This is a genomic window from Mesorhizobium sp. B2-6-4, assembly GCF_006441495.1.
Lineage (GTDB): Bacteria > Pseudomonadota > Alphaproteobacteria > Rhizobiales > Rhizobiaceae > Mesorhizobium.
This window is the reverse complement of record NZ_VFUE01000003.1, coordinates 1-228,214: the sequence shown is the minus strand read 5'-3', so window position 1 is coordinate 228,214 and position 228,214 is coordinate 1. Positions and strand designations below refer to the sequence as shown.

The window sequence follows — 228,214 nt, the reverse complement described above, 5'->3', positions numbered from 1 at the left end:
ACGGCGCCATAGGCAAGGCCTGTGGCGCGGTTGAGGCCATTGGCGATGGCCGAGGCATAGAGTTTCCTGGCGAAGCCACTCAGTTCGGCCTGGCCGCTAAGAGCGGCGAAATCGACAAGCAGCGCGGCCCATTCGAAATGATGGCCGGGCTCGGTCCAGGTACCCTTCTCGCCCGCCACGGGCCTCCAGCCGGCGTCGAAATATTCACCCAGCGTCCAGCTTTCGGGATCGAAGAAGTGGTTGCGGAACAGGTCGATGATGCGTGCCGCGCGGCGCAGATAAGCGCGCTCGCCTGTCGCCTCGTGCCAGGCGAGGAAGGCTTCCAAAAAATGCATGTGCGGATTGGAGCGCCGCTCGCCCTGCCCGTCCGAGGTTTCGAGAAAGCCGGTCATGCGGCTATCCTCGAGATGGGCATCGAGGAAGGCGAAGGTCTCTTCGCCGAGCCGCAGCGCATCCGGATGGCCCGACATGTGGGCATGCGCCAGCGCCAGAAGCACGCAGGAATGATCGTAGGCGTCCTCGACCGGGTCGGCGACCGAACCGTCGATGTCGAGGGTACGCACCCAGCCGCCCCTTGCCGTTCGGCCGCTTCCGGCCATGAAGTCGATGCCGTGGGCGATGAGCCGGTCGGCCGGGCCGTCCCAGCCGCGTTGCTTGGCGACCGCAAAGGCGTAGACCTGGCGGGCCTGCGTGCGCATGCGCTTGGGCTTCATCAGCGGCGTGGCGTCGAAGCCAAGAGCCTCGTGGAATCCGCCATAGCGTTCGTCGACGCCTGATGTCGACCACAGCGGAAGCGTCTCCTGAAACAGCCAGTGATGGACGCGGCGACGCCAAGCGCCGCTTTCGATGACCCGGTCGTGGGCAGGCGTGAAGCGGGTTTCCAACCGGCCGGATTTTTCGAGCTGCTCGACGATCTTCTTGACGTGCTGGCTATGGCTGACCGGGGCGACGAAGGTAGCGTCCGATGTCGAGACGATGGCGACATCTCTCATGCCGATGGCCGACAGCAGCCGGCCATCGCTGCGAATGTAGGAATTCTCGCAATCGATGGCGACGACGTCGCCGGCGATGACATTGCCTTGGCTATCGGCAGGCCCGACATCGAGCAGCGACTGCCAGGAGCCGAGATCGTTCCAGCGAAAGCTGGCCGGCACCATGGCGATGTCCTTTGCCCGCTCCATGATGGCATAGTCGATCGAGACCGAAGGAATGGCGCCGTAGAGGTCCAGCGGCATGTAGAAGCCGGAAAGGTCCGATGTCGCAGCCTTGTAGGCAGCTTCGGTCGCCTGCCAGATCTTCGGCTCGAAAGCTGCGAAAGCATCACGCATGGCGCCGGCGCGAAACAGGAAGATGCCGGTGTTCCAGTGGAAATTGCCGGCTTCGAGATAGGCCTGGGCGGTGGCAAGGTCCGGCTTTTCGACGAAGCGCGAGACATCGAACACGCCTGCTCTTTCGGCGGCGACTTCGATGTAGCCATAGCCGGTCTCCGGCTGTGTCGGCTTGAGGCCGAACACCACCAGCCGCCCGGCGCTGGCAGCGGCGGTGCCCGCCTCGACGCTCTGCCAGAATTGCCGCGCGGTCGAAATCTCGTGATCGGACGGCACCACCAGCACCAGTTCGTCACCGAATTCGGCGAGCGTGCGCAGGCTTGCCAGCGCCACCGCCGCGGCGGTGTTGCGGCCGGTAGGTTCGAACAGCGGCCCACCGCCGGCAAGGTTTATGCCGGCGAGATCGGCATGGACGCGCTCGGCATGGCGTTCGGAAGCGATCATGAAGATGGGCGTATCGCCGCTGGGCCGTGACGCCAGCCGGCGCAAGGTCTTTGCCAGCATCGAGCCGTCGCCCGAAAGGTCGTGGAACTGCTTGGGATTGTCCTCGCGCGACAGCGGCCAGAGCCGCGAGCCGACGCCGCCGCTCATGACGAAACTGACGATGCGCTGGCTCATGATGCCCTTGTCAAAAGATCTGGTTGTAGGCGCCGACTTCCGGACTACGGCGCAGCACGGCGTCGAACGTCTGCCGGCGCCGCTGTGACGATACCGGGCTCTCCACCACCACGACAAGCTCCGGCAATCCGAACCTGTCGAGCCGTGCTTCGCCAACGATCCTGAGGGTCAAGACTGAAAATCTCCGGGCGGCTGGAAACACAAATCGCGCAAACGTTTGCCGAGGGGTGCCCTACCACGGAAGCCTTTAAGCGGCGTTTATTCGAGGCGCTGAAACAGGCTCGCGAAGAAAGCTGGCGAAATGCGACAGAAGTGCTGCCATTGACGCTTGCAGGAACCAGATGCGGCGGCTATAAGCCCGCGTCTGGTCACGGAGTGTAGCGCAGCCTGGTAGCGCACCTCGTTCGGGACGAGGGGGTCGCAGGTTCAAATCCTGCCACTCCGACCAGAAAAACAAATGTACGGCCCGGAGACATAGGTAACAGAATGTACCTAAGACATGGGTGACAACCTCGTGCCGAACGGGTTGTCGATGGTCTGCAAGGTCCTCTGTTCCAAGTCGATATATCCCAGATCATAGTGCATGAAGGAGACGAGCCAAATGCCGTCGTCGACTTCGCTGATGCCGAGCCTTTGGCCGGCGAGCACGGTGGAGATGTTTATCTTCTTCCTGTGCATGCAGATGCGGCCGCAGGCGGTGACGAGAATGTCCTTGTCATGGAAGGGATATTCCAGCCCGGGGAGGCCTTGATAGGCTCTTGAAGAGCCTCTGTAGAGCTCGGCTGGCACCTTCATGCCGATGGCCTCGTGGGGCCTCTCGTCATTGAATTCGCTCATGAAAGCATCGAACCTGGCCTGCTGCTGGAGGGTGTTCATGCCCGGCGGCCGGGTCGTTTCGGCCTTGAGCGTGCGGTGCATGCGCTCATGGCGAGCGTTCTCGTGCGGGTTGCCAGGCCGGATGCGCTCGATGGCGATGCCGAGCCTCAGCCAGAACACCGACAGCCTGGAGAGATTGTAGAGGCCGTTGGGGCTTGCGAAGGGAAGGCTATTGTCGCTTCTAATCGCTTCCGGCAGGCCACGTTCCTTGAAGAGCCGAACGAAAGCCTCGATGATCGGTGACAGTCAGGGGGTAACAGTAGCGGCCGTTGCCGAGCTTGAACTCGCCCTTGAAATCGGCGCACCAGAGATCGTTGGGCTGCATCGCCTGTGACAGTTGCGTGCCCGCGGCCTTGTTCGCCCGGTTCCTCTTGCGGGCCTGGCTCACAAGGCCGTGGCGGTCGAGCACGGCATGAACCGTGCTCTTGGCCGGAATGCGCACGTCGCCGGCCAGTTTCCTGATCAGCAACTCCCTGATCTTCCTGGCGCCCCAGTGCGGCTTCTCTTGCTTGCTCTCCACGATCATCCGCTCGATCTGGGGCGGCAGTTGGTTGGCATAGCGCACCGGCCGCCGAGAGCGGTCCGTCAGGGCCTCAAGACCCTCATCCTTGTAGCGATTGAAGATCTTATAGCCCGTCTTGCGCGAGATGCCGAACTCCCGGCACACATCACTCATGCCTTCTCCGTCGAGAAGGCGAGCTACAGAACGAAGACGTTCCTCCATCACCGAACACTCTCCACGGCATCAACACCTCCGGCCAAAAGCCAAAAGTGTTACCCATGTGTCCGGTACAAAACGTCACCTATGTCTCGGGTCGCTCAAAAGCGCTACGCGTGTTTGTTGTTCCCGCTGCAGCGGCTCGATGTTTGATCGTCGCCTGCTCCAATTCATCGCTTTACGCAATTCCGGCTCCAATTCATCGCTTTACGCAATTCCGGACGGAAAAACCGCTGCGCAGTTTTCCTGGAATTGGTTTAGCTGACGCGTTCTATGAGTTCGATTGCCGCTTTGGTGACGTCGGCGGCGTCAAGCCGTTGAACGCAATAAACGCCCCCTGCATTGCCCACCTTGCAGAGGCCCGGCGCTATGCACTTGCATGGCATCGGAGGCTGCAGCGTACGGTTAGGAACGCCAAGAGGCCCCCAGATGTCAGGTTGGGTCAGACCGAACAGGCCAACGACGGGCGTTTTCATGGCCGCGGCCAGGTGCATGGGTCCGCTTTCGTTGCCCAGGAAGATCAGGGCCTCGCCCAGCAGGGGCAAAAGGGTGGTCAGGGGTGCCTGGCCAACGAGATTCACGATCGGCGATGTTGCCGCATCCAACACCTTGCCTGCGATACCTGCCTCGTCCGGGCCGCCAACGATGACCGCCCGGAGACCCTTTCGACGGTAAATCTCTCCCAGGACCGATGCGAAACGGTCAGGCTGCCAGCAACGGCCTGGGAAACTGGCGCCGGCATGGACGGCGACAAACGACTTCGTTTCCAATTCGTGTCGGGCAAGCAGCTGCTTTGCCTGACGCGAACCGGATTCGGTTGGCTTGAGGGACGGAATAGGATCGGTCACAGGAATGCCAAGGGCAAACAGCGGCGACAGGTACCGATGCAGATAATGCTCGCCGCCATGGCCGTATGTGGCGGCAAAGATGTTGGCGCTTTGGCGCTCCCAGAATTTCAGGGGCTGCTCCGATGGAACATAGCCTACGCGAAAAGGCGCCTTGACGAAGCGCATCACAAGCCGTGATGTCTTGGAGTCGGACAGATCGATGATAAGATCATAATCCGACTTCCTCAGATCGTGCAGGAGCCTGGTCATTCCGGACATGCGCTCGAAAGGGGAGCCGCGCATTTTGCCGCGATCGAGCGAAACCACGCTGTCGGCGATGCCTTGCTCCAGAACGAATTTCGCCAGCGCCGCCTGGCATAGCATGGTGATCGTCGCGTTCGGAAACTCTGCCCGCAGATGCCTGACCAGAACCGAAGTTAGAACAACATCCCCGATAAACTTCGTCTGATTTATGAGTATTGATTGTACGTTGCCAGCCTTCGGCAGCGCCTTTGCCGGCTCTTTTGAATTCTTGATCCAACTTTTCATGGAATGACTATTCCATTTCAGCCAAAAAGAATCCAAAATTTTCGACAAACGATCGATGTAGGCAATAGCCGCGCAATGACAAGCTCGTTCTGTCCGCTGATATAGGATATCGCCTCAGCCATCAACCAACCAGGAATATTTGTCAACGCAGATGGGGCTCGCAGGCTCTCTTTCAAGGGTTCCGCCGAGGTCGAACTCGTGTCCGTCGTGAATGTGAATGACCCCGGTTCGTTTCGGCGTACGCACGCATGCGGACATATCGGAGGGTGGCCATGGTCGCTTACGCTGGAGTAAGGTCGTGGACATGAAATTGCATTCGACCCCCAGCAGGCCGTTCATCCCCGTGCTCCTCCTCGCCCTTGTCGGAGGCTGCGCGTCGACCAGCGGATCGATCGATCCGGCGAATTACGACAAGATGACATGCGCCGAACTGAACAGCGCCATAGGCGAAGCCGCCAAAGGCATCTCGCAGACAGCCATCACGCGGGGCAAGGTCGCCAGCACCAGTGTTCCGAGATGGCTGCTGGGCGGCTCAAGCGTCAAGGCCGCCGTCGCCAATCGCGAAACGACCAGGATCGATCGGCTGAAGCAGCAGCAAGCGGCCATGGCCGCCGCCAGGGCGCGCAAATGCCCAGGGCTGGCGAATTGAGCTGAGGCGCCGCTGCCGGGCTCGCCTCACGCACTCAAACGAAACCGCGTGACATCGATTGCGGCGCTCATCAGCGTCTGCGTGTAGCCGGCCTGCGGATTGCTGAAAATGTCTTCCGTCGGCCCTTCCTCGACGATCTTGCCCTGCTTCATGACGATGATGTAGTCGGCCATGGCGCGCACCACGGCGAGATCGTGGCTGATGAACAGATAGGACAGCTCATGATCGGCCTGCAGCTTGCGCAGCAGTTCGACAATCTGTTTCTGCACCGAACGGTCGAGCGCCGAGGTCGGCTCGTCCAGCACCACCAGCTTGGGTTTGAGGATCATGGCGCGGGCAATTGCGATGCGCTGACGCTGGCCGCCTGAGAATTCGTGCGGATAGCGATTGCGCGAGTTGGGATCGAGGCCAACTTCGCGCAGCGCCTCGACGGCGCGCTGGTCGCGCTGCTTGCCCGAGAGGTTCGGTTCATGCACCAGCAGCCCTTCGGTAATGACCTGGCCGATGGTCATGCGTGGCGATAGCGAACCGAACGGATCCTGGAAGACCAGCTGCAATTGGCGCCGCAGCGGCCGCATCGTCTGGCGGTCGGCGGTCGAGATATCGCGGTCGCCGAAGCGGATCACGCCATCGCTCGGCAACAGCCGCAGCAAAGCGCGGCCAAGCGTCGATTTTCCAGAGCCTGATTCGCCGACGATGCCGATCGTCTGATTGCGCCTCAGCCTGATCGAGATGCGGTCGACGGCGCGCAGCATCAGCGGTTCGCCGGCCAGAAAGCCGCCGCCGATGCGGAAGGTGACCTCGACGTTTCTGCCTTCGAGCAGGACGGGCGCATTGGCCGGCGGCGGCGCCTTGGTCCCGGTCGGCTCGGCCGCCAGCAGCATCTTGGTGTAGGCATGCTGAGGACTGGCGAAGATGGCTTGCGCGTCCCCCTCCTCCACCACCTCGCCGGAGCGCATGACATAGACCCGGTCGGCAAAGCGCCGGACGATGCCGAGATCGTGTGTGATGAACACGATCGCCATGCCGAGCTTGCGCTGCAGCTCAGCCAGAAGCATGAGAATCTGCGCCTGGATGGTGACGTCGAGCGCAGTCGTCGGTTCGTCGGCGATCAGGATGTCGGGATCGTTTGCCAACGCCATGGCGATCATGACGCGCTGGCGCTGGCCACCCGACATTTCGTGCGGATAGGATTTCATGCGCCGTTCGGGATCGGGAATATGCACCAGCCTGAGCAGGTTGAGCGCCTCCTCGCGCGCTTGCGCCGCATTCAAGCCCCGGTGCCGGCGGATCGGTTCGATCAGCTGGTTGCCGATCGAATAGAGCGGATCGAGCGAGGTCATCGGCTCCTGGAAGATCATGCTGATCTTGCGGCCGCGGACCTTGTTCAGCTCGGATTTGCTTAGCGTCAGAAGATTACGGCCGCGATAATCGACGCTGCCGGTGGCTTCTCCATTGGAGGCCAGCAGGCTCATCGCCGCCATCATCGTCTGGCTTTTGCCTGAGCCGGATTCGCCGACCACGGCGACGGTTTCGCCCGCCTTGACGTGGATGTTGATGCCTTTCACCGCCTCGACCGCGCCGTCGAGGGTGCGGAAGCGCACGCGAAGATCTTTTACGCTGAGGATGGTCTCTGCTGCGTCCATCTTAGCGGTCCTTGGGGTCGAGCGCATCGCGCAGGCCGTCGCCGACGAAGTTCAGGGCGAACAAGGTGGAGACCAGGAAGAAGGCAGGGAACAGAAGCAGCCAGTTTGCAGTGCCGATGTTCTTGGCGCCGACCGAGATCAGCACGCCCCAGCTGGTCATCGGCTCCTGAATGCCGAGCCCGAGGAACGACAGAAAACTCTCCAGGATAATGACCTGCGGCACCAGCAGCGTCATGTAGATCACCACCGGCCCGAGCAGGTTGGGAATGACGTGGCGCAAAAGGATGCCGCGCTGGCCGACGCCCATGGCCTCTGCCGCCTGGACATATTCCTGGCGGCGGATGGACAGCGCCTGGCCGCGCACGATGCGGGCCATGTCGAGCCACAGCACGGCGCCGACCGCCAGGAACATCAGCACGAAGTTGCGGCCGAAGAACACCACAAGCATGATGACGAAGAAGATGAAGGGCAGCGAATAAAGCACGTCGACGATGCGCATCATCACCTCGTCTACCCTGCCTCCGGCAAAGCCGGCAGTGGCGCCGTAGAGCACGCCGATGGCCACGGCCACGACGCCGGCGAGCAGACCGATGGCCAGCGAGACACGCCCGGCCATCAGCGTCCGCGACAACAGATCACGGCCGGTGTTGTCGGTGCCGAAAAGAAAATATTGCTGCTTGACCGAGGCGCTCATCGTCGCTTCGAGGCCGTCAGGCGACTTGCTTTCGATCCTGGTGTCGTCGAAGGCGTCGGACCGGTCGAGATAGCGGATGTTGCGGTCGTCGATCGCCTTGCTGGAGGTGACGGTGACGAAGACGCGATTGCCGTCCTGGCGCCAGTCCTTGATGTCGACACGCATGCGCTTGATCGCCTCATTAAGCGCGGTCTCGATCATGTCCGCCTTCGGATAGGCCGACAGGCTCGGCGGCGTACGCACATAATCACCATAGATGGTGGTGTATTGGTGCGGCACGAACCAGGGCCCGAACACGCTGATCACGGCGATCAGGATCAGATAGTAGAGGCTGAACATGGCAGCGCGGTTGGCCTTGAGGCGCGCCCAGGCATCGCCCCACAGCGAACGGCCGACGACCGGTGCGGCGATCGCGATATCAGTCATAGCGCACCCTCGGATCGACGACGGCGTACATGACGTCGACGATCAGGTTGAAGACGATGGTGAAGATGGCGATGACCACCACCGTCCCCATCACCAGCGTGTAGTCGCGGTTGAGCGCGGCATCGACGAAGTAGCGCCCGACGCCGGGAATGGAGAAGATCGTCTCGACGATGATCGAGCCGGTGAGCAGGGCGGCGGCAGCCGGACCGGTGAAGGAGACGATCGGCAGGACGGCGCCGCGCAGCGCGTGCTTGACCACCACCGACCAGTCGGACAGGCCGAGCGCGCGCGCCGTGCGGATGTGATGCGAGCGCAGCGATTCGATCATCGAGCCGCGCATCAGGCGGGCGACGATGGCGATCTGCGGCAGGGCAAGCGTCAGCACGGGACCGATCTTGTTGATAAGCGCGCCATCGCCCCAGCCGCCGATCGGCAACAGCTTCCAGGTCAATCCGAACACGAGCTGGATAATCGGCGCGATGACGAAGGTCGGGATGGTGCTGCCCGCGGTTGCCAGCGCAATCACCGTGTAGTCGCCAAGTTTGTTCTGGTTGAGCGCCGCAATGGTACCGAGCACGCTGCCGAGCAGCAGCGCCAAGATCAGCGCGGAGGCGCCGAGCTGAATGGAAATAGGCAAGCCCTTCGCGAAAAGCTCGGTGACGGTAAAGTCCGGCATATTGTAGCTCGGGCCGAAATTGCCGCGCAGGAGATTGCCGAGATAGTGGACATATTGCAGCCAGAGCGGGTCGGCGAGCCCGAACTGGGCTTCAAGATTGGCCCTGATCTCGGGGCTCAGGCCCCGCTCCTGGTTGAACGGGCCGCCCGGTGCGACGCGCATCAGGAAGAACGCCAAGGTCACGATGACGAATAGCGTTGGAATGGCGGTCAGAAGCCGCCTGAAAATGTAGCGTAGCATCGGCGGTGCCCTGCTTCGGCCAGGGTGACGGGCATCCAACCGGACGCCCGCAGCGCTCTGGCACCTCTCATCTTCGCACCATGGCCTGCGAAAATCGATTTCGACTTTCGGGCCCCATGCGACGACAGCTCGAACCGCCGTCCTGAACGGGCGGCGGGTCGATCAAGGTTTTCAATCCTTGGAGATGAAGCGGGACGGATGCACGTCCATGACGTTGTCGACGAAGCCGTGCAGCTTCGGGGAAACGATATCGTGGTAGCTATAGTAGAGAAGCGGGATCTGGCCGACGTCGTCGACGAGGATACGCTCGGCGGCGGCGAGTTCCTTCATGCGCTCTTCCGGCTTGCCGCCGGCGGCGGCCGCCTTGTCCATGGCCGCCTCGTATTGCGGGCTGTCATAGACCGAATAGTTGTTGCCGCTGGCCTTGCGCGAGATGCCCAGGAAGGTTTCGGGATCCTTGTAGTCGGCAATCCAGGCGGCGCGCGCAACGTCATAGTCGCCCCTCTGCTCGAGGAAGGAGTAGTGGGTCTTGGTGTCGGTGTTGAGCAGCGTGACGTCGACGCCGAGCGGCTTCAGCTGTTCCTGGATGGCGACCGCAGTATTCTTGTGGTTCTCCGAGGTGTTGTAACGGATCTCCATCTTCAGCGGATGCTCCGGCGTGTAACCGAGCTTCTCGAGGATTTTCTTGGCTGCGTCCTCGCGGTCGATCTGCGACATGTCGGCATATTTGGCCATCGCCGGCGTGTAGCCCTCGATGCCCGGAGGGACCATCGAATAGCCTGGCAGCATTGAATTCTGCCAGACCTTTTCGGCAATGAAATCGCGGTCGATGGCCATCGAGATGGCATTGCGCAGCTCGACATTGTCCCAGGGCTTCTTGTCGGTCTTGATCGCGTAGTAATAGGTGCCGAGATACGGCCCCACCTTGATCTGATCACCGAACTTGGCCTTGAGGTCGGCGAGCTGCTCGGTCGGTAGATCGTCGTAGCTGTCGAGTTCGCCGGCCTCGAAGCGCTTCATCGCCGAGGAGCGATCCTCTGTCGGGATGTAGTTGACGACGTCGATCTTGACGCTTCCGGCATCCCAGAATTTCGGATTCTTGACCAGTTTCATATGATCGTTGGGAACCCACTCGGCCAGCGTATAGGCGCCGTTGGAAACGAGATTGCCCGGCTTGATCCAGTCGGCGCCGAGCTTGTCCATGGACGCCTTGTTGACCGGATAGGTCGCCTGGTGGGTCAGCATTTCGAGGAAATAAGGCGTCGGCGCCTTCAGCGTCACTTCAAGGGTGGTCGCGTCGATCGCCTTGACGCCCATGTTCTCGGGCTTGCCCTTCTTGGTGTTGACTTCCTCGGCGTTCTTGACGGGATAGAGCATCGAGGCATATTCGGCGGCCGTGGCCGGGTCTTCGAGGCGGCGGAAAGCGAAGACGAAGTCTTCGGCCGTCACCGGGCTGCCGTCGGACCACTGGCCGTCCTTCCTGAGCTTGAAGGTGTAAACGGTACCGTCATCAGACACCGTCCAGCTCTCGGCGGCGCCGGGGATGACGTTGGCCTTCTCGTCCTGCATCACCAGACCTTGGAACAGGTCGCGCAAGACGTTGGCTTCATAGACCGTCGAGGTCTTATGCGGATCAACCGACTCGGATTCGGCAGCAGTGCCTCTGTTGTAGACGACCTCGGCAAAGGCCGGCGTGTAGAATGTTCCGGCGGCCAGCGCCATGGTTGTGGCGAATGCCGTCGCCTTCAGCATGTTTTTCAGCATGAAGTTTCTCCCTGTCGGCGCTGCCAACGGCGCGCCTTTGTGTGTTGACGCCCCGGGACCGATGTCTGGCCCCTTTGAGCGCGCCGCCGGTTCCCTCCGTCGGCTGGTGGCAGGAGACTAGACAGGCGGCAAGCTCTTTTCAACCGAGTACTGATTGACCCTAAGTCAATAGCCAGGAATCAAAGAAGCCGCGGCTAAATTAGCGTAGCTTTTCAATCATACACACTTCCAGGTTGCGCCTAGAGTTTTCGCTTTTTGCATGCGAACTTTGGCATGCTCGGCGGCATGGTTCAGAACCTCATTCGCCGGATCCAGGGGCGCCGATTCCAGACAGACACTTCGGCAACTTCGGCGGTTGAGTTCGCTCTGCTATCACCGATATTCATCCTTCTCCTGCTCGGAATGGTTGCATACGGTATCTATTTCGGCGCGGCCAATTCAATACAGCAGATCGCGGCGGACGCCGCCCGGACGGCCATCTCGGGGCTGAACCAGACCGAGCGGCAGACGCTCGTGGCCTCGTTTCTCGCCAATAACGCCGGTGGATATCCCTTCGTCGACGCCAGCAAGCTGACTTATCGGGCCAATGACAGCACGGCGGACGGCAATCAGTTCGTGGTGTCGATCCAGTACGATGCCCGAAACCTGCCGATCTGGAATCTCTTTCCGGGCATAGCCATGCCGGGTACCACGATCAAACGCCAATCAACGATCAGGGTGGGGGGCATCTGAATGCTGCTCAGTTCGCGCTTGAAGATCCGCAGGCTTGCACGCCTGATGCTTGGTGACCAACGAGCGAATTTCACGGTGATGACGGCGTTGAGCGCGCCGGTCGCGCTGGCGCTGGCAGCAGTGGCGATCGACGAGGCCTCCATTTACACCGAGCGCCGAGAAGCACAGGCGATGGTCGACCTGGCAGCGATCACCGCGGCTTCGAACATCAACAACGTCCAGACCGCGGTCTTGACCACGCTCACCGACAACGGGATGCCAGGTGTCGTCGTTCAGGGCTCGGGTCAAACCATTCCCGCGGCGGTGGGCAAAACCGTCGTGACGGTCACGCGGGGCCGATATGCAGGGGCATCCTCGGTCAATGTGGATCAACGCTTCCAAGCAGGCGTAACCCCTTACAACGCGGTTCATGTGACCCTGCGCAAGATCCCCAACCGCTATTTCGCAAGCTCGCTGATCCCAACGCCCATCATTGGCACCGAAGCCACCGCCAGCATGACGCCACAGGCCACTTTCTCGGTCGGATCGAGGTTGCTCAGCGTCAATACCAGCAACAGCCCCATCCTCAACGCGCTTCTCGGCGGCCTTCTAGGCGGCAACATCTCGCTCAGCGTCATGGACTACAACGGATTGATCTCCGCCGATGTCAGCGTGCTTTCCTTCGTCGATGCCCTGGCGGTGCAATTGAACCTGACGGGCGTGACCTATTCGGACGTTCTGGCCTCAAAGGCTGCAGTCGGCCAGATCGCCACCGCCATGGCCAATGTTCCCGGGCTCGGCAACACGGCCAAGGTCGCCTTGCAAACCATGGCAAGCAAATCGACTAACACGGTCAAGATTCCGCTCAGCCATCTCATCGACCTCGGCCCCCTCGGCAGACTTGGCCTCGGGCAGAGGCCAGCCGGCCTTGGCGTTGACGCCAGCGCGATGGGAATGCTGATGGCCGCCGCCGAACTGGCAAACGGTTCGAAGCAGATCGACCTCGGTCTCAGCACCGGCATACCGGGGGTGCTGTCGAGCACGCTCGCCATCGCCTTCGGCGAACCGCCGCAATCCTCGCCATGGCTGAAGGTTGGCGAAGTCGGCACCATTGTGCGGACGGCCCAGACCCGTATCAAGCTGGTGGTGAAGATCGGAGCCGGCAACAGCAATGTCGGAGGCGGTATCACCCTGGTGTCGTTCAGTCTGCCTCTGCATGTCGAAGTCGCCTATGCCGAGGCCAAGCTCACCGACATAAGTTGTCCGACAGGCCCCAGCAGCATCAAGGTGACCATCGCCACCCGTCCCGGTATCGTCGAAGGGCATCTCGGCGACAGCAGCAGCGCCGGCTTTGCCGATTTCACCAACAAGGAGACGTTTTCCAACACGGAAATCGCGAGCGTGAAACTTCTGATCATCCCGGTGCTGTCGGTGGTGGGCTCAGCGGCGTTCGACATGGCCAACAACACGCTAACGACGTTGACTTTCAACAAGGCCGATATCGATGCCAAGACGATAAGGACCGCTTACACCCAAAATTTTACCCAGTCGTTGACTACGTCGCTGGTCAGCGATTTGTCGCTGACGGCGAATTTACTCGGTCTGCCGCTGCTGAATCTGAACACGCTGATCGCAACCGTAAGCCCGCCAGTGGTGGCACTTCTGAACAGCGTAACAGCTCCGGTCGACACGTTGCTTACCAATCTGCTCGGAGCTCTTGGCGTGCGTCTCGGTGAAGCCGACGTCCGGGTCACCGGCGCAACGTGCGGACGTGCCGTGCTTGTCCAGTAAGATGGCCGGCACGCGCTGATCTAGGCAAGGTGTCCAAGAAAGCATCCGAGTGTCGGCAGCAAAAGCACGGCTTCTCCGGCGAGCGAGGCATCGCCGCCAAGTTTCGCAACCGCTCCTAAGTCTTGCGGCAGCGGCCAATTGGCCGGTTCCCCGGCGAAATTGAAGGCACAAAGCAGCCTCTCATCGCCATGCTCGCGGACAAAGGCCAGCACGTCGCCTTCGGCGTCGAGAAAGCGGATCGAACCGCCGACCAGCGCCGGATGCCGCTTGCGCAAAGCGAGTGCCGAACGGTAGGCGGAAAGTACCGATTGCTCATCGCCGCTCTGTACATCGACCGCGCGAGCGCGATGGCTTTCCGGCACCGGCAGCCAGGGTTTACCGGTGGAGAAGCCCGCATTATCGGCGCCGGACTCCCAGACCATGGGCGTGCGGCAGCCATCCCTTCCCTTCACACCGGGCCAGAAGCGGATGCCTACCGGATCGCGCAGGTCCTCATAGGCAAGTTCCGCCTCCGGCAAACCGAGTTCCTCGCCCTGGTAGAGGCAGATCGAGCCACGCAGGCAAGAGAGCAGCATGATCGAGAATTTGGCCACCACGTCAGGATCGCCGCCCGGCCGCGTCCAGCGGCTGACATGACGCATGACGTCATGGTTGGAAAACGCCCAGCAGACCCAGCCATCTACGACAGCGTTTTCGAAAGCCTCGACACAGCCGCGCACATGCGCCGCCGAAAATTGCGGGCCAAGCAGATCGAAGGTGTAGCACATCTGCAGCTTGTCGCCGCCGGAGGTGTAGGCGGCCAGCGTCTGTAGGGAGCGCCCCTCATCACCGATTTCGCCGACGGCGGCGCGATCCCCGTACTCGTCGAGCAGCGCCCGAAAGCGCCGCAGGAACGCTAGATTTTCCGGCTGCGTCTTGTCGAACAGGTGCTCCTGGTAGAGGTAGGTGTTGGTCTCGGTGTTGGTGCCTGCAACGCTCGACGCCAAGGGCGGGTTGCTGCGCAGCCAGCGGTCGTGGACGTAGTAGTTGACGGTGTCCAGCCGGAAGCCGTCGACGCCGCGCTCCAACCAGAACCGCACTGTATCCAGAAGCGCGTCCTGGACCTCCGGGTTGTGAAAGTTGAGATCCGGCTGCGAAGCGAGGAAATTGTGCAGATAGTACTGCCGGCGGGTCGCATCCCATTCCCACGAGGGGCCGCCGAAGACCGACAGCCAGTTGTTGGGCACACCACCATCCGGTCTGGCGTCGGCCCACACGTACCAATCGGCCTTTGGATTGTCGCGGCTGGCGCGGCTTTCGACGAACCATTCGTGCCTGTCGGAGGAGTGCGACAGCACCTGGTCGATGATGATTTTCAGGCCAAGCCGGTGCGCTTCGGCAACCAGTGTATCGAAATCCTCCAACGTGCCGAACATCGGATCGACGTCGCAATAATCCGACACGTCGTAGCCCATATCGGCCATCGGCGACTTGAAGAAAGGCGACAGCCAGACGGCATCGGCGCCGAGCGAGGCAATGTGGGCGAGCCTTGATGTGATGCCGGCGAGATCGCCGCTGCCGTCGCCGGTCGTGTCCTGGAAGGAACGCGGGTAGACCTGGTAAATGACGCAACCGCGCCACCAGTCGGCCGCTCGCTCGGCATTGTCGTCAGTCATCACGACCCTTTCCCTGTCTGGGCCCTTCCGTCCTGCGCTCGATCATGAAATTCACGCTGCGGCCCGGCAGCGCGCGAGAAAGATCAACTGCTTGCGCTTCGATGGCGGGATGCCATCGGAATCCGTCTCGCGCGGGCAATGTGAAGATGCATTGGCGGCGATCGCCATTGACCATGACGGCAAGCCGGCCATCCACGCCGCCGAGCAGCATGACGAGGCGATGCCGGGCGGGATCGTTCCACTCCGCCTCGCCGAGCAGCGCCCCCGTCTCGGTGAGCCAGGCGACGTCGGCAGTGTCCGACCCGGCCAGCGGCTGGCCGGTGAGGAAATCTGTATTAGAGAGCGCCGGCACCGCGCGGCGCAAGGCGGCCAGTGCACGCGCGTAGCCTTCCAGCGCCTGGTCACGCCCCTTCCAGTCGAGCCAGGTGATGTTGTTGTCCTGCGCATAAGCGTTGTTATTGCCTTGCTGGCTGCGGCTGAATTCGTCGCCGGCCGTCAGCATGATCGTGCCGCGCGAGGCGAACAGCGTGGCGAGCAGCGCACACTGGTCGCTGAAGCGCGCCTTCGCGATTGCCGCGTCGTCCGTCGCGCCCTCGACGCCGTTGTTCCAGGACAGGTTCTCGTTGTGGCCATCGCGATTTTGCTCACCATTGGCCTCGTTATGCTTCTCCTCATAAGCAACGATGTCGGCCAGCGTCATGCCGTCATGGGCCGCGATGAAATTCACCGTGCGGCTGGCGGGCTGGCCGCCCCTGCCGAAAATATCGGACGAACCGGCAAGTCGTGTCGCCAGCGTACCAACCATGCCGGCATCGCCGCGCCAGAAGCGCCTGGCATCGTCGCGATAACGATCGTTCCATTCCAGGAAGCGGGAGGGGAAGTTGCCGAGCTGATAGCCATCGAGACCGATGTCCCAGGGCTCGGCGATCAACACACGGCCGGCCAACAGCGCATCCTCGCGCATCGCCTCCAGCAACGGCGCTTGCGCTTCGAATGTGCCGTTGACGCGCCCCAGCACCGGCGCCAGGTCGAAACGAAAACCGTCGACGCCGGCATGGCGGACAAAATGGCGAAGCGTGTCGAGCACCATTTCCCGCACCGCCGGGTGATCGCCGGCGACCGTGTTGCCGGTACCAGTATCATTGACCTGCCTGCCATCCGGCTGGTGCCGGTAATAAGCCTGATTGTCGAGGCCGCGCAGCGACAATGTCGGACCGAGCCTGTCACTTTCGCCCGTGTGGTTGAAGACAAGGTCGAGAATGGTGCCGATGCCGGCCGCACGCAGCGCGGCAACGGTATCGCGCAATTCGGCCAGGCCGCCAGGGGCCAGGCGCGGGTCTAGTGCCATGAAGGTGACAGGGTTATAACCCCAGGCGTTGCTCAACCCGAGCGGCGGCAGATGCCGCTCGTCGATCGATGCCGTCACCGGCATCAGCTCGACGGCGGAGACGCCGAGCCTTCGCAGGTGCTCGACGATAGCCGGATGAGCAAGCGCGGCGGTCGTGCCGCGCTGTTTTTCCGGCACATCCGGATGCAGCTTGGTGAAGGCGCGCACCGGCACTTCGTAGATCAGGCCGCCCGGACGGAACAGCGGCGGCGGCACAGGCACAGCCGTGAGCAAGGCTTTCGCCACCGCCTTGGGCATCAGCGGCGCGGTGTCGGCACCTTCGTTGCGTCGCGCGGCGAGACGCCAGTGATAGGCATAGGGCCGATCGATCTCGACGGCGTAGGGATCGGTCAGCAGCTTGTCGGGGTCGAACCAAAATCCGCGCTCGGGCGCGTAATCGCCATCGGCGCGAAAGCCGTAGCGGGTGCCCTCGCCAAGGCCGGAGACGAAGAGGGCATGCACCCCCTCTCCTTCCGCTTTCAGCTCCAGCCGGTCGAGTTCGCGGTTTCCCTGTTCGTCGAAGATCGAGACCCAGAGGCGGCGCGCCGACGAGGACCAGGCGGCAAAGCGGATGCCGTCGGGGGTGATGGTGGCGCCTAGTGAGGTCATCGGCGCGTCCTCCACCCTCCCCCTTGTGGGAAGGGTCGCGAACGAAGTGAGCGGGGTGGGGGGTGACGCCGGCAAAGCCCTCTACGAGCACCCCCACCCCGACCCGCTACGCGGATCGACCCTCCCCACAAGGGGGAGGGTGAAGCCACCGCCACGCTCAAGTAATCACGCTCGGCTTGTCGCGGCCGGTGTGGCTCCTAATTCCCGCGATGTCATCCGCTGCCGCGATCAGATCGGCGAGCGCCTTCTGCGTATCGAGATCGTGCCTGGCCTTGTCCGGCTCGTAGCGCTCGATGTAGACGCGCAAGGTGGCGCCCGAGGTGCCCGTGCCGGAAAGCCGGAAGACGACGCGCGAGCCGCCTTCGAACAGCACCCTGATGCCTTGATGCTCGCTCACCGAACCGTCGACCGGATCGTGATAGGTGAAGTCGTCGGCATTGGCGATCTTCAGGCCGCGCACGCTGGTGCCCGGCAGCGAGCCAAGCTTGGCGCGCAGTTCGTCGACCAGCGCATTGGCGCGCCCGCTCTCGACTTCCTCGTAGTCATGGCGCGAATAATAGTTTCGGCCGTAGGTCGCCCAGTGCTCGGTGACGATCTGCTTACAGCTCTCGCCGCGCGCGGCGAGGATGTTGAGCCACAAAAGCACGGCCCACAGGCCGTCCTTCTCGCGCACATGGTTGGAGCCGGTGCCCGCACTTTCCTCGCCGCAGATCGTCGCCATGCCGGCGTCGAGCAAATTGCCGAAGAATTTCCAGCCGGTCGGCGTCTCATACATGCCAATGCCGAGTTTTTCGGCGACGCGGTCGGCGGCCCCACTGGTCGGCATCGAGCGCGCAATGCCCTTCAGGCCTTCCTTGTAGCCCGGCGCCAGGCGGGCGTTGGCGGCGAGCATGGCGACAGAATCCGACGGGGTGACGAAAATGCCCTTGCCGATGATCAAATTGCGGTCGCCGTCACCGTCGGAAGCGGCACCGAAATCCGGGGCGTCCGGTCCCATCATCTCGTCATAGAGATGTTTGGCATGGACCAGGTTCGGATCCGGATGGTGGCCGCCGAAATCCGGCAGCGGCTTGAAGTTGCGGCAGGTGCCGTCGGGCGCGCCAAGCCGGTGTTCGAGGATCTCCTTGGCGTAGGGGCCGGTCACCGCGTGCATGGCGTCGAAGCGCATGCGAAAGCCCGACTTGAACAGTTTGCGCAGCGCGTCGAAATCGAACAGGCTTTCCATCAGCTCGGCATAGTCGACGACCGGATCGATGATCTCGACCGTCATGCCGGCGGCCTTGACGGTACCGATCGCGTCGATGTCGATCGGATCGATGTCGACGGTCTTGAAGCTGGAGATCGCCTTGGTCCTGGCGAAGATCGCATCGGTCAGCTTTTCCGGCGCCGGGCCGCCATTGCCGGCATTGTACTTGATGCCGAAATCCTCGTGCGGGCCGCCCGGATTGTGGCTGGCTGACAGGATGATGCCGCCGAACGTCTTGTACTTGCGGATGACATGCGAAGCGGCCGGCGTCGACAAGATGCCGCCCTGCCCGACCATCACCTTGCCGAATCCGTTGGCGGCGGCCATGGCGATGGCCTTCTGGATGACCTCGCGATTGTAGAAGCGGCCGTCGCCGCCGATCACCAGAGTCTTGCCCTTGAACCCGTCCAGCGCGTCGAAGATCGACTGGATGAAGTTCTCGGCATAGTGCTCCTGCTGGAACACAGGCACCTTCTTGCGCAGCCCCGAAGTGCCGGGCTTCTGGTCGGAATAGGGTTTGGTGGGAACGGTGCGTATCATGCTTCAAGCAACCCTTTTCGAAAGCAGCAGGCGATAGAGTTCAACGTATTTGTCAGCGCTTCGGTCCCAGGACAGGTCGGTCTTCATGCCCTGGCGCTGGATGGCCTCGAAGATCGCGGGGCTGGCATGGGCCTCGGCCAGGCGGCGGATGGCATGAAGCAGCGCGCCGCCGTCGCTGGGCGCGAACTGGAACCCGGTCGCCACGCCGGCGGCAATCGCCGCCTCGTTGGCGTCGATGATGGTGTCGGCGAGCCCCCCGGTGCGGGCGACCACCGGCACGCAGCCATAGCGCAGGCCATAAAGCTGCGTCAGTCCACAAGGCTCGAAGCGCGACGGGATAACGATGGCGTCGCAGCCGCCCTGCATGACGTGAGACAGGCCTTCGTCATACCCCACGACGACGCCTATACGGCCGCGGTGGCGTGCGGCGGCGGCGAGCAGCGCGCCTTCGAGGCCGGCATCGCCCGAACCCAGAATAGCCAACCGCGCGCCCGTCGCAACGATGCCGTCGACCGCCGTCGCCAGTATGTCCATGCCCTTCTGCCAGGTCAGGCGGCTGACGACGCAGACGATCGGGCTACCGTCGCGATCGAGGCCGAAACGGCCCTCGACAGCGGCCCTGTTGGGCGCGCGCGCCTTGAGCGAGGCGGCTGTATAGTTCGACACCAGATGCTTGTCGGTCTCCGGGTTCCAGATGGCGGTGTCGATGCCGTTGACGATGCCATAGAGATCGCTGGAGCGCATGTTGATCAGGCCGTCGAGACCCATGCCGAATTCCGGTGAGCGGATTTCCTGCGCATAGGTCGGGCTGACGGTGGTGATTGCCCAGGCAGCCTGCAGGCCGGCCTTGAGGAAGCCGACGCCGCCATAATATTCCACGCCGTCAAGCGCCATCGCCGCCGTCGGCAGTCCGAGTTCGCCGAAGATGCCGGCGCCGAACTGCCCCTGGAAGGCGAGGTTGTGGACAGTCATCATCGACGGTGTGCCGACCGCCTTGCCATAGCGCATATAGGCCAGCGTCATCGCCGACTGCCAGTCATGGGCATGCACGATATCGGGCATGTAACCGGAGATGGCACCGCCGGCGATGTCGGCGCCGGCTTGGCTGAGCGCTGCGAAACGGCGCCAATTGTCCGGCCAATCGGCACCCGCGGCATTGCCATAAGGACCGCCGGGACGATCGAACAGATGCGGCGCATCGAGCACGAAAAGATCGAGCCCGGCAAGCTGGACAGAATGGACCGAAGCCTTGCCGCCCTGCAGCAGCGGATACTTGTAGACAGACTTTTTCTTCTTGAAGGCGTCCATCACCATGGGAAAACCGGGAATAAGCGTGCGCATCGTCACGCCTTTGGCGGCCAGCGCGACGGGCAGCGCGCCGGTCACATCGGCAAGCCCGCCGGTCTTGATCAGCGGAAAGATCTCTGGCGTGACCGACAGAACCTGCATGCGCTTACCGAACCGCTCCTGGTGCATGTAGCCCAAACCGTGCAGCGGTTCTGGGGCAAGGACATGCACAAACCACCCTAAAGTGACAGCTTGTTGATCAACCCGATCGGATTGACAACTTGTTGATCAAACTGATCAGGCTGACAACTTGTTGATCATGTCCTGCGTGATCAGGCAGATGCCCTTTTCCGAAACGCGGAAGCGCTTGGCGTCGAGCACGGGATCCTCACCGACCACCAGCCCTTCCGGTATCCTTACACCGTGGTCGATGACGACGCGCTTCAACGTTGCGTTCCGGCCGACATGGACGTCGGGCAGCATGACCACTTCTTCCAGCGTCGAATAGGAATTGATGCGCGCGCCGGTGAAGATCAGGCTTTTCCTGAGCGTCGCACCCGAGACGATGCAGTCGCCCGATACCAGCGAGGACACGGCCGAACCGCGCCGTCCATCCTCGTCATGCACGAACTTCGCCGGCGGCTTCAACTCGGCATAGGTCCAGATCGGCCAGTCGCGATCGTAGAGGTCGAGTTCGGGCGTCACGTCGGTCAGGTCGATATTGGCTTCCCAATAGGCATCGACGGTGCCGACATCGCGCCAGTAGGCCTCATTTTCCGCGGTCGAGCGCACGCAGGACTTGGCGAAGCGGTGGGCGATCGCCTTACCGTGCTCGACGATATAGGGGATGATGTCCTTGCCGAAGTCGCGGCTTGAACCGGGCTCGGCCGCATCGCGGCGCAGCTGCTCCATCAGGAACTTGGTCTTGAACACGTAGATGCCCATCGAGGCCAGGGCAAACTCCGGTTTGTCTGGAATGCCGGGAGGGTCGGCCGGCTTTTCGACGAAGGCGATGATGTTGTCCTTGGCATCGACATGCATGACGCCGAAGCCCGTGGCCTCCATGCGCGGCACTTCGAGGCAGCCGACGGTGACATCGGCGCCGGCGTCGACATGCTGGCGCAGCATCAGCTCGTAGTCCATCTTGTAGATGTGATCGCCGGCGAGGATGACCATGTATTCGGGGCCATAGGCCTCGATGATGTCGATGTTCTGGTAGACCGCGTCGGCCGTGCCTTCATACCACTGGGTTTCCGACACGCGCTGGCTGGCCGGCAGGATATCGAAGCTTTCGTTTCGTTCGGGCCGCAGGAAGTTCCAGCCGCGCTGCAAATGGCGGATCAGCGAATGCGCCTTGTATTGGGTTGCAACCCCAAGGCGGCGGATGCCGGAGTTGAGGGCGTTGGAGAGCGCGAAATCGATGATGCGCGTCTTGCCGCCGAAATAGACCGCCGGCTTGGCGCGCCGGTCGGTCAGTTCCTTGAGGCGGCTGCCGCGCCCGCCGGCCAGCACATAGGCCATGGCGTCGCGGGCCAGCGGCTGGGTTCGTTTCGAGTTTGCCATTTTCTACCCTCCCAAGTTACCCGGTCTCGACATGGCTTGTTCCGCGACCAGTTCAAGCATGATCGTCGACAGCGGCGGCAAGAGCATCGTTGCGGAGATGCCCCCTTCCTCCGCCCGCGCTTCGACGGCGCCGCCATTGCCCTTGCCGGATCCGCCATATTCGGAAGCGTCCGTGTTGATGATCTCGCGCCATGTGCCGGCTTTCGGCAGCGGGACGCGGTAGTTGTCGCGCGGCACCGGCGTGAAATTGGAGATGATCGCGACCGGATTGCCTCCCGGCGCGCTGCGCAGCCAGGCGAAGACGGAATTCTGGCTGTCGTCGACGATCAGCCAGGAAAAGCCTTCCGGCTCGCAGTCGCGGCCGTGCAGGGCCGGTCGCGAGCGGTAGAGATAGTTGAGGTCGCGCACCACCTGCCAGACACCGCGATGCGAGCGGAAATCGAGAAGATTCCAGTCGAGCGCGCGCGCCTCGCTCCATTCGCGGCGCTGCGCGAACTCCTGGCCCATGAACAGCAGCTTCTTGCCGGGGTAGCCCCACATGAAAGCGTAGTAGGCGCGCAATGTCGCGAATTTCTGCCAGTCGTCGCCGGCCATCTTGCCAAGCAGCGTGCCTTTGCCGTGCACGACCTCGTCATGCGAGAGCGGCAGCACGAAATTCTCCGAGAAGGCATAGACCAGGCCGAAGGTAAGGTCGTTGTGGTGGTGTTTGCGGAAGATCGGCTCCTTGGAGAAATACTCCAGCGTGTCGTGCATGAAGCCCATGTTCCACTTGAAGCCGAAGCCCAGCCCGCCTTCATGGACCGGAGCCGAGACCTTCGGCCACGAGGTCGATTCCTCGGCGATGGTCATGACGCCCGGATGGTGGCCGTAGAGCTCCTTGTTCATCTTCTGCAGGAAGCTGACCGCCTCGAGGTTCTCGCGGCCGCCCTTCTCGTTAGGAATCCATTCGCCTGCCTTGCGCGAATAATCGAGGTAGAGCATCGAGGCGACCGCGTCGACGCGCAGGCCGTCGACATGATATTTTTCGGCCCAGAACAACGCGTTGTTGACCAGGAACGACACCACCTCGCGGCGGCCGAAATTGTAGATCGCGGTGTTCCAGTCGGGATGAAAGCCCTGGCGCGGATCGGCATGCTCGTAGAGCGCAGTGCCGTCGAAATGGACAAGGCCGTGCTCGTCGACCGGAAAATGCGCCGGCACCCAGTCGAGGATGACGCCGACGCCGGCACGGTGGGCGCCGTCGACAAAGCGGGCAAAGCCGGCCGGGTCGCCAAAGCGCGCCGATGGCGCATAGAGGCCTGTCGTCTGGTAGCCCCAGGAGGGATCATAGGGATGTTCGGAGATCGGCATGAACTCGATGTGGGTGAAGCCGGTCTCGACGACATAGGGGATCAGCCGGTCGGCCAGTTCATCCCATGACAGAAACGTTCCATCGTCGCGAAGCTGCCAGGAGCCGGCATGGACCTCGTAGATGGAGATGGCCTCGCGCCGGGGATCGGCATTGCGCCAGAAAGTCCGATGCGCCTCGTCGCCCCATTGATGGGCGGGCGACGCAGCGGTCACTGAAGCGGTCGCCGGGCGCAGTTCGGACTTGAAGGCAAACGGATCGGCCTTCAGCGGCAACCTCACGCCATCGGGGCCGATGATCTCGTACTTGTAGGGCCTGCCGGCGCCGATATCGGGGATGAATACCTCCCAGATGCCGGTGTCGCGGCGATCGCGCATCGAATGGCGGCGGCCGTCCCAGTCGTTGAAATCGCCGACCACCGAGACGCGCCTTGCATTGGGGGCCCAGACGGCGAAATGCACGCCGGTGGCGCCTTCGTGCTCGATGACATGCGCGCCGAGCTTGTCGAACAGCCTCAGATGCGAGCCCTCGGCAATGTAGTAATCGTCCATCGGACCGAGCACCGGGCCGAAAGAATAGGGATCCGTCAACCACCAGTCGCCCCCGGCATTCCTGGCGTGATAGCGCAACGGCTGGCGCTTCTTGATCGACAGCTTGCCTTCGAAAAAGCCGCCATCGTCACGCCTGGACAGTTCACCAGCAATCATGCCGGTCAGCGTATAGGCGGTGACGAACTCCGCATGCGGAACGAAACAGCGGGCAAACAGGTTCTTGCCCACCTCATGGACGCCGAGGACCGCAAACGGATTGCCGTGCGTGCCGGCGACAATCGCCGCGACATCGCTGGCCGGGGCCGATCCGTCCGGCCCGCTTGTCGCAGCGGTCGCGCGCGGTTTCCTCATCGGGCAGTGTCCCTCCCCGGGCACCAAATGTTTGTTTTAAGGTATAAATTCGGCGTTTGAACTCACACCCCGGACTACATCGTTCGTGGCCTCATGCAATCACATCAGGCAGGTACGTTCCAGATGTCTTTCGCGTATTGGCGGATCGTGCGATCGGAAGAGAACCAGCCGACGCGCGCGACGTTGCGGATTGCCCTGGCGTACCAGTCCGGACTGTTGCGCCAGACGGCATCGACGTCTCGCTGGCAAGCGGCATAGGCGTCGAAATCCGCCGCGACCATGAACCAGTCGCTGTCGTAGAGACCATTGATGAGATCGCGGTAGCGGTTGGGATCATCGGGCGAAAAGACGCCCGATGAAACGGCCGCGAGCGCCTGCGACAGTTCGGGCGATGCCTCGATGACGCCACGCGGATCGTAGCCATTGTTGCGGCGCTCGGCGACCTCCGCCGTGGTCAGGCCGAAGATGAAGATGTTGTCGTCGCCGACGCACTCCTTGATTTCGACATTGGCGCCGTCGAGCGTGCCAATGGTCAGCGCGCCGTTCAGCGCGAACTTCATGTTGCCGGTGCCCGAAGCCTCCATGCCGGCGGTCGATATCTGCTCAGAGAGGTCGGCGGCCGGCATCATGATCTCGGCGAGGCTGACATTGTAGTTCGGCACGAACACCACCTTGAGCAAGCCGCGAACGGCCGGATCGCGGTTGATGACCCTGGCAACGTCGTTGGCCAGTTTGATGATCAGCTTGGCATTGTGGTAGCTGGGCGCCGCCTTGCCGCCGAAGAATTTCACGCGCGGCATCCAGTCGCGCTCCGGGTGCGAGCGGATCTGGTCGTAGAGCGCGACCGCCTCGAGGATGTTCAGGAGTTGGCGCTTGTATTCGTGGATGCGCTTGACCTGGATGTCGAACAGCGCCGAGGGATCAAGCCTGATGCCGAGCCGGTCGGCGACGAGATTGGCCAACTTCACCTTGTTCTGCCGCTTCACTCCGGCGAATTTTTCGCGGAAAGCGGTATCGGCGGCAAAGGCATCGAGCCCCTTGATGGCGTCGATGTCATCCAGGAAGCGGTCGCCGATCGCCTCGCGGGCGAGTGCGGTCAGACCTGGGTTGCACTGGATCAGCCAGCGCCGCGGCGTGATGCCGTTGGTCTTGTTGTTGATGCGGTCGGGATAAAGCGTGTGCAGGTCGGCGAACACCGTTTCCTTCATCAGCTCGGTGTGCAGCGCAGAGACCCCATTGATCGAATGCGAGCCGACGAAGGCGAGATTGCCCATGCGCACGCGACGGTCGCCATTCTCCTGGATCAGCGAGATGCGGCTGATCTGCTCGCCGGAGAACTGATTGGTGGCGCGCGCCTCGAGCAGCACCTGCGCATTGATGGCGTAGACGATCTGCATGTGGCGCGGCAAAAGCCGCTCGAACAGCGGCACCGGCCAGCTTTCCAACGCCTCCGGCAGCAGCGTGTGGTTGGTATAGCCGAAGGTGCGTTTGGTGGTGTCCCAGGCCTGGTCGAAATCCATGCCGTGGACGTCCATCAGGAGGCGCATCAGCTCCGGCACGGCGATCGCCGGATGGGTGTCATTGAGGTGGATTGCCGCCTTGTCGGGCAGCGACTTCAGGTCGCCATATTGACTGAGATGCCGCTGCACGATGTCCTGCAAAGAGGCGGTGGAGAAAAAATATTCCTGCCGCAGCCTGAGTTCCTGCCCTGCCATGTGGGAATCGGCGGGATAGAGCACGCGCGACAACGCGTCGGCCTTGTTGCTTTCGGCGAGTGCGCCGATGTGGTCGCCAGCATTGAACTTGTCGAGCAGGATCGGATCGACCGGCATGCCCGACCAAAGCCGCAAGGTGTTGACGCGGTTCCCCCGCCAGCCGACGACAGGTGTGTCGTAGGCGACGGCCAGCACATGCTCGGTCGGCTTCCAGACATGGCGTTCCAGCCGGCCATCCCTGGTGGTGACCGATTCCACCGAGCCGCCGAACCCGACCTCGAACGACCGTTCGCGGCGTTCGAACTCCCAGGGGTTACCGTGATCGAGCCAAGTTTCGGGCAATTCTACCTGCCAGCCGTCATGTATCTCCTGGCGGAACATGCCGTTGGCGTAGCGGATACCGTAGCCATGCGCGGGAATATCGACGGTGGCCATGCTTTCCATGAAGCAGGCGGCGAGCCGGCCGAGGCCGCCATTGCCAAGTGCTGCATCCGGCTCGAGCGTGGCGATGAGGTCGAGTTCCACACCCAGCGACGACAACGCCTCGCGCATGTTCTCCATCAGGCCGAGATTGGAGAAGGCGTCACGCATCAGGCGGCCGATGAGGAACTCCAGCGAGAGGTAATAGACGCGCTTTTCCTGCTGGGCGTAGGCCTCTTTCGTCGCCTGCATCCAGCGATCGACGATGCGGTCGCGCACGACCTTGATCGAGGCGGTCAGCCAATCGTACTGGGTGGCGACGGTGGTGTCCTTGCCGACCCTGTATTTGAGGGCCATCAAGACTTCTCTTGCGAGCGTCTTAGGGTCGGGATTTTCAAGCAGTGGCGGGAGGGGGTCGGATGTCATCGTGCGCGTCATGCTGCCTCTCGTGCGGTTGCCACGATCATACCGGCTTTCATCATTCATCCCAGCCCATGCTACCGCATCGCAGCAAACGTTCAATCGATTTAAGTAAGTCGGAGGCGACTTACCCAGCGGCAATGTGGCAGTTCAGGCCGCCAGCGTCGCCTCCGGCGGCGTCTTTGCCCCGGTCATGAAGGCGACGGCATCGGACATTGTATGTTGTTTGGGATCGATGACGCACAGCCGACGACCCAGCCGATGGATGTGGATGCGGTCTGCCACTTCGAAGACATGCGGCATGTTGTGCGAGATCAGCACGATCGGCAGGCCGCGCTTCTTCACGTCGAGGATGAGTTCCAGCACGCGGCGGCTTTCCTTGACGCCAAGTGCTGCCGTCGGCTCGTCCATGATGACCATCTTGGAGCCGAAAGCGGCGGCGCGCGCCACTGCCACGCCCTGGCGCTGGCCGCCCGACAGCGTCTCCACCGCCTGGCTGATGTTCTGGATGGTCATCAGGCCGAGTTCAGTCAGCTTGTCGCGGGCGCGCTTTTCCATCGCCGGACGGTCGAGCATGCGAAGCCATTGGCCGACAAAGCCGGGCTTGCGGATCTCGCGGCCGAGAAACATGTTGTCGGCGATCGACAGCGCTGGGGACAGCGCCAGGTTCTGGTAGACGGTCTCGATGCCGGCTTCGCGAGCCTCCATGGGCGACTTGAAGGCGACCGGTTTGCCCTCAAGCCGGATTTCGCCTTCATCGGGCACCACAGCGCCTGAAATCGCCTTGATGAGCGACGACTTGCCGGCGCCGTTGTCACCGATAACAGCGAGGATTTCGCCGGGGTAGAGGTCGAAATCGGCATTGTCCAAGGCGGTGACGCGGCCGTAGCGCTTGACCAGTCCACGAGCGGTGAGGATAGGGTCCTGGGTCATGCCGAAACCTTTCTGATCCATTGATCGACCGCCACGGCGCCGATGATCAGCACGCCGGTGAGCAGCACCTTCCATTGCGGATCGGCGCCCAGCATGTTGAGGCCCATGGAGACGACACCGACGATCATCGCGCCGAACAGCGTGCCGAGGATCGAGCCGCGGCCGCCGAAAAGAGAAATACCGCCGATCACCGTGGCGGTGATCGCCTGCAGATTGTAGTCGGTCACGGCGGCCGACGGCGAGATCGACCCATTGCGACCGATGGAGACCCAGGCGGCGAAAGCGGCGATCAGCCCGGCCAGGGTATAGACCGTCATGAGCACCTTCTTGGTCTGGATACCCGACAGTTTCGCCGCCTCCTGGTCGTCGCCGACAGCGTAGACATGGCGGCCCCATGCCGTGTGATTGAGCACGTACCAAAGGAGCAGCACGAGCGCGACCATCGCAATCACGCCGGCCGTCAGCACAGCGGTGCCGACCTTGAAGCTGAGCGCGAACAGATGCAGCAGCGGTGCCTGAACGTCGACGTCGGTGTCGCGGATCGTCTCATTGGCCGAATAAATGAAGTTCGTCGCCATGACGATGTTCCAGGTGCCGAGTGTCACGATGAATGGCGGCAGTTTCATGTAGGCGACAAGCACCCCGTTGAGCAGCCCGCAGGCAGCACCCGCGGCAAGTCCGATCGCTACGGCAAGGACGCTCGGCAGGCCGTAGCTGACGGCGCAATTGCCCATGATCACGGCCGAAATCACCATGATGACGCCAATCGAAAGGTCGATGCCGGCGGTGAGGATGACCAGGGTCTGGGCGGCACCCAGAATGCCGACGATGGCGATCTGCTGCAGGATCAGCGTCAGCGTGTAGGACGAGAAGAAACGCCCGCCAATGGTGAGGCCGAACACGATGATCGCCAGGACCAGAACGATCAGCGGCACCGCGGCCGGCGTCGAATGCAGAAAATGCTGGATGCGTCTGACCGCCGATTTATGCTCGTCAAACGCGGCAACGCTCGTGTCGCTGCCTGAGAGAACCTTCTCGAATTCCTGAGCTTGAGACATGTTTCCTCCCCGTAGGGTATCAGCCACGCGGCGACACCCGTCCACGCCTTTCCGGTCTCCTGCCGGGATTGTTCGCGGTCACGCGACCATCGTCCACCCGAAGCGGCCGGGGATCAAGTCCGGCCGCTCCGTTTTTCGTTGCCAGTCAGACCGGCATCAGCCCCAGCACTTGGCGAGGCCTTCCTTGGTGTCGATGGACTTCACGCCATTGGCCGGCTTGTCGGTCACCAGATTGACGCCGGTGTCGAAGAAGTTCTTGCCTTCGGTCGGCTTCGGCTTGGTGCCGTCCTTGGCGAAGTTGGCGATGGCCTCGATGCCGAGCGCCGCCATCTGCAGCGGATATTGCTGCGATGTCGCGCCGATGACGCCTTCGGCCACCGACTTCACGCCGGGGCAGCCGCCATCAACGGAGACGATCAGCACCTGGCTTTCCAGGCCGACGGCCTTGAGCGCCTGATAGGCGCCGACCGCGGCCGGCTCGTTGATGGTGTGGATGACGTTGATGGTGTTGTCCTTCTGCAGAAGGTTCTCCATCGCCTTGCGGCCGCCCTCCTCATTGCCGTTGGTGACGTCATGGCCGACGATGCGCGCGTCATCCTCGTCGCCGATCTTGTTAGGATCCTTCACGTCGATGCCGTAGCCCATCATGAAGCCCTGGTCGCGCAGCACGTCCACGGTCGGTTGCGAGGGGGTCAGGTCGAGAAAGCCGATCTTGGCGTCCTTGGCCTTGTCGCCGAGCGTCGCGGCGGCCCAGGCGCCGATCAGCTTGCCGGCCTCCAAATTGTCGGTGGCAAAGGTCGCGTCGGCGGCGTCGATCGGATCGAGCGGCGTGTCGAGCGCGATCACCAGCAGGCCGGCGTCACGCGCCTTCTTCACGGTCGGCACGATGCCCTTGGTGTCGGACGCGGTGATGAGGATGCCCTTGGCGCCGTCGGCGATGCAGCTCTCGATCGCCGCGACCTGGCTTTCGCTGTCGCCGTCGATCTTGCCGGCATAAGTCTTGAGGTCGACACCAAGCTCCTTGGCCTTGGCGGTCGCACCCTCCTTCATCTTGACAAAGAAGGGATTGGTGTCGGTCTTGGTGATCAGGCAGGCGCCGACACCGGCCGCGGATGCGGACGAGGCGAATGCCATCAGGCCCAGAGCGGCCGCCGCAAAAACGGTGGACTTCAACAGTTTTGTATTGGTCACGATTTCCTCCCAGTGGAACATTTCAGATGCCGGCCAACCGGCACCCCTCCGGCATCCAAGCAACCTCTCCCGGTACGGATGCCTGCCTCAAATGACACCAGACCAATCTCTCTGTCAATAATTAAATCACTCTTATTTATTATTGACAGCCTTGCGCCGTTCGCACATTCTGTTCCAGAAGCCTCGAGGGGAAATGACGGGAGGAACAGGGGTGGAGACGGCCACTGCCAGGCATGGTTCGCCCGAGGCGAATGAGAGCCTTATTCACCGTGGTACCAACCAGAGCGGCATGCGGGACCACAATGAGCGGCTGGTGCTGTCGCTGGTGCGCCAGCATGGCAGCCTGGCGAAGTCCGACATCGCCCGCATGACCGGACTGTCGGCGCAAACCGTCTCCGTGATCATGCGCGAGCTCGAGGAGGAAAGCCTGTTGCTGCGGCAGGCGCCGCTGCGCGGCAAGATCGGCCAGCCCTCCATCCCCATGGCGCTCAATCCCGAAGGCGCGTTCTTCATCGGCCTGAAGATCGGCCGCCGCAGCGCCGAACTCGTGCTGATCGATTTCCTCGGCAATGTACGTTCGATGCTGCAGCATTCCTACCGCTACCCTGCCCCGCGCGAGACGGTGGAATTCGTCACATCAGGCATGAAGAAGATGCGTGGCGAGCTTTCGCCCGCGCAGGACAAACGCATAGCGGGACTCGGCATCGCCATGCCGTTCGAGCTCTGGAACTGGGCCGATACCGCCGGCGCGCCGCGCGACGTCATGGACGAATGGCGCCATCGCGATATCCGCGCCGACATCCAGGCGCAATGCGATTTTCCGGTCTATCTGCAGAACGACGCCACTTCGGCCTGCGGCGCGGAACTGGTCTTCGGCCAGGCAGGCGCCCCGCGTGATTTCGTCTATTTCTATATCGGCGCCTTTGCCGGCGGCGGCATCGTCCTCAACGGGCGGCTCTTTGGCGGCCCGACCGGCAACGCCGGCGCGCTGGGCTCCATGCCGGTGCCCGGACCGGAGGGAAAGCCGACCCAATTGATCGACGTGGCTTCGATCGCCATGCTCGAAAAAGCGCTCAATGCACGTGGCGTCGAGGCTTCGCATCTGTGGACGTCGCCCGAGGACTGGGGCGAGATCGGCGCCGAGCTCGACGACTGGATTACAAACGCCTCGCGGGCGCTCGCCTATGCCATCGTCGCGGCATCGTCCGTCATCGACTTCGAGGCGGCGGTGATCGACGGCTGGATGCCGACGCAGGTGCGCCGCAGGCTGGTCGACGCCGTCATCGCAACCATCGACACGGTCGATGCCGAGGGATTGAAACTGCCAAACGTCCGCGAAGGCACCGTCGGTATTCACGCGCGCGCTCTCGGGGGCGCCAGCCTGCCACTATCCGAGCGCTTCCTGATCGGTTCGACCACGATTTCCAGGAGCATCTGAATGCTGATCGGAATTCCGGCGCTGCTCGGTCCGGAGCTTCTGGCGATCCTGCGTGCGATGGGGCATGGCGACGAAATCGCCCTGGTCGATGGAAACTACCCGGCCGAAGAGCAGGCAAAGCGGCTGGTGCGGGCCGACGGCCACCATCTCATTCCGGTGCTGGACGCCATATTGAGCGTGCTGCCCGTCGATGACGTCGTGCCGGAGGCGCTGTTTCGCGCCTCGGCCAAGGGCGACCCCTCGCTCGCCGATCCCGTGCATCATGAAATCGAAGTGCTGTGTGCAAAACGCGCGCCCGGGCGCAAGGTGGTTGCGCTGGCCGGTGCCGACTTCTATGCACGCGTCAGGGCCGCGCACGCCATCGTCGCGACCAGCGAACCCAGGCTCTACGCCAACATCATCATCCGCAAGGGCGTGATCCATCCGCCGGAGACGACAAGACAATGATCCTTTGCTGCGGCGAGGCCCTGATCGATATGCTGCCGCGCACGACGACGGAGGGAGAACGGGCCTTCGCACCCTATGTCGGCGGCGCGGTGTTCAACACCGCCATTGCGCTCGGCCGGCTGGGCGCTCCTGCCAGCTTCTTCTCGGGCCTGTCGTCGGACCTGTTCGGCGGCCAGCTCCGCGAAGCGCTCGGGGCGAGCAAGGTCAGTTCCACCTATGCGCACACTTCGCCCCGGCCGACGACGCTCGCCTTCGTGCGGCTGAACGATGGCCAGGCAACCTACACTTTCTACGATGAGAACACCGCCGGGCGCATGCTGACCGGCGAGGATCTGCCGCAACTTGGTCCGGAGATCGAGGCCATGCTGTTCGGCGCCATCAGCCTTATTTCGGACCCGGCGGGGGCCGCCTACGAGGAATTGATGAAGCGCGAGCATGGTCGTCGCGTCATGATGCTCGACCCCAACATCCGGCCGAACTTCATCCCGGACAAGGCAAAGCATCTGAAGCGTATCCGCGAGATGATGGCGATGGCCGATATCGTGAAACTCTCGGATGAAGATCTTCACTGGTTCGACGAAGCCGGCTCGCACGAGGACGTCGTGCGCAACTGGCTCGACCGCGGACCCAAGCTGATCGTCGTCACCCATGGCAGCGAAGGCGCCGTCGGCTACACCAGGGACCACACGGTCAGCGTAACGCCGCGAAAAGTCGAGGTGGTCGATACGGTCGGCGCCGGTGATACGTTCAATGCCGGCATCCTCGCCTCGCTGCATGAGCAGGGCCGGCTAACGAAAGCGGCGATTTCAGGCCTTTCCGAGGACGCCATCCGTGCGGCCCTGACACTCGGCGCCAAAGCGGCGGCGGTGACGGTATCGCGGGCCGGCGCCAATCCGCCCTGGCGCCATGAGATCGCCTGAGTGGCGCGCCAGAGGAAACGAATCCAAATTAACAGGTTCCTTGGAACCTTCGCCGGCGCGCTGTTGATGAGGCAGTAAAGAAAACCCGCCTGTGCGGCGGGTCCTTGGCGCAACTCAGCACCATAGGCAGATATGTAGCATAGTTGCCTTCACCCCGTCAAGAAAAAATTCCTATCTTCGGATAGTTGCCGCACTGCGGACTGGCCGTTCTCAGGCCTTGGCTGACCCAAGTTCGGGCCGTGGTAAGGCCCAACATGGATTGAGCCGGCCGATCACTTTATGTTTAGCAGGGTCGACTCTGGGGTTATAAGGCCGTAATTGCGCCGCACGAATCCCGGATTTCCGGCGTCCGGCTGACCGACACCGAAAAATGCGGTAACAGACTGCCACGACCGGGCAATTTGTCGCTCCGCGCGCCCGGCTTTCTCGGCAGGCGCAATTCTGGTACCAGCGGGTCGAGGCCAGACCGCCCGGTTAAAATCGTTTGAGGACGACATGCAGTTCATCGATCTTGGCGCACAGCGCGAACGAATCCGCGACCGGCTGAAGGCCGCGATCGACCATGTCGTCGAGGACGGCCGCTATATCCTCGGTCCCCAGGTAGCCGAATTCGAGAAAAAGCTCGCCGCCTATGTCGGCGTCAAGCACGTCGTGGCCTGCGCCAACGGCACCGACGCACTGCTTTTGCCGCTGTTCGCCGCCGGGATCGGCCCGGGCGATGCCGTGTTCGTTCCGAGCTTCACCTTTGCCGCCACGGCGGAAGTGGTGGCGCTGGCCAAGGCCGAGCCGGTTTTCGTCGACGTCGATCCCAAGACCTACAACATCGACATCGCCAGCCTCGAGGCGGCGATCACGATGATCAAGAAAGAAGGCCGGCTGAAGCCCAGGGCGATCATTCCGGTCGATCTCTTCGGCCTTGCCGCCGACTACGATGCCATCATGGCGATCGCCCACCGAGAAGGCCTGATGGTGATCGAGGATGCCGCCCAGTCGATGGGCGGTTCGGCGGACGGCAAGATGTGCGGGTCGTTCGCCACGGTCGGCTCGACCAGTTTCTATCCAGCGAAGCCGCTCGGCTGCTACGGCGACGGCGGAGCGATGTTCACCAACGACGACGCCTTGGCCGACAAGCTGCGCTCCTTCGCCTTCCACGGCAAGGGCGAGACGCAATATGACAACATCCGGGTCGGCATCAATTCACGGCTCGACACGCTGCAGGCCGCGATCCTGATCGAAAAGCTCGCCATTCTCGAGGACGAGATGGTTGCCCGGCAAATGGTGGCGAACCGTTATGCCGAAGGGCTTGCTGATGTCGTCACGGCAGCCCGCAACCTGGACGGCAGCCGCTCGGCCTGGGCGCAATACGCCATCGAGACGCCCAAGCGCGACGGGCTGAAGGCTCATCTCGGCGAAAAAGGCATTCCGTCGGTCATCTACTATGTGAAGCCGCTGCACGAGCAGATCGCCTATCGCGACTATCCGAGAACGCCGACCGGCCTTGCCGTATCCGAGCAATTGCCCAAGCGCATCCTGTGCCTACCGATGCACCCCTATCTCAGCGAAGCCGATCAGGACCGGATCATCGAGACAATCCGCAACTATGTCGGATCGAACTCGGCGCAGGCCGCGGCCGAGTAGTTAGCCGGCTTCAGGCGGGCTTGCCCCTGCCCTGCCGCTGGCGATGAAATGCGGATTGGCGAAATCCGCATCGCCGCCCTGGTTTCGCTTGCCATACATCAAGGGCTGTCCGTCCAGCGTGCGCGTGATGCCGCCGGCGGCGCGCAGCACGGCATCGCCGGCCGCGGTATCCCACTCCATGGTACGACCGAAGCGCGGATAAATGTCCGCCTCGCCATTGGCGACCAGACAGAATTTCAGCGACGAGCCGACAGAGACGATCTCGGCGACGCCTAGGTCGCGAATATAGGCTTCGGTTTCGGGCGTATTGTGGGAGCGGCTCGCAACCACAGCCAGCGGCGTCGCAGCCGCCCTCACCGAAATCGGCCGGCGAGAAGCGATGCGGTAGTCGTCATCTATTTCGAGGAATTCCGCCTTGCCCGGCAGCCCGGAAAAGAACCGGCCCGTGCAGGGCGCGAAAACGACGCCGACTTCCGGCACGCCGTGGCGGACAAGCGCGATGTTGACGGTGAAATCGGTGCGGCGATTGACGAATTCCTTGGTGCCGTCCAGCGGATCGATCAGGAAGAAAGCCCCGTCCAGGTCCGGCGGCACGATGCCGGCGGATGCTTCCTCCTCGGCCACGCAGGGAATGTCGGGAAAGGCCGCACGCAATCCGGCCAGAATGATCTTCTCGCTCTCGCGGTCCGCCTCGGTCACCGGCGAGGAATCTGATTTCTGGTCGACCGCGCAGCCGGCGTGGAACACACGCATGACCTCGCGGCCGGCCGCCAAAGCGAGCCCCTCGAAAATTTCGAGCATCGACCTGTCGTCAGATGCCGCCGCCATTGTCGTATTGGTCTTCGGCAATGTCACGCTCGTTCAGCCAGTGTTCCAGGGCATCTACCATCTCCTCGGCCGATTTGCCGAGCGTCTTCAGATGGATTTCCGGTTTTTCCGGCGCTTCGTAAGGCGAGTCGACACCGGTGAAGTTCTTGATCTCGCCATTGAGCGCGCGGGCGTAGAGGCCTTTCGGGTCACGCCTGGCGCATTCCTCGAACGGCGTGTCGACGAACACTTCGACGAACTCGCCTTCGGCCATCAATTCGCGGGCCATGCGCCGCTCGGCGCTGAAGGGCGAAATGAAGGAAACGATGACGATCAGCCCTGCATCGGCCATGAGGCGGGCCACTTCGGCGACGCGGCGGATGTTTTCGACGCGGTCGGCGTCGGTAAAGCCGAGATCGCGGTTGAGGCCGTGGCGGACATTGTCGCCGTCGAGAATGTAGGTATGGCGCCCGGAGGCGAACAGCTTCTTCTCGAACAGGTTGGCGATGGTCGATTTGCCCGAGCCCGACAGCCCCGTGAACCAGAACACGGCGGGCCGCTGGTTCTTGATGTCGGCACGTACCCGCTTGCCGACATCGAGCGATTGCCAATGGATGTTCTCGGCACGGCGCAGCGAATGCAGGATCATGCCGGCGCCGACCGTGGCGTTGCTGATGCGGTCGATCAGGATGAACGCGCCGGTTGTACGGTTCTCGGCGAAGGTGTCGAAAGCGATCGGCGTGCGCGTCGAAATGTTGCAGATGCCTACTTCGTTCATCTCGAGCGACTTGGCAGCTTCACGGGCGAAGTCATTGACATTGACCCGGTATTTCAGGTCGGTGACCGTGGCGCTGGTCTGGTCGGTCTCGGTGCGCAGGATATAGGAGCGGCCCGGCAGCAGCGCATGTTCGTCGAACCAGACGATGTTGGCGGCGAACTGGTCGGCGACCTGCGGGCGTGCGGCAGGCGCCACCAGCATGTTGCCCCTGGAAATCTCGACCTCGTCATCGAGGACAAGCGTGATGGCCTGGCCGGCCACGGCCTGGGCGAGGTCGCCACCCTGCGCGACGATGCGCCTGACGCGGGAGGATTTGCCCGATTTGGCGACGACGACCTCGTCGCCTTGCGAGATCGCGCCCGAGGCGATCGTTCCGGCGAAGCCGCGAAAATCGAGATTGGGGCGGTTGACGTACTGCACCGGAAAACGGAACGGTAACTCGGCCGCGGCCTCGTCGACCGAAACGGTTTCGAGATGTTCGATCAGCGTCGGGCCGGAATACCATTCCATCCTGTCGGAGCGGCCGGTGACGTTGTCGCCGTAGCGCGCCGACATCGGGATCGGCACGATGGTCTCAAAGCCGAGATCGCGCGAAAACTGCTGATAGTCCTGCGTGATCCGGTCGAAGACCGCCTTATCGAAATCGACGAGATCGATCTTGTTGACGGCCAGCACGATATGGCGGATGCCGAGCAGCGAGGCGATGATCGAGTGGCGCCTGGTCTGGCGCAGCACGCCTTGCCGCGCATCGATCAGCACGATTGCCAGGTCGGCGGTGGACGCGCCGGTCGCCATGTTACGCGTGTACTGCTCGTGGCCGGGCGTGTCGGCGACAATGAATTTGCGCTTTGGCGTGGCGAAGAAGCGATAGGCGACGTCGATGGTGATGCCTTGCTCGCGCTCGGCTTCGAGACCGTCGACCAGCAGTGCGAAATCGATGTCGTCGCCGGTCGTGCCGTGCTTGCGCGAATCGCGTTCGAGCGCGGCAAGCTGGTCCTCGAAAATCTGCTTGGTGTCGGAGAGCAGACGGCCGATCAGCGTCGACTTGCCATCGTCGACGGAGCCGCAGGTGAGGAAGCGCAGCAGCGACTTCTTCTCCTGCGCCGCCAGATAATCGCGGACGCCGTCGGTAGGTGCGAGGCTCTTTGCCATGATGTGGCGCATGGTCAGAAATACCCCTCGCGCTTCTTCTTTTCCATCGAGCCGGCTTCGTCCCGGTCGATCAGGCGGCCCTGCCGTTCGGAGGTGCGCGCGGTCAGCATCTCGCCGACGATAGCTTCCAGCGTGTCTGCTTCCGATTCGATGGCGCCGGTCAGCGGGTAGCAGCCGAGCGTGCGGAAGCGCACCAGCCGATTCTCGATCGCCTCACCGGGGCGCAATTTCATGCGATCGTCGTCCTTGAGGATGAGCATGCCATCGCGTTCCACGACCGGCCGCTGCTTGGCGAAATAGAGCGGCACGATCGGGATGTTCTCCTGCAGGATGTACTGCCAGATGTCGAGCTCGGTCCAGTTGGACAGCGGAAAGACGCGGATCGATTCACCCGTGGCGATGCGGGTGTTGAAGATCTTCCACATTTCGGGACGCTGGTTCTTCGGATCCCAGACGTGCTGGGCGTTGCGGAAGGAAAAGATGCGCTCCTTGGCGCGCGATTTTTCCTCGTCGCGGCGGGCGCCGCCAAAGGCGGCATCGAAACCGTATTTGTCGAGCGCCTGGCGCAGCGCCACGGTCTTCATCACATGGGTGTGCGTGTTCGAGCCATGATCGAAGGGATTGATGTTGTCGCGCACGCCATCCTGGTTGACGTGAACCAGGAGATCGAAACCGAGTTTTTGCGCCATCTGATCGCGAAAGGCGATCATCTCGCGAAATTTCCAGGTTGTATCGACATGAAGGAACGGAAAGGGCGGCTTGGCGGGATAGAATGCCTTCATCGCCAGGTGCATCAGCACGGACGAATCCTTGCCTACGGAATAGAGCATGACCGGCTTGGCGAAGGCGGCCGCGACTTCACGGAATATGTGGATTGACTCGGCCTCAAGCCGCTGCAGGTGCGTAAGCGCTGTTGTCATGGCCTGTCTAGCGTTCTCTCGTGCCTTCCGACAGAAGACCTGGCATCAAATCATCGGGCTTCCCGCCCGGTTCAAGCTTGCTTCTGGACAATGTTATTCTTGCGGGCGTTCTAGCAGATCGCCGCTGCCCAGAACAATGCAAGACGCGCCTGGCAAGGAGTGGTTCGGGAATGAATTTTCCATCCATGCGTCAAAATGCGGAAATTCCTGCTTGTCACGCCGGCGGCTGAGAAAATGCGGGGGAAAAAATTGCTTGATGAAAAGCACGCAGTCTTCGCCGCGCCCAAATCCGATCGTCTGCCAGCGACTATCGATTTTCGGTGGCAATCGGCCTTGATGCACTTTCAGAAAAAGACCCAAGCCGCTATACCGGCCCCTGAAAGCGGGCAGATGCACGATGCGACACGGGCAATTTCGGCAGGGCTATGTTCGCCGCCGTCAGACAATCCGCCGTGTGAAGCGTCCGAGAATGGTGAGCCGCCCTTGAGCCAGCTTTCATCGATAAGACGGCAGTTCTCGCCCGCGCGGATCAATATCTATTTTTCCATCGCTTGCTTCTTTTTTCCACCGGTCCTGGGGTCTGTGGTGAGCTTCGTGTTCAACGGCGGCGGCCTGTGGTCGGTTCTTTTGATCGCCTCGAAAAAGAGGCGCTTCAACATCGACCGGGCGATGATGGCGCTCACGATCGCGATCTATGCCTATTGCGCGGCAAATCTCCTGGCTTCGCTCGCCAATAACGCAATTGTCAGGGATGCGCCGCATCTGATCCCGCTCGTCACCTTCCTGTTTTTCCCCCTCTCCTATTCAACCTGGAGCATTACGCAGAAAACAACCCTTGTCCGGATCATAATACTCAGCAGCATGGCCGCCTGTTTCGTCGCGCTGCTATTGGCGATCATCCAGCAATATTGGATCGGGATGAGGGCGGAGGGCGGAGCGGGAAATGCGATCGTGTTCGCCACGGTCGTCTGCCTTGCAGTAATGGCCTGCGTGGCCGGTGCCCTGTCGGGCATCGAAAGACACAAGAGTGCGCTGATCTGCGCAGCGCTCGGCGGAACGATCGCCATCATCTATTCCGGCACGCGCATCATCTGGCTGGCGCTGCTGATTTCCGGCATTGCCGTGCTGTTGATCAACCAGCATTGGCTGAAAGGGAAGAATGCCGTCCGTCTGCTGCTTCTGCTGGCGGCGATCGGCGTCGCGGTCGCCGCTATCGGCTTCCATACAATATCCGACAGATTTGATTTTCTGCGCTCTGATTGGGACGCGCTTGGGGCGCACGGCAATTCCGACACCTCGCTTGGAATACGTGTTGCCCTCTGGGACATCGGCCTGAAGGCATTCCGCGACATGCCCTTGTTCGGACACGGAGTGGGCGCCAACCAGCTCTTGATCAGGCAGGGCTTCCAAGACCTGTTCGCGAAAACGGCAGGTTTCAATCATTTCCACAATGGCTTCCTGACGGCATTGGTACAGGCGGGCATCCTGGGCGCCGTGACTTTGGCGGCGATCTTTGTCGTCGCCGGCAGAAACGCCGCCCTGGTCCTGCGCAACAGCGCCGACCCGATCGAGCGCTTTGGCGCCACCATGGTCGTCGTCATGGTGATCACCTACCTGACGGCTGGGATGACAGGCATCCTGGTCGGCCAAGACATCCTGGATTCGGTGTTCATGGTCTTCCTGGTATCCGGGACCTATCTTGCGTCGGGACGTCAGGCCCCGTTGCCGGAAGAGATGCCGCTTCCGCCAGTCACGCAATAGCGGCTCCGGGCAAGGCAATGAAGGTCTTGGTCACAGGCGCATCGGGCTTCATCGGACGCCTTGTCGTGCAAAGGCTTTGCGAGGCAGGGGTGGAGGTTCGCCTCGCCTCGCGCTACCCAGAAAGGCTCGCTTCGGGCAGCGACATCGTCGCCTTGCCGCGTTTCGATGCGCCGGCCGAGGCCTTCCTTGCCGTCACCCGCGATGTCACGGACGTCGTTCATTGCGCCGGCCTGAACAATGATCACGGCGGTGCCACCGAAGCCGACTACCGAGCCGCCAACGCGGAACTGAGCGCGCGGCTGGCGCATGCGGCTGCCATGCAGGCAAGCGGACGCTTCATCCAACTGTCATCGGTCCGGGCCGTGATCTGCGCCCGCGTCAGCGCAACGATCGACGAGCATACGGTCCCCGATCCGCAATGCGCCTACGGGCGCTCGAAACGCGAAGGCGAGATCAGGGTCCTGGACGCCTATGCATCGCACGGCCGCGCCGACGCCGCCGTGCTGCGCCTGCCTGCCGCCTACGCAAGCGGCATGAAGGGCAATCTGGCAATGCTGATGCGCCTGGCCGGTACGGGCCTGCCGCTGCCGACAGGTATTCTGACAGGAACCCGCTCGCTGGTGTCGGCCGACGCAGCGGCGCAAGCCGTGCGGCATTTGTTGGCTCATCCGGGGCCGCTTAGCCCTGCCTATATAGCCAGCGATGTGCCTCCGGTGTCGGTGGCAGCCGTCGTAAGCGCCTTCCGTAAGGGACTTGGGCGGCCGGTGCGCCTGGCTGCCGTACCGGCCAGCCTGATGCGGATGGCCGCGGTGGCGCTAGGCAAGCGGGCGTTTTGGGAGAGCATGACGGCGACACAGATATGCGACCCTTCCCTGCTCATCTCGCAGGGCTGGCTGCCGGAAACAGCGACGCTTGATCGTCTAAGCGAAATCGCGGCGCGCAGCAGGCAAGCTCAACCTGGATAAATCGTCGCGATCAGGATGCGAAGATCAAGGCCGATCGAGGCGACCTTGAGATAGTCGGCATCGGTTTCGGCCAATAGGGCCGGGTCCGACATGTCGATGCCCTTGACCTGAGCCAGGCCGGTGATGCCGGGAAGCGCCGATGAAACGCCCAGCCGTCGGCGGCACTCGATCAGCTCGGTTTGCGTCGGCAGACAGGGACGCGGTCCGACCAAGCTCATCTCGCCCTTCAGAACATTCCAGAACTGCGGCAGCTCATCGAGCTTGAACTTCCGCAGGGTCTTTCCGGCCGGCGTCACGGCATTCGCCGGCGCCTCGTGCGAAGGCAAGGATGGCGTGCCGACATACATCGTGCGCAATTTGTGACAGCGAAAGAGCACGCCATCGCGGCCAACCCGCGTTTGAGAAAAGATGGCCGGACCGGGCGACGATATACGAACAGCCAGGACAGCGAGCGCCAGGACGGGTGACGTGACCAGGAGCAGCAGCGCCGCGCCGGCAAGATCGAAGATTTGCTTGGCTGTCTTCATGAACCGCCGATAGTGCTCGTTGCCAAAACCAAAGACGAAATACGAATCCGCTCGACGTAGCATGAGGCTATCGCTCGACCAAGCTCGACCCCCCTCGCCTGCTCGGATGCGCCCGCAGAGGAATGCCAGCCAGCGCCCCAGGGTCCCGAAGGTCCGCCGATAAATGCCGCTCTTGCGCAGATTGCTCAAGCGCCGAAGAAGGCCAGGGTCTTTTGAAGCATCAGTTCGCCTGCCCGGCCGCTTTCGGGATCACGGCCTCAGGCACGTCCCCTCTTACCTTCTTGGTATGGTCAAGACCCGCAAGCACAGCGAGCGAGGATGCCTTGTCCTGGCTCTTCACGGATTGCTGCAGGGCCGCAAGCGCCGCCTGGACATCGGACCATTCCGCGACATCGGTGCTCAGGCCAAAAATCTTGGAAATGCCGAGTTCGACCAGCTCCTCATCCTCACCATGCAACGTTTCATGGAGTTTTTCACCCGGCCGGATTCCGGTGAAGCGAATGGGGATGTCCGTGTATGGGCTTTTTCCGGACATGCGGATCATCGTCTCGGCAACTTCGAGGATCGGCACCGGTTTGCCCATGTCGAGCATGTAGACGGCGTAGTCGTCGCCGGCTTTCCGCGAGGCGGCATCGGCCGCGGACATGATGACGAGGTCGACGGCTTCGGCCACGGTCATGAAATAGCGCGTCATGCGCCGGTCGGTTATGGTGACCGGACCTCCGGCCTCGATCTGTGCCTGGAATATGGTTGCGACCGAGCCATTGCTGCCAAAGACATTGCCGAACCGAACGGCTATGAACTTGGTGGCGGGGCGCCGTGCGCCGGGCTCGCCGGCGGGCGTTTCATGCAAGGCGCTGACGATCTGTTCGGCCGCCCGCTTCGTCAGGCCCAGCACGGATGTCGGGTCCACGGCCTTGTCGCTCGAAACAAGCACGAATTGCTTGACGCCGCATTTGGCGGCAACCTCGGCACAGACAAGCGTTCCGAAGACATTGGTCTGGATGGCCGAATCCCAGTTTTCCTCGAGCAAAGGCACATGCTTCAGTGCCGCGGCGTGGAAAACGATGTCCGGCTTGAACTCGGTGACGACACGCGTCATCTGGCGCCGGTCGGCGACATCGACAATGCGGACCTTGAGGCGGTCATGGTCCTTCTCTTCGACGTATTGGCTCAACTGGAAAATGCCGAACTCGGAATTGTCGGCAACCAGCACCGCCTCCGCGCCCAGTTCCAGTGACCTCTTGACCAGGGTGCGGCCGATGGAACCGGCGCCGCCGGTGACCAGGACGCGCTTGCCGCCGACGAAGGCCCCGATGCGTTCGATGTCGGACGGAACCGTGGGGCGGCGCAGGATCGTTTCCATCTCGACCTCGTCGAGAACGAGCTTTCCCTCCTGGCCGAGCTGCGAAAGCCCCGAGAACTGCACCACCGCTATGTCGCCTTGCCGGGCAACACGGACGAGCTCCGAATACTCCTCGATCTCATGTTCGGCGCCGCTGCCGAAAATCAGCAGGTCCAGGCTTGTCGTACCCTTGGCGTATTCTTCCAGCACCTCGATCAGGCGGGGGCGGGTGGCCACGACGGGAACGCCCTGGATCCGAGTGCCCTGCGGAACACCGTGCTCAATCGCCATAATCCCTGCAATTGAATACTCTACAGGCTGCGTCGTGCGCGTGAAACGGATGATTACGTCGGCCTCGCTCAGCTTGCCGACAAACACCGCTCTCTTGGTCGAAGCCTTGCCGCGACTCAGAATGCGCCAGCTCGCGCCGTCGCGAAAGAACCGGTAGAAAATCCGGGGCGCCGAGATGATCGTGAAAGAAACCAGGAAGAAGACGATGAACTGGCGCTCATTGAGGCCCGCCACCGGCTGAAAGGAACGAACAAAAAGCGAAACACAGTAAAGGACGATGGTCAGTATTGCGCAGCCCTTCAGGATGTTGAAGAAATCCGGCGTCGAGGCGAAGCGCCACACAGTATTGTAGAGGCCGCAATATCTGAATAACAGATGACTAAGAATAATGATGCTCGCCCAGCAAGCGAAACCCGCTGGAGAGAACGCTTCGAACGACAGCCTCGACTGCGATAAAGTCAGGCTAAGCGCCACCGCCACCAAAACCATGGCGATGTCTTGAATCATGATGATGGCGCGACGCATTGTGGGCCGGAGTCCGGGTACAGCTTCTACATAGGATTTCATCGGACGGTACTGAACTCCAGGCGCGAAGACTTCAATACTAAAGTGGCTCTAGAGCGAATACCATCCGTCACCGGCGGCTTCTTTTTAGTACCAAATCTTCGGCCCCCGCCGCGTGTATCGCATAGCGTGGACTTGAAATCATCGCCAGAGATTTTTTCATAGGTTGGCGGGTGAAGAGAAAGTCCGTTTGATCAAGATCTTGCACATCAACTGCAAAGAGCCCTAGAGTCCGACAGCAACTCAGGATAGAGAGAGGGGTCGGCCGGAGAGGTCAATCCTTGACTACTCTTTGCCCTGGTGCGGTCTGCTCTCGACCTATGGCCTATGGTTCCGCAGATATCAAGCGGTTCGAGAATGCCGGCAGCGCGATCGTGAGGCCATCGCTCGGTCCTTGACGCCAGACGGCTCTCACCCTGTCGACGCGGCTGGGAATGCAGTGTGGATAGCTGGAAGGAAAGGTGAACCGCCCGAAGCGATTTTGCGGTTGACAGCCAAGTCTGCTGCAATATGACGGTCTTCCCTTTACCAGCCAAAGCGAAGTGATGAAGTTTGGATCAAGTGGCCTGCGAGGGTTGGCTTCAGAATTAGTCGGGAAACCCAGCGGCCTTTATACGGAGGCTTTCGCTTGGCGTCTCGTTGCCGATGGGGTCCGATCGAAGGCCAAGGTGTTCGTTGGTCGCGACTTGCGCGATAGCAGTCCGACGATCGCCGCCAACTGCATGGCTGCCTTGGCGGCAAGTGGGTTTCAACCGATCGATTGCGGTGCCATTCCAACGCCAGCCTTGGCGTTGTATGCCGGGCAGCATGACGCAGCGGCGCTCATGGTTACGGGTTCGCACATCCCTGCGGACCGCAATGGCATCAAGTTCTATAGCCCGCGGGGCGAGATCACCAAGGCCGATGAAGCCGCTATGGCACACTATGCTGCCGAACGGCTAGACGCCTATTGCCCCCCGCCGCCAATAGGTACGGCTTTGCCGGGGCATCACGACAATGCGATCGCCGCCTATCGCGCGCGCGCTGATGACATCTTGGAGCCAGGGTCCCTTTCGGGCCTGAGGCTCGGCGTCTATCAGCACAGTTCGGTCGCGGCGGATCTTCTGGTGGAGGTTCTCCGATCCTTTGGCGCAGATGTGACACCTGTCGGGAAATCGGAGACCTTCGTACCCGTCGATACCGAAGCCGTTGACGAAACCACAATTGCAAAGTTCAAGGGTTGGGCGCGAGAATTCCACCTCGACGCCATCGTGTCGACCGATGCCGATGCTGATCGGCCACTGATTGCCGACGAGAATGGTGACCTGTTTCGCGGCGACCTGATCGGCCTCGCCACGGCTCTGTTCCTGCGGGCTGACATCGTGGTGACGCCCGTGACTTCCAATTCAGGTATTTCGAAAGCCTTCGGTTTTACGGTTCTGAGAACGAAGGTCGGATCTCCTTTCGTCGTCGAAGCCATGGAAGCCTCACACCACCCCGGGAAAATCGTTGTGGGCTTTGAAGCCAATGGTGGCGTTCTCTTGGGGTCGGACTGTTCGCTACACGGCAAGACATTGACGGCATTGCCGACACGGGATTCACTGCTCCCCATCCTGGCTGTCCTCGGGATGGTCGCATCGACAAGAAAATCGCTGTCAGGTCTGCGCGCGTTGTGGAATCTTCCGGCCTGTGCAAGCGAACGCCTTGAGAATTTTCCAGTGGAGAGTTCGCGCAGCTTGATGCGTCGGCTCGCGGATCGGCCTGCACTGCAGCGGTTTCTGGCCCCGTTCGGGACTGTTGCTGAAGTTGACGAGACCGACGGCCTAAGGACACAAATGCTGACTGGCGAGATCATCCATCTGCGGCCGTCCGGCAACGCGCCTGAACTTCGCTGTTATTCGGAGGCAGCAGACCCAGGCAGAGCGAGAGCGATTGTGGCGCTGACGCTCGACAGGGCGCAGGCAATCGCATCCACAAACGAAGCAGAGGTCATTTCATGAAAGTGGTTCCCGTCATCATCAGCGGTGGAGCCGGATCGCGACTATGGCCTGCCTCAAGGCAATCGCACCCCAAGCCTTTTCTTAAAGTGGCGGACGGGCATTCGCTTATTCAGCACACAGTGCTGCGCGCCGCGTCGATTGAGGGCGTGGTGGAACTCGTGGCTGTAACGTCCGGGGACCACCTTTTCCTCACGAAGGACGACTTCGACGAACTGGATTCGGTTGTGTTGCCGCGTACGTTTCTGCTCGAGCCGGAAGGCCGGGATACTGCCGCTGCCGTGGCGGCAGCCACTGTCCATGCCAAGGCAACGCAGGGCCCTGATGCGATTCTATGCGTCTTCCCGGCCGATCACATGATTGGCAACTTGCCTGCGTTTCTAGACGTTATGGGCCGGGCCATCGAATACGCAAAACTGGGGCGGATTGCCACACTGGGCATCAGCCCGACCAGGCCGGACACGGCGTTCGGCTATATCGAAGCCGATGGTGAGAAAGTCGTCCGTTTCGTTGAAAAACCGGATCTCGACACAGCCAAAGCCTATGTCGAATCCAAACGCTTCTTCTGGAACGCGGGGATTTTCTGCTTCAGCGCGCAACGAATGCTCGACGAGATGGCTTTGCATTGCCCCGAAGTGATCCAGGCGGTTTCCGACAGTTATGAGAACGGCCGATTCAGTCAAGGCGAAGGCTTTGCCAAAATCGAACTCGCACCCGAGCATTTTGGCTCCGCTCCGCGTATCTCTCTCGATCACGCGGTTATGGAGAAGGCGAACAATCTTGCCGTGATTCCTTGCGACATGGATTGGAACGACATCGGATCTTGGAACGCGATGGCCGATTTGATCGCTCCTGACGAAAGCGGCAACAGGCTACGCGGCGATGTTCACATGGTCGACACCACCGGCAGCTATGTAAGTTCCGACAAGCGCGTCATCGGCACGGTCGGGGTCAGCGATCTGGTGATCGTCGATTCTCCCGACGCATTGCTTGTCGCCTCCCGCGATCGCGTTCAAGACGTCAAGAAGTTGTTCGAGGGCCTCAAGGCTTCCGGGCATGAGGCGCATTTGGTCCACAGCACCGTACATAGGCCGTGGGGCACCTATACGGTTCTGGAGGAAGGCGAGCGCTTCAAAATCAAACGCATCGAGGTGAAGCCCGGCAGACGTTTGAGCCTGCAAATGCACTACCATCGCTCCGAGCACTGGGTCGTGGTCAGCGGGTCCGCGAAAATAGTCAACGGCGACCAGGAGCTGTTCCTGGCGACAAACGAGTCAACCTACATCCCCTGCGGTCATAAACACAGGCTGGAGAACCCGGGCCGGATTGACCTGGTGATCATTGAAGTGCAAAGCGGCGATTATCTCGGCGAGGACGATATCGTGCGTTTTGACGACGTATACGGCCGCGCCTGACAATCCATTGGGTGCTTGGCGACCAGTCACCGGATAAACCGAGAACATTGATGACAAAGACAGCTTTGATTACCGGCATCACCGGGCAGGACGGCGCCTATCTGGCGGAGCTTCTGCTTGCCAAAGGGTATGAGGTTCACGGACTTGCACGGCGTTCAAGCACTGCCGATGTGAACACCACGCGCCTGAAGTGGCTCGGCATCGAGAAAGACGTTCGGATCGTGGACGGAAACCTCACGGATTTGTCCGGTCTGGTTAGAACTATGCGCGATGTGAAGCCGGATGAAGTCTACAATCTTGCGGCCCAATCTTTCGTCAAGTCATCGTGGCAGCAGCCGATCCTGACAGGCAACGTTACCGGCATAGGCGTGACCAATGTTCTTGAGGCAATCCGCCTGGAATCGCCGGAGGCCCGTTTCTATCAGGCATCATCCTCGGAAATGTACGGCCTTATCCAGGAGCCGATGCAATCGGAAACCACACCTTTCTACCCCCGTTCCCCTTATGCGGTGGCGAAGCTCTATGGTCACTGGATTACGGTCAATTATCGCGAAAGTTTCGGCCTGCATGCCTCAAGCGGCATCCTGTTCAATCATGAATCTCCGCTTCGCGGCATCGAGTTCGTCACCCGCAAAGTCACGGATGCGGTCGCGCGCATCAAGAAAGGCATGGCAAAGGAATTGCGTCTCGGCAACATCGACGCCAAGCGTGACTGGGGTCATTCCAAGGACTATGTCCGCGCCATGTGGCTGATGGTACAGCAGGACCAGCCGGACGATTACGTGGTCGCGACAGGCAGGACGACAACTGTGCGCGACATGTGCCGTATCGCATTCGACCATGTTGGGCTCAAGATGGATGACCATCTTGTGATCGATCCCGACCTATTCAGACCGGCCGAAGTCGAAATTCTGCTCGGAAATCCCGCCAAGGCAAAGCAGAAGCTGGGATGGGAGGCGACGACCTCGCTGGAAGCAATGATCTGCGAAATGGTGGACGCGGACCTCGACCGCCTTACCAACCCGCCGAGCCGCGGGTAATCGGAAAGCCCTCTTTGCCAACATGATCGGCACGTTGACGCATCGCATCCTGATAACCGGGGCCAGTGGGTTCGTCGGCACGACACTCTTGCAGTTGCTGGAGCGGGAGCACGGTTCCTGCGAGGTTTTTGCTTTTGGTCACGGCGAAGGGCAAAACCCGATCGATCTGCTGGACCAGGACGCGGTCGACACGGCCGTCCAGAAGGTACAGCCCACCGCGCTTATCCATCTGGCAGCAGTCGCCGCCCCTTCCGATGCACGCAATGCGCCGCGACATGCCTGGAACGTCAATGTTACAGGCACGATGAATCTTGCCGATTCCGTGATGCGCCACGCGCCACAGGCACGGTTCGTTTACGTTGGCAGCTCGGAAGCGTACGGCGCTTCCTTCCAAAGCGCCCGCGGCCCGGTGACGGAGAGTGCCCCGCTTCGGCCGATGACCGTCTACGGTGCCACCAAAGCGGCCGCGGACCTAATGATCGGGCAAATGGCATATGACGGTCTGCGCGCCATCCGCTTTCGCCCGTTCAACCATACCGGCCCGGGCCAGTCCGATGCCTATGTTGTCTCCGCCTTCGCACGCCAAGTTGCAGAGATCGCATCGGGCAAGAACAAGCCGGTCATTAAGGTCGGCAATCTTGAAGCCGAGCGCGACTTCCTCGATGTTCGCGACGTGGTGCGCGCCTATGCGAGCGCCGCGACGATGGATCTGGAGGACGGACCGGACCATGTCTACAACATCGCATCCGGGCAGCCCCGAAGAATCCACGACATATTGGATATGCTTGTCGCACAGGCAGGCATCGATATCGAAGTGCATACAGACCCCGAAAAATTTCGCCCAAACGATATCTCCTCGGCATGGGGTGATGCCTCAAAGGCACGCGACAAGCTGAATTGGAGTCCTCTAGTGCCATTCGAGCAGACACTCAGCGACGTTTTGGGGTATTGGCACCGGATATATAGCGCCCGTTGACTGCGAGACGCGCGCAAAGGATCGATCACATGTTCCGAAGCCTATGGCAGTACCGCCATTTCATCATGTCCTCCATCAGAGGCGACCTAAAAGGGCGTTTCGTGCGGTCGCGCTTGGGCGGCCTGTGGTTCATCCTTCACCCGCTTGCGCAGGCAGTCATCTTCTCGATCGTTCTCTCGGAAGTTCTCAAGGCACGGCTTCCGGACACAGACAGTCCCGCCGCCTACCCGATCTATCTCCTGTCGGGCATGGCCGCATGGACGCTGTTCAGCGAGATTCTCATGCGCAGCATGACCGTCTTCATCGAGCAGGCACCCGTGATGAAGAAGATTGCCTTTCCGCGTTTGTGCCTTCCCGTGATCGTCGGGGGCACGGCGCTGATCAATCACCTGCTGCTGCTCATCGCGCTCTTTATCATCTTCATTTTCCTCGGGCATATTCCGGGCCGTGCTTTGGTCTTGCTGCCGATTGGGATCATCTTGATTGCGGCGATCGGCTTCGGCCTTGGCGTGATCCTCGGCGTAATGAACGTGTTCATTCGAGATGTCGCGCAGGTCATGACAATCGTGCTTCAGCTATGGTACTGGCTGACGCCGATCGTCTATCCGGCTAACGTCTTGCCGGAGAGGTACAGTTTCGTGTTGAATATCAACCCGGTCGCGCCCTTGGTGGCGCTTTACCAGGATGCGCTGTTGTTCAACCGCTGGCCGAGTCCGGAAAGCCTGATCATACCAGCAGTCCTTGGTCTGGTGAGCGTGACTTTTGCGATGGTCTTCTTTCGGCGTGCAAGCCCCGAACTCATCGACGTGCTGTGACCATGACCATGCTTTCCGTCAGCCATCTGTCGAAGCGCTATGCGAATTATGCGAGCAACCTCGAAAGGTTCGCGGGCTGGTTCGGTGCGCCGGTCAAGCCAACGGAGGAATTCTGGCCGGTCAGGGACATCTCGTTTTCGCTTGCGGCCGGAGAGGCGCTTGGCCTCATCGGGCAGAACGGCGCCGGCAAGAGCACGCTTCTGAAATTGATCACCGGCACGGTGCGCCCGACCGAAGGCGTGGCGCATGTCGGCGGCCGCGTCAGCGCCATTCTGGAACTCGGGCTCGGCTTCAATCCCGAATTCACCGGACGGCAGAACGCTTTCCATGCTGGCGGGCTGATGGGTCTCTCGCAGGCACGGTTGACCGAGCTCATGCCTCACATCGAGGACTTCGCCGAGATAGGCGAGTTCTTCGACCAGCCGCTTCGAACCTATTCGAGCGGCATGCAGGCGCGCCTGGCCTTTGCGCTAGCCACCGCGGAGCGACCGGAGGTGCTGATCGTCGACGAAGTGCTTTCGGTTGGCGACAGCTATTTCCAGCACAAGAGCTTCGACCGGATACGCAGCTTCAGGGCGGCAGGCACCTCGATTATTCTGGTCACCCACAATCTAGACGATGTGAGACCATTATGCGACCGGGTCATTCTGCTGGATAAGGGGCATGTGCTGAAGGACGGGCCGCCTGACGAGGTGATCGACTATTACAATGCCCTGATCGCGACTAAAGAGAACGAAAAGCTGACCGTGGAGCAGCGCCGCGAAAAAGGCCAATGGCTGTACACCCGAAGCGGCAACAAGGCGGCGACGGTTGAGTCGATAGAATTGACCGACAGCGACAGCGGAGCCCCGGTCAAGAGTGCGCTTTCCGGGCAGAGCCTGACAATCCGAGCCAGTATTGTTGCGAAAGAGGCAATCCCGGAGCTAGTTGTGGGTTTCATGCTTAGAGACCGTGCTGGTCACGTTGTTTGGGGAACCAACACCTGGCATACGAAGCAGGCACTTTCGAACCTGGAGGCTGGAGACAAGGTCGAGTGTCGCCTGCGCCTTTCCTGCGCTCTCGGTCCGGGCTCATATGGTCTTTCGGTTTCTCTTCACACCGGAGGCGTTCACGTCGACAGCAATTTCGACTGGATAGAAAACGTTGAGGTTTTCGAAGTCGTCAATTCCAGTCACCCTTTCTTTATCGGAACGAGCCGTCTCGACCATACGTTCGAAATCATCCGATGAAAAAGAGCTTTGATGAACTGTACAAGACCTTCGAAGACCGGTTCCGCGGGCCGCGGGAACTCGTCAAGGAACGGCAGAAAATCTATCTGCCTCTACTGACTCAGCTAACTGCAAGAGAGGATGCGCCGAATCTAGCGATCGATCTTGGCTGCGGACGCGGCGAATGGCTGGAGATCCTCACGGAGGCGGGCCTGACTGCCGTGGGTGTGGATTTCAACGAAAGCATGGCGCAGGGAGCCGTCGATCGTGGACTGAGAATCGAGCCTCAGGACGCAATCGAATATCTTCGAGGGCAAGCGGACGACAGCGTGGCTATCATTTCGGCCTTCCACATGGTCGAGCATGTTTCGACCGATTATTTAATCGAGTTGCTGGATGAGTGCCTGAGAGTGTTGACTGATGATGGCGTGCTTATTCTGGAAACGCCTAATCCGGAGAATATCTCGGTCGCTACACATACTTTCCATCTCGACCCGACCCACAAGAGCCCACTGCCCCCGAGCCTGCTCGAATTTCTTGTGGAGCAGGCCGGCTTCTCAGAAACCGCGATTCTGCGGCTGAATGGTGCGCCCATGATCGAAGCGGGGCCGATGGAGAGCAGCGTTCACCTCATGTTCGAAGTGGCGCGCGACTATTCCTGTCTCGCAAGAAAGCGTGATGGACCAGCGGCAGGAGAACTCAAGTCACTTGCGGCGTTTGTGAAAACTGCGTCACAGCAAATGCCCGCCGATGTAGAACAAATAAAAGGTTGGTTGCATTCCGCTGACGACGAGATCGCCAGGAACTCGGAAGCAGTCAAGGGAATGATGTCCTCCACCACGGATCAGCTTCAGCAATTGACCGAAAGCCTCGCCTCCCAATCGGAGTTAATGAGAGCAGGACAGACTGCGCTCACCGACACGCTAGCTTCCCTCGGTAGGTCCCTAGCCGAGCGGGATGCCGAAGTCGCCCGCCTCCGACGGCACATGGCCGAGCGGGATGCAGAAATCGCTAGGCTGAATAAGAGCGTAGCGAGGCGCGGTCTGACGTGGATTCTTGGGCGGCTCCATTCCGAGGCAGCAGGCTTAAAGCGGGCGGCGGTCAGCAGTGCGAAGCACCTGTTTCGGCCATTTGCTACGCAAGCGATGCGGTTTGTCCTGAAGCATCCGCGTTTGCGCACCCGCACTATCGATTGGCTGAGGGCCAACCCGGCACTGCTTGCCCATGCGCGTCTATTCGCGGCATCTCGCGGACTCACCGGAGCGCCCATAACCGCTCCACCGCCAGGATCATCCTCCGCCGAATTGATGGGGATCGACCCGTCGTTGCGTGGACTGTCGGCACACGGGCGCCGAATTCATGCCCAATTGAAGCGCGCGATTGGTATGAAACGACAGAGTTTATGATGCGCGTCATCATCGATATGCAGGGCGCGCAGGCGACCAATGCGAAGCGCGGCATCGGTCGTTATGTTATGGCTTTCGTTGAGGGAGTAGTTCGCAATCGCGGCGAGCACGAGATCGTTCTTGCCCTGAACGGCACCTTCCCAGATTCCGCTGCGGATATTCGTACGCATTTTTCCGGCCTATTGCCAGCGGCCAACATCCGAACTTGGGTAGCACCCGCGTCAGTCGCAGGCCTACATCCGGAATATACCGGACGGCGCAAAGCGGCCGAGCTTTTGCGCGAAGCCTTTCTCGCCTCGCTCGAACCAGATGTCATCGTGGTGTCCAGCCTATTTGAAGGCTGTGTGGACGATGCTGTGACAAGTATCGGACTGCTTCCCAACTCGGCCCCTGTGGCGACCATTCTGTTCGATCTGATCCCGCTCCTCAACCGCGATCCTTATCTCGCCAACCCGGCCGTTGCTTCGTGGTACGAATCAAAACTCGATCATTTGCGCCGCTCGAATCTGCTTCTCGCCATCTCAAAGTCCTCGCGACGGGAAGCAATTCAGTGGCTCAATTTTTCCGACGAAGAAGCTGTCTCTATTTCAGCCGCGGTGGACAATAACTTCCGGCCGATGCAGATCGAAGCGGCGCAGGAGTATACCTTGCGCAGCAAATATAGGCTCACGCGTCCGTTCGTAATGTATACTGGCGGTATAGATCATCGCAAGAATATACCCGCTCTGATCCGAGCCTTCGGCAAACTTCCAAGAAAGCTAAGAAAGAGCCACCAGCTCGCCATCGTCTGCTCCGTCGAAGAGAGCACCCGGGCTGAACTGCAGGAAATGGCAAGACTAGCGGGAGTGCCCGACGACGGCCTCGTGCTCACAGGTTTCATCCCCGAGAACGATCTCGTCGCGCTTTATAATCTGTGCGCGCTCTTCGTTTTCCCTTCGTGGCATGAAGGTTTCGGCCTCCCCCTTCTCGAGGCCATGAAATGCGGCGCGCCTGTGATCGGGGCGAATAGATCGAGCGTGCCGGAGGTGATAGGCTTCGAACGGGCGCTGTTCGATCCGTTCTCTGTGCCAGATATGGCAGCCCGTATGGAGGAAGCGCTGAGCGATGCCGACTTCCGATCGGCGCTCGTCAGCAACGCCATTGATCGCGCAGAGCTTTTTTCATGGGATGCCACTTCGTGTACCGCTCTGAATTCCCTGGAAAAGCTTCATGTCACGCGCAGCCTCTCAGCCCAATTGCCAGCAACGCCGCGGGGTCGACCAAGGCTGGCCTACCTGTCGCCGCTGCCGCCTAGCCGCAGCGGAATCGCGGATTACAGCGCAGAATTGTTGCCGGAACTTGCACGCCACTACGAAATCGATGTCATCGTTGACCAGCCTCACGTCGATGATCCATGGGTGAACGCGAACAGCCGCGTCTACACAAGTGCATGGTTCGCTGAAAACGCCCACCGTTATGCCCGCGTTCTGTACCACTTTGGCAACTCCCCATTTCATGGAGAAATGTTTGGTTTGTTGAAGCAAATCCCCGGTGTGGTAGTCCTACATGATTTTTTTCTGAGTGGAATTCAATCTCATCTTGAGTTTTCCGGCGGTGTACCCGGAGCATGGAGCCGCAGCCTTTATGAAAGTCACGGTTTCGAGGCGGTGAGACACCGCTTTCACATGAACGACACGGCTGAGACCGCCTGGAGGTACCCCTGCAATTTCGAACTGATCCGCGACTCTCTTGGGATCATTGCTCATTCCCATTATTCTAGGCAGTTGGCGCTCGAACACTATGGCGAAGAGGCAGCGCGCCGATGGTCCTATGTTCCCTTGCTCCGCGCACCTGTGGATCTGCCGAGTCGCAGCGCTGCGCGAAAGCGGCTATCGATCCCAACCGACGAGTTCGTCACCTGTAGTTTCGGCATGTTGACGGCGACCAAACTCGGTGATCAGTTGCTTACCGCTTGGGCTGCGTCCCGGCTCGGCCGCATGAAAAATAGCAGGCTGGTCTTCGTCGGAGAGTCGCCGCCGAACGAATTCGACGCATCCTTGCGAGCGGCAATTCGGGGCAGCGGGGCGGGACGACGTGTCTCGATCACAGGTTGGACGAATCGGGAAACTTATAGGGACTATCTTGCCGCTGCGGACATGGCCGTCCAGTTGCGCGGCAATTCGCGGGGTGAGACTTCGGCCGCTATTCTCGACTGCTTGGCTGCGGGCCTGCCGACGATCGTAAATGCTAACGGCTCAGCGGCTGAACTCGACGATCGCGCGGTTCGCAAAGTGAAGGATCGGTTCGGCCAAATCGAGTTGAGCGAGGCCCTAGATGGCCTCAGTGAGAGTACAGACGAAAGGGAGCGCCTCGGACGACAAGGTCGAGCCTATCTGCTTGCCAATCACACCCCGCGTCTCTGTGCCGACCGATATGCTGAAGCAATTGAAAAATGCTATCATAAAAATCATGCTGGGGTTGGCGGGCTGATTGATGCGTTGGCGCAGCATGACGGCTACGGTTTTGAGCCGACCGAACTGGCCGCGGATATCTCCATGAGTATAGCCGTCACACGCGAGCGGGCCTCTCTTTTCATCGATATCACCTACCTGCGGACTTTCGACCTACGCACCGGCATCCAGCGAGTAGTTCGGTCTGTCTTAAACGAATGGTTTGCGCATCCGAATAGGGACTTTCGCATCGAGCCGGTCTTTTTGAGCGGTGGCCAGTTTTTCCATGCGAAGCGCTACACTGCGCAATTCGTTGGCGGGGATGAGAACGCCTTCGAGGACGAACCCGTTACTTTCTGCGCCGGCGACATTTTCCTGGGGCTGGATCTTAATCCTGATACCCGTTCGACAGAAGCTGCACCGGCATTCCACCAAATGCGATTGTTCGGCGTTAAAATCGTGTTTCTGATCTATGATATTCTCCCGGTTCTACACCCTGAGTGGTGGCCGGCAGGCGGAAGCGACACCCATCGAGCGTGGCTCGTAAACTCATTGGTCGTCGCCGATCAGTTAGTCACGATATCGAAGGCTGTGACCGACGACGTTGAAGAATTCTTCGCCGCGGAGTTCCCGCCCGGTAGCAAAAAACCTGAAATCGGCCATTTCCATTTAGGTGCCGATATCGGCCGGTCCAATCCGACCAGAGGCTTGCCCGACAGTGCCATCGGCATCCTTGATGCTATTGCGAGCACCCCAACCTTTCTGATGGTCGGCACCATTGAGCCGCGCAAGGGCTATGGTCAGGTTCTCGACGCCTTTGATATTTTGTGGGGCAAGGGAGTATCTGTGAACCTGGCGATTATCGGCAACCAGGGATGGATGACCGAGGTAGTAGCCGACCGAATGCGGCTCCATCCTGAAAATGGTAAACGCCTATTCTGGCTTAATAGTGTAAGTGACGAATATCTGGAACGCCTTTATGCCGCCTCGGCCTGTCTTGTCGCCGCTTCCGAGGGCGAAGGTTTCGGCCTGCCGCTGATCGAGGCGGCGCAGCACAAGCTACCGATCATCGCCCGTGACATTTCGGTATTCCGGGAGGTCGCCGGCGACCACGCTTACTATTTCGTAGGATCGGCCGGTGCGGATCTGGCTGACTCTATTTGCGAGTGGCTGACGCTCTTCAGATCGGGGCAACATCCCCGATCTGACAATATGCCCTGGCTAACCTGGGCTCAGAGCGCGAGGCAGTTGCTCGACCTTATTCTTGAGGACAGGGGGCTTCCGGCCGAAGCGGAGCCGTCGCTCTCAAAGCGAATTGAACAAGCCCAACCATTCCGCAATTAACAGGTTTTTCGAAAAGGAAGAGTTCGGCAGCGAGTACCTAGCAGCATTGATGATTGGTGGCCTACTGCCATGTCATTGCTCTGACTGGTCTTTCATGCCATCTGGAAGCGTGACAATCCCAAAGTAAAGTGATCAAAGAGCGCATGTCGAACAGCCTGAGAACCTTTCTGGCGGGAGTTGTCCTTCTTCCGCTGGTCCTTGCCGCGAATGGAGCGATTCCCGGCTATATGAGCCCTACGGCAGGGCAAGTGATCTGGCTTATCGGCTTTTCGAAGTCTTTCGCAAACTACGGGTCTCTGTACGCGCATAATTTTGGAATTCCGGAGCCGGCAGCTATATCCTTTGGGCTGTCCGCAGCGCTTCCCGCGGCAGTGTTGTTGAAAATCGGGATATCTGCAGTTAACGCCTATGCAGCGGTGTTCGCCATGTGGCTTGCGACCGCCTTTGCAGGGGCATTCTGGTTTGCGAGATCAGTCGGGGCTGGACGACCGGCATCGCTACTCAGCGCCTTGTTATGGTGCACGTTTCCAGTTGTCTGGCAGCATAGCGGCTACTCGGCAGTAGCGCTTGGGATTGCGCTGCTACCGTTCTATTATCTCACGGCCATGAAGATTTCGATTGATCGCCTCTCTGCGTGGTCGTGTCTTGGCTTTGTTGTTGCTACGTTTGTGGCCGTGTTTATGGACGGCTACACGTTCATGATGTTTGCCTCCGGCACTGCTTTGATGTTTGGCTGCGCGCTGATCAGACGCCATCGCGATCTAAAAATAGATCTGCTCTACCGCGCCTTCGTCATCGCTCTAGCGTTTGCTGCATCCTACGCCGCTTACGCCTTCTATGTGGGAACTTCGGACTTCGGCGCGCAACCTATTGATTTCTTCCGAGGGTGGGGCGCGAGCCTCGAATTCTTCTTCGTGCCGACATCTGGTGTGTTGGCGATCCCAGACATGCTTGGTCTCAGCATGGCGCGGGCGGAGCATGACTATTTCGGAGATGCGTCGACTTTCATTTCGACATTCTGCGCCGGGGTCGTAATCGTAGCACTTTACGGCGCGCTCACGCTCAGGGACAGAAGATTCTATCTATTGGTCTTCGGTCTATTTGCGATCGTCGGTTTCTATATGGCGCTGGGGCCAACAGTGAAATTTCTGACCTACCGGCCTGCCGGCGCAGGCCTAGTAATGCCTGCTTCATACGGTTGGGTCGAAAGCGGAAATGCATGGATTTCTCAATATCTGCCTGGCTTCAGAACCATGCGAGCCAGCTATCGCTGGACAGCACTCGGAATGTTCGGGTGTTGGGCTATCTTTGTGCTAATGCTGGCACGCGGCAAACTGTCTATGAATGCTCGTGCTACGCTGATTATGATCTTGCTGATATTCAACATACCCAACCCTGTTAGACTGCACACATACAGGCACTATCGAGATGTGGTCAACGAGATAGCGACTGAGGTCGCGTCGTGGAAATCGCACTTCCATAGAGGTGAAACGGTTGCATTTCTGCCGCCCGGCAATGACTTCCTTGTCAATTTCGTCGCTAGTGAGCTGGATATTCGCACCTACAATGTGGGCGGGGACAAGAATCTCGTCGCCGCGGCGCGTAATTGGCCCGATGAGATGAACGACTTTGAGCAGGGCAAGATTACGCCTGAGTTCGCGATGAAGGTGAAGGCGGTTCTTGAGAGCGGCAAAGCCGATGCCGTCGTTCTCCCATATATTAATCTGCTGTCGTCGGCTCACGACTGGCCGGCCCCGAATGAGCGGGAACAAGAACTCTCCCCCATCGCCAAAGCTCTCGATGCCGAGGATCGGTATGATGCGGACCTTATGGAGCACTACGCCGTTATCCGGCTCGCTCACGGCCTCGATCCGGCGGGCACCTTATCTGTCTGGAACACGGTACCGCCAATAGATCTGGACAAACCAGTGAGCTTCGTGAGCGGGGAAATCGGCAGCAACTATCTCGTTGAACGCAGCTGGTACCCGCCCGAACCGGCCGGAACATGGTCTCGCGTCAAGCAAGCATCAATCCTGGTCGACATGACCGACATTCCGGACGGAGGGCGGTTGAGCGTTACATTTTCGGTTTTCGCGCCCGGAGATACCTGCACCGAAGTCGAAATCAGTAGTGGAACCACAGTGATGTTAAGTCACAATTACTGCAACGTATCTGGTCGGATTTCCGTCGAACTTCCACGAGCGGGTTTGGCGAAGAATGGGCAGTTGGATTTCCGCGTTGACCAGTTGCGTTCTCCTGCATCTTACGGGAGTCCCGATACTCGAAAGCTCGGCATTCTTCTTCAATCCCTGTCTGTGGTCAAATAAGGCATGCAATCGTCGTGTGCAAATCCTTGTTCTAATTAGCAGCTCAGATGGAGGATGCGTTACGCCAACCCTGGACGCCGTCGACTGAAATTCGTGGACGCCCGTCGACCAATCCGATGATTGCGGGACGCTCAATTTCGAGCTTCCAGCCTTCATTAAGAAAGGTGCTCATGATTCGCCCTTCGATCTGGCGGGAGTGCGTGCCGATGACGATGTAGCGAACGAATTTGTTAAGGTCGCTGATCGCCGCTTCGACGAAATCTGCCTCGCCGCCCTGAATATCGATATGCAGGAGATCGACCGGCTCGCCGCTGACGATATCGGCCAGCGGGAAGGCATCAAGTCTCTGATATTGCCCTGATACCGAAGCTTCCTTGATCTGTGCTGCCGTCGCATTCAGGATCGGTTCCGAGCCCCAGGATGCGCCGGCATTCTCGACGACCGGAAAGAGCGCTTCTCCTTTTTCAGGCGCTGCGACACCATGAATGATCCGAAATTCGTCTTCCGAAAAGTCGTTGGCCGCCATTGCCTCCTGGGCATAGGCGACATGCTCGCTATCTCCTTCGATGCCAATCAGTTCGACTGTGAGTCCCTTGTTGCGTGCGGCAGCGCCTGTGTTGTTCAACCAGCATCCCCAACCGCACCCCAACTCCACAACGCGGAAGCGTTCCGAGGCCAAGTCAACGGCCCTGAGTGCTGCGGCCCATTCAGCTATGTCTGCATGCCAGTTGGCGGGGATAGGTATCGGCTCGATGGTTCCCGCCTTGCCATCGAGAATGCCCGGGAAAAACCGAGGTGAAACTTTGACGCCGAGGAAGTTTGTAACGTAGGACGGGTGGGGCTGCAGATCGCTCCGCGCGTGTCTATTCATGGTGCCTATAGCATCGAAACTGCAGTTATAGTGGAAGAATACGCTGCCCGGTCCCGGCTCCTTGGACGCTCGCAACTGCTGGTTTTCCCGGAGCAGGCTATCACGTTGCGCCGAAAGATCGGCACGATCCTGCCATAGCCTCCTGATCTGCGGTATTTTGAGCGCAGCGGCCTTAAGCATTGTTATCGTCTCCTGAGATTGCTCAAACGTCTAGCACAGCGAAAAACTAACCGTCTGTCTTTTGTTTCGCCGCAATAGAGCACGTCGATAGGAATCGCTGGCGCTTTCCCTTTTGGGGCTTCAGCCTTGCTCATTGGTTATCTCACACAGTCGACCGGCGATCAGTCCGCCAACAAAAAATAGAAGATCGCCCAGAACAGTGATCATTCGTCCGATCACCACAGCCAGAAGAATGACCGAGCTGGGGCTGAGCCCGTCGAGCAGAAAGAGCAGAACAGCTTCCCTAACGCCGATACCTGCCGGCGCGCCTGGAGTTAAAAGCCCCGCAAGCCAAGCAATTACATATGCACCGACTATCGCCGGATAGAGGCTAAGGTCGCTCGAGCCACCGGCAAGACTGTAGGCGGCAACGAAGATTGCGCCAGAAACAGCAAGATAAGAGGCGTAGAACGCCGCTGACTTCGCGAGAATCGGTCCGAATAACCATCTTGTCAGCAGGAGAAGTGCTGCGGCAAGAATCAAAAATAGGGGTAGGCTAGTGGCCAAACCAATATCTAGAAACACGAATGGTGACACGAGGGGCACAAACAAAATCGTAGACGCTGCGATGACCAGCAATTCCAAAACGGACGACTTTGCAAGCGGGGCGTTACTGATACCGGCGGCGACCCCCAATGCCTGTCTGCCGACAAGTTGGAAAACATTTCCTGGAACGTATTTCGCCAGTTGTGAAGTGGCGTAAGCCCACACCGCCCAACGAAATGGTCGATCCACACCAACATAAACAAGAATTTCCCGCCAGCCGGAAGCAAGTAGAATACTCGAAATTCCTGATATAAGTGAGAGAGATATTAGAAATACTATATCCAGCGTGTCAAAGTTTCGGAAACTTATTTCACTACCATACAATATTATCTTATTAAAAACGAAAAGCAGAGCCAGGAACGCCAAGAAGAACCCAAGCGCTTTAATATTATCTCTAACAAACCTGTCTATTGTTTTATAGATCATCATGCGTGAACGAGAAAACCTGATTCGCTCCAAAAAGAAAGCGTCGGTAGGTAACCATCTTTAAACCTACCGAGCGTCCAGCATCCGACAGCTTCTTTTTATCCAACAGGTCTTCATGCTCTTCGTTCGCACTTCGACTGAAAACACCGATTCGAGAACCTACCCAATGGACCCAATCCATTGAGGGATGAGGCGTCGTACAGACAATTCGTGCCGCTGGGGCACGCACTAGGTTCGACTTCAAAGTCGCCAAGAAAGTGCGAGGATCCTTTACGTGCTCGATTACCGCCAAAGCAGCAATGGTGTCGAACACCTCCACGGCCAGATGTTCCGCCTGGACAAATTTATGCGAAGGATATTTCTTTCTAGCAGCCGCGATCGATACCGGATCCAGGTCGATCCCTACATAGTTCCGGCTGTCAACAAGCTCCGCCAACGCACCATTGCCACAACCGACGTCCAATACGCGGCCTTTTATGTATTCTCTAACAGCGACAATTCGCTGCCGCTTCAAGAATGGGGAAAGCACTCCCTCGGTCGCTTGGTCAGCCAATTTCTATACCTTGGATGTTTTTCACAATGCAAAAAGGTACCGGTTCAGCCCGAACCCTGCATAAGGACGGACTGGCACTATCATTTTGCCTTCCTAGAGCGGCAATGAAGCATCGTCCAGGGCAATGGCGACAGAACCTCAACCACCTCGAAGAACCGCGACACGAGCGAGATGAAGCCACGCTGCGACCAGTGCTGCAGATGGCCCGGTGTGTTTCCCAGGGCAGATACGTATTTTCCGCGCGCCAGGTTGAGTGCACGCCAAAGCGGCTCCCGAGGCACGCTGAGTATCAGGTCCGATCTTGCAATGCGCTGCAGTGCCTGCAAAGCCTTTTGCGGCTCCTCGAGGTGCTCCATCACCTCGCAACACACGATAAGATCGGCGCCATCTTGTTCGGGCATCACCTCGTAGATGCTGCGTACCTCAAAACGCTCGGGATCCATACCGCGCCCGCGGGCTTCTTCCTTTGCCATTCCGATAACCTGCGTGGAGAAATCGGTACCCCGCGCATCGATGGCCTGGTCAAGCCAGCGCATGACCCAATAGCCCTCTCCACATCCGACCTCGTGGATGGTGGTGGGGCTGACCTTTGCCACCAGGCCGGACAGGGCACCGTCGAATCCTGCGACCATCCGACGTGCGATCAGGTTCCGCGTGCCGTATTTGTCATAGGTGTTGCCTATGACGATGCCGTCCTCTGCCTGTCCGCCAGCTACCTTCATCCGTTCAGCCTGCTTTCCTGCCGCTTTGGGCGCAGCCGCGCGATCTCTCCTGGCGTGGCGCGCTGCGTATAGCGGATGTCTTCGAGAAGCTTGCGGTTGGCCGCTATCACATCGGCCAGAAAGGCGACCAGAAGTGCCTGGAAGCCCATCGACATGAGCGCACCCGCCAGGATCACCGACTGTATGTGGCCGCTACCTCCGTCAAACAGAAAGAAATAAAGAAAACGCAGGCCGATCAGAAAACCAACGCCGAAAAGAATGGCCGCGACCGTGCCGAAGAACCGGGCCGGCTGGTAGATAACGAAAATACGGATGATCGTGAAAATCGAGCGCTTCAGATAAGACGGAATGCTCTTCACCAGCCTCGACGGCCGCAGGTCGCCGTTGACGCGGACCGGCACCGAAACCACGCGCATATTCTTGCGACCGGCCTGAATGATGGTTTCCAGCGTGTAGGTGTAGTTGTTGAACACGGCAAGACGCTGGGCCGCGTTTCGCGAGATGGCGCGAAATCCGCTTGGGGCGTCCTGGACATCGGTGCCGCTGCTGACGCGAACCACCCAGCTGCCAATCTTCTGCAGAAGCTTCTTGACCGGCGAGAAATGCTCTATCTCCGATATCGGTCGGGAGCCGATGACCATATCCGCACGCCCTTGGAGAACCGGCCGGGTCAGCGCCGGCAGGTCGGCCGCGTTATACTGATTGTCGGCATCGGTGTTGACGATGACATCCGCGCCCCGCGCGAGGCAGGCCTCAATGCCAGTCATGAAAGCATAGGCGAGACCGCGATTGCTGGTATGACGCACAATGTGGTCGACGCCGTTTTCCTCGGCAACCCTCACCGTCTCGTCGCTGCTTCCATCGTCGATGATCAACCATTCGACGCAGTCAAAACCAGCAACGGTCCGCGGCAGATCATTCAGCGCTATCGCGAGCGTTTCCGCCTCGTTATAGCAAGGGATCTGGATAATCAGCTTTGGCAGCGGCGTACTCTCGAATTGGGACCCTGATACGCATGCATCTACCATTCTCAGACTGAGGCGCAAGCGGTTTTCCCCCGGCGGAAACTTCATCCACTATTGAGCAACGGAGTCGGCGAAATGTGTATTGGCGTTTTTTCCTAATGAGTTGTCGCCTGGTCGCTCCTGGAAGCGTTGTCTCTGCTATCACCGCAAAAATGTCCGGAATCCTTTGCCCAATTCGCTGCTCAATTCGCTTCCGGAGAGAAGATTGAGAATCGGGATCGATGGCAGGAATTTAGGATCGGCCTCCGACGGAATTGGGCGGTTTGTCCACAATGCCGTGAAAGCGCTGGCGGCTCTCGGCGCTGATGTCTTTCTGTACGCACCGGGCAAGATCAACGCAGACTACGATATTCCGCATGGCGTTTCCGTGCGGACCGCCAACTTCAAGGGTTCTGTTGGCCGAACTTATTGGGGACAGGCCGTGGTGCCCTCCTGGGCCGCGCGCGACAAAGTCGAGATATTCTGGGGCCCATCGCACCGCCTGCCCTTCCTGCTCGACCGCCACATCGGGCGGGTGGTCACCATTCACGACCTCGTCTGGTTGCACGCTGCGCAGACCATGCGAACCCGGACCTGGATGGGTGACCGCCTGCTGATGAAGCCGGCGTTGAAGACCGCTGACGTCGTAGTCGGGGTTTCGATGGCCACCGCCACTGCCTTGGCGAACGAATTCCCCTGGCTGAAATCGTCGGTCAGGACAGTTGCCCCCGGTACGGTGGCATTGCCGCCGCCCGGTGATGTCGAGAGCCTGGAACCGCTCGGCATCGTCAAGCCCTATGCGCTTTTTGTCGGCACAATCGAGCCACGCAAGAACCTCAGCAACCTGATAAAGGCCTACGGTCTGTTGCCGGCTACTGTCCAATCCGGCTGCGACCTGGTCGTGGTCGGCGCGAAGGGCTGGAAACAAACGGGCTTGGCCGACCAGGTCCGCAGTTGCGGCCTCGGGACAAACATCAAATTTACCGGTTTCGTCGACGACGCGACGCTCGCCACGATTTATGCGAATTGCCTGTTTCTCGTGATGCCATCGCTTTATGAGGGGTTTGGTTTTCCGATCGTCGAGGCCCAATCTTTCGGCAAGCCAGTGCTGACGTCGAATACCTCGTCAATGCCCGAAGTCGCGGGGAACAATGCCGTGCTCGTCGATCCGAAGAATCCCTCCGCAATTGCTGATGCATTTCACCGGCTCTGTGTCGATGCGAAATTTCGAGACGGGATCGCTGCGGACGCGAAGAAAAATGCCGCGCGTTTCACCTGGGAGAATTACGCCAAGGGTATGCTTCAGATTTTTGAACTGGCCATCGAGCGAAGACGGAAGACCAACATTTGAAAGTGCTGCATTTCTTCAAGACATACTGGCCCGATACCTTTGGCGGGGTGGAGCGGACGATACATGCCATCGCTCAAAGCACCGCCAGCCACGGCATCGAAACCGAAGTGCTCTCGTTGAGCCGTGCTCCGAACGAGAACACGCAGCATCTCGACGGGCACATGGCCCGAAAAGCCAAGCTGGATTTCGAACTGGCGTCGACCGGGTTTTCGTTCGAGGTCTTTCGGAAGTTCGGAGCGCTCGCTGGGAAAGCCGATCTCATACATTACCATTTCCCATGGCCATTCATGGACATGGTGCATTTTCAATCCCGTCACGGCAAACCGACCGTCGTCACCTACCATTCCGACATCGTCAAACAGAGGCTTTTGCTGCCTCTTTATCGGCCGCTGATGCTGCGCTTCCTCAGGGATGTGGACGCTATCGTCGCGACATCTCCGGACTATTTGAAATCGAGCCCCGTTCTCAGAGCCTTGGAGGGCAAATCGGCGATCATCCCAATCGGCATCAATGAAACCGATTATCCCACGCCGACCGAAGCCGACCACAGATGGTGCCAAGCGGCGGTGACGGAGCCTTTCGTGCTCTTCGTCGGCGTCTTGCGCTACTACAAGGGGCTGGACGTGCTGATTCAGGCGGCCGACAAAGTCAGGTGCAAGATCGTTATTGCCGGATCAGGGCCTATCGAAGAGCGCCTGAAGCTTCAGGCCAAGACGTTGCGTCGCAACAATGTGATATTCCTCGGCGAGGTGGCCGAGCGGCACAAGATGGCGCTCCTCCACAACTGCCTGGGGTTCGTTTTTCCGTCAAACCAGAGGTCGGAAGCCTACGGGCTTTCTCTCGTCGAGGCGGCGATGTGCGGTAAACCGATGATCTCTTGCGAGATCGGAACGGGAACAAGTTATGTGAATAAAGCCGGCGAGACCGGGCTGGTCGTACCGCCTTCCGATCCAGCACGCCTTGCCGAAGCCATCAACCAGGTCGTCGATTCGCCGGTCGAGGCAGCGAACTGGGGGCGAGCTGCTCGCGATCGCTATGTTCGCCTCTTTACAGCTGACAGGATGGGAACAGCATACGCCGAACTCTATCACCAACTCGATAACCGCCGACGCTGAAATACGGCTTCGCGCTGTGGCAGCCGGTGAATCCCCCGCGGGTTGATAGTTGTTGATGCAGTCAAAGCCCGTCAGGTCACCTGCTCAGGAGACGACGAACCACCTCCCGCGCCGACTTCTGCAGTACCGGCGCACTCCATCCAAACACGGAGGCAAACTTCGCGCTCGACAGCCGTGAATTGGCGGGGCGGCGCGCCTTGGTCGGATAGTCCGTCGCAGCAATATCGCGCACCCGCGCCGAGGGGCCACCGAGCCCACCGCTTATGTCCAGGATATGGCGGGCGAAGCCGCTCCAGTTGGTCTCGCCCGTGCCGGCCAGATGATAGATGCCCCACGCGGCGAAATCCTCGTTGCGTTGCAGCCGTGCTGCCGCATGCAGGATCGCGTCGGCGATATCAAGCGCGGAAGTGGGATTTCCCCATTGGTCGGCCACAACCGGTATCTCGTCGCGATCGCTGGCCAGCCTCAGCATGGTTTTGGCGAAATTCTTGCCGAACGGGCTGTAGACCCACGCCGTGCGCAAGATCAGGTGGCGCGGATTGGCTGATGCCACCGCCTGTTCGCCGGCAAGCTTGGAGGCGCCGTAGACGCCAATCGGCGCGGTCGCGTCGGTTTCCAAATAGGGACCGTTCTTGGTGCCGTCGAAGACATAATCGGTCGACAGATGGATGACGGGCACGCCAAGCCGAGCCGCCGCCTGCGCCACCTCGCCGGCGCCGGCGGCGTTCACCGCAAAGGCGAGCTCGGGTTCGTCCTCGGCCTGGTCCACCGCCGTGTAGGCGGCGGCCGACACGACGATATCGGGCTTAGCGGCGGTGATGGCCTCGATCACAGTCCCGCGCCGCGCGAGGTCGAGTTGCGGCCGGCCGATGGCGATGACCTTGACGTCTTCGCGCCCAGCCTCCAGAAGGCTTGCCGCAACCTGGCCCTCGCGTCCGGTGACAACGAGCCTCACACCGCCTCCTTGCGCGCTTCGCCCAGTCTTTCGCCGGCATAGCGCTGTTCGCGGATCGGTCCCCACCACCATTTGTTGTCCAGGTACCAGTCGACCGTCCTTGCCAGGCCGCTGTCGAAATTCTCCCTCGGCGTCCAGCCGAGCTCGCGGCCAATCTTGGACGCGTCGATGGCGTAGCGGCGATCATGGCCGGGACGGTCGGTGACGAAAGAGATCAGGTCGCGATAGCTTTTGCCGGCGGCCCGGGGGCGCCTGGCGTCGAGCAGATCGCAGATCGTCTCGACGACACCCAGATTGGTGCGTTCCGAATTGCCGCCGACATTGTAGCTCTCGCCCGGCTGCCCCTTGGTGGCGATCAGTTCCAGCGCGCGCGCATGGTCCTCGACGAACAGCCAGTCACGCACATTGGCGCCGGCGCCGTAGACCGGCAGCGGCTTCTCGTCGAGCGCGTTGAGGATGACCAGCGGGATCAGCTTTTCGGGAAAATGGTAGGGCCCGTAATTGTTCGAACAATTGGACAGCACCACCGGCAGGCCATAGGTCTCGTGCCAGGCACGCACCAGGTGGTCGGAGGCCGCCTTGGAGGCGGAATAGGGCGAAGACGGCGCGTAAGGCGTCTCTTCCACGAACATGCCGCCATCGAAGGGCAGGTCGCCGAACACCTCGTCGGTCGAGACGTGATGGAAGCGGAAACGGCCCTTCCTGTCGTCGGAAAGGCCGCGCCAGTATTCCAGCGCTGCATTGAGGATCCGGTAGGTGCCGACGATGTTGGTCTCGATGAAGGCGCCCGGCCCATCGATCGAGCGGTCGACATGGCTCTCTGCGGCGAGGTTCATGACGACGTCGATATCGTCGCGGCGCAATATGTCGAACACCGCCCTCTCGTCGCAGATGTCGGCATGGGCGAAGCTGTAATTTCGTGCATTCTCGATCGGCCGCAGCGAGGCCAGGTTGCCGGCATAGGTCAGCTTGTCGAGATTGGTCACCCGGTAGGCCGGGTTGGCGCACAGATGCCGGCACACCGCCGAACCGATGAAGCCGGCCCCGCCCGTCACCAGAAAGTTCATGCTGCTGGCCCCCTGCATCTGGCAATGTTCATCAGGCAAACACCTCGGCGGCGGCGAGCAGCGGCGCCTTGAGGTCCTTGTCAGAAAGCTGGAAGCCGCCAGCCGGCGGCGGCCATTCGATACCGATGGCCGGATCGTCGAAACGGATCGAGCGGTCGTGTTCGGGCGAATAGGTGTCGGTCACCTTGTACAGCACCTCGGTATGGGGCACGAGCGTCATGAAGCCGTGGGCGAAGCCCTTGGGCACCAGGATCTGGTTGCCCTTCTCGGCCGAGACCTCGAGGACAACCCATTTTCCGAATGTCGGCGAGGAGCGGCGGATATCAACCGCGACATCCAGGACGCTGCCCCTGACAACGCGCAGCAGCTTGTCCTGGGCACGTGGCGGCAACTGATAGTGCAATCCCCTGACGACACCGGCCGCGGCGGAATAGGAGTGATTGTCCTGGACAAAGGCGAGTTCGAGGCCGGCCTCGGCGAAGCGTGCGGCGTTCCAGGTTTCGGTGAAGTAGCCACGGGCATCGCCGTGCCGCTTCGGAATGATTTCGAGCAGACCTTCGATGCCAAGGGGTCTCACCTCCAGCATCTAGTCCTCCGACAACTCGACCACGCGACGGCGCAGATAAGCGGCATATTCATTTTTTCCCAAGCGGGTTGCCCGCTGCAACACTTCATCGGCCCTCAGCCAGCCCTGTTCGAAGGCGATTTCCTCCGGACAGGCGACCTTGATGCCCTGGCGACGTTCGATTGTACGCACGAACGAAGAAGCATCGTCCAGGCTGTCGTGAGTGCCGGTATCGAGCCAGGCATAGCCGCGCCCCAACCGATGCACCTGCAACTGGCCACGCTCGAGATAGGCATTGTTGACCGCCGTGATTTCGAGCTCGCCTCGAGCCGAGGGCCGAATCCTTGAGGCGATATCGACAACCTGGTTGTCGTAGAAATAAAGGCCGGTGACGGCCCAGTTGGATTTCGGCTTCTGTGGTTTTTCCTCAATCGTGAGCGCGGTTCCAGTGGTCTTGTCGAAGGACACCACGCCATAGCGCTCCGGATCCTCGACATGGTAGGCGAACACCGAAGCGCCGCTTTCGCGCGATGCCGCGGTGCGGCAAAGCTTGGACAATCCGTCGCCAAAATAGATGTTGTCGCCCAGTATCATCGAAACGCTGTCCGCGCCGATGAAATCGCGGCCGATAATGAACGCTTCCGCAAGCCCGTTGGGCTGCGGCTGCTCGGCGTAGGACAACTCAAGCCCGAATTCCGATCCATCGCCCAACAGCTCGCGGAAAACCGGCAGGTCCCGCGGCGTGGATATGACCAGAATCTCTCGAATCCCCGCAAGCATCAAAACGCTCAGCGGGTAATAGATCATCGGCTTGTCGTATACCGGGAGGATTTGCTTGGAGACCGCCAACGTTAGCGGATAAAGGCGCGTTCCACTGCCTCCAGCAAGGATAATTCCTTTCAAGAAACTCTCCTTGACATGCCTAAGTCCCCTCCCCTGACACAAGCCGACCGTGCTTAGGTTTCATGCCGTGGCTTGTCAATCTGGTGCCCGACGAAGGGGCCGAGCGAGTGTCCCCGGCCCCCGCCAACCGCCCTTGCCTTGCCGGGCCCGAGGTCCTGGCCGGGACAAGCAGATCGTCTTCATCGTGATGGCCTATCTCGCCCATCTCGCGCCTTTGGTTCAGCCGCTCGGCAAAACCCTTGTGAAAGACGATCGCATTCAAATAGGCAAACGTCATCGCGAGTGCTGCGGTTCGCAAGGGATAGTCGACAAGAGAGTGAACGAGCAAAAACGACGCCGACAGAAATGCAGCCTTCTGTAACGGCTCCCGGCGAATCCGGACCGACGAGGCGAAAAGCAATATGGCATACACAATCATTAACAAAACGACCGGTATGCCGCCCTCAAGTGCCAATTCGAGGTAGTCATTGTGGGCATGATTTACATAAGTTCTGAAAATCATTCCGGCTTTTTCGTATATCTGATAGACCTTCGGAAAGCTGCCGAAACCAACGCCAGTCACCCAGTTCTCTTTCATTCCATCGATCGTGGTGCGAGCAAACTCCGCCCTGCCGAAAGCCGGATCGACCACTTTCGCATCGATCTTCGCCCATGCGCCGATCGTGTAGACGGAAAGCCCGATGAAAACCGCAAGAATGCCATATCCGCCCGCCCTTGAGCGAGCGGACAGGAAGACAACTGATATCGCGGTGATCACCAGTCCGATCAGAATGCCGGCGCGCGAGCCGGCTGCCAGAAGAAGCAGCAAGAGCATCGTCAGCCCAAGCGATCCGGACAGAAAATGTCCACGGAACAAGCCATAATAGACCACGAATGGGATGGAGACGAAGAGCAAGGCCGAAAAGTGATTTTGATTGGCAAACAGGCCCGCATTGATCGTAAACGGCAGCAATCCTTCTATGGCGACGGTATCGGAGAGCGAATACTGGATCGCTGCGGCCAGGCCATTGCAGATGACGCCCATGAAAAAGAAGGGAACAAGGCCGTAGACCTCCTCGGTGCGCAGGCGGGTGACGCCGAGGAAAAATGCCGCGGCGGCGGCGAAATACAACATGCACTCGATCGTGCGCCCGACGCCGACGCTGACGAAGCGCGATTGCGTTTCACCATCCAGCCAGGGTCTGACAAGCAGCACCTCGGGCCGCAAGCCGTCCAGCAAGGCCCCGGGCAGCGGAACGATCTGGAAGCAGAACACGGCTAGGCCGAGAGCAATCAGCCACAAGATCGCCCGGGGAATTGTTTGTCCGCTGGGCCGCGACAGGATGGCCGCGGCCGAGAGAATCGCCGCGATCTCGATCAGCGTTTCGGTGTAGAGGCCGCTCGCGGTGCCGCCGCCAATCAGCAGGGACAGGAAAAGAACCGACCCAAGCAGGTATTTGTCCCACTGCCCGGGCTGCCGTGACCGTGCTCTCACGACGACACCCTCTCGATGCTCAATCTGTGCATGACCAGCGTGCCGACGTATCGAAACCGCCAGCTCTCGGCAATTGCGGCTGTTTCCAGCCTCAGCAACTGTATCGGACACGCAGCCGGTCCGACGGTGAAATCCAGGCTCAGGCTTCGCCGGTTGAATGTACCTTCCGGTATGTTGAAGCGCGCTACCTCGCTTAACGGGTCCGCGCATCTGACGGACCAGAACAGCTGCTTTGGCAGTTTGAGATTTGTCGCGGACACGGTCATGGACATCCGGTAAGAACCGGGGGGCAATTCGACATATTGCTGAAGCGCAGCGTTCTTGACCGGCGTGTTTAGAAATCGAACCGTCGCCCCGCTGTCGCTTTCACTTTCACCCGCGCCCTGCGATCCGGCAAAGGTGATCTCCAGCCCAGATCGGTCGTGTATCACCCAGTCGAACGGCTTGCCGCTGAAGAGCGGCTCGAAGCCGCCATTGAAGATATAGCCACCCAGCTTCCGCTCCCGATCGGACAGGCTGAAAAGAAACAGCCGATAGGCCGGGCCATAGTCCTTCTGCTTGATGTAACCGGTGATAACGGCGGACAATTCGCTGGATGTCGGCGGCGCACCCGTGCGCCCGAGATCGAGCAGCAGCTGGTTTGCAGGTCCCAGGCTTTGCGGGTTCTGGCCAAGGGCGAGAAAAAGCTTACCACGCCACGGCGCCTCTGCCTCCAGGGCTGCCAGCACGGCCTGGTAGCCGTCGGAATTGGAAAGGATGGCAGGCCACCCTGGGGCGATGGCCGAAAACTGGTCTGGCCACCGGCGCAGCAAGGTGTCGATCTCGCCCACGGCCCTCGCCAGATCGCCTGCCGCGATCGAGCGATCGATGGACCTCTGCAGCGCATGGATTTCAGTCTTGGACAGTTTTCGCGCCTGGTCGAAAAGTTCGAAAGCCTGGGCCTGTTCGCCTTGCCGATATCTGATCTCGCCGATCAGGCTGTAGAGACGGGCGTCCGCGACATTGAAGCGAAGCGCATTCTTGGCCTTGGCGGCCAACGCGCCGAGATCGGCGCTCGTTTCGTTCAGCTCGCCGGCAATTTCGTCTATCAAGGCATCTGCGTTCAGCGGGTCCAGTGCCAGAGACACACTCGGCGTTCCCTCCTCAAGGAGCCGACTTAGTCCGATCGACGAAGCCATCAACACCAGAACGGAGGCGACGAACCAAACGCTTGAACGCAGGAGATTTTGCATGAGCGGGCTGGCCTGCTCCGTCATCGACTTTGCCCTCAATCTTCGGCGTGCCCGCGCCATGTTCGTAATATTGGTAGTTCATGTATTTATAGGCGTAGTTGTAGTCGAACTTGTTCACCGCGAATTTCGACATTGCCGCCCCGATCACGTTCGCTCCGGCTGCGCGCAGGCGTTTCAGCGCCGTCTTGGCCGCCTTGCGCGTCACCTGGTTCGTGGAAATGACCACCAGCGTGCCCTCGGCAAGCCGGCTGAGAATGGGCGCATCGGACAGGCCGACGATCGGCGGAGCGTCGACGATGACGAGATCGAAGCGCTTGCCGAGATTGGTGACGATCAGCGCCATCTTCGGCGATGAAAGCAGATCCGCAGGGTTGGGCGGGATCGTTCCGGACGTCAGCACGGTCACGTTGGGATATTTGGTCGTCCTGAATATGCCCGCCACATCTTCCTTGCGCACGGTATTCGTCAGGAGATTGCTCAACCCGATCGTGTTGTCGAGACCGAACAGCCGATGAAGATTCGGTTTGCGCAGATCGCCGTCGATAAGCAAGACCTTCGCACCGAGGGCGGCGAAATCCTGGCCGAGCTTGAACGAGGTCGTCGACTTGCCTTCGGAAGGCTCGGAGCTGGTCACCAGCAGCGAACGCGGCGCGCCCTCCGCGCCGGAGAATTGCAGCGACGTTCGCAGCGAACGATAAGCTTCCGATAGCCCGGACTTCTGGTCGGCGATGCTGGCCGTCAGTTCGCGGTCATCGACGAGCGGCAGGATACCGAGCATGGCCAGCCCCAGCTCCCTTTCGACCTGCTCGGGGTTGGTGAAGGTGTTGTTCAGCAACTCGATGATGTAGATGATCGATGCAGTGAGAGCCATGAACAGCGCTAGCGCGATCGCCAGATTGATGATCAGGCGCGGAGAATAGGGACTTACGGGCAGGGTCGCGAAATCGACGATGGCTGCGCTTTGCGTCTTGAGCTCGGAGCTGACGCCTACTTCATTCAGCTTGGTGATGAGGCTGTCATATTGCGACCGGTTGGAATCGACCTCGCGCTTGAGGATGGTGTATTTTATATTCTTGTCATTGAAGACAACCTGCTGCTTTTCCATCTCGGCGAGCTTGGATTTGAGGTCGGCTTCCTTGTTCTGCGCTTCCTGGTACTTCAGGCGCAGCGAATCGGTTATCGCCAGGACGCCGTTGTTATAGAGCCGCGTCAGCTCCTTGATCTGCGACTGGAGTTGCTGCATCTCCGGAAAGCCAGGCTTCAGAATGCTCAGTTTCTGCTGATATTGGCTCTTGAGGTCCGCGAGTTTTTCGCTGAGTTTTTGTAAGCCATCACTCTCCAGAACCGGCGACAGGCTGGAGCCTCGCCCCTTGTCTATCTGGTCCACGACGCGACCGGCATCAAGACGATCCTGGATAGCGGTAGCGAGCGCTGTGTTCAGCGCCTCGATGTTCGATCCGATCAGCGATTTGTCGTCGCCGGTGACGGTGATGCCGGCATCCTTCGCATAGGTGACAAGCTCCTCCTCGGACTTCTGCAGCTTCTGCTTGACCTGCAGGACCTGTTCCTGGATGAACTGTCTCGCCAGATCGGACGTCTCGCTGGTCTGGTCGAGACGTTGATCGATAAAACTCTGCGCGACCTGGTTGGCGACGTCGCTTGCGTATCTGGGCTTCTGGTCGATGAAGGTGATCGACAGCAAGCTGGTGTTGGTCACAAGGTTGACCGTCAGATCCTTCAGAACGCGCTTGATCGCCATTGCCTCTCGCTCTTCGGGGGTCTTTTCCTGGATCGAAGGCGATTTGGAAATTCCGAATGCACGGTAGAGGATGTTGCTGAGCGAGAAGCTCGGGGTTGGGAATAGGAAATCCGGTTTTTCGGAGAGCCCCAACTGAAACACGACGCGCTGGGCCAGCGCACGGCTCTTCAGTTTCTCGCGAGCGGTCAGAAACGCGCGTAAGTCGCTGTTTTCGGAAACCACTTCGATGTCCTGAAAAACCTTTGCCGAAGGGACCAGGACTTCCAGCTGTGTCGTTGCCTGATATTTCGGCGTCTGCATCATTGTCACTATGATACCGGCAACTAGGCCAGCCACCGCCATCATGACAATCAGCCAGCGATATTGCACGACATAGAAAAGCAGCTTGAGCGGATTGAATCTCTCGTCGTGAGCGGCATAGTCTCGACCGTAAGGACTATAATTCTGCGCCCCGTCATAATAGAGGTCCGCGGACAAAGCCTGGCCATGTCGAGGACCGGCGATTTGGGGCTGCCTGTTGCGATCGAGCATGCGCGAGGTGATCCTGGTTGTCCGTACCCTGGCCGGCCAGGCCTCCCTTACGGAATGACCGCAATTCGGGCCGCGCTCGACGCGAGGCCCAGGGCATCCTTCAAATTGTTCATTGCGATTTTCGACTTCGAAGCGAAAACCACGACCACGTCGCCGCCATAGATACGCGGGTTGCGATTCTTGCCGGCGCGGATTTCCTCGACATTGTAGTTTGCGACCAGCTTGTTTTGACCGACATTGCGGTAGACGAAGACCTTGCCGGCATCGCCGATGGCGTTGAAGCCTCCGGCAAGGGCGATCGCATCCAGCAAGGAGGCGCTGCTGGACACCGGATAGATGCCGGCCCTGTTGACCTCACCGTCGACCGTGATGCGCTGGCCTATCGATTCCTTGACGAAAATTGTGACATCCGGCGATTGCAGATATTTTGCGCCATAGGCTGTCTCGATATCCTTTTCGAGCTGGCGGACCGTCTTGCCGGCCGCTGTCATCGTCCCGATAAGCGGAAGGGAAATCTGGCCGCCGGCGTCCACCTGAACCGTCCTGTTCAGGTTGTCGACCTGGAATACGCTGACTTCGAGTACATCGTTGGCAGACAGCGGCTGCTCGCTGCCGTTTTGTGTATTCTGCGGTGCCGGCAGATCCTTCACCATCTGTAGCGCGCCGCCCCCGGCAAGCGCCGTTGAGGACGATGTCGGCTGCAGCGCATCGACAGAGCCCGTGGACGATGATGAACTGCTCGCGCAAGCAGAGAGGGCGAGCAATACAAGCAGTGCCGGCATCCCCGCGCCACTTCCCCCGAGATCGAGAATGCCCATCACAGAGCCCCACTTTTGAACAGCTTGGGCGGCCCATCGAAATGGCCCGCACAGCTGGCTCCCGGCTTCTTCGCTCGTTTTTCCGATGGCGTGAGCAACTGGTTCTGCACTATCGCGCCCGAGCTTGCGCAAACCGGCGAGACCAGACCTTGCCTAGCGGCTGACTGCGTCGTCGTCATCCTGTAGTCCAATAGCCAGTGCGGCGCCGCCACCAACCGCGCCGGCACCCAACAGCACCGGCAAAATGCCAGGTCCGGAATTGGCAGGTCGGGTAGCAGCTTCCTGCGCATCAAGCGAGACGCACATACCGCCTTGCACCGGATTGATGCTGACGGTCGCGTTTGCCGGAACATCAAGCGCGCAATTGGCGCCGATGGCCAAAGAAGCCGATGCTTGCGGCCCGGTCATGATGCGCGCGCCTGGATAAATCGGCGCTCCCGCACCCACCCCGGCGTAACCGCCGGCCTGCGACATCTGCACATCACCCCGGACTTGGGTGAACTGGCCGACAATGCCAGACACGGGCGCAGCGGCCAGGCACGAACATGTCTGTGCCGACTGGGCAACAGCATCGGACGCTGTAAACCAGGCACCTCCCCCGGCGAGCGTGATAAAAGCGAAGACAACCCCAACCCGATGACGCCCGGTCATTTCTACCCCCCTTCGAACCAACGACCCGCCCCCGGAACGGATCGCTTACGCACCCCTTCGATCAACAACGCTCAAAGAACTCACCAGCACTCATGGTGGTCCGCCCCTCAGCGACTGACCGCTTTGTCGTCATCCTGCGTCGCCGCCAACACACCGCTGGTGACAAGCGCACCGGCGAAAATCCCTTCGGGCAGGCCAAACCCACTTATGCCACCGGACGGCTGGATGGCCGCCGTCCGTTCTGAACCCACGAGTTTCAGACAGATGTTGCCGCCCACGCGTGAAACATCCAGACTGGAATTCGCCGGTACATTCATGTTGCAGCCGCCAACAAGTACGGATGCCGAACCCTTGGTACCGACTACCACCCGACTGCCAAGGCCGAGAGTGCTCCCCGCCTTTGCAGGACCATAGCCGACCGACTGCGAGACCATCACGTCGCCATCGGCGGAACGAATGGATCCAATCGCACTCGCCGGGCCGCGATAGGCGGCAGCGCAGCTGCAGGATACGTCCTGGGCGAAAGATGAAACCGAAGTGAAACCGCTCGCGGCAACCAACGCGCTCACTGCGGTTCTAATGATGACATTCATCCGTTTCGCCTTTCCTTCAAATCATCCCGGATATGCCAGATCAAAAGGTGGTGACATCAGCGCCTAACATTTTTTTGCCACAATTCCAACCCGTGTCGCACGATGCGGAGAAGTTTGACCTGAACAACGCGCCATTTTAGCAATTACGTATAAATAATCCCGAGCTGTCGGCGATGGATGTCTGGCCCTCCAAAGAGAAATTACGATTCCCTTTTCATCCTGATTACACCGAGCCCAACTTGATCAAAGCCGAGCCCCCTCGAAAGCCGAGTCCCGATCTGCAATGCAGCAAGACAAGCTTAGCGCCTGCTTGAATGCCTGATCTCCTCGGCTCGAACTTCAACCGCGTTCAACTACACGCCGGCCCGGTTCATCGCCTGGCGGGGCATTGAGCTTCCCTATCTGCGTCATGTAGCATTCTATGACGATCCGTTCCGAAAACTGCCGCTCCACTTTGCTTCGGCTCTCCATGCCCATCCTGTTCCTGGATGCGGCGTCCATCGTTGCGAATTCGAGCATCTTGCTTGCCAGGTCGCCTGCGTCTTTCACCTTGCACAGCAGGCCGTTGACGCCGTGGTCCACCACCTCCCTGCAGCCGGGCACATCTGACGCGATCAGCGGCTTGCCCATCGCGGCTGCTTCCAGCAGCGAGCGCGGCGTTCCTTCCCTGTAGGAGGGCAAGACGACGCAATCGGCCGCGTCCAGGAAGGGACGGACGTCGTCGGTGGTTCCGAGATACTCGACCAGGCCTTCGCCTGCCCATCGCTCGACCTGCGCACGGCTGACCGCTGTGCGGTTCTCGACATCGAGGAATCCAAGAAGCTGGAAGCGCGCGCCGGGCATGTTGCGGCGCATCTGACGAGCTGCCTCGACGAACTCGCCCACGCCCTTGTCCCAGAGAAGCCTGGCCACCAGCAGAAAGACGATCGCGCCGGACGATTGGCTTTGGCGGGGCGCCGGAGAGAAGCGAATAAGGTCGACCCCGGAGCCCGGCAGCAGCGCGGTCAGTTCCTTGCGGACTAGGCGCTCGCTGACGAACAGCATCCTGTCGTCGTCATTCTGAAAGAAGACTATTTTCGAACGGGCCAGCGCCAGCCGGTACAGGACCTTGGCAATTTTCTGGAGAAGGCCGCCACGGACGAAAACCGTGCCGAGCCCTGAAACATTGTTTATGACCGGGATGCCATTGAGGTTTGCCGCCAGCGATCCGAACACGTTGGGCTTGATGGTGAAGCCGACAAACGCCAGCGGCCTCTCGCGGCGCAGCAGGCGCCAGTAGCGCCACAGAAGCACCATGTCGCGAAACGGCGAGGTGCCGGAATTATCCATCTCGATTTCGACATACCGGCAGCCCATCGGCGGGATCAGGCGCGAATACTCGTCCCTGGGCGCCGCAACCACCACTTCATAGCCCCGCCCTTGCAGCGCCTCGATGAGGCCTTTGCGGAAATTGACGACATTCCAGGACGTGTTGATGGAGATGATTATCTTTCTTCCGATCCCAAGCATCGTCCCCGCCTCCCCCAATGCCGTTTCGCTCACCGTCTTGTATGCAGTCGTGTCCTGCCCGGCCCAAAGGTCTCGAACAGCCGCAAGATCTCGTCGTCACTGGCGAGCGATGAGATGCGGGCGAAGCAGGCGTCCCTTGCAGGCCCCAGATCCTGTGGCCGAGCGATCAGCCTCGCGACCGCGCGTGCGATGTCTTGCGGATCGTCGGGGTTGAAATCGAAAGCTGCCCCCTCGGGCATGTAGTACCTCGTGCCGCTGTCTCGCGACATCAGCACGGCACATCCCGCCCAGGCCGCCTCGATGGGAGACACCGCCGCGGGTTCAGCCCGCGAGGGCAGTATCAAGAGATCATGACCGGAAAAGACCGAGATCATGTCGTCATGCGCAATGTTGTTTTGAAACCGAAGCCTGTCCGCCACGCCAAGCGCCTGAGCCTCGCGCCGCAAGGCCTGACAGAAAGCCGTGTCGGCGTTCGTTGCCTCCTCGCCGCAGAATGTCAGGGAGAAGGGCATGGATGAAATCGCGGACAACGCCCTCAGAAGCAAACTGTGCCCCTTACGCTCCCGGTATTTTGCCACCATCAGGATTCTAGGCGGCCACTGCAATGGCCTGCTTTCCAGGCCTTCAGTCCGGGCCGGCTCGAAAGGGCTCCCGAATGGCAGGGACATGGCATCGCCGAGCTTGGCCGGGCCAAGATTTGGCGAAAGCCGTGAGGTGAAATGCGGGATGCCTAGGCCATGAAAGACGGCTCTTCGAACCCATGTGCCACTCCATGCGCTGGGCTTGGCGTCCTCCTGGTCGTAGATGACCAGCCTGCGCCCTTGCAGAATTGAACAGAGTGCCGCGACCCTGCAAAACCATCGCGTCACTCCGCGGATGATCACCACGTCGGGGTCTTCGGCCTGCAAACGCTTCCAGTAGGAAAAGACGCCGGGAAAGGAAAAAGGCGAATTCGGAATGTTGCTCGAGCGCCGACGCATGATCATCCGGGACAGCGCGGATGGAGCCGTCACGTTGGGAGAAACAAGAGCGTGATTCTCCGTGACGCTCGTTTCGACTACGTCGACCGCAACATGGTGCCCCGCCGAAGTGAGAATGCGAACCCAAGGTACCGCATTGGTGTGGTATCTTGGCAGGCAAAACAAGTATCTCAAAACATCAGCCTTCAGATATCTTCCGCCAGGCGGATCCGCCTTTTCAACAATAGATGCGAAACCACCATCATCGCCGCATAGACCGCCGCCGATACGAGCAAGCCGGCCCAGGCGATGCCTGAAATTCCGATCCATCCGGACAAAGCCAGGCAAAGCGGAACATAGATGGCGATCGCCAGCGCCGTGATTTTCAAAAGCGGCTTCGTCCCGGCCAGGACCTGAATCAGCGGATTGAGATGCATTCCAGCGAGGCCGAAGCATTCGGCCGCGAACAAAATGGCAAAGAGCAGCGAAGCTTCCGCGTAGGCCGAACCGCCAGCCAGAAGGACGATGGGGTTTTGCAGCAGCACCCCCCCAACCGCCGTGCCGGCGGCGGCGCATGCCGAAACCACGGTGATGCGGGCGTTCAAGCGGTATAGACGAGAAGAAGGCTCTTGCTTCGACAGTTTCGCGATTTCGGGAAAGATCACCTGGTTCAAGGGACCGGTCAGCCGGGAAACCATCGTCGCCAGGCGCGATCCGAGCGAATAAGAGCCCGCGGCGACCTCTCCCAGCAGGCCCGCGACAAGGAACAATGCGAGATGCCGCCTGGCACTTATCATTGTCGAGAGCAGACTGGTCCCCGTGGCCATGGCAAGAAATGCCCAGAAGAAACGGCGTTTGGACCGGGAACGGAGCGGGTTGAACAATTCGATATCTTCCCGCCCGGCATAGAGAAGCATGCGAACGAACAGCGTCAGGTTGTAGAATGCGCCGACCGCTGCCAGCACGATTACATAAGCCGGCAATGAGGCATCGAGGATCCAAAGGACGAGAGAGGCAACCACCACGGCAACCCCTTGCATGAGTTGATTACCGGCAATGACGTCGTACCGGCCGTTCAGCCGAAGCACACCTTTCGGCGTACCCGAAAGACTCGCCAACAAGGTGAGGCTGTAGATAATCGCCAGAAGGCGATTATCCCGCGACACGCCAACAGCTTCTCCAAACAGCAAGATCCCGCCTATCGCCAGGACCGTGGCGAGAAGGGCGGCTGAAACATCGAGGGCAATTCCGCAAGATGCCGCCGGTCCCAGACGCAAAGGCGACCTCGCGCACAGCCTGATCACTAGCTGCCAGCTCTCGAACGTGCATAGGCCGGAAACGAACGCCACATAGGCCTGAATTACGGCGAGTGTGCCAAAATTCCCCGGACCCAGCGACCGTGCGTTGAGCGCCAGTGCAAGGATGGAGCACAACGCGGCCACTCCGCTTGCGGACGTCGTAAACGTAACGTCGCGGGCAACCCGCCGCGCGCGCATCCATCCGGAAGGCTTGGCGACCGCCGTCACGTCCTCAGCCATTGTCTCGGCGCAAGGCCCGCGCCCCCTGCGGCATCACCTCGGCGGGGGCCGGTGGAAAACACTTCCGGTGCACATAAACCAAGCCAAAAATGAAAAGCGCAACGAGAACGGCTCGCTTGGCGGAGATGAAGGCGCCAAGCAGCTCCTTGCGCTGGATGTAGAATGTGAGATGGACGATGGCCACGATCAGCCCGGCCTTGAGCGTCGCGCTGCGCACATTGCGGATTATCGCCTCGACGGCAACACACACGAGCGACAGAATGACAACGAGCAGCGGAAATCCGGCATACCCGAAATTGGCAAAGAACTCCGCCCAGATGTTTGCAGCGACGCCACCACTGTAACCCGGAAATAGGAACGGCTGAACCTGCTCGTTGTAGGTGCATCCGTCCTTGCCAAAGACCGTATCCGAGAACGGAAACAGAGAAAGAGGCACCAGCCAAAGATTCGAGCACGGCAAGGTGTAGTCATATTTCACGACCAGATCCAGGTGAGCCAATGTCACGAACTGCTCCAGCCCCACGAGAGCGGAATCGGACAATTGGTCGAATTGTATTTTCTGACCTACAAGTTCAAAATTTCCTGCTTTTATTGCTGCATATACTGCCTTGTACACTGCAAGAAAAAAGAATGCGCCAATTCCTCCAATTATGTATCTTTTCCTGATCAAAAGCAGGGAAATGTTCCTGTACCTTATGTACAAACAAGCTAAAATCGCGATGGCAACCGAAGAGCGATGCCCGATATAGAGCGTAAGCATCAGTCCCAGGCAGCTCAAGATGATGACCAGCCTGGATTTCTTCCACCCCGACAGGGCTCCGAACACCATGCCGATGATGCAGCTGTTGTAAAATACATACTGGATCCGCCCGGTAGATGACAAACATCGGCCTTTGAGGCCGAAAAAAGTGCCGGATTTGCTATCGAAATCCCACCGAACACCACCAGCATCACAATTATTACGATCGACTCTCCCCGAACGTCGCCTTCGACTTCGAAATCTTGACGCCTTGGCATGAAGACCAGCATCGCGGCAGCAATGCAAGAAAGAGAAAGCGCAATGGCATATCCAGTGCCCGCGTGATATATGAAATCATACTTCCTTCTGCTGACATCAACATACTGAAATCCCCCGGTGACGAATGGCACAAAGTAGACCAAGCTCGACAAAAGCAACAACATTTGCGGCGTGAGCGCAAATGGCGAAACAAAATAATCTCGTTTGAGGTGCTTCACTTTCGTTCCATCGCCATCTGAATATTCGAATTGTTCTCACCCCTTAGCGGCCCAGGGACGATTTCTCCCACAGCAAGTCATACGAGTGCGCCATCCGCTCAAGCGAGAAATCCGCAGCGATGCGGTCGCGACATGCTTGCCGCCTGCTCGCCCAAGACCGGGTATCCTGAATTTCCGAAGCCATAATCTCGATGGAACACGATAACGCGTCAGGGTTCCGCGGCGGAACGATCAATCCCGTGTTGCCGACAAGCATCGCGATGTCCCCGACGTCCGTTGCCACGCATGGCGTGCCGCATGCCATCGCCTCGGCAATCACGTTCGGAAAGGCTTCGCTGCTGGAGGCCAGCACATGAATGTCGAATGCATTCATCAAACCGGCAATGTCGTCGCTCGGCCCGAGAAGCTTCACCTTGTGGCGAACATCATAGCGCTCCAACAGCACGGCAAGCGCAGTGTTTTCAGCCGTCATACCCGGGCCGGCAAGAACACATTTGAAGGGAAGGCTCTTGTGCATCGACAGCCTGGACAGGGCAGCGAAGAGATTCTGGTGGTCCTTGTCGGGATGCCAACGAGCGACATTTCCGATAACGAACTGGCCATCACCTATCGACCAATCCTGACGGAGCCGCCCGCGCGCCCCGTCGTCCGGCTCGAACACGGCCAGATCGTAGCCATTCGGTATGATCGTCCAGTTCGAGCTCGAATATCCTGCATGGATGTGGCGCCGCGATGCATTTTGCGAGCAACTGACAATCCGAGCCGGGATGATACCGGATATGAGAGCGCATATCCTGTCCACGGCCCTGGTCGTAAAGGAGGCCGCCCGCGGATCCAGTCCGCAATTGTGCATCCCCCAAAGAACCGGCCTGATGCCGCCAAGCCGCGCCAGGACGCCTCCGACGAGGTTGGCGTGATACATCCAGCACTGAACCACGTCCGGCCGATAAGTCGAGAACACGCGCCTGAGCGAGGCGAGCCCCTTGAGACTCAACCTTCCCTTTGGCATCGCCAGGCAGGCGAGCGGTATTTTGGCGGCGCGAAGCAACGGGCCATATTTTCCGTCACCCGAAAGCGAGACGACAAAATGGGAATGGCTGCGCTCGGCCGTGCACAGGCGGTACAGCGCTGCCTCGGCGCCGCCGTTCTCAAGTCCGGTGATGACGTGCAGGATCTTAATACGACCGCTCCTTCCCTACGGCGTTCGTGGGATCGACACCCATCGCGAGCAGGTAGGCGTCGGCCACCTTTTCGACACTGAAATCCCGCGCCCGACGCCTGACGTCCGGAGGATCAGTTTCATCAAGGGCGGCCATCACTTCTGCCGCAAAACCCTGGGCATCTCCGACCGCGGCGAGACGCCCCCACTTGCCGTCCTCCAGAATCTCGGCCGGACCGCTTTCGCAGTTGGTGCTCACCACGTTGGCCCCGCAAGCCATTGCTTCGATGATCGTGTTTGGAAATCCCTCCCTGCGGGAGGATTGAAGAAACAACGCTGCCCGCCGCATCCACGGATACGGATTCTTCGAAAAGCCGACCAGAGCGACCGAAGAATTCAGCTCGAGTTCGTCGATCAGCGTTTGAAGCGATCCCCGCAGCGGTCCTTCCCCGACAATGGCCAATTTGACGGGTCTCTTCCTCGCAATCCGCGCGAAGCTGCTTATGAGCGTGGCATGGTCCTTTGCGAAATCAAGCCGCCCAACGGCCACCAACAAAACCCTGCCATCCTCGACCGCGAAGGGGTGATCGAGCGGTTCATCCGCCTGCTCTTCAACATGTTTGATGTCCAGCGGATTGTAGATCGTTTTGACGGAACTCCGGTGGACCCCGATGCTCTGGATCAGGTCTTCCGCGACGCCATGCGATACAGTGATGATCGTGTCGGCACGACCATAGGTCAGCCGCATGAGGAATGGCAGGAACTTCTCACGAACCAGCTTCGTATCAGCGACGGTCCTGGAAAGATTGCTCCTTTCCGATATCACGATCGGTGTCCGGCGCAGCGAGAGCATGGACGAGACGATGCCAACGATATTTGCATGGGGTAACGCCGTCAGCATCACTCGCGGCTGCTCCCGCCTCAAATACCGGATCAAAGCCAATACGGAAAACAGCAACCGCGAGGCTCGGAGGTCCTGTATCCTTATCGTCTTCGGAACCAAAGCGAGATACTCGCCCGTCGCACACCCAAGCACCAGATCGATCGGCAAGCCGCGCCGGCCAAATTCGCTGGCCAGGGTGAGCATTGCCCGCTCGGTGCCGCCAGCACGAAGAGAGGGAATGAAGATAGCAATCCGAGCGTCTGGGCTGCCTGGTGATCTCTTGTCTTGGCGCGTGCACGTCACTCGGTTCGCCACCTTTCCTGGCCGGTCACGGCGAAAGCTTTTTTGCTTGCGCCTGACCGTGCGCGATGAGCGATGCTCCACCCGGATACCGGGGAGACAGCCGTCGCACTCGGGTCCACGAAAGCGGAGAATATCCTCGGGTGATCAATGTCTTCGCCGAAAGACATAGGCGTAGGTTTCAGCCGCATCCTTCCCGATGAGAAGAGCCGAGAGACCTAGCCAGAGGCGCCAGACAAGGAAGGCCGGCACGAAAGCGTAGAAGTATGAACTCCTCCAGAACAGATGACGCTGGACGAGTTCCAGGCCATTTTGCGCTGCGATCCTTTCCACCTCGCTCGGCAGGCATCTGTCATAGAAGGCTGGGAAGCCGTCGTGCCCCCTGCCCTTGTCCGGATAGACCGCAAACAGCAGGCGACGCTTGATCGCCTCGGGCAAGACCCGATTGAGCCTGGCGAAAACGGCGTTGCGTGAAGGCGAGAAAATGGCGACCGTGCCGCCCGGCCTTACGCAGCTGGCAATGCCGCGAAATGCGCCTTCGCCGTCGCGGACGTGCTCCAGAGTGGCCTGGCATATGACCAGATCGGCATCTCCCTTCCCCCTGAACGAGGTAAGATCCGCCTCGATCCGCTCGTCATAGATCTCGCCCGGAGCCTTCGACAGTTCCTTGGCATCGCGGTCCACCCCGACGACAACCAGCCCCAGACGACGCTTCTCGGCTAGGCTTACAAGCGGCCTTGCTCCTCCGCCCAGATCATAGACCAGTGCGTTAGGTGTAAAGAGCACCGGTGCGATTTCCGCAGCAAAGGCGTGGTTGCCATCCACGCGCAGCCGTAGCGGCAAGGCTCGGTCCAGACATTCTGAGACCGCCACGTTCGTGCGAACAAAGCCCCGCAGCAACGACGCTATCCCGTCATCGATTTCGTGGACAAGACGTGACCTCCCCCCTACCTCCGCTCAAAATAGGCCTGGTACCATTCGACGAACCGCCCGACGCCCTCCGTCACGGACGTGCCGGGACGATAGCCGACCGCCGCCTGCAGCGCCGAAGTATCGGCAAAAGTGTCAGGCACGTCTCCGGCCTGCAGCGGCAAGAGCTCCACGATGGCCTTACGGCCAAGCGCGTTTTCAAGCGCCTCGACATAGGCGGTCAGCTTCACCGGGTTGTTGTTGCCGATGTTGAAAATGCGCCAAGGCGCGCTGCTCGTCGCAGGATCCGGATTATCGGAATCCCAGGCGGGGTTAGCCGCAGCGGGGCTGTCGCTGGCGCGGATCACGCCTTCGGCGATATCTTCGACATAGGTGAAGTCGCGTGTATGATTGCCGTTGTTGAACAGCTTGATCGGCTCGCCGGCCAGGATGTTCCTGGTGAACAGGAACAGCGCCATGTCGGGACGTCCCCAAGGGCCGTACACTGTGAAGAAACGCAAGCCCGTGGTCGGCAGCCCGAACAGGTGGCTGTAGCTGTGCGCCATCAGCTCGTTGGCGCGCTTGGTTGCGGCGTAGAACTGCAGCGGATGGTCGGCCGGGCGATGCTCGGAAAACGGCATGTCGGTATTGGCGCCATAGACGCTCGACGTGCTGGCATAGGTCAGGTGGCCGACACGGCTGTTGCGGCAGGCCTCCAGCATGTTGGCGTAGGCGATAATGTTGCTCTCGACATAGGCGTGCGGGTTTTCAAGGCTGTAGCGGACGCCGGCCTGGGCGGCGAGATGGATCACCCTGTCGAAGGCGTGATCGGCAAAGCAGCCGTCCACCACGTTTCGCTCTGCGAGATTACCGTGGATGAAATGGTAGCCCGCATTGGTGTTGCGGCTTGCTTCGGCCAGAAGCCGCAGCCGCGCCTGCTTGATCTGCGGATCATAGTAGTCGTTGATGCTGTCTATGCCGACGACCTCGTCGCCACGTTCGAGCAGCCGCCTGGCGACGTGATAGCCTATGAAGCCGGCAGCGCCGGTGACCAGAACCTTCATCAGAACCGCCCGTCCGTAACATCCCTGGGGAATAGACCTTTGATGTCGTAGACGACGCTAGGGTCCTTGCAAAGCGCCCGAAGACCGGCAACGCCCAGGGTGTGAAACTGCCCGTGCCCCACGGCGACGACAACGCCATCGTAACGCGCGGCGGGCATCTCTTTAAAGCTCGTTACGCCAAAGGCGCGCGCGCATTCCTGCGCATCGACCCAAGGATCCCAGATATCGATGCCGGCATTGTACTGCCTCAGCTGCGCGACAATGTCGGCGACCTTGGAGTTTCTCAAGTCCGGACAGTTTTCCTTGAAGGCCGCGCCCATGACCAGAATCCGGCTGCCAACGACAGGTATGCCCTTGCGCATCATAAGGCGGGCCGTCTGGTCCGCTGCATGCCGGCCCATGCCGTCGTTGATGCGGCGACCGGCAAGAATCACCTCGGGATGATAGCCGAGTTCTTGAGCCTTGTGGGTCAGATAATAGGGATCGACGCCTATGCAGTGGCCGCCGACGAGACCAGGGCTGAAGCGCAGGAAATTCCATTTGGTGCCGGCCGCTTCCAGCACCTCCGACGTGTCGATGCCCAGTTTGCCGAAGATCAGCGACAATTCGTTCATCAAGGCGATATTGAGATCGCGTTGCGTGTTCTCGATGACCTTGGCTGCCTCGGCGACCGCGATGCTCGAGGCACGGTGCGTGCCGGCGGGAACGATCGAGGCATAGAGCGCGTCGATAGCGTCCGCCACCTCCGGCGTGGAGCCGCTGGTGATCTTGACGATCGTCTGCAGCCGGTGCTCGCGGTCGCCGGGGTTGATGCGCTCAGGACTGTAGCCCAGGAAGAAGTCTTCGTTGTAGCGCAGACCGGAATGTTTCTCGATCAGCGGCGCACACACCTCTTGCGTACAGCCGGGATAGACGGTCGATTCAAAGATTACCACCGCACCGGGGGAGATCACCTCGCCGACCGTGGCGGACGCCATGACAAGGGGCTTCAGGTCCGGCCGGTTGGCCCTGTCGATCGGAGTGGGGACAGTGACGATGAAAACTCCGCAATCCCGCAGATCGGCCTTGTCGCTGGTGAACCGCAGCCGCGTGGCGGCGTCGATTTCATCTCTGCTGGCCTCAAGCGTGTGATCTTCGCCACGCCTCAGCGCATCCACGCGCGATTGGCTGATGTCGAAGCCGACGACGTCCCTGATCGCTCCGAGGGCCACCGCCAGCGGCAAACCCACATAGCCAAGCCCGATGACAGCTATTTTCCTGGAGCCGAGGTCCATTTGCTTCCTGTCCGGCAAGCCTTAATCAGCCACGGCCTCCGCTATCGCGCACCATGGCCGGTAATCATCGTCTTGATGGTTCTGAGGGTGATGAGAACATCAAGCCAAGGCGAGAAGTTCTTTATGTAGTAAAAATCGTAGTGTAATTTCTCCATCACATCGTCGACCGCCGCAACATGCCCCTGGTTTACTTGCGCCCACCCGCTCACACCTGGCCTGACGATGTGCCGGTAGCGATAGAACGGCAATTCCGCCTCATACCAGTGCGACAGGACGACAGCCTCGGGCCGTGGCCCGATCCAGCTCATTTCGCCGCGCAGGATGTTGATGGCCTGCGGCAGCTCGTCGATCCTGAACTTGCGTAAAAAACGCCCTATCCGGGTGATGCGATCGTCGTCACGTTTCGTGATCGCCTTGTCCTTGTCGCTGCCAATGCCGGCTTGCTGCCTCATCGAGCGAAACTTGTAGACCGTGTAGATCCGGCCCCTGTAGCCAATGCGGGGCTGGCGAAACAGCACCGGGCCCTCCGAGTCCAGCCGGATCAGCAGCGCGATCAGCACCACGAAAGGTGAAAGAGCCACGACCATGACAAGCGCGGAGATCCAGTCGATTGCCTGCTTGATCTTGAGATAGGCCTGGTTCGGATTGAGCGAGCCGAGCGTGTTTTCCGACAGGTGTTCGATCTCGACGCGGCCGGTCAGCGACTCGCTGACCTGCTTGACGTGGTAGACCGGCGTGCCCGAAAGAGCCCGGTCCGCGATGTATCGTTCCCATTCGGCGTCAAGGTCGGCCCGCAGATCGACAACCACGCCATTCGCCCGTTCGATGACGGTGCCAGGCGAAGTGATCCAGAACCAATGCACTCCCGGCAGTGTCCTTAGGCGCTCTACGTTCCCGCCGGGAATGACGACCAGCCGGTACGGTTCGAGATGCCGCGTTATGATGCTCAGGCCAAAATACCAGAGCGTGGACTGGGTGAAGCTGGCAGCCGCCTGAAACCGGCTGTACTCGAAACGAAAAAAGAAAATAGTCAGGAAAACAAGCCCGTAGGACAGCACAAACGTCGGCAGGATGTAGCTGGCAGCGGCCACGCCGGGGAAATTCCCGATACGCCGATAGGCAAGGAAGCCTGCTACATGCGCAATGACCGCGGCAGCGACGGTTACCTGGAGATTGGCGACGTAGACCGCATCGGGTTTGAAGGCGATCCGGATGAGGGCCGGCGCGACGATCGCGAACGTCAGTCCGCCAATAAGTTGAAAGCGAATTTTGAACAGGAAGTGCCGGCTTCCGACAAGAGTTGATGTTGCGACATTCAACTTCTTCCCCCCTCGAAGCTGCCATGTCGGCGATTGCCATTGCAATAATGCGCTTGGCTTGGCCGTTCATTCGCAAAGCGGAATCAGGCCTCTCGCTACTGGCTGTTCGACTCAGTCGAAGATCAAGAGCTACGACACTGTAACGATACCAGCAAGTATCTATTTACACTGTAGCAACCGGCAGGATTTTTTGATCAATCGCATCGCTGAATGCGGTTCAAAAGCTATCGCTAATAGATAGGCTTACTGCCGGCCGTCGAGAATGTCTGGACGCATGAAGGTAAATGGATGTTCGTATCACTGGTGACTGGCTGACTGCTTGGGCACGACCTGCCAGTCACATCTGTCCGACCCGGACCAATGACCAGGTACTTCCCCGGAACCTCGTTTAAATTCAGGAGCGCTTCAGCAGCGACCAGACGGCTGGCACCAGGCTTGCGGCCAGAGCAACCTTGATCAGATCACCGACGATGAACGGCACGACGCCGAACTGCCAGGATTTTTCCGGACCGATGAGCATCGCCAGCCAGGCAAAGCCCATGGCCATCATGACGAACTCGGCAACCAGCATCGCGTTGAAAAGCTTGATCGGATGGCGATCCCAGCCGCGATCGGCGGCCCAGCCGGCGATCGCCGCCATGACCACGAAGCCGGCGAGATAGCCGCCGGTCGAGCCGAGCATGTAGGCAATGCCAATTCCCTTTTCCGGCGTGCTCTGGAAGACCGGGAAGCCCATCGCGCCCTCGGCCATATAGAGCAGCAGGGTGGCGACGCCGAGCCGCAGGCCGAAAGCGGCCCCGATCAGCAGGACGGCGAGCGTCTGCATCGAAATATCGACTGGCCCCAGAACCACCTTGGTCTTGGCCGACAGGGTCAGGAGCAATGTCCCGGCTATCGCCAGGAAGAACTGCGTTGCCAGCCGCGCCGCGCCATCTTGCGGCAGAGCCAGAGAAACAAGCGGGCGCATCGTCGTTGCAGTTGCCATGGTCTTCCCCATCCGAGTGCCGCCATCCGATGATCGCGGTCTTGCGTTTTCCTATATTGGCTTGCGTGCTATGCGGCAATCGGTTTTGCCATTCCCGCAACAGGCATCGACACCGTCATGGCCCTCGAATTCGATACCAGCTTCGATCCCTGCTACGGCGGGGGCGTCAGCGTCGCGCCCGACGTGCAGCGCGTCACGGCCCGAAATCCAAGTCCCTTCACCTTTCACGGCACCAACAGCTACATCGTCGGACGCGATACGCTGGCAGTGATCGATCCGGGGCCGGATGACGAAGCTCACCTTCGCACCTTGCTCGACGTCATCGCCGGCAGGCCGGTCAGCCACATCTTCGTCAGCCACACGCATCGCGACCATTCACCGCTGGCGGCACGGCTGAAGCAGGAGACCGGAGCCCAGGTGATGGCGGAAGGGCCGCACCGGCCGGCAAGGCCATTGCATATTGGCGAGATCAACGCGCTCGATGCCAGCGCCGATACCGCTTTCGTTCCCGATCTCGCGCTGCCGGACGGCGCGCTGGTCGCCGGCGACGGCTGGGCAATCCGCACGGTCCTGACCCCCGGCCATACCGCCAACCACGCGGCATTCGCGCTGGAGGGCACCGGCATCCTGTTTTCGGCCGACCACGTCATGGCGTGGGCGACCTCCATCGTCGCGCCGCCGGACGGGGCGATGGCGGACTACATGGCCTCGCTGGACCGGCTGATCGAACGCGGTGACCGCCTGCTGCTGCCCGGCCACGGCGGGCCGGTGACGGCACCGCGAGGCTTCATGCGCGGATTGAAGACCCATCGCAAAATGCGCGAACGGGCCATATTGGAGCGGATCCGCGCGGGCGACCGCACGATCGCAGACATGGTCAAGGCGATCTACAGGGATACCGACCCGCGGCTGCATGGCGCCGCCGGGTTGTCGGTGCTTGCCCATCTGGAGGATCTGGTGGCGCGCGGCCTGGTCGCGACAGACGCCGCGCCGGCCATAGACGGCATTTTTAGGCCAGCCCCTTAGGCCCGAGCATCTATTCGGCCGGAGCCGCGCCGACCTGGCCGGCGACTTCCTGGTCCAACTCCGCCAGAAAGTCGGTGATGCGCGCAGCGTTGTCGCCGAGGTCGTAGCGGCCGTAGCGGGAAGCCGACCGCATGTCGACGAGAACCGTATCCCCGTCGTCCGTGATGCGAATTGCCACGTCTGCGGGGAGGCCCAACACGAAGCTCCTGGCGACAGCGGTAATCGTCACGTCGCTTTGCCCGGCGAGTTCGGGATAGGGTCCGGTAAGATCCCAATTGCGGCGGTCGAGCACGGTTTCAACGGCAGTGACGACGGTCTCGAACGGCAGGTCGTAGCTACGCGCGGTGACAAGCGGATAGCTGTCGGTCTGCAACCGCTGCTCGCCGGGCGTCGGGGGCGAGAGCACGTTCATGTCCTTCGTGCGACCGGTGACGTCGAGTGCCGGCGGTTCGTCGAAATCGGTCGAAATATCCCTGAGCGGCGGAAAGATTGTCGCCCAATAGGCGGCGATGCCATAGGGGGTCAGCACCAGCACTGCCAGCAAGACGCCGACCGTGATGTCGCGGCCGCCATAGTCGCCAAAATTCCACACCCTCGAGAAGGCAAATCCGGCGAACAGCAGCGCCAGCGCCGCCAACAGCGCGACGATAGCCAACACCCACAGGAACACCGGCGTTTCAACGAGGTTGAAATAATGGCCGACGAACACGGTCAGCAAAAGCACCGCCGAAAAAGCAGCGGTGCGCCGCGACCATCCGGCAGCCTTCGACGTTTGCCGTTCCGAAATGCTGACCATGTTTCTCTGCGTCATCCCAAGCCGAAGAAGACTTAGCGCATGGCCACCAAAATCGGAATCGATTTTCGAGGAGGATCGTGCGCCAGTTGGAAATGCTATCGTGCCCTGCCGGAAAGGTGCACGTCGCTGCACTGTCCTTTTACGACCGCATCAGGCCGAGACACGCAATATCCCGTCAATCCGTCGGCAAGCGATAGTCGCTGAATTGCTGGCGCAAGGTGATCTTCTGGATCTTGCCGGTGGCGGTGTGCGGAATTTCGCCGACGAAAGCGACGTCGTCGGGCATCCACCATTTGGCCACCTTACCGTCGAGAAAACCAAGGATATCGGTTTTGGTCGGTTCCTTCCCCGGCTTGCGGACAACCACCAGCAAAGGCCGCTCGCCCCATTTCGAATGAGGGACGCCAATGGCGGCTGCCTCGGCGACATCGGGATGGCCGACGGCCAGATTCTCCAGGTCGATGGTCGAAATCCATTCGCCGCCGGACTTGATGACGTCCTTGGCGCGATCGGTGATCTGCATATAGCCGCCAGCGTCGATGTGGGCGACATCCCCGGTATCGAACCAGCCGTCCTCGTCGAACTGCTCCGAGCCGGCGCCGCCGTAGTAGGCGCTGGCCACCGCGGGGCCGCGCACCTTCAGCCGCCCGAATGTCTTGCCGTCCCAAGGCAGCGCGTTGCCGTCGTCGTCCGTCACCTTCATCTCGACGCCGAAGGGCGGGTAACCCTGCTTGCCCTGGACATCGAGCCGGGCGTCACCCTGAAGGCTTTCATAGTCCGGCTTCAGCGTACACAGTGTGCCGAGCGGCGACATTTCGGTCATACCCCAAGCGTGGACGACCTGGACATCATAATTGTCCTGGAATTTCTTGGTGATGATCCGTGGGCATGACGAGCCGCCGATGACGACCTTGTTCAGGTAGGGCAGCTTCCTGTCGGTCTCCTCCAGATATTGCAGCAGCATCATCCACACGGTCGGCACGGCGGCACTGAAGGTTACTTTCTCAGTGTCGAGCAATTCATAGATGGAGGCGCCGTCCATCTTGCAGCCCGGCATGACAAGCTTGGCGCCGATCATCGGTGCGCTCTGGCCAAGGCCCCAGGCATTGGCGTGGAACATCGGAACCACCGGCAGGATCGTGTCGCGCGAAGACAGGCCCATCGCGTCGGGCATGGCGGCGATCATGGCGTGCAGGACATTCGAGCGGTGACTGTAGACGACGCCCTTTGGATCGCCAGTGGTTCCAGACGTATAGCACATGCCGGCGGCGGTGCCTTCGTCGAAGCTCTTCCAGGCGAAATCGCCATCGGCCTCGTCGAGCCATTCTTCGTAGGCGACGACGTTGGGCAGCGTGGTCTGCGGCAGATGCGCCCTGTCGGTCAGCACGATCACCTGTTTCAGGGACTTGACCGCGCCGGCGATCTTCTCGAGCAAAGGGAGGAAAGTCAGGTCGACAAAGACCGCCTTGTCTTCGGCATGGTTCATGATCCAGACGATCTGCTCGGGAAACAGCCGCGGGTTGAGCGTGTGATAGATCGCGCCGATGCCCATGATGCCATACCAGGCCTCGATGTGGCGCGCCGTGTTCCAGGCCAGCGTCGCAATGCGGTCGCCCAGCCGATAGCCGTCACGCTCCAGGCGCTGGGAGACCTTCAGGGCGCGACGATGGATGCTGGCGTAGGTTGTGCGCACAATCGGACCTTCGATCGAGCGTGATACGATCTCTCGCGCGCCATGCTGCCGCTCTGCGTTGTCGATAAGCTTATGGCAAAGAAGCGGCCATTCCTGCATCAGCCCCAGCATTCGTTCCTCCCTTACGCTCCTCGCTTTTGTTGCCATTGTGAAGCGAACCGGTGGATTGTCCAGCCACCGCCGGGTGGCGAAGCAAATCCGGATGCCGGTCGCGCAGGCAAGCGATCGAATCGCGTCTTTCTTGGAGGTCCGAATGCCTGGCGCTCATGTCATAGGACCGGCGGCCTTGAAATCCATTATATCAGAGAAGTCTAAATTACTCGACCGAGAGGAGAATCCGCCACAATCCGGCCATCGTCGGCATTAAGTTTCGTTAATGGGCAAAGGGGTGCGATTGGCGACTGAAAGAGGTTCGCATGGACACGCAGCTCGACGATAAGGCACTGGAAAGTACGCTTGCCGAAAGCCTGGGCGATCTGGTGCCGGACACAAAGACTGTTTCCGAAGACGAATTTGTTGAAGTTGTCGGCGGTGCGCTCGAAGCGGTGGGCGGCACGCTGCTGTTCAAGATGTGCGTCCAGAACGAAGGGGAAGGCGAGCACGTCGCCGCGGCGTCCGTGGGCGATGGCGGCAATCGTCAATTCCTGCTGCTCACTCTGCCGACCGGCGGCGGCCACTTGAAAGTCGAGACCGCATCCAGGAGCAGCAATCCCGTGGCCGGTATCGCGGCCGCCTATGCCGGGTTGATGGACGCGTTCAGAACCGCCGCCTGAGCCTCGCCGGACAAGGTCTTCGCTAAAAATGCCGTCGGTAGCGCCTACGGCTGGAGACCGATTGCGGAATTGCCGGCGACAGTCGCCCTTGCGCAAACCACCTCGTCGACACACTTAAAGTTGAGACGAGGAGAAACAGCATGGACAAGATCGCCAACCCGGCACCCGGCTTCCAGCGCAATCCCGATAAGGTCATCACCGTCGAACCGTATAAGGGCACCGTCACCGTGCGTGCAGGCGACACTGTTATCGCCTCCTCGACGAACGCCAAGGTGCTGACGGAAGCGCCCTATCCGGCCGCCTTTTACATCCCGTTCGCAGACATCGATTTCAACAAGCTGAGCGGCACGCAATCCTCCACCCATTGTCCCTACAAGGGCGACGCAAGCTACTGGAGCGTGCTGCCTGCCGGCGAGGCAGGCAAGGATGCGATGTGGGCCTATGAGCAGCCTTTCGACGAAATGGCTGAAATCCGCAACCACGGCGCGTTCTACGCAAGCAAGGTCAGCATCGAAGCCAAGCCAGGCTGAACGGACGAACGAGGAGGCCGGACCTGCCGTCCTGCCGGTCAGTCGGTGGTGCCGTTATTGCCGAAGCCTTCGGCATCGTCGAGCCGCACGAAGGTCAGACCCTTCTGCTTGAGCGCCAGCAGGCCCTGCACGACGCCCTCCCCGGCGGCATGGGTCGGCTGGTTGATATGGGCGATGATGACGTCGCCATCCTTGGCCGCTTCTATGCGCCTTGTGGTTTCCCTGGCGCCGAGCAGCGAACCGCCGTCGCCATTGATCGAGAAGCCGGCGATCTTGAAGCCCAGCTTGCGGATCATGGCGATCGCCGACGGACTATACTCCGCGGTCGCGCCACGAAACCATTTCGGCGCTGGCTCGCCAGTCCCGGCTAAGGCGACGGCGCCCGACTCGACCTCGGCCAGAACCGCTTCCGGACTGCCGGCGCTGCGTATGCCATAGATCTTCTGCGGCGTGTCGACGGCCGGGATGTGACGGCCGCCGTGGTTTTCCAGTTCGAACAGGTCGGGATGTGCCCGCATGATCTCGACGGCGGCGGCGTTCCGCTTCAGCCAGATGCCGGTGACGAAGATGGTCGCAGGTATCCTGTTTTCCACCAGCGCCGAGAGGATGCGGTTGTCGGTCCGTCCGCCGCAGGCGTCGAGGGTCAAGGCAATGCGCCCGGTTCCGCCTGCATCCGGCTTGATGTGCAGGATGGGTTCGACCAGCGATGCGGCATGGCCGCTGGACACGACGGCCAAAGACATGGCGACAATGCAGAGATTTTTTTGCAGCAGGCGCATCAAATCCAATTCCAATCGGGCGTTTCACGGAGGCATCCCAAGACCCGCATGAGGCGAAAATCGGAGCTGGATAGCAGAAAAGCACCAGACGCGACAATCTGACCGTCTTGCGGCAGTTCCTCGTTCCGATCGGCGGCAGGCGCTCAGCCGCGGCCCGCCTTTGCCACCTGAACGGCCGCCTGCGCGGCCGCCAACCTGGCGATCGGCACGCGGTAGGGCGAACAGGACACATAGTCCAGTCCGACCTCCTCGCAGAAGCGGATGGAGGCCGGATCGCCGCCATGCTCACCACAAATGCCGAGCTTGATCCCTGGCCGCGCCGCCCTGCCCTTCTCGGCGGCCATGCGCACCAGTTCGCCGACGCCATGGATGTCCAGCGATACGAACGGATCCTGTTCGATGATGCCTTTCTGGCGATAGGTTTCCAGGAACGAGGCCGCGTCGTCGCGCGAGATGCCGAATGTCGTCTGGGTCAGGTCGTTGGTGCCGAAAGAGAAGAACTCGGCCGATTCAGCGATGACATGGGCGCGGATCGCCGCGCGGGGGAGCTCGATCATGGTTCCGGTCAGGTAGTCGATCTTGACGCCGCTTTCGTCCATGACGCTCTTGGCCACCGCATCGATGCGCGCCTTGACATAGTCGAGTTCCTTCACAAGCCCGACCAGCGGCACCATGATCTCGGGTACCACCAGCGCGCCGGCCTTGCGGCCAGCCTCGACGGCGGCTTCGAAAATGGCGCGCGCCTGCATCTCGGCGATCTCGGGATAGGACACCGCAAGCCGGCAGCCGCGATGGCCGAGCATCGGGTTGAATTCGTGCAGCGCCTCGGTGCGCTGCCTGAGCTTGTCCGGCGCGACATTCATCGCCGCCGCGACTTCGGCTATCTCGGCCTCGGTCTTGGGCAGGAATTCGTGCAACGGCGGATCGAGCAGGCGGATGGTCACCGGCAGGCCGGCCATGATCTCGAACAGCTCCAGGAAATCCGCTCGCTGCATCGGCAGCAACTTGGCAAGCGCGGCGCGCCGGTCCTTTTCGGTGTCGGCCAGGATCATCTCGCGCATGGCGATAATGCGGGCGCCATCGAAGAACATGTGTTCGGTGCGGCACAAGCCGATGCCTTCGGCACCGAAGGAGCGCGCCATGCGCGCGTCGAGCGGGGTTTCGGCATTGGTGCGCACCTTCATGCGCCGCACCGCGTCCGCCCATTCCATGATCGCGGCGAAATCGCCGGAAAGCTCAGGCTGGAGCATCGCCACTGCGCCCTTGAGCACCTGCCCGTTGCCGCCGTCGATGGTGATGATGTCGCCCTTGCGGAAGGTCTGCCCCATCGACATCAGCGTAGCTGCCTTATAGTCGACGCGCAGCGAACCGGCGCCCGAAACGCACGGCTTGCCCATGCCGCGCGCCACGACCGCGGCATGGCTGGTCATGCCGCCGCGCGTGGTCAGGATGCCCTCCGCCGCATGCATGCCGTGGATGTCCTCGGGACTGGTCTCGACACGCACCAGGATAGCCTTGCGTCCTTGTGTCTTGAGATCCTCGGCGTCCGCGGAGGAAAAGACAATTTCGCCGGTGGCGGCGCCTGGAGACGCCGGCAGGCCGACGCCGATGACGTCGCGCGCGGCCTTCGGATCGATGGTGGGGTGCAGGAGCTGGTCGAGCGAGGCGGGATCGATGCGGGCGACCGCCTCCTCTTTCGAGATCAGGCCGTCCCTGGCCATCTCGACGGCAATCTTCAGCGCCGCCTTGGCGGTGCGCTTGCCGGACCTCGTCTGCAACATCCACAATTTGCCGCGCTCGATGGTGAATTCGAGGTCCTGCATGTCGCGGTAGTGCTTTTCCAGCCTGTCCGAGATGGTGACGAAGGACTGGAAGGCGTCCGGCATCAGTTTCTGCAATGACGGCTTGTCGGAGCCGGCGGCGATGCGGGCCGCCTCGGTGATGTTCTGCGGCGTGCGGATGCCGGCGACGACGTCCTCACCCTGCGCATTCACCAGGAACTCGCCATAGAGCTGCTTTTCGCCGGTCGACGGATTGCGAGTGAAGGCGACCCCGGTGGCCGAAGTTCCACCCATGTTGCCGAACACCATGGCCTGGACATTGACCGCCGTGCCCCAGCTTTCGGGAATATCGTGCAGGCGCCTGTAAGTGATGGCGCGGTTGTTCATCCAACTCGAGAACACGGCACCGATCGCCCCCCAGAGCTGTTCGTGCGGATCCTGCGGGAACGGCCTGCCGAGCTCCTCTTCGACCTTGGCCTTGTAGAGCGCGATGACGCCTTGCCACTCGATAGCCGTCAGTTCCGTGTCGAGTTCATGGCCGAGGCTGGCCTTCTGATCCTCGAGGATCTCCTCGAACACCTCGTGGTCGAGCCCCATGACGACATCGGAATACATCTGGATGAAGCGCCGGTAGCTGTCATAGGCAAAGCGCGCATCGCCGGAATCGGCGGCCAGCGCCTCGACGGTTTCGTCGTTGAGGCCGAGATTGAGCACGGTGTCCATCATGCCAGGCATCGAGGCGCGGGCGCCGGAGCGCACCGACACAAGCAGCAGTTTCGACGGATCGCCGAAACGGCGGCCGGTGAGCCGGCCGATATGGTCCAGCGCCACGGCGACGTCCGCTTCAAGCCCTGCCGGATAGGCGCGGCCGTTGGCATAGTAGGCGTTGCAGACCTCCGACGTGATGGTGAAGCCCGGCGGCACCGGCAGGCCAAGGCTACACATCTCGGCCAGATTGGCACCCTTGCCGCCCAACAGATTCTTGTCGCCAGCCCGGCCTTCGGCCGCACCATCGCCAAAGGTGAAAACCCACTTGGTCATGCTTTGCTCTCCGGTTGCAGGAGATTGGAAAGATTGACGAAACAGAAAGCCCCGCCATATCCCGACTTTGGACGGATATGATGCTGCAATGCGAAAGGCAAGGCGTCGGCAAAGCCGTTTGGCCGCTACAATCGATTAAGCAAAAGCTGCGGCAAAAGGACTTGCCAGTGCAACGGTCCAAGACTAGAACATACAGGGAACGAAGAGGTGCATCATGAAGCTCACCGGAAAACTCGACTATCTGGAACTGCCGGCAACCGGCGCGACGCTGGACAGTGTGAAAGCCTTCTACAGCGCCGCCTTCGCCTGGTCGTTCACCGACTATGGACCGACTTATTCGGCCTTTAGCGAGGGACTGGACGGCGGTTTCCAGGCCGACAGCGGCGACGCCACCGCCAAGCCGTTGCCGGTGCTCTACTCCCAGGATCTGGAAGAGACGCTGGCAGCCGTCGAGAATGCCGGCGGCACGATCATCAAACCGATCTTTTCGTTTCCGGGCGGCAGGCGGTTCCACTTTGCCGACCCGGCTGGAAACGAGATGGCGGTGTGGGGAGAATAGGCGGCGCGACCGGCGCATGAGGCGACCGTCGCCAATAGAGTGGTGGATCAGCAGGAAAGTCGCAATCTCCAGGCATTGAGCTTTCCACCGGCACAGCCTATAAGGCCGCGCGCAGTCGACGCATGTCAGCTGCTGGGGCGTCGCCAAGTGGTAAGGCATCGGTTTTTGGTACCGACATTCCCAGGTTCGAATCCTGGCGCCCCAGCCAAGCGCACAAGGTCCGTTCCGGACACATAGGTTACGGTTTATACCGGAGACATGTTGTTGGAGCAGAATGAGAATCTATTCCGTCGCCGAGCGGATTGCCTTTGTCGTCACGCTCCTGGCCGTCCTCGTTCTCGCGCTGCTGCCGGCACATCGCCTCAAGCAATTCGGAATCGATATCGGCTTCCATTATGACAAGCTCAATCACGCCAGCGCATTCGCCGTGCTGGCTTTCCTGGGCAGCCTCGGCTGGCCGCGGCACAAGCCGGCGCTGATCGTCTTCCTCGCCTTTGTCGGCGCTGCCATAGAAGTTCTCCAGGGCACCACGGCGATAGGCCGCGATTTCGACGTGCTCGACTGGGTTGCCGATTGCATTGGCATTGCATGCGGTCTGCTGGCCGCGATCTGGGCGACCTGGATCGTGCAACGCGCAAGGTGAGAAGAAGCCGAACCGACTGCCTTACCGCGAAAGACAACGCTCAAAATCAGGCTTCAGCACGGCACGTTGAAGGTGAAGTCAGCTTGCCTCGCGCATGGCTTCGGCTGCCTGCAGATCGACCGAAACGAGCTGGCTGACGCCCTGCTCGGCCATGGTCACCCCGAACAGCCGGTCCATGCGCGCCATGGTGATGGGATTATGGGTGATGATGACGAAGCGCGTCTCGGTGGTCTTGGCCATCTCGTCCATCAGATTGCAGAAGCGTTCGACATTGTGATCGTCGAGCGGCGCATCGACTTCGTCGAGCACGCAGATCGGCGCCGGGTTGGTGAGGAACACGGCGAAGATCAGCGACATCGCCGTCAGCGCCTGCTCGCCACCGGACAGCAGCGTCATGGTCTGCGGCTTCTTGCCGGGCGGACGGGCAAGGATTTCAAGTCCTGCCTCGAGCGGATCCTCGGATTCGATCAGCTGCAATTCCGCCGTGCCGCCGCCGAAGAGATGCGAGAATAGCCGCTGGAAATGACCGTTGACCACGTCGAAAGCGGCGAGAAGCCGCTCGCGGCCTTCGCGGTTGAGGCTCTGGATCGCTTGCCTGAGCTTGCGGATCGCCTCGATGATGTCCTCGCGCTCCGAGACGATGGTCTCCAGCCGGTCCGAAAGCTCCTTCTGCTCCTCCTCGGCGCGCAAATTGACGGCGCCGAGCCGCTCGCGCTCGATCTTCAGCCTGTCGAGCTGGCGCTCGATCTCGGCCATTTCGGGCATCGGATCGTCGGCCTCCAGCCCGGTATGGCGGATGACCAGATGTGGCGGCGTGTTCAGCGTCTCCTGGATGCGCGCCTCGACCTCCAGCCGGCGCTCGTCGGCCGCGGTCAAGCGCTCCTCGGCGCGGACACGGGTCTCGCGCGCCTCGGCCAGCGACTGGATGGCGCTGGTGGCCGCCTTGTCCAGTTCGGCCTGCCTGTTCTCCGCTTCCTGCAGACGGTCGGCCGCCGCCTTGCGCAAGGTCTCGGCCTCGGTGAGCTGTGACAGCAAGGCGCGCCGCTTGGCATCGATCTCGTCGGGTGCGTCGGCCAATCTCTCGCGTTCGGCCTCGGCCTCTGCCTTGCGTTCGCCCAGCGAGGCGATCTGCGTCGAAGCGTTCTCGCCGCGCTCCAGCCAGTTGCTGCGCTCGGCGCCGATCGCATCGAGCCGGCGCGACCGCGCCTCGGCCTCCCGCCGCAACCCTTCATGGACGGCACGCGCATCGGCGAGCGTGGCGCGGTCGCGGGCGACATTGGCCGAGGATTGCTCGAGCTGTATCTGCAGGTCGCCGAGATCGGGCGCGTCCTGCAGCAGCATTTCCGCCTCGGCAAAGGCGGCCGAAGTTTCTTGATGACTGTCGACAATACGGGCGCGGGCCTCGTCCAGGGCGGCGCGCCGGCTCGCCAACTCGCCGCCGGCCTTTTCGGCTTCGGCCAGCGCGTTGCGGGCGGCGTCCAGCCCGTGCTGGGCGTCGCGTCCGGCCTGACGCGCGGCGCGCTCGGCCTCGCTGGCCTCGCGAAGCGACTGTTCGGCCTGTGCGAGCACCGCCTCGGCCTCGCGCAGCATAAGCGTCGCCTGCACCGCTTCGGCATCGAGCTCGGCCAGCCGGTTCTTTTGCGCCAGGCGTTGCGCGGCCGCGGTCGGCGCGTCGGCGCTGGCGGTCAGCCCGTCCCACCGCCACAGCGCGCCCTCAGGGCTGACCAGCCTCTGGCCGGGCGCGAGCAGCCCTTGCAGGCGGCGGCCGTCGGCGGCTTCGACAATGCCGATCTGCGCCAGCCGGCGGGCAAGCTGCGCCGGGGCACGTACCACGCTGGCCAGGCTCTTGATGCCTTCGGGAAGCGTGGCGTCATCGGCCTGGATCGCGCTCTCGCCCCAATGCACCGGGGCGCTGCGGTCGAGCGGCACGTCAAGGTCCTCGCCGAGGGCGGCGCCCAAGGCCGTCTCATAGCCGCGCTCGACGCTGATCTGTTCCAGCACGGACGGGAAGAGATCGCCGCTGGCTGCGTTCAGGATCTTGGCCAGCGTGCGGGCTTCGGTTTCGATGCGCGCCAGTTCGGCCCTGGCGTCCTGTAATGGCGGGCGGGCGGCATTTTCGGCGGCGCGCGCCTCGGCGACCGCCTGTTCGGCGGCAATCGCGCCGGCCTCGCTCTCTTCGAGCCGCGCCAGCGCGTCCTCGACCAGAAGTCGCTTCTCGGCCGGGTCGGGCAAGCCCGCGACTTTGGAGAGTATTTCCGACAATTCGCGGTCGACATCGGCGAGTTGGCGGGCGAAACGGTCCCGACGCTCGGCGGTCTCGCGCAGCGTCCGCTCGACCTGATTGCGCGAAGCGGCGGCCTCGGCCCGCTCGGCGGTAAGTGCTGCAAGCCTGGCTTCGCTCTGCGAGAGCGTCGCGGCTGCCTGTTCGAAGGCGGCGCGGGTGGTTGCTTCACGCTCGGCCGCGCCGGCATTTTCGGAGTTGAGCGCTGCTTCCTCGGCGCGCAGGCGTTCGAGGATATCCGCATTGTCGCGCACCATGCGCTCCTCGCGGGCGATGTCACCGTCGAGCTGCTGGAGCCGGCGCTCGAGTTCTGCCTGACGGGCGCGGATGCGGCCGGCTTCTTCCTCGATCTGCGATCTGGCGATCGACAGGCGCTGGAAGGCCGCGGCCGCCGCAGCTTCGGCGTCACGCAAATCGGGCAGCCGATGCGCGCCGATACCTTGCTCCCTGGCGGCCGCCATCTGGGCGGCGGCGCGGTCGCCAACCAGGGCGGTGGCGACGGCCAGCGCCGAACGTGCCTCGCCTTCCTGGGCCTTGGCCAGCGTCCAGCGCAGATGGAGCAGCGTCGCCTCGGCCTTGCGGATGTCGGCCGACAGGTTCTTGAAGCGGGAGGCCTGGCGTGCCTGGCGCTTCAGGCTTTCGATCTGGCTTTCCAGCTCGCCAACGACGTCATCCAGGCGCTCGAGGTTCTGCTCGGCGGCCTTGAGCCTGAGTTCGGCCTCGTGGCGGCGCGTATGCAGGCCGGAAATGCCGGCCGCTTCTTCCAGCAGGGCGCGGCGCGCCTGGGGCTTGGCCTGGATCAGCTCGCCGATGCGACCCTGGCCAACCATCGAGGGCGAACGCGCGCCGGTCGACTGGTCGGCGAACAGAAGCTGCACGTCCTTGGCGCGCGCTTCCTTGCCGTTGATACGGTAGAGCGAGCCCGCCTCACGCTCGATGCGGCGCGAGACCTGCAATTCGTCGGCGTCGTTGAAGGCTGCCGGCGCCGAGCGATCGCTGTTGTCGAGGAACAACGTGACCTCGGCGGTATTGCGTGCCGGGCGCGTGCCCGAGCCGGAAAAGATCACGTCGTCCATGCCGGACGCGCGCATGTTCTTGTAGGAGCTTTCGCCCATCACCCAGCGCAGCGCCTCGACAAGGTTAGACTTGCCGCAGCCGTTCGGCCCGACAATGCCCGTCAGGCCGCGTTCGATCACGAACTCGCCTGGTTCGACGAAGGATTTGAAACCGAGGAGGCGAAGGCGCGAAAACTTCATTCACGCCGCCCTGAAAGCGACTTTTGCGAAAACGCGCCGCGGGTTTGCGGCGGCGCGCAGCACGGCCAAAGGCCACGCATGCCGAAGCGCTGCCGCTTCGGCATCGCCAAGACGTCAGAGCTGAGGGTCGATGATGGCCGACATTTCCTCAATCGACATCGCCCCTTTGTAGGTCTTTCCGTTGATGAAGAAGGTCGGCGTCGAGTCGACCTTGAATTCGTCGGCGCCGCGTTTCTGGACCGCCCTCACATCGTCCAGAAGTTTCTGGTCCGTCAAGCAGGCTTCGAAGGACTCCTGTGTAAAACCGGCGAGCTTGGAGATTTGCAGCAGCGCATCCTTGGTGTTGGACACGCCCACCCAGTTCGCCTGCTGCTTGAACAGGACATCCACCATCGGGAAGTAGTTGTCCTTGGCGCAGCGCGCCAGCATGAAACCGGCCTCGGCGCTCGGATCGAACGGGAATTCGCGCAGAATATAGCGCGCCTTGCCGGTATCGATGTATTTCTTCTTCAATTCCGGAAAGGTGGTTTCGGCAAAATGCGCGCAATGCGGGCAGGTCATCGAGGCGTATTCGACGATCGTGACCTTGGCGTCGTCCTTGCCGAGTTGCTTGTCGGGCAATGCGCCGGGCTTAAGCAGTTCGGCCATGTCGACGGTGCCTTGAGCCTCCGGCGCCTTGACGGCGGCCGGCGTGGCCGATGTCGCGGGTGCGGCGGGAGCGGCAGGCTTCACATCGGCCGCCTTGGCTTCCTCACCAGAGTCGCTGCATGCCGCAAGCACGGCCACCACCGGAATGGCGGCCAGCGAAGACAGCAGGTTTCTGCGGGACAAGCTTTTGCCGAACGGAGGACGGTTCATACGAATCACCTGACAGGGGTTGGATTTTGCAACGCAAAGGCACGAAAAGGCGAGAGTTGGCGCGAATTAAGGCATCGCCGTCCCCAATCCAATCGTGAAACTTGAAGCTTATAATCACGAAATCGCGAGATTGGCGACGGTGCTATGACTTTCTTTGTCCCAGAATAGTGGCGCCGAGCCGCTCCAGAGAGGCACGCAGGCCATCGTCTTCTATCTTGCCGACGATGTGCGACAGTCTTGATTTTTCCGCCTCATTGAGAGGCCTGACGGGTGGTTTCGGCCGCGCCTTTTCACTTAGAACCGGCTTCTGCACTATCCTGATGCGGCCGATGGCCGTGAAGCCGAGAAATGCATTGACGCGATTGATGATCTCGCCGGCCTCATGCTGCAGATGGAGCGCCGCCATGCCCTCGCAGGCGATCACCAGCACGGCCGGCTCGAACGGGTCGTCTTCGTGCAGCCGCCGAGGCCACTGGATCTTTTCAGGGCGCGAATGGCCGGCCAGGCGCGAACCGGCAATCTCTTCCCACGACTGGACCAGGCTGACCGAAATGCCCGCCCGCTTGCGCAGCACCGGGTCGAGGATCGCGGTGGCGAGATCGCTCACCGGAACGGGATTGCCGAAGGGCTTTTTCCCTGCCATGTGCGTTCTCCAGCCACCCACCTCCACTCTTCCCGGCCGAGGCCGACACGAGATCAATGGCACCGCACGAGCAGACCCGCAAGGCCATATCAGAGGACAGCAGCAGCAAAGCTGCGTCTAGTGACAGCAGCAGAGCTGCGTCCGGGGACAGCAGCAAAGCTGGCGGTACCGCATCCCGCCTGCTCGCATGGTACGACGTGCATCATCGCGAGTTGCCGTGGCGCGTGACCCCGCGCGACCATGCCCGTGGCGTGCGGCCCGATCCTTACCGGATCTGGCTGTCGGAGGTCATGCTGCAGCAGACCACGGTTGAAGCCGTGAAGGCCTATTTTCGCGCCTTTGTCGAGAAATGGCCTGATGTCGCGGCGCTGGCGGCGGCGCCCGTCGAGGACGTGATGAAAGCCTGGGCAGGGCTCGGCTACTATTCCCGTGCCCGCAACCTCAAGGCCTGTGCCGATCTGGTGGCCGGGCGCGACGGCCGGTTTCCGGATACGGAAGCCGGCTTGAAGGAATTGCCGGGCATCGGCGCCTATACTTCGGCGGCGATCGCGGCGATCGCTTTCGACCGGCCGGCTGCCGTCGTCGATGGCAATGTCGAACGTGTCGTGACCCGCCTGTTCTCCATTGCCACGCCGCTCAGCGAAGCCAAGGCCGACATTCGCGCCCGTGTCGAGCGCATGGTTCCCACGACGAGGCCCGGCGATTTCGCTCAGGCGATGATGGACCTCGGCGCCACGATCTGTACCCCGCGCCGGCCGCGCTGCATGCTTTGCCCGCTGCGCGAGGGCTGCAGCGCGGTCGTTTCAGGCGATCCTGAACAATATCCCGTGCGCCTGCCCAAGGCCGACAAACCGCTGCGGCGCGGCGCAGCCTTCGTCGCCGTGCGAAGCGACGGTGCCATTCTTCTGCGCAAACGCGCCGACAAAGGGCTGCTCGGCGGCATGACCGAGGTGCCGACGACCGGCTGGACGGCGCGGCTGGACGGCGCGACCACAGCGGCGGCCGCACCCTTTCCCGGCGACTGGCGACAAGCCGGCCGGATCGCGCATGTCTTCACCCATTTTGCGCTCGAGCTCGAAATCTTCCTCGCCCGAAGCACCGGCGAGACGCCCGCCGGGCATTTCTGGTCGCTGCCGTCGGACATTTCGGGTGAAGCGCTGCCCACTGTCATGAAAAAGGCAATCGAGGCTGCGATACCCGGCGCGACGAAAAAAGCCGTCACCGAACAGTGCAGAGAGGCCCCATGACTGAAATCCGCCACATCGTGTTCGACATCGGCAAAGTGCTGATCCACTACGACCCGAACATCCCGTTCAGCCGGCTTATTCCCGATGCCGAGGAGAGAAAGTGGTTCTTCGACAATGTCTGCACGCATGACTGGAACATCGAGCAGGACCGCGGCCGGACATGGGAAGAGGCGGAAACGCTGCTGATCGCGGACCACCCGGATCACGCGGAAAACATCCGCAATTTTCGCCGCCACTGGCACGACATGGTGCCGCATGCCTATGACGACAGCGTCGCCATCATGGTCGGTCTGATCGACAGCGGCCACGATGTCACCATGCTGACCAACTTCGCCGCCGATACGCTGGCCGAAGCGCGCAAACGCTTCGATTTTCTCAATCGTCCGCGCGGTGTCACCATTTCGGGTGAGATCGGCAAGATCAAGCCGGATCGCGACATCTACGACCATCACGTCGCCGCGTTCGAGCTCGAACCGTCCGCGACGCTGTTCATCGACGACAGCCAGAAGAATGTCGACGGCGCCAAAGCGGCCGGCTGGCAGGCAGTGCTGTTCACCGATGCCAAGACACTTCAAGCAGACCTTGAGCGGCTCGGAATCAAGGCGTGATTTGAATCGCTTCCAGTACTTCGTTGAGACTTTGAACCAACGCCAAGGCCGCGGCAATCGGCAGGGTCAGCCCCCTGCCCTTTCCATGCCGAGACGCGCGATGCGACGCAGTTCGTCGATCGGGGTCAGGCCGCCGCTGCGCTCATAGTGCCAGAAGGTCCAGCCGTTGCAGGCATCCAGGCCCTGAACTTCGGCGCCGATCTTGTGGATCGATCCGGCACTGTCGCCGATCGCCACCGTGCCATCGGCGCGAACCTTGGCCGCCCAGCGCTTCTTGGCGTCGTAGAGCGTAGCACCGGGCGTCACCAGCCCGGTGTCGATCAGGCTGACGAAGGCGACGCGAGGCTCGGCGCGCTTGCCAGTGAGCAGGGTCAGGTCCGCGCCGTCGAGCGGCCGCACCGCGTCGATGCGTTCATTGGCGGCGTCGATATAGGCCTGCTCGCGCTCTATGCCGACAAAATGCCTGCCAAGGCGCTTGGCCACCGCGCCTGTCGTGCCCGAGCCGAAGAAGGGATCGAGCACGACGTCGCCGGGCTTGGTCGAGGCCATCATGACGCGGGCGAGCAGCGCCTCCGGCTTCTGCGTCGGGTGCAGTTTATCGCCATTGTCGTTCTTCAGCCGCTCGCCACCGGTGCAGATCGGGAACAGCCAGTCGGAACGCATCTGTATGTCGTCGTTCGACGCCTTCAACGCTTCGTAGTTGAAGGTATAGCCCTTGCCCTTCTGGTCGCGGGAGGCCCAGATCATCGTCTCATGCGCGTTCTGGAAGCGGCGACCGCGAAAATTCGGCATCGGATTGGTCTTGCGCCAGACGACGTCGTTGAGGATCCAGAAGCCGAGATCCTGCATCTTGGCGCCGACCCGGAAGATGTTGTGATAGGAGCCGATGACCCAGATGGTGCCGTTGGGCTTCAACACCCGGCGCGCGGCCAGCAGCCAGGCGCGCGTGAAGGCATCGTAGGCCTCGAAGCTCTCGAACCGGTCCCAGTCGTCGTCCACCGCATCGACCTTGGATTGGTCGGGCCGGTGCAGGTCGCCGTCGAGCTGCAGATTGTAGGGTGGATCGGCGAAGATGACGTCGATGCATTTTTCGGGCAGCCGGTCGAGCGCCGCGACGCAGTCGCCCTTCAGGATCGTGTCCAGCCATTCGGATTGCTGGGGAGCATGGGAAAGCTCGTCGACAAGACGCACGGCTGACATTTTTACACCCAAGGCACGCGTTACTGTTTACTCCCGGTTATGGTTACCGATCAGCGTAAATATTCGGTGAAGGGCAGCGATCGGACGCCGCCGGTTTGCGCCGACGTGCCCGTTGGTGTATGCCGCGCCGCCTGAAGCCTGCCCGTTCTCATTGCCCGGATCACCATGCCCCAGCCAGACCTTGTCATCTTCGATTGCGACGGCGTGCTCGTCGATTCCGAAATCATCGCCGCGCGCGTCGAGGCCGAGCTCCTGACCTTGTCAGGATACGAAATCTCGGCCGAGGAGATTGCCGAGACTTATGCGGGGCTGACGTTCAAGGACATTCTGATGCGGGTTGAGGAGAAGTCCAACATCCCATTCCAGGTTTCGCTGATCGATCGCGCCGAAGAGCTGGTCGACCGGAAACTGCGCAGCGACGTTCGTGCCATCGAGGGCGTGCGCGAAGCGGTCGCCTCGGTGACGGCGCAACGTTGCATCTGCTCCAACTCACGCTCGGAGCGGATAGAATTCATGCTGGAGAAGGTGCATCTGCTGCCATTCTTTGCCGGGCGCATCTTCTCCGCGATGGAGACGCCGACCGGAAAAACCAAACCGGCTCCGGACGTGTTCCTGTTCGCCGCCGAAAAGCTCGGCGCCCATCCGGCAAACACTTTCGTCATCGAGGATTCCGTGCACGGCGTGACCGGCGCAAGGTCGGCAGGAATGCGTGTCATCGGGTTCACGGGCGCCGCCCATAGCTATCCCGGCCATGCCGATGCGCTGACGGAGGCGGGCGCCGAGACGGTGATCCGCCGCTGGGCGGATCTGAGCGGCACGCTGGTCGCCCTATCAGAATGGTCGGCGGACGTGTGAGCGTCCGCTAGGCCCCGACGAGCACCCCTGCGGATTTAGTTGGTCGCGGCGGCTTTCTTCCTGTTTTTCTTCGATTTGTCGGTCGCGGCCTTCGGCGCATTTTCATCATAGCCGGCATAGGCCTGATAATCCTGCGCCGTCGGCGCCGGCACGACGATGTTGGAATCGGTGAACACGAACTGCGTGGCGACCGAGGGGTCGGTAACCTGGACCTGATATTGGTGGATCTGCGAATAAAGCACCTCGGTGCCATGCATCACCGCGGTGCGGATCGGCATGGTGATGGTGCCGGGCGTGAATTTCGGCCCCGGCACGATCTTGCCGGCGACGGCGATCTTCATCGTCAGCTGTCCGTCGGCGCGGCTGCAATCGCGGGTCACGTCGCTGATCGAGGCCTGATAAATGACCCTCGCCGAATCGTCCGGCGGAGTAGCAGCGGCAGCATCGGCCGCAGCCTGGGCCGCGGCATCCTGCGCGGCGTCGCCGGTCTTCTTGAGCTTGGGCCTGGGCTTCCGGGCTTCGTTGGCGTAGGTGTTGAAGAATGCCGTGCCGTCGCGAAGCATCACCCTCGGGCAATAGGCATTCAACTGGCTGGCCAGAATCTTGGGGTCCTGCGGCGGCGGTGGCGCAGTCGGGTCCTTCTTGCCAAAACCCAGGTTCAGCATACCGTTGTCGCCTGATTGGCAGCCGGCGGCGGCAAGCATAAAGCCGGTGAGCGCAAGACCCGCGAAAAAGCGACCGCTGAATGTATGAAACGCCATGAAACTGCACTTCCCTCTCGCAAAGCTGGTGACGTATATCAACCGCGCGGCAAAAATGCGACTGAGCCAGCGTAGAAATTAACCACCTTGCGTGGGTCGAAAACCCAAGGCAGTAACGGAATTGTGACGATGCAATATGTGAGTACCCGCGGCGAGGCGCCCGCGCTTGGGTTTTGCGATGCCGTCCTGACAGGCCTGGCACGCGACGGCGGGCTCTATGTGCCGCGCCAGTGGCCGCAATTCTCGATGGCCGAGATCCGCGCCATGCGCGGCCTGGCCTATCCCGAACTGGCCATCCGGGTGCTGTCGCCGTTTCTTGGCGACGAAATCCCGGCCCCCGTGTTCGAGCGTCTGGTGCGGGAGGCCTATGCCACCTTCCGCCACGAGGCTGTCTGCCCGCTGGTCCAGACCGGCCCCAACGCTTTTATCCTCGAACTCTTCCATGGACCTACGCTCGCCTTCAAGGACGTCGCGATGCAGTTGCTCGCCCGGCTGATGGACCATGTGCTCGCCGAACGCAACCAGCATGCCACCATCGTCGGAGCCACATCGGGCGACACCGGCGGAGCAGCGATAGACGCCTTCGCCGGGCGCAGCCGCACCGACATCTTCATTCTCTTCCCGCATGGCCGCGTGTCGCCGGTGCAGCAACGGCAGATGACGACATCGAAGGCTGAGAACGTGCATGCCCTGGCGATCGAAGGCAATTTCGACGATTGCCAGGGCATGCTCAAGGACATGTTCAACGATCACGGCTTTCGCGACCGTGTCTCGCTGTCGGGGGTGAATTCAATTAACTGGGCCCGCATCATGGCCCAGATCGTCTATTATTTCTCCTCGGCCCTGTCGCTCGGCGCGCCCGATCGCCCCGTCTCCTTCACCGCGCCCACAGGGAATTTCGGCGATATCTTTGCCGGCTACGCCGCCAAAAAAATGGGCCTGCCGATCGATCGGCTGGTCATCGCCACCAACGACAACGACATACTGGCACGCACTTTCGCGACCGGCGAATACCGCACCAAGGGCGTGTTCGCGACCACCTCGCCTTCCATGGACATTCAGGTGTCGTCGAATTTCGAGCGCCTGCTGTTCGAGGCGTCGGGCCGCGACCCGGCGACCGTGCGGCGCTACATGGCCGGGCTCAAACAATCCGGCGCCTTCACCATAGAAGCCACGGAGATCGCGGGGATGCGAGCCGAATTCGATGCCGGCCGCGCAGATATGGACGAGGTCGCCGCGACGATCCGCTCGACGCTCGCGGCCAGCAACTACCTGCTTGATCCGCATACCGCGGCAGCCGTGCATGTCGCGGCCGGCAAGGCTTCGAATGCCGTGCCGATGGTGGTGCTGGGCACTGCGCACCCAGCAAAATTCCCGGCCGCCGTCGAGGCCGCCAGCGGCGTGTCACCCGCGCTGCCCGCATGGCTAGGTGGGTTGATGACATCGGAGGAAAAATACACGGTACTTCCATCCGACCTGAAAATGGTGGAAGATTACGTCAGCCGCCGTGCGCGAGCGGCGCGTTAAGGAGTACGAACCATATGGGTGTTGAGGTAAGCCGTCTGTCGAACGGCCTGACAGTCGCCACCGAAACCCTTCCAAGCATCGAATCGGTTGCCCTGGGTGCCTGGGTCAAGTCGGGTGCCCGCAATGAACGTGACGAAGAGCATGGCATGGCCCATCTGCTCGAGCACATGGCGTTCAAGGGCACAAAGCGGCGAACAGCCTTCGAGATCGCCTCGGAAATCGAGGACGTCGGCGGCGAGATCAACGCCGCCACCAGCGTCGAGACCACATCCTACTATGCCAGGGTGCTCTCCGACGACGTGCCGCTGGCCGTCGACATTCTTGCCGACATCCTGCAGGAATCGGAATTCGATCCGCAGGAGCTCGAACGCGAGCAGCACGTGATCCTGCAGGAAATCGGCGCCGCGCACGACACGCCCGATGACATCGTGTTCGACCGGTTCACCGAGACCGCCTTTCGCCACCAGACCATCGGCCGCTCGATTCTGGGCACGCCGGAAACCGTCAAATCCTTCACGTCGAAGCAATTGCACGATTTCATCGAGCGCCAATACGGCGCCGAGCGCATGGTGATCGTGGCTGCCGGCGACATCAAGCACGACAATTTCGTGCGCGAAGTGGAAAAGCAGCTCGGCGGCTTCCGCACCAAGGCCGACAACACCATCCCGCAATATGCGCAATATGTCGGCGGCGATTTCCGCGAGGACCGCGACCTGATGGACGCGCAGATCGTGCTGGGCTTCGAAGGCCGCGCCTACCATGTGCGCGATTTCTACGCCTCGCAGGTGCTGTCGATGATCCTCGGCGGCGGCATGTCGTCCAGGCTGTTCCAGGAAGTCCGCGAAAAGCGTGGCCTGTGCTATTCGGTCTATGCCTTCCACTGGGGCTTTTCCGACACCGGCATATTCGGCGTCCATGCCGCGACCGGGCAGAGCGACATCGCCGAACTGGTGCCCGTCATCATCGAGGAATTGCAGAAGGCCGGCGAGAACATCCTGCAGGAAGAACTCGACCGGGCGCGCGCGCAATACCGCGCAGGTCTGATCATGTCGGCGGAAAGCCCGGCCAGCCGCGCCTCGCAGATCGCGAGACAGCTGCTCTTGTTCGGCCGGCCGATCGCCAAGGAGGAACTGATGGAGCGGCTCTCGGCGCTGACGGTCGATCGTTTGACCGACCTGTCGTCACGGCTGTTCTCGACCAAACCGACGCTTACCGCTGTAGGGCCCGTGGGTACGCTGGCGCCATACGAAGCGATCCTCGATTCGCTTCCGGGCACGCCCACCACGGCCCGCAAGCTCGCCGTCTAAGCCCGCACAAGCGCCGTGTTCGCGCTCCCTTTCTTTCGCCGCGACCTGCCGGCACTGAAGGGCGACCGCGTGACGCTGCGCGTGCCGTTCACCAATGACTACCGGGAGTGGTCGACTGTGCGCGGCGAGAGCCGGGCATTCCTCGAACCATGGGAGCCGCGCTGGGCGCCGGACGAGCTTGACCGGGCGGCATGGCGACTGCGCATCAGCCGCTACCGCGAGGACTATGCGCAGGGAACCGCGATCGCCTTCTTCATATTCGAGAAGTCGAGCGGCAGGTTGGCTGGCGGAATTACGCTCGGCAACATACGCCACGGGGTCTCGCAGAGCGGGCATGTCGGCTACTGGATCGGCGAGCGCTTCGGTGGCCGTGGCCTGATGACCGACGCCGTCAAGGTCGTGACCCGCTTCGCCTTCGATACGCTGAGGTTGCACCGGATCGAAGCGGCCTGTATTCCCGACAATATCAGGTCGATCCGTGTGCTTGAAAAAGCCGGATTCCGGCGCGAAGGACTTCTGCGATCCTACCTCAGGATCAATGGCATCTGGCAGGACCACTACCTCTACGCCCGGATCGCGGACGATCCGCCAGGCGCTGGAACGAAGGACTGATTTTTGACGAAATTCCTGCGCAACGGGCCGCTGTTCGCCTTTGTCCTCGCGACGATCCTGACGCTGTGCGCGGCGTCCTCGGCCTTTGCCGTCGAACCGATCAAGATCGCTCGCGACGATGTCGCGCTTGATCTGTCCGGCGCTGTGGAGATCTACCGGAACCAGGGCGAAAACTTCCAGGTTTCAACAGCGCCCGGACCCGACGGCATCGTGCGACGCATCGAGGTCGAGGCCAATGACGCCCGTTCCACCGGCGACTGGGCCGTGTTCGCGCTTGCCAACACCACCGACCAGCAGCTCGACCGCCTGATCGTGGCGCCGCATTTCCGACTGGTCAATTCCGGCATCTTCTGGCCGGATCTGGGCTCGACCCGTATCGCCGCCATCACGCCCAGCGAAGGCTTCGCGCTCGATCGCCAGAGCAGCCCCGACGCCGACGTCTTCCGGGTGACGCTGAACCCGGGAACGGTGATCACCTTCATCGCCGAACTCGCCTCGCCCAAGCTGCCGCAGGTCTATCTCTGGGACCCGGAATCCTACAAGGACTCAGTCAATTCCTACACGCTGTTCCGCGGCATCGTCATCGGCATCGCCGGGCTTCTCGCGCTGTTCCTGACCATCCTGTTCGTGGTCAAGGGAACCTCCATGTTCCCTGCGACCGCAGCACTCGCCTGGGCCGTGCTTGCCTATATCTGCGTCGATTTCGGCTTCCTCAACAAGATCATCGAGATATCGCCCGGCAACGAGCAGATGTGGCGGGCGGGAACGGAGGTGGCCCTGGCGGCGACCTTCGTGGTGTTCCTGTTCGCCTATCTCAACCTCAACCGATGGCACGGCCATTTCAGCTATGGGGCGCTGGTCTGGATCCTCGGGCTGCTCTTGATCGCCGGCGTCGCCATCGTCGACCCGGCGGTCGCCGCGGGCATCGCCAGGCTGTCCTTCGCCGCCACCGCGCTGACCGGGCTCGGCCTGATCATCTTCCTCGGCATACGCGGCTATGACCGTGCCATCATGCTTGTGCCCAGTTGGGTGATGGTGCTGTTGTGGCTATGCGGATCGTGGATGGCGATAACCGGCATGCTCGACAACGACATCGCCCAGCCGGCGCTTGGCGGCGGTCTGATCCTCATCATCCTGCTGATCGGCTTCACCGTCATGCAGCATGCCTTCGCCGGAGGCGCGCTGCACCAGGGCCTGTTCTCCGACCTCGAGCGGCAGGCGCTGGCGGTGGCCGGCTCGGGCGACACGGTGTGGGACTGGGACGTGCTGCGCGACCGCGTCGTCACCAAGCCCGACGTCAGCATCCAGCTCGGCCTCGCCCCCAACAGCCTGGGGGGTGCCGCCCGCAACTGGCTGCCGGTGCTGCATGTCGATGACCGCGACACGTTCCGCACCACGCTCGACGTGGTGCTCGAGCACCGTCGCGGCAAGGTGGCGCAGAACTTCCGGTTGCGCGGCGCCGACGGCCACTATCACTGGTTTGCGCTGCGCGCGCGCCCGGTTATCGGATCGGACGGTGAGGTCATCCGCTGTGTCGGCACCATGGTTGACGTCACCGAGCAGAAAAAATCCGAGGAGAGGCTGCTGCACGACGCGGTGCACGACAACCTCACCGGCCTGCCCAATCGCGAATTGTTCATGAACCGGCTCGAGGCGATCATCTCGATCGCACGGACCGAAGAGAAGGTGCGCCCGACCGTCTTCGTCATCGACATCGACCGCTTCAAGCAGGTCAATGACGGGCTCGGCATCTCGGCCGGCGACACCATCCTGCTCACCATCGCGCGACGCCTGCACCGGCTCTTGAAGCCGAAGGACTCGCTGTCACGCTTCGCCGGCGACCAGTTCGCCTTGATGCTGCTTTCCGAGCAGGACCCGGCCCGCATCGCGGCGGTGGCGGACGCCATCAAGCATGCCATCAACGCCCCGATCACCTTTGCCAAGCGCGAGATCGTGCTGACCGCCTCGATCGGGCTGATCACCTGGACCTCGGCGCAGACCTCGGCCGAGGACATGGTCAAGGACGCCGAGCTTGCCATGCATCAGGCCAAACGCTTCGGCGGCGACAGGATCGAACCGTTCCGCCCGGCCTTCCGCACCGTCGGCACCGATCGGCTGCAGTTCGAATCCGACCTGCGCCGTGCCATCGAACGGCGCGAATTCACGCTTGCCTACCAGCCGATCGTTCGGCTGGAAGACGGCAGCGTCGCCGGCTTCGAGGCATTGCTGCGCTGGGACCATCCGCGCCGCGGCATGATCCCGCCGGCGGATTTCATTCCGGTCGCCGAAAGCTGCGGGCTGATCGTACAGCTTGGGCTGTTCGCCATGCAGCAAGCCGCCGAGGATCTGGCGGCATGGCAAAAGCAGATCGGCGACGCGCCGCTGTCGGTTTCGGTCAACCTTTCCAGCCGCCAGCTCATCCGCCGCGACCTGGTCAGCGACGTCCGCTCCGTGATTGCGCGAGCCAATCTGAAGCCGCGCTGCTTCCGGCTCGAGCTCACGGAATCGCTGGTTATGGACAATCCCGAGCAGACTGCCCATGTGCTGACCAAGCTGAAGCAGCTCGGCATCGGCCTGTCGCTGGACGATTTCGGTACCGGCTATTCTTCGCTGGCCTACCTGACGCGCTTTCCCTTCGACACGATCAAGATCGACAAGAGTTTCGTGGACGACAGCACGCCCAAACGCGCCGTGCTGCTCAAATCCATGGTCAGCATGGCGCATGAGCTCGGCCTGTCGGTGGTCGCCGAAGGCATTTCGGACGAGCGCGACGCGCTGGAGCTGCGCCAGATGGGCTGCGAATATGTGCAGAGCTTCATGTTCGGCGCCCCGATGCCCGGGGATCAGGTGCTGAAGACGCTGAAGGAACAGTATCCGCTGACGCAGGCGTAGTTGGCTTTCACGCCGCTGGAGCTCAGGCGTGGCCGGCCGCTACACTCAAATGCGCGAGGTCGATGCCGATCGAGGCGAGAATCCGGTCGTATTTGCGCTCGATGTCGGTATCGAACAGAAGCTCCGGAGTGGCCGGACAAGTCAGCCAGCCGTTTTCGGCTATCTCGGTTTCCAACTGGCCGGCGCCCCAACCCGAATAGCCCAGCGCCATCAGCGCGTGACGGGGTCCCCGGCCCGACGATATGGCGCGCAATATGTCGACGGTCGCGGTCAGGCAGACATCGTCGGAAACGGTCAACGAAGACTCCACCCGGTAATCGCCCGTATGCAGCACGAAGCCGCGGCTTCGGTCGACGGGCCCGCCATTGCGAACGACGAAATCACGGGTACGGGCGGGCAACCGGATCGCCTCGTGCTCGTTCATGATGCCAAGTTGCACCAAAAGGTCCGGAAAGAGCATCTGCTGCGTCTGGTTGATGATCAGGCCCATCGCGCCCTCATCGCTGTGGGCGCAGATATAGATGACCGAGCGCGTGAAACGGTCGTCCTTCATGCCAGGCATGGCAATGAGGAACTGATCGTCGAGAAAGCCGCTGCCGGCGGCCGTCTTCTTGTGGCGCAACAAGTCCATGATCAGAGGGTAACGCGTTTCCCGGGCGCCGAAAAGATGTACCGCGCCGGTTTTCGACCAAGCCCGTGCCGCAGGCCGATCATTACCTGCGGCAAAGGTCACGCAAATATGATACCGGCAAGCCCATGAAATCATTGCACGGCCATGAACGGACGATCAAATCATCACATGCAAAGCTTGAAAATCCTGTTGCTCGGCGCCGTTATCGGATCGGCAATCACACTCCCAGCCGCCGCCTCTTCGTCCGCCTGGTACAACAGCGAAGGCGGCAAGGTACGGCTGGTGACGAGCGGCAAGCCCGACGATGCCGGCCGCATCCGAGGCGTTCTCGACATAGCGCTCAAGCCTGGCTGGAAGACTTATTGGCGCGACCCGGGCGACGCGGGCGTGCCGCCGCAACTCGATATCTCGGCCAGCACCAACATTTCCGATGCCAGCCTTTCCTTCCCGGCGCCGAAGCGTCATGACGACGGCTACGGCAAATGGGCGGGCTACGACTATCCGGTCTCGCTGCCGGTGACGTTCACGCTGTCGGCCGCGAAGGATCCGTCCGTCATCGACGCCGACATTTTCCTCGGCATTTGCGAGACGATATGCATCCCTGTGCAGACGCGGCTGACCGTCGACCCCGGCTCCGACCCGGACAATGCCGAGGACGCGGAACTGGTCAAGGCGAGCTTCGCCGCCTTGCCCGCGCCGGCAAGATCCGACTTCGGCATCAACGTGCTGCCGGGCGACCATGAAACGCTGGTTGTGGAGGCGAGCTTTCCCGGCGATCCGGAAGCGGCTGACTTCTTCGTTGCAGGAGACCGCGATTACATGTTCGGTTCGCCGGCCCGCAGCCAGAAGAACGGCAAGCTGGTCTTCACTGTGCCGATCCTCGACCGGCCATCGACGACCCCCACGGATGGCGGACTTCACTATACACTGACGAGTTCGGCAGGCGCGGTCGAAGGGCTCTTGCCTTTCCCTTGATCCAGCCCTCCGCGATGGTTGCGGGAAACCGCATAGTTCGCTACCCAAGGCTACGTCCTTCCCCATTCTCCCAAGCGAGGAACTCATGACAATTTCCGCTGGCGACAGACTGCCCGATACGACGTTCAAGACGATGACTGCCGACGGTCCCAAGCCGATCACGACGGCCGAGATTTTTGCGGGAAAGAAGGTCGTGCTGTTTGCTGTGCCTGGCGCCTTCACGCCGACCTGCAGCAACAATCATTTGCCGGGCTACCTGGAGAACCGCGACGCCATCCTGGCGCGCGGTGTCGATACGGTAGCCGTGGTTTCGGTCAACGACGTCCATGTCATGGGCGCCTGGGCACGCTTCACCGGCGGTGAAGGCAAGATCCTGTTCCTCGCCGACGGCAATGGCGACTTCGCCAAGGCGATCGGCCTCGACGCCGACTTCTCCGGCGGAGGCATGGGTCTTCGGTCGAAGCGGTTTTCAATGATCGTCGATGACGGCAAGGTCACCGCCCTCAATGTCGAGACCAAGCCCGGCGTCGATGAATCCGGCGCCGCCAAGATCCTCGAACTGCTCTGACCATGACGTTCGACATCGTCTGGCGTAGCGTGGCGATCGGCATCGGCGCCACGCTGTTGATGGATACCTGGGCCTTTCTTCTCTACAAGATGTTCGGTCAAGCACGGCCGAACTGGGCCCCCGTTGGCCGCTGGGTCTGGCATTTACGGGAAAAAGTGTTTCACGACGATATTGGCGATGCGACGCCCTATGTACACGAATCGGCTTTGGGCTGGGCCTTTCACTATGTTGTCGGCATCGTCTACGGCATCATCCTTGTCGTGGTGGCCGGAGCGGGCTGGCTTGTCGCGCCGATTTTCCTGCCGGCTTTCATCCTTGGCATGGTCACAGTCGGCGCCGGCTGGTTCCTGCTGGCGCCCGGCATGGGCGCGGGCTGGGCAGCGTCGAAGCGGCCCAACCCGATGAAGGTACGGGCGCTGAACCTGGTGTCACACACCGTGTTCGCCCTCGGGCTTTGGGGCACGGCGCTGTTGATCCGCTGAGGATCTGCGGCTGTGCCGGCCTGCCGATCGGCCGCCACCCGTGGACAATTCGGCGCGCGTCGTCCCATTCCGGCCACCTGAACCTGGGGATGCGCCACATAGCGCAGGCCCGGCATGACAGAGATCCCAGCCTGGGGATGGTGCCGCCCCGGAATTCAATAGCTTTGGGTCGAACGCCGCGCCTTTGCCACCGCCGGCTGTTTGGGCTGCGAGACCGGCTTGGGTGGGGTAAAAACAAGCCTGACCGGGCCCTTCTTGAACGGCGCCATGCCCTCACGAGCGAGTTCGTCGGCGCGTTCGTTCTCGGTATGGCCGGCATGGCCCTTGACCCAGATCCAGGTGACCTTGTGACGCCGATTGGCTTCATCCAGCGCCTGCCAGAGTTCGCCGTTCTTGACGGGCTTCTTGTCGGCGGTCTTCCAGCCGTTCTTCTTCCAGCCATGGATCCACTTTGAAATGCCGTCCATGACATATTTGCTGTCGGTGTGAAGATCGACCGTGCAAGGTTCCTTGAGCGCATTCAGCGCCGAGATGGCGGCAAGCAATTCCATACGGTTGTTGGTCGTCTCGGCCTCGCCACCCGATAGTTCCTTGGTGGCGCCGTTGAAGCGCAGGATCGCGCCCCAGCCGCCCGGGCCAGGATTGCCCGAACAGGCGCCATCGGTGAAGATCTCAACGTGTTTGCTCATGCCAGCCCATATTCCGAAGCAGATTTGATCGTCCGATGAAACCGCATTCTCCTGATGTATTCGGTCGGATCGCGTTTCATTACCAGCCCGCCATCGGGAACGGTCAGCCAGTCATACAGCCGGGTCAGCATGAAACGCAGCGCCGAGCCCCGTGCCAGCATCGGAAGTGCCGCCTTTTCCTGATTACTCAGAGGCCGCACATCCTGGTAGCCGGCAAGCAACGCCTTGCCCTTGGTGAGATTGAAGGAAAAATCCTTCTCGAAACACCAGGCGTTCAGGCATGTGGCGACGTCATAGGCGTAGAGGTCGTTGCAAGCGAAGTAAAAATCAATCAAGCCGGAGAGCTTCTCGCCGAGAAAGAACACATTGTCCGGGAAAAGATCGGCATGGATGATGCCTTCCGGGAGACCCTTCGGCCAATTCCGCTCGAAGTCGGCGAAGTCGACGTCGACTTCGGCCGCAAGGCCCGGCTCGACCTCATCGGCACGGTCGCGAGCTGCCGACCAGAGCTTGCGCCAGCCGTCGATGGCGAGCGCATTGGGGCGGGTCATCGGAAAGTCGGCACCGGCCAGATGCAGGGAGGCCAGCGCCTTGCCGACCTCGGCGCAATGGATCGATGTCGGCCGCCGGAGCGAGAGACCCTCGAGGAAAGTGATGATGACGGCCGGCCGGCCCGCCAGCGTGCCGATGACGCTGCCGTCATGCGCGGTTACCGGCAGCGGGCAGGACACGCCCTTTTTGGCGAGATGGCCCATCAACCCGAGGAAAAACGGCAGATCCGCCTTTTCGACCCGTCTTTCATAGAGCGTCAGGATGTAAGAGCCGCTGGAGGTGTGCAGCAAAAAATTCGAGTTCTCGGTGCCCTCCGCGATCCCCTTGTAGGAGAGGAGATCGCCGACTGGGTAGTGCTTCAGGAATGCGCCGAGTTCGCCTTCCGCAACGTCGGTGTAGACCGCCATGTGCCTTACGGCGCCCCGTTGACGAAAGCCATGTCGGCCGCCGTCAGTTCGACATCGCGCAGTACCCGCATGACGGGAAAATCCTCCGTTTCGGTGGCCGTGATGGCCAGGTCGATCGTGACATCGAAGCGCTGGCGGAATGCATCGATGATCTCGTCGACGATGATCTCCGGGGCGGATGCCCCCGCCGACAGACCGAGCGTCGAGATGTCTCCGATGTCGTCCCACGGAATCTCGGCGGCGCGCTGCACGAGAAGCGACATGGTGGCGCCGGCACGCTCAGCCACTTCGACAAGACGCCGCGAATTGGAGGAATTGGGCGCGCCGACGATCAGGTAGAGATCGGCGCCAGCGGCGGTATCCTTGACCGCTTCCTGGCGGTTCGTGGTGGCATAGCAGATCGATTCCGCCGCCGGCGCCTGCAAATCGGGAAATCGGTCCTGCAGCGCGCGGATGATGCCGGCCGTGTCCTCGACCGATAGCGTGGTCTGGGTGACGAAGCCGAGCGCCTTCGGGTCCGTCGGCGCAAGCCTCGCGGCATCGGCTTCGGTCTCGATCAGCGTTACCGCGCCCTCCGGCAATTGTCCCATCGTGCCGATGACCTCGGGGTGTCCGGCATGGCCGATCAGGAGCACGTGGCGGCCGAGCCGCTGGTGGCGCATCGCCTGCTTGTGGACCTTGGAGACCAGCGGACAGGTGGCGTCGAGATAGAACAAATTGCGCGCCTGGGCATCCGCCGGTACCGACTTCGGCACGCCATGCGCGGAAAAGACGACCGGCGACTGCCGATGTTCGGCCGGAATCTCGGAAAGTTCCTCGATGAAGACGGCGCCAAGGCTTTGCAGACCCTCGACGACATAGCGGTTGTGCACGATCTCGTGGCGGACATAGACCGGCGCGCCATATTTCTTCAGCGCCAGCACGACGATCTGGATAGCACGGTCGACGCCGGCGCAAAAACCGCGCGGCTGGCAGAGGCGGATCGTCAGAGAAGGCTTTGTCGTGGTCTGAAGCATGAATCCGGGCCGTTTGATCAGAGCCGAAATGAGGTGCCTACCCCCGTCCTGTCAAGGGCGATGGCCCTTCAAGCGGGTCGGTCGCGCTCATTCCTCTTTCGCTGGCCTGCGAAGCCGCAGGATGAGAACGGCGGCAAGTGCCGCGGCAAGCCCATACCAGGTCATAGCATATTGCAGATGGCTGTTCGGCAGGTCGATGATGGTGACACCGCCGATGGGCAAACCGCCCGGATTCGGCGTCTTGTCGGCGTCGATGAAGATTGGCACCAGCTTGGCGCTCGTCGGCAAGCCAGCGCTCGCCGCCATCACGTCACGGTCCTTCCAGTAAAAGATGTTCTTCGCCACGTCGTTGTCGGGAAGCATCATCGACGGCTTTGCCGGCAGCGGATTGCGAGCGAGGCCGGTGACCGTGACCTTGCCCGCGACCTGTCCCTTGGCGCGCTTGGCGGCATCCTTCAGATCGTATGGCACGAAACCGCGATTGATCAGGACGAAGCGGCCATCGTCGAGGGCCAGCGGCGTGTAGACGTTGAAGCCGGCTTCGCCTTCCCATGTCGCGTAGAAATGCCGCTCGCCCGAATGCAGGAACGTGCCGGTCACCGTCACCGGCGTGTAGTCGACGTCCCCAGTCGAGGCGAATTGTTTCTCCACCTCGGCCAGCGGGAGCGGCGGCGAGTGGGTGCGCTGGTCGATGGTCTGGATAAGACCTTCCTTCCAGTGCAGGCGCTGGACCTGCCAGGTGCCGAGCGCCAGCAGGATCAGGAGCAGGACGAGGCCAATGCCAAGCAGCAATACCGATCCTGGCCGCGAACGACCGCCCTTGGCGGACATGTCGGTCATTCGCCGCGATCCAGCCGGCCCTCGGCCGCCTTGTTGCGGTACTGCAGCGTAAGCAGCACTCCCTTGATCAGCCGGAGCGCCGTCAGGCACAGCACCAGCGCCAGCGGGATCCAGACCAGCAGATGCAGCCAGAGCGGCGGGCTCAGCGTCACTTCGACCCAGAGCGCCAGGCCGACGATGATGAAGCCGATGATCAGGATCACGAAAACCGCGGGCCCGTCGCCGGCATCGGCATAGGAATAATCAAGACCGCAATTGGTGCAGCGTTTGCCTACGGTGAGAAAGCCGGAAAACAGCCGCCCCTCGCCGCAGCGCGGGCAGCGTCCATGCAAGCCCGCGGAAATAGGGTCGATCGGAGGCCAGATCGCCTTGTCGTCGCTCATTGCTTACCGCTCAATCCTGATGGGTGTTCCATCGATCACCACCGCCCAGACTTCGTCCATGCCGGAGTCCGTAACGGCAATGCCGCCGTCGGTCCAGCCGACCAATTGAAGCAGCCGCCGAATCCGTTCGGCTGGCCGTGGATCATGATCATGCCGCCGGCATCGACACTGCGCGCCCTCGCAACCGCCCGGATCGCATTGCACCGAAAAGAAGAAGGGCGGCCACGTTGCCGCAGCCGCCCCTTCAAAAATCATCAGACCGGTATCAATGGGCTTCGATTACCGCGCCGACCGATCCCCAGACATAAATCGAGGCGAACAAGAACAGCCAGACCACGTCGACGAAATGCCAGTACCATGCGGCAGCCTCGAAACCGAAATGCTGCTTGGGCGTGAAATCGCCCTTCATGGCCCGGATCAGGCAGACGGCCAAGAAGATGGTGCCGATGATGACATGGAAGCCGTGGAAGCCGGTCGCCATGAAGAAGGTGGCGCCATAGATGGAATCCTTGAAGGCGAACGGAGCATGCATGTACTCGTAGGCCTGCACCATGGTAAACAGCATGCCGAGGCCGACGGTCAGCACCAGCCCGTTGATCAGGCCCTTGCGATCACCGTGGATAAGGGAGTGGTGCGCCCAGGTGACCGTGGTGCCCGACAACAGCAGGATCACGGTGTTGTAGAGCGGCAGATGGAAAGGATCGAGAACCTCCATGCCCTTCGGCGGCCAGACGCCGCCGGTGAACGCGGTGCGGGCATATTGATGGGCTTCGCTCGGAAACAGGCTGGCATCGAAATAGGCCCAGAACCACGCGACGAAGAACATCACCTCGGAGGCGATGAACATGATCATGCCATAGCGCAGATGCAACGACACGACCCGCGTATGATGGCCCTCATGCGCTTCCTTGATCGTGTCCGACCACCAGGCGAACATGGTGTAGAGGACGATCGCGAGGCCGATGAAGAACAGCCACGGATTGGCGATGTTGAAGCCGAAGATCGGGAACGAGCCGCCCTTCAGGTATTCCATGAGGCAAACGCCGCCAAAGGCGGTGACGAGCGCCCCTATCGATCCCAGGAAAGGCCACGGGCTCGGGTCGACGAGATGATAGTCGTGATGTTTTGCGTGCGCGTCTGCCATATCAACCCCCGAGATTTCCTTCGGTATTTGAAATTGTCTTGCTGTTGCCCTGGACCGGCTCCGACGATGCGACCGGCTTGTTCTTCTCGACCGGAAACATCGTGTAGGACAGGGTGATCGTCTTCACGTCCTTCAGTTCCGGCACGTTGACGATATCGGGGTCCACGTAGAACAGGACCGGCATGTCAAGCGTTTCGCCGGGCTTCAGCGTGGTGTCGGTGAAGCAGAAGCATTCGACCTTGTTGAAATAGGGACCCGCCAGTTCAGGCTGGACATTGAAGGTGGCGCGGCCGGTGATGGGGCGATCGAACTTGTTGGTCGCCTGATAGTGCGCCTGCACCGTCTCGCCGATCTTCATGGTCATCGAGCGCTGGACCGGCTGGAAATCCCACGGCACGCCGGCGATATTGGCATCGAAGCGGACGGTGATCTCGCGATCGAGCACGCGGCCGGCATACTGCTTCTCGACGCGTTGCGTCGTGCCGCCATAGCCTGTCGCCTGGCAGAACATCTTGTACAGCGGCACCGCGGCATAGGCCATGCCGATCATGCCGGTGAAGAAGGCAAGGCAGACGGCCGCAACAAGGCGGTTGCTGTTGTGCCCGGCCGGTTTGGCGCTCGTGTCGACACCCATCTCCCGCCTCACATCGTGCCAGAGAGGTTATGACCGAACTTCACGATCGTCGCGATATAGAAGATAACGACCAGCACGGCCAAGGCTACGCCGATGGCGACCGAGCGGTTGCGCCGGGCCTTCCGCTGGCGTTCGGTCAAGGTGACCGTTTCGAGCTTGTCTTCGATCATGCTCATGCTCCACCCACCGCAAGTGCACGTTCGACGACGCTGTCGGCGAGATAGACGGCGAAGATGGCGAAGAGATAGAGCAGCGAATAGCCGAACAACGCCTTGGCTGGCTTCATCGCGCGATCGTCGTCGGACATGCCAAGCACTTTCCACGCATACCAGACAAAGCCGAGCCCGAGCAGCAGGGCAGCCACGCCATAGAACGGCGTGGTGTAGCCAAGCAGCCACGGCAGCACACCGACCGGGGCCAGCACCAGAGCATAGGCGAAGATCTGACGGCGGGTCGACGCCGGGCCGGCGACATTGGGCATCATCGGGATGCCGGCGCGTTCATAATCCTGCGACTTGAACAGCGCCAGCGCCCAGAAATGCGGCGGCGTCCACAGGAAGATGATGAGGAACAGGACGACGCTCTCCAGGCTGACCGTGCCGGTCACCGCGGCCCAGCCGATCACGGGCGGAATGGCGCCGGCAGCACCGCCGATGACGATGTTCTGCGGCGTCCAGCGCTTCAGCCACATTGTGTAGACGACGGCATAGAAGAAGATGGTGAAGGCCAGCAGCGCCGCCGACAGCCAGTTGACCAGCACGCCGAGCGTCATCACCGACAAAACCGAAAGCACCAACCCAAAGCTCAACGCCTCGTGGGGCTGGATGCGGCCGGCCGGCACCGGGCGGGTGGCGGTGCGTGTCATCACCGCGTCGATATCGGCATCGTACCACATATTGAGCGCGCCGGAGGCACCAGCCCCGATGGCAATAGCCAGGATCGCGATCACCGCCAGCAGCGGATTGATGGTCACGGGTGCCGCGACCAGTCCGACAAAGGCGGTGAACACCACCAGCGACATGACGCGCGGCTTCAGGAGGGCGAAGAAATCACCCGCCGTCGCTTCCGACATGCGGAAGCCCGCTTCGTCAATGCTGGTTTCGTCGACAAGGGCCATGCGTACTCAAATCCATATTCCGTTTGGCCGAAACCGCCGGCAGGCCGGCGGTTTCGATTCCGGGCTGCCGCCTTATTTGATCTTCGGCAGCTGCTCCCATTGGTGGAACGGCGGCGGCGACGGCAGCTGCCATTCCAGCGTCGTTGCGCCCTCGCCCCATGGATTGGCGCCAGCGATCCGCTTCTTCTGGAAGGCTTCGAACACGCCATAGAGGAAGATCACCACGCCGACGGCCGAAATGTACGAACCGTAGGACGACACCATGTTCCAGCCCGCAAACGCGTCCGGATAGTCGATGGTGCGGCGCGGCATGCCGGCAAGGCCGAGGAAGTGCTGCGGGAAGAAGACAAGGTTGACGCCGACGAACATGACCCAGAAATGGGTGTTGGCGATGACGGGCGAATACATGTAGCCGGTCATCTTCGGGAACCAGTAGTACCAGCCGGCGAAGATGGCGAACACCGCCCCCAGCGACAGCACGTAATGGAAGTGCGCGATCACGAAATAGGTGTCGTGCAGCGACCGGTCGAGACCGGCATTGGCCAGCTGAACCCCGGTAACACCACCGATCGTGAACAGGAAGATGAAGCCCAGCGCCCACAGCATCGGCGGCTTGAACGATATCGATCCGCCCCACATCGTCGCGATCCAGGAGAAGATCTTCACGCCCGTCGGCACCGCGATGACCATGGTGGCGAAGACGAAGTAGCGCTGCGTGTCGAGCGACAGGCCGGTCGTGTACATGTGGTGCGCCCAGACGATGAAGCCGACCGCGCCGATCGCGACCATGGCGTAGGCCATGCCGAGATAGCCGAACACCGGCTTGCGCGAGAAGGTGGAGACGATATGGCTGATGATGCCGAAGCCCGGCAGGATCAGGATATACACTTCCGGATGGCCGAAGAACCAGAACAGGTGCTGGAACAGCAGCGGATCGCCGCCGCCATCGGGAGCGAAAAAGGTCGTGCCGAAATTGCGGTCGGTAAGCAGCATGGTGATGCCGCCGGCAAGGACCGGAAGCGACAACAGCAGCAGGAATGCGGTGACCAGCACCGACCAAGCAAACAGCGGCATCTTGTGCAGCGTCATGCCTGGCGCGCGCATGTTGAAGATGGTGGTGATGAAGTTGATGGCACCCAGGATCGAGGACGCGCCGGCAATGTGGATCGACAGGATCGCCAGATCCATGGCCGGACCGGGCTGACCGGAGGTCGAAAGCGGCGGATAGAGCGTCCAGCCGCCGCCGACGCCGTAGGCGCCAGGCGCGCTCGGCACGAACATCGAGATAAGCAGCAGGATGAAAGCCGGCGGCAGCAGCCAGAACGAGATGTTGTTCATGCGCGGGAACGCCATGTCCGGGGCGCCGATCATGATCGGCACCATCCAGTTGGCAAAACCGCCGATCAGGGCCGGCATGACCATGAAGAAGATCATGATCAGCGCGTGCGCCGTGGCGAAGGCGTTGTACATGCTCTTGCCGCCGTCGATCGCGGCGTCACCGTTCATGCCGTAGACCATCTGCGCCAGACCGCTGAAGATCTGGATGCCAGGCTCCTGCAACTCCATGCGGATGGCGACCGACAGCGCGCCGCCGATGATGCCGGCCATGATCGCGAAGATCAGGTAGAGCGTACCGATGTCCTTGTGGTTGGTCGAATAAACCCAGCGCACCCAACCATGATAAGGCTTGTGGTCGTGCCCGTCGTGAGCTGCAGCGTCTGCCATGTTCCGCTCCGTTCCCTAAATCTTGCTAACCCGCGGCATCAGTTGCCGGCGGCCGCTACCTTGTTCTGGCCATCGACCTCGGCCATCAGCGTCTTGTTGGCGCCGGGCAGATCGGTCTTGGCCGCAGCCAGCCAGGTCTTGAACTGCGCGTCGGAGACGACGCGGATGGCGATCGGCATGAAGGCATGGTCCTTGCCGCAGAGCTGCGAGCACTGGCCGTAGTAGAGGCCTTCCTTCTCCGCCTTGAACCAGGTCTCGTTGGTGCGGCCGGGAATGGCATCGATCTTGATGCCGAAGGACGGCATGGCGAAGGAATGGATCACGTCGGTCGCGGTGACGAGCACCCGGGTCATCGTGTGGACGGGCACCACCATCTCGTTGTCGACGGCAAGCAGGCGCGGATAGACCTTGCGATCTTCCTTGCCGGCGGCGGCACGGTCGCCATCCTGGAGGATCGCCGAGTTGAACGAGAGCGTGTTGTCGGTCTGGTATTCGTAATCCCAGTTCCACTGGTTGCCCGTCGCCTTGACGGTGAGCTTGGCTTCTTCCGGCGGCGTGTACTGCGCGGTCAAGAGCTGGAACGAGGGGATGGCGAGGCAGAGCAGGACGACGACGGGGCCGACAGTCCAGATCACCTCGATCAGCGTGTTGTGGCTGGTCTTGGACGGAACCGGGTTGGCGCTCGCGCGGAATTTCACGATGCAGTAGATCAGAAGGACCAATACCAGGGCGGTGATCGGGATGATGAACCACATCGTGTAGTTTCCGAACCACTCGATCTGGCGCATCATGTCGGTTGCCGGCGCCTGGAAGGTCGTCTCCCACTCGACGGGCTGATCGGCATGGGCGGCCGTGCCGGCGAAAAACGTGGTAACGGCACAAGCGCTTAGAAACTTGGCACTTGCTGGAAGCTTGGCGTTTGCCAGGAAATTTCTCATCGCCCTCTTCGTCTCCCAGTTCCTCGCGGCTGTGTCCACGAGAATAACGAACAATGCCGGGACGGGAATCCCGACTGTCTCAAGCTGGTTCAAACCATACTCTTTTTCCCTCCGCAAGAAAGGAGCGGAGGAAACCGTGCGGCATTTTTGCGCGCAAGCCGGAATGCATCTTTGAAGGCGGCGGCCGCCATGGCGAATCGGCTATGTTCAACGGATCGGCTGCTTCCTGCCGGCCGGCGCGCCTGGCGTCGTAATTCGGGCGAAATTGGCTAGGAAAAGCGCCGCATGGGCATTTTCGTGGCGGCTCGGCCGCTGTCTCGTCCTTTACTTGGCTTTGGCGCGGCTTAAAGTGCCGTGATTCGCAATGGAGCCGTCATGAACTCTTGGCTGTCGGGATTTGGGCTTTCGAGCCCCTTGGCGAAGGTCATCTTTCTCGCCGCCTTGTCCGTCGCCGGCTTGTCGGCCGCCGGCCAGGCCAACGCGGCCCAGCCGAGCGGCACGGTGCGCTCGACCCATGGCGCGTGGTCGATCATCTGCGACACGCCGGCCGGCGCCACGTCCGAACAATGCGTGATGATGCAGAACGTCGTCGCCGAGGACCGCCCCGAGATGGGGCTGTCGGTCGTGGTGCTGCGCACCGCCGACAACAAGGCGGAGATCCTGCGCGTGCTGGCGCCGCTCGGCGTGCTCTTGCCCAACGGGCTCGGCCTCAATGTCGACGGCAAGGATATCGGCCGCGCTTATTTCGTGCGCTGCTTCCAGGACGGCTGCTACGCTGAGGTCATTCTCGAGAAGCCGCTGCTCGATACGCTGAAGACCGGCACGTCGGCCACGTTCATCGTCTTCCAGACGCCAGAAGAAGGCATCGGCATCCCGGTGGACCTCAAGGGTTTTGCCGACGGATTTGCGGCCCTGCCGTAGACTCCCGCGCCTCGACCCGGGAGCTGCCGATCAACGATAGGTTTTCCGGACCTGGGATAGATCCGGGACGCCGCCGCCCTGCATTTGAATGACGATTGGCGATTGTCTGGGCGCGGCTTCGCGCCTACATCCCGGATATAACCATTCATCCACGGACATACGCCATGAACAGCCTTATCGGCCAATTCGATATTTCCGACGATCGCGTCAAGGAGATCGTCGCAGAGACCATCAACGGCGCCGACGATGGCGAGTTGTTCGTCGAATACAGCGAGAGCGAAGCGCTGATGTTCGACAACGGTCGGCTGAAGACGGCCAATTTCAACACCGACCAGGGTTTCGGCCTACGCGCGGTTGCCGGCGAAGCCAGCGGCTATGCCCACTCCAGCGACCTGTCCGAGGCTTCGCTGCGACACGCGGCTAACGCCGTCTCGACCGTCAAGGGCGGTTATTCCGGAACGCTTGCCGCCGCGCCCGCCCGCACCAACCGCCATCTCTATGGCGATGAGAACCCGATCCCCTCCCCTTCCTTCGAGGCCAAGGCGAAGCTGTTGCAGGAAGTCGACGCATGGCTGCGCGCCGAGGATCCGCGCGTGCGCCAGGTCTCGGCATCGCTGACCTCGTCCTGGCAGCATGTCGAGATCGTGCGCGCCGACGGCCAGGTGGTGCGCGACATCCGGCCGCTGGTCAGGGTGAACGTGTCGGTGGTGGTCGGCGACGGCGACCGCCAGGAAAGCGGCTCCTACGGCATGGGCGGACGCAAGGCGTTCGGCGACTTCCTCGTCGAGGACAGCTGGAAGCACGCCGCCAAGGAGGCGCTGCGTCAGGCGCTGGTCAATCTCGAAGCCGTACCGGCGCCGGCCGGCACTTTCGACATCGTGCTCTCCAGCGGCTGGCCCGGCGTCATGCTGCACGAGGCCGTCGGCCACGGGCTGGAAGGCGACTTCAACCGCAAGAAGACATCCGCTTTCGCCGGCCTGATGGGCCAGCAGGTGGCGGCAAAGGGCGTCACCGTCGTCGATGACGGCACGATCGCGGAACGACGCGGGTCGCTCACCGTCGACGATGAAGGCACGCCTTCGGCGCGCAACGTGCTGATCGAGGACGGCAAGCTGGTCGGTTACATGCAGGACCGCCAGAACGCCCGGCTGATGGGCATGCGGGCCACCGGCAACGGAAGGCGCGAGGGCTACGCGCACCAGCCGATGCCGCGCATGACCAACACCTACATGACATCGGGCGACATGGAGCCGGACGAGATCATCGCCTCGGTCAGGAACGGCATCTATGCCGTCTCCTTCGGCGGCGGCCAGGTCGACATCACCTCCGGAAAGTTCGTGTTCGGCTGCACCGAAGCCTACATGATCGAGAACGGCAAGGTGACGCAACCGATCAAGGGCGCCATGCTGATCGGTAACGGGCCCGACGCCATGCACCGCGTTTCGATGATCGGCAATGACATGAAGCTCGACAACGGCATCGGTATGTGCGGCAAGGCTGGACAGGGCGTGCCGGTCGGCGTCGGCCAGCCGCACCTCAGGATGGACCAGATGACGGTCGGCGGCACAAGGGTTTGAAGCCGCCTCGTGGCCAGTCTGCTAGGTCTTGCTCACAGACCGGCGCGACGTGGCATACAGGATCAGGAAGCCGATAACGCCGCCGATCGCGTACTGGGTCCATGCACTCAGGTAGTCGACGGTCCCATCATGGCCCGAGACATAGAGTGCAGCGCCGACAAACGTCATGACCGCGACGCCAAGCGCATAGGATGGCACCAGCCCCACACGCGTGAATTTTCTCAAGATCCAAGCGAGCACCGCACCGGTGAGCGCCATGATGAGAGCCGAACCAAAAATCTCGGCAACAAAACCTGGTGAAATCATCTTCTCCCCCTATCCCAATTTGGATTATGCCTTTTTGCGGGGCAGATTCAACCGCAGTGGCGATGATCCACAACTTTAGCGATAAATCTGGCTGGGATTTCGGGGCAGACTGCATGACGCGACCAGTCTCGCTGAGCAGGGCTAAGCGCCTAACGTCTTTTCCGCGGCTTCTCCAGCAAGGCAACAGCCTCGACATGGGGCGACCACAGAAACTGATCGATCGGCGTCACGCTTTTCACCGCGTAGCCGCCGTCGATGAGGATGCGCAAATCCCGCGCGAGCGTCACCGGGTTGCAGGAGACCGCGGCAACGAATGGAACATCCGAGCGGGCGATCTGCTTCGACTGATCCTCCGCGCCCGCGCGGGGCGGATCGAAGACAACGCCATCAAAGGCGTTTAACTCCTTGAACGTCAGCGGACGGCGGAACAGGTCTCGGCGCTCGCCGGTCACGCGTTTCAGGCCGGTGGCGAAGCGTGAACCCCGATCGAGCGCCGAAAGTGCGGCCGCATCGCCCTCCACCGCATGCACTTCCGATCTCGCGGCCAACCGCAGGGCGAAGCTGCCGCAGCCGGCGAAGAGATCGGCAATTTTTTTGGCACGTTTCAGATGTCCGCCGACGATATCGGCCATGGTCCGTTCGGCTGCCTCCGTCGCCTGCAGGAAGGCGCCCGGCGGCACCGCGACGGCAACGCTGCCGAACATGACGACAGGCTTCTTCGGCTCGATGATGATCTCGTCATCGATGGACAGTCTGGCAAAGCCCTGCGCAATGACAAAATTGGCGGCGATGCGGCGCTGGTTTTCGCCGAGCTTGCCCGATTCATGCACCGCCACGTCGAGGCCGGAATCCATCACTGTGACCGCCATGCGAAACGATTTCGGGGTGGCGCAGATCAATTCGGCGAGTGCCCTCAAGCCGTCGAGCGCGCTGACGATCCCAGGCAGCGAGATCGGGCATTCGGAGATGGAAATGATTTCCGGCGACAGATGGCGATTGAAGCCGAGCAGCATGCCTGTTTCGGTGCGCCTGGCGGCGAGCACGACGCGGCGGCGCGTGTGCGGCGCGCAGGCGACCAGACCGCCTATTTCGCAATCGATGCCTCTCAGCGCATGCACGACCTTCTCGCGCTTCCACTGCTGATAGGCTTGCGCCTCCAAATGCTGGAGGGCGCAGCCGCCGCACTCGCCGAAATGGCGGCAGGCGGGTTCGATGCGCAGGGGCGAGGCCTCGATCAGCGCCATCAGCGTGGCGCGATCCCTTTCACGCGCCGCGGTGACAACCTCGCCTGGCAGCGTGAAAGGAATGAACAGATCGCCGCTTTCGGTGTCGGCGATGCCATCTCCCTGGGCGCCAAGCTTTTTGATGGTGAAGCGTGCACTCATCGGTCCTTGACCCCACCAAGCAGGAATTCGCGATTGCCGTCACCGCCCTCGATTGGCGACAGATGCAAGCCGAGCGAGCGCCAGCCGGGCACGGCATCCAGCCAATCCTGCAGCAAGCCGGCGACACGGGCGGCATGATAGGGGTCTTTCAGCAGGCCGCCCTTGCCGATCGCCTCGCGACCCGCCTCGAACTGCGGCTTGACCAGAAACATCGCTGCGGCACCGGGCTTGGCGATGGCAAGCGCAGGCGGCAGGGCCAGTTTCAGTGAAATGAAACTGACGTCGGAGACTATGAAGTCCGGACTGCGGCCGCCAAGATCGGCGGTTGAGAGATCGCGGGCGTTCAGCCCCTCGATGACCGTCACGCGCGCGTCCTTGCCGATATCAGCATGCATCTGTCCGTGACCGACATCGATCGCCGTGACATGGGTCGCGCCGCGTTCGAGCAGGACCTGGGTGAATCCGCCGGTCGAGGCGCCGATGTCGAGCGCCTCACAGCCGGCCGGATCGAGGCCGAAATGGTCGAGCCCGGCGATCAGCTTCAGCGCCGCGCGTGAGACATAGCCTTGGGCCGGGTCATCAACGGCGATGACGCATTCCGGTTGCACGGCCTGACCCGGCTTGCGGCCAATGACGCCATCAACCGTTACCGTACCACGTTCGATCGCGTCACGTGCACGCGAGCGGCTGGAAAACAGCCCACGCGCTACGAGCAGATCGTCGAGCCGCTGGCGCGTGCTGGCTGGCCGGGGAAAATTCATCGGTCTTCCTTGGCGAAAGCCGGCGGCGAAGGCAAGGAGATTGGAGCAGGAGAAGCAACATCGCCGAGGGCAGCGACCGCAGAGAGCCGCTCGCGGCCAGTCGCATATCGCATCAGGTCGGCCACGATGATAAGGAAGAAACGCCGTTTTGCTGCCGAAGGCGAAGGAGGACGGATGCTTACGGGAACCTGCCATTGCGGTGCGGCCCACTGGACCTTGAAGGGCGATCCCGGGCCGATCACCGCTTGCAACTGCACGCTGTGCCGACGTTACGGCACGCTCTGGGCCTACGACTTTGTCGATGAACGTATCCGCGTCGTGGGGCCGATAAAAAGCTATAAACGTGCCGGCAAGGCCGAACCCACGCTCGAGATCCTGTTCTGCCCGACATGTGCGTGCGTGCTTGCCTGGCGCGGTTTGCGCCCAGCCGAGTCCGGCCGCACGCGGATCGCCGTCAATGTAAGGCTTGCGCCGCCGGAAGCCGTGGCCGACCTGCCGATCGACCATTTCGACGGTCTCGAGACCTACGACGATCTGCCGCGCGATGGCCGCTGCGTGCGCGACATGTGGTTTTGATTTGGGTGGTTTGATTTGGGCGAGATCAGAAGATGGTGCGGGGAGCCTGCCGTTCGACGGCGGGAGACAGGCCGTCATCCCGATCGCGGGCAACTTCCCTGCGCGGGCGCTCGACTGGCGCGGCGGATGCCGATGCGGCGTCCGGCGGGACAACAAGCTGCGGCAGCTGCTTGTAGGAGAAGCCGCCCCTGATATGCCCCATCCTGCTGGCGACTATATCCACGGCCGCCTTCTCGAGATTGCGGTCGTAGCGCGTTCCGGCGATGGCCGGCGCTGCGATGGCGGTCAGGATCGCCATGCCGCACAGAAGCGTCTTCACTGTTGTTGTCTCCCTGCCTGGCCAGAACCTAGCAGCGTGCCGTTGAAAAACGGGCAAGAGACACGGTAAGCAAAACGCCAAACCGCAATGTCAACAATGCGTTACGACATCGAGCCGGCAAACCGATTCAAGCGCTTGATGTGTCGAGTCAGGCGCGCTGGGCGCGGAGCGCCTGCCCGAGGGCGGTGAAAACCGTATGGACGATGCCGGCGGCATCGAGACCGGCATCGGCATACATCTTTTCCGGCTTGGCGTGGTCCGCAAACACGTCCGGTAGCACAAGCGGGCGCACTTTCAGGCCGCTTTCCAGCAGGCCCTCATGGGCGAGGAACTGCAAAACGTGACTGGCGAAGCCGCCGACGGCGCCCTCCTCCACCGTGACCAGAACCTCGTGCGAGCGGGCCAGCCGTCGGATCAGGTCCTCGTCGAGCGGCTTGGCGAAGCGCGCATCGGCGACGGTGGTCGAAAGCCCGGCCGCGCCCAGCTCCTCGGCCGCGATCAGGCAATCCTGCAAGCGCGTGCCGAAGGACAGGAGCGCCACCTTGCTGCCTTCCCTGACCATGCGGCCCTTGCCGACTTCGAGCACCGAGCCGCGATCGGGCATGTCGACGCCGACGCCATTGCCGCGCGGATAGCGGAAGGCGATCGGGCCGTCATCGTAGGTTGCCGCGGTGCGCACCATGTGGCGCAGTTCCGCCTCGTCGGCCGCCGCCATGACGACGAAGCCCGGCAGGGAGGCCAGGAAGGTGGTGTCGAAGGCGCCGCAATGGGTGGCGCCGTCGGCTCCGACGAAGCCGGCGCGATCGATGGGGAAGCGCACCGGCAATTTCTGGATCGCCACGTCGTGCACGACCTGATCGTAGGCACGTTGCAAGAAGGTCGAATAGATCGCCGCGAACGGCTTGTAGCCTTCTGTCGCGAGGCCGGCCGCGAACGTCACCGCATGCTGTTCGGCGATGCCGACGTCGAAGGTCCTGGCCGGAAACACTTCGCCGAACAGATCAAGCCCGGTGCCGCCCGGCATGGCGGCGGTGACGGCGACGATGCGCTCGTCCTCCTGGGCCTCCCGGATCAGGCTTTCGGCGAACACCTTGGTATAGGCCGGCGCGTTGGCCGGGGCCTTGGCCTGAGCGCCGGTGATGACGTCGAACTTGTTGACGCCGTGATATTTGTCGGCCGCGGCCTCGGCCGGCGCGTAGCCCTTGCCCTTCTGGGTGACGACATGGATCAGCACGGGGCCCTTGCCATTGTCACGAACATTTTTCAGCACCGGGATCAGATGGTCCAGATTGTGGCCGTCGATCGGACCGATATGGTAGAAGCCGAGCTCCTCGAACAGCGTGCCGCCGGTGACGTAGCCGCGCGCATGCTCGACCGCCCTGGTGATGGCACGGTCGGCACGCTTGCCAAGATACGAGGTCAGTTTCTTGCCGAAGTCGCGCAGGCCGACATAGGCCTTGCCAGAGGCCAGGCGCGCCAGATAGGCGCTCATGGCGCCGGTCGGCGGGGCGATCGACATGTCGTTGTCGTTGAGGATGACGATCAAGCGGGCATCGAGCGCGCCGGCGTTGTTCATCGCCTCGTAGGCCATGCCGGCCGACATGGCGCCGTCGCCGATGACAGCGATGACATTGTTGCGGCCGCCGGCAAGATCGCGGGCCGCCGCCATGCCGAGGCCGGCCGATATCGACGTCGAGGAGTGGGCGGCGCCAAACGGATCGTATTCGCTCTCGGTGCGGCGGGTGAAGCCGGAGAGGCCGCCCTCCTGCCGCAGGGTGCGGATGCGATCGCGGCGCCCGGTCAGGATCTTGTGCGGATAGGCCTGGTGGCCGACATCCCAGATCAACCGGTCATCGGGGGTATTGAAGACATAGTGCAGCGCCACGGTCAGTTCGACCACGCCAAGCCCGGCGCCGAGATGACCGCCGGTGCTCGACACCGCGTCGATCAGTTCGAGGCGAAGCTCTGATGCCAGTTGCGGCAATTCGCTTTCGGAAAGCGTGCGCAGCTCGGCCGGGATACGGACCTTGTCGAGAAGCGGCGTGTGCGGCGTTGCGTTCACGGGTAGGCCCAAGCTTCTGTTCATGCGCGGGATAGGCCGCCGGCAGGCGAAAGTAAATGCCTGCCAAATGACGCGAAAGGCACGCCCCGTCGTCGACTTCCTCAGCCTTCCGGCAGTGGAATGAACTCTTCCTCATCGCCGGGAACGATGTCGAAGCGGCCGGTCTTCCATTCTTGCTTGGCCTGTTCGATGCGCTCCTTGGAGGACGAGACAAAATTCCACCAGATGTAGCGCTTCGAGCCCAGCGAGGCACCGCCGAAAAGCATGAAATGGGCACCAGCCTGTGAGGATACGACGATCTCGTCGCCGGGCCGGAACACCAGAAGCCGTTCCGCCGGAAACACGTCGCCGGAAATCGAGACCTCGCCTTCCAGCGTATAGATGGCGCGTTCTTCCGCGTCGGCAGGGATTTTCACGCTGGCGCCGGGCGCCAGCCTGAGGTCGGCGTAGAGCGTCTCGGAATCGGCCCGCACCGGGGAACGCAGCCCCTGGAAATCGCCTATGACGATGCGGCCACTGACGCCTTCCGCGTCGATGTCGGGAAGCCGCGCGACAGCGGTGTTTTCGAAAACCGGCGCCACTTCCTCCTTGCCGTCCGGCAGCGCCAACCATGTCTGCAGCCCCGAGATCGACATCGGCGCGCCGCGCAGTTCTTCCGGCGTGCGCTCCGAATGGACGATGCCGCGGCCGGCGGTCATCAGGTTCACGTCACCCGGCTCGATCACCATCTCGGTGCCGAGCGAATCGCGATGCCTGATCCTGCCGTCGAACAGGTAGGTGACCGTCGACAGGCCGATATGAGGATGCGGCCGGACATCGAGCGCCTGACCGGCACGAAGGATGGCCGGGCCCATGCGGTCGAAGAAGATGAAGGGACCGACCAGCCGCCTTTTGGCGGTCGGCAAGGCGCGGCGAACCTGAAAACCGCCAATGTCCTTGGCGTTCGGAATGACCATCAATTCGATTTGGTCGCTGGCAAAGGCATCGCCGGCTTCAGGGTCCTTCCCGGGAAAGAAGCTCATGAACTCTCCTTGTCAGCGGCCGATGGCTGCTTTGGCCAGATCAGGCAAAGCGGATCGCCGCCTTCGCCCGCAGCTTGGCCGCAACCTCCTCGCGATTGCGCGGATGCTGGTTGGTTTCAAGCGAATCGAGAAGCTCGCGCGCCGACGCCGCGATGGCCTCGACGGCATGGTCGAATGCGTGCTGGTTCTGCTTCGAAGGCCGCGTCGTTCCGCTCAGCTTGCGAACGAATTGAAGGGCTGCATCGCGCACCTCGTCGTTGGTCGCCGGCGGATCAAAATTGAACAGGGTCTTGATGTTTCTGCACATCGCTTCCGTATCTCCTCTTGTCCTGGAGCCGTTTCAATCGGGACGCGTTCTATCCTCAATCATGATCGTGTCAAAAACCAGAGAGACGGCTGCGTGCCTCAATCCGCGTCCAGCGGCTCCGTCCCGACCGGCTTGCCGTCGCGGGACAGCCTGATCTTCTCCACCTTGTCCTCGGCCGCCTTGAGCAGCCGGTCGCAATGCACCTTCAGCGCCTCGCCGCGCTCGTAGATCCTGATCGACTGGTCGAGCGGCACATCGCCACGCTCCAGATCATCGACGATCTTCTCCAGCGCGTCGAGAGCCTGTTCGAAGCTCATCGCCTTGACGTCTTCGTTGGTTTCACCAGCCATCATTCATCCTTTCATCAGTCGCCCGACATGGGCGGCGACCGAAAATGCCAATCCTTGCAGATCGTAGCCGCCCTCGAGCAGGCTGACGAGCCGGTTGCCGCTGTGGCGCGCCGCGCGCTGCATGAGTTGGCCGGTCGCCCAGTCGAAATCATCCTCGGTCAGGTTGATCTCGGCCAGCGGATCGCGATGATGCGCGTCGAAGCCGGCCGAAATGATGATCAGGTCGGGTGCAAAATTGTCGAGCGAGGGCAGCACGCGCGACAGGAAGGCATCGCGGAACGCCTCGCTGCCGGTCTGCGGCGCAAGCGGCGCGTTGACGATGTTGCCGGCGCCGGTTTCGTTCTTTGCTCCGGTGCCGGGGTAGAGCGGCATCTGGTGCGTCGAGCAATAAAGCACGGACGGATCGTCCCAGAAAACATCCTGCGTGCCGTTGCCGTGATGCACGTCCCAGTCGACGATGGCGACGCGTTCGATATCGTGTTTGCGCTGTGCATAACGTGCGGCGATGGCCGCCGTGTTGAACAGGCAGAAGCCCATCGCCGTCGCTTTCTCCGCATGATGGCCGGGCGGCCGGGCGGCGACGAAAACGTTGTCTGCCCTGCCGGCAAAGACGTCGTCGACGGCGGCGTTGGCGGCGCCGATCGCGGTGATCGCCGCTTGCCAGCTCTTCGGGCTGGCCGTTGTGTCGGCATCTATGCGGGCGATGCCCGTATCGGGAATGGCGGCGCGTACCCGCTCGACGAAATCCTCGGGATGCGCGTAGAGAATGGTGGCCTCGTCGCCTTGTGGCGCCTCGAGGCGATCGAGCGCGGCAAAAGCCTCGTCGTCGAGCACGCGCTCGATTGCGCGCAAGCGGTCCGGCCGCTCCGGATGGCCGGGTGGCGTGATGTGCTCGAGGAAGATCGGATGGGTGTAGAGACGAGTGGCCATGCTCCCTATCTAGTGCCCTGGCGCGGCGATGGCCATGCGTTGCGGCCTGATGGTTGGGGAAAATCGCGCTTGCGTCCGTTCGCGTCGCCGCGGGGATTGGCGGCGCAGGGGCTTCGTCGTAAAGTCCCGGCCACTGCCTGGTGCCCGCCGCGAGCGGGAGAATCGGGAACACGGTTTGATACCGTGGCGTGCCCAACGCTGTAAGGGGGACCGCGCCGGTAAATGCCACTGTCGATGACGGGAAGGCGCCGGATGCGGGTTGATCCCGAGCCAGAAGACCGGCCTGGCAGGCATCGTCATCCGCATGGTCAGGCGGACGGCAGTTGATTGCAATCGCAAGGGGACAAGCGATGCCGGACAATATGACCATCCCCGTGGGTGACGGATTCGACCAGATGGCGCGCGATGCGGTCTACCGCGCCATGTTCACGCGGCGCGATGTCCGCAGCCATTTTACATCAGAGGCCGTCGACGACGAGGTCTTGGCGCGGCTGCTGCTTGCCGCCCATCACGCGCCATCGGTCGGCTTCATGCAGCCATGGAATTTCATCGTCATTCGTGGCACCGAACGACGGGAACAGGTGCGCGACCTGTTCCTCGCGGCGCGCGAGCAGGAATTGCCGGCGATCGAGGAAGAGCGGCGGGCGCTCTACCGCAAGCTCAAGCTGGAAGGCATCTGCGAAAGCGCGCTCAATATCTGTATCACCTGCGACCGCCGACGCTCACAGGGTTCGCCGCTGGGACGCTGGCACAATCCCGAGATGGATCTCTACAGCACGGTCTGCGCGGTGCAGAATTTCTGGCTGGCGGCGCGCGCCGAAGGCGTCGGCGTTGGCTGGGTCAGCATTATCGAGGCGCAGGCGTTGAAAGGCCTTCTGTCGATTCCCGAGCATGTGACGCCGGTGGCCTATCTCTGTGTCGGCCGTGTCTCGGAGTTCGCGCCGAAACCGGACCTCGAAACACATGGCTGGGGGCGGCGGCTGCCGCTGCCCGAGCTGATCATGAGCGAGACGTTTTGCGGACAGGGCGAAGTTCCGCTCAAATCAACGATCGCACGCCTCAAGGCGGCAACATGCGAAAAGTCTGACAAACCCTTGATTTGACGATACGGCATGCGCAGCGCGCTGCCGGCGGCCTGCCGTCGTCAGGCGGCTCCGGCATCCTTCCTCAACAATCCTTCGAGCAGTTGCTTGAATGCCGCCACCACGGTCTTCGACGTCGCTTCCGGGTCGTTCGAATTGGCGATCCGCTGCGCCGCCTGGCTGCTCGCCCCGTTGATCAGCCGTGCCGCGGTCTCGGGGTCTACGCCCGGGACAATCACCCCGTCGCCCTGCAGCGTCGTCAGGTGATCGGTCATCGACGCGACGCAGGCATTGGCGTTCGGCCATTGCGCGGGATCCCCCAGCACGGCCGGACCGTCCCGAAACATGATGCGCTGGATTTCCGGCTCCAGCGCCATTTCGATGTAGCTCGTGCATTCGTCGACGAAGCTTTGCCAGCGGGTCGGTGCTTTCGCTGCAACCTCATTCACCCGTGCCGCCATCTCGGCGTCTATCTCGGCGATAACCGCCTGCAAAAGCCCCTTCTTGTCCCCGAAATGATGATAGAGCGCACCGCGCGTCAGCCCTGCCGATGCGGTGAAATCATCCATCGATGCCTCGGCATAACCGATCGTTCCGAACGCATGCCGGGCCGCGGCAATCAATTTGGCGCGCGTTTCGGCGATCATTTCCCTGCGGGGCTTGTGCATCTCTTCTGGCCTTATCTACATACGTCACGTATGCCAATTGACATACGCGACGTATGATCTATTTAGTATTCATACGCATCGTATGTAATTTCCGAATCGCCTTTTGTCGAGGAACGGACCATGCAGAACCCCTATTCCGAGATCTTTCGAGCCCCTGGCGCCAAGGGCTTTGCCGCTGCAGGCTTCATGGCGCGCCTGCCGATCGCCATGGCGCCGATCGGCATCGTGGCGATGCTGTCGCAGACGCGTGGCGAATACTGGCTGGCGGGTGCCGTCTCGGCGACATTCGCGCTGGCCAACGCTTTCCTGGCGCCGCAGATCTCCAGGCTGGTCGACCGCCTCGGCCAGACATGGATCGTCGTGCCCACCACCATCATCTCCGTGCTGGCATTCCTGCTGCTGATTGCGTCGGCCAACCAGGATTGGCCGGTATGGACAATGTTCGTGTCGGCGCTGCTGGCAGCGGCCATGCCCAGCATGCCGGCAATGGTGCGCGCGCGCTGGACCGAGCTTTTTCGCGGCCGGCCGGAGATGAACACCGCCTTCGCCTTCGAATCGGCGGCCGACGAACTGGTCTATATCGCCGGCGCGTCGCTGTCGGTGGGCCTCAGTGCGGCGCTGTTTCCGGAAGCAGGCATGCTGGCGAGCACGTTGTTTCTCGCTTTGGGCTCGATAGCATTCATCCTGCAGCGATCGACCGAGCCGAAAGTGCGGCCGGTGGACCATGGTTCGACTGGCTCGGCAATCCGCCTGCGGCCGGTACAGATCATCACCTTCGCCCTAATCTTCATCGGCGCGACCTTCGCGACGACGGAAGTGAGCACCGTGGCGATCACCAAGGAGTTCGGCCAAGCCGGTGCCGCAAGCCTGGTGATCGGCGTCTATGCGCTGGGATCGTTCGTGTTGGGCATCGTGGTCGGCGCGCTCAACCTCAAGACGCCGCTACAGCGCCAGCTGACCGTCGCGGTCGCCATCATCGCAGTCAGCACGATTTTGCCGCTCACCGCCGACAGCGTGCCGATTTTGGCGCTGACCGTCTTCATCAGCGGCGTGGCGATCTCGCCGACTTTCATCACGGCATTCGGCCTGATCGAACGGCATGTGCCGGAAGCGATGCTGACCGAGGGCATTACCTGGGTGACAACGGGGATCGGCATCGGCATGGCGCTGGGCTCTTTCGCCGCCGGCGCGGTGGTGGATGCGTTCGGCGCCCAGAACGGGTTCTGGGTCTCGGTGGTCGCGGGCGGCATCGCGCTGGTCACGGTGCTGCTCGGCCAGCGCAGTCTTGCCACTCACAAATGCGAGTTGGATGGGTGTGAAGGGGCCGTCGCTGCCGCGGAATGAACCATGACGCGTCCGGTTCAGCGGATCGGACGCTATCGCCGCCGTCGAACCTAGAGAATCTCGGTCTTGGCGATGTGGATGCCAAAACCTTCGAGGCCGACATAGTGGCGCTCGCGCGAGGCGATCAAATTGATCGAGGAAATGCCGAGATCCTTCAGGATCTGAGCACCGAGCCCGATCTCGCGCCATTCATTCTCGCGGCGGCGCGCCTCTTCGTGGTCCTCCCGGTCGCCGCTCGCCGGCCGGTTGCGCTCCTGGTGGGCGACACCGACCGAGCCCTCGCGCAGATAGACGATGACGCCGCGCTTGCGCTCGCCCATCGCCTTCATGATGGCGTCCAGCCGGTGGCTGGTGCCGAAGACGTCGGTCACCACGTCCTCGGAGTGCAGACGCACAGGCACCTCTTCTCCGTCGCGGATGTCGCCGAAGACGACGGCGACATGGTGCATGGAATCCCACGGCAGCGTGTAGGTGAAGACTTGCGCCTTGCCGCCGAGCGTGTCGATCTCGGAGCATGCCACGCGTTCGACCAGTGTTTCCTTGCGTTGCCGATAGGCGATGAGGTCGGCGACCGAGACCTGCTTGAGGCCGTGCTCCTCGGCAAAAGCCGCGACCTGCGGGCCGCGCTTGACGGTGCCGTCATCATTGACCAGTTCCGAGATCACGCCGATCGGCGGCAGGCCGGCGAGCTTGCACAGATCGACGGCCGCCTCGGTATGGCCCGAACGCATAAGCACGCCGCCTTCGCGCGCGATGAGCGGGAAGATGTGGCCGGGGCGGACGAAATCGGAGGCGCCGACATTGCCGTTGGCGAGATTGCGCACGGTCAGCGTGCGGTCGTCAGCTGAAATGCCAGTCGTGGTGCCGTGCTTGAAATCGACGCTGACGGTGAAGGCGGTGGTGTGCGCCGAATCATTGTCGGCGACCATCGGCGCAAGGTTGAGGCGCTTGGCCTCCTCGCGCGGCATCGGCGTGCAGACGATGCCCGAAGTGTTGCGCACGATGAAGGCCATCTTTTCCGGCGTGCAATGGACGGCGGCGACGATCAGGTCGCCCTCGTTCTCGCGCCCGTCATCATCCATGACGACGACGATCTCGCCGCGCTCGAAGGCCCGGATTGCTTCGACGATCTTCTTCTGGTCGTAAGACATGGAATGCTCGCTTCGCTCGCAGGGAATAGGGAGTAGGCAATAAGGCAGTAGGGGAAAGGAAAAAAGCCTACTGCCTATTCCCTATTGCCTACTCCCTTCCGGTCTGTCCTCGGTGCCGCAGATAATGGTCGGCGATTGCGCAGGCAACCATCGCCTCGCCGATCGGTACGGCGCGAATGCCCACACACGGATCATGGCGGCCCTTGGTCATCACTTCGACGTCGTTGCCGTCCTTGTCGATCGACTTCCGGGGCGTCAGGATTGAAGACGTCGGCTTGACGGCGAAGCGGGCGATGATCGCCTGGCCGGTCGAGATGCCGCCAAGGATGCCGCCGGCATTGTTGGACAGGAACACCGGCTGGCCGTCATTGCCGATGCGCATCTCGTCGGCATTCTGTTCGCCGGTGATGCGGGCGGCCTCGAAGCCGTTGCCGATCTCGACGCCCTTGACGGCGTTGATCGACATCAGGCCTGACGCGATATCCTGGTCGAGCTTTGCGTAGATCGGCGCGCCGAGGCCGGCCGGAACGCCGTCGGCGACGATCTCGATCACGGCGCCGACGGAGGAACCCGCCTTGCGGATGCCGTCGAGATAGCTCGTGAAAACGGGAACGGACGCCGGATCCGGCGTGAAGAACGGATTGTCCGCGTCGCCAATGAAATTCCAGTTCCAGTTGGCGCGGTCGATCGACTTCTCGCCCATCGATACCAGTGCACCGCGCACCACCATGCCCGGCACGACCTTGCGGGCGAGGGCTCCGGCAGCGACCCGAGCCGCGGTCTCGCGCGCCGAGGATCGGCCGCCGCCGCGATAGTCGCGCACGCCGTATTTGACGTCATAGGTGTAGTCCGCATGGCCCGGCCTGTACTGGCGGGCGATCTCTCCATAGTCCTTCGAGCGCTGGTCGACATTCTCGATCAGCATGGAGATCGGCGTACCTGTCGCGATCATCGTCTCGCCGTCATCGTCAAGGATGAAGCCCGACAGCACCTTCACTTCGTCAGGCTCACGGCGCTGCGTGACGAAGCGCGACTGGCCGGGCCGGCGCTTGTCGAGTTCGGCCTGGATTTCGTCACGCGTGAAGCGGATGCCGGGTGGGCAGCCGTCGACCACGCAGCCCAATGCGGCCCCATGGCTTTCGCCCCAGGTGGTGACGCGGAAAAGATGGCCGAACGTGTTGTGAGACATCGCAAAGTGCCTTGCCCGGCATCGGAGCCGACTGAAGCCTGCCTTCTATTGGCGTTTTCCACAGGGGTCAAACCGTGATCTTCGGATTTAGTTTTGACACATTCGATTGGTTTCTGCTCTGCTCCATTCGCCGTTGAGGATCCGCCGCTACCCATGCCGGCGCAATACCAAAGAGGACGATGATGCGTACCCTGATTGGCGCTGTTGCCGCCACATTCCTGCTTTGCACCGCCGCTTTCGCCGGGCAGACCGAAGGCCTGATCAAGAAGATCGACAAGGACGCGCTGACCCTGACGCTGGACGACGGCAAATCCTACAAGCTGAACGCGGAAACCGATCTCGACGCGCTGAAGCCCGGCATGGACATCGTCATCGCCTATGACGTGACCAATGGCGAAAACGTGGTCACCGATATGCAGTTGCCTGACAGCGACTCCGACTAGGCTTCCAATGCAAATCGGCTGTTCGGCGTTTGTTGAGCCGTTACAGCCGTTTTATGCACCCCGCAACCGGCAGCCAGCATGAGCCTTCCTGGATCGTGCCGGGTCCCTACAGCCACCCCAGGCTGTCGCCTTCCAGCTTGAGCACGCGGTCCTGCGGTATCGCCAGCTTCGCCGCATCGTTCTCGGCCATGTCAAGCACGAAGCGAAACAAGGTGCGCATGACCCCGCCATGCGTCACGCAGACTGTCTGGCGCTCGAGCGCGTCGAACCACGGCTTTACCCGTTCGAGCAGCATCTGGTAGCTCTCGGCATCTTTGCCCGGCGGCTGAAAGTTCCATTTGTCCAGCGCACGCGTCCTGCTCGCACCCGGAAATTGCGTCTCCAGCTCGGCAAAGGTGAAACCCTGCCAATCGCCGAAATTCACTTCAACAAGGCGGGGGTCGGTCCCATAGGCAGCCGGGTCGAGCTTCATGGCGGCGCGAATGCGCTCCATGGTCTCGCGCGTGCGCCGCATCGGGCTGGCGACGAAATCGAACTCTGCGGGATTGGAGATCAGGTCAGCCAGCCGATGCCCGTTTGCGCTCGCCTGCTCGCGGCCGAGCGCGTTGATGTCGGTATCGGCCTGCCCCTGAAGCCGGAATTCGGCATTCCACGCGGTCTGGCCGTGGCGCACGATATAAACCAGCGGGTACATCAGGTCTTCCGGAGGTCGGGCCAGGGCCTGGGCGGAGGATAGGCGGAGGGAGTTAATCCTTGACCGTCGAAATATCGGGTGCGTCAACCGCCTTCATGCCGACGACGTGATAGCCGGAATCGACATGATGCACTTCGCCGGTGACGCCGCGCGACAGGTCGGACAGGAAATAGACGCCGGAATCGCCGACCTCTTCCTGGGTGACCGTCTGCTTCAGCGGCGAATTGTATTCGTTCCACTTCAGGATGTAGCGGAAGTCACCGATGCCGGAAGCGGCCAGCGTCTTGATCGGGCCCGCCGAGATCGCGTTGACGCGGATCTTCTTGGCCCCGAGATCGACGGCGAGGTAGCGCACGCTGGCCTCGAGTGCGGCCTTGGCGACGCCCATGACGTTGTAATGCGGCATCACCTTTTCGGCGCCGTAATAGGTCAGCGTCAAAAGCGAACCGCCATCGGTCATCAGCGCCTCGGCGCGCTTGGCGATGGTGGTGAAGGAATAGACCGAAATGTCCATCGTGCGCAGGAAATTATCGCGCGTCGTCTCGACATAGCGGCCGGTCAGTTCGTCCTTGTCGGAAAAAGCGATGGCATGGACGAGGAAGTCGAGCTTGCCCCAATGATTGGCGACATTGGCGAAAACCTCGTCGAGGCTCGCCGGATCAGTTACATCGCAATGGCCGGCGACAAAGGCGCCGAGTTCCGCGGCCAGTGGCTCGACCCGCTTCTTGAACGCTTCACCCTGATAGGTCAGCGCGATCTCGGCGCCGTGGTCGACGCATGCCTTGGCGATGCCGTAGGCGATCGACCTGTTGTTGGCGACGCCGAGGATCAGGCCGCGTTTGCCGGCCATCAGGCCCTGTCCACCCGCCATATGCGTGCTCTCCGCAAGATTTCTTATTTGTGGAGAGCCCTATCGCACAGGCACAGAGCCCCTTCAAGCGCTCAAACGGGACAGTTCGGGGACAAGAGCCGCCAATCAGCCTTTTTGGCTGCGCAACAGCCCTTCGAGCGCGCTGTCGCCGCCTTCTGGCAGCATGATGCGCACATGGGCGTAGAGATCACCGTGGCCGCCGGCCTTTTCCGGCAGGCCCCTGCCCTTCAGGCGCAGGACCTTGTCCGAACTCGACCAGGCGGGAACGTTGACCGCGAGCTTGCCGGTCGGCGTTTCGACGGCCACCTTGGCGCCAAGCACGGCATCGGCCAGCCCCACCGGCAAATCGGCATGCAGGTCGCGGCCCTCCAGGCGGTAGCGCGGATGCCGGCGGAAGCGGATCTTGACCAACGCGTCGCCGGGCTGGCCCGGCCCTTGCTCGCCCTGCCCCTTCAGCCGGATGGTCTGCCCGTCCTCGACATAGGCCGGCAGCTTGACCGCCACCTTGCGGCCGTCAGGGAACATCGCCGTGACCTTTTCAGCGTTCGCCGCTTCCTCGATGGTAATGTCGAGCGTGACATTGAGGTCGGGGGCGGTTGCCGGCTGGCGGCGGTCACCCATTCCTGCCCCGCTTTGGCCGGGGCCGCGCGAGCCGGAGAAGACGTCGCCAAAAATCTGGCTGAAGATATCGCTGTTGCCATCGAACGGATCGCCGCCAGGGCGTCCGGAGCGGAACTCGAATCGCGAACCGCCGGCTCCCTGCTGCTGGCGGCGAAAACCGCCGAAGGGGTCACCGCCACCGGGGGCGCCCTCGAAGCCCTGGAAACGCGGCTTGCCGTCGGCGTCGATCTCGCCGCGATCGAAAGCGGCGCGGGTCTTCTCGTCGCCGACGATCTCATAGGCCTGATTGGCCGCGGCAAAACGGTCCTTCGCCTTGGGATCATTCGGATTCTGGTCCGGATGATGCTTCTTGGCGAGTTTGCGGTACGCCGATTTTATGTCCTTGGCCGATGCGTTCTTTGCAACGCCCAGCACCTCATAGGGGTCGCGCATGCTTCCTGCCCTGGAGAAAGAGTGAGTCCATAGTCGCCTCTTATATGCGCTCGCATAGGAAGAAATTCCAGTGCTGGACGTTATTTCAGAGGTGGAAGATCAAAGCGCCCTGAAGTCCTGCATACGCCAGCCGCCGGCGCTGGCCAGGCAAAGTTCGCCCGCGAACATGGCAACGCCGTCAAAGCTTTCGCGCGAAGCCTTGAAGCGGCGGCAGGTCTGACCCCCGTCCTTCAATTCCGCCAGTTCGGTGATGGAGCCGCGCGAACCCGTACCGGCATTGGCCCACGGCACGGCTTGACCGCCGAGCTGCTCGATGTCGGCGGAGGACACCGCGTTGCCGATCGTCGTCTGGTCGGAATCGCGGTCCGAATCGGCCGACGCGGCTGGAGCCGAAATGCTGCCGGTCAGGATCGAGCGATCGACCTCGGCTTTTTGCAGGCTGAAGCCGCCCGCGCCACATGCGGCAAGCGGCAAGGCAATCATCACGATCGCGGCTTTGGCGCTGGCTGAAGCAAATAGGCTGCCTTGCCTGCTGTCAAAAGCTTGCGCGATACGCGACAATCGGCAACCTCCCCTGTTTGATGAAAATTTGAGAAAAACTATGAGTGAGACTGAGTTAACAAGCGGTGACTTTACCGAGGCCGCCGAGCCGTTTCGCCTTTTTGCCGCATGGCTGGACGACGCCACCAAAAGCGAAATGAACGACCCCAACGGCGTGGCGTTGGCAACCGTCGATGCCGAGGGCATGCCGGATGTGCGGATGGTGCTGCTCAAGGGGTTCGATGAGAGCGGCTTTGTGTTCTACACGAATTTCGAAAGCGCCAAGGGCCGGGAGATCCTAGGCAGCATGAAGGCGGCGATGTGCTTCCACTGGAAATCGCTGCGCCGCCAGGTGCGCGTGCGCGGGCCGGTGGAGATCGTCAGCGATGCCGAAGCCGACGCCTATTACGCGACACGGCCGCGCGGCAGCCGCATCGGCGCCTGGGCCTCGAAACAGTCGCGGCCGCTTGAAAGCCGGTTCGCGCTGGAAAAGGCGGTGGCCGAATACACGGCCCGCTACGCCATCGGCGAGATTCCGCGCCCAAAACACTGGTCGGGTTTCCGCATCGTGCCGAAGACGATCGAGTTCTGGCACGACAGACCGTTTCGGCTGCATGACCGCGTGGTGTTTTCGCGCAATGCCGGGGGCGGTTGGGAGAAGACGCGGCTTTATCCCTGAGTTTGTAAACTAGCGCCGACATCCTCACTGCGCCTAGCCCGGGCTGGCCAGTGGCGACCGAGGCACGCGGGATAGGTCGGCGCTCCACCCCACCCGACCCTGCGGGCCGACCTCCCCATCTAAGGGAGGCGGGGGCCGAACTATTTTTTTCTGGTCATGAGTGCCGTCAGTGCAGCGCGGGCTTCGTCCGATTTCAGCCGCTCGCGAAAATGCTCGCTTTCCACGTTGATGCGGGCGACGAGGTCCTCGCGAGAGCCGCGCATCAGGTCGCGCGCGATCCTGAGCGCCTGCGGCGGCTTGGCGGCGATCTGGCCGGCGGCCGCCAGAACCGACGCCTCCAGCGCTCCTTCCTCGACCACTTCGTAGATCAGGCCAGCGGCCTTGGCGCGTTCGGCCGAGAAGCCTTCGCCAAGGCCGAGCAGCGCGAACGCGCCCTGCTGGCCCAGGATGCGCGGCGCCAGCAGGCTCGATCCCGCTTCGGGCACAAGGCCGAGGTCGACGAAGGGTGTCCTGAACACGGTGCGCGGCGTGGCGAAGGTCAGGTCGCAGTGCAAATTGAGCGTGGTGCCGATGCCGACCGCGATGCCGTCGACACCGGAGACGATGGGTTTTGCGACCCTGGCCAGCGCCATCAGGAAATCCCAGACTTCCGTGCCGCCTTCGCCGCCAGTGGCGACGACCATGAAATCGGCGAGGTCGTTGCCGGAGGAGAAGGCACCGGGCACGCCGAGAAAGACATGGACGCGAATTGCCGGATCCGCATCCCCTTCGGCCAAGGTTTGCGACATCTTGGCGTACATGGCGCGCGTCAGCGCGTTCTTCTTGTCCGGGCGGTTTATGCGGATGATCTGGATGGCGCCCTGGCACTCGACGAGGATATGGTCTGTCACGGTTCTTTCCTTGTGAACGTCAGGCGGAAATCAATGTCTTGCCGGCAGCGGCGAGGCTTGCGGCGCCGTCGACAACGCGCTCCTTCAAGGCACTTGTCTCGCCGAGCAGGTTTTCGGCGAAAAAGCGGCAAAGGGCGACGCGGCCGTGATCGGCAACGGCGCCCCGCGCCAAGTAGGCGCCGCCGGCTGCAAGCGAGACCAGCCGGAGATAGGGTGTCGCGCCGGCAAGCGCCTCGCCAGTCCGGCCATCGGCCGACAGTTTTTGCAGGAAACGTGTCGCTTGCGTCAGATCGTCGAGCCCGCGGTCGAGAGCATCGGCCGTATGGCCAAACCCTTCGAGATTTGATGTCCGCACGGCGCTGGCGACAGCGGCAAGCTCGGCGATGAAGCCGTGCACATGCTCGCCGCCGCCGAGCGGCAGTTTTCGGGTCACCAGATCGATCGCCTGGATGCCGTTGGTGCCCTCGTAGATCGGCGCGATGCGGGCGTCGCGATAGAGTGCCGCAGCCCCCGTCTCCTCGATGAAACCCATGCCGCCATGGACCTGGACGCCAAGCGAGGCGACCTCGACGCCGATATCGGTCGAAAAAGCCTTGGCAAGCGGCGTCAACAGGTTGGCCCGGTCGCGCCAATGCGCCGCCTGGTCACCAGACGATACGCGCGCCAGGTCGATGGCATGGGCACAGGAATAGCTGATCGCCCGCGCGATCTGCGTCAGCGCCTTCATGGTCAGGAGATTGCGCTGCACGTCGGGGTGATGGACGATCGGCGCCATGCCGGCGCCGGCGTAATCCGCCGCCTTGCCCTGGCGGCGCTCATTGGCATAGGCGATCGCCTTCTGGGTCGCGGCTTCCGCGACCGCCACGCCCTGCATCCCGACGGCGAGGCGGGCATTGTTCATCATGGTGAACATGCAGGCCAGCCCCTTGTTCTCCTCGCCGATCAGCCATCCGATGGCGCCGGGCTTGGCGCCCTGAAAACCGTCGCCATAGATCATGGTGCAGGTCGGCGAGGCATGGATGCCGAGCTTGTGCTCGAGGCCCGAACAGAAGACGTCGTTGCGTGCGCCAGGCGAGCCGTCCGCGCCGACCAGGAATTTCGGCACCAGGAAGAGCGAGATGCCGCGCGTGCCCGCAGGCGCGTCAGGCAGCCGCGCCAGTACCAGATGGACGATATTGTCGGTGAGATCATGCTCGCCATAGGTGATGAATATCTTCTGGCCGAAGATGCGGTAGGTGCCGTCGCGGGCCGGTTCGGCGCGCGTGCGCAAGGCAGCGAGGTCCGAGCCGGCCTGCGGCTCAGTCAGGTTCATCGTGCCCATCCACTCGCCGGAGACGAGCTTTGCGAGATACTTGGCCTTGAGCTCTTCCGAAGCGTGCTTGTCGAGCGCCTCGACCGCACCCATGGTCAGCGTCGGGCCAATGCCGAAGGCCATGGCGGCGGAATTCCACATTTCGAGCGCGGCGACGCCGAGCATGGTCGGAAGCGCCTGCCCGCCATATCCTTCCGGGCCGGAGAGCGCGTTCCAGCCGCCGTCGATCCAGCGGCGATAAAGTTCCTTCCAGCCCGGCGGCATGGTCACTGCCGCGTCCTTCAGCACCGCGCCATGCTCGTCGCCAATCTTGTAGAGCGGCGCGACCTCTTCGGTGGCGAAGCGGCCGGCCTCGCTAAGAACGGCGTCGACGAGATCCTCGCCGAGATCGCCGAACGTGCCGTCATCGAGGGCAGGCTTCAGGCCGGCCACATGCTTGAGGGTGAACGCGATGTCCTCGACCGGTGCCAGATACATGCCGCTCGCTCCTCCTGATGCATCGGCCAGGCTGATCCTAGGACCTGAGTGGGACCTGCTTGCCACACACCGTATTTCGCCTTTGGGCGATCGCCCATCTTCTTTTTACGTAAACGTCAAATTTTGTCACGCTGATTTTGCAATCGCGCCGGCTCGTATTAAATGCGATGGACGCCGGGTCAAAATCGACCGGCAACAGACCAGAACCAGCCGACTGGAAACCAACTCATGCTTGCCAGACCTGACGCCTACCGTTGTATCGAGTGCGGCCTGCCCTACCGGGCGGCGGGGTTCTCATATCATCACGGTGAATTGGAAAACGGCGCCGCCTATTGGTCGGATCGCGGTATATTGTGCTCGCCGAAATGCTCGATCGCCCATCATCGCAAACGCGCGGCCGAAGGCACGCTGCCGCAACAGCCCGCGCCGGATCCGTTTGAAGTTCAGCCATTCGGCCGCGCTGACCGTCGCACTTGATATGTATTCCCGTACATACCGTGCTAGAGGTGATCGAAATGACAAACCAACTGACCCGTACCTCCCGTCTCGAAGCTCGGATATCCCCGGATATGCTGAGTGTGATGAAACGTGCCGCCGAAATCCAGGGCCGCAGCGTCAGCGACTTCGTGGTCTCCGCAGCGCAGGAAGCTGCACAACGCACCATTGAGGAGATCGCTATCATCCGCCTGTCCATCGAGGATCAGCTCGCTCTGGTAGAGGCCATTCTCAATCCGCCCGAACCTAATGAAGCGCTGCGCAAAGCCGCCGACGCCTACAAGCGAGTTGTCGTCGAATCCCGGTGAGTCTAGGCTTGATCATCGAGCCGCTGGGCGGATCGTATGATCGTAAGACATTCAGCTGTGGCGTGCTGGCACTCGGCCAATATCTACACGAGTTGGCAAGCCAGGACGTCAAACGCCGAGTTAGCAACTGCTTTGTCGCCGCGGACCGTGATGTCGATCTCATTGCCGGATACTACACTCTTGCAGCGTCAAATGTGCCCATCACTTCTCTGCCGGAAGACCTGACAAGACGCCTACCGCGTTACCCGGTCCTGCCCGCCATATTGATCGGAAGGTTGGCAGTTGATACCCGATATCAGGGAAAAAGAGTAGGATCGATACTGATCGTGGATGCACTTCGGCGCTGCGCCCAAGCTGCTCCTGCTTCCTTCGCACTGATCGTCGACGCAAAGGACGACATGGCCGCCGCCTTCTATTGCAAATATGGTTTCAGGCCATTTCAAGACCGGCGGTTGTCGCTGTTCCTATCAGTAGCGACGGCGTTGAAGCTGTTCGGCTGACGGACCGCATTGCCTTGAAAGCGAATCCTTAACCATAGCGGTCCAGGATTTGCCTTTGATCAACGGGGATTCCTGTTTGAAGAGAACGGCGCATCTTCTTCGCCGCCCAGCGATCGCTCTCGCGGCGATGATGGCGCTGACACCGGCGGCAAGGGCCTCGGATTTCTCCGAGCCGTGGAAAAGTGCCGACCGGGCGCTTGTCGTCGATGCCTACGAATACAATTCCATCGACTGGGCGCAGCTTGCCACGGACAAGCGCGTCGTCGGCTTCATCAACAAAGCCTCCGACGGCATGTCGCCGCCCTATTCCTGCTCCGGAGACGATACCGAGGTCAAACTCTGCAAGGCACTGTGGAAACGCCATGCGGTGACGCGCGAACTGTTCCAGACGCGCAAGGTGGTCGCCAAGGCGCTCGGCCTGAAATGGGGCGCCTATCACCTCGCCCGCCCCGGCAATCCAGTCGAGCAGGCCAATAATTTCCTTGATTTCGCTGATCCCGCGCCGGACGACCTCATGGCCCTCGACATCGAAGGCATCGATCCCGCGCAATGGATGTCGCTCGACGACGCCGAGGCGTTCGTGCGCCAGGTGCATCGGCGCATCGGCCGCTTCCCGGTACTCTACACCAATGGCAAGACCGCCCAGTATATCGCCGACAACAGCTACAAATACCGGCTGCTGTCGCGGCTGCCGCTCTGGTATGCCCGCTACAAGCCTGACATCGACGTGCATTTTCCCATCGGCAACTGGCAAGGCTATGCGCTCTGGCAGTTTTCGGCCCAGGCCAATTGCGGCCGCTTCCGTTGCCCCTACAGGGTAGCCGGGACGCCGGACGACATCGACGTCAACGTCGCGCCGACAAATGCCGCCACGCTGCGCCAGCAATGGCCGTTCGGCGGGCTGATCGACGTGCCGGCGGATTATCTCGCCAGCGTACCGGTGCCGCTCTCGCGCGAAGCCGCTTTGGCCGGCAAGACCACTCTCATCTACGCCGATGTGGCGACGCCACCGAGTTTCGGGGAAATGGTCGCGGTGCTTGGTTCGCGCTGGTCGAAATTCCGCGACGGGTTCCGCATGCCTGTCGTGAAGACGGTGCCGCGGCGGCCGATCTTCGGCATCGTCCAATATGTCTCCTGGAAGCGCACCGGGCAGCGTACCCCCGCGCAACTCGACGCCGCCTTCGCTGCGGCGGCGGACCCGGTGAGCACCGCTTCTACCGAACCCGACCGCGGCAAACGCTGAATTTGTGCGACCGGATGCTTGCGGTCAGCTTGCTCCTGCCGCTTCGCGCGCCACGGCCTGCCAGCCAATGTCGCGGCGGCAGAAGCCCTGCGGCCAGTCGATACGGTCGAGCGCGGCATAGGCCTTCTCCTGCGCCTCGCCGACAGTCGCGCCGACCGCGGTGACGTTCAAGACGCGACCGCCATTGGCGACCAGCGCACCGCCATTGATGGCGGTGCCGGCATGGAAAATCTGGGCGCCTTCGCTGGCAGCCTCATCGAGCCCGCGAATGACCGAGCCTTTTTCGGGCGTGCCGGGATAGCCTCTCGCGGCCATGACGACGGTCAGTGCCGCCTCGTCGCTCCAGCGCGCCGACATGTGCGCGAGTTGGCCATCGACGGCGGCATTGAGCAGCACCAGCAGGTCGTCCTTCAGCCGCATCATCAGCACCTGGCATTCGGGGTCGCCGAAGCGGGTGTTGTATTCGATCAGCTTCGGCCCTTTGTCCGTAATCATCAGCCCGGCGAAGAGAATGCCGGCGAACGGTGCACCTGTTGCAGCCATGCCGCGCATGGTCGGTTCGACGATCTCGCGCATGGTGCGCTCCACCATCTGGGGCGTCATCACCGGGGCCGGCGAATAGGCGCCCATGCCGCCTGTGTTGGGGCCGACATCGCCATCGCCGACGCGCTTGTGATCCTGCGCGGTGCCGAAGGGCAGTGCTGTAGTGCCGTCGCACAGGCAGAAGAAGCTGGCCTCCTCGCCGGTCAGAAACTCCTCGACCACGACTTCCGCACCGGCGGTGCCGAAAGAACCGTCGAAACAGGCGTCGAGCGCGGCCAGCGCCTCATCCATCGTCATTGCGACAGTGACGCCCTTGCCCGCGGCAAGGCCGTCGGCCTTGATGACGATCGGCGTGCCCATCTTCTCGACATAGGCCTTGGCCGATGCCAGGTCCGCGAAACGGCCATAGGCGGCGGTGGGGATATCGTATCTGGCGCAAAGATCCTTGGTGAAGCCCTTCGATCCTTCGAGCCGCGCCGCCGCTCGCGACGGGCCAAAGACGCGGATGCCCCAGCCACGCAGATCGTCTGATATGCCGGCCACCAGCGGCCCTTCCGGCCCGACCACGACGAGGCCGATTTCTCTGTCCTTGCAGAAGGCGGCGATAGCGGAATGATCGGCGATGTCGAGCTTGACCAGCTCTGCCTCGCGGCCGATGCCAGGATTGCCGGGCGCGGCATAGAGCTTGGTGAGCAACGGCGACGCGGCGATCTTCCAGGCGAGCGCATGTTCGCGGCCGCCGGAGCCGAGAAGAAGAACGTTCATGGCCACCTCTTGATGCCTGTAATCTTCCAAAGAACCCGCTATTGCTCTCTGGACGACGGGTCAAGGCATCCGGGCGCTTTGATCGGAATTGCGCACGGGAACGTTACCCCTGCCCGAAAATCGGCGGCGGAGACCGTCGCCGATTTTCTGGAAAGCGCTTCAGCTCTGGAAAACGATCGGGAACCAGTCCTCGCGCAGCTTCTGCCCCGGCTGCATGCCATGGCCATGATAGGGCGGCGAGGTGCGCCCCGGCCGTTCGACATAGTGGGCGTCGTCGCCGACCCAGCGCAGCGAAAGCGCCCGCCGCCGCGCCGCAGTGAGGTTGCCGCGTGCGCCATGCGCTGTCCTGAAATCGAACAGGATAGCATCGCCCGGCTCCATTTCCCATTCAAGCACCTCCAGCGAGGAGTCCGTGTCTGGATCCGGCACCGGCAGGTAGTCACCCTCGTCGCCATAGAAATTGCTGTCGTCGAGCCAGCGCACCGGCAGGATCATCTTGTCCCATTTGTGCGACCCGGCAATCAGCCGCAGCGTTGCCTCCTTTACAGGGTCGATAGGGATCCAGAAGCTCACTGTCTGCCGGCCGTCGACAAAATAATAGGGGATGTCCTGATGCCAGGGCGTCGGCTTCTGCGTGCCCGGTTCCTTGACCAGGACATGATCGTGGAAGAACTGCGCCGTGCGCGACCGCATCACCGCGGCCGCCAGTTCGGCCGCCGGCGATTCGCGCACCAGCTTGACGAATTCGGGAATGCGTTCCCAGTTGCAGTAGTCGTCGAAGAAGCTGCCTCGCCCATTGGCGACATCCGACGCGGTGGCGCTGCGGTTTTGCATGTTCCGCTCGATGCCGGCGGCAATCGTATCTACCCAGTCCTTGAAAGCGCCGCGGATGCAGACGGCGCCGTCGCGCTGGTAATCCTCAATCGACTTCGCATCGATCAAGCCTGTGTCGATCGCGCGAGGTGCGGTCTGGAAAGCCATGGCGTTCTCCTTTCAGGGATCGATGCCACTATCGCAAGCCACATTCATTCAGTAAAATAATAACTTCTCATCCGTCATATAGGGTTACTCTATGAGCTTGACCCTCACGCAATTGCGCTACCTGGTTGCCGTCGCTCGCCACGGCAGCGTTACCGGCGCGGCCAGGTCGCTGAACGTCTCACAGCCGTCCATTTCGGTGGCGATCGACGCGGTCGAACAGGATTTCGGCCAGAAACTCTTCGTGCGCCAGCGCGGAAGCGGCGTTTCGCTGACATCCTTCGGCCGCGCCGTGGTGACCAAGGCGAAACAGGTCCTTGCCGAGACGGACGAGCTCATCGGTCTCGGCTCGCGCAAGTCGGCGCTCGGGGGCGAACTGGTGCTCGGATGCTTCGAAGATCTGGCGCCTTATTTCGCGCCGGCCCTGATCCGCGCCTTCTCGGAACGCCATCCTGAGGTTGCAGTGATCGTGCGCGACGAGACCTTCGAGACGCTCGGGCGGCGCCTCGGCGATGCCGCCGTCGACCTCGGGCTCACCTATGATCTTGGGCTGCCTTCGCATTTCGCCCGCATCCTGCTGCATGAGCTCAGGCCGCACGCGCTTTTGCCGGCTGGACACGCGCTGGCGGATCGTCCCGATGTCAGCCTGGCCGATCTGGCCGCCTATCCGCTGATCACGACGGACCAGCCGCATAGCTGGCAGCACATGCTGGACCTGTTCCGCAGCCGTGGCCTGTCGCCGGTCGCCGACAGGCAGACAAGCTCGTTCGAACTCCAGCGCAGCATGGTGGCCAACGGCTTCGGCGTCGCCGTCAGCTACACGAGGCCGCATGGCGACCGCAGCTATGACGGCTTGCCTCTCGTCTGCAAACCGCTTTCCGATCCGCTGCCCATGCAGCGCATCATCCTCACCCATGACACGCATCAGCGCCTGCCCAATGCCGTGCTGGCCTTCATCGACGTGGCAAAGGGCTGGTTCTCCACCCGCGACATCTTCGCCTCCTGAAGCGCTGACGAATGCCACTGCCCTGCTCGCCGCTTGACGGTTTGCGCGGCTGCTGCCACTCCATCGTCATGGAAACGGTTCAGTCGAAAGCAGCCCAGGGCCGCGTCGCCGACGCGCCGAACGGCCATTGGGTCTACCGCGTGCTGCCGCGGCCGATATGGCCCTACGCACAGCTTGCCCGATGGGACCGGCCGATCGGCTGGCAGTTGCTTTTGTGGCCGTGCTGGTGGTCCGCGGCTCTCGCGGCCAGCGCCTACCCGCGCCCGGGCGATCCGCTGCTTTCACTGCTGCCGGCGCCCTTGTATCTCGTGCTGTTCCTGGCCGGCGCCATCGCCATGCGCGGCGCCGGCTGCACCTACAACGACTTGGCTGACGAAGACATCGACAATCAGGTCGAGCGCACGCGCTCGCGGCCGCTTCCGTCGGGCAAGGTCACGCGGCGTGGGGCGTGGCTGTTTGTCATCCTGCAGGCACTGGTCGGACTTGCCGTGCTCTTGCAGTTCAACAGCTTCGCCGTCCTGCTCGGCGTCTGCTCGCTGGCCATCGTCGCCATCTATCCATTCATGAAGCGGATCACCAACTGGCCGCAACTGGTTCTCGGCCTTGCCTTTTCCTGGGGCGCGCTGATGGGATGGGCGGTTGAGTTCGGCGACCTCGACGGGCCGGCCGTCATGCTCTATCTCGGCTCGATCCTGTGGGTGATCGGCTACGACACGATCTATGCGCACCAGGACAAGGAAGACGACGCCGTCGTCGGCGTACGCTCGACCGCGCGCCTGTTCGGCGACAATACCAAGTCGTGGCTGGCCGGGCTTTACGGCGGCGCGCTTGTCTGCTTCGCCATCGCCTTCGCGTCAGCGCAGGCCCCTGTCGTGGCTCTGGCCGGACTTATCGCCGCCGGCGCCCACATGGCGCGGCAGATCCTGGTGCTGGATATCGACAATCCGGATCAATGCCTGCGGCTGTTCAGGTCGAACAACCAGGTCGGCTGGCTGATCTTCCTCGGCCTCATCGGCGGCGCGCTGTGGGTGGCGCTGAAGCCACTGGTGTAGTTTTCTTTTCCTTCTCCCCGTTTACGGAGAGAAGGTGGCGCTAGCCGGCGCCAGCCTTCCAGACAGAATTTCAGCCTATTCGCGCGCGATGATCTCCTCGCCGCCGATCACCAGCCTGAGACCGAGGTCACCCGCCCTGCGGCGGGCGAGGAAGCGCGGGCGGCGCATGGTCGAAACGCGGCCCTTGCGGCGGTCCTGCGGCGGCAGCGTCTTGATGGCGGCGCCGAGCGATTCCTCCAGCGTGCGGGCGATGCCGTCCGATTCGATCAACAGCATCGGCAGGCGATAGGCGTCGGCCCAGGCGCGCCAGTCGGCGGCGACGTCGTCGAGATCGTCGGCCACCAGCAGCGGCACCGACAGCATCGGATCATTGTGCAGGAGTTCCAAAGTCACCGTGACGTTACCTTCCGGGTCCTCCATCGCGCGGGCGGCAACGCCGCGGAACGCATTGGCGGGCAGAGCGATGATCGCCGGTACGCCGCTCATCTCGAGCAGGCGGCGGATCACGGCGCCACGGTGGTCGATGGTGAAGGTCACGTCGCCATAGTCGTCGCGCGTGGCGTAGCTTACCACCTGCGGCAGGCGGAATGGGTCGAGGCGCATGTTGCGTCCCGCCCAGACTGGCTTCAGTCCAGTGTTCATTGAATGCCTTCCTGTTTCTCCTGAGAGCCGGTGTCCGGTTCTCTCCGGGCCAGTTTTCCCGGCCTCGTTATGGGGAAACAGTAGCGCGGCCTCCTTACCGCCGCGCTTAAGAAAGTCGGTTAAATTTTGCTGATCACGGGGATGGTTATCGGAATGCGACCGAGCGCTTGAATCCGAAAGGATCAGATAACCTTACCAGGATTCATGATGCCGGCCGGGTCGAAGGCCTGCTTGACCCTGCGCATCAGGTCGATCGCCATCGGCGGGGCGGTGGCGATCAGTTCGTCCCGCTTCAACTGGCCGATGCCGTGCTCGGCCGAGATCGAGCCGTGGAAGGAGCGCACGACGTCGTGCACGGCCTTGTTCATGGGGTGGTAGAGATCGAGAAACGCCTGGTCGTCGCCGTCGATGGGCCGCGAGATGTTATAGTGGAGATTGCCGTCGCCCATATGGCCGAAGCAGACCACGCGCGCTCCGGGGCTGACCGAAGCCACCGCGCCGGCGGCCTCTTCGATGAAACGTGGGATCGATGCCACCGGGACCGAAATGTCATGCTTGATCGAGGCGCCCTCGGGCTTCTGCGCGTCGGGCAGCACCTCGCGAAAATTCCAGAAGGCATCGCCTTGCGCAAGGCTGGCCGCGATCACCGCATCGCCGACGATTTCCTGTTCCAGCCCGGCCCCGAGCACGTCCTCGATCAAGGCCCTGGCATCTTCTGGTGAACGGCCGGACGAGATCTGCATCAGCACATACCACGGCCAATCCTGCGCCAGCGGCCGCACCACGCCCTGGGCATGCGCCAGCGTGAAATCGTAGGGCCGCTTGCCGATCAGTTCGAAGGCGGTGAGCGCGGCGCCGGCGCGGTCCGTCGCCAGGCTGAACAGCGACAGCGCCGCCTCGGCCGACGGCAGGCCGACGAACGCGACCTCGCGACCTTTCGGCTTCGGGAACAGTTTCAGCACGGCGGCGGTGATGATGCCGAGCGTGCCTTCGGCGCCGACGAACAGGTTCTTGAGGTCGTAGCCGGTATTGTCCTTCTTCAGCTTGCGCAGATCGTCGAACACTTCGCCGGTCGGCAACACCACCTCGACGCCGAGGCAGAGCTCGCGTGCATTGCCATAGGCCAGCACGCCGGTGCCGCCGGCATTGGAGGAAAGATTGCCGCCGATCTGGCAGGAGCCCTGCGCGGCCAGCGACAGCGGAAACAGCCGGTCTGCGGCATCGGCCGCTTCCTGCAACGTCTGCAAGATGACGCCGGCCTCCGCCGTCACGGTGTTGGACAAGACATCGATCTCGCGGATGCGGTTCAGCCGCGACAGGGACAGCACGATCTCGCGGCCGGAGTTGTCCGGCACCTGGGCGCCGACCAGCCCGGTATTGCCGCTTTGCGGCACGACCGGCGTTGCCGTCTCGGTCGCCAGCCGCATGATCCGGCTGACCTCCTCCACACTGCCTGGCCGCAGCACAAGCGATGTCGCGCCATGCCACAGCCCGCGCCGTTCGGTGATGTAGGGTGCTATATCGCGCTGGTCGCGCAGCGCGTATTTCTCACCGACGATCGCCGCGAAGCGGTCGATGAGAGCGGTGTCGGGAATCTCGGCGATGTCGGTCATGTGCGCGAAACTATGTTGGCGGCAAGCTATTGTCACGCGGCGCGGCGGCCCGCGAAAGCCGATCGTTGATCGCTTCGCCGAGCCCGTCGAAGGGAACGGGTTCCACGGCGATGGTCCGCGCGCCGCTGCGATCGAGTTGCTGCATGTAGGCGAAAAGATTGCTCGCCGCTTCGCGCAGGTCGCCAGCCTCGGACAGATTGAGGCAGGCGGCCGCGTTTTGCCAGCCTTCGGCGCGACGTTTGCCGAAGGCCAGCAGCGCCTCGCCTTCGCCGACGGTCCCGGCGTTGAGCCGCACCGCGGCGTCAGGCGCATAGTGCGAGGCAAGCATGCCCGGCGCCTCGACACCGGCGTCGGCGCCGCGCAACAACTCCATGCCGACGACCGCCTCGATTTCCTGGGCGGCAATCCCGCCGGGCCTCAGCAGACGCAATTTTCCCTCTTCGGCCTTGACGATGGTCGATTCCAGCCCGACCGGCGTCGCCCCGCCATCGACGACCAGCTTTATGCGTGCGCCGAGATCAGCCGCCACGGCTTGCGCCGTCGTCGCGCTGATCCTGCCGGAGGAATTGGCGCTGGGGGCCGCAAGCGGCCGGCCGAGCCTTGCAATCAGGTCGCCGCCAAAGCCCCTCGGCATGCGCAAGGCGATCGTGTCGAGCCCGGCGGTGACCAAAGGATGGGTGCCGTTGCCGGGCCGCTGCGGCAGCACCAGCGTCAAAGGACCTGGCCAGAACGCAAGCGCCAATTTCCTCGACAGCGGATCGAACACAGCGATGCGCTCGGCCATCTCCATATCGGCGATATGGGCGATCAGAGGGTTGAAGCGCGGCCGCCCCTTGGCCTCGAAGATGCGCGCCACGCCGATGCCGTTGGTGGCGTCGCCGGCGAGCCCATAGACGGTCTCGGTCGGAATGGCGACCACCTCGCCGCTTTCAAGCAGCGCCAATGCCCGTTCCATCGCCTCGCCGACGGCAAGAATTTCAGCCACTCTGGTCACCTCACGAATGCCGGCTGCGTAGTACGATGGCGTCCAAGGGGCAAGCCCGGCCCTTGGCGATTTAACAATCCCTAAAATGCTACGGTTCCGCGAAAGCCGGCATCAATTCCGACCCGCTATCGTGGGGCTTCCGGGTAATGGGGAGCTTTCATCGTGTCTGTGCGTATTTGGGGAACGCTGGGTGTCACTCTGGCGGCGATGGCCGGCGGGGCCCAGGCCTCGTCACTGGTCTTTCCCGGAGCGCCGTCCGCAACGCCGTCCATTGTCACGCTGGAGGCAGCCGACGCTGCCCAGGCAGGCGATACGCGGTCGGTCACCGCACTCGGCGACCCTGACGTCACCTATGAAAAGGTGGCGGCGATCCCGAACGCGCCTGAGGCGCGGCACGGCTTCCTGCAAAACCCGATGATCATTCGCGGCGGTATCGTCGGCAGCGCCTTCTCGACGCCCACGCAGGCCAAGGTGCCGGCCACTGCCCCTGCAACCGCCACCGCTTCGACGGCACCGGCGGCGAATGGGCAGAAGACCCCGGCGACATCACCGGCAGCCGCGCCGGCGGCGGCAGCGCAGCAGCCCGTCCCTGGAGTCGGCAAGCTCAAGTAGCGGCTGTCTTGACGTCGGTCCGGCGTCCGGCACCATTGCCGGACAGGCCGCTTTTGCGCCGTGGACGAGTGTCGCCGCCTGAAGTCTCTAGCCCGCGATCTTGGAGAAATCCGCAACCTGGTCGGTGGCCGCGCGGATGCGGGCGAGCAGCGCCAATCGATTGGCGCGCACGGCCTGATCCTCATCATTCACGAGAACGCGTTCAAAGAATGAATCAACCGGTTCGCGCAAAACGCTAAGCGCCAGCATGGCGGCGGAAAAGTCTTCGTTTTGAATCGCTTCGCCGGCTTGCTTCTCGGCCTGATTCACCGCCGCGAACAGCGATTTCTCGGCATCCTCGCGGAACAGCGCGGGCTCGACGGTTTCGGCGATCGCCGTTTTCTTCTTCTCCTCGGCAGCCAAAATATTGGCCGCGCGCTTGGTGCCGGCAAGCAGGTTCTTGCCGTTCTCGGTGTCGAGGAAAGTGCCGAGCGCCTCGACGCGGCGTACGATCTGCAGCAGGTCATCCGACTGCGGCGTGATGACAGCGTCGATCAGGTCGTGGCGAGCGCCCTGATCGCGCAGGTAGACTTTCAGGCGGTCGTGGAAGAAGGCGAGGAGGTCTCGGACCTGATCCGTACTGCCAACCGTGTAATTCATGGAGGCGCTGCCGAAGATCGTCGTCAGCCCCAGTCGAATGCGGTTCTCGACCAAAATCCTCACCACGCCGAGCGCAGCGCGGCGCAGCGCGTAAGGATCCTTCGAGCCGGTCGGTTTTTCATCGATGGCCCAGAAGCCGACAAGCGTATCCAGCTTGTCGGCGAGCGCGACGGCGATCGACACCGGATCGCTCGGCACGTAATCGGACGGCCCCTGCGGTTTGTAGTGCTCTTCGATGGCTGCCGCCACGGACGGATGCTCGCCCTGGAGCAACGCGTATTTGCGGCCCATGGCGCCCTGCAATTCGGGAAACTCGCCGACCACTTCGGTGGTCAGATCGGCCTTGGCGAGAACCGCGGCGCGAGCGGCGAGCGCGGGATCGGCGCCGACGAGCGGCGCCAGTTCCTCCGCCAATCGCCTGATCCGCTCCACGCGCGCGCCCTGCGTGCCAAGCTTGGCATGGAAGGTCACATTGAGGTGGTCGAGGCGCGCGATGCGCTGGTCGAGAGGCTTCTTCAGGTCAAGCCCGAACTTTCTCGCCGACGCCTCGAGCTCGGCGAGATCGGGCAGATCGCCCTGGTCGGTCGTCCAGAAATAGAGCGCGTCGGAGAGGCGCGCGCGCACCACCTTGCCGTTGCCCTGGGCGATCTCCTTGCCGCCGTCGCTCGCCTCGATGTTGGCGGTGAGGATGAAGCGGTTGGAAAGTTCGCTGATCTCCCCCCTTGAGGGGGAGATGCCCGGCAGGGCAGAGGGGGTCGTCTCATGTGGAGCGCCGGCGTCCTCTGTGTGCGAAAGGGAGTCGCGTCCCGTCGTGCCGACCCCCTCTGTCGGCTTCGCCGACATCTCCCCCTCGAGGGGGGAGATTGGGCGCGATGTCACAAAGCACTTCTGGTTGGCGCGGATGGTCAGGCGGATCACCTCGGCCGGAATGGCCAGGAAAGCGTCTTCGAACGCGCCCATCAGCACGACAGGCCATTCCACCAGCCCGGACACCTCTTCCAGAAGCCCCTCGTCCTCGACCAGATCCAGCCCGTTGGCGAAAGCGAGGTTGCGGGCATCGGCAAGGATGATCTCCTTGCGCCGGTCGGCGTCGAGCACGACCTTGGCCGCTTCCAGCTTGCTTACATAATCGTCGAAGCGGCGCACGGTGATTTCGCCGGGCGCGTGAAAGCGGTGGCCGTAAGTGACATTGCCCGAACGGATGCCGTCGATCTCGAAATCGACCACGACCGGCTCCTCGGTTTCCGGACCGAAGGTGCACAGGATCGATTGCAGCGGCCGCACCCAGCGCAGCGAGCCGGGCTTGGCCGAGGCCGGCCCCCAACGCATCGATTTCGGCCACGGGAAATTGCGGATGATGTCAGGCACCAGTCCGGCGATGATCTCTTCCGCCGCCCTGCCCGGCTTCGAGACATGGGCGACGTAGAAATCGCCTTTCTTCGGGTCGGAATGGACGTGTGCCTCGGCGACCGAGGAAAGCCCGGCCTTGCGCAGGAAGCCCTGGACCGCCTGTTCCGGCGCCGTCGTCGACGGCCCCTTGATCTCCTCGCGGATATCCTTCGAGCGCGCGGTCAGGCCCCTGATGTCGAGCGCCAGTCGCCGCGGTGTCCAGTACTCGCGCGCCGCCTCGTAGGTCAGCCCTGCCTCGACCAGGCCGTCGGTCAGCATCTTCCTCAGATCGCCCGCCGCCTTGCGCTGCATGCGGGCCGGGATTTCCTCGGAGCGAAGTTCGAGCAAAAGATCCGGCATCAGAGTGTCTCCGCCCGCATGCCATTTTCCTGTTCGCGCGTCCTCGCGCCTCCGGCGCTGCGGGCGCGCGGCTGGGCCGGGATTTCCTCGGAGCGAAGTTCTAGAAGCAGGTCAGGCATGGATAGCTCCTCACCCTCCCCTCGATGGGGAGGGTCGGCGCGTCAGCGCCGGGGTGGGGTGGCGGCGTCTCAATCTCAAGCGCCTTCGGCGTCTGACGGGCGAAGGTCTGATTTTCGTTCTTCCACCGCCGCATAGATCGTATCGAGCACGGAATCCAGTTCGTTTTTGATTTCGTGGTTCCAGAAGCGGATGACACGATAGCCCTGACTTTCGAACCATTTTGTCCGAATTTCGTCGTGTCGTTGCTGACGATCGAAACTGTGGTGAGCGCCGTCCACCTCGATGATCAGCTTCAGGCGGTGCGAGATGAAATCAGGGAAGTAAATACCGACCGACGCCTGCTTGCGAAATGAGTGCCTTTCCACCGGGATGCGCCATAGGTGCCGCCACAAGATGCGTTCTTCGTCGGTCATCGCCGCACGAAGCCGTTGCGCCGACCGCAGTTTGAACCGATCGAGTTTCGGCATGAGAAGTCGCGCTGTCACCCCCACCCGCCGCTTCGCGGCGACCTCCCCCATCCAGGGGGAGGTAAAGAGGCCATAGCAACTCGGCTGGCCGCTGTCACCCTTTCCAGAAATTTTGGGCGTCCTGTCGGGACGGGATGATCCCACCCGTCCTTGGATCAAAGATTTCCATGAACCGAACGCAGCGCTGAAGCGACCCACGCTCAGGCAGAGAGCTATTGGCTGAACGACCATGAAAACGGTATCCAGACTTTTGCAAATCCTGGCGCTCAGCGCCTGCTTCACCGCTCAGGCCCATGGCGCCTTCTCGATGCCGGGCGTGCGCCAAGCATTGCGCATTATAGCCGGCCCGAGCGGCCAGATTCTATCGCCGATCAACGTTTCCCTCGAATTGATGAGGGAGGGTGCCTGAACTCACGCCGCCAACCCACCTGCCTGCGTCTTCAGGAACGCCTCGCCGCAGGCTTTCGCCAGATTGCGCACCCGCAGGATGTAGCTCTGCCGTTCGGTGACCGAAATTACGCCACGCGCGTCGAGCAGGTTGAAGACATGGCTGGCCTTGATGCACTGGTCATAGGCGGGAAAGACCATGCGATGCATCGGCAGATTGTCGTTCGATGCCGGCGCGCCGGCGTCGAGCAACGCCTTGCACTCGGCCTCGGCGTCCTCGAAATGCCTGAGCAGCATCGCCGTGTTGGCGTACTCGAAATTGTGGCGCGAATATTCCTGTTCGGCCTGCAGGAAGACATCGCCATATGTCACCTTGTCGGCGCCTTCGCGGCCGTTGAAGTTGAGGTCGTAGACATTGTCCACGCCCTGCACATACATGGCCAACCGCTCCAACCCGTAGGTCAGCTCGCCAGCCACCGGTGCGCATTCGATGCCGCAGACCTGCTGGAAATAGGTGAACTGCGAAACCTCCATGCCATCGCACCAGCATTCCCAGCCCAAGCCCCAGGCGCCCAGAGTCGGGCTTTCCCAGTCGTCCTCGACGAAACGGATGTCATGCAGCAGCGGGTCGACGCCGATCGCCGCCAGCGAGCCGAGATAGAGTTCCTGCAGGTTCGGCGGGTTTGGCTTCAGGATCACCTGATACTGATAATAGTGCTGCAGCCGGTTGGGGTTCTCGCCGTAGCGGCCGTCCTTGGGACGGCGCGAAGGCTGGACGTAGGCGGCGTTCCAGCGCCTCGGTCCAAGCGCCCGCAGCGTCGTGGCCGGATGGAAGGTGCCGGCACCGACCTCCATGTCGTAGGGCTGGAGGATCACGCAGCCATAGTCCGCCCAGTAATTGTGCAGAGTCAGGATCAGCCCCTGAAAGGAGCGGCTGGGATGCATATGGGCGGGGATTTCAATCGTCACGGTGGCCTCGGCTGCAAGGGCTGACTTGCGGCCCCGTCCTAGAGACACGGCGGCGAAGCGTCAAGCAAGGCGCGGGCGTCGCGAGGCATGTCGAAAGCTTTGCGAGCGGCTGGCCCATTGCCGGCGATGAGCACGTGCCTTCTGGTGAACGCTCACAACTCCGTCTCGCCAGACAACAGGTCAGCCATGCCCAACTCCATCACCGTCCGCCCGGTCACGCGCCAGGATTTCGCGCAATGGCTGCCGCTGTGGGACGGCTACAACGCGTTTTACGGGCGCTCGGGCGAGACGGCGCTGGCAAGCGAGATCACCGCCATGACATGGTCGCGCTTCTTCGACGCCTATGAGCCGATGCATGCGCTGGTTGCCGAAAGTGAAGGACGGCTCGTCGGCCTCGTGCACTACCTCTTCCACCGCAGCACCACGGCGGTCGCGCCGAACTGCTATCTGCAGGATCTTTTCACCGACGAGACCTTGCGCGGCAAGGGCATCGGCCGGGCTCTCATCGAGGGCGTCTACGAGCGGGCGCAGGCGGCCGGTTCGGGCCGGGTCTACTGGCTGACGCACGAGACCAATCACACCGCCATGAAGCTCTACGACAGGATCGGCGAACGCTCGGGCTTCGTCGTCTACCGCAAGCTGTTCTGACACGGCTGCCAACGAAAACGGAGCCCGACAAGGGCCCCGTTCGCGAGCAACATCATTTCATCTTAGCCCTTCGGCGCAGCCGGTGCCGGCTTGACCTTGGGGGTTTCCTGCGCCGTGTTGGACTCGATCGGCGGCAGTCCCTTCATCAGCTTCTGCTGCAAGGCGGCAAGCACGTCGGGATCCGGCTTCAGGTCGCGCGCCTGGTTCCACTGGAAGGTGGCTTCCAGCTTGCGGCCGACGCGCCAATAGGCGTCGCCGAGATGGTCGTTCAGCACCGGATCTTCCGGCTTCAGCGACACCGCGCGTTCCATTTCGCGCACCGCGTCATCGTACCTGCCGAGGCGGAAATAGGCCCAGCCCAGCGAGTCGACGATGTAACCGTCGCTCGGCCTGAGATCGACGGCCTTCTGTATCATCGCCAGGCCTTCCTTCAGGTTCATATTCATGTCGACCCAGGAATAGCCGAGATAGTTCAGCACCTGCGGCTGGTCGGGCTGCAATTCCAGCGCCTTGCGGAAATTCGGCTCGGCCTTCGGCCATTCCTTCAGCCGCTCATAGGCGATGCCCCGCTGGTAGAAGATATTCCAGTTGGCGGCGGTCGGCGTCTTCAGCGCCTCGACGGCCTTGTCGTAGAGATTGGCGGCGGAACGGAAATCCTCCTTCGACGAATAGACCCCACCAAGCGCCAGATAGGCGCGCATGTCGTTGGGATGCTTATCGACGAAGGCCTTCAGATGCGTGATCGCCTCGTCATGGCGATCGAGATCGGCCAGGTTGAGGCCAAGCTGTAAGTCCGAAAGCTCCTTCAGCGGCGAGGTATCCGGTATCCGTCGGTAGAGCGCGATGGCCCCCTCGCCGTCCTTCAGCTGTTCGGAAACGGCGGCAAGCTGCACCAGGGCGGCATCGCTGTCGGGTTTCAGCGCCAGCGCATATTGCAGATAGAGCCTGACGAAAGGCTCACCGCCGCCGCGATTGAGCGCGGTTGCCAGATCGAGCAGTATCTCGGAGGCGCCGTCGGATGGGCCGGCTATGAAGGGCGGGATCTTGTCGCCCTTGCTGATCCTGTCGCGCAAGGCAACGATTTCCAGCTTGCCCGGCGAAAACGCCTCGGCCTGGTCGAGCACCGATACCGCCTTGGCCGTGTCGCCCTTGCGGGCCAGGAACGAGGCATAGGCCTGCGCATTGCGCATCCATGTTTCGGGAGCCGCGCTGCCAGCGGCGGTGTCCTGCATGGTCGCGGCGTAGATCGCGTCGGCCTTCTCAGGCATGTTGGACGCGTCGGCGATCAGTGCGCGGTGGAAGGATTTGAACAGGCCGAACCAGTCCGGCCCCTGCAGCTTGTCGATGGATGCCATCGCCTCGCTGGGGTCGCCGGCGCCCTCTTGGGCCCAGCCGGACATGACGCCGGAGATCAGCCGGTCGAGATCGGATTCCAGCGACAGCTTCAACCAATACTGCGCCTTGGAAAAATCCTTCTTGTGGAAGGAATCGACCGCCAGCGCCAGGCGCGAGAACCGTTCGACGTCGGGAACTTCCTTGAGCTTGTCGGCATAGACAAGGGATTCGTCGAAGCGGCCTTGCGCGATCAGCGACAGCATCAGGCTCTGCTGCAGGCCCGTATCGCTTGGATCGAAGGCCAGGGCCTGCTTGTAGTAGGCAATGGCATTATCCAGGTCGTTGTCACCCTCGGCGATCCGGGCAGCCAGATAGGCTCCCGAGAAAGATGTGATCTTCACCGGTTCGGTGGTCTGCTTGGCATAGGCCGGCAGCGCCGAAATCGCCATGCCCGTCACAAGTGCCAGCCTTGTCAGCCAGCGCACACGTCCCTGCTGCATCGTATCCCTTTCAGCCAGGCGCCATCTCCGCGTCAGCGGGATCGACGTAGATTCGATCTTTCGGAGAAAAGCATGGCCTTTTTGGGGTCACGCTTCAATCCGCCTCGAATTCACAATCGGGTCACCCGATTAACAAACCATGCCGGCAAAGAACGGCTTTCAGCCCGAAACCGGCGCATCGGCGTCAGGAGTGCCCGGAAGACCGGAGGGCCGCAGGCGCGCGCCCTGATATCCGCCTGACGCCACCGCGCTGCACAGGCCGCTCCATTCACAGCCTCGGCAGGCCTCGCGCGTGAGGCCGGCCGAGAAGGCCTGCCGCATCCGCGCCAGCATGTCCGCACCGGGATCGAGGCGCGCACCGGCCCGGATTGGTCGCCCGAGCAAGGCGCCGGCATCGTGGGCGGCAAGCCGGTCCCGCTCGGCGGCGCTGTCCCGCAGGCAATGTGGCTCCTGTTCATCCAGCAACGGTGCGCAGATGTCGTCCGGGCCGGACACGACCAGTATGTCCTCGCCCCGGCCAAGGCGCTGCGCGATACCGTCGTAGTTGGCCGTGAATGCGGGGCTGTATCCCTTGCCCACATAGGTGAGCAGGCAAAGGAGGTGATGAGCGCGCAGCCTTATCGTCACGGCTGGCGCTATTTCGCCTTGCCGCGCGGGAGCGCCATCAGCGTGGCGGCGCCAAGCGCCGACTTGAGCAGGCCACCGAGGACAAACGGCAGGAAGCCGAAGGCAACAGCCTTCTCGGCGCCGATGATGACGGCGAGCCACGCCGTGCCAAGGGCTAGGCACAGCAGGTTGCCGAGCAGCATGGCGGCAAAGGCAAGCACGACCCTGCCGCCGTTCCAACCGCGCTCCGCCAGCCAGCCGACCAGTGCGCCGACAACCGGGAAGGCGAAGAGATAGCCGCCCGTCGGGCCAATAAAATGTTGTACGCCGGCAGCCCCGCCGGCCAGAACCGGGAAGCCGACCGCACCCTCGGCCAGCCAGGCGGCGATGGTGATCGCGCCCAGCCGCCAGCCGTAGAGCGCGCCGACCAGCGTCACGGCAAAGGTCTGCATCGTCACCGGAACCGGCACCATCGGCACCTCGATGTAGGAGGACAGCGCCAGGAACAGGGTGCCGAGCACGACGGCGCCCGCCTGCCAGCCGAGCGATCGCTCCTGAAGCCGGAGCGGGCTGAAGGACGGTTTTGCGGACGAGAACGCGATGTCGGTCATAGGGGCTCCCTTGGTCGATCCAAAATTATAGATAATTTTTGCCTTCGATCTATTATCGAAGCCACAATTTTCGGACGATGGCAAGGCACGCCTTGCGCAAGGCGGTTAGCCCACGATCGCGAAGGTCTCTCGCGTGGTGCCGGAGGCTGTCCTGACCGGCTTGCGGCCAATCCATTGCACGTGCCGCCCCAATGTCGCCGCGGCCGATTCGGTGTTGCCCTGCCGCAAGGCGGCCAATATCGCCCGGTGGTCCTGGTCGGTACGGGTCTCCCATTCCGAGCGCCATGCGGCGAACAGGAAACGGGCGCTTGCGGCGTGCAGGTCATCGATGGTGGCGAGAAGACGCGACATGCCGCATGGCGTCAGGATCAACCGGTGAAAGGCGCGGTTGGCTTCTTCCCACGACCTGACGTCCCGGGATTTGTCGCCGGCCTTGCTGGCCTCCTCGGCCCGATCGAGAATAGCGGAGGTCAGATGCGGCGCCGCGTGGCGCAGCGCCAGCACTTCGAGCGCCGCCCGCATTTCGGCGACCTCCTTGACCTCGCCGAGGTCGAAAGCCGCCACGCGCACGCCGCGGCGCGGTTCGCTGACGGCGAGGCCTTGCGCCTCGAGGCGGCGAAAGGCCTCGCGCACGGGCACATGGCTGGTATTAAACTCCTCGGCGACATGGTCCTGCCGCAACCGGGCGCCCGGCTCGATCGCGCCCGAGATGATGCGATCCGCCAGAACCTTGCCGATGCGCACCGCGATGGTGTCGTCCGTGCCCTTTGCCATGTTTTATAGATAATTTGCAGCCGGGCAGCTTGTCGAGGCGGCGGAGAAGGATTCACGGATTTCTCCCCAGCACGAGCCAGAGGAGAGCTGCGTGAAAGGCAGCGGCTCAGTTCACCCGGCTGATGCAGAAGTCGATGACGTCGATCAGCGCCGATTTCTGCGGCGTCGCCTCCAGCGGCGCCAGCGCGTCGCGGGCGATCTCGCCGAAATGACGGGCGCGCCCGATCGTGTCTGCGATCGCGCCGTGGTGGGTCATCAGCCCGATCGCCTTTTCGAGGCCGGCGTCATCGGTGACATTGTCCTCGATGGCCCGCTTCCAGAAGGTGCGCTCGGCCTTGCTGCCGCGCCGGTAGGCGAGAATGACCGGCAGCGTCACCTTGCCCTCGCGAAAATCGTCGCCGACATTCTTGCCCAGATCCTTGCTGGTGCCGCCATAGTCCAGCGCATCGTCGATCAGCTGGAAGGCGAGCCCGAGATTCATGCCGTAGGAGCGCAAGGCGGCGCGGTCGTTGCGCGTCGCCTGGGCGATGACGGGGCCGACCTCGGCGGCAGCCGAGAACAAGGCCGCGGTCTTGGCCTTGATGACGGCGAAATGCTCGTCCTCGGTGGTCTCCAGGTTCTTGGCGGCGGCAAGCTGCATGACCTCGCCCTCGGCGATGATCGAGGCCGCGCTCGACAGGATGTCGAGCGCCTCCAGCGAACCGACATCGACCATCGTGCGGAATGCCTGGCCAAGCAGGAAGTCGCCGACCAGCACGCTAGCCTGGTTGCCCCAGATCATGCGGGCCGTCTTCTTGCCGCGTCGCATGCCGCTCTCGTCGACGACGTCGTCGTGGAGCAGCGTCGCCGTGTGCATGAACTCGACCGATGTGGCGAGCTTGACGTGGCCCTCGCCGGCATAGCCGAACATCTGTGCGGCGGCGAGCGTCAGCATTGGCCTGAGCCGCTTGCCGCCCGACGAGATCAAGTGGTTGGCGACCTCCGGGATCATCTCGACATCGGATCCGGCCTTCGACAGGATCAATTCGTTGACGCGCCCCATGTCGGCCGCCGTCAGGTCGATCAGATCCTTGATGGAGGCGGGTTCCCGCTTTCCGTTTTCGATGTTGAGAACGACACCCACGACAAACTCTCCCGTCTGATGTAACGCGTGCGACGGCACCCTTAGTTCCGTTACGGACTCTAGGGCGGCGAACGCGGCCACGGCAAGTGGCGAATTGGCGCGGCTTCTCTGGTTTCGGGCCTCGCATGCGTTTACATGAACGCGGCAAACTGAGAGTTTCGTCAGATGATAGAGCTCATTCGCACCAACGACGCGGTCATCATCTCCTTCGTCGAATCGCTGATGCGCGATGCCGGCATCGGTTGCTTCGTGGCCGACCAGAATATGAGCGTGCTCGACGGCTCGCTCGGCATCCTGCCGCGGCGCGTCATGGTCGACGCCGACAAGGCCGACACGGCGCGGCGCATCCTGACGGATGCCGGCATCGCCAACGAGATCCGCCAAAAATAATGTCCGCCGCGCCAGCCGCCCTCGCCCCGGACACGCCAGCCCACACGGTCGATGCCTTCCATCGCGGCCGGTTCTGGCTGGTGCAGCCCAAGCATGGCGGCCATCGCGCCGGCATGGACGCCATGATGCTGGCGGCTGCCGTGCCGTCCTCCTTCGACGGGCGTCTCGCCGATTTCGGCGCCGGTGCCGGTGCCGCGGCACTTGCCGTTCTGGCGCGCTGCCCGACGGCCCGGGCCGTGCTGGTCGAACGCGCGCCGGAAATGGCGGCTTTCGCCGCGGCCACGCTCGCGCATCCCGGCAACGCTCACCTCGTCGACCGCGCTTCGGTGCTCGTCGCCAATGTCGCGCTTTCGGGCCGCGCCAGGACGGCGGCCGGCCTCGGCGACAATGATTTCGATTTCGTCATCATGAATCCGCCCTTCAACGCCGCGCAGGACCGCGCCACGCCCGAGCGCTTGAGAAAGGAAGCGCATGTCATGGAGGACGGGCTGTTAGAGGGCTGGATCCGCAGTGCCGCAGCAGTGGTCAGGCCGCGCGGCGGGCTTGCCGTCATCGCGCGGCCCGAGCAACTCGGTTCGCTTCTCGATGCGATCGCGGGCCGTTTCGGCGACGCCGAGATGCTGGCCGTGCATCCCCGCCCCGATGCCGCGGCGATCCGCATCATCGTCAGGGCAACGCTCGGGGCGCGCGGCAAACTCGCTATCCGGCCGCCTTTGATGCTTCACGCGCAGACGGGCGACGGCCCGTCGGAACGGACGGAGATGATCAACAACGGCCTCGCCTCCTTGTTCGGAGATTGAACACAACCTGGCCGCGATGGCCGCGGCATTGCCGTTGGCCTTGAAATTCCTACATGCTGGCAACCCATCGAGCGGAGATCGACCTCAGTGAAACGCCTTTTCAACCGCCTGCTGCCGAAATCCTGGCGTTCCACGGTCGTCACCATTCCGGTTATCCGGTTGCACGGCACCATCCTGGCGGGCGGCGGCCCGTTCCGTCCCAGCCTGTCGCTTGCCTCCACCGCCGGGCTGATCGAAAAGGCGTTTTCCTTCGACGCGCCTGCCATCGCCATCTCCATCAATTCGCCCGGCGGCTCGCCGGTGCAGTCGCGGCTGATCTTCAAGCGTATCCGCGACCTGGCGACCGAGAAGAACAGAAAGGTGCTGGTCTTCGTCGAGGACGTCGCTGCCTCGGGCGGCTACATGATCGCGGTCGCCGGCGATGAGATTTTCGCCGACCCGTCGTCCATCGTCGGCTCGATCGGCGTGGTCTCGGCTTCGTTCGGCTTCCCGGAGCTGATGAAGAAGATCGGCGTCGAGCGCCGCGTCCACACCGCTGGCCAGAACAAGTCGGTGCTTGATCCATTCAAGCCCGAGAAGAAGGAAGACATCGAACGGCTGAAGGCGCTGCAGCTCGAAGTGCATGAAACCTTCATCGATCTGGTCAAGGAGCGGCGCGGCACCAAGCTCAAGGACGATCCCGACCTGTTCACGGGCCTGTTCTGGACTGGCAAGCGCGGCCTGGAGCTTGGGCTTGTCGATGCGCTCGGCGACATGCGATCCGTGCTCAAGACGCGGTTCGGGGCGAAAACCCAACTCAAGCTGATCTCGGCGCCGCGCGGTTTGTTCGGCCGCTTCGGGCTGTTCGGCTCGAGCAAGGGATTTTCGGCGCCCGATATTGCCGCCGCTGCCACCGGCGGCGTGATCGATGCGGCGCAAGAGCGCGCTCTGTGGGCGCGCTTCGGGCTTTGAAAACCTGGCAAAACCGTCTAGCATGAACCTCGAAGTTCCATGCATGTCGTTTTTCTCCAGAAACCGCCTTTGGACGACATGCGCCAACCGACCCGACCGGCCGCCCTTCGCCGGCCCAGCGTGGGAGGAGTTTTGATATGCCGCAGATCATTTTCTTCGCCGTCGTCGGGATCGCCGCCTATTTTGGCTACCGCACCTTCATCCGCGAGGCCGAGCGCGTAACCGCCAAGGTGCGGCGCACCGAAAAGCAGACGGCAAACGGCGCGATGGGGACGCTGGTGAAGGATCCGAAGACCGGCGAGTACCGGCTGGCCAAGGACTGAGCCTCATTTCACTCGCAATCGAGAGCCTGGAATCCGGCCAGCGCGTCCGGATGTGGCCGGCGCCCGCCAAGATAAACCTCGCTCTGCATGTCACCGGCAGGCGCGATGACGGGTATCATCTGATCGAAAGCCTGGCGGTGTTCACGCGCTTTGGTGACAGGATCGAGATCGAGCTTGCCGAGCGAGACGATTTCAGCGTGTCCGGCCGCTACGCTCCGGATGTTCCCGTCGACGGCCGCAATCTGGTGCTCAGGGCGCGTGACGCGCTGCGGCAGGCGGCCGGTCCTCGCGGCACGCCGCCGGTCGCCATCAAGCTCGAAAAGAACCTGCCGGTCGCTTCCGGCGTCGGCGGCGGGTCGAGCGATGCGGCAGCGGTGCTGCGCGGGCTTGCGGCGAGCTGGCAACTCGACATCGACGATGCCGCGCTGGCGCGGATCGGGCTTTCGCTTGGCGCCGATATTCCCATGTGTCTGGCAGCCAGGCCGCTGATTGCACGCGGCATCGGCGAGGAGCTGTCGATCGTGCCTGATTTCTCGGCGCTCGGACTGGTGCTGGTCAATCCCGGCAAGGCGGTCTCGACAGCCGACGTGTTCAACGCGCTGTCGCGGCGCGACAATGATGCGCTGCCGCCGCTGCCGCATGTGGTTGACTTCCACGGGCTGCGCAACTGGCTGGAGATAACGCGCAACGATCTCGAGCCGGCGGCCCGCGCCATCGAGCCCGCCATCGGCAAGGCACTTTCGGTACTGAACAAGGCCGGGGCCGGTTTTGCCCGCATGTCGGGTTCCGGCGCCACGTGCTTCGGCCTGTTCGAGACCGGCAATGTCGCCAAGCGCGCGGCCGCGGACATCCGCGCCCGGCAACCCGACTGGTTCGTCGCCGCGACGCGCAGCATGACGGCGGAGGCAGATGCCCATGGCCAGGACTGACGAGAACCGTTCCTTCATCCCCGTGCGCATCGCGGTGCTGACCGTTTCCGACACGCGCAGCCTTGCCGACGACAGGTCCGGCCAGACGCTGGCCGACCGCATCGCGGATGCCGGCCACATCCTCGCCGCCCGCGACATTGTCACCGACGACCGCGACAAGATCCGCGACAAGGTTCTGGCGTGGTCGCGTGACAAGGACATCGACGTCGTCATCACCACCGGCGGCACCGGCTTCACCGGGCGCGACGTGACGCCGGACGCGCTGGAGCCGATCTTCGAAAAGCGCATGGATGGTTTTTCCGAGGTGTTCCACCGCATTTCCTACGACAAGATCGGCACCTCCACGATCCAGAGCCGGGCGACCGGCGGCGTCGTCAACGCCACCTTCGTCTTCGTGCTGCCGGGCTCGCCCGGCGCCTGCAAGGATGCCTGGGACGGCATCTTGAAGGCGCAACTCGACTACCGGCACATGCCCTGCAACTTCGTCGAGATCATGCCGCGCCTGGACGAGCACCTGCGGCGCGGCATGTCGGCTCCGTGAAGGCCGAGGCAAGGCGCTGGTTTCACGCCGCGTTTGCCAGGCAGAACACCGCCTTCGCCTTCGAAAGACCATTCCAAACCGGATGCGGCAGGACGTATCGTCTCGCGGCGGCGGCCATCGCCGTTGAAGACGGGCGGACGCGATGACAGTGCATAATGGCGGGTGCCATTGCGGCAACATACGCCTTCGATTTTCAACCGAGCTCGATCCATCGACAATCGAGGTTCGCGCCTGCCAGTGCTCGTTCTGTACCAAGCATGGCTCGCGCGCCGTCGCCGATCCGGACGGCAGGCTGGTCATCTCAGTCAAGGACATCCAGCGATTGAAGAAATACCGTTTTGGATTGGGGACGGCCGACTACCTGATCTGCGGTGAATGCGGTGTCTATACCGCCGCAATCGCCGGAGAGGACGATGCCAGGGCAATCGTCATCATCAACGCCCTGGACGATCAAAGGTCGTTCAGTCAGGAACCGATCCCGGTCGACTACGACGCGGAAAGCAAGGCACAGCGTCAAGCCAGACGTCGTCTTCGCTGGATGCCTGTCGAGATGCGTTTTAGCGAATGACCGGCTCGCCGTGGAAGCGCCGGCGCGAGGACCGCGAGACACCGAAACCACTTCCATCATCAGCCGCGGCCAGCGCGCCGCCACCCGCGTGATCGGAAACTAGCTGCGCGTCACATGTGCAACGCACGTAGACAGAGCAGCTGCAAAATCATTTGGACGGGCGGTGCTCTTGTTTTGCCGGAGCGGCCCAGATTTCGGCATCCAGCCGCTTGGTCGCCAGGCCGCGTGCGAGGGCCTCGGCGCTGCCGGCTTTTTTCGACAAGGACGCGGCCTGGCGCTTGCTGATCAGCAGCCCGTCGGCCAAGGCACGGTTTGCCGAGAAGATCCGGGCCAGGAATGGCGCGCGGCCGGCGCGTGTGCGTGAAAACCGCGCCGCCATGGTTTGCCTCGCTGTATGCGCAACGACCTCGTCGATCCATCCGTCGACCAGCCGCGCGCCCGGTTCCAGCAGCAACAGCCAATCGCCTTTCGCGTGCCGGATGGCCGCCGCGACGCCGTCGGTCGCATATTGGCACCCGGCATGCTCGGCGACGCGATGAGTCTGGTCGGTGGAACCGGTGTCGCAGACGATGACCTCGCGCACCACGCCCTCGACCGCGCCGCCGATCAGCGTCGCCAGGGTGCGAGCGAGGCCCTCCTCGTCATTGTGGGTCTCTATGAGAACGGTGAGCATCATTTGCCGAATAGCGGAAAGCGGAACGCAGCGCCAGTTTTTGCGGCGCACCATAGAAAGTTCTTGCTTTGTTCTCGTTCGGCAAATAGGATTAAATTCATGAGCAGAGCGATTCGAAACAACATGGACAGTCCCTGGGAGCGGGCGAAGATGGAACCGATCATGCGCGCCGACATTGCCGCCTTCGGAGCAGGACGAGCCGAAATAGCCAATGCTATGATCGAGCAGAGCGGCATGCGCGTGCGTCCGGACCGCAACCGCGGCCGGTCGGCAGGCATCAACCCGTCCGGCCGGTTCGAGCCGGTCAGCCGGCATGTCTTCGACGATGGCTGGAACTCGCTGGAGGAACTGCCTCCCTTCAAGACCGAGGTGCAGGTCGAGAAGCCGCGTACCATAATCACCCGCAATGAATCGCCCGACATCTCCTTCGACCGCTCGATCAATCCCTATCGCGGCTGCGAGCATGGCTGCGTCTATTGCTTTGCGCGGCCGACGCACAGTTTCATGGGCCTGTCGCCGGGGCTGGATTTCGAATCCAAACTGTTCGCCAAGCCCGACGCGGCGCGCCTGCTCGACAAGGAACTGTCGAAGGACGGTTACCAGCCGCGAACCATCGCCATCGGCACCAATACCGATCCCTACCAGCCGATCGAGAAGCAGTACCGGATCATGCGCGAGATCCTCGAAGTGCTGGAGGCGCGCGGCCACCCGGTCGGCATCGTCACCAAATCCGCCCTGGTGACGCGCGATATCGACATCTTGTCACGCATGGCTGAACGGGGCCTCGCCAAGGTGGCGTTGTCGGTGACCACGCTCGACCGCATGCTGGCGCGCACCATGGAGCCACGGGCCTCGACGCCGGCCAAGCGGCTGGAGGCGATCAGGCAGCTTGCGGATGCCGGCATCCCTGCTTCGGTCATGGTCGCGCCGATCATCCCCGGGCTGACCGATCAGGAGATGGAACGCATCCTCGATTCGGCGCACCATGCCGGCGCACGCGAGGCGGGCTATGTCGTGCTGCGCCTGCCGCTCGAGGTCAGCCCGATCTTCAAGGACTGGCTGCTGCGCCACTATCCCGACCGCTATCGCCATGTGATGTCGCTGATCCGCTCGATGCGCGAGGGCAAGGATTACGATTCGGAATGGGGCAAGCGCATGAAGGGCGCGGGTCCTTACGCCTGGCAGATCGGCCGGCGCTTCGAAATCACCGCCAAGCGGCTCGGTCTCAATGCCGAGCGGCGCACGCTGCGGACCGACCAGTTCGTCGCCGCCGGCAAGGACCAGGAGCAGTTGATGCTGCTTTGAACGACCGCGGCTGTTTGCCGCCGTGGCGAAAAAATCCCGTCCGGCCTGCCCCGGCCTGCAGACGGTGCCCTCCCGGTCCGGCGCCCCACCCGACCCGGAGGGACTTGCGGAGAATCAGAGCCGATGCGAACCTCGCCGCAACATGGCTCGCGCGCGTTCTGATTCTCCGCCTCTCTTCGAAATCGTCGAGAAACCCGATTTCTCCTTCGAGACGAAGGCGATGGCCGAAGGCCTGTGGCCGGTCGCGGGGATGGACGAGGCCGGACGCGGCCCGCTGGCCGGACCGGTGGTGGCGGCTGCGGTCGTGCTCGACCCTGCCAACATCCCCGACGGCCTCGACGATTCCAAACGGCTCAGCCATTTGCAACGCGAGGCGCTGTTCGTGCGCATCATCGGCTCCGCGCTCGGCGTGTCGATGGCCTCGGTCAGCGCCGAGGGCATTGACGGCAGTAACATCCTCAAGGCGAGCCTGGAGGCGATGCGCCGTGCGGTCGCCGGCCTGCCGGTGCAGCCGAAGCTCGCGCTTGCCGATGGGCGCGACGTGCCGCCGGGCCTGCCTTGCACGGGGCGCGCGCTGATCAAGGGCGACCAGCGCTCGCAATCCATCGCCGCCGCCTCGATCGTCGCCAAGGTGATGCGCGACCGCATGATGTGCGGCTGCGGCAGCCATCACCAGCACTATGGCTTCGAAGTGCATATGGGCTATGCCACGGTCCGCCATCGCACCGCGATCGAGACGCACGGGCCGGTGGCGCGGCTGCACCGCGTGTCGTTCGCGCCATTCAGGCTTGAAGGTGCCGAGGTGGTGGAAGAAGAGAGCTTCGCCGGGCTGGATTAGGGCGGCTCGATCTATCTTGCGTTGGTAGGATTGGCGAAAGCGGCGGTGACAGCCAATCTCCCCCCTCGTGGGGGAGACGTCCGGCAGGACAGAGGGGGGCGCTGTCCCTCCAGCCTATCAGTTAGTCTTGCCCAGGTTCCCTGCACTATCGGCACCCAATTCAGCTGATTTTGAATCGAGCGCTGGCGTTCCTTCGCGCCCCCCTCTGCCCTGCCGGGCATCTCCCCCACGAGAGGGGAGATCGGCAGCGTTGACCTCCGCGCCACAACAAAAAAGCCGCCGGGTTTCCCAGGCGGCTTTTTTCATTTCTGTTGTTTTCAACTCAGTTCAGCTTCGCCTTCACATCGGCGAGCGAGGTCTTGAACAGGTCGGCTCCCGCCTTGGCGTCGATCTTGCCGGCGAGCAGCGTGCGAGCGGCTTCGACGGCGATGTCGACGGCGCTGGCGCGCACTTCGCCGATCGCCTCGCGCTCGGCCTGGCCGATCTTCTGTTCGGCAAGAGCGGTGCGCCGCGCGACGTAGTCCTCGGTCTTCTTGTGCGCCTCGGCGGCGAGCAGTTCGGCTTCGCGCTTGGCCGCGGCGACGATGTCCGCGGCCTCCTGCTCGGCTTCCTTGCGCTTGCGCTGGTATTGGCCAAGCAACTGCTGGGCCTCCTCGCGCAGCCTGCGCGCCTCGTCAAGCTCGCTGCTGATCCTGGCGGCGCGGGCATCGAGCGCCTTGGCGATCAGGCGGGGCACCTTGATGTAGATGGCGATACCCAAAAAGATGACCAGGGCGATCGTGGCCCAGAGCGTTGCAAGAGATGTGGCGTCCATGATGCGCTCCTCACCCGGCCACGGACTTGACCGCGGCCGCAATCTCGGCCTTGCTGGCCTTGCCGCCGACCAGCGCCTCGACGATCGCCGAGGCAGTGTCCTCGGCGATGCTGCCGACTTCCTTCATGGCGTTGGCCTTGATGGAAGAAATGCGCGCCTCGGCCTCGCCGAGCTTCTCGTCGAGCGCGGCCTCGATCTTCTTGCGCGCGGTCTCGGCTTCCGCCTTGGCCGCGTCATTGGCCTGCTGGCCGATGGCGTTGGCGTTTTTCTTGGCTTCCGCCAGCTCCTGCTCGTAAGCAGCAACGGCGGCGTCGGCCTCGCCCTTCAACTTCGCGGCCTGATCGAGATCCTGGCTGATACGGTCGTTGCGGACATCGATGATGCCGCCGACGCGCGGCACCACCACCCTCTTCAGGAAGAGGTAGAAGAGCCCGAACGTGATCGCCAGCCAAAGAAGCTGCGACGGAAACGTCGCCGGATCGAATGGCGGAAACATGCCATGAGCCTCGGCAGGCACGCTGGTGCCGGAATGCGTGTCGCCTTCCGTCGCAGCGTGGCCAGCCTCGGTGGCAGGCGCGGACTCTTGCGCAAAGGCAGATGTCACGAACATGGACTATCCCCTGATATCAGACCCGCCGCTCTCGCGGCCGGCCTGTCCAATCTTCCCATAGCTTAGCCAAATAGCGGCTCAGCCAAACAGGGGCTCAGCCGAACAGGGCCAGCAGCGCGATGAGAAGCGAGAAGATGCCCAGAGCTTCGGTCACGGCGAAGCCGAAGATCAGACGGCCGAACTGGCCATCGGCGGCCGACGGGTTGCGCAGCGCGCCCGAGAGATAGCTGCCGAAGATGTTGCCGAGGCCAATGCCCGCGCCGCCCATGCCGAGGCAAGCGATGCCGGCGCCGATGTACTTTGCTGCTTCTACGTCCATTTGTTCAACTCCTTTGGATCTGAAATTCCGTTGCGATTCCATTCCGGCGGCAATGTTGAAAACTCTTGCGCCGGAAATTTTTTATCAGTGCCCCGGGTGCAGGGCGTCGTTGAGGTACATGCAGGTCAGCACCGCGAAGACATAGGCCTGAAGGAAGGCGACCAGCAGTTCGAGCGCGGTCAACGCCACGGCCATCGCCAGCGGCAGCACCGAGCCAGCGACGCCGACCGCGCCCAGCGCCGAGAGGCTGACCACGAAGCCGGAGAAGACCTTCAGCGTGATGTGCCCGGCGAGCATGTTGGCGAACAGACGAACCGAGAGGCTGACGGGGCGCGAGACGAAGGAGATCACTTCGATCAGCACCACCAGCGGCAGCAGGAACACCGGCACGCCTTGCGGCACGAACAGCTTGAGGAAACCAAGGCCGTGCTTGCCGAAACCGTAGACAATCACGGTGCCGATAACCAAGACGGCGAGGCCGAAGGTGACGATGATGTGGCTGGTGACGGTGAAGAAATACGGGAACAGGCCAAGCAGGTTGGCGACCAGCACGAACATGAACAGGGAAAACACGAAGGGAAAGAACTTCATGCCCTGCGTGCCGGCGGCGTCGCGCAACATGTTGCCGACGAATTCATAGGCCATTTCGGAGATCGATTGCAGCCGGCCGGGAACGAGGCTGCGGCTCGACGTCGTCAGAAACAGGAATGCCGCAGCGACGACAACGGTCGCGACCATGAACAGCGCCGAATTGGTAAAGGACAAGTCGTAGCCACCGATATCGATCGGTATCAGCTTGTTGATATGGAACTGGTGGATCGGATCGACCTTGTCAGCTGCCACGTTCAAACCCCGTCAGTGCCGCATGCGGCCTTGTTACCATGCCGCCCGTCGAAAGGCGGCTATTTCCAAATGCCGCCTGAAGAGCGGTCACTTGCTGTCGTCGCGGCCAGAGCGCGATTTGTCGCCCTGTCCGAATTCCGCCACAACGCCTGCCGAACGCATGACATTGAGCACGCCCGCGCCAAAACCAAGCAGCAGAAACACGATCAGACCCCATGGCGATGTCCCCGCCAGACGGTCGATGATCCAGCCGATGGCGGCACCGACCACCACCCCGGCGATGAACTCGCTGGACAGCTTGAGTGCCTGACCGTACCCGGTCACTGGTTTCGCATCTTTCCCCTCGAGCCGGTCCGGCCGCCTTGTCGCAAGCGATGCTTCAAGTTCACGCCGGCGGCGCTCAAGTTCGTCGTCGCGGATGGCGGCTTCGTGCTGCTTGCCGCGGCCGGTTTCTCCGGTTCCGCCTGGCCCAGTTTCATCGGCCATCGCAACCCCCCTGCCCGGGCAGACCGTCACCGTCCGTCCGCTTCTAAAGTCGCCGGCAACATAGTTAGAGGGTTTGCGCCCGTCAAGCCACGGGCGGAAGTTCGTTACCATGTATTTTATACAATGAAATCAATGCAGTATAGAGGTGCGACATCGTGCCCGCCATGGCGACGCGGACGCCTTGCGCGAATCCTCCGCGCGACGGCTCTTCGAGAGACCGCGCAGCCGCGCAAAAATATGGACGCCTATCGGGCGTTCAGCTCCAGCCGCCGCCATAGGTGCGATAGAAGATATGCAGGCCGATCTTGGTCATCTTCTGCATCGTGCGCGCCCAGTTGGGATGGACGTAATTGGCATAATAGTGGGTCGACGATCCGACTTCGGGAATGAAGACCTTGCCGGCGGTCACCGCCATGCCGACGTCCTGCGCAGTCTTGTAGGCGACCGGGTTGTCGATGCGCTTCTTCCTGCCGTCGCAGGCGAAGGAGAACTGGCAACGGTTGAACCAGCTGTCGTTCTGGTAGACGACGCCGCAGATCGAATTGGGATAGGCCGGATTGCGGACACGGTTGAGGATGACCTGGGCGACGGCGGCCTGGCCGCGCACGGATTCGCCCCGCGCCTCGAAATAGATGCCGTTGGCCAGGCATTTCTGCTCGGGCTTGGAGAAGACGCTCGCCGGAAGTGGATTCTGGATCCACGAATGGTCGCCCTTGGCCATCGGCGGGATGAAACGGCCGTTGTTGGGCTCCTCGTCCTGGAGCAGGGCCTCGAAGGGCGACGCCTTGGCATAATCGGGCGCGGCCTGCGCATAGGCCGTCGCCAGCACATCCGGATGATCGTTGTTGACCAGGGCGGCAAGCATGGGCGACACGCCGGGATCCGGCTTCTTGTCCTCACGCGCGTGGAATGCCGCGGCGATCTGGATTTCCTTGCCTTTGATCTCGGGTTTGGCGAAAGCCATCTTCAGGCCGCTGTCCATGCTGGGCCGCAGCAGGGATGAGGTGCGCTCGAAGATCGAGCCGGCGTTGAAGTTCTTCGGCGGGGCGACGGGAGAGATCTGGACGATGCGGCCCTTCTTGTCGGCGCGCACGATGCGGTCCTCATCAGGCGTCGTGCTGACCTTGCCGCCCTTGCCGCGAAAGGAGACGGCGCCGACGCCGGGCAGGCGCACCCCCGATCCGGAGAGCGAACCCGTCACAGCGTCGTCGACAAACGGCATCTCGGCGGCATGGACCGATCCGGCGACGGATTTCTCGACATAGGAATTCCAGCGGGTCGGCGCCTCGAGGCCGGAAACGAGGCTCGTCATATCCTGGTAGGCGGAAACCGTCGGAAATCCGATCCAGATGCCGAGGCCGACGATGAAAGGTGCCACGAGGCTGCGTTTCTTCTCACCGGCGACGGCAACAAGGCGCGTCAAGACACGTCGATGCACGGAACTCTCTCCAGGAACGCTACTGACCCCACTGGAGAGCAAAATGATGCATTAACCTTGATGGGACGTTAACAGCTTCGATCGGGTTTTCCCGGTCGGCTCAGGCTCGTGGTTGCGAAGTGGGGCGGTTTTGCGGCGGGACGGACATGGAGGCCGGCCGCAGGAAGATGGGCCACGCGATCAACGCGCACGCCGCCGCCGACAACCAGACGCCGGGCCAGGACCAGAGATGCAAGAGCCCCGGAATGGCCACCGGAACCAGGAAGAAACCTATGAAAACGAAGCTGTTGGCCAGGCTGAGCGCGGTGCCGACATGGCCAGCGCCGGCAAGCGTGGCAAGCTCGGTGTAGGCGACGCCATGCCAGGCGGAGACCAGGATGCCTGCGACAATCAGCATCACGGGAAGCGTGGCCATCACGACGGGTTGGCCGCCTGATATGGTCGGGCTGGCCAGGACCAGCAGCCAGAGCAGCGTGAAGGCAAGCGCGCTGAGCGCACTGCACAGGCGCAGGAACGGCCGGCGGTTGCCGTGGCGGTCGGTGAAGCGGCCGCTCCAGACGCGCATCGCCATGGCGCCGGTCTGCACGGCGGCGAGGCTTGCGCTGGTGGCCAGGGTCCCCATGCCGGCGAAGTCGTGTAGGAAGACCGATGCGAAGGTGAGTACGGCCACTTGCGGAAAGCACAGCAGGCCGATGGCCGCTGCGATGCGCCAGACCTCGACATTGCGCAGCGGCGGGGGCCCGGCCAGAACGGTCGGCGCGGCCGAACCCTGCGTCGGCGGTTCGTGCAGCCAGCGCCAGGCGAAGAAGGCGGAGATCACGGAGAAGGCGGCGAGCAGGCCATAGACCGCCGCGAAGCCATGCCTGGCGGCAAGCGAGGGCAGGACAAGAGCGCCCAGCCCGCCGCCAAGCGGCACCGCCGTCTGCCGGATGCTCATGGCGAATCCGCGCTCGCCTTCGCGGAACCAGCCCATGATGGCGCGGCCGCTCGAACCGTTGACGCTGCCGCCGAGCAGGCCGGTGACGAGCAAGGCAGCGGCCAGGACATGAACGCCCGGCTCGCCGGACGAGGATGGAACGATGAGCAACGCCATCAGGAACAGCCACGCCGCCGTGGCGCCGAGCCCGGTCAAAAGCACACGGCGATCGCCCCAGCGATCGGTGAGCAGGCCCCAGGGCAGTTCGCTGAGCGCAACGCCCAGACCGAGAAGGCCAAGCGCCAGGCCGAGCTGAGCATTGCCGAGATGATAGCCCTGCCGCATCAGCACCGCGGTTGCCGGTATGCCGGAGAAAGTAGCGGAAAAACCGGCATTGGCGGCGACGCCGATGCCCAGCACCTTCCAGCGGTGATTGGGCGTGAAGGTCCTGGAGCCGGAGCCTTCGGCCCGTGGCGTCGACTGACAATCGGTGCGGGTGACGATGGCGGACATGGTTTCATTCCCGTTTGCGGCCCGGTGACCGGCCTTGACGGCGCATGTCTATCGCCATAGCTTTGTCCATAAAATCAGGAAGTTTTTGACGCACAATCCTAAAAAACGGGATTATCATGCGACGCGTGACATTCGACCTCGACGTCCTCAGAAGCTTCGTCACCGGAATGGAGCTTGGCAGCTTCGCCAAGGCGGCCGACCGGCTTGGCCGCTCGACCTCGGCGGTCAGCGCGCAGTTGAAGAAACTGGAGGAGCAGGCGGCGACGCCTATCTTCCGCAAGTCGGGACGCGGGCTGGCACTGACGGAAGCTGGCGAGACCATGCTCGGCTATGCGCGGCGGCTGGTCGAGCTCAATGACGAGGCGGCCGCCGCCATCCATGATGTCGAGCTGGAAGGCTGGGTGCGGCTCGGCCTGCAGGAGGATTTTGGCGAGGCGGTGCTACCTGACGTGCTCGGCCGCTTCGCCCGTGCCCATCCCAAAGTCAAGATCGAGGCCCGCATCGCGCGCAGCCATGAGCTCGCGGAGCGGATCATCTCGGGCAGCCTGGACATCGCACTTGCCTGGCACAGCGGCGCGACGCTGCCATACAGCCAGCATGTCGCCGACGTGCAGATGCGCTGGATCGGCCCGGCAAAGCGCATCGAGACCAGCCTGCGCCATGGCGAGCCGCTGCCGCTGGTGGCGCTGGAAGCACCTTGCCTGTTGCGCACGGTCGCAACCGAAACGCTCGACCGCGCCGGCCTGCCCTGGCGCATGGCCTTCTCCAGCCCGAGCCTTGGTGGCATCTGGGCGGCTGTTGCAGCCGGGCTCGGGCTGACGATCCGCACCGACATCGGCCTGCCGGCCAGCGTCAGCGCGATGACGCCGGAGATTGCCGGTCTGCCGGCGCTGCCCAGGATGACGCTGTTCCTGCACCGCAGGGATGCCGAACCCGAACCGGTGGCCGCCCGCCTCGCCGATATCCTGCTGGAAGCGGCGCGGCAGGCACTACCGGAGGGCGCGCGGACGGATGAGAACCTGCTGAAGGTCGCCTAGGCCCTGGTCGCAACCCCTCTTCGTCATTCCAGGGTCTACACCGCGTCGAAGGGTTGGCACCCTTCCCCCGGACGTCAGCGCTTCTTGGCCCTGCCGGCAAAGGGATTGTCCGAAGTCCTCAACGCCATGCGGATCGGTACGCCCGGCATGTCGAAGGCTTCGCGCAGGCTGTTGGTGAGATAGCGGACATAGGATTGCGGCATCGCATCCGGGCGCGAGCACGAGACGACGAAGCCCGGCGGGCGCGTCTTGGCCTGCGTGACATATTTGACCTTCAGCCGGCGACCGGCAACCGCGGGCGGCGGATGATGCGCAAGAATGCCTTCCAGCCAGCGATTGAGCCTGCCGGTCGAGACGCGGCTGTTCCAGACCTTGTGCGTGCGGATGACGGCTTCCATGAGCTTGTCGAGGCCCCGTCCGGTCTCGGCCGAAACCGTCACCGCCTGCATGCCGCGCGCCTGCGGCAAAAGCCGTTCGGTCTTTTCGCGCAGTTCGGCCAAGAGTTCCTGCGGATTGTCGATCAGGTCCCATTTGTTGAAGGCGATCACCGGCGCGCGGCCCTCGCGGATGATCAGGTCGGCGATCTGGAGATCCTGCTTCTCGAAAGGGATGGTGGCGTCGAGCACGATGATGACGATCTCGGCGAAGCGGATGGCGCGCAGGCCATCCTGCACCGACATGACCTCGAGCTTTTCATGGATCCTGGCCTTGCGGCGCATGCCGGCGGTGTCGAACAATTTTATACGGCGGCCGCGCCAGTCCCAATCGACCGAGATGGAATCGCGGGTGATGCCGGCTTCCGGTCCGGTCAAAAGCCGCTCCTCGCCGATCAGTGCGTTGATCAGCGTCGACTTGCCGGCATTGGGGCGGCCGACGACGGCAATGCGCATCGGCTTGGTGTCGTCATAGGCCGGCACCTCGTCGGCGTCGGGATCGGCGATATCCTCGCCGATCAGCACCTCGCTGGAGGCGATCTCCTCGTCGTCGTCCTCATCTTCGCCAAAGGCTCTCGCCTCGCCAAGTGCGGCGATCACCGCGTCGCGCAGGTCGGGCATGCCTTGGCCGTGTTCGGCCGAGACCGGAACCGGCTCGCCAAGCCCGAGCTCCCAGGCCTCCAGCATGCCGCCCTGCGCGCCCTTCGCCTCGGCCTTGTTGGCGACCAGCACGACCGGCTTGCCGGATTTGCGCACGATCTCGGCAAAGGTCCGGTCGTCCGGCAACAGGCCGGATTTGGCGTCGACGGTGAAGAAGATCAGGTCGGCCTCACGGATAGCGATCTCGGTCTGCGCACGCATGCGGCCGGGCAGCGTCGAGGCGGCGGCGTCCTCGAAACCCGCAGTGTCGATGACGTCGAAATGCAGGTCGTAAAGCTTTGCCGCATGGACGCGGCGGTCGCGGGTGACGCCCGGCGTGTCATCGACAAGCGCCAGCTTCCTTCCCACCAGCCGATTGAAAAGAGTCGATTTGCCGACGTTAGGCCGGCCGATGATGGCGACTTTGAAGCTCATATGTCACGACGCACTGCCCGAGCCGCGGATCAGCTCGGACATCAGGGTCGCCCGTTCGCGGGTGTTGCGCGGGGCACCGTCATCGGCGGCGATCTGGTCGAACAGCTTCAGCGCATCCTGGGTCTTGCCTTCCTTCCAGGCGGCCAGCCCGAGCGCCTCGCGCGCGGTGTGGCGCAGCGTGTTGGTGTCCGAGGTCAGGGCCTCGACGCGGCTCGACACATCGGCGAAGGAGCCGTGATCGACCAGCAGCAGCGCCGCCCTCAACCGCGCCATGTCGCGAATGCCCTGGGGAATGGCGGCGTCGGCCGCCACCTCGTCGAAATCCTTGACGGCTGCGTCGACGTCGCCCTTGTCGGCCTTGACGGTGGCCGCGCGCATGCGGGCGAGCAGCGGATAGGCGCCGTAGCCATCCTTCTCCAATTGATCGAGCGCGGCCAGCGCCTCGTCGTTCTTGCCGTCATTGGCCAGCTTCAACGCTTGCGAGAAGGCATCGCCCGAACGGTTGGCGCGGGTCTCGTCCCAGTAGCGGTAGCCGACGAAGGCGGCGGTGCCGAGCACGACCAGCACCGCGACCACAAGCAGGGCCGGGCCGAAACGGTCCCACAGCTTCTGCGCCTGTTCGCGACGGATCTCGTCATTGACTTCACGGATAAAACTGTCGTCGGACATCAATAAAACCATTCCTGCCCCGGGCCGGAGCGTTCGCGAGCCCGCGTTTTAGCGAAATTTTGTCGGCATGGAAGGGGTTCGACCGGAAAATCACCTATTCGCGGGGCAAACGGACGAAAAGGCCACCGCACCCACGCCACATTTGCGCTATAGCGGGGCCAAAACCGCCCGGGGTCAGTAGCTGTTGCCAATATCCTTTTCGTCTCGCGTTGCCGCGTTCTGTCTCGCTTCGCTCGCCACGGCCGGTGCGGCTTTCGCCGATCCACCCGGCTCGCGGGCGCCTTTGCCGGCAAGACCGAAGCAGGTCGTCATCATCTCCTTCGACAGCGCCCGCGACATCTCGCAATGGAAGCGCAGCCGGGCGCTGGCGAAGCGCACCGGAGCGCATTTCACCTATTTCCTCTCCTGTGTCTTCCTGCTGTCACCCGAAACGCGCAGCCAATACACCGCGCCGGGCAAGACATCGGGCAAATCCAACATCGGCTTCGCCGCCTCGACGCAGGAAGTGAGCCAGCGGCTGGAGCAGATCGGGCTTGCGGCATCGGAAGGCCATGACATCGCCAGTCATGGCTGCGGCCATTTCGACGGCAAGGACTGGAGCAAGGCCGACTGGCTGAAGGAGTTCGCCTCGTTCGAGCACATCCTCGAAAACGCCTATGCGAACAACGGCATCGAGCCCGAGCCGACCGGCTGGCGCGATTTCGCGCGGCATGCGGTGGTTGGCTTCCGCGCGCCCTATCTGTCGACGAGCAAGGCGCTCTACGAGGCGCTGCCCGCCGCCGGTTACCGGTTCGACGCCAGCGGCGTCTCGCGCGGCCCGGTCCAGCCGCCGACCACCGCCGGCCTCGCGCGCTTTTCACTGCCGCAGATCCCGGAAGGACCGAAATCGCGGCCGGTGATCGCCATGGACTACAATCTCTATGTCAGGCATTCCGGCGGCTTCGAGCGGCCGAGCAAGGCAGGCGAGTTCGCGGACCGCACCTACCAGGCTTTCCGCGCCGCCTTCGAGGATCAATACCGGGGCAAGCGCGTTCCGCTGCAACTCGGCTTCCATTTCGCGCTGATGAATGACGGCGCCTACTGGAACGCGCTGGAGCGTTTTGCCGGCGAGGTCTGCGTCAAATCAGACGTCGAATGCATCAGTTTTCGCGATTACATCTCGCGGCAGGGTTCTGGCCAGAAGCAGGCTTCCGTCGGCGGCTGAGCCGCCGACCCGTTTCGCACCCAGGTCTTTCCTGACTTAAGCGGGATCCTCGGCGCCTTGCCGCGCCAGATAGCGCTGGTCGATTTCCGGCAGCGGCTCGCCCTGCAGCGTCGCCTCGAAGGCGCGCAGGCGCTTATGCACCGATTGCAGTTCGACGATGGTCGACCAGGAGGTGAGCAGGAACTGCAAGGAACCTGTCACCTTGCCGAATGCATTCGAAATCTGGTTCAGCGCGCCGAACGTAATCTTGTGGGCGACCAGCGACGGCCCGAGGATCAGCAGCGAGAAAATATTGTCGGCCTGCAGGTAGGTGTACCGGACGACATTGAAATAGATGTAGTGGAAATACAGCCGGAAATAATTGTGGCGAACATTGGCGAACAGCGCGGCGGTGGTGGCGGGCTGGGCCCGGTCGGCATGATCCTCGCCGTAAACGAGCTCCTTGCGGTAGGCCGCCTCCACGCGCTGGTTGCGGAACTGCAGCCCTGGAAGCTTCATGCCGGCAATCATGACCGAAATCGTTCCGAACAGACACCAGGCCAGTGCCGCGACCACCAATGGCTGGGGGATCGCGCCGATGATCGGCAACTCGGTTATATGGGCCTGCAACTGGATCATGACCGGCAGGAAGGCGATCAGCGTCATGATCGACTGGACGAAGCTGGAACCCAGATCTTCCATGATCTGGGAAAACCGCATCGTGTCCTCCTGGATACGTTGCGAGGCGCCTTCGATGTGGCGCAGCCTGCCCCAGTTCTCGACGAAGTAGTTGTTCATCGCCGTGCGCCAGCGGAAGATCCAATGGCTGACGATGAAGGCGTTGACCACCTGCACGTTCATGCCGACCAGCGCAAGCCACGAGAAATCGGCCAGCCCAATGTAGAATTCGGCGTTGGTCGATTTTCCGGTGCCCGACATCAGCCCCTGCACATAGTCGAAGAAGGGCCCGTACCAGGCGTTGACGGCGACGCTGACCTGCACATTGAAATAGATGAAGAACAGGATGACCGCCGTCATCAGGATCGACCAGCGTTGCCACGGATGCGGCGAATACCAGCTCCAGAACGCATAGAAAGCGACCACGCAGAACGCGAAGTAGATGTAGAACCAGAGAAACGGCTTCGAGACGAGGACGGCGATGCCGATAATGGGCGGTGCACCGGCTGCTGCCGGCGGCAGGCCGAAGACGGCGCCCAGTTGCTCACCCCCGAAAAACCAGAACAGGATTGCCGCAAGGCTCCAGACGGCGGCCGAAGAGAAAAACAGCTTCGGCTGCGGGAAGAAGGATACGAACACTGTGGCGAATTCCTCGATTTTTGCGCAAATCAGCTGGGTTCAGCAGGCATAAAGTCACACATTAGGGGGAAAGAAAATGCCCATGCCCGATGCCCGGCACCGAGCAAACCCACAATCATGGCGATTTTGGCGCGGCCGACCATGTGATGACGCCGGAGGCGACCAGAACGGCCGCGGCGGCGATCGAGGCAAGGAAGAAATCGCCCGACGCCTGCGCCAGGAGCCCTGCGGCAATCGGGCCGATGATCTGGCCAAGACCGAACGAAGCCGTCATCAAGGCGAAGGTCCGCCGGGGAGCTTGTGGCGCCAGTTGCCGCGCGGTCTGCAGGCCGATCGCGGTGATGGCAATGAACGTGCCGCCAACGAGCAGCCCGCCGAGCAGCGGCCCGGTGCGCCCGCCCACCGCGACGCTTGCGACAATGCCGACGACCTCGACGAAACATCCCAGCGCATAGGTCGCGTAAAGGCCGATCCGTGCCGATATCTTCTGCCAGAGCCAGACCGAGGGAAAGCCGGCAAGACCGGTGACCATCCAGACCACCGCCTCGAACACGCGTCCGCCGCCGCCTTGCCGGACAATGGCGACAAGGAAGGTCGCCGTTACCACGTAGCCGAAGCCGAACAAGCCGTAAGCGACGATCACCTTGGTCAGCGAGCGGTCTTTTGGCAGCGCCGGCTCGCGGCCGGTATCGCCGCTGGCCAGCGGACCGCTGTCCACCAACAGCGCCACGACGACGAAGCCACAAGCCGAGATCGCCGCCGACCACAGCCAGCCCGCCGCCCAGCCGGCATGTTCGCTGACCAGGGCCGCCATCAGCACCGAGGACAGGGCGATGCCGAGGCCGACGCCGCCGAAATGCCACGCCTGCAGATCGCTGCGGCCGGCCGCGGCAAGATGGCTGAAAACAATGCTGGCCAGGAACACCATGACAAAGGCGCTGGCCAGGCCTGCAAGAAAGCGGATGACGAGAAACGCGGCGATCGTATCCGACAGCCCCATCAGCGCGGCAAGCAAGGCGCTGGCGCCGAGGCCGGCCAGCATCAGCAGGCGCTCGCGCCCATGCGCCCAGCCGCCCGCCGCGGCAAAGGCGCCGGCGAGGTAGCCGAGATAATTGGCCGACGCGATCCAGCCCGCATCGGCCGCCGACAGATGGAGTTCTTCCATCATGCCGGGCAGGATCGGCGTATAGACGAAACGACCAATGCCCATGGCGACAGCCATGGCGATCATGCCGGCGAAAGCGAACCGCAGCGCTGTTGAGGTGGCGGATGTCATCGCGGTGCACAATAAGTGCGAAGACCGGCGACACAACGTGCTTGCGTTGGGCCAGGCGCCGGACCGTCAGCACCAATCAGCGGCAGCCCGCTTGCGCCGTCTCGTGGGCGGTGCGTCGCGCCGTCAGCCGGAACGGTATGTCGCCGAGCTCACGCTCCGACATGGCGTCGAGCACGGGATGCGCAAGCGGATCGGCCAGCCAGGCGACCGCTTCGCCACCGTATGGCGGCTCGTGCACAGGGAATACTATCTTGAGCGACGATAACAGCCTCAACATGTCAGCCTCCGCAGGCCTGTCCCGTGAAAGTCTGCGTTTTCGGCATCACTTTCAATTGAGATTTCAGCCCCGCTGGTTTAGAAAAACTCAATGGCCATGCTCAACCGCGTCCACCTCAACGGCCTTCGCGCCGTGGAGACCGTTGCCCGCCTCGGTTCGCTCGCCGCGGCCGCCGGCGAACTCAACGTTTCGGCCAGCGCCGTCAGCCAGCAGATAAAGCGCGCGGAACAGCAGCTCGGCCAGGCCGTGTTCGAGCGAACGGCCAAGGGGCTGGTCCTGACGGAATTCGGCGCCATGTTCGCGATGCGCCTCGGCGCGGGTTTCCGCGAGCTCACCCAGGCCGTGGCCGACGAGGCGCGCCAATGCACGCTGGTGGTTTCCGTGGCGCCGGCATTCGCCTCGAAATGGCTGCTGCCGCGGCTGTCGCATCACTTCACCCGGCATCCCAACGTGCTGTTGCGCATCGACGCCTCGGTGCGGCTGGCCGACCTCGACCATTCCGATATCGATATCGCCATCCGGCTTGGCGACGGCACATGGCCGGGCGGCAAGGCGGAGTTGCTTTTGGCACAAGAGGTGTTCCCGGTCTGCGCGCCCTCGATAGCGAAGAAACTGAAAGCGATCGAAGACCTTGCCCAGACCTGCGCGATCACCGACGAACGGGCGATGATCAACTGGGAAAGCTGGTTCGCCGCAGCCGGTGTCGAACCCGTCACCTTCCTGAAGGGCGCGCGCTTCACCGATCCGATGCTTTGCCTGGAATCGGCGATTGCCGGCCATGGCGTGATGCTGGGCTGGCAGTTGCTCGCCGCCGACGCGCTGGCGGACGGGCGGCTCGTCGCGCCGTTCGGGATCCGCGCCCAGAGCGGGCTTGGCTATTGGCTGGTGACCTCCGCCGCCAAGGCCGAAAGCCGCAAGGTCCGGGATTTCAAGCTCTGGATCAGGGAAGAGATCGAGGCGACGATGGCGCGGTTCGGCTCCGCGAAGACGGGCACGACCGATGCGATCACGGTGGAAAGCACCGTGGCGCCGGTCTATGTAGAGTCCGACATCAAACTACGGCAGGCAGCATCATGACCACACATTCGCGCGGCGTTTCCGCAACGATCGACCCGGTGAAGCTCGACAGGCTGGCCGAAGTCGCCATCAAAGTGGGGCTGCAATTGCAGCCCGGGCAGGACCTGGTGCTGACCTCCTCCATCGCCGCGCTGCCGCTGACCCGGCGCATCGTCGAGCATGCCTACAAGGCCGGCGCGGGGCTGGTGACGCCGATCTTCAACGATGACGAGATCACGCTGGCGCGCTTTCGTTATGGCGCGGACGCCGGCTTCGACCGCGCCGCCGGCTGGCTCTATGAAGGCATGGCCAAAGCCTTCTCCAACAATGCGGCGCGACTTGCCGTGCGCGGCGAAGATCCTTCGCTCCTGTCGGCGCAGGACCCGGCGAACGTGGCGCGCGCCAACAAGGCCAATTCGATGGCCTACCAGCCGGCGCTGGAAAAGATCACCGGCTTCGACATCAACTGGAACATCGTCGCCTATCCCGATCTCGCCTGGGCCAAGCAGGTCTTCCCCGATGATGCCGACGACGTTGCGGTGGCCAAGCTCGCCGACGCCATCTTTGCCGCCTCGCGGGTGGACGTGGAAGATCCGATCGGCAACTGGAAGGCGCACAATGCCGCCCTTCGCAGCCGCACCGAATGGCTCAACGGCCATGCTTTCCATGCGCTTCATTTCACCGGGCCGGGCACCGACCTGACGGTCGGGCTGGCCGACGGCCATGAATGGATGGGCGGCGCCTCCACCGCCAAGAACGGCGTCACCTGCAATCCCAACATCCCGACCGAGGAGGTCTTCACCACGCCGCATGCACGGCGGGTGGAAGGCCATGTTTCATCGACCAAGCCGCTCTCCTACCAGGGCACGCTGATCGACGAGATCTCGGTGCGTTTCGAGGGCGGCAGGATCGTCGAGGCGAAGGCTTCGAAGGGCGAGGACGTGCTGAAGAAAGTGCTGGACACCGACGAGGGCGCACGCCGGCTTGGCGAAGTGGCGCTGGTGCCGCATTCCTCACCGATCTCGGCGAGCGGCCTGTTGTTCTTCAACACGCTGTTCGACGAAAACGCCGCCTGTCACATCGCGCTCGGCCAATGCTATTCGAAGTGCTTCGTCGACGGCGCCTCGCTCAGCCAGGCCGAGATCGCGGAGCGCGGCGGCAACAAGAGCTTCATCCACATCGACTGGATGATCGGCTCGGACAAGATCGACATCGAAGGCGTCGGCAAGGACGGCAGCCGCGTGCCGGTCATGCGCAAGGGCGAGTGGGCCTGACGGGAGCGCACGAAGGAGAGCGGATGGCCTTCGAGATCGCGGTCAAGCGGGTGTATGAACCACCCTCGCCCGATGACGGGCAGCGGGTCCTGGTCGATCGTGTCTGGCCACGTGGCGTCAGCAAGGAGCATGCCGCGCTGGCGCTATGGCTGAAGGACATCGCGCCGAGTACCGACTTGCGCAAGTGGTTCGGGCACGAGCCCGAACGATGGGCCGAGTTCCAGAAGCGGTATCGTGCCGAACTGGAAGGCAATGGCGAGGCCGTGGCGCAACTGCGCGCCCTGCTCCGCGACGGCAAGGTGACGCTGCTCTACGGCGCCCATGACGAGGCGCACAACAATGCCGTGGCACTGGCGGGGTATCTGAGAGGACAGTGACCTGTCCCTTCGTCATCCTCGGGCTTGACCCGAGGATCCATGCCGTGACGTCCGTCCGGAAATGCAACGGAGCAGAATCTGCATGGCTGCGACGCCCAAAAGTCACGGCATGGATCCTAGGGTCTGCGCCGCGTCGCTTCGCTCCTTGCTCCGCCCTAGGATGACGAACTGAGAGTGTACCGCGCCCTACTTTCCGACCACCGCTGCCTCATAAACATCCGGCTTGAACCCGACCAGGATGCGGTCGCCAACCTCGAGCACAGGCCGTTTGATCATCGTCGGCTTGGCCAGCATCAGTGCCTTGGCCTTCTTTTCATCCAGGCTCTGTTTATCCTTGTCCGGCAACTCGCGGAACGTCGTGCTGCCCTTATTGAGCAGCTTTTCCCAGCCGACCTTGCGGACCCAGCCATCCAGCCTGCCCGCCTCGATGCCTTCCGCCCGATAGTCGTGGAACCGGTAAGGCACGTCGTGGCCCTCCAGCCAGACGCGGGCCTTCCTGATCGTGTCGCAGGTGGTGATGCCGTACATGGTGATCGTCAAAACAGGTGCCTTCCGGACTTCGAATCTGGCCGCAGATTAAGCAGCCCCGGCGCGCTTTGCCAGCGGCCCGGCAGAACCATCGAAGAGTAAGTTTCTTCAATGGCGGGCGCGCGGTCGCCGATCCGTGACGACGATGTGCATCAGGTCGGATAGCGGCCAGGACATGATCCTGGCCGCTTAGGATGCGGCGAAATGTGCCGACAGCCGAAAACCCGTCTCAATAATAGAAGCGCTCTTCGGCAATCTTGCCGTTCTTGACCGTGTACAGGCCAACCTCGTCCATGGTGACACGCTGGCCCGTGGCCTTGGGCGTTATGTCAAATGTAAAGCGCACGGCGAACTGGTCGCCGTTGACATAAGGGCCCTCGACCGAGCCGCCATGGACTTCGTTGTTTTCCTGCCACCACTGGCCTTTCTGCTTGACGGCGTCCTTGCCGCGGCAGACGGCCATCGGCCCCTCCATGGCCTCATAGCTGACGATGTCGTCGGCATTGTATTTCTCGGCAGCACTTTCGTAGTCACCGCGCTTGAGAAGCTCCGTGAAATCCTTGGCAATTTCCGTGTTGGTCATGTGTTCCTCCTGTTCAGACGCATTGCAAATAGGGAAAGGTTGGCGGCCTGCCATCGTCGTGCCGTCTGGTAGCTGACATGCCATGTCAGGATGATGGACCGCGCGGACTATGCGAGGACGATGCAGGCTCTCACATGGCGGGCAGTGCATCGTCCTGGCCGGTCAGCCGCCAACGTCCGGGCTGCTTGTAGGCGCCCTTCCCAATGAGACTGTGGATCAGCACAAAATCCCGGACAGTCCAGCCGATCGGATCGATCGACCGCTCGCGAATGCTGGGAACGCCCACTTCATCACGAAGCAATGTAACATGCGGTTCGATGGACCTGGTGAGAAAGGGGTTTAGCGGGCTGTCCGAGATCACCGCCGTCAGATCACGCCAGAATTTCTGCAGCGGCGGATTGCCATCGCTGCCGCGCAGGACCAGTGCACCACCGCCAAAAGCCGACAGGCGATCGAACGATACCTCGAAGGGCTTCGCAACGATCATCGATCCGATATGACAGGCGGCCTCTGCCAGCTCTTGCGGATACTCCTCATGGTCGCCGAGGCCGACAAGCGAGATGTGGATGTGATTTTCCGGAACCAGCCAGCCTTGCAATCCGAACTCACGGTTCAAGGCAATGGCCTTTCGCGCGAGACGACCAGCAATCGCGCTGCCGACGAGGATGGCAAAGAACAGCCGGTGGAAATGCTTCCCGGCCTGTTCCCATCGGAAAAAGGCCTGGCCGTTCTTCGCGGTTCCGAATGCGGGTTGCCCACTCATACTGATCTCGTCCGCCAATTGACTCAGGGCGAGCATATTAGAACAAAACGAGAACAAGCGCAAGCCGAAAAATGACGCAGGCGTTGGGGCTCCCGCACCGCCGCATGCATCCAACCCCTGAAGGAGTGCTTCCTTGCGGTACGCCAATCACCGACGACGCCGGCAGACATGGCGCCTGGCTCACCACAAACGGGATAGACCTTTGACAGGAATCCGGTGAAAGTGCCGCGCCGAACCAGCAAGCCGCATTTTTGATGATCAGAGGACCGCACGCATGACAAACCCGATGCATCTGCCCGCCGAAGGCCTTTTTGTCGGGCGCGCCAGAAGCAGCGACGCCTCGCATCCCCTGGTGGTCACGGTGCGTGATGGCACCGTCTTCGACATCACGTCGAGCACGGCGCCGACCGTGCGCGATATCTGCGAGATGGCCGATCCGGCCGGTTATGTGCGCTCGGCCAAGGGCAAGCCGATCGGCTCGCTCGATGATATCGCGGCCAACAGTTTCGAGGCCGCGCGTGATCCGGCAAGGCCCTATCTCATCTCCCCCGTCGACCTGCAGGCGATCAAGGCCTCGGGCGTCACCTTCGTCGTCAGCCTTTTGGAACGCGTCATCGAGGAACAGGCGCGCGGTTCGGCGGAAAAGGCCGACGCCATCCGCGCCGACATTGCCGGGCTGATCGGCCACGATCTGTCCAAGCTCAAGCCCGGTTCGCCGGAAGCGATGGAGATCAAGGCCAAGCTCATCGCACGCGGCGCCTGGTCGCAATATCTGGAAGTGGGCATCGGCCCCGACGCCGAGATCTTCACCAAATGCCAGCCGATGGCCTCGGTCGGCTTCGGCGCCGATGTCGGCCTGCATCCCGTCTCGACCTGGAACAATCCGGAGCCGGAGATCGCCATGATCGCCGCCTCAAGCGGCAGGATCGTCGGCGCCACCATCGGCAACGACGTCAATTTGCGCGATGTCGAAGGGCGTTCCGCACTGCTGCTCGGCAAGGCCAAGGACAACAACGCCTCCGCCTCGCTTGGGCCTTTCATCCGCCTGTTCGACGGCACGTTCTCGATCGACGACGTAAAGCGGGCCGTGGTCCGGCTGAAAGTGGAAGGTGAGGACGGGTTCTCGCTGGAGGGCGCGAGCTCGATGGCCGAGATCAGCCGCTCGCCGGAAGAGCTCGTTGCCGCCGCCATGGGCCCGCATCACCAGTACCCGGACGGCCTGGCGCTCTATCTCGGCACCATGTTCGTGCCTTCGAAGGACCGCGGCGAGAAGGGCAAGGGGTTTACCCACAAGGTCGGCGACATCGTCACCATCTCGTCGGAGAAATTCGGCGCGCTGGTCAACCGGGTGCGACTGTCGCCGGACTGCCCGCACTGGACCTACGGCGCCAGCCATCTGATGCGCGATCTTGCCAGGGCCGGCCTCCTCTAGCTCTGGGTTCACCCGAGGGCGGTCAATCATCGCTCCGGCGACCCTCGAGGCCGGTATCGCCTGCCGCGAAAAATCATCCGAACTGATGCAATCTGATGGGACCGCTGATGGCGTCCCGTCAGGCGCCGACTACGACTGACAGGCGGAGGCTTGCCATTTGTCGAAAAAGAGGATGCTCTGATCATCCAACACGGCGTTGGCGAGGAGGACGCGGTCTTGCCCGATCAAGAGGGCGGTTTCGAACTGATCAGTTTCAAACGGGAGGAAATCAAATGCTGACACGGCTAAGAGTGGTTCTATACGGCCTGCTGGTCGCGCTGACGGTCATTCCGGCGGCGGCGCAGGCCAAGACGTTCTACTGGATTTCACATGGCGGCCCGGCCGATCCGGTCTGGACATACTTCCTTGCCGGCGCCAAGCAATGGGCCAAGGACACCGGCAATACCGTCAACACCTCGTTCCACAATGGCGACGTCGCCTCGCAGCAGGAGGCGGTGCGGGCCGCGATCTCGGCCAAGGCCGACGGCATCACCACCACCAGCCCCGATCCGGGCAGCCTTGTCGAGATCGTCAAGGAAGCCCGCGCGGCCAACATTCCGATCATCAATTTCAACACGCCCGATCCCAAGGCCAATTTCAACGCCTATGTCGGCGGCGACAATGTCACCTTCGGCAAGCACTGGGCGCAGTATCTGGTCGACAAGGGCCTGGTGAAGAAGGGCGACTTCGTCTGGATGCCTGTCGAGATTCCCGGCGCCACCTACGGCGTGCAGGAAGAGGAAGGCATCAAGAGCGTGTTCGAGCCGCTCGGCATCACCTATGAGGTGACCGAGGCGACGCTCGACCAGGCCGAGGTGATCAACCGCATGGTCGACTATCTCACCGCCAACAAGGCCAAGGTGAAGGCGATCATCGGCCTTGGCGACCTCGTCACCGGCTCGATCAAGCGCGTGTTCGACCAAGTCGGCGTCAAGCCCGGCGAAATCCCCGTCGTCGGCTGGGGCAACTCGCTCGACACCACCCAGGAAGTGCTGAACGGCTACGTCAATGCCGGCCAGTGGCAGGATCCGCAGGCGACCAGCTATGTCGCGCTGTCGCTCGCCAACATGGCCGCCAGCGGCATTCCCCCGGGCTTCAACGTCATCACCGGCGCGCTCTATGAGAAAGATACCGCCGAGATCTACGACAAAATCCTGTCCGGCAAATAGCCCCTGATCTCCAGCGCCGCGCGTCCACCGGGCGTGCGGCGTCCCGCCCTTTCGCCTGGTATCGAGCCGTTTGATGCGGCCCGATGGTCCGGCCCATTCCAACCAGTCGCGGGTTACACGTGGAAAATCGTTCGCTTGTCCAAGGCCTGATCGCGCGGCCGGAATTCGGCCCCTTCGTGCTGCTCGTCGTCGAGATCGCCGTCTTCTGGGGTTTCAACCACGACTTCCTGTCACCCCAGAACATCTCCAACACGTTGGCCTTCACGGTCGAGCTCGGGCTGATCGCGCTGGCGATGACGTTGCTGATGACGTCGGGCGAATTCGACCTTTCCGTCGGCTCGCTGTTCGGCTTCTCGCCGGTGCTGATGTGGACGCTGTTCAACAGCGGCCTCACCTCGCTGGAGATGGGCTTCGTTGTCGCGCTGCTGGTCGCCGCCTTCATCGGCCTGGTCAATGGCTGGTTCGTCACGCAGCTCAAGATCCCGTCCTTTCTGGTCACGCTCGGCATGCTCCTGGTGGTGCGCGGCACCGCGCTGTTCGTCACCGACGGCTTTCCGCAGCGCACCTGGAGCGCCGAGGGCAGTTGGCTGGCGGAGGCGCTGGTCGGCGATTTCTTCATCGGCCCGTTCCGCATCTACATGTCGCTGTTCTGGTTCATCGCCGCGGCCATCGCGCTGGGCTATGTGCTGACGCAAAGCCGCACCGGCAACTGGATCCAGGCCGCCGGCGGCAACCCGAACGCTGCGAGGGCGCGCGGCGTCAATGTCAGCCGCGTCAAGATCGGCCTGTTCGTGCTGTCCTCGGTCATGGCCTCGCTTGCCGGCGTCATCTCCTCGCTGCGCACCTCGGCGGCCAACCCTAACAGCGGCACCGGCTACGAACTCGAGGTCATCGCCATGGTGGTGATCGGCGGCACGGCGCTGACGGGCGGGCGCGGCACCATCATCGGCACCGTGCTCGGCATCCTTATCCTGCGCGTCATGCGCAACGGCATCGTGCTGATCGGCGTGCCCGGCCTTGCCTACAACATCTTCATCGGCGCGATCATCCTTGGCATGATGGCGCTTCATTCATGGCTGGAACGCCGGCATCAGGCAGGGACGTGAACCATGGCCGAGCCACTGATCCGCATGCAGAACATCCGCAAGTCCTACGGGCGCGTGCAGGCGCTGGTGGACGCCAATTTCCATGTCAACGAGCGCGAGATCGTCGGCCTGCTCGGCGACAATGGCGCCGGCAAGTCGACGCTGATCAAAGTGCTGTCGGGCGCGGTGCCGCTGACCAGCGGCGACATCTTCATCCGCGGCAAGAAGGTGAACCTGCGCAACACCAGCGACGCCATCGCCAACGGCATAGAGACCATCTACCAGGATTCGGCGCTGGTCACCCAACTGTCGATCGCCCGCAATCTGTTCCTCGGACGCGAGCCGATCAAGCCGCCGCGCTTCCTCAACCGCATGGACCAGGAGGCGATGAACACGGTCGCGCGCGACCTGCTCAAGCAGGTCGGCATTTCCAAGAACATTCCGCCGACCACGCCGATCGGCTCGCTCTCCGGCGGCGAGCGCCAGGCGGTGGCGATCGCGCGCGCCATGCATTTCGACAGCGATCTCATCATCCTCGACGAACCGACCAACAATCTCGGCGTCGCCGAAACCCAGGGCGTGCTGAGCTTCGTGCGCAGCGCGCGCGATTCCGGCCATTCCTGCATCTTCATCGCGCACAACATCCACCATGTCTTCCAGGTGGTGGACCGCATCGTCGTCATGCGGCGCGGCAAGGTGGTGGCCGGGGACATCGACCCCAAGACGACCAGCGTGGCGGAGGTTGAACGCGTCATCACCGGCATGTCGGACAAGGAGATCCGCGACGCCATCGCCGATGGCAAGGGGTCGCATTGAGGACGAGCGCAACATCCCTGGCGAAACAGCAGAATGGGCATCCGGGCGAATGGGCGCGATCGGCGCCGCTCAAATCGCCCGTCTGGCGTGCCATCGCATCGGCAATAGGGTTGCGGCATGAAAGCCACCGTCTCTGACATCGCCAGGAACTGCGAACTGTCGACGGCGACGGTCGACAGGGTGCTCAACAACCGGAAGGGGGTCAGCGCGGCCAACCGGCAGCGCGTCATGGAGGCCGCCAAGCAGCTCGGCTATCTGCCGGTCGCCGATCAGGTAACGCTCCCCTCGCGGCCGGCCAATCTGGAATTCTTCCTGCCGATCGGCAGCAACGCCTTCATGCAGGATTTGGCCAGGCATATCGAGGATTATGCCTCGCGCCTGCCGCTCGTTGCCTCGTGCCGGATCCACAACCTCGCCGGAATCTCGCCGAACGCTTTGCAGACCGCCGTCGAAAACCTGTCGCTGAAAGCCAACGGCGTCGGCGTCATCGCCGTCGATCATCCCAGGACGCGCAACATCCTGCGCGACATCGTCGAGGCCGGCATTCGCCTGGTGACGCTGGTGTCCGATATTCCGGCCGCACCACGCTCGGCCTATGTCGGCATAGACAACCGGGTGGCGGGACGGACCGCCGCACTCCTGATGGGGCGCTTCCTCGGCGACCGCGAGGGCCAGTTGGCGATGGTGGTCGGCTCGCGCTCCTATCGCGGCCATGAGGAACGTGAGATGGGTTTCCGCTCCGTGCTCGGCGAGGAGTTCCCCAACCTGAGCGTCAGCAGCGCCGTCGAGATCAACGACGAGACCGGTGCCAGCTATGCCGAAACCATGAAGGCGCTGCGCAACGAGCCGGAACTGCTCGGCATCTATTGCATTGGAGCCGGACGCTCCGGCGTTGCCAAGGCCATCCGGGAGGCCAGGCCCAACCGCAAGCCGGTATTCATCTGTCACGACCTGACGAGGGAAACGCGCGGCTATCTCGTCGACGATCTCGCCGACGTCGTCATCGACCAGAATGCCAGGCTGATCGCCGAGCAATCGGTCATCCGCCTGCTTGGCTCGATCGCATCATCGGCGCCCTACCTGACGCGGAAATTCATCGAGCCGCGGCTGATCTTCCGGGAAAACGTCCCGGTGCAGTGACGCGGGCCGCGAGGCCTTCCGGTCACGTCGCGAGCGATACGGCGAATCTGCACAGCTGCTATGCACGATTCACGATTGCCGAATCATTGGGCAACTCATAGCTTTTGGTTGTCGGCCATCTACTCCTCCCAGATGCGATGCCGACGCTGAGTGGGGTGCACCTCCTCCCGCACCACATTCGAAATCGAGCCCGCTGCCACCTCCTCCCGGCAGCGGGCTTTTTTATTGCATGCCGGACATTTCCGGGAACGGCAGGGAATCCACGCAACATCAAAGCCACGGCAAACCGGAAGCGCACGCGCTGTCCGGCGCCAATGAGCCTTGCCGATGGATCAGCCCGCGGCGGCTCCGCCCCTGAAGGACTGGATCAACCCTTCCGCCATGCGCACCAATTGCGCGCTGGGACCTTCGGTGCCAACGGTCTGCACGCTCACGCGCGCGCCTTCGCACAGCAGCGAAAGCGTATCGGCCAGAAGTTCGGCCTGGCCGATGCCGGCGCCCCGGCAGAGCGCCACCAAGCGCTCGCGCTGGGCTTCCTTGAGTTCCTTGATCACGCGCCTGGCCGGATGGTCGGGTTCAGTCAGCTCAACCGCGGCGTTGGCCATGTCGCAGCCCCGGCAATCGGCCGTAAGCATCTCGGCCGCCTTGCGAACCCAGGCATGCAGTTGCGCGAGCTTGTCGCCCGGGTGCTCGGCTTCGAATGCGTCCCACATCGCGCCGGCCTTTGATGCGGTGGCGCGCAGGCATTCGATGATCAGATCGTCCTTGGATTCGAAATGACGGTAGAGCGTCATCTTGTTCGTGCCGGCAGCCTCGGTGATGGCGTCGACGCCGACGCCCTTGATGCCGTGCTTGTGGAACATGTCGCGCGCCGTCTCCAGGATCCGATCCCGGGGACGAGGACGCTCCACGACGCCGTCTGTCATCATTGATCTCCTTTCGTTTCCAAAAATCCCTCGGCCACCTCTTGACTAGGGTGTTACCGGTCTGTAACTTCCAGAATGTTACTTACTGGTAACACCTATGGCGTCCGCCGTCAATAACAAGACCGTGATCTGGTCCGGCCAGATCGGGGCGGGCGAAAAATTGCATTTCATGCGGCTCCGGCCGGTGAAGAGATGAAAAACGGTTCGCGAGCATGGGCTGCGAATCGACAGACAAGGAGCCGGCCAATGCCACAGCGCCGCGATCTTACCATAGATGAAGCCGTTCGGGATCCGATGATCCGGCTGGTCATGAAAGCCGACGGGGTCGATCCGCGCGCTTTCGAAACAATGCTGCGCACGCTTGCCGGTTCGCAGCGCGGCGAGGTGCCGTTGCTCCGTTCGTCGGAAGAGTTCGGACGCGGCCAGAGGCTGTCCAGGGTTGCCAGTGCGTTCGGCAGGGCAAGAGCAGCCGGAGAGGCGTGCGTGTCGTGGTAAACTTCTTCATTCACCGCCCGATCTTCGCCTCGGCGATCGCCATCATCATGGTGCTCGCCGGGACGATTTGTTATTTCCTGCTGCCCGTCTCGCAGTTTCCCGACATCACACCGCCGCAGGTCGTGGTCAGCGCCCACTATCCGGGAGCCAGCGCGCAGGTGGTCGCCGACACTGTGACGACGCCGCTGGAGCAGCAGATCAACGGCGTGCAAGGCATGACCTACATGTCGTCGACCAGCTCCAATGACGGTTCCTCGACGATCACCATCACCTTCGATGTCGGCTACTCCCTGAGCACCGCCGCCGTCGACGTCCAGAACCGCGTCTCGCAGGCTGCCTCGTCGCTTCCGGCGATCGTCAATCAGGGCGGCGTGACTATCAAGAAGCAGAATCCGAACTTTGTCCTCATCGTCAACCTCACCTCGCCCGACGGCTCCGTCGACCCGGTGGCGCTGTCGAACCTTGCCTATCTGCAAGTGGTCGACCCGCTGAAGCGGCTGCCCGGTGTCGGTGACGTGCAGATATTCGGCGAGCGGCGCTATTCGATGCGCGTCTGGCTCGATCCGGACAAGCTCGCCAATCTCGGCATCACCGCCGTCGACGTCCAGAACGCCATTGCCGAGCAGAACGTCCAGGTGGCCGCCGGCAAGATCGGCCAGTCTCCGGCGCCTGCCGGCACCGCTTTCGAGATGCAGGTCAATGCCGTCGGCCGGTTGAGCGATCCCAAGGAGTTCGGCGACATCGTCGTGCGCGCCAACACCACCACCGGTTCGCTGGTGCGGCTGCGCGACGTCGCCCGCATCGAGCTCGGCGCCCTGCAATATTCGTCGTCGGCCTTCTTCGGCAAGGACCCGACCGTGGTGCTCGCCGTCTACCAGATGCCCGGCTCCAACGCGCTCGATCTGCAGCAGCGCGTCAAGGACAAGATGCAGGAGCTGTCCGCCCGCTTCCCCAAGGGCGTCAGCTATGCCATGCACTACGACACGACGCGCTTCGTCTCGGCCTCCATGCATGACGTGCTGATCACGCTCGGCGAGGCTCTGGTCCTCGTCGTCGCCGTGGTTTTCATCTTCCTGCAAAGCTGGCGCACCACAATCATTCCGACGATCGCCATCCCGGTGTCGCTGGTAGCGACGCTCGTCGTCATGGAGATGATGGGCTTCTCGCTCAACATGCTCTCCCTGCTCGGCATGGTGCTGGCGATCGGCCTTGTCGTCGACGACGCCATCGTGGTGGTCGAGAATGTCGAACGACAGCTCGAGGCCGGGCTGAAACCGTTGGCGGCTACCAAGGCCGCCATGGCCGAAGTCACCGGTCCGATCATCGCCACGACAGCCGTGCTGATGGCCGTCTTCGTGCCGGTCGCCTTCATCCCCGGCGTTTCGGGACGCCTCTACAACCAGTTCGCGCTGACGGTGGCGATCTCGGTCGGCATTTCCGCCTTCAATTCGCTGACGCTGAGCCCGGCGCTGAGCGCAGCCTTCCTGCGCCATCGCCAAGGCACGCAATTCGTGCTGTTCCGCTGGTTCAATACGGGCTTTGACAGGCTGTCGCATGCCTATGCCAATGGCGTGCGCGTCCTCATCCGTTTGCGCTGGATCATGCTCGGCCTGTTCGCGGCCGGGCTGGTCGCCACCTATTTCGTCTGGGCGAAGCTTCCCTCGACCTTCCTTCCGGTCGAGGACCAGGGCTATTTCTTTGTCGTCATCCAGTTGCCCGACGGCGCTTCGCTGGAACGCACCGACGCGGTGGCGCAGAAGGCGCGCGACATCCTGCAGGCGACGCCCGGCGTCGACATCGTCGGCTCGATCAGCGGCCTGAATTTCCTGACCAGCGCGGCGCAGTCGAATTCCGCGGTCGAATTCGCCATCCTCAAGCCGTGGGAGGAGCGCGGTCCCGACCAGAGCGCCTCCAAGCTCGTCGCCGACGTGCGCGGCAAGCTGATGCAGATCCCGGAGGCGTTCGCGCTCTCCTTCGATCCGCCCTCGATCCCGGGCATCGGCACCACGGGCGGCTTCGAATTCGTCGTCGAGGACCTTACCGGCCGCGGCAGCACCGCGCTCAACGACGCGACGCAAGCCGTGATCGCCGAGGCGCGCAAGCAGCCGGAAATCAACCCTCAGCAGCTTTTCTCGCCATTCTCGACCTCGACGCCGCAGTTCAACTACGACCTCGACCGCGCCAAGGCGAAGCTGCTCGGGCTCAACCTGCCTGACGTCTTCAACACGCTGCAGATCTATCTCGGCTCGCTCTACGTCAACGACTTCAACCTGTTCGGCCGCACCTTCCGGGTGACCATCCAGGCCGACAAGGATGCACGCGCGGGTGCGGCCGACATTTCGCGGCTCTATGTGCGCAATGCCTCCGGCGGCATGGTGCCGCTCAGCACGCTGGGCAAGCTGGTGCCGTTCGTCGGCCCGGAAACGGTGCCGCACTACAACAACAACGCCTCGGCCTCGATCAATGGCGGCGCCGCGCCCGGCTATTCGTCCGGCCAGGCGGTCGCCGCCATGGAACGGGCCGCCGCCACGGCTCTGCCAAGGGATTTCGGCTTCGAATGGACCGGCATCACCTTCCAGGAGCTCAAGGCGGGATCGATCGCGTCGGTCGTCTTCGGCCTCGCCATCGTCTTCGTCTTCCTGATCCTGGCGGCGCAATATGAGAGCTGGGCGATGCCGTTCATGGTGCTGCTGGCAGTGCCGCTCGCCTTGTTCGGCGCGTTCGTGGTGCTGTGGGTGCGCGGCATGCAGATCGACGTCTACTCGCAGATCGGCTTCGTCATGCTGATCGGCCTGGCGGCGAAGAACGCCATCCTGATCGTCGAGTTCGCCCGGCGACGGCGCGAAGAAGGCCTCAGCATCGTCGAAGCGGCGATGGAAGCGGCACGGCTGAGGCTGCGGCCGATCCTGATGACGGCCTTCGCCTTCATCCTGGGCGTGCTGCCGCTGATGTTCGCGACCGGCGCCGGTGCTGCCAGCCGTCAATCGATCGGCACCACCGTCTTCGGCGGCATGGTGGCGGCGACCATCCTGTCGCTGGTGTTCGTGCCGGTCTTCTATGCGGTCATCGAACAGCTGCGCGAACGGCGCGGCGGTGAAGAGCCCGCTTCCCTGCATTCCGAACCAACTGCCGAACCCGCCTTGCCGCCCATGGCGCAAGCGGCCGAATAAGATTGGAGACTGAACATGCGTAAATGGAAAATCGCTTTGGGCGCCGCTGTCGCGCTGGGCGCAATCTCGGTGGCGAGCGTTCACCTGCTCGATATGGGCAGCCTCAGCCTCAATGCCGGCACGGCCGGAGCGGCAACGCCCGCTCCCGCGGCATTCGTCATGCCGGTGCCGGTGACCAGCGTGGTGAAGAAGACGATCCCGATCTATCTCGACTATGCCGCCCGCACCGAACCGATCCGCAGCGTCACGCTGCAGGCCAGAGTGCCGGGCTACCTGGAAGAGCAAGCCGCCGAAGACGGCGCCGACGTCAAGAAGGGCGACCTCCTCTACAGGATCGCGCCGCAGGACTTCCAGGCGGCGCTCGACCAGGCGAAGGCGCAGGTGCAGCGTGATACAGCGACGCTCGACTATGCCCGCTCCAATCTCGGCCGCGGCACCGAGCTCGCCAAGAGCGGCTATCTGGCCAAGGACAGCTTCGACCAGCGCACCAGCACCTTGCGCGAGGCGCAGGCGTCGCTGGCGCTCAACCAGGCGGCGGTCCGCTCGGCCGAGCTCAATTTGAGCTATTCGGAGATTCGCGCTCCCTTCGCAGGCCGCATCGGCCGTAACCAGGCCTCGATCGGCACGCTGGTCAGCGTCGCCGGCACGGTGCTCAACACGCTGGTGCAGCTCGACCCGATCTATGTAACCTTCAATCCGAGCGAGAGCGATCTGGCGCAGATCGAGGAAGCTCGTGCCGCCGGCCCGATCGAGGTCGAGGTGCTGCTCCCGGGCGAGACCGAAGCCCATCAGAAGGGTGAACTCACCTTCATCGACAACACGATCGACCATTCGACCGGCACCATCACCGCGCGCGCCACCATCGGCAACGCCAAGTTCGCGCTGCTGCCTGGCCAATATGTCCGCGTCCGGCTGCACGTCAAACAGCAGCCCGATGCGCTGATGGTGCCGCAGGTGGCACTGGGTTCGAGCCAGCTCGGCAAATATCTCTACGTCGTCGGCAAGGGCAACACGGTCGACCAGCGGCTGGTCTCGACCGGGCCGACCAGCGGCGACCTGGTGGCCATCCTGAGCGGAGTCACGGAAGGCGACCAGGTGATAACAGGCAATCTGCAGAAGATCGGCCCTGGAATGCCGATTTCGCCACTGCCACAGAAACCGGCCACCTGACTCCCCCGCAGGCCCGGTTTCAGCGCGGCGCCCCGGCCTTCCCACAGGTCGCGGGCGCCGCTTTTGGGAGCAGCTCCGCCCGACCAGTACCGGCCATGTGAAAAAAGCCGCAAAAGTCCTTGTTAGATTGTCGACAATCTGCTTGTCTTGCCCTTGTTTCGTCGGGAGTGGCCGGGATGGCAAAGGCGGATTTCAGTCCAATCGCGGATACGACCCGACGCGCGGAGATCGTGGCGCTGCTGCGACGGGCAATCCTGACCGGCCAGTTGGAGCCGGGCCAGAAGCTCAACGAGCTGCGGATTTCCGAGCAGATGCGCGTCAGCCGCGCGCCTTTGCGCGAAGCGATGCGCGAGCTGGTGCAGGAAGGCATCCTGACCAGCATCCCCTATGCCGGCACCTTCGTCATCAATGTCACCGCCAAGGACATCGACGATGTCTACTCGCTCAACAAGGTGCTCGACGAATTCGCCATCGAGCGGACATGGGAGCTGCGCGATCGGCGCTTTTTCGATGAGCTCGACCGGCGCCATGAGGCGGTGAAGCAGGCGACGCGCGACCGCGACACCACAAGGCAGATCGAAACCGCGCTGCAACTGCATGGCCTGATTCACGAATGGGCCGACAATTCCGTTCTTTTGGAAACATGGCAACGGCTGACCAGCCGGTTGCAGATGTATTTTGCCCTGCACCAGCAGGCACGCAACGAAGCGGTGCCTGCCGAGAACGTTCACGAGACTTACGTGCGGCTGCTCAAGGGCGACGACATGCGCGCTGCCCAGCGCCACGCCCGCGAGCATATAGACCACGACTTCGAAGAGCTTCTTGCCTACGCGCGCGCTCTCGAACGGCGCCCGTCGAAAGGCGCTTGATACTTCCCCAGCGGACAACGGACATTAACGTGCAGATCGCAACCATCAAAGCCTACCATGTCGTGCAGCCCTTCGTGGACGGCCCCTACCGCATGTCCAAGGGGCGCGTCGCCGACGCCTTCGACGCGGTGATCGTCGCCATCACCTCGAACGATGGCATCACCGGTTGGGGCGAGATGGCGCCGCTCGGCAATTTCTATTCGGCCGCCTTCCCGGCGGGCGCCCGTGCCGGCGTTATGGAGATCGCCACGCACCTCATCGGCCACGACCCGCGCGGCCTCGCCGGCATCGGCCGGCTGATGGACATCGTGTTCAAAGGGCATCCCTACATCAAGTCGGCGCTCGACATGGCCTGCTGGGATCTCGCCGCGCGCGCCGCCGACGTGCCGCTGGTGACGATGCTGGGCGGCAAGGAGAGCGATACGGCCGAGCTTTACAAGGTCGTCACCCATGGCAGCGTCGATGCCATGGCCGCCCTTGCGCAGCGCATCGTCCAGGACGGCTTCCACCGGCTGCAGGTCAAGGTCGGCGGCAACGTCCGCGACGACATCGAACGCGTCACGGCGGTCGCCGCCTCAGTGCCGAAAGACACTGTCATCTTCTGCGACGCCAATGCCGGCTGGACGCCCTACCAGGCGCGCCAGTTCGCCGATGCGACGCGCTCGATCGATTACACATTCGAGCAACCCTGCACGACGATCGAGGAAAACATGTCGGTGCGCCGCATGCTCGACAAGCCGATGGTGCTCGACGAATCCGTCACCTCGCTCGAGGACATGCTGGAAATCCATCGCCGAGGCGCGGCCGACGGGCTGACGCTGAAGATCTCGCGGCTCGGCGGCGTCGGCAGGACCCGGCTGATCCGCGATGTCGCCGTCGACCTCGGCTTCATGATCACCGTCGAGGATACCGGCGGCGCCGAGATCGACACGGCAGCCATGGCGCATCTGTCGCTGTCGACGCCGCAGGAGCGCCGCCTGCACGCCATCGCGTTCCACGAATGGGTGACGGTGCGCACGGCGTCGAACAAGCCGCCGGTCACCGGCAGCCGCATGGGCGTTCCGGATGGTCCGGGCCTCGGCATCGACGTCGTCCCGGATCTTCTCGGCAAGCCCTTCTTCGAGGTCGGCCGGTGAAAATCCGCGGCATCAAGGCGACGCCGATCAACCTCAGGCTCGAGGCGCCTTATGCCTGGGTGTTCGGTGAACTCGACGGCTTCTCGCCGACCATTGTCGAAGTGGAGACCGAAGATGGCCTGATCGGCCTCGGCGAAGCACCGACGCCGGCAGCAGCCGCGATCATCAACGACATCCTGGCACCGCGGCTCGTGGGCCGCGACGCCTTCGACATCGCGGGCGCCGAGCATGTCTGCCTCCCCTACTGGACCGGCGTGCAGTCGATCAACGACCGCACCCGCATCATGGCCTTCGGCGCGATCGAGATGGCGCTCTGGGACCTGCGCGGCAAGGTGTGGAACCAGCCGCTCTACCAACTGCTCGGCGGCGCCGTGCGCAAGGAGATCCCGTTCACCGATTACTTTTCGCTGCGCGGCGACGGGCCAAGGGTGAAAGGCGAGACGACGCCGGAGGAAGTCGCCGACTACTGCGTCGAGCTTCATGAGACCCACGGAACGACCTTCTTCGAAGGGAAGTTCTCGACGCAGGATCCAAAAATCTCGCTGAAGATGATCGAATTGATCCGCAGGAAGCTCGGCGACGATGCGATGATCCGCATCGATTCCAACCAGGCCTATTCGCTCAGCACCGCCCGGCGACTGGCACGGCCGCTGGAAGAGCTTAGCGTGCGCAATTGGGAGGATCCAGTGGCGACGATCGAGGAGATGCGCGAACTCAGGCGCCATTGCTCGATCCCGTTCTCGACCCACAACATCGACATCGCCCGCGCCATGGACCTCAAGGTGCCCGACGCCTTCGTCGGCAATCCGACGGCGCATGGCGGCATCGGCCGCATGCTGCGCTTCGTCGGCGCCTGCGAGCACGCCGGCATCGATTTCTGGTGCTACAGCGGCGACAGCGGCATCGGCAGCGCCGCTTACCTGCATCTGTGCGCGGCACTCGGCTGGATACGGGAACCGAACCAGTCGCTGTTTCGCATGCAACCGACCGACATCACCGAGGAAGGACCGTTTTGCCCGAGGAACAATGTCGTGCCTGTGCCGGAGGAGCCCGGTCTCGGCATCACATTGTCGCGAGAACGGCTCGCTGCCTGCCATCGCGATTTCGTCGAGAACGGGCCCTGCAACAAATATCATGATCGGGCAAAGCCCGGAACTTACCGTCGTTTGCCGCTGAACTAGATGAGGGCGGCCGGCCAAAACAGAAGAAGCCAGCCACCGCGATCCCGATCGGAAAGGGTGGCCACGGACCAGAGGAAGCAGTGCAGCCCAGAAACCGGCACGTCCACGCCAAGGACTGGATGGACCGGACAAAACCGCGTGCTAAAGTCCCGGTCTACAGGCCTCTGGCGACCGGAAACGGTGTAGTCGCGAATTTTCGTCAACCATAAGAAACAGGGGAAAGGGTCAAACCCATGAGCAAGAATTATCGCATTCTCGACCTCATCCGGCGCAACCGCTCGCCGCTCGAAAATCACCTCATCGACGGTCTCGTCGACGGCCGTGTCAGCCGCCGCGACTTCATCCGCCATGGCAGCCTGCTCGGCCTGTCGCTGCCGCTGCTGGGCGGCATCACCACGGCCGCGGGCCTCGGCGCCATGCCGTCGCTCGTCCGGGCGCAAGGCGCGCCAGGCGCCACAATCCGCGTCGCAAGCAGCGTGCCGGCGGCGACGATCGATCCTGTCACCATCGCCGATGCCGGCGGCCTGCTGATCATGCAGCAAGTCGCGGAGTTCCTCTGCGTCGACGGCCCCGATCTCGTGCTCAAGCCGGCGCTGGCTGAAAGCTGGAAGCCGAACGACAACGGCTCGGTGTGGACTTTCAAGCTGCGCAAGGGCGTGAAGTTCCATAGCGGCGGCGAGATGAAGGCCGACGACGTGGTGGCCAGCATCGACCGGATCGCCGACCCGGCCAACTCGTCCAACGCACTGTCGGTGTTCACCGGCATCCTGTCGAAGGGCGCCAGCAAGAAGGTCGACGACTACACGGTGGAATTCCACCTCGACGCCCCGAACGGCAACTTTCCCTACATGGTGTCGTCCGACAATTACAACGCCGTCATCGTGCCGGCGAGTTACAAGGGCGACTACGAAAAGAGCTTCGACGGCACCGGGCCCTTCAAGATCGACAAATACACGCCAAAGGTCGGCGCGTCCTTCGTCCGCAACGAAGGCTACTGGGGCGAGAAGGCGCTGCCGGAACGCACCGAATTCACCTTCTTTGCCGACATGCAGCCAATGATCCTGGCGCTGCAGGGCGGGCAGGTCGACATCATCAACCAGATGCCTGTGCTGTCTGGCGTGGCGCTGCTCAACGATCCCAACATCGACATCATCAGCCTGAAATCGTCGGCGCACCAGCAACTGCACCTGCGCTGCGACGACGGGCCGATGAAGGATGCGCGCGTGCGCCGCGCCATCGCGCTCAGCCTGGACCGCGACAAGCTGGTCGCGGGCCTGATGAAGGGGCGCGCCGTGGCTGGCAACGACAGCCCGTTCGCCCCGGTTTATCCCTCGACCGATGCGAGCGTGCCGCAGCGCAAGCAGGACATCGCGCAGGCCAAGCAACTCATGGAGGCGGCGGGCGCGGGCAAGGGCTTCAAGATGACGCTGACCACCGAGCGCTATCTCGAAATCCCCGAATACGCCCAGCTCATCCAGAACTGGGTCAAGGAAATCGGCATCGAGCTCGAGCTCAACATCCTCGACCAGAGCGCCTATTACGGCGACGCCGTGTTCGGCAAATCGAACTGGCTGGACTCGGAAATGGGCATCACCGACTACGGCCACCGCGGCGTGCCGAACGTCTATCTTGCCGCCCCGCTGAAGAGCGAAGGCACGTGGAACGCGGCGCACTTCAAGAACAAGGACTACGACGCGCTGGCGACCAGCTATATCGCGGCCCTCGATCTCGAAGCGCAGAAGGCGACGGCAGGCAAGATCCAGAAACTTCTGCTCGAGGAGACGCCGGTCATCTTCGGCTATTTCTACGACTATCTGACGGCGACGGCGAAGGGCGTGGCCGGCGTGCAGCCGACCGCGATGTCGCAGCTGTTCCTGGAAAAGGCGTCGAAGGCCTGAGCGGAAGGGAAAGCCAATCCTCTAACAGCCAGCTTCCTGACGGGAGCTGGCTACTCAGGGAGTGTTAGCCATTCTCTCCTTCCTTGTCCGGCGCGTCTCGCTTTCGCTCGTCACGCTGTTCCTGCTCAGCATCATGGTCTTCCTGGGCGGGCAGGTGCTGCCCGGCAATGTCGGGCGCGCCATATTGGGGCCGTTCGCCGACCAGCGCGCCGTCGATGCGCTCAACCATTCGCTCGGCGTCGACCGGCCACTGCTTGCCCAGTACTGGAGCTGGATTTCAAACTTCGTCCAGGGCGACATGGGCACGTCCTACATCTTCCGCTCGCCAGTCGCCCCCTTCGTCATCGATGCGCTGGGGAATTCGATGAAGCTGGCGGCGGTCGCCTTCGTGCTGGTGGTGCCGATCGGCATCCTTGGCGGCGTCGTCGCGGCCCTCAACCTCAACCGGCCGCTCGACCGCATCATCAGCCTTGGCGGCCTGTCGGTGACGGTGCTGCCGGAGTTCGTCACCGGCATCATCCTGATCCTGATCTTCGGCGTCTGGCTGCGCTGGCTGCCGATCTCGGCGGCATGGCCGCGCGATGCCGGTTTCTTCACGCAGCTTTACTACCTGATCCTGCCGGCGCTGCCGCTGTTCCTGGTGCTGTTCGGCTATATCGCGCGCATGGCGCGCTCGGGCATGATCGAGGCGCTCGATTCCGACTATACGCGAACCGCGGTGCTCAAGGGCCTGCCCTGGCGCACGGTGATCTGGCGCCATGTGCTGCGCAATGCGCTGCTGCCGACCATCACCGTCATTGCCACCCAGACCGGCTATCTCATCGGCGGGCTGGTGGTGATCGAGACGCTGTTCCGCTACCAGGGTATCGGCTCGCTGATCTTCACCGCTGCGCGCGGCAAGGATTTCCCGATGCTGGAATCGGGCATCCTGACCATCGGAATCGTCTATGCCGTGGCCACCCTTGTGGCCGACTTCCTCTATTCCGTGCTCAATCCACGCATCCGGCTGGGGTCAGAACAATGAGCGCCGTCCAGACCAGTCCCGCCAGACAGGACGACACCCGCCAGCGCAGCCCCCTGGCGGAGGTTTTGTCCTCGCTGCTTCGCTCCGGCACCTTCCTCGTCGGCATCACCATTGTGCTGTTCTGGGTCGCCTGTGCGCTGTTCGGCGAACATTTCGCGCCCTACGATCCGCTCGCCGACGACATCATCAACGCGCTGGCGCCGCCTTCGGCCGAACACTGGTTCGGCACCGACCAGATCGGCCGCGACGTCTTCTCGCGCGTCATCGTCGGCTCGCGCGACATCCTGACCGTGGCGCCGCTGGCGACATTGCTGGCGACGGTGGCCGGCACGGCGCTCGGGCTGCTCACCGGTTACTTCCGCGGCATCGTCGACGATGTCGTCAGCCGCATCCTGGAAGCCTTCATGGCAATCCCGGTGGTGATCGTGGCGCTGCTCGCCATCGTGGCGCTCGGCACGTCCAAGACCACCGTCATCGTGGTCATCGGGCTGAGCTTCGCGCCGATCATCGCGCGCACCGTGCGCTCGGCGGTGCTGGCTGAGCGCGAGCTCGACTATGTCGCCGCGGCCCAGCTCAGGCATGAGAGTGCGCTGCATACGATGTTCGTCGAGATCCTGCCCAACGTCATCCCGCCGATCCTGGTCGAAACCACCGTGCGGCTTGGTTATGCCATTTTCGCGGTTGCCACGCTTTCTTTCATGGGCTTCGGCATCCAGCCGCCGTCGCCGGACTGGGGGCTCTCGATTTCCAGCAATTACGGCATGATCGGCGGCGGCTTCTGGTGGACCGTGCTGTTCGACGCGCTCGCCATCGCCTCATTGGTGATCGGCGTCAACCTGGCGGCCGACGGCGTGCATGGAGCCTTCAATGACTGAACCCTCCAAGACCCGGAAGGCGAAGGCCCAGAACGCACTCGACCTCAACGACCTGTCGGTCGCTTATCGTGTTTCGGGCCGAAACCGGGCGGTGCTGCGCAATCTCAGCCTGACCATCGGCCAAGGCGAGGCCTATGGGCTGGTCGGCGAATCCGGCTGCGGCAAATCCACGGTCGCCCTTTCCGTCGTGCGCTACCTGCCGCGAAACGGTTCGATATCAGGCGGCGCGATCTCGCTCGACGGCCAGGACGTCATGAAGCTCGATGCCGAGGCGCTCAGGCAAATGCGCGCCGAAAGCGTCTCCATGGTCTATCAGGACCCCGGCAAGGCGCTCAACCCGTCGATCCGCATCGGTCGCCAGCTGACCGAGATCTTCGAGCTTGGGGGCAAAACGGGGCAGGCAGCCGAGGATCGCGCAATCGCCATGCTCAACCGGGTGCGGATCTCCGATCCGGCCAGCGTCATGCAACGCTATCCGCACCAGCTTTCCGGCGGCATGCAGCAGCGCGTGGCGATCGCCATGGCGCTGGCCAACGATCCTTCGATGCTGATCCTGGACGAGCCGACGACCGGCCTCGACGCGACCGTCGAAGCCGAGGTGCTCGACCTGATCGCGCAGCTGCGGCAAGAATTGTCGGCCTCGATCCTGTTCATCAGCCACAATCTCGCCGTCGTCTCCAACATGTGCGATCGCGTCGGCGTGCTCTATGCCGGCATGCTGGTCGAGGAAGGGCCGACGGAGGCCGTCTTCAACGATCCGCGCCATCCCTATACGGTAGCGCTGCTGCGCTGCCTGCCGCGCGGCGGCCAGCGCAAGGACCAGGGCCGCCTCGACACCATCCCGGGCTTTTTGCCCGGCATCGGGGCCGACATCAAGGGCTGCCCCTTCACCGACCGCTGCGCTCTCGCTACCGACCGCTGCCGCAACGAGTTGCCGCCGCTCTACGAACTGGGCGGCCGGCTGTCGCGCTGCCACTATCACGAGAAGGCGCAATCCCTGCCGCGCGCGACGCCCAGCGACGCGCCCGCCGCGCCGAAAGCCGCAGCCGCGCCGGTATTGCGGGTCGCCGGGCTGAACAAGACCTTTGCCAGCCATGGCCATTCGCTGCGCGCGGTGAAGGACGTGTCGCTCGATCTCAGGCCGGGCGAAACGCTCGGGCTGGTCGGCGAATCCGGCAGCGGCAAGACCACTTTCGCCAGGCTGCTGCTCGGCCTTGTGCCGCCCGACGACGGCGGCAGCATCGAGCTCGAGGGCAAGGCGCTGGCGCCGCGGCTGGGGGACCGCAGCGACGACCAGGTCAAGGCGATGCAGATCGTCTTCCAGAATCCGGACTCCGCACTCAACCGGTCGCATTCGATAAGGCATCTGATCGGCCGCGCGCTGAAGCGGCTGGCGGGCTTGAGCGGCAAGGCGCTCGAGGCGCGCCTCGACAACCTCGTCCGCTCGGTGCGGCTGACCGACCGGCATCTGGCCGTGAAGCCGCGCCAGCTGTCGGGCGGACTGAAACAGCGCGTTGCCATAGCGCGCGCCTTCGCCGGCGATCCACGCATCGTCGTGTGCGACGAGCCGACCTCGGCGCTCGACGTGTCGGTGCAGGCCGCGATCCTGAACCTGCTCGCCGATCTGCAAGCGGAGGAAGACGTCAGCTACATCTTCATCTCGCATGACCTTGGCGTGGTGCGCTACCTCTCCGACAAAATCGCCGTGCTCTATCTCGGCCGCATCATGGAGCTCGGCCCGTCGGAAGACGTCTTCTCCGGCCCGCATCATCCCTACACCGAAGCGCTGCTGTCGGCCGTGCCCAGGCTCGACCAGACCGAGACGGCGCGCATCCGTCTCGACGGCGAAATCCCCAGCGCCGCCAATCCGCCGCCGGGCTGTGTCTTCCACACGCGCTGCCCACGCAAGATCGGCCCGATCTGCGAACAGCAGGAACCGCCGCTGGCCGAGGCGCGCCCCGGGCACTCGATCCGCTGCCATATTCCCTACGCGGAACTCGCCAGGCTGCAGAGGCCGGCAGCGGTCGATACCGAGCCGGCGTAGCCGAACATACGGCCCCTGCCCTTCACGGATGGCCGGCCATGCTGAAGGACCGGTCGCCCTCGGCAAAGCCCTGCTCGCCGGCCCAATCCCTCGTCAGTGCCCGCAATCCCGCCAAGGCCACGTCGAGCACATCCGACGACGCCGGATTGCTGGGATAGGCAAGATAGATCGGCCGCTGGAACACGGGCGTGTTCGCGACGCGTTTCATTTCGCCGCGCTCGATATGGGCGCTGACGGCGCTGAGCGGCAGATAGGCGGCGGCTTGCTGCGACAGCACGTGCTGCAACCCGATGAAGACCAGGCCGGCCGAAATGGCCGGCTTGACCATGCCGGCAAACGCCCGATCATGCTCGATGCGGAATTCGAGCCCCCAGTCCATCAGTATGTAATTCTCGGTCCATGGCTTCGTCTGCGCGGCATGCTGGACAAGCACGACCTGATCGACGGCCAGCGTTTCGTAAACGATTCCGGGATGCGGCCGCGGCAGATAGAGGATGCAGATGTCGAGCAGGCCTTCGGCCAGTTGGTCGATCGCCAGATCGGGAAAACTGCCCTCGAGCCGTAACGCAACGTTCGGCCGCTCGGCGCGCATCCATTCGACCCATGGCGAAGTGATGCGCTCCCACAGATAGGCGGGCGCGGTCAGCCGCAGCAGTGTTTCATAGCCATCGGGAACGGCGATGTCCTGCCTCGATTGCTCCCAGGTGCGGGTGATGGCGGACGCATGCGGCAGGAACTGGCGGCCGGCCGGCGTCAGCGTGATGCCATCGCGGTCGCGGACGAAAAGCCGTCGCCCCAACTGCTCCTCCAACACTCTTATCCGCGCACTGACGGTGGACTGGGCAAGGTTCAGCCGATTGGCCGCGACGGTGAAGCTGCCATGCTCGGCAATCTCCAGGAAACTGCGCAGGTTTTCGGTGTCCATGTCTTGGCTCTCCGCATCGAAAATTCCGATGGCCCCTATCAAAAAATATCGCTTTCCGCTGGCGGTCAACGATGAACTAGATGGCCTGCCCCAATACAAGCGAGGATTGCAGCCATGCCGAAGCGTTTCGAGAGGATCGACATCGCCCGCCGGAATCTCACTGCAATCGAAAATTCCGCTGTCGACGAATTGCTGGCCGGCCGGCTCGACCGACGCGATTTCCTGCGCCATGGCAGCGTTCTCGGCCTTTCGCTGCCGTTCTTGGGCAGCCTTCTCGCCGCCGCCGGTCTCGGCACGCAAGAAGCCCGCGCCGAAGGCAAACCGGGCGGCACGGTGCGCGCCGGCGTGGCGACGCCGGGCGGGGCCATCGATCCCGTCACCTACTACGACAGCGGCAGCTACCAGCTGGTTTTCCAGACCGCCGAATTCCTCTGCGTCACACAGCCGGACCTCACGCTGAAGCCGGTGCTGGCGGAAAGCTGGTCGCCGAACGAGGACGGCAGCGTCTGGACGTTCAAGCTGCGCAAGGGCGTGAAATTCCACAATGGCGAGGACTTCAAGGCCGACGACGTCGTCGCGACCTTCGACCGGCTGGCCGACCCGGACGGGGCCTCGAACGCGCTTTCGGTGTTCAAGGGCCTGCTGTCGAAGGGCGGCACCCGCAAGGTCGACGACCACACCGTCGCCTTCCATCTCGACGTGCCGAACGGCAGCTTTCCCTATTCGGTGTCGATCGACAACTACAATGCCGTCATCCTGCCGGCGAGCTACAAGGGCGATTACGAAAAGACCTTTGAAGGCACCGGCCCGTTTCGGCTGGAGAGCTACACGCCGAAAGTCGGCGCGACCTTCATCCGCAACCCCGATTATTGGGGCGAGAAGGCGCTGCCGGACCGGCTCGAGTTCAAATTTTACGGCGATGTCCAGCCGCGCATCCTGGCGCTGCAGGCCGGCGAAGTGGACATTCTCGACGCCGTTCCACTCGATGTCAGCCAGGTGGTGCTGAACAGCCCCGACATCACCGTGCTGCGCGTCGCCTCGACCGCGCACCGCCAGCTTCACATGCGCTGCGACATGGCGCCTTTCACCGACAAGCGCGTGCGCCAGGCACTGGCGCTGTGCATCGACCGTTCCAAGCTGGTGGACGGGCTGTGCCGCGGGATGGCGGCGACCGGCAATGACAGCCCGTTTGCGCCGGCCTTCCCCGCGACCGACAGAACGGTGCCGCAGCGCGCCCAGGACATCGCCAAGGCCAAGCAGCTTATGGAAGCCGTGGGCCTCGGCAGCGGCTTCGACATCACGCTGACGACGCTGCGCTACTCCGACATTCCCGGCTACGCGCAGCTGTTCCAGAACTTCGCCAAGGAGATCGGCGCGCGCGTCTCGCTCAACATCGAGGACCAGGACAAATATTACGGCAAGGCGGTGTTCGGTCAATCGGACTGGCTGGACAGCCCGCTCGGCATCACCGACTACGCCCATCGCAGCGTGCCGAACGTGTTCCTGAAAAGCCCGCTGGTCAGCGACGGTCCGTGGAACGCGGCGCATTTCAAGAGCCCAGCCTATGACGGCATGGTCACTTCCTATCTCAAGGCGCTCGACATCGGCGCACAGCGCGCGGCGGCGTCAGACATCCAGAAGCTGCTGCTCGACGAGACGCCTGTCATCTTCAGCTATTTCCCCGACCTCCTGGTGCCGGTGCGCAAGAATGTCAGCGGGCTGCCGCCGATCGCCGCCGGCCTGCTGCTCGACCGGGTGTCGCTGGGATAGAGGCTGGATGGACAATTTCTGATTTCGGGCGGCGAGGCTATCCGCCAGCGGGCTGCGAAGGGCGATGGGGGGCCATTGTTCGAGCCGCTCGACTCAGGAGAAGCCCGCCGCCCGGAAACCCACTCCGATACGATGACTCAATCCAGGTCCATCTCGCTTTGCGCGAACACTCGATGACAAAAGAAAAGAAACGGGAGACTACCATTCGCAAGCCTCATTTGCGCGGCCGCGGGCCGCATTTTCCCTTGCTCGACACGATCGTGCAGTATGAGTTCGAGCCCGGCTACGTCGCCTTCACCATGCCGATGCAGAAGCGGCTGCGCGTGCAAGTGGGATCGATGATCGTCGCCGACACGACCAGGGCGCTGGTGTTCTACGAATCCGATCACCTGCCGGTCTACTACTTCCCGATGAGTGACGTGCGCGAGGAGTTCCTGCTGCCGAGCAGGACGACGACGGAAGATCCGTTCAAGGGCCTGGCTACGCACTACTCGCTCAACACCGGCATCACGCTGGTCGAGGATGCCGCCTGGCGCTATCTCGACCCGGTCAAGGGCTGTCCGCCGATCGCGGACTACATGTCCTTCTACTGGCCCAAGATGACGCACTGGTATGAGGAGGACGAGGAGATCTTCGTCCACGCCCGCGACCCGTTCCGGCGGGTCGACTGCCTGCCGTCCTCACGGCGGGTGCAGGTCATCCTGGACGGCGAGCAGATCGCCGATTCACGGCGCGGCGTGTTCCTGTTCGAGACCGGCCATCCGGTACGCCATTATCTGCCGATCTCCGACACGCGGCTCGATATGTTCGCGCCCAGCCGCTACATCTCGCGCTGCCCCTACAAGGGCATCTCCAACTACTATCACGTGACGACGGGCAAGAAGCGCCACGAGAACCTCGTCTGGTATTATCCCGAGCCGGTGCATGAGGCGGAGCGCATCAAGGGCCTGGTCTGCTTCCATCACGAACTGGTCGACAAGATCCTGGTCGACGGCGTCGAGATCCCGAAAGAAGCCACGGCCGCCTCCGACGGCTATTTCTAGCCGTGTCGCAATGCCCGCGCTGAAGGCTTGATCGGAACGCGGGACAGCGCATACCCTCCCTGAAGCAGGGAGGGTTATCGATGGATCTTTTCAAGCTGGACGGCGATGTCGCGCTGGTTACCGGTGCCGGCAGCGGCATCGGCCAGGCAATCGCGATCGGATTGGCGCAGGCCGGCGCCGACGTCGCCTGTTTCGGCCATGCATCGAAGGGCGGGCTGGAGGAGACCGCACAGCGTATCACCGCGCTTGGGCGCAAGGCGCTGGTGCTGACGGGCACGGTGACGTCCGAGAGCAATCTCGCGGCGGCGACCGACCGCGTCGAGAGCGAACTCGGCGCCCTGACGATTGCCGTCAACAATGCCGGCATCGCCGGATCGGAGCCGGCCGAGACAATGGCCCTGGAGACGTGGCGGAAGGTGCACGAGGTCAATGTCGCCGGCGTGTTCCTTTCCTGCCAGGCCGAAGCGCGCAAGATGCTGGCGCGGCGCAAGGGCTCGATCGTCAACATCGCCTCGATGTCGGGCACCATCGTCAATCGCGGGCTGACGCAGGCGCATTACAATTCCTCGAAGGCCGCCGTCATCCACATGTCGAAGAGCCTCGCCATGGAGTGGGCCGACCGCGGCCTGCGCGTCAACGTGGTCAGCCCGGGCTACACGCTGACGCCGATGAACAAGAGGCCCGAGGTGGCGGAGGAGATCAAGATCTTCAAGCGCGACACGCCGATGGGGCGCATGGCGACGCCCGAGGAAATGGTCGGGCCGACCGTGTTCCTGGCCAGCCGCGCGTCGAGCTTCGTCACCGGCCTCGACCTGATCGTCGATGGCGGCTACGTCTGCTGGTAAGGTGGCTCGGCAGGTGGGTTGGGTGCGACCTCGCCTGCGGTCCAAATTATGCATCCAGCAAGCCTTAGTCATTGCGCGCGATAAGTGTTGGTATATATAATTTCATCTCATGAAACGGTTCTGGCGATGGGGCTTGCCGGGCCGATAGCCGAGGTCAGGGGACCCTGATGGCTCGCATTTTGCAGGGCGTCGTAAGGCTGGCAATCGACCCGCAGGTGATCGTTGTCGCAGCGATCCGTCGGCAGCTATGACGCCGACCTTTCAGCACCATTTCCGCAAATCAAACACTCAGCACAATCCACCTGCGCCGGTTTTGGCCGCGCGATGGCGGAAACGGCCTTGCGCAACGGCAGGTCTTTCCAACACAATCAAGAAAAAACCCAGCAAGGGCAGAAAGACGCAAGAAGGGAACGAACGATAACCGTCACAGCTTGAAGGAGAACAAGCATGTCATTTCGGAGCGGAGTTTCTAAACTGTCCATGGGCGCCGCCGCGCTCGCGGCACTGAGCCTGCCAACGCTTTCCGTCCACGCCGCAGCCCCTGAATCCAACGATCCCATCAAGATCGCGCTGTTCGACTGGACCAGCGTCAATCTCAACGCCAAGATTCTCGGCGGTATTCTCGAAAAGCTCGGCTACACCGTCGAATATCCGACCGCCGATTACCTCTCCAGCCTGACCACCGGTCTCACCAATGGCGACCTCGATATCGGCCTGGAATTCTGGGACACGACCGCCGGCGAGGCGATGAAGGCTTCCGACGCCACCGGCCAGACCGAGCGCCTCGGCAAGCTCGGCCCCAAGGCCAAGGAAGAGTGGTGGTTCCCCGAATATATGAAGGAGAAATGCCCGGGCCTGCCCAATTGGGAAGCGCTGAAGGATCCGAAATGCGCCGAGGCCTTTTCGACGGCCGAGACGGCGCCCAAGGGTCGTTATCTCGGCGGTCCGGTGACCTGGGAGGGTTTTGACGACGAGCGCGTCGAGGCACTCAAATTGCCATTCACCGTCATCCACGCCGGCACCGACGCGGCGATGTTCGCGGAGCTCGATTCCGCTTACCAGCGCAAGGCGCCGATCATGCTGTGGATCTATTCGCCGCATTGGGCGCCGGCCAAATACAAGGGCGAGTGGGTCGAATTCCCCGAATACACGCCCGAATGCTACAGCGACCCGAAATGGGGCACGAATCCCGATGCCAAATATGATTGCGGCAAGCCGCATGGCGAGATCTGGAAATATGCCTGGAACGGCATGAAGGACAAATGGCCCGTCGCCTACAAGGTGGCCAAGGCCTACACGGTCGACACCGACGAGCTCAACAAGATGAGCGGCGAGATCGACCTCGGCGGCAAGACGCCGGAGGACGTCGCCGCCGCCTGGATCGCCGCCCACGAAGCCGACTGGAAAGCCTGGGCACAGTGATCGCTCCGACTGGAGAATGAGACCCGGCCGTCGATCGGCCGGGCCTCAATCGTCGATATTCCAGAAGGACGCTTGAATGCCTGACAAGACCGAACACGGACCGAACGCTGCGGGCGCGCCAAAGGATGCCCGCCCGATAAAGCTGGCTTGCCGCAATGTCTGGAAACTGTTCGGTTCGAGCGCGGCGAGTTTCATCCGCGAGCGCGACGGCAAGGCCAGCATGGCCGATGTCGCCGCTGCCGGACTGGTCGGGGCGGTACGCGGCGTCGATCTTGAAATCCGCCAGGGCGAGGTCTTCACCATCATGGGGCTCTCGGGGTCGGGCAAGTCGACCCTGGTGCGCTGCATGTCGCGTCTGGTCGAGCCGACGCACGGCAAGGTCGAGTTCGAGGGCAAGAACCTGCTCAAGATCTCGGATGCAGCGCTCATCGAACTCAGGCGCCACCGCATGGGCATGGTGTTCCAGAATTTCGCGCTGCTGCCGCATCTCAACGTGCTGGACAACATCGCCTTTCCGCTCAGCATCCAGGGGCAGGACCGTGCGACGCGCGAAGCACGCGCCCGCGAAGTCATCGAGCTTGTCGGCCTGCGCGGCCGCGAGCATTTCTATCCGCGCGAACTTTCAGGCGGCCAGCAGCAGCGTGTCGGCATCGCCCGCAGCCTGGCGACCAAGCCGGAGATCTGGTTCCTCGACGAACCGTTCTCGGCGCTCGACCCGTTGATCCGCCGCGAGATGCAGGACGAGTTGATGCGATTGCAAACCATGCTGCACAAGACCATCGTCTTCATCACCCATGATTTCGACGAGGCGATAAGGCTGGCCGACCGCATCGCCATCATGAAGGATGGCGAAGTCATCCAGATCGGCACGCCGGAGGAACTGGTGGTTAATCCCGCGACAGACTATGTCTCCGAATTCACCCGCGACGTCGACCGCGCCAAGGTGATCTCGGCGAAGAGCCTGATGCGCGCCTGCGACGGCGCCGAGCATGGCGGCACGGTGGCGCCGGAGGCCAAGATTGCCAGCTTCTCGGCCAGCATCGTGGCGGGCGGCAGACCGTTCGCGGTGATCAACGGCAGCGGCAAGCCGATCGGCGAGGTGACGCCGCAAGCGGTAATCGACCTGCTCGCCGGCATCGAGAGGTCAGGAGCCGGTGCATGACAGTAACGGCAAGCGCCAGTGGGACGAGGCCGCGACCGGCGCAGACCCGGCTGCTGGTCTGGGCCGCAGCGCTTGGCGTGGTGCTGGTCGTGTTCCTGCTCCAGGACAGTCTCCCCTGGGCCGTCAATTATCCGGCCGAGGCGATCGTGCCGGTCGCCGACTGGATCAGCGCCCTGATGCGCTGGATAAAAATAAACCTGTCATGGCTGACGCGGTCGATCACTGCCGTGCTCGGCGTGCCGCTCGACTTCGCGCTCGACCTTCTGGCTAAGAATTTCAAGATCGGCCACGGCGCCGACGCCTATGTGCTGCCGCGCCTGTCCTGGATCGGCATCTGCGCGGCGGCCTTCCTCGCCGGGCATGCCGCTGGCGGTCGCAAGCTCGGCATGCTGGTCGGCGGCTGTTTTCTCTACATCGCGCTGTTCGGCCAATGGACCAGCGCCATGCTGACGCTGGCGCTGATTTCCATCGCCGTGCCATTCTGCATCGCCACGGGATTGTTCGTCGGCATCTGGGCTTGGCGGAAACCCTGGGCGGAGCGGCTGGTGGTCTCCCCTGCCCTCGATCTGATGCAGACCATCCCGACCTTCGCGTACCTCATCCCGATGCTGCTTCTGTTCGGCAACAGCCCGGTTTCGGCGATGATCGCCACCGCCATCTTCGCCACGCCGCCAATGGTGCGGGCAACGATGCTCGGCCTGTCGCGGGTGCCGTCCGAGATCGACGATTTCAGCGAGATGGCCGGCTGCACGGCGCGGCAGAAACTGTGGCGCGTGCTTTTGCCGTCGGCGCGGCCGACGCTGATGGTCGGCGTCAACCAGGTGATCATGCTGGCGCTGAACATGGTGATCATCGCCTCGATGATCGGCGCCGGCGGGCTAGGCTATGACGTGTTGCTGGCGCTGCGTGCGCTGAAGGTCGGCGAAGCCATGGAAGCGGGGCTGGCCATCGTGGCGCTAGCCATCGCGCTCGACCGGCTGAGCCAGGCCATCGCCGCCAACCATGCAAAAGGTCACGTCCACCGGCAAGTCCAGCCCGCCTTCTGGCGGCGCAATCTGACGCTGGCCGTCGCCATCCTGATCGTCACCACACTGCTTGGCCTCTTCGTGCCTGCCTTCGCGGCGGTGCCGAAGGCGATCACCTTCACCACCGCGCCATTGTGGAAAGCGGCGGTGAATTGGGTGACGATCAACTTCTTCGATGTCATCGAGGCGTTCCGCGTGGCGCTGATCCTTAACGTGCTGAACCCGGTGCGCGCCTTCTGCGAAAGCTTTCCGTGGCTGGGCGCGGTATTTCTGCTCGGCCTTGCCGGCTATCAGCTTTCCGGCCTGCGCCTGGCCGCTCTGGTGGCAGTGCTGACCGCCTTCTGCGCCGTCACCGGGCTGTGGGAAAAGACCATGGCGACCGTCTATCTCTGCGGCATCTCGGCCTTCATCGCTTGCCTGATCGGCATTCCGATCGGCCTGATGGCCGCGCGCAGCGACCGCTTCGAGAAGGTGATCACGCCCGTCATCGACACGCTGCAGGTACTGCCCTCCTTCTGCTTCATCATTCCGGTGGTGATGCTGTTCCGCGTCGGTGACGTCACCGCGATGATCGCAACGATCGCCTTCGCCGTGGTGCCGGCGATCCGCTACACCAATCACGGCATCAGGCAGGTGCCGCCGGCACTGATCGAGGCGGCCAAGGTTTCGGGCTGCACGCCGCGCCAGACTTTCTTTCGCGTGCAATTGCCACTCGCGCTGCCCGAGATCATGCTGGGCGTCAACCAGACCATCCTGATGGCGTTGGCGATGATCATCATCTGCGCCATGGTCGGCACCCGTGATCTCGGCCAGGAGGTGTTCATCGCGCTGTCGAAGGCCGATTCGGGCCGCGGCATCGTCGCAGGGCTCGCCATCGCCTTCATCGGCATCGTTGCCGACCGGCTGTTCAATGCCTGGACGGCCAAGGCACGGGCAAGGCTGGGTTAGCTCAAGCGGCGAACTTATCAAGGGAGGAAGACATGACCAGCAGGATTGCCCGCTGTGCCTGTGGCCAATTGCAGATCCGCTGTCCGCAACAGCCGGTCAAAATATCGCTTTGCCATTGTCTGGACTGTCAGCGGCGCACCGGCAGTCCGTTCGGGATAGCGGCTTTCTTCGATGCCGACGCGATCGACATCGAGGGCTCATCCCAGACATTCCGGCGCAATTCCGACAGCGGCTTTCCCGTCACTTTCCACTTCTGCGGAAACTGCGGCTCGACGGTGTTCTGGTATCCGTCGCGCAAACCGGAGGCGGTCGCTGTCGCGGTCGGCTGTTTCGCCGATCCGTCTTTCCCTGCGCCGACGCAAGCCGTCTATGGCGAAAGCCGCCACGACTGGGTCGTGTTGCCGGCCTGAAAGCCGCTACTCCGCCGCGACGCCCTTCACTTCCAGATAGCTCTCCATCGAATCGTCCAGCGCCTGCAGCCACGGCGTATGGTGCAGCGGCGCCATGGTGCCGGTCATCAACGAGCGGTAGGAATGGTCGCGGAAGCTCATGATGTCTTCCACCTTGTGATGCTCCCATTCCATGAAGGTCTGGTTGACCGCCTCGACGTCGAAGCCGGGATAGTCGGTCTGGTCCATCAGTTCCTTGGTGTAGTCGCCCTGGAACCAGATCATCTGCTCGGCGTCTTCCAGCGTCTCCTCGCGCGCCCGCCATCTGGCGCCGTGCTCGGCCATTGCCTGCGCGGACGGCAGCTTGATGCGGCCCATGATGACGTCGCGCGCGAACCAAGCCTGCGCGTCGAACATGTTGAAAGTGTAGAACTGGTCCTGCATGCCAATGTAGAAAAGCTTCGGGTTCTTCTCCCAAACGACGCCTTCATAGAGATCCAGCGGCCACATGCGGTTGGCGGTCTTGAGCTTCAGGTCGTCGGTGAGGAAGGGGAAGGAATGGAGATAGCCAGTGCACAGGATGATGGCGTCGACATCCTTGGTTGAACCATCCTTGAAATGCGCGGTCTTGCCGACGACCTTCTGGAGCAGCGGCACCTCTTTCCAGTTCTCAGGCCATTTGAAGCCCATCGGCTTGGAGCGGTAGCTCGAGGTGATCGACTTCGCGCCGTATTTGTAGCATTGCGAGCCGATGTCCTCGGCCGAATAGGAGCGTCCGATGATCAGGATGTCCTTGCCCTTGAATTCCATCGCGTCGCGGAAATCGTGGCTGTGCAGGATGCGGCCGTTGAAGGTCGAGAACCCCTCGAAATAGGGAACGTTTGGCACCGAGAAATGCCCGGAGGCGACGACGACATTGTCGAACTCTTCCGAATAGGTGACGTCGTTGGTGCGGTCATGCGCGGTGACGGTGAATTTCTTCGTCTCGTCCGAGAAGGTCACCATTCGCACCGGGCTGTTGAACCGCACCCATTTGCGCACGCCTGATTTTTCGACGCGGCCCTTGATGTAGTCCCACAGCACGGCGCGCGGGGGATAGGAGCCGATCGGCCGGCCGAAATGTTCCTCGAACGTGTAGTCGGCGAATTCCAGGCATTCCTTCGGCCCGTTCGACCAGAGATAACGGTACATCGAGCCGTGCACCGGATCGCCATGTTCGTCGAGGCCGGTGCGCCATGTGTAGTTCCACAGGCCGCCCCAGTCGGACTGCTTTTCGAAGCAGACGATCTCGGGAATGTCTGCCCCTTTGTCGGCCGCCGACTTGAAGGCCCTGAGCTGTGCCAGGCCGGACGGTCCGGCCCCGATGACGGCAACGCGAGTGTTCATTTCCGGGCCTCCATTTTTTGATTTCCCCAGCGAAACAAATTTCACTGGCAGTGACAGTAATTGGCCCTCCGGCACTGTCAACAGCCATCTGCGGGAACGGCGTTTGCGCAAGGCGGATTCCTGGCGAAGAACCCGCATTGGCCGAAATCGCGGGATTGGCGCATGCGACATAAGACGGCTTGCCGACGCGGCTGCGCTCATGTATCGCCACCGAACATGTTCACCTTGAGTGAAATAAATCCGCGAAGTCCGGGGGGCGACATGGCGAAAAACGCTTCAAATCCAAAGGCCGGTGCTGGAGCCGGCGGCGCAAAGGCAAAGCCGTTGTCAAAGGTCTCGGTGGACGGGAAGACCATCCGCGCGCCGCTGACCCAGAACCCGCACGCCATCCGCGACACGCGTGAAAAGGTGCTGGAAGTGGCGATCGGCCGCGAGGTGCGCGCGTTCCGCAAGAAGCTCGGCATCACTGTCGCCGATCTGGCGGTCGCCACCGACATTTCGCTGGGTATGCTGTCGAAGATCGAGAACGGCATCACCTCGCCGTCGCTGACCACTTTGCAGGCGCTGTCGCGGGCGCTGGGTGTTCCCGTCACCGCCTTCTTCCGCCGCTTCGAAGAGGAGCGCAGCGCCGTTTTCGTCAAGGCGGGCGAAGGGTTGGACGTCGAGCGCCGCGGCACGCGGGCCGGCCACCAGTACAATCTGCTTGGTCACATCGGCTCGAACACCAGCGGCGTCGTCGTCGAGCCCTATCTGATCACGCTGACCGAGGATTCGGACGTGTTCCCGACCTTCCAGCACGAGGGCATGGAATTCCTCTATATGCTCGAGGGCGAGGTCGTTTACCGACACGGCAGCAATCTCTATCCGATGAAGCCCGGCGACAGCCTGTTCTTCGACGCCGACGCCCCGCACGGGCCGGAACAGCTGACGAAACTGCCGATGCGCTATCTGTCGATTATTTGCTATCCGCAGAGCGCGGGGTAACGGGACTCGATTTCCTTTTTTACAGCATTGGCGATTGGCGAAGGCCGAAGTGGCATCCGATCTCCCCCTCGAGGGGGAGATGTCCGGCAGGACAGAGGGGGGCGAACCGCGATGACGCATAATCTCGTATCCTCCAACAACCGCCGCAATGCGCGCAGGATGCGCAAGGTGATGACCGACGCCGAACTCAAGCTCTGGAATGAGATCAGGGCACATAGGTTGATGGGACTGGGGTTTCGGCGCCAGATGCCTATCGCCGGCCATATCGTCGATTTTGCATGCCCGGACAAAAAAGCTGATCGTCGAGCTTGATGGTTCCCAGCATGGCCAAGCCGAAACGTCGGAATTGGACGCTGCAAGAACCGCCAAGTTCGAAGCGCTGGGCTGGACCGTCCTGCGCTTCTGGAACGACGATGTTATCGGCGACGTCGACAGTGTCTGCCAGCATGTCGTGATTGTGGCCGGGCTGGGCGGCGGGTGAGTTTCGCGGAGCGTTAGAGGTTGGACATTGGGCAAGGCCTGCGCTCCACGGCGCCCCCCTCTGCCCTGCCGGGCATCTCCCCCTCTTGGGGGGAGATTGTCTGCTTGGAGGGCAGCGTCAATACAGCAATCAATCCGGCCCGAATC

General features: G+C 62.3%; 207 protein-coding genes, 2 tRNA genes, 3 pseudogenes and 1 riboswitch (1 of these 213 cut by a window edge). Of the genes and pseudogenes, 90 read left to right on the top strand and 122 right to left on the bottom strand.

Annotated features, from left to right (window positions below):
• A protein-coding gene (locus tag FJ426_RS05690) for an AGE family epimerase/isomerase (RefSeq protein ID WP_140494790.1) crosses the window boundary here: on the bottom strand, positions 1-1,946 show its 5' portion. The gene continues 295 nt to the left of window position 1, outside the view; 1,946 of the gene's 2,241 nt are visible here — the first part of the coding sequence; it begins with the start codon at positions 1,944-1,946; its stop codon lies beyond the left edge, outside the window.
• Positions 1,947-1,956: 10 nt separating this feature from the next.
• A complete protein-coding gene (locus FJ426_RS31250; RefSeq protein WP_181170896.1) occupies positions 1,957-2,118 on the bottom strand; it encodes a hypothetical protein in 162 nt (53 codons plus the stop codon).
• A 199-nt stretch (positions 2,119-2,317) separates the two neighbouring features.
• Between FJ426_RS31250 and FJ426_RS05685 the strand changes: the two genes are divergently transcribed.
• A tRNA-Pro gene (locus FJ426_RS05685) sits at positions 2,318-2,394 on the top strand.
• Between the two features lie 44 nt (positions 2,395-2,438).
• Here the strand turns inward: FJ426_RS05685 and FJ426_RS32140 are convergent.
• Positions 2,439-3,568 (bottom strand): annotated as a pseudogene (locus FJ426_RS32140) (helix-turn-helix domain-containing protein).
• A gap of 229 nt (positions 3,569-3,797) precedes the next feature.
• On the bottom strand, positions 3,798-4,916 hold the full coding sequence (locus tag FJ426_RS05675; protein ID WP_140520751.1) for a glycosyltransferase family 9 protein: 1,119 nt from the start codon (positions 4,914-4,916) through the stop codon (positions 3,798-3,800).
• A 304-nt stretch (positions 4,917-5,220) separates the two neighbouring features.
• Between FJ426_RS05675 and FJ426_RS05670 the strand changes: the two genes are divergently transcribed.
• The gene (locus FJ426_RS05670; protein WP_140514927.1) at positions 5,221-5,565 is read left to right on the top strand and encodes a hypothetical protein; all 345 of its coding nucleotides are present in this window, start codon (positions 5,221-5,223) and stop codon (positions 5,563-5,565) included.
• A 26-nt stretch (positions 5,566-5,591) separates the two neighbouring features.
• Here FJ426_RS05670 and FJ426_RS05665 read toward each other — a convergent pair whose 3' ends face one another.
• From FJ426_RS05665 to FJ426_RS05650, 4 genes are all read right to left on the bottom strand, one after another.
• Complete coding sequence (locus FJ426_RS05665; protein ID WP_140514926.1) at positions 5,592-7,211, bottom strand: ABC transporter ATP-binding protein; 1,620 nt, start codon at positions 7,209-7,211, stop codon at positions 5,592-5,594.
• Position 7,212: 1 nt separating this feature from the next.
• Positions 7,213-8,331, bottom strand: coding sequence for an ABC transporter permease subunit (locus tag FJ426_RS05660; RefSeq protein WP_140494797.1), 1,119 nt, complete (start codon positions 8,329-8,331; stop codon positions 7,213-7,215).
• Complete coding sequence (locus FJ426_RS05655) at positions 8,324-9,247, bottom strand: ABC transporter permease subunit (protein ID WP_140494801.1); 924 nt, start codon at positions 9,245-9,247, stop codon at positions 8,324-8,326. The genes FJ426_RS05660 and FJ426_RS05655 overlap by 8 nt, the downstream gene beginning before the upstream one ends.
• Positions 9,248-9,418: 171 nt before the next feature.
• Positions 9,419-11,011, bottom strand: coding sequence for a peptide ABC transporter substrate-binding protein (locus FJ426_RS05650; RefSeq protein WP_140559418.1), 1,593 nt, complete (start codon positions 11,009-11,011; stop codon positions 9,419-9,421).
• A gap of 285 nt (positions 11,012-11,296) precedes the next feature.
• On the opposite strand from FJ426_RS05650, the gene FJ426_RS05645 reads away from it, so the two are divergent.
• Positions 11,297-11,743, top strand: coding sequence for a TadE/TadG family type IV pilus assembly protein (locus tag FJ426_RS05645; RefSeq protein WP_140495051.1), 447 nt, complete (start codon positions 11,297-11,299; stop codon positions 11,741-11,743).
• Entirely contained in the window at positions 11,744-13,513 is a 1,770-nt protein-coding gene (locus FJ426_RS05640) for a TadG family pilus assembly protein (RefSeq protein ID WP_140514922.1), read from the top strand.
• Positions 13,514-13,533: 20 nt separating this feature from the next.
• Here the strand turns inward: FJ426_RS05640 and FJ426_RS05635 are convergent, their stop codons facing one another.
• The 10 genes from FJ426_RS05635 to FJ426_RS05590 all read right to left on the bottom strand — a co-directional run bounded on the left by FJ426_RS05635 (position 13,534) and on the right by FJ426_RS05590 (position 29,769).
• Positions 13,534-15,168 (bottom strand): alpha-glucosidase family protein, encoded by a 1,635-nt coding sequence (locus tag FJ426_RS05635; RefSeq protein WP_140494807.1) that lies wholly within the window; start codon positions 15,166-15,168, stop codon positions 13,534-13,536.
• Complete coding sequence (glgX, locus tag FJ426_RS05630) at positions 15,161-17,164, bottom strand: glycogen debranching protein GlgX (protein WP_140824790.1); 2,004 nt, start codon at positions 17,162-17,164, stop codon at positions 15,161-15,163. Before glgX ends, FJ426_RS05635 begins: the two co-directional genes overlap by 8 nt.
• A 157-nt stretch (positions 17,165-17,321) precedes the next feature.
• Positions 17,322-18,950: an alpha-D-glucose phosphate-specific phosphoglucomutase gene (locus tag FJ426_RS05625; RefSeq protein ID WP_140494811.1), complete on the bottom strand. Its 1,629-nt coding sequence runs from the start codon at positions 18,948-18,950 to the stop codon at positions 17,322-17,324.
• A gap of 3 nt (positions 18,951-18,953) precedes the next feature.
• A complete protein-coding gene (gene glgA / locus FJ426_RS05620) occupies positions 18,954-20,399 on the bottom strand; it encodes a glycogen synthase GlgA (RefSeq protein ID WP_140494814.1) in 1,446 nt (481 codons plus the stop codon).
• Between the two features lie 135 nt (positions 20,400-20,534).
• Positions 20,535-21,800, bottom strand: a complete 1,266-nt coding sequence (glgC, locus tag FJ426_RS05615) for a glucose-1-phosphate adenylyltransferase (RefSeq protein ID WP_140559416.1) — start codon at positions 21,798-21,800, stop codon at positions 20,535-20,537.
• A 3-nt stretch (positions 21,801-21,803) separates the two neighbouring features.
• Entirely contained in the window at positions 21,804-24,050 is a 2,247-nt protein-coding gene (gene glgB / locus FJ426_RS05610) for a 1,4-alpha-glucan branching protein GlgB (protein WP_140559415.1), read from the bottom strand.
• Positions 24,051-24,154: 104 nt separating this feature from the next.
• Positions 24,155-26,623, bottom strand: coding sequence for a glycogen/starch/alpha-glucan phosphorylase (locus FJ426_RS05605; protein WP_140559414.1), 2,469 nt, complete (start codon positions 26,621-26,623; stop codon positions 24,155-24,157).
• A 132-nt stretch (positions 26,624-26,755) separates the two neighbouring features.
• Positions 26,756-27,538 (bottom strand): ATP-binding cassette domain-containing protein, encoded by a 783-nt coding sequence (locus FJ426_RS05600; protein ID WP_140559488.1) that lies wholly within the window; start codon positions 27,536-27,538, stop codon positions 26,756-26,758.
• Entirely contained in the window at positions 27,535-28,596 is a 1,062-nt protein-coding gene (locus FJ426_RS05595) for an ABC transporter permease (RefSeq protein WP_140494823.1), read from the bottom strand. Before FJ426_RS05595 ends, FJ426_RS05600 begins: the two co-directional genes overlap by 4 nt.
• Positions 28,597-28,752: 156 nt before the next feature.
• Positions 28,753-29,769 carry a sugar ABC transporter substrate-binding protein gene (locus tag FJ426_RS05590; protein ID WP_181165177.1) on the bottom strand — a complete coding sequence of 339 codons (1,017 nt, stop codon included), beginning with the start codon at positions 29,767-29,769 and terminating at the stop codon, positions 28,753-28,755.
• Positions 29,770-29,998: 229 nt separating this feature from the next.
• Between FJ426_RS05590 and FJ426_RS05585 the strand changes: the two genes are divergently transcribed.
• From FJ426_RS05585 to FJ426_RS05570, 4 genes are all read left to right on the top strand, one after another.
• Positions 29,999-31,225 (top strand): ROK family protein, encoded by a 1,227-nt coding sequence (locus FJ426_RS05585; RefSeq protein ID WP_140520761.1) that lies wholly within the window; start codon positions 29,999-30,001, stop codon positions 31,223-31,225.
• On the top strand, positions 31,226-31,672 hold the full coding sequence (locus FJ426_RS05580; protein ID WP_140514913.1) for an RbsD/FucU domain-containing protein: 447 nt from the start codon (positions 31,226-31,228) through the stop codon (positions 31,670-31,672).
• Positions 31,669-32,592: a carbohydrate kinase gene (locus tag FJ426_RS05575; RefSeq protein WP_140494831.1), complete on the top strand. Its 924-nt coding sequence runs from the start codon at positions 31,669-31,671 to the stop codon at positions 32,590-32,592. The genes FJ426_RS05580 and FJ426_RS05575 overlap by 4 nt, the downstream gene beginning before the upstream one ends.
• A 495-nt stretch (positions 32,593-33,087) precedes the next feature.
• Entirely contained in the window at positions 33,088-34,230 is a 1,143-nt protein-coding gene (locus FJ426_RS05570; protein ID WP_140559413.1) for a DegT/DnrJ/EryC1/StrS aminotransferase family protein, read from the top strand.
• Here the strand turns inward: FJ426_RS05570 and cysQ are convergent, their stop codons facing one another.
• The 3 genes from cysQ to cysD are packed head-to-tail and all read right to left on the bottom strand — an operon-like array spanning position 34,231 to position 37,887.
• Positions 34,231-35,031, bottom strand: coding sequence for a 3'(2'),5'-bisphosphate nucleotidase CysQ (gene cysQ / locus FJ426_RS05565; RefSeq protein ID WP_181169787.1), 801 nt, complete (start codon positions 35,029-35,031; stop codon positions 34,231-34,233).
• A 10-nt stretch (positions 35,032-35,041) separates the two neighbouring features.
• Positions 35,042-36,979 (bottom strand): sulfate adenylyltransferase subunit CysN, encoded by a 1,938-nt coding sequence (gene cysN / locus FJ426_RS05560; protein ID WP_181172223.1) that lies wholly within the window; start codon positions 36,977-36,979, stop codon positions 35,042-35,044.
• Positions 36,980-36,981: 2 nt separating this feature from the next.
• Entirely contained in the window at positions 36,982-37,887 is a 906-nt protein-coding gene (cysD, locus tag FJ426_RS05555; RefSeq protein ID WP_140494839.1) for a sulfate adenylyltransferase subunit CysD, read from the bottom strand.
• Positions 37,888-38,370: 483 nt separating this feature from the next.
• On the opposite strand from cysD, the gene FJ426_RS05550 reads away from it, so the two are divergent.
• Positions 38,371-39,648, top strand: a complete 1,278-nt coding sequence (locus FJ426_RS05550; protein ID WP_140555955.1) for an O-antigen ligase — start codon at positions 38,371-38,373, stop codon at positions 39,646-39,648.
• A 17-nt stretch (positions 39,649-39,665) separates the two neighbouring features.
• Positions 39,666-40,613 carry an NAD-dependent epimerase/dehydratase family protein gene (locus FJ426_RS05545; protein WP_140559411.1) on the top strand — a complete coding sequence of 316 codons (948 nt, stop codon included), beginning with the start codon at positions 39,666-39,668 and terminating at the stop codon, positions 40,611-40,613.
• Here the strand turns inward: FJ426_RS05545 and FJ426_RS05540 are convergent.
• On the bottom strand, positions 40,601-41,140 hold the full coding sequence (locus FJ426_RS05540) for a sugar transferase (RefSeq protein ID WP_140520766.1): 540 nt from the start codon (positions 41,138-41,140) through the stop codon (positions 40,601-40,603). The two genes, FJ426_RS05545 and FJ426_RS05540, sit on opposite strands and share 13 nt — an antisense overlap.
• Positions 41,141-41,360: 220 nt before the next feature.
• Positions 41,361-43,301 carry a nucleoside-diphosphate sugar epimerase/dehydratase gene (locus tag FJ426_RS05535; RefSeq protein WP_140494846.1) on the bottom strand — a complete coding sequence of 647 codons (1,941 nt, stop codon included), beginning with the start codon at positions 43,299-43,301 and terminating at the stop codon, positions 41,361-41,363.
• Between the two features lie 584 nt (positions 43,302-43,885).
• On the opposite strand from FJ426_RS05535, the gene FJ426_RS05530 reads away from it, so the two are divergent.
• The 9 genes from FJ426_RS05530 to FJ426_RS05490 all read left to right on the top strand — a co-directional run bounded on the left by FJ426_RS05530 (position 43,886) and on the right by FJ426_RS05490 (position 58,276).
• Positions 43,886-45,319, top strand: a complete 1,434-nt coding sequence (locus FJ426_RS05530; protein WP_140559410.1) for a phosphomannomutase — start codon at positions 43,886-43,888, stop codon at positions 45,317-45,319.
• Positions 45,316-46,731, top strand: coding sequence for a mannose-1-phosphate guanylyltransferase/mannose-6-phosphate isomerase (locus FJ426_RS05525; RefSeq protein WP_140559409.1), 1,416 nt, complete (start codon positions 45,316-45,318; stop codon positions 46,729-46,731). Before FJ426_RS05530 ends, FJ426_RS05525 begins: the two co-directional genes overlap by 4 nt.
• A 50-nt stretch (positions 46,732-46,781) precedes the next feature.
• The gene (gene gmd / locus FJ426_RS05520; RefSeq protein WP_140559408.1) at positions 46,782-47,771 is read left to right on the top strand and encodes a GDP-mannose 4,6-dehydratase; all 990 of its coding nucleotides are present in this window, start codon (positions 46,782-46,784) and stop codon (positions 47,769-47,771) included.
• 34 nt (positions 47,772-47,805) lie between these two features.
• Complete coding sequence (locus FJ426_RS05515) at positions 47,806-48,747, top strand: GDP-mannose 4,6-dehydratase (protein ID WP_246672551.1); 942 nt, start codon at positions 47,806-47,808, stop codon at positions 48,745-48,747.
• A gap of 29 nt (positions 48,748-48,776) precedes the next feature.
• The gene (locus FJ426_RS05510; RefSeq protein ID WP_140559406.1) at positions 48,777-49,562 is read left to right on the top strand and encodes an ABC transporter permease; all 786 of its coding nucleotides are present in this window, start codon (positions 48,777-48,779) and stop codon (positions 49,560-49,562) included.
• A 2-nt stretch (positions 49,563-49,564) separates the two neighbouring features.
• Positions 49,565-50,791 (top strand): ABC transporter ATP-binding protein, encoded by a 1,227-nt coding sequence (locus tag FJ426_RS05505; protein WP_140559405.1) that lies wholly within the window; start codon positions 49,565-49,567, stop codon positions 50,789-50,791.
• Entirely contained in the window at positions 50,788-52,176 is a 1,389-nt protein-coding gene (locus tag FJ426_RS05500; protein ID WP_140559404.1) for a methyltransferase domain-containing protein, read from the top strand. The genes FJ426_RS05505 and FJ426_RS05500 overlap by 4 nt, the downstream gene beginning before the upstream one ends.
• Positions 52,173-55,949, top strand: coding sequence for a glycosyltransferase (locus tag FJ426_RS05495; RefSeq protein ID WP_210242325.1), 3,777 nt, complete (start codon positions 52,173-52,175; stop codon positions 55,947-55,949). The genes FJ426_RS05500 and FJ426_RS05495 overlap by 4 nt, the downstream gene beginning before the upstream one ends.
• Before the next feature lie 143 nt (positions 55,950-56,092).
• Positions 56,093-58,276, top strand: a complete 2,184-nt coding sequence (locus tag FJ426_RS05490) for a hypothetical protein (RefSeq protein ID WP_140559403.1) — start codon at positions 56,093-56,095, stop codon at positions 58,274-58,276.
• Between the two features lie 43 nt (positions 58,277-58,319).
• Here the strand turns inward: FJ426_RS05490 and FJ426_RS05485 are convergent, their stop codons facing one another.
• The 5 genes from FJ426_RS05485 to FJ426_RS05465 form a co-directional block, all read right to left on the bottom strand.
• Entirely contained in the window at positions 58,320-59,327 is a 1,008-nt protein-coding gene (locus FJ426_RS05485) for an FkbM family methyltransferase (RefSeq protein WP_140559402.1), read from the bottom strand.
• A 120-nt stretch (positions 59,328-59,447) separates the two neighbouring features.
• Complete coding sequence (locus FJ426_RS05480; protein WP_140559401.1) at positions 59,448-60,341, bottom strand: hypothetical protein; 894 nt, start codon at positions 60,339-60,341, stop codon at positions 59,448-59,450.
• Positions 60,328-60,891, bottom strand: coding sequence for a class I SAM-dependent methyltransferase (locus FJ426_RS05475; RefSeq protein WP_140559400.1), 564 nt, complete (start codon positions 60,889-60,891; stop codon positions 60,328-60,330). Before FJ426_RS05475 ends, FJ426_RS05480 begins: the two co-directional genes overlap by 14 nt.
• Before the next feature lie 80 nt (positions 60,892-60,971).
• The gene (locus FJ426_RS05470; RefSeq protein WP_140559399.1) at positions 60,972-61,613 is read right to left on the bottom strand and encodes a class I SAM-dependent methyltransferase; all 642 of its coding nucleotides are present in this window, start codon (positions 61,611-61,613) and stop codon (positions 60,972-60,974) included.
• Positions 61,610-62,641: a glycosyltransferase family 2 protein gene (locus tag FJ426_RS05465; RefSeq protein ID WP_140559486.1), complete on the bottom strand. Its 1,032-nt coding sequence runs from the start codon at positions 62,639-62,641 to the stop codon at positions 61,610-61,612. Before FJ426_RS05465 ends, FJ426_RS05470 begins: the two co-directional genes overlap by 4 nt.
• 202 nt (positions 62,642-62,843) lie before the next feature.
• Between FJ426_RS05465 and FJ426_RS05460 the strand changes: the two genes are divergently transcribed.
• Together FJ426_RS05460 and FJ426_RS05455 are read left to right on the top strand one after the other, a co-directional pair.
• Positions 62,844-63,968 carry a glycosyltransferase family 1 protein gene (locus FJ426_RS05460; RefSeq protein ID WP_140824788.1) on the top strand — a complete coding sequence of 375 codons (1,125 nt, stop codon included), beginning with the start codon at positions 62,844-62,846 and terminating at the stop codon, positions 63,966-63,968.
• Positions 63,965-65,083 (top strand): glycosyltransferase, encoded by a 1,119-nt coding sequence (locus FJ426_RS05455; RefSeq protein WP_140824786.1) that lies wholly within the window; start codon positions 63,965-63,967, stop codon positions 65,081-65,083. Before FJ426_RS05460 ends, FJ426_RS05455 begins: the two co-directional genes overlap by 4 nt.
• A gap of 76 nt (positions 65,084-65,159) precedes the next feature.
• Here FJ426_RS05455 and rfbD read toward each other — a convergent pair whose 3' ends face one another.
• From rfbD to FJ426_RS05345, 22 genes are all read right to left on the bottom strand, one after another.
• Positions 65,160-66,038, bottom strand: coding sequence for a dTDP-4-dehydrorhamnose reductase (gene rfbD, locus FJ426_RS05450; RefSeq protein WP_140824784.1), 879 nt, complete (start codon positions 66,036-66,038; stop codon positions 65,160-65,162).
• Complete coding sequence (gene rfbB / locus FJ426_RS05445) at positions 66,035-67,105, bottom strand: dTDP-glucose 4,6-dehydratase (RefSeq protein WP_140520777.1); 1,071 nt, start codon at positions 67,103-67,105, stop codon at positions 66,035-66,037. The genes rfbD and rfbB overlap by 4 nt, the downstream gene beginning before the upstream one ends.
• A gap of 31 nt (positions 67,106-67,136) precedes the next feature.
• Positions 67,137-67,691, bottom strand: a complete 555-nt coding sequence (rfbC, locus tag FJ426_RS05440; RefSeq protein ID WP_140520778.1) for a dTDP-4-dehydrorhamnose 3,5-epimerase — start codon at positions 67,689-67,691, stop codon at positions 67,137-67,139.
• Complete coding sequence (rfbA, locus tag FJ426_RS05435) at positions 67,692-68,573, bottom strand: glucose-1-phosphate thymidylyltransferase RfbA (RefSeq protein ID WP_140514965.1); 882 nt, start codon at positions 68,571-68,573, stop codon at positions 67,692-67,694.
• Positions 68,574-68,592: 19 nt separating this feature from the next.
• On the bottom strand, positions 68,593-70,047 hold the full coding sequence (locus FJ426_RS05430) for an O-antigen ligase family protein (RefSeq protein ID WP_140824783.1): 1,455 nt from the start codon (positions 70,045-70,047) through the stop codon (positions 68,593-68,595).
• Positions 70,044-71,303, bottom strand: a complete 1,260-nt coding sequence (locus FJ426_RS05425; RefSeq protein WP_181176918.1) for a hypothetical protein — start codon at positions 71,301-71,303, stop codon at positions 70,044-70,046. The genes FJ426_RS05430 and FJ426_RS05425 overlap by 4 nt, the downstream gene beginning before the upstream one ends.
• Positions 71,191-73,569, bottom strand: coding sequence for a polysaccharide biosynthesis tyrosine autokinase (locus FJ426_RS05420; protein ID WP_140738230.1), 2,379 nt, complete (start codon positions 73,567-73,569; stop codon positions 71,191-71,193). Before FJ426_RS05420 ends, FJ426_RS05425 begins: the two co-directional genes overlap by 113 nt.
• A 47-nt stretch (positions 73,570-73,616) precedes the next feature.
• Positions 73,617-74,519, bottom strand: coding sequence for a polysaccharide biosynthesis/export family protein (locus FJ426_RS05415; RefSeq protein ID WP_246675493.1), 903 nt, complete (start codon positions 74,517-74,519; stop codon positions 73,617-73,619).
• 21 nt (positions 74,520-74,540) lie between these two features.
• Entirely contained in the window at positions 74,541-75,038 is a 498-nt protein-coding gene (locus FJ426_RS05410) for a hypothetical protein (RefSeq protein ID WP_140824781.1), read from the bottom strand.
• Between the two features lie 107 nt (positions 75,039-75,145).
• Entirely contained in the window at positions 75,146-75,631 is a 486-nt protein-coding gene (locus FJ426_RS05405; protein ID WP_140824779.1) for a hypothetical protein, read from the bottom strand.
• A 339-nt stretch (positions 75,632-75,970) separates the two neighbouring features.
• Positions 75,971-77,140, bottom strand: a complete 1,170-nt coding sequence (locus FJ426_RS05400; protein ID WP_140824778.1) for a glycosyltransferase family 4 protein — start codon at positions 77,138-77,140, stop codon at positions 75,971-75,973.
• 29 nt (positions 77,141-77,169) lie between these two features.
• Positions 77,170-78,120 carry a glycosyltransferase family 4 protein gene (locus tag FJ426_RS31245; RefSeq protein WP_181176917.1) on the bottom strand — a complete coding sequence of 317 codons (951 nt, stop codon included), beginning with the start codon at positions 78,118-78,120 and terminating at the stop codon, positions 77,170-77,172.
• A gap of 185 nt (positions 78,121-78,305) precedes the next feature.
• Positions 78,306-79,637, bottom strand: coding sequence for a lipopolysaccharide biosynthesis protein (locus tag FJ426_RS05390; protein WP_140824775.1), 1,332 nt, complete (start codon positions 79,635-79,637; stop codon positions 78,306-78,308).
• Complete coding sequence (locus tag FJ426_RS05385) at positions 79,630-80,397, bottom strand: hypothetical protein (RefSeq protein ID WP_140824774.1); 768 nt, start codon at positions 80,395-80,397, stop codon at positions 79,630-79,632. Before FJ426_RS05385 ends, FJ426_RS05390 begins: the two co-directional genes overlap by 8 nt.
• A 14-nt stretch (positions 80,398-80,411) precedes the next feature.
• Positions 80,412-80,873, bottom strand: a complete 462-nt coding sequence (locus FJ426_RS05380) for a hypothetical protein (RefSeq protein ID WP_140824772.1) — start codon at positions 80,871-80,873, stop codon at positions 80,412-80,414.
• Between the two features lie 43 nt (positions 80,874-80,916).
• Positions 80,917-82,035 carry a glycosyltransferase gene (locus FJ426_RS05375; RefSeq protein ID WP_281405480.1) on the bottom strand — a complete coding sequence of 373 codons (1,119 nt, stop codon included), beginning with the start codon at positions 82,033-82,035 and terminating at the stop codon, positions 80,917-80,919.
• 13 nt (positions 82,036-82,048) lie between these two features.
• Positions 82,049-83,218 carry a glycosyltransferase gene (locus FJ426_RS05370; RefSeq protein ID WP_224680899.1) on the bottom strand — a complete coding sequence of 390 codons (1,170 nt, stop codon included), beginning with the start codon at positions 83,216-83,218 and terminating at the stop codon, positions 82,049-82,051.
• A 144-nt stretch (positions 83,219-83,362) separates the two neighbouring features.
• On the bottom strand, positions 83,363-84,115 hold the full coding sequence (locus FJ426_RS05365; RefSeq protein ID WP_181167188.1) for a methyltransferase domain-containing protein: 753 nt from the start codon (positions 84,113-84,115) through the stop codon (positions 83,363-83,365).
• 47 nt (positions 84,116-84,162) lie between these two features.
• Complete coding sequence (locus tag FJ426_RS05360; RefSeq protein WP_140520789.1) at positions 84,163-85,188, bottom strand: NAD-dependent epimerase; 1,026 nt, start codon at positions 85,186-85,188, stop codon at positions 84,163-84,165.
• Entirely contained in the window at positions 85,188-86,462 is a 1,275-nt protein-coding gene (locus FJ426_RS05355) for a nucleotide sugar dehydrogenase (RefSeq protein WP_140824768.1), read from the bottom strand. The genes FJ426_RS05360 and FJ426_RS05355 overlap by 1 nt, the downstream gene beginning before the upstream one ends.
• 41 nt (positions 86,463-86,503) lie before the next feature.
• Positions 86,504-87,781, bottom strand: coding sequence for a sugar transferase (locus tag FJ426_RS05350; RefSeq protein WP_181168415.1), 1,278 nt, complete (start codon positions 87,779-87,781; stop codon positions 86,504-86,506).
• 394 nt (positions 87,782-88,175) lie between these two features.
• The gene (locus FJ426_RS05345; RefSeq protein ID WP_140520792.1) at positions 88,176-88,766 is read right to left on the bottom strand and encodes a biotin transporter BioY; all 591 of its coding nucleotides are present in this window, start codon (positions 88,764-88,766) and stop codon (positions 88,176-88,178) included.
• 117 nt (positions 88,767-88,883) lie between these two features.
• Here FJ426_RS05345 and FJ426_RS05340 point away from each other — a divergent pair, with 117 nt between their 5' ends.
• Positions 88,884-89,792, top strand: a complete 909-nt coding sequence (locus FJ426_RS05340) for an MBL fold metallo-hydrolase (RefSeq protein ID WP_140564248.1) — start codon at positions 88,884-88,886, stop codon at positions 89,790-89,792.
• Positions 89,793-89,802: 10 nt separating this feature from the next.
• On the opposite strand, the gene FJ426_RS05335 is transcribed toward FJ426_RS05340, so the two are convergent.
• The gene (locus FJ426_RS05335) at positions 89,803-90,588 is read right to left on the bottom strand and encodes a DUF1499 domain-containing protein (RefSeq protein WP_140494907.1); all 786 of its coding nucleotides are present in this window, start codon (positions 90,586-90,588) and stop codon (positions 89,803-89,805) included.
• 175 nt (positions 90,589-90,763) lie between these two features.
• Positions 90,764-92,392: a fatty-acid--CoA ligase gene (locus FJ426_RS05330; RefSeq protein WP_140559391.1), complete on the bottom strand. Its 1,629-nt coding sequence runs from the start codon at positions 92,390-92,392 to the stop codon at positions 90,764-90,766.
• A 305-nt stretch (positions 92,393-92,697) separates the two neighbouring features.
• Here FJ426_RS05330 and FJ426_RS05325 point away from each other — a divergent pair, with 305 nt between their 5' ends.
• Positions 92,698-93,054, top strand: a complete 357-nt coding sequence (locus FJ426_RS05325; protein ID WP_140494911.1) for a hypothetical protein — start codon at positions 92,698-92,700, stop codon at positions 93,052-93,054.
• Positions 93,055-93,194: 140 nt separating this feature from the next.
• On the top strand, positions 93,195-93,584 hold the full coding sequence (locus tag FJ426_RS05320) for a DUF427 domain-containing protein (protein WP_140520795.1): 390 nt from the start codon (positions 93,195-93,197) through the stop codon (positions 93,582-93,584).
• A 38-nt stretch (positions 93,585-93,622) separates the two neighbouring features.
• Here the strand turns inward: FJ426_RS05320 and FJ426_RS05315 are convergent, their stop codons facing one another.
• Both FJ426_RS05315 and ppdK read right to left on the bottom strand, forming a co-directional pair.
• The gene (locus FJ426_RS05315) at positions 93,623-94,363 is read right to left on the bottom strand and encodes a polysaccharide deacetylase family protein (RefSeq protein WP_140559390.1); all 741 of its coding nucleotides are present in this window, start codon (positions 94,361-94,363) and stop codon (positions 93,623-93,625) included.
• 143 nt (positions 94,364-94,506) lie between these two features.
• Positions 94,507-97,185, bottom strand: coding sequence for a pyruvate, phosphate dikinase (gene ppdK / locus FJ426_RS05310; protein WP_140559389.1), 2,679 nt, complete (start codon positions 97,183-97,185; stop codon positions 94,507-94,509).
• Positions 97,186-97,399: 214 nt separating this feature from the next.
• Here ppdK and FJ426_RS05305 point away from each other — a divergent pair, with 214 nt between their 5' ends.
• The 3 genes from FJ426_RS05305 to FJ426_RS05295 all read left to right on the top strand — a co-directional run bounded on the left by FJ426_RS05305 (position 97,400) and on the right by FJ426_RS05295 (position 98,387).
• Entirely contained in the window at positions 97,400-97,744 is a 345-nt protein-coding gene (locus FJ426_RS05305) for a VOC family protein (protein ID WP_140494922.1), read from the top strand.
• Between the two features lie 133 nt (positions 97,745-97,877).
• Positions 97,878-97,952: transfer RNA gene (locus tag FJ426_RS05300), tRNA-Gln, on the top strand.
• Between the two features lie 66 nt (positions 97,953-98,018).
• Complete coding sequence (locus FJ426_RS05295; protein ID WP_140555925.1) at positions 98,019-98,387, top strand: VanZ family protein; 369 nt, start codon at positions 98,019-98,021, stop codon at positions 98,385-98,387.
• A 78-nt stretch (positions 98,388-98,465) separates the two neighbouring features.
• Here FJ426_RS05295 and smc read toward each other — a convergent pair whose 3' ends face one another.
• The 3 genes from smc to FJ426_RS05280 form a co-directional block, all read right to left on the bottom strand.
• Positions 98,466-101,924, bottom strand: a complete 3,459-nt coding sequence (smc, locus tag FJ426_RS05290) for a chromosome segregation protein SMC (RefSeq protein WP_140559388.1) — start codon at positions 101,922-101,924, stop codon at positions 98,466-98,468.
• A gap of 114 nt (positions 101,925-102,038) precedes the next feature.
• Entirely contained in the window at positions 102,039-102,782 is a 744-nt protein-coding gene (locus FJ426_RS05285) for a DsbA family protein (RefSeq protein WP_140494928.1), read from the bottom strand.
• A gap of 142 nt (positions 102,783-102,924) precedes the next feature.
• Complete coding sequence (locus FJ426_RS05280) at positions 102,925-103,425, bottom strand: DUF721 domain-containing protein (RefSeq protein WP_140494930.1); 501 nt, start codon at positions 103,423-103,425, stop codon at positions 102,925-102,927.
• A gap of 56 nt (positions 103,426-103,481) precedes the next feature.
• On the opposite strand from FJ426_RS05280, the gene mutY reads away from it, so the two are divergent.
• Positions 103,482-104,672 carry an A/G-specific adenine glycosylase gene (mutY, locus tag FJ426_RS05275; RefSeq protein WP_140559387.1) on the top strand — a complete coding sequence of 397 codons (1,191 nt, stop codon included), beginning with the start codon at positions 103,482-103,484 and terminating at the stop codon, positions 104,670-104,672.
• The gene (locus FJ426_RS05270) at positions 104,669-105,280 is read left to right on the top strand and encodes an HAD family phosphatase (protein WP_140494934.1); all 612 of its coding nucleotides are present in this window, start codon (positions 104,669-104,671) and stop codon (positions 105,278-105,280) included. Before mutY ends, FJ426_RS05270 begins: the two co-directional genes overlap by 4 nt.
• Positions 105,281-105,346: 66 nt before the next feature.
• Here FJ426_RS05270 and FJ426_RS05265 read toward each other — a convergent pair whose 3' ends face one another.
• A complete protein-coding gene (locus tag FJ426_RS05265) occupies positions 105,347-106,480 on the bottom strand; it encodes a site-specific DNA-methyltransferase (protein WP_140494936.1) in 1,134 nt (377 codons plus the stop codon).
• Positions 106,481-106,645: 165 nt separating this feature from the next.
• On the opposite strand from FJ426_RS05265, the gene FJ426_RS05260 reads away from it, so the two are divergent.
• Positions 106,646-107,335: an HAD family hydrolase gene (locus FJ426_RS05260; RefSeq protein ID WP_140494937.1), complete on the top strand. Its 690-nt coding sequence runs from the start codon at positions 106,646-106,648 to the stop codon at positions 107,333-107,335.
• 35 nt (positions 107,336-107,370) lie between these two features.
• Here FJ426_RS05260 and FJ426_RS05255 read toward each other — a convergent pair whose 3' ends face one another.
• Positions 107,371-108,096: a hypothetical protein gene (locus tag FJ426_RS05255; RefSeq protein WP_140494939.1), complete on the bottom strand. Its 726-nt coding sequence runs from the start codon at positions 108,094-108,096 to the stop codon at positions 107,371-107,373.
• A 129-nt stretch (positions 108,097-108,225) separates the two neighbouring features.
• Here FJ426_RS05255 and thrC point away from each other — a divergent pair, with 129 nt between their 5' ends.
• Genes thrC through FJ426_RS05235 form a run of 4 tightly spaced genes read left to right on the top strand, consistent with a single transcriptional unit; the run spans position 108,226 to position 114,434 of the window.
• On the top strand, positions 108,226-109,623 hold the full coding sequence (thrC, locus tag FJ426_RS05250) for a threonine synthase (RefSeq protein WP_140559386.1): 1,398 nt from the start codon (positions 108,226-108,228) through the stop codon (positions 109,621-109,623).
• 14 nt (positions 109,624-109,637) lie between these two features.
• Positions 109,638-110,930 carry a pitrilysin family protein gene (locus FJ426_RS05245; RefSeq protein ID WP_140494943.1) on the top strand — a complete coding sequence of 431 codons (1,293 nt, stop codon included), beginning with the start codon at positions 109,638-109,640 and terminating at the stop codon, positions 110,928-110,930.
• Positions 110,931-110,945: 15 nt separating this feature from the next.
• Entirely contained in the window at positions 110,946-111,542 is a 597-nt protein-coding gene (locus tag FJ426_RS05240; protein WP_140494945.1) for a GNAT family protein, read from the top strand.
• Between the two features lie 3 nt (positions 111,543-111,545).
• The gene (locus FJ426_RS05235) at positions 111,546-114,434 is read left to right on the top strand and encodes an EAL domain-containing protein (protein WP_140514838.1); all 2,889 of its coding nucleotides are present in this window, start codon (positions 111,546-111,548) and stop codon (positions 114,432-114,434) included.
• A 22-nt stretch (positions 114,435-114,456) separates the two neighbouring features.
• Here the strand turns inward: FJ426_RS05235 and FJ426_RS05230 are convergent, their stop codons facing one another.
• A complete protein-coding gene (locus tag FJ426_RS05230) occupies positions 114,457-115,065 on the bottom strand; it encodes a YqgE/AlgH family protein (protein WP_140494949.1) in 609 nt (202 codons plus the stop codon).
• Between the two features lie 168 nt (positions 115,066-115,233).
• Between FJ426_RS05230 and FJ426_RS05225 the strand changes: the two genes are divergently transcribed.
• The 3 genes from FJ426_RS05225 (at position 115,234) to FJ426_RS05215 (ending at position 117,090) form a co-directional block, all read left to right on the top strand.
• The gene (locus FJ426_RS05225) at positions 115,234-116,040 is read left to right on the top strand and encodes a protein-disulfide reductase DsbD domain-containing protein (RefSeq protein WP_140559385.1); all 807 of its coding nucleotides are present in this window, start codon (positions 115,234-115,236) and stop codon (positions 116,038-116,040) included.
• A gap of 85 nt (positions 116,041-116,125) precedes the next feature.
• On the top strand, positions 116,126-116,608 hold the full coding sequence (locus FJ426_RS05220; RefSeq protein WP_140514835.1) for a peroxiredoxin: 483 nt from the start codon (positions 116,126-116,128) through the stop codon (positions 116,606-116,608).
• 2 nt (positions 116,609-116,610) lie between these two features.
• Entirely contained in the window at positions 116,611-117,090 is a 480-nt protein-coding gene (locus FJ426_RS05215; RefSeq protein ID WP_140559384.1) for a DUF2938 domain-containing protein, read from the top strand.
• A gap of 155 nt (positions 117,091-117,245) precedes the next feature.
• On the opposite strand, the gene rnhA is transcribed toward FJ426_RS05215, so the two are convergent.
• The 12 genes and pseudogenes from rnhA to coxB form a co-directional block, all read right to left on the bottom strand.
• Positions 117,246-117,779 (bottom strand): ribonuclease HI, encoded by a 534-nt coding sequence (gene rnhA / locus FJ426_RS05210; protein ID WP_140559383.1) that lies wholly within the window; start codon positions 117,777-117,779, stop codon positions 117,246-117,248.
• Positions 117,776-118,738 (bottom strand): homoserine kinase, encoded by a 963-nt coding sequence (locus tag FJ426_RS05205; protein ID WP_140559382.1) that lies wholly within the window; start codon positions 118,736-118,738, stop codon positions 117,776-117,778. The genes rnhA and FJ426_RS05205 overlap by 4 nt, the downstream gene beginning before the upstream one ends.
• Before the next feature lie 5 nt (positions 118,739-118,743).
• Positions 118,744-119,754, bottom strand: coding sequence for a 4-hydroxy-3-methylbut-2-enyl diphosphate reductase (ispH, locus tag FJ426_RS05200; protein ID WP_140559381.1), 1,011 nt, complete (start codon positions 119,752-119,754; stop codon positions 118,744-118,746).
• An 87-nt stretch (positions 119,755-119,841) separates the two neighbouring features.
• A complete protein-coding gene (locus FJ426_RS05195) occupies positions 119,842-120,594 on the bottom strand; it encodes an SURF1 family protein (RefSeq protein WP_181172722.1) in 753 nt (250 codons plus the stop codon).
• Positions 120,591-120,977, bottom strand: a complete 387-nt coding sequence (locus FJ426_RS05190) for a DUF983 domain-containing protein (RefSeq protein WP_140494962.1) — start codon at positions 120,975-120,977, stop codon at positions 120,591-120,593. Before FJ426_RS05190 ends, FJ426_RS05195 begins: the two co-directional genes overlap by 4 nt.
• A 3-nt stretch (positions 120,978-120,980) precedes the next feature.
• A pseudogene (locus FJ426_RS31705) lies at positions 120,981-121,165 on the bottom strand (L,D-transpeptidase family protein); the annotation flags it as partial.
• A gap of 77 nt (positions 121,166-121,242) precedes the next feature.
• Positions 121,243-122,121, bottom strand: a complete 879-nt coding sequence (locus FJ426_RS05180) for a cytochrome c oxidase subunit 3 (protein ID WP_140494964.1) — start codon at positions 122,119-122,121, stop codon at positions 121,243-121,245.
• Position 122,122: 1 nt separating this feature from the next.
• Positions 122,123-122,755, bottom strand: coding sequence for a cytochrome c oxidase assembly protein (locus tag FJ426_RS05175; RefSeq protein ID WP_140514826.1), 633 nt, complete (start codon positions 122,753-122,755; stop codon positions 122,123-122,125).
• A gap of 8 nt (positions 122,756-122,763) precedes the next feature.
• Positions 122,764-122,925 carry a hypothetical protein gene (locus FJ426_RS05170; protein ID WP_140494968.1) on the bottom strand — a complete coding sequence of 54 codons (162 nt, stop codon included), beginning with the start codon at positions 122,923-122,925 and terminating at the stop codon, positions 122,764-122,766.
• Positions 122,926-122,927: 2 nt separating this feature from the next.
• On the bottom strand, positions 122,928-123,872 hold the full coding sequence (locus FJ426_RS05165; protein WP_140494970.1) for a heme o synthase: 945 nt from the start codon (positions 123,870-123,872) through the stop codon (positions 122,928-122,930).
• Between the two features lie 72 nt (positions 123,873-123,944).
• Positions 123,945-125,597 (bottom strand): cytochrome c oxidase subunit I, encoded by a 1,653-nt coding sequence (gene ctaD, locus FJ426_RS05160; RefSeq protein WP_140494972.1) that lies wholly within the window; start codon positions 125,595-125,597, stop codon positions 123,945-123,947.
• Positions 125,598-125,635: 38 nt separating this feature from the next.
• Entirely contained in the window at positions 125,636-126,652 is a 1,017-nt protein-coding gene (coxB, locus tag FJ426_RS05155; protein ID WP_181167186.1) for a cytochrome c oxidase subunit II, read from the bottom strand.
• Positions 126,653-126,910: 258 nt separating this feature from the next.
• Between coxB and FJ426_RS05150 the strand changes: the two genes are divergently transcribed.
• Together FJ426_RS05150 and tldD are read left to right on the top strand one after the other, a co-directional pair.
• Entirely contained in the window at positions 126,911-127,456 is a 546-nt protein-coding gene (locus tag FJ426_RS05150) for an invasion associated locus B family protein (RefSeq protein WP_140494976.1), read from the top strand.
• A gap of 164 nt (positions 127,457-127,620) precedes the next feature.
• Complete coding sequence (tldD, locus tag FJ426_RS05145; protein WP_140824765.1) at positions 127,621-129,033, top strand: metalloprotease TldD; 1,413 nt, start codon at positions 127,621-127,623, stop codon at positions 129,031-129,033.
• A gap of 21 nt (positions 129,034-129,054) precedes the next feature.
• On the opposite strand, the gene FJ426_RS05140 is transcribed toward tldD, so the two are convergent.
• From FJ426_RS05140 to FJ426_RS05130, 3 genes are all read right to left on the bottom strand, one after another.
• Positions 129,055-129,339: a hypothetical protein gene (locus FJ426_RS05140; protein ID WP_140494980.1), complete on the bottom strand. Its 285-nt coding sequence runs from the start codon at positions 129,337-129,339 to the stop codon at positions 129,055-129,057.
• A 149-nt stretch (positions 129,340-129,488) separates the two neighbouring features.
• Complete coding sequence (locus FJ426_RS05135; RefSeq protein ID WP_140824763.1) at positions 129,489-130,724, bottom strand: class I SAM-dependent RNA methyltransferase; 1,236 nt, start codon at positions 130,722-130,724, stop codon at positions 129,489-129,491.
• Positions 130,721-131,485 carry a TlyA family RNA methyltransferase gene (locus FJ426_RS05130; RefSeq protein WP_140514818.1) on the bottom strand — a complete coding sequence of 255 codons (765 nt, stop codon included), beginning with the start codon at positions 131,483-131,485 and terminating at the stop codon, positions 130,721-130,723. The genes FJ426_RS05135 and FJ426_RS05130 overlap by 4 nt, the downstream gene beginning before the upstream one ends.
• A gap of 174 nt (positions 131,486-131,659) precedes the next feature.
• On the opposite strand from FJ426_RS05130, the gene FJ426_RS05125 reads away from it, so the two are divergent.
• Positions 131,660-132,061, top strand: coding sequence for a GFA family protein (locus tag FJ426_RS05125; RefSeq protein WP_140514816.1), 402 nt, complete (start codon positions 131,660-131,662; stop codon positions 132,059-132,061).
• Positions 132,062-132,086: 25 nt separating this feature from the next.
• On the opposite strand, the gene FJ426_RS05120 is transcribed toward FJ426_RS05125, so the two are convergent.
• From FJ426_RS05120 to FJ426_RS05095, 6 genes are all read right to left on the bottom strand, one after another.
• Entirely contained in the window at positions 132,087-132,380 is a 294-nt protein-coding gene (locus FJ426_RS05120) for a hypothetical protein (protein WP_140520807.1), read from the bottom strand.
• A gap of 148 nt (positions 132,381-132,528) precedes the next feature.
• The gene (gene dxs, locus FJ426_RS05115) at positions 132,529-134,466 is read right to left on the bottom strand and encodes a 1-deoxy-D-xylulose-5-phosphate synthase (RefSeq protein WP_181172721.1); all 1,938 of its coding nucleotides are present in this window, start codon (positions 134,464-134,466) and stop codon (positions 132,529-132,531) included.
• A 77-nt stretch (positions 134,467-134,543) separates the two neighbouring features.
• On the bottom strand, positions 134,544-135,464 hold the full coding sequence (locus FJ426_RS05110) for a pirin family protein (protein WP_140498066.1): 921 nt from the start codon (positions 135,462-135,464) through the stop codon (positions 134,544-134,546).
• A 40-nt stretch (positions 135,465-135,504) separates the two neighbouring features.
• Positions 135,505-135,771 (bottom strand): DUF2277 domain-containing protein, encoded by a 267-nt coding sequence (locus tag FJ426_RS05105; RefSeq protein ID WP_010914875.1) that lies wholly within the window; start codon positions 135,769-135,771, stop codon positions 135,505-135,507.
• Positions 135,772-135,869: 98 nt separating this feature from the next.
• Positions 135,870-136,121, bottom strand: a complete 252-nt coding sequence (locus tag FJ426_RS05100; RefSeq protein WP_140498064.1) for an exodeoxyribonuclease VII small subunit — start codon at positions 136,119-136,121, stop codon at positions 135,870-135,872.
• Between the two features lie 3 nt (positions 136,122-136,124).
• Complete coding sequence (locus FJ426_RS05095) at positions 136,125-137,051, bottom strand: histone deacetylase family protein (RefSeq protein ID WP_140559379.1); 927 nt, start codon at positions 137,049-137,051, stop codon at positions 136,125-136,127.
• Between the two features lie 121 nt (positions 137,052-137,172).
• Positions 137,173-137,353: riboswitch (cobalamin riboswitch) on the top strand.
• A 48-nt stretch (positions 137,354-137,401) separates the two neighbouring features.
• On the opposite strand from FJ426_RS05095, the gene bluB reads away from it, so the two are divergent.
• Positions 137,402-138,154: a 5,6-dimethylbenzimidazole synthase gene (gene bluB / locus FJ426_RS05090; protein WP_140520811.1), complete on the top strand. Its 753-nt coding sequence runs from the start codon at positions 137,402-137,404 to the stop codon at positions 138,152-138,154.
• A 41-nt stretch (positions 138,155-138,195) separates the two neighbouring features.
• Here the strand turns inward: bluB and FJ426_RS05085 are convergent, their stop codons facing one another.
• On the bottom strand, positions 138,196-138,801 hold the full coding sequence (locus FJ426_RS05085) for a TetR/AcrR family transcriptional regulator (protein WP_140559378.1): 606 nt from the start codon (positions 138,799-138,801) through the stop codon (positions 138,196-138,198).
• 120 nt (positions 138,802-138,921) lie between these two features.
• Here FJ426_RS05085 and FJ426_RS05080 point away from each other — a divergent pair, with 120 nt between their 5' ends.
• Positions 138,922-140,145, top strand: coding sequence for an MFS transporter (locus FJ426_RS05080; RefSeq protein WP_140559377.1), 1,224 nt, complete (start codon positions 138,922-138,924; stop codon positions 140,143-140,145).
• A 50-nt stretch (positions 140,146-140,195) separates the two neighbouring features.
• Here FJ426_RS05080 and ribB read toward each other — a convergent pair whose 3' ends face one another.
• Entirely contained in the window at positions 140,196-141,296 is a 1,101-nt protein-coding gene (gene ribB / locus FJ426_RS05075; RefSeq protein ID WP_140514808.1) for a 3,4-dihydroxy-2-butanone-4-phosphate synthase, read from the bottom strand.
• An 88-nt stretch (positions 141,297-141,384) separates the two neighbouring features.
• The gene (gene aroC, locus FJ426_RS05070) at positions 141,385-142,485 is read right to left on the bottom strand and encodes a chorismate synthase (protein ID WP_140559376.1); all 1,101 of its coding nucleotides are present in this window, start codon (positions 142,483-142,485) and stop codon (positions 141,385-141,387) included.
• Between the two features lie 182 nt (positions 142,486-142,667).
• Here aroC and FJ426_RS05065 point away from each other — a divergent pair, with 182 nt between their 5' ends.
• Positions 142,668-142,928: a DUF1344 domain-containing protein gene (locus FJ426_RS05065; protein ID WP_140498049.1), complete on the top strand. Its 261-nt coding sequence runs from the start codon at positions 142,668-142,670 to the stop codon at positions 142,926-142,928.
• Between the two features lie 106 nt (positions 142,929-143,034).
• Here FJ426_RS05065 and FJ426_RS05060 read toward each other — a convergent pair whose 3' ends face one another.
• The 4 genes from FJ426_RS05060 to FJ426_RS05045 form a co-directional block, all read right to left on the bottom strand.
• On the bottom strand, positions 143,035-143,622 hold the full coding sequence (locus tag FJ426_RS05060) for a histidine phosphatase family protein (protein ID WP_140559375.1): 588 nt from the start codon (positions 143,620-143,622) through the stop codon (positions 143,035-143,037).
• Positions 143,623-143,674: 52 nt separating this feature from the next.
• Positions 143,675-144,493 carry an enoyl-ACP reductase FabI gene (fabI, locus tag FJ426_RS05055; protein WP_140498045.1) on the bottom strand — a complete coding sequence of 273 codons (819 nt, stop codon included), beginning with the start codon at positions 144,491-144,493 and terminating at the stop codon, positions 143,675-143,677.
• Between the two features lie 105 nt (positions 144,494-144,598).
• Complete coding sequence (locus tag FJ426_RS05050) at positions 144,599-145,546, bottom strand: DnaJ C-terminal domain-containing protein (RefSeq protein WP_140559374.1); 948 nt, start codon at positions 145,544-145,546, stop codon at positions 144,599-144,601.
• 99 nt (positions 145,547-145,645) lie between these two features.
• Positions 145,646-146,107, bottom strand: coding sequence for an RT0821/Lpp0805 family surface protein (locus FJ426_RS05045; protein WP_140498041.1), 462 nt, complete (start codon positions 146,105-146,107; stop codon positions 145,646-145,648).
• Between the two features lie 40 nt (positions 146,108-146,147).
• Between FJ426_RS05045 and pdxH the strand changes: the two genes are divergently transcribed.
• Complete coding sequence (pdxH, locus tag FJ426_RS05040; protein ID WP_140498039.1) at positions 146,148-146,765, top strand: pyridoxamine 5'-phosphate oxidase; 618 nt, start codon at positions 146,148-146,150, stop codon at positions 146,763-146,765.
• 140 nt (positions 146,766-146,905) lie between these two features.
• Here pdxH and FJ426_RS05035 read toward each other — a convergent pair whose 3' ends face one another.
• Together FJ426_RS05035 and FJ426_RS05030 are read right to left on the bottom strand one after the other, a co-directional pair.
• Entirely contained in the window at positions 146,906-147,655 is a 750-nt protein-coding gene (locus FJ426_RS05035; RefSeq protein WP_140559373.1) for a crotonase/enoyl-CoA hydratase family protein, read from the bottom strand.
• 19 nt (positions 147,656-147,674) lie between these two features.
• Complete coding sequence (locus FJ426_RS05030) at positions 147,675-149,444, bottom strand: acyl-CoA dehydrogenase (RefSeq protein WP_140559372.1); 1,770 nt, start codon at positions 149,442-149,444, stop codon at positions 147,675-147,677.
• A 228-nt stretch (positions 149,445-149,672) separates the two neighbouring features.
• On the opposite strand from FJ426_RS05030, the gene FJ426_RS31700 reads away from it, so the two are divergent.
• The 4 genes from FJ426_RS31700 (at position 149,673) to FJ426_RS05010 (ending at position 151,990) form a co-directional block, all read left to right on the top strand.
• On the top strand, positions 149,673-149,921 hold the full coding sequence (locus FJ426_RS31700) for a hypothetical protein (protein WP_140559371.1): 249 nt from the start codon (positions 149,673-149,675) through the stop codon (positions 149,919-149,921).
• A 38-nt stretch (positions 149,922-149,959) separates the two neighbouring features.
• Positions 149,960-150,247, top strand: coding sequence for a DUF1778 domain-containing protein (locus tag FJ426_RS05020; protein ID WP_140514791.1), 288 nt, complete (start codon positions 149,960-149,962; stop codon positions 150,245-150,247).
• A gap of 8 nt (positions 150,248-150,255) precedes the next feature.
• Positions 150,256-150,747, top strand: a complete 492-nt coding sequence (locus FJ426_RS05015) for a GNAT family N-acetyltransferase (RefSeq protein WP_224684799.1) — start codon at positions 150,256-150,258, stop codon at positions 150,745-150,747.
• Between the two features lie 127 nt (positions 150,748-150,874).
• Entirely contained in the window at positions 150,875-151,990 is a 1,116-nt protein-coding gene (locus tag FJ426_RS05010; RefSeq protein WP_140559483.1) for a glycoside hydrolase family 25 protein, read from the top strand.
• A gap of 24 nt (positions 151,991-152,014) precedes the next feature.
• Here FJ426_RS05010 and purD read toward each other — a convergent pair whose 3' ends face one another.
• Both purD and FJ426_RS05000 read right to left on the bottom strand, forming a co-directional pair.
• On the bottom strand, positions 152,015-153,298 hold the full coding sequence (gene purD / locus FJ426_RS05005; protein WP_140559370.1) for a phosphoribosylamine--glycine ligase: 1,284 nt from the start codon (positions 153,296-153,298) through the stop codon (positions 152,015-152,017).
• A gap of 159 nt (positions 153,299-153,457) precedes the next feature.
• Complete coding sequence (locus tag FJ426_RS05000; protein ID WP_140559369.1) at positions 153,458-154,279, bottom strand: phytanoyl-CoA dioxygenase family protein; 822 nt, start codon at positions 154,277-154,279, stop codon at positions 153,458-153,460.
• A gap of 91 nt (positions 154,280-154,370) precedes the next feature.
• Between FJ426_RS05000 and FJ426_RS04995 the strand changes: the two genes are divergently transcribed.
• Together FJ426_RS04995 and ubiA are read left to right on the top strand one after the other, a co-directional pair.
• A complete protein-coding gene (locus FJ426_RS04995) occupies positions 154,371-155,282 on the top strand; it encodes a LysR family transcriptional regulator (RefSeq protein WP_140559368.1) in 912 nt (303 codons plus the stop codon).
• Between the two features lie 68 nt (positions 155,283-155,350).
• The gene (ubiA, locus tag FJ426_RS04990; RefSeq protein ID WP_181172724.1) at positions 155,351-156,334 is read left to right on the top strand and encodes a 4-hydroxybenzoate octaprenyltransferase; all 984 of its coding nucleotides are present in this window, start codon (positions 155,351-155,353) and stop codon (positions 156,332-156,334) included.
• Positions 156,335-156,409: 75 nt separating this feature from the next.
• Here ubiA and FJ426_RS04985 read toward each other — a convergent pair whose 3' ends face one another.
• The 3 genes from FJ426_RS04985 to FJ426_RS04975 all read right to left on the bottom strand — a co-directional run bounded on the left by FJ426_RS04985 (position 156,410) and on the right by FJ426_RS04975 (position 159,574).
• Positions 156,410-156,976: a DUF6101 family protein gene (locus tag FJ426_RS04985; protein ID WP_140498020.1), complete on the bottom strand. Its 567-nt coding sequence runs from the start codon at positions 156,974-156,976 to the stop codon at positions 156,410-156,412.
• Between the two features lie 182 nt (positions 156,977-157,158).
• A complete protein-coding gene (locus FJ426_RS04980; protein WP_140559367.1) occupies positions 157,159-158,589 on the bottom strand; it encodes an FAD-binding oxidoreductase in 1,431 nt (476 codons plus the stop codon).
• Between the two features lie 10 nt (positions 158,590-158,599).
• Positions 158,600-159,574 (bottom strand): L-threonylcarbamoyladenylate synthase, encoded by a 975-nt coding sequence (locus tag FJ426_RS04975; protein WP_181172720.1) that lies wholly within the window; start codon positions 159,572-159,574, stop codon positions 158,600-158,602.
• Positions 159,575-159,736: 162 nt separating this feature from the next.
• Here FJ426_RS04975 and FJ426_RS04970 point away from each other — a divergent pair, with 162 nt between their 5' ends.
• Positions 159,737-160,186, top strand: coding sequence for a hypothetical protein (locus FJ426_RS04970; RefSeq protein ID WP_140559365.1), 450 nt, complete (start codon positions 159,737-159,739; stop codon positions 160,184-160,186).
• An 87-nt stretch (positions 160,187-160,273) separates the two neighbouring features.
• Here the strand turns inward: FJ426_RS04970 and glyS are convergent, their stop codons facing one another.
• The 3 genes from glyS to FJ426_RS04950 form a co-directional block, all read right to left on the bottom strand.
• Entirely contained in the window at positions 160,274-162,574 is a 2,301-nt protein-coding gene (gene glyS / locus FJ426_RS04965; protein WP_140558229.1) for a glycine--tRNA ligase subunit beta, read from the bottom strand.
• 194 nt (positions 162,575-162,768) lie between these two features.
• On the bottom strand, positions 162,769-163,443 hold the full coding sequence (locus tag FJ426_RS31695) for a DUF559 domain-containing protein (protein ID WP_246675492.1): 675 nt from the start codon (positions 163,441-163,443) through the stop codon (positions 162,769-162,771).
• A gap of 129 nt (positions 163,444-163,572) precedes the next feature.
• Positions 163,573-164,493: a glycine--tRNA ligase subunit alpha gene (locus FJ426_RS04950; RefSeq protein WP_181172723.1), complete on the bottom strand. Its 921-nt coding sequence runs from the start codon at positions 164,491-164,493 to the stop codon at positions 163,573-163,575.
• Between the two features lie 210 nt (positions 164,494-164,703).
• On the opposite strand from FJ426_RS04950, the gene FJ426_RS04945 reads away from it, so the two are divergent.
• Positions 164,704-165,165 (top strand): GNAT family N-acetyltransferase, encoded by a 462-nt coding sequence (locus FJ426_RS04945; protein WP_140559362.1) that lies wholly within the window; start codon positions 164,704-164,706, stop codon positions 165,163-165,165.
• Positions 165,166-165,227: 62 nt separating this feature from the next.
• Here FJ426_RS04945 and FJ426_RS04940 read toward each other — a convergent pair whose 3' ends face one another.
• The 5 genes from FJ426_RS04940 to FJ426_RS04920 form a co-directional block, all read right to left on the bottom strand.
• Positions 165,228-167,000 (bottom strand): tetratricopeptide repeat protein, encoded by a 1,773-nt coding sequence (locus FJ426_RS04940; RefSeq protein ID WP_140559361.1) that lies wholly within the window; start codon positions 166,998-167,000, stop codon positions 165,228-165,230.
• A 159-nt stretch (positions 167,001-167,159) separates the two neighbouring features.
• Positions 167,160-167,627 (bottom strand): DUF1284 domain-containing protein, encoded by a 468-nt coding sequence (locus tag FJ426_RS04935; protein WP_140497994.1) that lies wholly within the window; start codon positions 167,625-167,627, stop codon positions 167,160-167,162.
• An 8-nt stretch (positions 167,628-167,635) separates the two neighbouring features.
• Positions 167,636-168,217 (bottom strand): biotin transporter BioY, encoded by a 582-nt coding sequence (locus tag FJ426_RS04930; protein WP_140497991.1) that lies wholly within the window; start codon positions 168,215-168,217, stop codon positions 167,636-167,638.
• Between the two features lie 105 nt (positions 168,218-168,322).
• A complete protein-coding gene (locus FJ426_RS04925; RefSeq protein ID WP_140559360.1) occupies positions 168,323-168,991 on the bottom strand; it encodes a GntR family transcriptional regulator in 669 nt (222 codons plus the stop codon).
• A 106-nt stretch (positions 168,992-169,097) separates the two neighbouring features.
• On the bottom strand, positions 169,098-170,114 hold the full coding sequence (locus FJ426_RS04920; RefSeq protein ID WP_140559359.1) for a polyprenyl synthetase family protein: 1,017 nt from the start codon (positions 170,112-170,114) through the stop codon (positions 169,098-169,100).
• A 165-nt stretch (positions 170,115-170,279) separates the two neighbouring features.
• Between FJ426_RS04920 and FJ426_RS04915 the strand changes: the two genes are divergently transcribed.
• The 7 genes from FJ426_RS04915 (at position 170,280) to FJ426_RS31240 (ending at position 174,616) form a co-directional block, all read left to right on the top strand.
• On the top strand, positions 170,280-170,504 hold the full coding sequence (locus FJ426_RS04915; RefSeq protein WP_140559358.1) for a DUF2007 domain-containing protein: 225 nt from the start codon (positions 170,280-170,282) through the stop codon (positions 170,502-170,504).
• Positions 170,504-171,304 carry a methyltransferase gene (locus tag FJ426_RS04910; protein ID WP_140559357.1) on the top strand — a complete coding sequence of 267 codons (801 nt, stop codon included), beginning with the start codon at positions 170,504-170,506 and terminating at the stop codon, positions 171,302-171,304. Before FJ426_RS04915 ends, FJ426_RS04910 begins: the two co-directional genes overlap by 1 nt.
• Positions 171,305-171,391: 87 nt before the next feature.
• The gene (locus FJ426_RS04905; RefSeq protein WP_140514766.1) at positions 171,392-172,255 is read left to right on the top strand and encodes a S49 family peptidase; all 864 of its coding nucleotides are present in this window, start codon (positions 171,392-171,394) and stop codon (positions 172,253-172,255) included.
• A 137-nt stretch (positions 172,256-172,392) separates the two neighbouring features.
• A complete protein-coding gene (locus tag FJ426_RS04900) occupies positions 172,393-172,578 on the top strand; it encodes a hypothetical protein (RefSeq protein ID WP_140497980.1) in 186 nt (61 codons plus the stop codon).
• Positions 172,579-172,628: 50 nt separating this feature from the next.
• The gene (locus tag FJ426_RS04895; protein ID WP_140559356.1) at positions 172,629-173,507 is read left to right on the top strand and encodes a 4-(cytidine 5'-diphospho)-2-C-methyl-D-erythritol kinase; all 879 of its coding nucleotides are present in this window, start codon (positions 172,629-172,631) and stop codon (positions 173,505-173,507) included.
• Entirely contained in the window at positions 173,494-174,048 is a 555-nt protein-coding gene (gene moaB / locus FJ426_RS04890) for a molybdenum cofactor biosynthesis protein B (RefSeq protein ID WP_140559355.1), read from the top strand. The genes FJ426_RS04895 and moaB overlap by 14 nt, the downstream gene beginning before the upstream one ends.
• 322 nt (positions 174,049-174,370) lie before the next feature.
• Positions 174,371-174,616 (top strand): hypothetical protein, encoded by a 246-nt coding sequence (locus FJ426_RS31240; RefSeq protein WP_140671798.1) that lies wholly within the window; start codon positions 174,371-174,373, stop codon positions 174,614-174,616.
• 148 nt (positions 174,617-174,764) lie between these two features.
• Here FJ426_RS31240 and FJ426_RS04880 read toward each other — a convergent pair whose 3' ends face one another.
• Entirely contained in the window at positions 174,765-175,289 is a 525-nt protein-coding gene (locus FJ426_RS04880) for a glycosyltransferase (protein ID WP_140559480.1), read from the bottom strand.
• A 150-nt stretch (positions 175,290-175,439) separates the two neighbouring features.
• Between FJ426_RS04880 and FJ426_RS04875 the strand changes: the two genes are divergently transcribed.
• Both FJ426_RS04875 and FJ426_RS04870 read left to right on the top strand, forming a co-directional pair.
• Positions 175,440-176,594, top strand: a complete 1,155-nt coding sequence (locus FJ426_RS04875; RefSeq protein ID WP_140559479.1) for a PA0069 family radical SAM protein — start codon at positions 175,440-175,442, stop codon at positions 176,592-176,594.
• 142 nt (positions 176,595-176,736) lie between these two features.
• Positions 176,737-177,432, top strand: coding sequence for a ribonuclease HII (locus FJ426_RS04870; RefSeq protein ID WP_140514759.1), 696 nt, complete (start codon positions 176,737-176,739; stop codon positions 177,430-177,432).
• A 322-nt stretch (positions 177,433-177,754) separates the two neighbouring features.
• Here the strand turns inward: FJ426_RS04870 and FJ426_RS04865 are convergent, their stop codons facing one another.
• The 7 genes from FJ426_RS04865 to FJ426_RS04835 form a co-directional block, all read right to left on the bottom strand.
• Entirely contained in the window at positions 177,755-178,246 is a 492-nt protein-coding gene (locus FJ426_RS04865) for a F0F1 ATP synthase subunit B (RefSeq protein WP_140514758.1), read from the bottom strand.
• A 10-nt stretch (positions 178,247-178,256) separates the two neighbouring features.
• Positions 178,257-178,856, bottom strand: coding sequence for a F0F1 ATP synthase subunit B (locus FJ426_RS04860; RefSeq protein WP_140497966.1), 600 nt, complete (start codon positions 178,854-178,856; stop codon positions 178,257-178,259).
• 94 nt (positions 178,857-178,950) lie between these two features.
• Complete coding sequence (locus FJ426_RS04855; RefSeq protein WP_140497964.1) at positions 178,951-179,175, bottom strand: F0F1 ATP synthase subunit C; 225 nt, start codon at positions 179,173-179,175, stop codon at positions 178,951-178,953.
• Positions 179,176-179,259: 84 nt separating this feature from the next.
• Entirely contained in the window at positions 179,260-180,018 is a 759-nt protein-coding gene (locus tag FJ426_RS04850; protein WP_140497962.1) for a F0F1 ATP synthase subunit A, read from the bottom strand.
• Between the two features lie 87 nt (positions 180,019-180,105).
• The gene (locus FJ426_RS04845) at positions 180,106-180,504 is read right to left on the bottom strand and encodes an AtpZ/AtpI family protein (protein WP_140498124.1); all 399 of its coding nucleotides are present in this window, start codon (positions 180,502-180,504) and stop codon (positions 180,106-180,108) included.
• 256 nt (positions 180,505-180,760) lie between these two features.
• Positions 180,761-181,942, bottom strand: coding sequence for a cell wall hydrolase (locus tag FJ426_RS04840; RefSeq protein ID WP_140559353.1), 1,182 nt, complete (start codon positions 181,940-181,942; stop codon positions 180,761-180,763).
• 100 nt (positions 181,943-182,042) lie between these two features.
• Positions 182,043-183,371, bottom strand: coding sequence for an MFS transporter (locus FJ426_RS04835; protein WP_140559352.1), 1,329 nt, complete (start codon positions 183,369-183,371; stop codon positions 182,043-182,045).
• Between the two features lie 116 nt (positions 183,372-183,487).
• On the opposite strand from FJ426_RS04835, the gene FJ426_RS04830 reads away from it, so the two are divergent.
• The gene (locus FJ426_RS04830) at positions 183,488-184,408 is read left to right on the top strand and encodes a LysR substrate-binding domain-containing protein (RefSeq protein WP_140497956.1); all 921 of its coding nucleotides are present in this window, start codon (positions 183,488-183,490) and stop codon (positions 184,406-184,408) included.
• Between the two features lie 74 nt (positions 184,409-184,482).
• Here FJ426_RS04830 and der read toward each other — a convergent pair whose 3' ends face one another.
• Together der and FJ426_RS04820 are read right to left on the bottom strand one after the other, a co-directional pair.
• The gene (der, locus tag FJ426_RS04825; protein ID WP_140497954.1) at positions 184,483-185,916 is read right to left on the bottom strand and encodes a ribosome biogenesis GTPase Der; all 1,434 of its coding nucleotides are present in this window, start codon (positions 185,914-185,916) and stop codon (positions 184,483-184,485) included.
• 3 nt (positions 185,917-185,919) lie between these two features.
• Positions 185,920-186,585, bottom strand: a complete 666-nt coding sequence (locus tag FJ426_RS04820) for a tetratricopeptide repeat protein (RefSeq protein ID WP_140514747.1) — start codon at positions 186,583-186,585, stop codon at positions 185,920-185,922.
• Positions 186,586-186,775: 190 nt separating this feature from the next.
• On the opposite strand from FJ426_RS04820, the gene FJ426_RS04815 reads away from it, so the two are divergent.
• Positions 186,776-187,789 (top strand): polysaccharide deacetylase, encoded by a 1,014-nt coding sequence (locus tag FJ426_RS04815; RefSeq protein WP_140559478.1) that lies wholly within the window; start codon positions 186,776-186,778, stop codon positions 187,787-187,789.
• A gap of 36 nt (positions 187,790-187,825) precedes the next feature.
• Here FJ426_RS04815 and sbmA read toward each other — a convergent pair whose 3' ends face one another.
• The 3 genes from sbmA to FJ426_RS04800 all read right to left on the bottom strand — a co-directional run bounded on the left by sbmA (position 187,826) and on the right by FJ426_RS04800 (position 190,638).
• A complete protein-coding gene (gene sbmA, locus FJ426_RS04810; protein ID WP_140497950.1) occupies positions 187,826-189,085 on the bottom strand; it encodes a peptide antibiotic transporter SbmA in 1,260 nt (419 codons plus the stop codon).
• A 115-nt stretch (positions 189,086-189,200) separates the two neighbouring features.
• Complete coding sequence (locus FJ426_RS04805; protein WP_140559351.1) at positions 189,201-190,361, bottom strand: YbfB/YjiJ family MFS transporter; 1,161 nt, start codon at positions 190,359-190,361, stop codon at positions 189,201-189,203.
• 76 nt (positions 190,362-190,437) lie between these two features.
• On the bottom strand, positions 190,438-190,638 hold the full coding sequence (locus tag FJ426_RS04800; protein WP_140497946.1) for a hypothetical protein: 201 nt from the start codon (positions 190,636-190,638) through the stop codon (positions 190,438-190,440).
• Between the two features lie 90 nt (positions 190,639-190,728).
• On the opposite strand from FJ426_RS04800, the gene FJ426_RS04795 reads away from it, so the two are divergent.
• The 3 genes from FJ426_RS04795 to FJ426_RS04785 are packed head-to-tail and all read left to right on the top strand — an operon-like array spanning position 190,729 to position 193,345.
• The gene (locus tag FJ426_RS04795) at positions 190,729-191,715 is read left to right on the top strand and encodes a LysR substrate-binding domain-containing protein (protein WP_140559350.1); all 987 of its coding nucleotides are present in this window, start codon (positions 190,729-190,731) and stop codon (positions 191,713-191,715) included.
• A complete protein-coding gene (locus tag FJ426_RS04790; RefSeq protein WP_140559349.1) occupies positions 191,712-192,968 on the top strand; it encodes an aminopeptidase in 1,257 nt (418 codons plus the stop codon). The genes FJ426_RS04795 and FJ426_RS04790 overlap by 4 nt, the downstream gene beginning before the upstream one ends.
• Positions 192,969-192,991: 23 nt before the next feature.
• Positions 192,992-193,345 carry a DUF488 domain-containing protein gene (locus tag FJ426_RS04785; protein WP_140559348.1) on the top strand — a complete coding sequence of 118 codons (354 nt, stop codon included), beginning with the start codon at positions 192,992-192,994 and terminating at the stop codon, positions 193,343-193,345.
• Between the two features lie 186 nt (positions 193,346-193,531).
• Here the strand turns inward: FJ426_RS04785 and FJ426_RS04780 are convergent, their stop codons facing one another.
• From FJ426_RS04780 to FJ426_RS04770, 3 genes are all read right to left on the bottom strand, one after another.
• Positions 193,532-193,885, bottom strand: coding sequence for an ArsC family reductase (locus FJ426_RS04780; RefSeq protein WP_140559347.1), 354 nt, complete (start codon positions 193,883-193,885; stop codon positions 193,532-193,534).
• A gap of 217 nt (positions 193,886-194,102) precedes the next feature.
• Entirely contained in the window at positions 194,103-194,456 is a 354-nt protein-coding gene (locus FJ426_RS04775; RefSeq protein WP_140497937.1) for a nuclear transport factor 2 family protein, read from the bottom strand.
• Between the two features lie 130 nt (positions 194,457-194,586).
• Entirely contained in the window at positions 194,587-195,237 is a 651-nt protein-coding gene (locus FJ426_RS04770) for a 2'-5' RNA ligase family protein (RefSeq protein WP_246675491.1), read from the bottom strand.
• 256 nt (positions 195,238-195,493) lie between these two features.
• On the opposite strand from FJ426_RS04770, the gene FJ426_RS04765 reads away from it, so the two are divergent.
• The 5 genes from FJ426_RS04765 to FJ426_RS04745 all read left to right on the top strand — a co-directional run bounded on the left by FJ426_RS04765 (position 195,494) and on the right by FJ426_RS04745 (position 200,900).
• Complete coding sequence (locus tag FJ426_RS04765; protein WP_140559346.1) at positions 195,494-196,651, top strand: fumarylacetoacetate hydrolase family protein; 1,158 nt, start codon at positions 195,494-195,496, stop codon at positions 196,649-196,651.
• Between the two features lie 272 nt (positions 196,652-196,923).
• Entirely contained in the window at positions 196,924-197,859 is a 936-nt protein-coding gene (locus FJ426_RS04760; protein ID WP_140497931.1) for a substrate-binding domain-containing protein, read from the top strand.
• Positions 197,860-197,978: 119 nt separating this feature from the next.
• Positions 197,979-198,965, top strand: coding sequence for an ABC transporter permease (locus FJ426_RS04755; protein ID WP_140558252.1), 987 nt, complete (start codon positions 197,979-197,981; stop codon positions 198,963-198,965).
• A 3-nt stretch (positions 198,966-198,968) separates the two neighbouring features.
• Complete coding sequence (locus FJ426_RS04750; protein WP_140497927.1) at positions 198,969-199,760, top strand: ATP-binding cassette domain-containing protein; 792 nt, start codon at positions 198,969-198,971, stop codon at positions 199,758-199,760.
• A gap of 117 nt (positions 199,761-199,877) precedes the next feature.
• The gene (locus FJ426_RS04745; protein ID WP_140559345.1) at positions 199,878-200,900 is read left to right on the top strand and encodes a LacI family DNA-binding transcriptional regulator; all 1,023 of its coding nucleotides are present in this window, start codon (positions 199,878-199,880) and stop codon (positions 200,898-200,900) included.
• A gap of 332 nt (positions 200,901-201,232) precedes the next feature.
• Here FJ426_RS04745 and FJ426_RS04735 read toward each other — a convergent pair whose 3' ends face one another.
• Positions 201,233-201,826 carry a TetR/AcrR family transcriptional regulator gene (locus FJ426_RS04735; protein WP_140497923.1) on the bottom strand — a complete coding sequence of 198 codons (594 nt, stop codon included), beginning with the start codon at positions 201,824-201,826 and terminating at the stop codon, positions 201,233-201,235.
• 246 nt (positions 201,827-202,072) lie between these two features.
• Between FJ426_RS04735 and FJ426_RS04730 the strand changes: the two genes are divergently transcribed.
• From FJ426_RS04730 to FJ426_RS04685, 10 genes are all read left to right on the top strand, one after another.
• Positions 202,073-202,321: a hypothetical protein gene (locus FJ426_RS04730; RefSeq protein WP_140559344.1), complete on the top strand. Its 249-nt coding sequence runs from the start codon at positions 202,073-202,075 to the stop codon at positions 202,319-202,321.
• Positions 202,315-205,491 (top strand): multidrug efflux RND transporter permease subunit, encoded by a 3,177-nt coding sequence (locus FJ426_RS04725; protein WP_140520967.1) that lies wholly within the window; start codon positions 202,315-202,317, stop codon positions 205,489-205,491. The genes FJ426_RS04730 and FJ426_RS04725 overlap by 7 nt, the downstream gene beginning before the upstream one ends.
• Before the next feature lie 15 nt (positions 205,492-205,506).
• Positions 205,507-206,661 carry an efflux RND transporter periplasmic adaptor subunit gene (locus tag FJ426_RS04720; RefSeq protein ID WP_140559343.1) on the top strand — a complete coding sequence of 385 codons (1,155 nt, stop codon included), beginning with the start codon at positions 205,507-205,509 and terminating at the stop codon, positions 206,659-206,661.
• A 176-nt stretch (positions 206,662-206,837) separates the two neighbouring features.
• Complete coding sequence (locus FJ426_RS04715) at positions 206,838-207,530, top strand: GntR family transcriptional regulator (RefSeq protein ID WP_140497917.1); 693 nt, start codon at positions 206,838-206,840, stop codon at positions 207,528-207,530.
• Between the two features lie 29 nt (positions 207,531-207,559).
• Positions 207,560-208,666, top strand: a complete 1,107-nt coding sequence (locus FJ426_RS04710) for a mandelate racemase/muconate lactonizing enzyme family protein (protein WP_140559342.1) — start codon at positions 207,560-207,562, stop codon at positions 208,664-208,666.
• Positions 208,663-209,847 (top strand): mandelate racemase/muconate lactonizing enzyme family protein, encoded by a 1,185-nt coding sequence (locus FJ426_RS04705; protein ID WP_140559341.1) that lies wholly within the window; start codon positions 208,663-208,665, stop codon positions 209,845-209,847. The genes FJ426_RS04710 and FJ426_RS04705 overlap by 4 nt, the downstream gene beginning before the upstream one ends.
• Before the next feature lie 233 nt (positions 209,848-210,080).
• Positions 210,081-211,745 (top strand): ABC transporter substrate-binding protein, encoded by a 1,665-nt coding sequence (locus FJ426_RS04700; protein WP_140514726.1) that lies wholly within the window; start codon positions 210,081-210,083, stop codon positions 211,743-211,745.
• A gap of 70 nt (positions 211,746-211,815) precedes the next feature.
• Positions 211,816-212,769: an ABC transporter permease gene (locus FJ426_RS04695; RefSeq protein ID WP_140498118.1), complete on the top strand. Its 954-nt coding sequence runs from the start codon at positions 211,816-211,818 to the stop codon at positions 212,767-212,769.
• A complete protein-coding gene (locus FJ426_RS04690; RefSeq protein WP_140497909.1) occupies positions 212,766-213,644 on the top strand; it encodes an ABC transporter permease in 879 nt (292 codons plus the stop codon). Before FJ426_RS04695 ends, FJ426_RS04690 begins: the two co-directional genes overlap by 4 nt.
• Positions 213,637-215,688, top strand: a complete 2,052-nt coding sequence (locus tag FJ426_RS04685; protein ID WP_140559340.1) for an ABC transporter ATP-binding protein — start codon at positions 213,637-213,639, stop codon at positions 215,686-215,688. Before FJ426_RS04690 ends, FJ426_RS04685 begins: the two co-directional genes overlap by 8 nt.
• 22 nt (positions 215,689-215,710) lie before the next feature.
• On the opposite strand, the gene FJ426_RS04680 is transcribed toward FJ426_RS04685, so the two are convergent.
• Positions 215,711-216,613, bottom strand: a complete 903-nt coding sequence (locus FJ426_RS04680) for a LysR family transcriptional regulator (protein ID WP_140559339.1) — start codon at positions 216,611-216,613, stop codon at positions 215,711-215,713.
• A 114-nt stretch (positions 216,614-216,727) separates the two neighbouring features.
• On the opposite strand from FJ426_RS04680, the gene FJ426_RS04675 reads away from it, so the two are divergent.
• From FJ426_RS04675 to FJ426_RS04645, 7 genes are all read left to right on the top strand, one after another.
• Positions 216,728-218,383, top strand: a complete 1,656-nt coding sequence (locus FJ426_RS04675) for an ABC transporter substrate-binding protein (RefSeq protein ID WP_140514720.1) — start codon at positions 216,728-216,730, stop codon at positions 218,381-218,383.
• A gap of 173 nt (positions 218,384-218,556) precedes the next feature.
• On the top strand, positions 218,557-219,426 hold the full coding sequence (locus tag FJ426_RS04670; RefSeq protein ID WP_140559338.1) for a DUF427 domain-containing protein: 870 nt from the start codon (positions 218,557-218,559) through the stop codon (positions 219,424-219,426).
• A gap of 80 nt (positions 219,427-219,506) precedes the next feature.
• Complete coding sequence (locus FJ426_RS04665) at positions 219,507-220,271, top strand: SDR family oxidoreductase (RefSeq protein WP_140824760.1); 765 nt, start codon at positions 219,507-219,509, stop codon at positions 220,269-220,271.
• Positions 220,272-220,718: 447 nt separating this feature from the next.
• Entirely contained in the window at positions 220,719-221,693 is a 975-nt protein-coding gene (locus FJ426_RS04660) for an ABC transporter substrate-binding protein (protein WP_140559337.1), read from the top strand.
• 76 nt (positions 221,694-221,769) lie between these two features.
• Positions 221,770-222,855 carry a glycine betaine/L-proline ABC transporter ATP-binding protein gene (locus FJ426_RS04655; protein WP_140559336.1) on the top strand — a complete coding sequence of 362 codons (1,086 nt, stop codon included), beginning with the start codon at positions 221,770-221,772 and terminating at the stop codon, positions 222,853-222,855.
• Positions 222,852-224,828 (top strand): ABC transporter permease subunit, encoded by a 1,977-nt coding sequence (locus tag FJ426_RS04650; RefSeq protein ID WP_140559335.1) that lies wholly within the window; start codon positions 222,852-222,854, stop codon positions 224,826-224,828. Before FJ426_RS04655 ends, FJ426_RS04650 begins: the two co-directional genes overlap by 4 nt.
• A gap of 32 nt (positions 224,829-224,860) precedes the next feature.
• The gene (locus FJ426_RS04645; protein ID WP_140559334.1) at positions 224,861-225,238 is read left to right on the top strand and encodes a GFA family protein; all 378 of its coding nucleotides are present in this window, start codon (positions 224,861-224,863) and stop codon (positions 225,236-225,238) included.
• 6 nt (positions 225,239-225,244) lie between these two features.
• On the opposite strand, the gene FJ426_RS04640 is transcribed toward FJ426_RS04645, so the two are convergent.
• Entirely contained in the window at positions 225,245-226,603 is a 1,359-nt protein-coding gene (locus FJ426_RS04640) for an NAD(P)/FAD-dependent oxidoreductase (RefSeq protein ID WP_140558273.1), read from the bottom strand.
• Between the two features lie 261 nt (positions 226,604-226,864).
• Here FJ426_RS04640 and FJ426_RS04635 point away from each other — a divergent pair, with 261 nt between their 5' ends.
• A complete protein-coding gene (locus FJ426_RS04635) occupies positions 226,865-227,587 on the top strand; it encodes an XRE family transcriptional regulator (protein ID WP_140559333.1) in 723 nt (240 codons plus the stop codon).
• 111 nt (positions 227,588-227,698) lie between these two features.
• Positions 227,699-228,068: pseudogene (locus FJ426_RS04630) on the top strand (endonuclease domain-containing protein).
• The last annotated feature ends 146 nt before the right edge of the window (positions 228,069-228,214 follow it).

What these genes read in the sequence shown, in the direction of transcription:
- FJ426_RS05675 (WP_140520751.1), bottom strand. Translation starts at nt 4,916, where the DNA reads ATGAAAAGTTGGATCAAGAATTCAAAAGAGCCGGCAAAGGCGCTGCCG.
- FJ426_RS05670 (WP_140514927.1), top strand. Translation starts at nt 5,221, where the DNA reads ATGAAATTGCATTCGACCCCCAGCAGGCCGTTCATCCCCGTGCTCCTC.
- FJ426_RS05665 (WP_140514926.1), bottom strand. Translation starts at nt 7,211, where the DNA reads ATGGACGCAGCAGAGACCATCCTCAGCGTAAAAGATCTTCGCGTGCGC.
- FJ426_RS05660 (WP_140494797.1), bottom strand. Translation starts at nt 8,331, where the DNA reads ATGACTGATATCGCGATCGCCGCACCGGTCGTCGGCCGTTCGCTGTGG.
- FJ426_RS05655 (WP_140494801.1), bottom strand. Translation starts at nt 9,247, where the DNA reads ATGCTACGCTACATTTTCAGGCGGCTTCTGACCGCCATTCCAACGCTA.
- FJ426_RS05650 (WP_140559418.1), bottom strand. Translation starts at nt 11,011, where the DNA reads ATGCTGAAAAACATGCTGAAGGCGACGGCATTCGCCACAACCATGGCG.
- FJ426_RS05645 (WP_140495051.1), top strand. Translation starts at nt 11,297, where the DNA reads ATGGTTCAGAACCTCATTCGCCGGATCCAGGGGCGCCGATTCCAGACA.
- FJ426_RS05640 (WP_140514922.1), top strand. Translation starts at nt 11,744, where the DNA reads ATGCTGCTCAGTTCGCGCTTGAAGATCCGCAGGCTTGCACGCCTGATG.
- FJ426_RS05635 (WP_140494807.1), bottom strand. Translation starts at nt 15,168, where the DNA reads ATGACTGACGACAATGCCGAGCGAGCGGCCGACTGGTGGCGCGGTTGC.
- glgX (WP_140824790.1), bottom strand. Translation starts at nt 17,164, where the DNA reads ATGACCTCACTAGGCGCCACCATCACCCCCGACGGCATCCGCTTTGCC.
- FJ426_RS05625 (WP_140494811.1), bottom strand. Translation starts at nt 18,950, where the DNA reads ATGATACGCACCGTTCCCACCAAACCCTATTCCGACCAGAAGCCCGGC.
- glgA (WP_140494814.1), bottom strand. Translation starts at nt 20,399, where the DNA reads ATGCAGGTTCTGTCGGTCACGCCAGAGATCTTTCCGCTGATCAAGACC.
- glgC (WP_140559416.1), bottom strand. Translation starts at nt 21,800, where the DNA reads ATGGCAAACTCGAAACGAACCCAGCCGCTGGCCCGCGACGCCATGGCC.
- glgB (WP_140559415.1), bottom strand. Translation starts at nt 24,050, where the DNA reads ATGAGGAAACCGCGCGCGACCGCTGCGACAAGCGGGCCGGACGGATCG.
- FJ426_RS05605 (WP_140559414.1), bottom strand. Translation starts at nt 26,623, where the DNA reads ATGACGCGCACGATGACATCCGACCCCCTCCCGCCACTGCTTGAAAAT.
- FJ426_RS05600 (WP_140559488.1), bottom strand. Translation starts at nt 27,538, where the DNA reads ATGACCCAGGACCCTATCCTCACCGCTCGTGGACTGGTCAAGCGCTAC.
- FJ426_RS05595 (WP_140494823.1), bottom strand. Translation starts at nt 28,596, where the DNA reads ATGTCTCAAGCTCAGGAATTCGAGAAGGTTCTCTCAGGCAGCGACACG.
- FJ426_RS05580 (WP_140514913.1), top strand. Translation starts at nt 31,226, where the DNA reads ATGCTGATCGGAATTCCGGCGCTGCTCGGTCCGGAGCTTCTGGCGATC.
- FJ426_RS05575 (WP_140494831.1), top strand. Translation starts at nt 31,669, where the DNA reads ATGATCCTTTGCTGCGGCGAGGCCCTGATCGATATGCTGCCGCGCACG.
- FJ426_RS05570 (WP_140559413.1), top strand. Translation starts at nt 33,088, where the DNA reads ATGCAGTTCATCGATCTTGGCGCACAGCGCGAACGAATCCGCGACCGG.
- cysQ (WP_181169787.1), bottom strand. Translation starts at nt 35,031, where the DNA reads ATGCTCGAAATTTTCGAGGGGCTCGCTTTGGCGGCCGGCCGCGAGGTC.
- cysN (WP_181172223.1), bottom strand. Translation starts at nt 36,979, where the DNA reads ATGCGCCACATCATGGCAAAGAGCCTCGCACCTACCGACGGCGTCCGC.
- cysD (WP_140494839.1), bottom strand. Translation starts at nt 37,887, where the DNA reads ATGACAACAGCGCTTACGCACCTGCAGCGGCTTGAGGCCGAGTCAATC.
- FJ426_RS05545 (WP_140559411.1), top strand. Translation starts at nt 39,666, where the DNA reads ATGAAGGTCTTGGTCACAGGCGCATCGGGCTTCATCGGACGCCTTGTC.
- FJ426_RS05540 (WP_140520766.1), bottom strand. Translation starts at nt 41,140, where the DNA reads ATGAAGACAGCCAAGCAAATCTTCGATCTTGCCGGCGCGGCGCTGCTG.
- FJ426_RS05535 (WP_140494846.1), bottom strand. Translation starts at nt 43,301, where the DNA reads ATGCGTCGCGCCATCATCATGATTCAAGACATCGCCATGGTTTTGGTG.
- FJ426_RS05530 (WP_140559410.1), top strand. Translation starts at nt 43,886, where the DNA reads ATGAAGTTTGGATCAAGTGGCCTGCGAGGGTTGGCTTCAGAATTAGTC.
- FJ426_RS05525 (WP_140559409.1), top strand. Translation starts at nt 45,316, where the DNA reads ATGAAAGTGGTTCCCGTCATCATCAGCGGTGGAGCCGGATCGCGACTA.
- gmd (WP_140559408.1), top strand. Translation starts at nt 46,782, where the DNA reads ATGACAAAGACAGCTTTGATTACCGGCATCACCGGGCAGGACGGCGCC.
- FJ426_RS05510 (WP_140559406.1), top strand. Translation starts at nt 48,777, where the DNA reads ATGTTCCGAAGCCTATGGCAGTACCGCCATTTCATCATGTCCTCCATC.
- FJ426_RS05505 (WP_140559405.1), top strand. Translation starts at nt 49,565, where the DNA reads ATGACCATGCTTTCCGTCAGCCATCTGTCGAAGCGCTATGCGAATTAT.
- FJ426_RS05500 (WP_140559404.1), top strand. Translation starts at nt 50,788, where the DNA reads ATGAAAAAGAGCTTTGATGAACTGTACAAGACCTTCGAAGACCGGTTC.
- FJ426_RS05495 (WP_210242325.1), top strand. Translation starts at nt 52,173, where the DNA reads ATGATGCGCGTCATCATCGATATGCAGGGCGCGCAGGCGACCAATGCG.
- FJ426_RS05490 (WP_140559403.1), top strand. Translation starts at nt 56,093, where the DNA reads ATGTCGAACAGCCTGAGAACCTTTCTGGCGGGAGTTGTCCTTCTTCCG.
- FJ426_RS05485 (WP_140559402.1), bottom strand. Translation starts at nt 59,327, where the DNA reads ATGCTTAAGGCCGCTGCGCTCAAAATACCGCAGATCAGGAGGCTATGG.
- FJ426_RS05480 (WP_140559401.1), bottom strand. Translation starts at nt 60,341, where the DNA reads ATGATGATCTATAAAACAATAGACAGGTTTGTTAGAGATAATATTAAA.
- FJ426_RS05470 (WP_140559399.1), bottom strand. Translation starts at nt 61,613, where the DNA reads ATGAAGGTAGCTGGCGGACAGGCAGAGGACGGCATCGTCATAGGCAAC.
- FJ426_RS05465 (WP_140559486.1), bottom strand. Translation starts at nt 62,641, where the DNA reads ATGGTAGATGCATGCGTATCAGGGTCCCAATTCGAGAGTACGCCGCTG.
- rfbB (WP_140520777.1), bottom strand. Translation starts at nt 67,105, where the DNA reads ATGAACTTTCTGGTGACGGGCGGGGCCGGCTTCATCGGTTCGGCGGTG.
- rfbC (WP_140520778.1), bottom strand. Translation starts at nt 67,691, where the DNA reads ATGCTGGAGGTGAGACCCCTTGGCATCGAAGGTCTGCTCGAAATCATT.
- FJ426_RS05425 (WP_181176918.1), bottom strand. Translation starts at nt 71,303, where the DNA reads ATGACGGAGCAGGCCAGCCCGCTCATGCAAAATCTCCTGCGTTCAAGC.
- FJ426_RS05420 (WP_140738230.1), bottom strand. Translation starts at nt 73,569, where the DNA reads ATGCTCGATCGCAACAGGCAGCCCCAAATCGCCGGTCCTCGACATGGC.
- FJ426_RS05410 (WP_140824781.1), bottom strand. Translation starts at nt 75,038, where the DNA reads ATGACCGGGCGTCATCGGGTTGGGGTTGTCTTCGCTTTTATCACGCTC.
- FJ426_RS05405 (WP_140824779.1), bottom strand. Translation starts at nt 75,631, where the DNA reads ATGAATGTCATCATTAGAACCGCAGTGAGCGCGTTGGTTGCCGCGAGC.
- FJ426_RS05400 (WP_140824778.1), bottom strand. Translation starts at nt 77,140, where the DNA reads ATGCTTGGGATCGGAAGAAAGATAATCATCTCCATCAACACGTCCTGG.
- FJ426_RS31245 (WP_181176917.1), bottom strand. Translation starts at nt 78,120, where the DNA reads ATGCGTCGGCGCTCGAGCAACATTCCGAATTCGCCTTTTTCCTTTCCC.
- FJ426_RS05390 (WP_140824775.1), bottom strand. Translation starts at nt 79,637, where the DNA reads ATGGCTGAGGACGTGACGGCGGTCGCCAAGCCTTCCGGATGGATGCGC.
- FJ426_RS05385 (WP_140824774.1), bottom strand. Translation starts at nt 80,397, where the DNA reads ATGCTTACGCTCTATATCGGGCATCGCTCTTCGGTTGCCATCGCGATT.
- FJ426_RS05360 (WP_140520789.1), bottom strand. Translation starts at nt 85,188, where the DNA reads ATGAAGGTTCTGGTCACCGGCGCTGCCGGCTTCATAGGCTATCACGTC.
- FJ426_RS05355 (WP_140824768.1), bottom strand. Translation starts at nt 86,462, where the DNA reads ATGGACCTCGGCTCCAGGAAAATAGCTGTCATCGGGCTTGGCTATGTG.
- FJ426_RS05345 (WP_140520792.1), bottom strand. Translation starts at nt 88,766, where the DNA reads ATGGCAACTGCAACGACGATGCGCCCGCTTGTTTCTCTGGCTCTGCCG.
- FJ426_RS05340 (WP_140564248.1), top strand. Translation starts at nt 88,884, where the DNA reads ATGGCCCTCGAATTCGATACCAGCTTCGATCCCTGCTACGGCGGGGGC.
- FJ426_RS05335 (WP_140494907.1), bottom strand. Translation starts at nt 90,588, where the DNA reads ATGGTCAGCATTTCGGAACGGCAAACGTCGAAGGCTGCCGGATGGTCG.
- FJ426_RS05330 (WP_140559391.1), bottom strand. Translation starts at nt 92,392, where the DNA reads ATGCTGGGGCTGATGCAGGAATGGCCGCTTCTTTGCCATAAGCTTATC.
- FJ426_RS05325 (WP_140494911.1), top strand. Translation starts at nt 92,698, where the DNA reads ATGGACACGCAGCTCGACGATAAGGCACTGGAAAGTACGCTTGCCGAA.
- FJ426_RS05320 (WP_140520795.1), top strand. Translation starts at nt 93,195, where the DNA reads ATGGACAAGATCGCCAACCCGGCACCCGGCTTCCAGCGCAATCCCGAT.
- FJ426_RS05315 (WP_140559390.1), bottom strand. Translation starts at nt 94,363, where the DNA reads ATGCGCCTGCTGCAAAAAAATCTCTGCATTGTCGCCATGTCTTTGGCC.
- ppdK (WP_140559389.1), bottom strand. Translation starts at nt 97,185, where the DNA reads ATGACCAAGTGGGTTTTCACCTTTGGCGATGGTGCGGCCGAAGGCCGG.
- FJ426_RS05305 (WP_140494922.1), top strand. Translation starts at nt 97,400, where the DNA reads ATGAAGCTCACCGGAAAACTCGACTATCTGGAACTGCCGGCAACCGGC.
- FJ426_RS05295 (WP_140555925.1), top strand. Translation starts at nt 98,019, where the DNA reads ATGAGAATCTATTCCGTCGCCGAGCGGATTGCCTTTGTCGTCACGCTC.
- smc (WP_140559388.1), bottom strand. Translation starts at nt 101,924, where the DNA reads ATGAAGTTTTCGCGCCTTCGCCTCCTCGGTTTCAAATCCTTCGTCGAA.
- FJ426_RS05285 (WP_140494928.1), bottom strand. Translation starts at nt 102,782, where the DNA reads ATGAACCGTCCTCCGTTCGGCAAAAGCTTGTCCCGCAGAAACCTGCTG.
- FJ426_RS05280 (WP_140494930.1), bottom strand. Translation starts at nt 103,425, where the DNA reads ATGGCAGGGAAAAAGCCCTTCGGCAATCCCGTTCCGGTGAGCGATCTC.
- mutY (WP_140559387.1), top strand. Translation starts at nt 103,482, where the DNA reads ATGGCACCGCACGAGCAGACCCGCAAGGCCATATCAGAGGACAGCAGC.
- FJ426_RS05270 (WP_140494934.1), top strand. Translation starts at nt 104,669, where the DNA reads ATGACTGAAATCCGCCACATCGTGTTCGACATCGGCAAAGTGCTGATC.
- FJ426_RS05265 (WP_140494936.1), bottom strand. Translation starts at nt 106,480, where the DNA reads ATGTCAGCCGTGCGTCTTGTCGACGAGCTTTCCCATGCTCCCCAGCAA.
- FJ426_RS05260 (WP_140494937.1), top strand. Translation starts at nt 106,646, where the DNA reads ATGCCCCAGCCAGACCTTGTCATCTTCGATTGCGACGGCGTGCTCGTC.
- FJ426_RS05255 (WP_140494939.1), bottom strand. Translation starts at nt 108,096, where the DNA reads ATGGCGTTTCATACATTCAGCGGTCGCTTTTTCGCGGGTCTTGCGCTC.
- thrC (WP_140559386.1), top strand. Translation starts at nt 108,226, where the DNA reads ATGCAATATGTGAGTACCCGCGGCGAGGCGCCCGCGCTTGGGTTTTGC.
- FJ426_RS05245 (WP_140494943.1), top strand. Translation starts at nt 109,638, where the DNA reads ATGGGTGTTGAGGTAAGCCGTCTGTCGAACGGCCTGACAGTCGCCACC.
- FJ426_RS05230 (WP_140494949.1), bottom strand. Translation starts at nt 115,065, where the DNA reads ATGGACTTGTTGCGCCACAAGAAGACGGCCGCCGGCAGCGGCTTTCTC.
- FJ426_RS05225 (WP_140559385.1), top strand. Translation starts at nt 115,234, where the DNA reads ATGCAAAGCTTGAAAATCCTGTTGCTCGGCGCCGTTATCGGATCGGCA.
- FJ426_RS05220 (WP_140514835.1), top strand. Translation starts at nt 116,126, where the DNA reads ATGACAATTTCCGCTGGCGACAGACTGCCCGATACGACGTTCAAGACG.
- FJ426_RS05215 (WP_140559384.1), top strand. Translation starts at nt 116,611, where the DNA reads ATGACGTTCGACATCGTCTGGCGTAGCGTGGCGATCGGCATCGGCGCC.
- rnhA (WP_140559383.1), bottom strand. Translation starts at nt 117,779, where the DNA reads ATGAGCAAACACGTTGAGATCTTCACCGATGGCGCCTGTTCGGGCAAT.
- FJ426_RS05205 (WP_140559382.1), bottom strand. Translation starts at nt 118,738, where the DNA reads ATGGCGGTCTACACCGACGTTGCGGAAGGCGAACTCGGCGCATTCCTG.
- ispH (WP_140559381.1), bottom strand. Translation starts at nt 119,754, where the DNA reads ATGCTTCAGACCACGACAAAGCCTTCTCTGACGATCCGCCTCTGCCAG.
- FJ426_RS05195 (WP_181172722.1), bottom strand. Translation starts at nt 120,594, where the DNA reads ATGACCGACATGTCCGCCAAGGGCGGTCGTTCGCGGCCAGGATCGGTA.
- FJ426_RS05190 (WP_140494962.1), bottom strand. Translation starts at nt 120,977, where the DNA reads ATGAGCGACGACAAGGCGATCTGGCCTCCGATCGACCCTATTTCCGCG.
- FJ426_RS05180 (WP_140494964.1), bottom strand. Translation starts at nt 122,121, where the DNA reads ATGGCAGACGCGCACGCAAAACATCACGACTATCATCTCGTCGACCCG.
- FJ426_RS05175 (WP_140514826.1), bottom strand. Translation starts at nt 122,755, where the DNA reads ATGGGTGTCGACACGAGCGCCAAACCGGCCGGGCACAACAGCAACCGC.
- FJ426_RS05170 (WP_140494968.1), bottom strand. Translation starts at nt 122,925, where the DNA reads ATGATCGAAGACAAGCTCGAAACGGTCACCTTGACCGAACGCCAGCGG.
- FJ426_RS05165 (WP_140494970.1), bottom strand. Translation starts at nt 123,872, where the DNA reads ATGGCCCTTGTCGACGAAACCAGCATTGACGAAGCGGGCTTCCGCATG.
- ctaD (WP_140494972.1), bottom strand. Translation starts at nt 125,597, where the DNA reads ATGGCAGACGCTGCAGCTCACGACGGGCACGACCACAAGCCTTATCAT.
- FJ426_RS05150 (WP_140494976.1), top strand. Translation starts at nt 126,911, where the DNA reads ATGAACTCTTGGCTGTCGGGATTTGGGCTTTCGAGCCCCTTGGCGAAG.
- tldD (WP_140824765.1), top strand. Translation starts at nt 127,621, where the DNA reads ATGAACAGCCTTATCGGCCAATTCGATATTTCCGACGATCGCGTCAAG.
- FJ426_RS05140 (WP_140494980.1), bottom strand. Translation starts at nt 129,339, where the DNA reads ATGATTTCACCAGGTTTTGTTGCCGAGATTTTTGGTTCGGCTCTCATC.
- FJ426_RS05135 (WP_140824763.1), bottom strand. Translation starts at nt 130,724, where the DNA reads ATGAGTGCACGCTTCACCATCAAAAAGCTTGGCGCCCAGGGAGATGGC.
- FJ426_RS05130 (WP_140514818.1), bottom strand. Translation starts at nt 131,485, where the DNA reads ATGAATTTTCCCCGGCCAGCCAGCACGCGCCAGCGGCTCGACGATCTG.
- FJ426_RS05125 (WP_140514816.1), top strand. Translation starts at nt 131,660, where the DNA reads ATGCTTACGGGAACCTGCCATTGCGGTGCGGCCCACTGGACCTTGAAG.
- dxs (WP_181172721.1), bottom strand. Translation starts at nt 134,466, where the DNA reads ATGAACAGAAGCTTGGGCCTACCCGTGAACGCAACGCCGCACACGCCG.
- FJ426_RS05110 (WP_140498066.1), bottom strand. Translation starts at nt 135,464, where the DNA reads ATGAGCTTCTTTCCCGGGAAGGACCCTGAAGCCGGCGATGCCTTTGCC.
- FJ426_RS05105 (WP_010914875.1), bottom strand. Translation starts at nt 135,771, where the DNA reads ATGTGCAGAAACATCAAGACCCTGTTCAATTTTGATCCGCCGGCGACC.
- FJ426_RS05100 (WP_140498064.1), bottom strand. Translation starts at nt 136,121, where the DNA reads ATGGCTGGTGAAACCAACGAAGACGTCAAGGCGATGAGCTTCGAACAG.
- FJ426_RS05095 (WP_140559379.1), bottom strand. Translation starts at nt 137,051, where the DNA reads ATGGCCACTCGTCTCTACACCCATCCGATCTTCCTCGAGCACATCACG.
- bluB (WP_140520811.1), top strand. Translation starts at nt 137,402, where the DNA reads ATGCCGGACAATATGACCATCCCCGTGGGTGACGGATTCGACCAGATG.
- FJ426_RS05085 (WP_140559378.1), bottom strand. Translation starts at nt 138,801, where the DNA reads ATGCACAAGCCCCGCAGGGAAATGATCGCCGAAACGCGCGCCAAATTG.
- FJ426_RS05080 (WP_140559377.1), top strand. Translation starts at nt 138,922, where the DNA reads ATGCAGAACCCCTATTCCGAGATCTTTCGAGCCCCTGGCGCCAAGGGC.
- ribB (WP_140514808.1), bottom strand. Translation starts at nt 141,296, where the DNA reads ATGTCTTACGACCAGAAGAAGATCGTCGAAGCAATCCGGGCCTTCGAG.
- aroC (WP_140559376.1), bottom strand. Translation starts at nt 142,485, where the DNA reads ATGTCTCACAACACGTTCGGCCATCTTTTCCGCGTCACCACCTGGGGC.
- FJ426_RS05065 (WP_140498049.1), top strand. Translation starts at nt 142,668, where the DNA reads ATGCGTACCCTGATTGGCGCTGTTGCCGCCACATTCCTGCTTTGCACC.
- FJ426_RS05060 (WP_140559375.1), bottom strand. Translation starts at nt 143,622, where the DNA reads ATGTACCCGCTGGTTTATATCGTGCGCCACGGCCAGACCGCGTGGAAT.
- fabI (WP_140498045.1), bottom strand. Translation starts at nt 144,493, where the DNA reads ATGGCGGGTGGACAGGGCCTGATGGCCGGCAAACGCGGCCTGATCCTC.
- FJ426_RS05050 (WP_140559374.1), bottom strand. Translation starts at nt 145,546, where the DNA reads ATGCGCGACCCCTATGAGGTGCTGGGCGTTGCAAAGAACGCATCGGCC.
- pdxH (WP_140498039.1), top strand. Translation starts at nt 146,148, where the DNA reads ATGAGTGAGACTGAGTTAACAAGCGGTGACTTTACCGAGGCCGCCGAG.
- FJ426_RS05030 (WP_140559372.1), bottom strand. Translation starts at nt 149,444, where the DNA reads ATGTATCTGGCACCGGTCGAGGACATCGCGTTCACCCTCAAGCATGTG.
- FJ426_RS31700 (WP_140559371.1), top strand. Translation starts at nt 149,673, where the DNA reads ATGCTTGCCAGACCTGACGCCTACCGTTGTATCGAGTGCGGCCTGCCC.
- FJ426_RS05020 (WP_140514791.1), top strand. Translation starts at nt 149,960, where the DNA reads ATGACAAACCAACTGACCCGTACCTCCCGTCTCGAAGCTCGGATATCC.
- FJ426_RS05010 (WP_140559483.1), top strand. Translation starts at nt 150,875, where the DNA reads ATGATGGCGCTGACACCGGCGGCAAGGGCCTCGGATTTCTCCGAGCCG.
- purD (WP_140559370.1), bottom strand. Translation starts at nt 153,298, where the DNA reads ATGAACGTTCTTCTTCTCGGCTCCGGCGGCCGCGAACATGCGCTCGCC.
- FJ426_RS05000 (WP_140559369.1), bottom strand. Translation starts at nt 154,279, where the DNA reads ATGGCTTTCCAGACCGCACCTCGCGCGATCGACACAGGCTTGATCGAT.
- FJ426_RS04995 (WP_140559368.1), top strand. Translation starts at nt 154,371, where the DNA reads ATGAGCTTGACCCTCACGCAATTGCGCTACCTGGTTGCCGTCGCTCGC.
- ubiA (WP_181172724.1), top strand. Translation starts at nt 155,351, where the DNA reads ATGGAAACGGTTCAGTCGAAAGCAGCCCAGGGCCGCGTCGCCGACGCG.
- FJ426_RS04985 (WP_140498020.1), bottom strand. Translation starts at nt 156,976, where the DNA reads ATGAACACTGGACTGAAGCCAGTCTGGGCGGGACGCAACATGCGCCTC.
- FJ426_RS04980 (WP_140559367.1), bottom strand. Translation starts at nt 158,589, where the DNA reads ATGACCGACATCGCCGAGATTCCCGACACCGCTCTCATCGACCGCTTC.
- glyS (WP_140558229.1), bottom strand. Translation starts at nt 162,574, where the DNA reads ATGCCGGATCTTTTGCTCGAACTTCGCTCCGAGGAAATCCCGGCCCGC.
- FJ426_RS04950 (WP_181172723.1), bottom strand. Translation starts at nt 164,493, where the DNA reads ATGCATCCCAGCCGCTCCTTTCAGGGGCTGATCCTGACTCTGCACAAT.
- FJ426_RS04945 (WP_140559362.1), top strand. Translation starts at nt 164,704, where the DNA reads ATGCCCAACTCCATCACCGTCCGCCCGGTCACGCGCCAGGATTTCGCG.
- FJ426_RS04940 (WP_140559361.1), bottom strand. Translation starts at nt 167,000, where the DNA reads ATGCAGCAGGGACGTGTGCGCTGGCTGACAAGGCTGGCACTTGTGACG.
- FJ426_RS04930 (WP_140497991.1), bottom strand. Translation starts at nt 168,217, where the DNA reads ATGACCGACATCGCGTTCTCGTCCGCAAAACCGTCCTTCAGCCCGCTC.
- FJ426_RS04925 (WP_140559360.1), bottom strand. Translation starts at nt 168,991, where the DNA reads ATGGCAAAGGGCACGGACGACACCATCGCGGTGCGCATCGGCAAGGTT.
- FJ426_RS04915 (WP_140559358.1), top strand. Translation starts at nt 170,280, where the DNA reads ATGATAGAGCTCATTCGCACCAACGACGCGGTCATCATCTCCTTCGTC.
- FJ426_RS04910 (WP_140559357.1), top strand. Translation starts at nt 170,504, where the DNA reads ATGTCCGCCGCGCCAGCCGCCCTCGCCCCGGACACGCCAGCCCACACG.
- FJ426_RS04900 (WP_140497980.1), top strand. Translation starts at nt 172,393, where the DNA reads ATGCCGCAGATCATTTTCTTCGCCGTCGTCGGGATCGCCGCCTATTTT.
- FJ426_RS04895 (WP_140559356.1), top strand. Translation starts at nt 172,629, where the DNA reads ATGTGGCCGGCGCCCGCCAAGATAAACCTCGCTCTGCATGTCACCGGC.
- moaB (WP_140559355.1), top strand. Translation starts at nt 173,494, where the DNA reads ATGGCCAGGACTGACGAGAACCGTTCCTTCATCCCCGTGCGCATCGCG.
- FJ426_RS04880 (WP_140559480.1), bottom strand. Translation starts at nt 175,289, where the DNA reads ATGCTCACCGTTCTCATAGAGACCCACAATGACGAGGAGGGCCTCGCT.
- FJ426_RS04875 (WP_140559479.1), top strand. Translation starts at nt 175,440, where the DNA reads ATGGAACCGATCATGCGCGCCGACATTGCCGCCTTCGGAGCAGGACGA.
- FJ426_RS04870 (WP_140514759.1), top strand. Translation starts at nt 176,737, where the DNA reads ATGGCTCGCGCGCGTTCTGATTCTCCGCCTCTCTTCGAAATCGTCGAG.
- FJ426_RS04865 (WP_140514758.1), bottom strand. Translation starts at nt 178,246, where the DNA reads ATGGACGCCACATCTCTTGCAACGCTCTGGGCCACGATCGCCCTGGTC.
- FJ426_RS04860 (WP_140497966.1), bottom strand. Translation starts at nt 178,856, where the DNA reads ATGTTCGTGACATCTGCCTTTGCGCAAGAGTCCGCGCCTGCCACCGAG.
- FJ426_RS04855 (WP_140497964.1), bottom strand. Translation starts at nt 179,175, where the DNA reads ATGGACGTAGAAGCAGCAAAGTACATCGGCGCCGGCATCGCTTGCCTC.
- FJ426_RS04845 (WP_140498124.1), bottom strand. Translation starts at nt 180,504, where the DNA reads ATGGCCGATGAAACTGGGCCAGGCGGAACCGGAGAAACCGGCCGCGGC.
- FJ426_RS04835 (WP_140559352.1), bottom strand. Translation starts at nt 183,371, where the DNA reads ATGTCCGCCATCGTCACCCGCACCGATTGTCAGTCGACGCCACGGGCC.
- FJ426_RS04830 (WP_140497956.1), top strand. Translation starts at nt 183,488, where the DNA reads ATGCGACGCGTGACATTCGACCTCGACGTCCTCAGAAGCTTCGTCACC.
- der (WP_140497954.1), bottom strand. Translation starts at nt 185,916, where the DNA reads ATGAGCTTCAAAGTCGCCATCATCGGCCGGCCTAACGTCGGCAAATCG.
- FJ426_RS04820 (WP_140514747.1), bottom strand. Translation starts at nt 186,585, where the DNA reads ATGTCCGACGACAGTTTTATCCGTGAAGTCAATGACGAGATCCGTCGC.
- FJ426_RS04805 (WP_140559351.1), bottom strand. Translation starts at nt 190,361, where the DNA reads ATGACATCCGCCACCTCAACAGCGCTGCGGTTCGCTTTCGCCGGCATG.
- FJ426_RS04800 (WP_140497946.1), bottom strand. Translation starts at nt 190,638, where the DNA reads ATGTTGAGGCTGTTATCGTCGCTCAAGATAGTATTCCCTGTGCACGAG.
- FJ426_RS04795 (WP_140559350.1), top strand. Translation starts at nt 190,729, where the DNA reads ATGGCCATGCTCAACCGCGTCCACCTCAACGGCCTTCGCGCCGTGGAG.
- FJ426_RS04790 (WP_140559349.1), top strand. Translation starts at nt 191,712, where the DNA reads ATGACCACACATTCGCGCGGCGTTTCCGCAACGATCGACCCGGTGAAG.
- FJ426_RS04785 (WP_140559348.1), top strand. Translation starts at nt 192,992, where the DNA reads ATGGCCTTCGAGATCGCGGTCAAGCGGGTGTATGAACCACCCTCGCCC.
- FJ426_RS04775 (WP_140497937.1), bottom strand. Translation starts at nt 194,456, where the DNA reads ATGACCAACACGGAAATTGCCAAGGATTTCACGGAGCTTCTCAAGCGC.
- FJ426_RS04765 (WP_140559346.1), top strand. Translation starts at nt 195,494, where the DNA reads ATGACAAACCCGATGCATCTGCCCGCCGAAGGCCTTTTTGTCGGGCGC.
- FJ426_RS04760 (WP_140497931.1), top strand. Translation starts at nt 196,924, where the DNA reads ATGCTGACACGGCTAAGAGTGGTTCTATACGGCCTGCTGGTCGCGCTG.
- FJ426_RS04750 (WP_140497927.1), top strand. Translation starts at nt 198,969, where the DNA reads ATGGCCGAGCCACTGATCCGCATGCAGAACATCCGCAAGTCCTACGGG.
- FJ426_RS04745 (WP_140559345.1), top strand. Translation starts at nt 199,878, where the DNA reads ATGAAAGCCACCGTCTCTGACATCGCCAGGAACTGCGAACTGTCGACG.
- FJ426_RS04735 (WP_140497923.1), bottom strand. Translation starts at nt 201,826, where the DNA reads ATGACAGACGGCGTCGTGGAGCGTCCTCGTCCCCGGGATCGGATCCTG.
- FJ426_RS04730 (WP_140559344.1), top strand. Translation starts at nt 202,073, where the DNA reads ATGCCACAGCGCCGCGATCTTACCATAGATGAAGCCGTTCGGGATCCG.
- FJ426_RS04720 (WP_140559343.1), top strand. Translation starts at nt 205,507, where the DNA reads ATGCGTAAATGGAAAATCGCTTTGGGCGCCGCTGTCGCGCTGGGCGCA.
- FJ426_RS04715 (WP_140497917.1), top strand. Translation starts at nt 206,838, where the DNA reads ATGGCAAAGGCGGATTTCAGTCCAATCGCGGATACGACCCGACGCGCG.
- FJ426_RS04700 (WP_140514726.1), top strand. Translation starts at nt 210,081, where the DNA reads ATGAGCAAGAATTATCGCATTCTCGACCTCATCCGGCGCAACCGCTCG.
- FJ426_RS04690 (WP_140497909.1), top strand. Translation starts at nt 212,766, where the DNA reads ATGAGCGCCGTCCAGACCAGTCCCGCCAGACAGGACGACACCCGCCAG.
- FJ426_RS04685 (WP_140559340.1), top strand. Translation starts at nt 213,637, where the DNA reads ATGACTGAACCCTCCAAGACCCGGAAGGCGAAGGCCCAGAACGCACTC.
- FJ426_RS04680 (WP_140559339.1), bottom strand. Translation starts at nt 216,613, where the DNA reads ATGGACACCGAAAACCTGCGCAGTTTCCTGGAGATTGCCGAGCATGGC.
- FJ426_RS04675 (WP_140514720.1), top strand. Translation starts at nt 216,728, where the DNA reads ATGCCGAAGCGTTTCGAGAGGATCGACATCGCCCGCCGGAATCTCACT.
- FJ426_RS04670 (WP_140559338.1), top strand. Translation starts at nt 218,557, where the DNA reads ATGACAAAAGAAAAGAAACGGGAGACTACCATTCGCAAGCCTCATTTG.
- FJ426_RS04665 (WP_140824760.1), top strand. Translation starts at nt 219,507, where the DNA reads ATGGATCTTTTCAAGCTGGACGGCGATGTCGCGCTGGTTACCGGTGCC.
- FJ426_RS04660 (WP_140559337.1), top strand. Translation starts at nt 220,719, where the DNA reads ATGTCATTTCGGAGCGGAGTTTCTAAACTGTCCATGGGCGCCGCCGCG.
- FJ426_RS04655 (WP_140559336.1), top strand. Translation starts at nt 221,770, where the DNA reads ATGCCTGACAAGACCGAACACGGACCGAACGCTGCGGGCGCGCCAAAG.
- FJ426_RS04650 (WP_140559335.1), top strand. Translation starts at nt 222,852, where the DNA reads ATGACAGTAACGGCAAGCGCCAGTGGGACGAGGCCGCGACCGGCGCAG.
- FJ426_RS04645 (WP_140559334.1), top strand. Translation starts at nt 224,861, where the DNA reads ATGACCAGCAGGATTGCCCGCTGTGCCTGTGGCCAATTGCAGATCCGC.
- FJ426_RS04640 (WP_140558273.1), bottom strand. Translation starts at nt 226,603, where the DNA reads ATGAACACTCGCGTTGCCGTCATCGGGGCCGGACCGTCCGGCCTGGCA.
- FJ426_RS04635 (WP_140559333.1), top strand. Translation starts at nt 226,865, where the DNA reads ATGGCGAAAAACGCTTCAAATCCAAAGGCCGGTGCTGGAGCCGGCGGC.